This window comes from Janthinobacterium foliorum, from assembly GCF_978021625.1.
The window spans coordinates 793,381-995,471 of record NZ_CDXDQE010000001.1 but is presented as its reverse complement, the minus strand read 5'-3'; the positions used below and the strand labels follow the sequence as shown (position 1 = coordinate 995,471).

The window sequence follows — 202,091 nt, the reverse complement described above, 5'->3', positions numbered from 1 at the left end:
ACGAAGCCATGGCCGTGGAAAACCACGACGTGGTGATGGTGCCGCGCGGCTACCACCCCGTCACCGTGCCGTATGGCTACGACGGCTATTACCTGAACGTGATGGCCGGCCCGCAACGCGCGTGGCACTTTAAAAACGACCCGGCCCACGAGTGGCTGATGAGCAAGTAAAAAGGAAGAACAATGACAACGCAACAGATCGGTCACTTTATTGGTGGCAACCCCATGGCGTCGCGCTCCGAGCGCACCAGCGACGTCTTCAATCCCGCCACGGGCGCCGTCACGGCGCAAGTGGCGCTGGCCACGCCGGGCGAATTGAACGCGGCCGTGGCCGCCGCCCACGCGGCCTTTCCCGCCTGGTCGCAAACGTCCCCGCTGCGCCGCGCCCGCGTCATGTTCAAATTCAAGGAATTATTGGAAGAGCATGCGGACCAGTTGGCGGCCCTGATCACGGCCGAGCACGGCAAGGTGTTTACGGATGCGAAAGGGGAAGTGACGCGCGGCATTGAGGTGGTGGAGTTTGCCTGCGGCATCCCGCAGATGATGAAGGGCGAATATTCGGAACAGGTGGCCGGCGGCATCGACGCCTGGTCCATCCGCCAGGCCCTGGGCGTGTGCGTCGGCATCACGCCCTTCAACTTTCCCGTGATGGTGCCGATGTGGATGTTCCCGATGGCCATTGCCTGCGGCAATACGTTCGTCCTGAAACCGTCCGAGCGCGACCCGTCCGCCAGCCTGCTGCTGGCGCAATTGCTGACGGAGGCGGGCTTGCCGGACGGCGTCTTCAATGTCGTGCAGGGCGATAAAGAGGCCGTGGATGGCTTGCTGCACCACCCGGACGTGCGCGCCGTCAGCTTCGTCGGCTCCACGCCGATCGCCGAATACATCTATGCCACGGGCTGCGCCCAGGGCAAGCGCGTGCAGGCGCTGGGCGGCGCGAAGAACCACATGGTCGTCATGCCGGACGCGGATATTCCCCAGACGGTCGATGCCCTGATGGGCGCCGCCTTCGGCTCGGCGGGCGAGCGCTGCATGGCCATTTCCGTCGTCGTGGCCGTGGGCCAGGTCGGCGACCAGCTGGTGCAAGCGCTGGTGCCGCGCATCGCGGCCCTGAAAATTGCGCAGGGCATGGATTTAAAAGCGGAAATGGGCCCGGTGGTGACGCAGGTGCACAAGGAAAAGATCGCCGGCTACATCGCCACGGGCGTGCAGGAGGGCGCCAGGCTGGTGGCCGACGGGCGCGGTTTCGTCCTGCCCGGCCATGAAAACGGCTTTTTCCTCGGCGGCAGCCTGTTCGACCACGTCACGCCGGAGATGACGATTTACAAAGAGGAGATTTTCGGCCCCGTGCTGTGCATCGTGCGCGTGCCCGATTTTGCCACGGCGCTGGACCTGGTCAATGCGCACGAGTACGGCAACGGCACGGCCATCTACACGCGCGACGGCAACACGGCGCGCGAATACACGCACCGGGTGCAGGTGGGGATGGTGGGGGTGAATGTGCCGATTCCCGTGCCGATGGCCTTCCATAGCTTCGGCGGCTGGAAGCGCAGCCTGTTCGGCGACCACCACGCGCATGGCCCGGAAGCCGTGCGCTTCTATACGAAGCAGAAGGCGGTGACCCAGCGCTGGCCGGCGTCGACGGCGGCCGGCGCCGAGTTTGCCATGCCGACCCTGAAGTAATCCCATCCATGCTGCGCGCGGGGCACGAATACACGCACCGCGTGCAGGTGGGCAGGGATTGAAGAAGCCGGGGGTGAATGTGCCGATTCCCGTACCGATGGCCTTCCACAGCTTCGGCGGCTGGAAGCGCAGCCTGTTCGGCGACCACCACGCGCATGGCCCGGAAGCCGTGCGCTTCTATACGAAGCAGAAGGCGGTGACCCAGCGCTGGCCGGCGTCGACGGCGGCCGGCGCCGAGTTTGCCATGCCGACCCTGAAGTAATCCCATCCATGCTGCGCGCGGGGCACGAATACACGCACCGCGTGCAGGTGGGCAGGGATTGAAGAAGCCGGGGGTGAACGTGCCGATTCCCGTGCCGATGGCCTTCCACAGCTTCGGTGGCTGGAAGCGCAGCCTGTTCGGCGACCACCACGCGCATGGCCCGGAAGCCGTGCGCTTTTATACGAAGCAGAAGGCGGTGACGCAGCGCTGGCCGGCATCGACGGCGGCCGGCGCCGAGTTTGCCATGCCGACCCTCAAGTAAGGCGCGATGGCAGCGCGCGAAATCAGCGCGCCGCCACGTGGCCGTAGCAGGTTTTCAGTTTGGCGTAGTCGTAGAAGACGCTGCCGGGCGCGATGCGGGCGGTGTCGCAACTGGCCTGGAAAGCGGTTTCCTTTTCGTTGTACAGCAGGCGCACGATGAGCTGGCCCTCGCCATTGCGGTACACATCCCATTGCAGGTTGGCCGCCAGCGGCGAGACGTTCTGCCCGCGCCATGGATTGTTGGCATAGCTGTAGGGCGTCGATGCCGGCAGCGGCGCCAGCACCTGCTGCAAGCCCATGGCCGAGGCGAGCGGAATCATCATTTCGGCGTGCGTGAAGCGCAGCTTGGCCGCGTGGCGCAAGTCGCCCCTGGCCAGCGCGTCGACTTCATTGAAAAAGTCGTCGCGCAAGGCCAGCGCGAAGCGCCAGGTCACGCCCTTGCTTTCCTTGGTGGCGGGTCCCTTCTGGTAAAAATCCTCGTGGTCGGCGACAGACGCGTAATAGCGCGCATCCTCCGCAGGCATGTAGCGGCCGAAATCGGCCGGCACTTCATGGCGCATGCCGGCGCTGATCGCATACAGGTCATACAGTTTCGAGGCGGCCGCATTCAGGCTGCGGATGGCAGTCTTGCCGCTGCCCGTCATGGTGCGCGTGAATGTGCCATCGGCGCTGGTGAAGGTGTAGCTGCCCGTGTCCGCATAGCTGCTGGCGCCCCGTTCGAGCTGGTCGAGGAAGGCGGGCGCAAACAGCCGTTCGAGCACGCGGCGCGCATGCGTGGCCGCTGCCGGCAGCCGGGCGGGCGCATCCATCAGCGCGTGCAGCTGCTTGGTCTTTTCATAGCGCTGGTACGCCTGGCTGGCGCCATAGGTGGCGTAATACGGGTTGGCGGGATCGGTCACCAGGTCCGTCTGTGGCGCCAGCTTGTGCGCGTACAGCAGGAAGCGGTTGACGCCATCGGCCTGCAATACGGGAGGACGCCCCTGCGGGTACGGCGCGGGCGCGGGTGGCAAGGTCAGCAGCGGCGCCAGCGCCGGCGCGTGCTCGAGCAGCGATTGCGTGAAGAAGCGCGCACTGTCGCGCGCGCGGTCCACGCCCGAATGGATGGTGACGAGCTGGCGCGGCGCCGTTCCCGCGTCCTGCCCTACCTGCGCGAACAGGGCGGGCAGGCGCGCCAGCATGCGCGCGGCCAGTTGCCGGTGTTCCTCGATGCCCGTCTGCGACAGATTGCCGTAGCCGGGCTTTTCGATGCCCGCCACGCCATAGCCGAGCAGGGCATTTGCCTTCATCAGCGCCAGGATGTCGGCACCGAGCTCGCGCCCCAGCGGCGTGAGCGCATCCTGCGCGGCCGCCTGCTGCCACATCGCATACAGGGCCGCATCGTTTTTCATGCCCGTCAATCCGCGCGAACCATGGCGCGCTGCCAGCTGCGTGTAGATGGGCTGGTAGCCGGCCGGCGGCGCGGCGTACGTAGCCGGGTCCTGCTGCGGGGCGTATGGCGTCTTGGTCTGGTAATAACCTTCAATGGCCAGAGAGGGGCTGGCGCAGGTGGCGAGGGCCAGGGCCAGCAGCATGCTGGACGGGGGAAGCGATGGAGGCATGAGAGTCCGTAGGTGAGGTGATTGATTCCTGCCCGCAAGCCTAGCATCAAACGCCGGATGGGCGGGCACGGCTGTGAGCCGGCCCGCCCCCGCTTCCCGCCCGCCTACTGCGCCACGTGACCGTAGCAGGTTTTCAGCTTCGCATACACATAGAAATGGCTGCCGGCAGCGTAGCGCGCGCCATCGCAGGCGGCCTGGAAGTCCGTTTCCTTTTCGTTGTACAGCAGCTTGACCAGCACATTGCCGCCCGCGTCGCGGTACACATCCCACTGCATGTTGGCTGCCATCGGCGCCACGTACAGGCCACGCCAGCTGCTGTTGTCATAGCTGTAGGTCTGCGCCGCCGGCAGCGCGCCGACGACGGTTTTCAAACCCATGGCGGTGGCCAGCGGGATGATGGCTTCCGCATGCGTGAAGCGCAGCTTGGCGCCGTGCGACAGGTCGCCGCGCGCGATGGCGTCCACTTCCGTGAAGAAGTCGTCGCGCAGCGCGCGCACGTAGTTCGAGGTGACGCCGGCGCTTTCCGTGGTGCCGGGCCCCTTGTTGTAGAAGTCCTGGTAATCCTGCACGAAGGCCTGGTATTTGGCCGCGTCCGACGGCATGTACTGCACGAAATCGGCTTTCACTTCGCTCGCCATGCCTGCCATGATGGCGTACAGGTTGTACAGCACGGAAGCTGCATCGGCCAGGCCCTTGATGGTGGTCTTGCCGTCGCCCGTGACGGTGTTGGTGAACTTGCCGTCGTCGCTGGTGAAGCTGTAGGTCCCCGTATTGGCGAAGCTGTAGGTGCCGTTGTCGATCTTGTCCACAAACGCCCTGGTGAACAGGCGTTCCAGCACGGCGCGGCCCAGGGTGCGCGCCGTGGCATCCGTGTCGATGGCCGTGTACTTGGCGAGGAAGTCCGGGCTTTCCAGGTAGGTCTGGTAGGCCTGGCTGTCCTGGTAGGTCGGGTAGTAGCGGTCGAGGGCATCGGTGACAAGGTCCGTCTTCGGCACCAGCTTGTGCGCATACAGCAGGAAGCGGTTGGTGCCGTCCGGCTGTGCCACGGGCTTGCCGGCCGGGTAGCCGGCGGGTGCGGGCGGCAGGGTGATCAGCGGGGCCAGGGCCGGTGCCGTGGCCGCCAGCGATTGCGCGAAATAGGCGGCGCTGTCCTTGGCGCGGTCCACGCCGGAGCTGACGGTGACGATCTGGCGCGGCGCGCTGGCGGCATTCGCGCCCAGCTGCGTGAACAGGGCGGGCAGGCGCGCCAGCATGCGCACGGCCAGCTGCTTGTGTTCATTGATGCCCGTCTGCGACAGATTGCCGTAGCCGGGGGCGCTGATGCCGTCCACGCCGTAGCCGAGCAGCGCGTTGGCCTTGATCAGTTTCAGGATGTCGGCACCGAGTGTTTGTCCCAGCGGCGTGAGCGCATCGTCGGCCGCCGCCCGTTGCCAGACATTGTAAAAGGCCGCATCGTACTTCATGCTCGACAGTCCGCGGGAACCGTGCCGCGCCACCAGCTCGGTGTACACGGGCGCGTAGCCGGCCGGCGCGGCTTCGTAGGTGGATGCGTCCTGCTGCGGCGCATACGGCGTCTTGGTCTGGTAGTAGGTGGCGGGTGGCGCCGGGGTGACGGGCGGCGTGACCGGCGGCGTGGCCGGGACGGGCGGCGTATCGTCGCCGCCGCCACAGGCGGCCAGGGCGAGCATCAGGAGGGACAGGGGAAGATGGCGTGCGTGCTGCATGGCGTTTCCTTTGGATGTGAGTTGCCCGGGCGCGCCGCGCAGGCGGCGCACCCGGGGTAGACCGGCAGGAGAATGGCTGTTACAGCTTGAGGGCCCTGGCCAGGCTGTTGGCGCGCGCATCGCGTACGCTCAACGGCGCCAGGCCGTGGCGTTCCTCGATGAACTTCAGGATCGACACGGTTTCATATTCTGTATGGTCGATATGCCCGCCTTCGCTGAAGGGCGAGATGACCAGCGCGGGTATGCGCGTGGCCGGGCCGAAACGGTCGCCTTTCGGCGGCGCGACGTGGTCCCAGAAGCCGCCGTTTTCATCGGTGGTGACGATGATGACGGTGTCCTTCCATTGCGGGCCTTCCATGATGGCGCTGATGATGGCCACGCCCTCGTCGTCGCCGGCGGCCACGCTCGACTTGTCCATCCCCGGATGCATGTTCTTCTTGCCCATGGGCTTGTAGAACGAGACGGGCGGCAGCTTGCCCGCCTTGACGTCGGCCAGCATGTCGGAACGGTCCTTCAGGTGCGTGGCGCGCTGCTGCGGGCTGTCGATGAAGCGCTTGAAGTAGGTGAACGGCTGATGGTGGTAGGAGAAATCGTCGGCCTTCTTGCCCGACTTGGTCGAGGCGACGGCGATGTCGTAGCCGTCGGCATAGTAGACCCAGGAAATGCCCTTGTCCGTCAGGCGGTCGCCGATGGTGGGCATGGTTTGCGGCGGCAAAAAGGTCTGCTTCTTGGTCGGATCGAACAGCAGCGGGCCTTGCATGGTGTTGACGGCGTAGCCATCCTGCGTCACTTCCGCTTCTTCGCCCTTCTTGTGCCCCGTGCCGCGGTCATCGCGCGCGACGATATCGGCGGGGGCGTTCGGGAAGACGGGCGTGCAGGCGCAAGTGAGCCACATGTGGTTGAGGAAAGAGCCGCCGTAGGCGGACTGGAAAAAACGGTCGGCCAGGGTATAGCGCTGCGCCAGTGCCCACAGTTTGAGCTTGCTGCCATCGAAATAGCCCATCGGCAGGGCGCCCGTGTTGCCCTCGACGACGAAGCGGTCGTTCTTGCCATCGTTGATCTGGCGCTTGTGCGTCCAGAAGGCATGCACGGGACTGGCCGTCTTGTCGCCCAGCGAGACGCTCGGCTCCATGTGGAAGGGGGCGTTGGCGATGTCGCCCTTGAAGCGCTGATCCAGGCCCCCCTTGTCGAGCGCCACGGCGGGCAGCAGGAGATACGGCTTGCCATCCGGGCCAGTCTGCGTGGTGGTGTCGGGCGCGCGGCCATTGGCGATGCCGTCGGCGCCGGGGAAGGTGCCGAATAAATGGTCGAAGCTGCGGTTTTCCATGTACACGACGACGATCTGGCCGATCTTCGCCAGCTTCGGATCGGCGGCCGGCATGCCCGCTTGCTGCCGGCTGCCGGTGGGGCTGGTGCAGGCGGCCAGGCCGGCCGCGCCTATGCCGAACAAGGCCATTCTTAGAACGTGATTCAACATACCTGTCTCCTTGATGGCGCCTCCGTGGATGGGGCGCTTTTTTTTGTGGTGTGGCCAGAAATGGCCTGCTTGAAGAAATTGCACACGTGTGCAGCACGCGTGTGCAAACAGTAACCCGGATTTTTTTTGATGTCAACAAGTACAGGCGGGGGACGAAAAAGTGTGGAAAACGGGGCACGGCGGACAGGCAAGCGGCGTGGCGCCGCCCGCCGTTGCTGCATGCTTCAGCGCGTCGTGCCGCGCCGCACCAGGGTGACGGGTACTTCCTTCAGGCGGCCCGGCATGGCAAATTTTTCCATGCGTTCGACCAGGCTCTTGACGGCGCGGCGCGCCAGCTCGCCCGCATCCTGGCGGATGGTGGTCAGCCGGTAGGCGTCGAGCGCCGCCATGGGAATATCGTCGAAGCCGATCACCTGCAATTGCGCCGGCACGTCGATGCCATACTTGCTGCGGGCCGCATCGATGAAGCCGCAGGCGATCAGATCGGTGGCGCAAAAGACGCCGTCGGGCAGCTTGCCGCCGGCGAGCAGGGCATCGGCCGCTTCCTGGCCCGCCTGGTAGCCGATGGCGTCGGCCAGGTATTCGCTGGCCGTGCAGCGTTTCTTTGCCACCGCCGGCGCCAGGTGTTCGAGGAAGGCCTTGCCGCGCGCGATGCCGCTGAAACTGCTGGCGCGCGTATTGATGAAGGCCAGGCGCCGGGCACCGCTGTCGAGCAGGGTGCTGGCCGCCAGTTCGCCGCCGTTGCGGTTGTCGCTGTTGACGACGTCCACGCCCTTCAGGTCGCGCGCGCGGTTGATCATCGCCACCGGCACTTGCCGCTGCAGGTATTCCGTCGCCACGGCGGACGGCGGCGAGCCGGAGGTCATGATGACGCCGGAAATTTTATAGCTGAGCAGGATGCGCAGCAGTTCGCTGAGGCGCTCGGGATCTTCCGCATTCATCAGCAGCGGCACCAGCGCGTGTTCGCTCAGGCTGCGCGTGACTTCGCCCAGCAGGGCCACGCGGAACGGGTCCGTGAAGCCCGTGATGACGACGCCCACCAGGTTGCTTTGTCCCTGGTTCATGCTGCGCGCCAGGATGTTGACCTGGTAGCCCAGCGACTGTGCCGCTTCCATCACGCGGGCCCGCGTTTCGGGCGCCACGCTGGCGCCAGGGGTAAACGTGCGCGAGACGGCGGAGCGGGAGACGCCGGCCCGTTTGGCGACGTCGACCGAAGTGACCCAAGACTTGTCTTTTTGTTCCATTGACGGTGTAGATGAATGAGAGGCCGATGCACGATGCGGTGCGGCTGGACGCCGCGCCCTCATCTTAGCCGAAAATCCCGGCCGCGGCGCAAACTGAATGCCTGTCACCATGCCAGTCACGCGGCGCGGCCATCCTGCCGGCGCTCAGCCTCCCGATCGTCTTACCACTTCGGCGTGTACTTCACGGTGAACTGCACGTTGCGTGGGTCGCCATAGTAGTTGTTCGACCCCGTGGTGTTGTAGGACGGGATGATGTAGCGCTTGTCGAACACATTGTTGACGTTAACCGACAGGGCCACTTGCGGCGTCGCTTGCCAGCCCAGGCGCGCATTCCAGATCGAGAAGCCGGCCACCTTGAAGGTGCGCTCCGTATCGACCGTATGGCTTTGCAGGTTGGCGCCGGCGCCCACGCTGACCTTGTCCCACGCGCCGGGCAGGGTATAGCTGGACCAAAGGCGCAGCATGTGCTTCGGCGTCCACGTGGAGAAGACCTGGCCCTTGTTGTCCGGATCGTCGAGGTAGGTCGTCGTCGTGTAGGCATAGCCGGCCGACAGCTGCAGTCCGCGGGCCGCTTCGCCCGACACTTCCGCTTCCAGTCCCTGGCTGCGCACCTTGCCCGAGGCGCGCGAGCAGTACCAGCCGTCGCAGGCGAAACCGGCAGCGTAATCGGTGACGGCGCGATCCTTGTGGTCATAGCGGAACACGGCCAGCGAGGTGTTGAGCTTGCCGTCCAGCAGTTCGCCCTTGACGCCGCCCTCGTAGCTGCTGCCCGTGATCGGCTTGAGGGTCCGGCCGGCCACATCGTGGTTCGTCTGCGGCTGGAACACGTCCGCGTAACTGGCGTAAGCCGACCATTGCGGCGTCAATGCATAGATCAGGCCCACCGATGGCGTGAACTTGGCGGTAGTGCGGGTGGCGTCGCGGTAGCCGTCCGGCGTGGCGTACAGGAAGTCGTACCAGCTGAAGCGCCCGCCCAGCAGGGCTTTCAGATGGTCCGTCAGCTGGCCGTTCCAGGTGCCGTACAGGCCTTTCTGGCGCATGTCGTAGGTGCTGTAGCTGGTCACGCCAGCCGGGCGCGCGGCGATGGTGTCGAAGTCCTGCCACGGACGATCGTGCTTGATATGGAAAATGTCGGCGCCCGTTTCCCACGCACGCGCATAGCGGTCATTGGACGTGAAGCTGACATAGCTGGCGCCGACGACGATTTCCTGGGCGATGCCCAGGCCGTCGAATTTGCCGCGCACGAACGCGTCGATGCCGCGCTTGCGGTTGTCGAAATCGGTGGAGAAGTCGCCATAGCGCGCGCCGCTGCCATCGGGATTGATTTCAAAGGCCGTGCGCTGGTGCGTGGAACTGGTGCTTTCATTCGTCCCCAGCGCCGACGCCTTCAGGCTCCATTGGGTGTTGAAATGGTGTTCCAGGTCCAGGTAGACGGTGCTCTGTTCCACCAGGCTGCGGTTCCAGTCGGCACCCGTGAAGGTGGAGCGTGGCAGTGGCAGTTCGCCGCCGTCCGCGTAGCGGGGCAGGCCGATGAAGGTGGGACGGCCGTAGGCCTTGACATGGCTGGCGGCCAGGCCCACGGTGGTGGCAGGCGCCAGGTCGTAGTCGAGCGCCGCGTACAGGGTGCGGTTCTTGCTCCACACCTGGTCGATGAAGGAATGGCTGTCGTCTTCATCGACGATGGCGCGTCCGCGCAGGGTGCCTTCCGCATTCAGCGGGCTGCTGATGTCGACCTGGGCGCCGTAGTGGTCCCAGGAACCGGCGCGCCCTGTCAGCGTGATGGCGCGCGTGGCCAGCGGGCGCTTGCGCACCAGGTTGACGGAGCCACCGGGGCTGCCCGTGCCGACCAGCATGCCGGAGGCGCCGCGCAGCACTTCCAGGCGGTCGTAGATGACCATGTTTTCCTGGCCCCAGTTACCCAGCGCGTAGGTATTGCGGTCGATCGGCACGCCATCGTACTGCCACTGGTCGATCTGGAAGCCGCGCGCCGTGATGACCACGCCCGGCCCCACGCCATGCACGCCGACCACGCCGGTGACGTTGTTGACGGCTTCGCGCAAGTCCGTGATGCCCTGGTCGTCCAGGCGCTGGCGCGTCAGCACGCTGACCGATTGCGGGATGTCCTTCATCGCCTGCTCGCCCTTGCCGATGGTGAGCTTGCGCGCCGTGTAGGAGCCGCTGCCTTCCGTGGTGGCGCCTTCCTCGGCCTGGCCGACGACGGTAATCGCGGGCATGGTGCGCTCGACCGCCGATGCCGATGTGGCGGCGGCCGTGGGGGCGGCTGCCGGCGCGGCCACCAGCACATAGCCGGTGGGCGTCTTGCCGATGGCGTAGCCGCTGCCGCGCAGCAGCGCGGCGAAGCCGTCGTCGATGGCATAGCTGCCCTGCAGGCCGGCCGTGTGCAAGCCCTGCACCTTGGCGGCGTCAATGACGATGGACACGCCCGCCTGCTGCGCATAGCGGTTCAGGGCGCCGGCCAGCGGGCCGGCCGGAATGCGGTAGCTGGCGGCGGCGGGGACCGTCTGGGCGAACGCCTGGGCGTGCATGCCGGCACTTGCCAGCAGCAGGGCGGCCAGGGCCAGCGGGCGCAAACGCGTGCGCAGGGTGCTCGGGGACGAAGCGGGAACGGCAGGAACGTACATGGTGACAGCCTTTTTTGAATGATCTCAGCTGCCTTGACGCACGAGATGCGCAAAGTGGAACTGCGAATGCCAATTATTTCTATTTATTTTTTTGCGAGGGAGTTGGCGGGCGCGTCGACCATCACCAGGTAGCGCGTCAGCATGCGGATGCGCAGCTGCGGGAAATTGTCGATCAGCAGCTGCAGCGCCTTGTCCGTGTCGTCCAGCGGCAGCACGGCGGCCACGCGGATGCCGGCGATCTGCGCGCGGTCGTAATGCAGCTGGCCGGGACGGTGGCGCGCCAGTTCGTCGAGCACCTCGGCCAGCGGCTGGTCATCGACCACCAACTGGTGCGCGCGCCATGCTTCCTGCACGCTGGCCGCATCGATGGCGGTCAGTGGCCCCACGCCATCGGACGTGATGCGCGCCCGCTGGCCCGCCTGCACGATGCTGGCCGGGTGCCGCGGCACCTGCGCCGACACTTTCGACTCCAGCATGCTCAATATCGTGGCGCCATCATCCCTGCGCACCGTGAAGCGCGTGCCCAGCGCGCGGATCGCGGCCTGGCCGCTGTCGACGATGAAGGGGCGCTGCGCATCCTTGGCCACGTCGACGAGGATGTCGCCACGCACCAGTTCCACATGCCGCTCGCCCGCGCTGAAATGCACGTTGACGGCGCTGTGGCTGCCCAGGGTCAGATGGCTGCCGTCGGCCAGCGTATGCGTGCGCCATTCTCCCGTGGGACTGCGCAGGTCGGCCAGCAGGTAGGCCGGGCGTTCGCTGGCGAGCATGGCGGTCCCCAGCACCAGCACGGCCACGGCGCTGGCAGCGGCCAGCTGGCGCAGGCGCTGGCGCCCGGGAGCGATGGCGGCCAGCGCGGCGCGCGCGGGGCGGTGATCGCCGCCGGCCGGTGCGCGCACGGCGCTCAACCGGTCCAGCAGGCCTTCCATGCCGGCCGCCGTCGTCGCATGCAGCGGGTCGGCCGCCTTCCACGCCGCGTAGCCGGCCCGCGCCCGTTCGCGCTCGGCCGCGTCGTCCGCGCTCAGCTGCACGATCCAGTGCGCGGCCTGTTCGGCGACGCTATCCGCGCGCGCGCCGCTCATGCCGGCATGCCGGGGCAGGCATGGCGGCAGGCCAGCAAGGCTTGCACCAGGTATTTTTGCACCATGCGCGTGGAGACGTTCAGCTGTGCGGCGACGGCGGCCTGCGGCAGCTCTTCCAGGTAATGCAGCAGAAAGGCGTCGCGCGCCTTGGCGGACAGGCCGGCCAGCGCGCCGGCGATCTGCTCGAGCGCCTGCACGGCCATGAGGACTTCATCCGGCGATGGCGCGCCGGGCAGGCTGTCGGCCAGCAGGGCCAGCTCCGCCAGGTAGCTGCGTTCCAGCACTTGCCGGCGCGCGCGGTCGAGCAGCAGGCGCTTGGCCGTCGTCGACAGATAGGCGCGCGGTTCACGCATGCCGAACAGGGCGTCGCGCGAGGCGATGATGCGCACAAACGTGTCTTGCGCCACGTCGGCAGCGCCATGCGGACAGCTGAGTTTTTTGCGCAGCCAGCCCACCAGCCAGCCGTGATGATCGCTGTAGAGCGACTGCACTTGCTGTTGCAGGCTGGGCTGGATGGTGGACATGGGCGCTGAATAATATAAATGAGAATTATTCTCATTGTAAGCGCCAGCCGCCGTTTGCCACAATCCCCGCATGCAGATGCGCGTGCAGGTGTTGCGTGGAGGCCGCAATGCAGGGTGGCAGTGATGGCCAGAAATGAAAAAACCCGCCGCTGCGCAAGGCAGGGGCGGGTTCATCACTACTGCAAATTCTTGGTGGTGATAGGTGGACTTGAACCACCGACCCCAGCATTATGAATGCTGTGCTCTAACCAACTGAGCTATATCACCAGACAGACCGGTCAGACCGGATGCTCGTTTTGACCAGGGAAAAACCTGATCGATGTTCTTTGGTGGTGATAGGTGGACTTGAACCACCGACCCCAGCATTATGAATGCTGTGCTCTAACCAACTGAGCTATATCACCCAACAGCCGAGCATTATCCAGTCTTCCCATTTCCTTGTCAATGCCGGCCATGAAAAATCTGTGGATTTTTTGCGTGCGACGGCGTTCATGATTATTTCAGCAACGGCTGGATTTGCGCCAGCATGGCTGCCGCCGGATCGGGGCCCGGGCAATCGATGGCGATACGCTCCGGCATGGCGCGCAGCCTAAGTTCCGCCTGGCGCCTGGCCGGTTGTCGTGGGGCGCCGCTTACAGTGGGGCGCCGCTTACGTCAGCAAAGGGACGATTTGCGCCAGCATGGCCGCGGCCGGATCGGAGCCCAGGCAATCGATGACGATACGTTCCGGCATGGCGCGCAGCCTAAGTTCCGCCTAGCGCCTGGCAGGTTGTCGTGGGGCGCCGCTTACAGTGGGGCGCCGCTTACGTCAGCAAAGGGACGATTTGCGCCAGCATGGCCGCGGCCGGATCGGGGCCCAGGCAATCGATGACGATACGTTCCGGCATGGCGCGCAGCCAGGTTAGCTGGCGCTTGGCCAGCTGGCGCGTGGCGATGATGCCTGTCTCGCGCAAGGCGGCGCGGTCGATGCGGCCGTCCAGGTAATCCCAGGCCTGGCGGTAGCCCACGCAGCGCATCGAGGGCAAGCCCGGATGCAGGTCGCCGCGGCGGCGCAGCTGCTCCACTTCGTCGAGCAGGGCGTCGTTTTTCAGCATGAGGTCGAAGCGCGTGGCGATGCGCGCGTGCAGCACGGCGCGGTCCGATGGCTCCAGCGCGAACGATTGCAGCTGAAATGGCAGCACGGTCTTTTCGCGGCGGTCCAGCAAGGCCGACATGGGCTGGCCGGACAGGGCGATGATTTCCAGCGCGCGGCCGATGCGCTGCGCATCGGCGGGCGCCAGGCGTGCCGCCGTGACGGGGTCCTGCTGGGCCAGGCGCGCATGCATGGCGGGCCAGCCGATGGCGGCCGCGTCTTCCTCCAGCCGGGCGCGCAGGACGGGATCGGCGCCGGGCAAATCGTCGAGGCCATCGGCCAGGCCCTTGAAGTACAGCATGGTGCCGCCGACCAGCAGCGGCAGCTTGCCGCGCGCCGAGATCTCCGCCACCAGGCGCAGGGTATCGTTGCGGAACTGCGCCACCGAATATGCATCGAGCGGGTCGATGATGTCGATCAGGTGATGCGGCACCTGGGCCAGTTCGTCTTTCGACGGCTTGGCCGTGCCGATATCCATGCCGCGGTAAACGAGGGCGGAATCGACGGAGATGATTTCCGACGGGATGGCTTGCGCGATGGCCAGCGCGCTGGCCGTCTTGCCGCTGGCCGTGGGGCCCATGATGGCGACGGCCAGGGGGAGGTGGGGAGTGTTTTGCATTTTGGTTTGGTATGGTTTGGTGCAAAAGAGACTGGCAAAACGTTCAGGGCAAGGCGCACTGCCGAAGACAGTGCGGCTAGTACGGCGAGGCAGCGCAACGCCGCCATGGACGTTTTTCAGGCTCTTTTATTGGCCGCGCAGGAACAGTTTGTCGAGTGCGTTGATCTCGACCTGCACCCATGTCGGCCTTCCATGGTTGCACTGGTCGGCGCGTTCCGTGCTTTCCATCTGGCGCAGCAGGGCGTTCATTTCCTGCACCGACAGGATGCGGTTGGCGCGCACGGCCGTGTGGCAGGCCAGGGTGCCCAGCAACTCGTTCTGGCGCTCGATCAGCACGCGCGAGCCGCCGTATTCGCGCACGTCGCGCAGCACGTCGCGGGCCAGGGTTTGCGCGTCGGCGTTTTTCAGCAGGGTCGGCACGGAGCGCACGGCCAGGGTGGTGGGCGACAGGGCGGCGATATCGAAGCCCAGCGCCTTTAAGGTCTCCTGGTTTTCATTCGCCGTCGATACTTCGATGGCGTCCGCATAAAAGGTCACGGGAATCAGCAGCGACTGCACCTGCATGTCCTGGCCCGAGACTTGCGCCTGCAACGCGTTCTTCAGCTGTTCGTACAGGATGCGCTCGTGCGCGGCGTGCATGTCGACCAGCACCAGACCCTTGGTGTTTTGCGCCAGGATGTAGATGCCGTGCAGCTGGGCCAGGGCAAAGCCCAGCGGATACTCTTCGCGCGCCATGGCCTCGGGCGAGGCGACGTACGGTTCCACCTGCGTGATCGGCGAAGATGCGCCGCCGTTGCCGCCGAACAGGGCGCCATACGCGGAGGTGTCCTGCGCCACGCCCGGCGCGTCGGCAAAGAACGGACGGTGCGCGCCGGGCGAGGCCGGCGCAAAGGTGTTTGTAAACTGCGCGCCGAACGAGGTCTGCGTCTGTTCGCGGCGCCAGATGCCGGGGCCGCCGGTCGGCGCGCCGGCATCGCCGCCGCCCAGGGTGGAAGCGGCCGGCAAGGGGGCCGGCACGCTGCCGAAGGCCGTGGCCGACGTCTGCGCCAGCGCGCGCTGCACGGCGTGAAAAACGAACTGGTGCACGGAGCGGCTGTCGCGGAAGCGCACTTCGATCTTCGACGGGTGCACGTTGACGTCGACCAGCGCCGGGTCGAGGTCGAGCGCCAGCACGTAGGAGGGAAAACGGTCGCCATGCAGCACGTCCTGGTAGGCCATGCGCACGGCGTGCACCAGCAGCTTGTCGCGCACGAAGCGCCCGTTGACATAAAAGAACTGGCCGTCGGCGCGCGCCTTGGACGCCGTGGGCAGACCGGCAAAGCCGTGCAGGCGCAGGGTGCCGGCCGACTCGTCGAGCGCCAGGCGCGCCTCGGCGAAATCGTTGCCGAGGATGTGGGCGCTGCGCCTGGCCAGCTCGCTGATATTCCACTGGTCGATGGTGCGGCCATTGTGCGACAGCGAGAACGACACGTCCGGCCGCGCCAGCGCGATGCGGCGCACGACTTCGGCGCAGTGGCCATATTCCGTCTGCTCGGATTTCAAAAACTTGCGCCGCGCGGGCGTGTTGAAATACAGGTCCTGCACGTCCACCGTGGTGCCATGCGCGCCGGACGAGGGCGAGACGCTGCCGTTGTGCGAGCCGACGATTTCCCACGCGTGGGCCGCGTCGGCCGTGCGCGAGGTCAGGGTGACGGCGGCGACGGAGGCGATGGACGCCAGCGCCTCGCCACGGAAACCCAGGGTGCCGACGTTTTCCAGGTCGCTCAGGGAAGCGATCTTCGAGGTGGCGTGGCGCGCCAGGGCCAGCGGCAACTGGTCTTTATCGATGCCGCGCCCGTTGTCGGTGATGGCGATGCGCTTCACGCCGCCTTCCTCCAGGCGCACGGTGATCTGCGTGGCGCCCGAGTCGAGCGCGTTTTCCAGCAGTTCCTTGACGACGGCAGATGGCCGCTCGACCACCTCGCCGGCGGCGATTTGCGAAATCAACTGGTCAGGCAGGGCCTGGATCGGGCGGTGGGGCGTGATGGGAGCGTTCATGCCCTGATTATAACGGGTTCGAAAGGGGAGGCGCTGCTGTGCTGATGCCTGTATTTGGCGCCAGACCCTCAACGCCGCTAACGCACAGTTCAGCGCCGGCCTGCCCGGGGGCTGACCTCAGCCTTGGCCTCGGGGCGCGTTATTTTCCCACCTCCCGCACGGGGATCGCCGCGCTGCACACGTCGATGTGCCCGGCGGCGACCTTGCTCCACGGGCCGCCGCGGTTGCGCTGCGCTTCCAGCACGGCCTGGTAAGCGGCGCTGTCGGTGCGCATCACTTCGAGCCTGCTGCGCTGCTCCGGCGGCACGTCGGCGGCCAGGCGGATGGCCTTGATCGGCACGTGCTTTTCCGGGCTGTCATAAAAGCCCATGGGCGCCGTGCCGCGCGGCAGGGTCGACAGCAGCGGCATGCCGGAGACGACACGGCCGACGACGGTGATGTCGCGGTCCAGGTGGCGCGGGGACTGGCCGATGACGGCGTACAGTTCCGTGCCGCCGCCGCTGTCGCTGGCATTGTCGCGCCCCACGCCCACGGTGGCGTAGCAGTGCGTAAGCCAGGCCGTGCCGCTTTTCGGATCGCGCGCGGAAGGAAAGCCGTTCGAGTGGCCCACTTGCGGCGCGTAGCCGTCCACATCCGGCAGGCGCGTGAAGCTGCTGATATTTTTCAGCGGCACCGTGAATTCGCCGGGCAGCGTGCGCCGGGCGTGCAGTATCGGCTTCGGGTTTTTCTCGTCCGGGTCGCCCCACTGCACCACCCAGTTGTCCTGCGCGCGGTTGATGGCCAGGCCGTCGTAATACCGTTCGGCCACCAGGGCCTTGATGTTGGCCACGTGCTGTGGCGCGAATTGCGGCGCCAGCTCCATCACCACGCGGCCGGCGGGCAGTTCCAGGTACAGGGTGTTGTCCGGGTCCAGCGCACGCCAGTCGGACGGCTTCGATGCCTTGACGGCGTCGGCGATGCTGGCCTTGGCGGGCAGTTCGGCGGGCGCCTTGATCTGGACGGGCGCCGCGTGGGCGCTCAGCTGGGCCAGGCCCAATGCGGTGGCCATGGTCAGGCCGCTCAGTGGATGCAAATACATGGTCTCTCCTGGTCGGCACGGGTTGCGCCGGTCAGAAAGTGTATACCGGAATGGCAACATTTCGCTGAAAAATATCGACCATGCCGTGATCGCCTCGGGCGCGCTGAAACGCGCCCTTTCCTTAACCTTTACTTAAAATGCCACGGCGCCAAGGGCGCTGCCGAATTAATCACGAAATATCGCGCGGGGGACTGCCGTGGGGCGGGTCGGGTGGTGTATGATTCCGCCGCTACCTTTAGGGAAAAATATATGGATTTTGTGCAATTCCTCGACATGATCGTGCATGTCGACAAGACACTGGGCATCTTGATTGAACAGTACGGCACCCTCGTGTATGCGGTGCTGTTTGCCATTATTTTTTGCGAAACAGGCCTCGTGGTCCTGTTTTTCTTCCCTGGAGACACCTTGCTCTTTATCGCCGGCGCGTTCTGCGCGACGGGACAGATGCACCTGGGCTTGCTGATCTTCCTGCTCGTCACGGCGGCCATCACGGGCAATACGCTCAATTACTGGATAGGCGAAGCCATCGGGCAGAGGGTGTTTACCCACGATTACCGCTGGATCAACAAGGACGCCATGCGCCGCACGCATGAATTCTTTGAAAAGCACGGCGGCAAGACCATCATCCTGGCCCGTTTCGTGCCGGTGGTGCGCACCTTCGCTCCCTTCGTTGCCGGCATTTCCGACATGACGCACACGCGCTTCCAGATGTACAACATCACGGGCGCCCTGCTGTGGGTGGTGGGTCTGGTGACGGCGGGCTACTTCTTCGGCAACATCCCGTGGATCCGCGACCACCTGACCCTGATCGTGCTGATCGGCGTCGGCGCCGCCGTCGTGCCGGTGGTACTGGGCGGCATCTGGAAGCTCTACAAGCGCATGACGGGCAAGTCGGCGTAAAGCCGATGCCTGATTGATCCAGGGCAAACAGGCTGCGGCACTGCCCGCGGCTGGCCCTGGATCCGTTTTTCTCTTCCGTATTCGCTGTTTTCCTCCTGCTCTGATTCAAGTTTTGTTGCTTTCGAGCCGTAAACCAGAAGGTATTCTTACTTTCTGGATTTCCATGCGACATTTGAGCGCCCTGTTAGCTTGCAGTCTTGCCGCGATGTCGGTCCTGGCCAGCGCCAAAGATGCCCCCGCTTCGGCAGCCGCTGCCGCATCCGCGCCAGCGAGCGCGCCCATGTCGGCGTCGGCGCGCGCGGCCGCCATGAAAACCCTGACCGAGTCCGTCAAGGGGAAAGACGGCAAGGATGGCAAGGCGCCCGTCACGGTGGCGCCCACTTCGCGCGAGAAGGAAGAGGCGGCCGAGGTCGACCTGTCCGAACGCATCGCCGCGCGCCTGGCGGAAATGCGCGCCACCCAGGCGGCCCGCGCCGCCGCCCGCGCCAAGCGCGCCGCCGTGGTGAAGGCGGCGCCACCGCCGCCGCCGCCCGTGCCGCGCGGCACGCACTGGTCGTACGAGGGCGACAGCGGCCCGGCCAACTGGAGCAAGATCAATGTGGACTGGGCCAAGTGCGGCAATGGCACCCGCCAGTCGCCGATCGACATCCGCGACGGCATGAAGGTGGAGCTTGAGCAGATCAGCTTTGACTACCATCCGTCCTCGTTCAATGTGGTCGACAATGGCCATACGGTGCAGGTGGGCGTGAGTGGCGGCAATTACATCACGGTGCAGAACCGCATGTTCGAGCTGCAGCAATTCCACTTCCACCGCCCGTCCGAAGAGCGCATCAATGGCAAGGCGTTCGAAATGGTGGTGCACCTGGTGCACCGCGACGCCGAAGGCCGGCAAGCCGTGCTGGCCCTGCTGCTGGAACGGGGCGCGCCGCAAACGACCATCCAGACCGTGTGGAACAACCTGCCGCTGGAAAAATTCGAGACCATGCAGCCATCGATCCTGCTCGACCCGGCCGAGATGCTGCCGGCGCGGCGCGACTACTACACCTACATGGGATCGATGACGGAGCCGCCTTGCAACGAGGGCGTGCTGTGGATGGTGATGAAGCAGCCGGTGCAGGCATCGGCGGCGCAGATGGCGCTGTTCAGCCGTTTGTATCCCCTGAATGCGCGCCCGGTTCAGCCGGCGAATGGCCGCATCATCAAGGAATCGAATTAACGCCTGAGCAAAGCCCGGGGCGTTGCTGCCCTGCCTCGTCGTGCCTGCGTACTGCCTTCGGCAAGGCGCCTAGCCCTGGACTTTTTCAGTCACTCTTGAATGAACTCAATGTGCTGGCGCCCGTTCCACCCGGCGCCAGCGGCCAGGGTATCGGGCTGGATCAGCGCCGGCTCGATGCAGATGAAGCGGGGCTGTTCGTCATCGGCCAGGTCGGGCAGGGCGGCGGCGTCCTGGGCGCCGGGATTCCATACGACGGCGTCCGTGAAGCCCTGCTGCTCCAGGCGCAGGGCATGCCTGCCGGCCTGCAAGGTCAGGGGACCCGGCAGCTGGTAGTAGATGCGGTCGAGCTTATCGGCAAACTGCAGCATTTCTTCCGCTTGCAGGGCGTCCTGCGGCGTCTCGTCCGAATAGCGCACGCGCTGCAAGCCCCCGATGCGCGCCTGGCCCAGGTCATCAATCACGAAATACGTATGCAGGGCCGCCGAGAACGGGAACGCCTGCTCGCCCGTGTTGTGCACGGACAAGCTCAGGTCCAGCGCGGACTCCTTGACGGCCACGCGCAGGCGCAGGGAAAAGGCGTACGGCCAGGCGGCGGCGATCGCCTCCGGCAAGTCGGTCTGCGTCAGGGTCAATTCCGCATACGCGGCGCCATCGTCATGGCCGCTGGCCGACAGCTGCCAGGTTGCCACGCGCGCAAAGCCGTGGCGCATGCCGGTGCCGCGCGCGCCGAACTGGGGGAAGATCACGGGCACGCCGCCACGGATGGGGCGGCTACCGTCGAGGCTTGACTCGCGGCTGCAGAACAGGCGCTCCTGGCCATCGCTGGTGCGCCACGAGACCAGGTGGCCGCCGTACAGGGTGATGGTCGCCTGCGCGCCATCGTCGGCGCGGATGGTCACGGCCGGCAGCTGGCCAAAGGTACTCTTGCTCATGCGGGTGTCCATGTCAGGTCAAGCGGCTCTTCGCCAGCGGCGGATTCTTCGCGAAATAATTCTTGATTCCCGTGACGATGGCGTCGGCCATCTTGTCCTGGTAGCTGTTGTCGGTCAGCTTGGCTTCTTCCTCCGGATTCGAGATGAAGGCCGTCTCGATCAGGATGGATGGGATGTCGGGCGCTTTCAGCACGGCGAAGCCGGCCTGCTCGACGGAGCCCTTGTGCAGGCGGTTGATGCCGCCGATTTCGCGCAGCACGGCCGTGCCCAGCTTCATGCTGTCATTGATCTGCGCCGTCGTCGACAGGTCCAGCAGCACGCTGGCCAGCTGCTTGTCGTGGTTTTTCACGTTCACGCCGCCGATCAGGTCGGCCTGGTTTTCCTTGTTGGCCAGCCAGCGCGCGGCTGTCGAGGTGGCGCCTTTTTCCGACAGCACGAAGACGGAGGAGCCGCGCGCCGTCGGCTGGATGAACGCGTCGGCGTGGATGGAGACGAACAGGTCGGCCTGCACCTTGCGCGCCTTTTCCACGCGCATGCCCAGCGGGACGAAGAAATCGGCGTCGCGCGTGAGCATGACGCGCATGTTCGGTTGCAGTTCCAGCTTGGTTTTCAGGCGCTTGGCAATGGCCAGCACCACGTCTTTTTCGCGGCTGCCCTTGCTGCCCATGGCGCCCGGATCTTCGCCGCCGTGGCCAGGATCGAGCGCGATGGTAATCATGCGCACCACTTTCTGGCCCGGCAGGGGGCGTGCCTCGGGACGCTGCTCCGGGCGCACGTCGGGCACGGGCGGCACGATGGCCACGACCGGCGGCGCGACGGCAACGGGCGGCTTGCCGCTGTCGGGCAGGGGCAGCGCGGGCGGCGGCGTGTGCGTGCCGGCCATCGGCGGCTTGGCCGGGTCGCTGGACCAGTCGCCTTTCTCGATCATCTGCGCGATCAGGTCCGGCTCGTGCACGGGATACAGGTCGAAGATCAGGCGGTGATTGTAGGAGCCGGCCGGCGGCAGGGTAAACAGCTGCGGCGTGACTTCTTCCTTCAGGTCGAACACCAGGCGCACGACGTTGGGCCGGTTCTGGCCCACGCGCACCTGCTTGATGTACGGATCGTTCGACTGGATCTTCGCCACCAGGCCTTTCAAGGTGGGATTGAGTTCCAGTCCTTCGATGTCGACCACCAGCCGTTCCGGGTCCTTGACGATGAAGTGGGTCGCCTTGAGGATGCTGTCGTTTTCCAGGGTGACGCGGGTGTAGTCCTCGGCCGGCCAGACGCGCACGGCGAGAATTTGCGCCGCCATCGCCGACATGGGCGCAAACACGGACAACAGCAGGGTGCCGCCGGCCTTGAGTACCGTGCGCCGGGTGATGGGCGAGGATATCAAAGGTTCGGGGCGAATTTGAGACGGTGAAGGCATGACAGACCCAATTCGGAAGACGCTTGCAATTCTACATCACGTCCTGTACCCGCAACGTTCAAATAAACATTCAGGTCGGCCGGCGGCAGCACCGGTTCGGCTTTCTCCGGCCATTCGACGATGCAGATGTTGCGGCCATCGAAGTCTTCGCGAAAGCCCGCGTCGAGAAATTCCTCGGCGCTGCCCATGCGGTACAGGTCGAAATGGATGACGTTGACGCTCTGGCCATCGAGCTGCACCGTGTACGGTTCGGACAGGGTATAAGTGGGGCTCTTGACGTGTCCCGCATGGCCGGCCGCATGCAGCAGGGCGCGCGTGAGGGCCGTCTTGCCGGCACCCAGGTCGCCGTGCAGGTAGATCGCCAGGCCGGGTGCCAGCGCGCGCGCCAGTGCGGCGCCCAGCGCGGCCGTGCCGGCTTCGTCATGGAGGTGGGCTTTGAAGTGTTCGGTCATTATCTTCGGTATCGCATAAAATGGAGGCTGCTGCCATTGTAACCGCCCGTGCTCCCGCCGTTCTCCGTAAAGTCCCCTATGTCCGTCACCGCCACCGATCTTGACCTCCTTGCGCGCTCCATCAAGGAGTGGGGGCGCGAGCTGGGCTTTGCCGAGGTGCGCATCGCCGACGTCGACCTGTCGCACATGGAAGCGCCCTTGCAAGCCTGGCTTGATGCAGGGTACCACGGCGAAATGGACTACATGGCCAGCCACGGCATGAAGCGCGCGCGCCCGGCCGAACTGGTGCCTGGCACGGTGCGCGCCATCAGCGCGCGCATGAACTACCTGCCGCCCGCGCTGGGCCCCGACTGGCGCGCGCACGAGGCGGCGCGTGATGCCGATCCGACGGCCGCCGTGATCTCCGTGTATGCGCGGGGCCGCGACTATCACAAGGTGATGCGCTCGCGCCTGCAGCAGCTGGCCGAGCGCATCAAGGGCGAGATCGGCGACTTCGGCTACCGCGTCTTCAGCGATTCGGCGCCCGTGATGGAAGTGGAACTGGCGCAGAAGGGCGGCTTGGGCTGGCGCGGCAAGCACACCTTGCTGATCAACCGCCAGGGAGGCTCCTTCTTTTTCCTTGGCGAGATCCTGGTCGACGTGCCGCTGCCCGTCGATGCGCCCGAGACGCCGCATTGCGGCCAGTGCTCGGCATGCATCACGGTGTGCCCCACGCAGGCCATCCTGGGGCCGCACAAGCTCGATGCGCGCCGCTGCATCTCGTATTTGACCATTGAATTGAAGGGCGCCATACCCGTCGAAATGCGGCCGCTGATCGGCAACAAGGTGTATGGCTGCGACGATTGCCAGACCGTCTGCCCGTGGAACAAGTTCGCCCAGCGCGCCGTGGTGCCCGATTTCGACGAGCGCCACGGCCTGGGCAGCGCCGGCATGGCGGAGCTGTTCGCCTGGACGGAAGAGGAATTCAGCCGCCGCATGGAAGGCAGCGCCATCCGCCGCATCGGCCACGAACGCTGGCTGCGCAACCTGGCCGTCGGCATGGGCAACGCGGCCGCCAAGGCCCGTGGCCAGGCCGACATCGTCGCGGCCCTGCTGTCGCGCCGCGAACACCCGTCCGCCCTCGTGCGCGAACACGTCGAATGGGCGCTGGCGCTGCACGGCGTCGCCTAGAGCGTCGTTACCCCTGTTTCAGGCGCAACGCCGACCAGTCCCCGTCAATGGCGACCATCGCCACGCTGTCGAGTCCCAGCGCCTGCGCGTAGGCGCGGATGTCGTCGCGCCGGATATCGCTGCCTGCCTTGCTCCCGCCCTTGCGGTAGGCCACCCACACGGCGCCGCCGGGCGCCAGGCGCGCCTGCGCCGCCGGCAGGTGCTGCTCCAGTTCCGCGCGGCTGCGCGCAAACACCAGCAGCCAGTCGGCACTGTCGTTTTCACCCACCCGCTTCTCCGCCGGCAGCTGCGCCAGCAATGCTCCATGTTCGCCGCCGTCATTGAGCACGGCGACGGCCCGGGCATTTTTCACATACATCTTTTGCGGCGCGGTCTTGTCGGGCATGGCGGACTTCCAGGGGATGAAAAAGCCAGCATAGCAAATTTCTCCTTGACTTATCGATATATCGTTATAAAATGGCCTCACCTACTAACGATATATCTTTAAAGAGAAAACATGAGAAACTCACACCACGCAGAACACGGCCACGGCGGCCATCGGCATCACCACCATGGTCATTGTGGCCAGCATCACCATCACGGCGAGCATCGCCACGAACACGCCATGCACGGCCGCGGCCCGCGCGGCTTCGACGAGCGCGGCGACGGCATGGGCCACGGCGGCCCGGGTGGCCGGGGCGGGCGCGGCGAACGGGCCGAGCGCGTCTTCGGCCGCGGCGACCTGCCGCTGATCGTGCTGGCGCTGATCGAGATCAGCCCGCGCCACGGCTATGAAATCATCAAGGCCATCGAAGAGCGTTGCGGCGGCGCCTATGCCCCCAGCCCCGGCGCCGTGTACCCGACCCTGACCCTGCTGGAAGAGCAGGATTACGTGACGTCGGGCGAAAGCGCCAGCGGCAAGAAGCTCTACACCATCACGGACCTGGGGCGCGCCTACATCGGGGAAAACCGCGCGCAGGTGGACGGCATCCTGGAGCGTCTCGACATGTTCGCCCGCATGCAGGCGCGGCGCGCCCTGCCCGAGCGCGTGCACCAGGCCATGCATGCGCTGAAACATGCGCTGTTGCAGAACAAGAGCAACTGGAGCGAAGCGGAAGCCGAGCGCGTGGCCGCCGTGCTGGAACAGGCCGCGAACGCCATCGCCGCTGGCCACTGAGCCTACTTTACAAGGATAAGCACATGACTACTGCATCACCATCGGCACCACGTCCGCACGCCATCGAGCGCGTGCGCCATGATCTGAAACTGCGCGTGCTGACCGTCGTGCGCACCGAGCAGCTGACGCCGCACATGCGCCGCATTACCCTGGCGGGCGATGATCTGGAAGGCTTCGTCTCGCCCGCGTCGGATGACCACGTGAAGCTGTTCTTCCCCGCCCCGGGCGAGACAGCGCCCGTGTTCCCCGTGCTGGGCAATGGCGCCAATCCGGTCCGGTACGCGGAAGGGGCGCGTCCCATCGCCCGCAATTACACGCCGCGCCGCTACGACGCCGAGCGGCGCGAGCTGGAAATCGACTTCGTGCTGCATGGCGACGGCCCGGCGGCCAGCTGGGCGGCGCAGGCGCAGCCGGGACAGACACTGGGCGTGGGCGGTCCGCGCGGCTCGATGCTGGTGCCGCTCGACTTCGACTGGTACGTGCTGGTGGGCGACCAGACGGCCTTGCCGGCCATCGCCCGCCGCCTGGAGCAGCTGCCGGCCACGGCGCGCGCGATTGCCGTGATCGAGATCGTCGAGGATGGCGAACAGATCGCGCTCGAATGCGCGGCGCAGCTGGACCTGCACTGGGTGGCGCGCAATGGCCGCAGCGGCGCCCTGTTGCTGGAGGAAGTAGCGAAGGTGGCCTTGCCGCAGGACGGCGACGGCTATGTGTGGGTGGCGTGCGAGCATGCGCAGGTGCAGGGCTTGCGTGCCCACTTCATCGACGCCGGCGTGCCGAAGCAGCATCTGCACGTGGCCAGCTACTGGAAGCATGGGGCGGCGGAGCACCACGAGCGTCACGATGCGTGATGGCGGTGGTGGTGGTGTCGGGTTACGCGCTGCGCGCTAACCCGACCTATCCGACCTACATTGCAATGTAGGTCGGATTAGCGGCGCGCCAGCGCCGCGTAATCCAACATTGCTGCATTACTTCAACAACCCCGCCAGCTCCACCGCCGTCTTGACCTGCATCTTGTCGAAGATATGCGCGCGGTGGACTTCCACAGTGCGCATGCTGATGCCCAGCTTGTCGGCCACCACCTTGTTCATTTTCCCCGCCAGAATCAGGTCCAGCACTTCGCGTTCGCGCGTCGACAGGGTCGCCAGGCGCGCGTGCACGGCGGCCAGTTCGCCCGCCTGGCGCGAGTTGGCCAGGCCCTGCTGCACGCGGTCCATCAGGTCGTTGTCGTTGAACGGCTTTTCAAAGAAATCAAAGGCGCCCCGTTTCAGGCTGTCGACGGCCATCGGCACGTCGCCGTGGCCGGTGAGGAAAATCACGGGCAGGCGGGCCGTCAGGTCGCGCTTGACCAGCTGGTCGAACAGGGCGATGCCGTTCATGTCGGGCATGCGCACGTCGAGCAGCACGCAATCGCCGGCCGCGTCGAAGGTGCCGTCCAGGCTGTCGAGGAATTGCTGGGCGCTGGCATAGTTGCGCGCCTCGATGCTGCGCGAGGCGGCCAGCCAGGACAGGGAGTCGCGCACGACCTCTTCGTCGTCGATGATATGCAGCATGGTGTCTCCGGATTGTCGTTGTTTGTTAGTGCGGTTAGTGCGGCGCGCGCGGCGCGGCCGGCACGCTGAAAGTAAAAATGGTGCCGCCGGCCGGGTTGGCGCTGAAGGTCAGCGCGCCGCCGTGAAATTCGATGGCGGTGCGGCAGATGTTCAGTCCCATGCCCATGCCTTCGGACTTGGTCGAGAAAAACGGCGAAAACAGCCGCTCGGCCACGTCCTGCGGGATGCCGTGGCCATGGTCGATCACGTCCACCGTCACCATCTGCTGCTGCGCGTCGTGGCTGGCCCGCAGGCGCATGATACGCTGTCCCGGCGCCGCATCCTGCATCGCCTCGATGGCGTTGCGCGTCAGGTTCAGCAGCACCTGCTCGATCATCACGGGATCGGCGCGCAGCAGCGGCAGGTCGGCCGGGATCTCTTCCTGGATGGTGACATAGTATTTGCGCGCCTGCAGGTCGATCAGCGCGCGGATGCCGTCGATCAGGGTGCGGATGGCGATATCCTGGCGCTGCGGTTCGCTCTTGCGCACGAAATCGTGCACGCTGCGGATGATCTGGCCGGCCCGCTGCGCCTGCGCGCTGGCCTGTTCCAGCGCCGGTTTCAAGGTGGCCGGTTCGACGGGCGCGCCGCTGTCGATGGCGCGGCGGATCAGGTTCAGCGCCCCCGTCGTGTAGCTGGAAATGGCCGCCAGCGGCTGGTTCAGTTCATGCGCCAGCATCGACGCCAGCTCGCCCATGGTGGCCAGGCGCGAACTGGTCTGCAGCTTTTCCTGCTGCTGGCGATTGAGTTCCTCGACCCGCTTGCGGTCCGAAATATCGAGCACGGAGCCCATCCAGCCCGTCTGCTGGCCGTTCGTGTCCACCAGCGGCGCCTCGAAGATCAGCACGGGCACGCGCGTGCCGTCCGGACGCTGGAAATAGGTTTCGAACTGCGGCGTGGGGTTGCCGGCCAGGGCCTTGACGAAGCGCTGCTGGTATTCCTCCAGCGCCTCGGGCACCCAGTAGGGCATGGGTGGCAAACGCCCCAGGATTTCCTCGGGCGGATAGCCGACGATCTGGCAGAACGCCGGGTTCACATACGTGACGCGGCCTTCCAGGTCGCGCGCGCGCATGCCCGTCACCAGCGAATTTTCCATCGCCGTGCGAAACAGCATCTGCTGGCGCAGCGCGCTTTCGGCCGTCAGGCGGCGCGAGATGTGGCGCCACAGGGCCAGCAGGCTCCATAATAAACCCAGCGACAGGGCGATGACGGAGCCGACCAGCAGGTTGGGCAGCAGCTTGGGCTGGCTTTTCACGCTGTCGGTAAACAGGGTGATGGTGGCGCCCGGCACGTCGAGCGCGCGCTTGTGCGTGTACACGCCGTGGCCAGGACCGGCGGCGGCGCGCCGCGCCAGCACCTTGTCGTCGCGGTCGATCAGCGAGATCTGGTTGTCCTGGGCGAACCACCACGGCACCATTTCATCGAGCAGGCTGCTGATCTGGTAGGTGGCCACCAGGCTGCCCACGTAGCGCTGGCCGTCGAACAGGGGCTGGTGGTAATCCATCAGCATGGCGCCCGGCGGCGCGTCGGGAAAGCCGCTTTGCTGCGACGGCTGGGCGTACTGACCCCGGTGCAGGCGGCGCGCGTTGTCGGCGGCCGTCAGCGAGGCGGGCGAAAACGACAGTTCGTGCGGCAGGCTGTTGTCGCTGGTGGCCTGCACCTTGCCGCCCGTGTCGAGCCACAGCACGCGCTGCAGTTCGCGGCCGTTGCGCAGCATCTGCTGCAGCCGTTCGTGCACCTTTTCCGCGCCCAGCGAACCGCTGGCGATGTCCACGCCCAGGTTGAACAGGCTTTCCTCGTTGCGCGCCAGCTGGAAGCGGATGGTCTGCTCCACCCAGAGGGTGTCGGCGATCAATTGTTCCTGGCGCTCGTTGCTCTCCATCTGGCGCGCCTGCCAGGGCAGCCAGAACAGGATGGAGAGGAACAGCAGCAGCAGGATGACGGGCAGCAGCCAGCGCACCGGGCTGGAGAGCGTGAAGCGGCGCGCAAGGGTGGGGGAAGTCGGCATGGCTGGCAGGGTAGCGGCTTATCGGGATCGGGCTATTGTGGTTAACCACAATAGCCGAGGTAGTTTCTTTGGCACAATATCCAAATAGACAAATAATAAAGTTTTTTTAAAAACCCACTCAGGAGACAAAAATGCAACTGCCGCCAATGAAAACCCTGTTCGTCGCGCTGTGCGCCGCCATCGGCGCCACCGCCGGCGTCCACGCCTACGCGCAAGCGCCCATCGTCATCAAATTCAGCCACGTCGTGGCCACCGACACGCCCAAAGGCCAGGCCGCAGAGCGCTTCAAGCAGCTGGCCGAGAAAGCCACGAATGGCAAGGTCAAGGTCGAACTGTACCCGAACAGCCAGCTGTACAAGGACAAGGAAGAACTCGAAGCCCTGCAGCTGGGCGCCGTGCAGATGCTGGCGCCGTCGCTGGCCAAGTTCGGCCCGCTGGGCGTGAAGGAATTCGAAGCCTTCGACCTGCCCTACATCTTCCCCACCAAGACGGCGCTGTACAACGTCACCGAAGGCGAAATCGGCAAGAGCCTGCTGAAAAAACTGGAACCCAAGGGTATCACGGGCCTGGCTTACTGGGATAACGGCTTCAAGGTGATGTCGGCCAACAAGCCGCTGCACACGCCGGCCGACTTCAAGGGCCTGAAAATGCGCATCCAGTCCTCGAAGGTGCTCGACGCGCAGATGCGCGCGCTGGGCGCCAATCCGCAGGTGCTGGCCTTCTCGGAAGTGTATCAGGCGCTGCAGACGGGCGTGGTCGACGGCACGGAAAATCCGCCATCGAACATGTACACGCAAAAGATGCATGAAGTGCAAAAGCACGTGACCGTGTCCAACCACGGCTACCTGGGCTATGCCGTCATCGTCAACAAGAAGTTCTGGGATGGCTTGCCGCCCGAGATCCGCGCGCAGCTGGAAAAAGCCATGCGCGAAGCGACCACGTTTGAAAAAGCCATCGCCCAGCGCGACAATGACCAGGCCCTCGACGCCATCAAGAAGGCGGGCAAGACGCAGATCTACACGCTGACGGTGCAGGAACAGGCCGAATGGCGCAAGGCGCTGGCGCCCGTGCAGAAAGCCATGGAAGGGCGCATCGGCAAGGAGCTGATCTCGGCCATCAACAAGGAAAGCGCGAAGTAAGCTGCATGCCGTAGCGCGCCGCCTGGCGCGCCAGGCAGGGCCCTCCCTGCCATTCGCTGGAATGACTCCTGCGCGTCCTGCGCGGGCGTCCGTGTACCCGCATTCTTTGAAAGTCCACCATGAAATTTCTGGATCACCTGGAAGAGTGGCTGATCGCGTCCCTGATGGGCGCCGCCACCTTCATTATCTTTGTCGCGGTCGTGCACCGCTACCTGGCCGGCCTGCCGATCCCCGTCGTGCAGGACTTCCTGATTCAAATCAATACCAGCTGGGCCCAGGAACTGTGCATCTACATGTTCGTCTGGATGGCCAAGTTCGGCGCCGCCTACGGCGTGCGCACGGGCATCCACGTGGGCGTCGACGTGCTGATCAACCGCATGAATCCCCGCTGGCGCGACCGTTTCATCGTTTTCGGCCTGGCCGCCGGCGCCCTGTTTACGGGCATCGTGGGCACCCTGGGCGCCAGCTTCGTGTGGTCGATCGGCCACACGGACCAAACCTCGGCCGACATGGAAATCCCCATGTGGCTGGTGTATCTGGCCGTGCCGCTGGGTTCCTACCTGATGTGCTTCCGCTTCCTGCAGGTGATGGTGCATTTCATCAAGACGGGCGCCTTGCCGAAACACGACCACTCGCATGTCGAGGGCCTGGACGATGAATTGACGGCGGAAGAAAAAGGAGCCAAGGCATGAACGCGCTGATTATTTTTGTATTGCTGCTGGCGCTGATGCTGACCGGCATGCCGATTTCCATTTCGCTGGGCCTGACGGTACTGACGTTCCTGTTCACCATGACCAGCGTGCCGATCGAATCGGTGGCCCTGAAGATTTTCACGGGCATTGAAAAATTCGAGATCATGGCCATCCCGTTCTTCATTTTGGCGGGCAACTTCCTCACGCATGGCGGGGTGGCGCGGCGCATGATCAACTTCGCCAGCTCCATGGTGGGCCACTGGCACGGCGGCCTGGCGCTGGCCGGCGTGATGGCGTGCGCGCTGTTTGCCGCCGTGTCCGGCTCCAGCCCCGCCACCGTGGTGGCGATCGGTTCCATCATCCTGCCGGCCATGGTCAAGCAGGGCTATCCGCGCGGCTTCGGCGCCGGCGTCATCACCACCTCGGGCGCGCTGGGCATTTTGATCCCGCCATCGATCGTGATGGTGATGTATTCCGTCAGCACGAATACGTCCGTGGGCAAGCTGTTCATGGCCGGCGTGATTCCCGGCATGATGCTGGCCATGCTGCTGGGCCTGACGACATGGTTTTTGGCGCGCAAGCACAATTATCCGCGCATGCAGAAGGCCAGCTGGGGCGAGCGCTTCGTCACCTTCAAGAAGAGCGCCTGGGGCCTGCTCTTGATCGTCATCGTCATGGGCGGCATTTATTCGGGCGCTTTCACGCCGACGGAAGCGGCCGCCATGGCTGCCGTGTATGCCTTCATCATCGCCGTCTTCGTCTACAAGGACTTGAAGATCAAGCAGGTCGGCAAGGTCTTGCTCGATTCGGCCGCCATGTCGGCGATGCTGCTGTACATCATCACGAATGCCGTGCTGTTCTCGTTCCTGATGACCAGCGAAAACATCCCGCAGGCGATGGCAGAATGGATCACGGGCAAGGGGCTGGGCGTGATCAGTTTCCTGCTGGTGGTCAACGTCCTGCTGCTGCTGGCGGGTAACGTGATGGAGCCGTCGTCGATCGTGCTGATCATGGCGCCGATTTTGTTCCCCGTCGCCATGAAGCTGGGCATCGATCCCGTGCACTTTGGTATCTTGATCGTGGTCAATATGGAGGTCGGCATGTGCCATCCGCCCGTGGGATTGAACCTGTACGTGGCGTCCGGCATCACGAAGATGGGCATTTCCGAACTGACCGTGGCCGTGATGCCGTGGCTGCTGACGATGCTGGGCTTCCTCGCGCTGATCACCTACGTACCACAAATCTCGCTGTGGCTGCCAAATTTAATTTACAACTAAAATAACTGTCCCCGTCATGGTGCAAAAAAAGTCGATCCGGCCGAATAAATGCGCTATGATGGGCGGCCTTACGGGGAAACACGTATAAGCATATGCGCCCTGGTAGCAAGGCCGCAGTACAGAATTGGTTACTAGGTTGGTGGGGGAGTGGTCCATAAAAACGGTATTGATACCGGGGATATATTGAGGAGACACACGTTTCACAGAAGTTGTTGAGTCATAGCTGTCTGCGGCCACAAGCCGGCACCGGCGGACCCAAACGACCGGGAACGTGAAGCAATATTTGAAGCGCACCAGCTGGTGCGCTTTTTTTTCGTCCGGCGCTTCCCTGCGCGGGCCTGCCGGAACGGTGCATAATCGCCTTGCGATGCCTGTTTTGGTGCATCCGGTTGTATATTTGCCACACTTGAATTTTGATTAGCTGATGAAAAAACAACAGGGTAGTGAGCTGTTCAGTGCCATCGTTGCCGCGCCGTTCGGCGCCATGGGCGTGCGCACGGAAAATGGCCTGGTGCGCGAGCTGGTTTACCTGCCGCCGCACTTCCTGGAAATGGAGGCGCAGGATGCCGTCGCGCAGCAGGCTTGCGTGCAGCTGGCGCGCTACTTTGCCGATCCCGACGCGCCGTTCGACCTGCCCCTGGCACCGCTGGGCAGCCCCTTCCAGCAGAAGGTGTGGGCCGCCATCGCGCAGATTCCGCGCGGCCGTGTGCGCACCTATGGCGACGTGGCGCGCTTCATCGGCTCGGCGCCGCGCGCCGTCGGCCAGGCGTGCGGCGCCAACTGGTTTCCGCTGCTGATACCGTGCCACCGCGTGACGGCCGCGGGCGGCCTGGGCGGCTTTTCCCACCACGACGACGCGGCCGGTTTTCACCTGGGCGTGAAGCGCTGGCTGCTGGCGCATGAAGGCGTCGAGGGCATGGGATGGTCGGCACGATGATGAACAGCCTGCTGGCGCCCGACAACGCCACCCTGATCGATGAATTCTGCGACAGTCTGTGGCTGGAAGACGGCCTGTCGAAAAACTCGCTGGACGCCTACCGGCGCGACATGCGCCTGTTCGCGCGCTGGCTGGAAGTGAACCGGCCCGGGCGCGACGGCCTGTACGAGGTGTCCACGGCCGATATCGACGGGTATTTCGCCGCCCGCCACGACGAGAGCAAGGCGACGTCGTCGAACCGGCGCCTGTCCGTGCTCAAGCGCTTTTACCAGCTGGCCTTGCGGCACAAGCATATCGCCGCCGACCCGTGCCTGAAGATGGTCTCGGCCAAGCAGCCGGCGCGCTTCGTGCACACCCTGAGCGAAGCGCAGGTGGAAGCCTTGCTGGCGGCGCCCGACGTCAGCACGCCGCTGGGTCTGCGCGAGCGCACCATGCTCGAACTCATGTATGCGAGCGGCTTGCGCGTGTCGGAACTGGTGGACTTGCAATCGGTGGAGCTGAGCCTGAACGATGGCGTGCTGCGCATCACGGGCAAGGGCAGCAAGACGCGCCTGGTGCCCTTCGGCGAGCAGGCGCGGCTGTGGATCGAGCGCTACCTGAAGGAGGCGCGCGGCATCATCCTCGACGGGCAGATGGACGATGCGCTGTTCGTCACGCGGCGCGGCGGGGCCATGACGCGGCAGATGTTCTGGGTCATCATCAAGAAGCACGCGCAGCAGGCGGGCATCACGGCGCCGCTGTCGCCGCATACCCTGCGCCACGCGTTTGCCACGCACCTGCTGAACCATGGGGCCGACTTGCGCGTCGTGCAATTGTTGCTGGGCCACTCCGATATTTCCACCACGCAGATCTACACGCACGTGGCCCGCGAACGGCTGAAATTGCTGCATGCGCAGCATCATCCCCGCGGCTAAAAACTTTGCGTTTCGCCCAACTGCGTCATAATGTGCCTTATGCGGTTATCTGTAACAATAAAAAACTAAAGAGGTAGTAAATGGCCAAGACAAATTTCCAATACGAAAAACGGCAAAAAGAGCTGGAAAAGAAGAAGAAAGCCGAGGAAAAAGCCAGGCGCAAGCTGGAAGCGAAAAACAATCCGAAGCCGGCCGACGGCGAAGAGGGCGCTGACGGCGACGCGCCGGAAGCGGACGACAGCGAAGCGGATGCGGCCGACGGCACCGGCGCGCCTGCCCAGCCACAGTAATCCCCCGCCCCTGACGACCGGTGCGGCTTCCTCGCCGCGCCGGTATCCTCTCGTTGCAGCCTTCCTTTTTTATCAGCGTTATAAGCGCGGCCGTTGGCCGATGGCCAGTTGCAGCTGCGTGCTGGCGATGGCGGCATCGGCGCGCGCCTGCAGATAGCCTTGCCAGGCCTCGTCGGCCGAGCGCTGCGCCGCCAGCCATTCCAGCAGCGAGGCATTGCCCTTGACGTAGGACAGGCGCATGCCGTCGACGACCTTTTGCGCGTCCTGCAGCACGCCGTCGCGGTAGCGCGCCAGCCGTTCCTGCGCCGAACGCCATTGCCGCTGCGCCGTGCGTACCTGCGTTTCCGCCGTCAGTTCCGCCTGGCGCAAGGCCAGCATCGCCTGCGTCACGCCCGCTTCCGCCTGCACCACGTCGCCGTTGTCGCGCCGCGACAGGGGGATGGGAATGGCCAGCGACACGGACAGCGCGCGCGAGCGGGGCGCGCCATCGACGGCATCGCCATTGCCGTCGATGCCATCGCGGTAGCCGCGCGCGGCGGACAGGCCCACCGTCAGCGTCGGGTCGACGGAGCGGTTGGCGCGCACCAGCGCCGCGCCGTCGCGCAGGTTGTCCAGGGCGGCGCGGGCGATGCGCACGTCGCTGCGGGCCTTGAGCGCCTGCGGCACCAGCACGCTGGCGTCGCCGCCTTCGTAGGCGGCGAGGTCGCACGCCAGCTGCGCCTGCGGGAACAGGCTGTCGAACTGGCGCCCCAGCGGCGGCGACAGGTTCAGCATGGCGCTGTCAGCCTCGCTGCGCGCCTGCGCCAGCTCGGCCTGGAACTGGTCGCGTTCCACGCGCGACTGCAGCAGCTCGATGCCGCCCACGTCGCCCGCCTTCAGGCGCACGCCATTTGCTTCCACCACTTTCGACAGCGCCGCCATGGTCAGCTCCTTGCGCGCCGCGACGTCGCGCGTGCGGCACGCTTCCGTGAAGGCCGCGGCGGCGGCGGCATACAGATCGTTCCTGAAGCCGGCCACCGTTTCTTCGGCCAGCGCGACGTTGCTGTGCGCCGCCTTGATCCGCGCGGCGCGCTTGCCGCCCGTCTCGATGGCCATGCTGAGGGCCGGCGTCCACGTGACGGGACGATGCGGCAGCGCGTGCACCGTCTCGCGCGCGGCGCCCAAGGTGAATTCCGGATCGGGGCGCAGGCCGGCGATGCCGATGCCGGCGCTGGCCGACACGATGCCTTGCTGCTGCGCCTGCAGCTCCAGGCTGTGGCTTTCCACGGCGGACAGGTAGCTGTCAAAGCTCAGGGGCGCGGCGGAGCAGGGCAGGAACAGGCCGGGCGCCAGCAGGCAGGCCGTCAGGAATACATTAAAGCGCGTCATGGGTTTCTCCTCCGGTATGCGCCTGGCGTTTTGCCACATGCGCTTCGATCAGGTAATACAGGGCGGGCAGCAGGAGCAGGGTGAGCGCCGTGGCCGTCACCAGGCCGCCCACCACCACCGTGGCCAGCGGACGCTGCACGTCGCTGCCCAGGCCCGTTGCCAGCATGGCCGGCGTCAGGCCCAGGGCGGCCACGGTGGCCGTCATCAGCACGGGGCGCATGCGGTCGCGCGCGCCTTCCAGCACGGCCTCGCGCAGGCTTTTTCCCTCGTCGCTGCGCAAGCGGTTGATCTGCGCCAGCATCAGCACGGCATTCAGGACGGCCACGCCGAACAGGGCGATGAAGCCGACGGCGCTCGACACGTTCAGGGTCATGCCGCGCAGGTGCAGCGCGGCCAGGCCGCCCAGCATGGCCAGCGGCACGGCCAGCAAGACCAGGGCGGGCTGGCGCAGGTTGCGGAACTGGCCAAACAGCAGCAAAAACATGGCCCCCAGGGTCATCGGCAGGATCAGCGCCAGGCGGCTTTGCGCGCGCTGCAGGTTTTCGAACTGGCCGCCCCACTCGACGCTGATGCGCTGGTGTTCGTCGGCCACGGCCTGCGCCACCAGCGGGCGCGCCTCGGCCAGGAAGCCGGCCAGGTCGCGCCCGCGCGCATTCAGGCGCACGATGATGTGGCGCCGTCCCATCTCGCGCACGATCACGCTTTCGCCCGAGGTGGTGCCGATGCCGGCCACCTGCGCCAGCGGCACCTTGGCGCCATTCGCGGCCGTGAGCTTCAGGCTGGCGATGGCGTCGGGGCTGGCGCGCACGGCAGGCGGGAAGCGCACGGCAATGTCATAGCTTTTCTCGCCCACGTAGACCTGGCCGATGGGCGCGCCGCCGATGCCGGTGGAAATCAGGTCGGCCACGTCGGCCGCGTTGATGCCGTAGCGGGCCGCCTTTGCCCTGTCCAGTTCCACCTTCAGGTTGGGCAGCGGCGGTTCCACGTCCACCGCCACGTCGGAGGCGCCGGGGACGCCTTTCAATACGTTGGCCACCTTGCCGGCGATGCGGCGTACTTCGCCGAGGTCGTTGCCGAAGATTTTCACCGTCAGGTCGCTGTGCGCGCCCGACAATTTGTCCTGCACGCCGTCGATCATCGGCTGCATGAAGGCCACGGTGAAGCCGGGCATGCGGGCGAAGCGTTCGTTCATCCTGGCGATCAGCTGCTGCTTGCTCATGCCCGACTTCCAGCTTTTATAGGGATGCAGGCCCACGCTCGCTTCGATGTGCGACGGCGTCCAGTAATCGGTGCCGTCGTCGTTGCGCCCCGTCTGCGTGACGATGGTCGACACTTCCGGGAATTCCAGCGCGGCGCGGCGCAATTCACCGGCCATCTCGGACGCCTTCTCCAGGGTGATCCCGGGCGGCATCTGCACTTGCAGCCACAGCGATCCTTCGTCGAGGTAGGGCAGGAAATCGCGCCCGATGCCGGCGCCCAGGATGGCCAGGCCCGCCAGCGACGCGGCGCACACCATCGCTACCCAGCGCTTCCTGCCCACCATGCGTTCGAGGAAGCGCCCGTACGCGGCGGCCAGCTTGTCCAGCACGCGGTTGCGGGGCATGCGGCGCGGCTTGCGGAAGGCCAGCCAGGCCAGGCCAGGGATCAGCACCAGCGCCACCACCAGCGCGCCCGCCAGCGCCGCGCCGACGGCATACGCCATGGGCGAGAACAGCTTGTATTCGATGCGCTGGAAGGCGAACAGCGGCAGATACGCGGCGATGATGACGGCCATGCCGAACATGATGGGACGGGCCACTTGCAAGGTGGCGTCGATGGCGTCCTGCAGGGTGAGCGGGCGTTCCTGCTCCCGTTCGCGGCGGCGCAGTATGTTTTCCAGCACCACCACGGAACCGTCGACGAGGATGCCGAAATCGATGGCGCCCAGGGACAGCAGGTTGGCGGGAATCTTAAAATGGTGCATGAAGATGAAGGCGATCAGCAGGGCCAGGGGGATGGTCAGCGCGACGATGGCGGCCGCGCGCGGGCTGCCCAAAAACAGCAGCAGTACCAGGGCGACGAGCAGCATGCCTTCGCCCAGGGTAAATCCCACCGTGTGCAGGGTGGCGTCGATCAGCGAACTGCGGTCCAGGTAGGGCACCACTTTCACATCCTTCGGCAGCAGGTTAGCGTTCAGGTCGTCCACGGCCGCATGGATGCCCGCCAGCGCCTCGGACGGGTTGAAATCCTTCAGCAGCAGGGTGATGCCCTCGATGGTGTCGGGGTTGTTGTCCTTGCCGAGGATGCCGCGCCGCTCCACGTTGCCGTAGGCCAGCCTGCCCAGGTCCTTCACCAGCACGGGCACGCCATCCTTGCTGCTGACGACGACGTTGCCCATGTCGTCGAGCGAGTGCAGCAAGCCCACGCCGCGCACCACGTACGACTGCTGGCCGCGGTCGATCACGCTGCCGCCGCCGCTGATGTTGTTGGCATTGATGGCCTCCTTGACCTGCGCCAGCGAGAAGCCATAGCTGTCGAGTTTTGCGGGATCGAGTTCCAGCATGAACTGCGTCGTCAGTCCGCCGAAATTGCTCACGTCCGCCACGCCGCGCACCTGCTGCAGGCGCGGGATCACGGTCCAGAACTGCAGCTCGGACAGCTCGCGCAGGCTGCGGCTTTTCGATTCCAGGGTGTAGCGGTAGATCTCGCCCGTCGGCGAGGTGTAGGGATCGAGTCCCGGTTTGGCCTCGTACGGCAGGTTGACGCTGGCGAGGCGCTCCTGCAACCGCTCGCGCGTGAAGTAGCCGTCGCTGCCATCCTCGAACACCACCGTGATCAGCGACAGCGCGAACAGGCTGCGCGTGCGCAGCACGTGCATGCCGGGCGTGCCCAGCAGGGCCCGTTCCAGCGGTATCGTGATCTGCTGCTCGATTTCCTCGGCGCCCAGGCCCGGCACCTGCGTGACGATCTGCGAGGTGACGTCGGCGATGTCCGGATAGGCTTCGATGGGCAGCTGCTTCCAGCTGTAGATGCCGTAGGCGGTGACGAACAGCAGGACCAGCCAGACGATGCCGCGCCGCTGGCAGCAGGTGGCGATGAAACGGTCAATCATTGAGCAGCACTCCTTCCTTGACGACGATGCGCTCGCCCGCCTTGAGGCCCGCAACGATTTCCACCTGGTCGCCATGGCTGGCGCCCACTTCCACCGTGCGCGGCGCGAAGACCAGCGGGCTTCTTTCCACCATCACGCGCGTCGACAGTCCGCTTTGCAGCACGGCCGCCGCCGGCACCAGGATGGCGCGGCGCGAAGCGCCGGCAAAACCGGCATGGGCGAACATGCCCGGCTTGAAGGCGCCGGCGCGGTTGTCGATCGCCACGCGCACCTGCACCGTGCGCGTTTCCGCATCGAGCACGGCACCCACGTAGGCGACCTTGCCCTCGAAGTTCTTGCCAGGCCAGGCATCGACGGTAATGCGCGCCGTCTGGCCCACGGCCAGCTGCGCCAGGTCCCGCTCGGCCACGTTGGCCGACAGCCACACGGTGGACAGGTCGGCGACCGTCATGACGGGAGCGTTGATATCGTTCCAGTAGCCGCCCTGTGCGCCATCCATGGCGATCACGGTGCCGGCGATGGGCGAGCGCAGCACGTAGTCGCGGCGCGAACCGCGCGCGCCGGCGCCATACTGCGCCAGCTTGTCGGCGCTGGCCTGGGCATCGCTACTGGCTTGCTCGAAGGCCGTTTGCGCCGCTTCGTATTCCTTGCGCGCGGCGATCTGCGCCTCGAACAGGGTTTTCTGGCGCTCCAGTTCCTGGCGCGCCTGCAGCAGGCTGGATCGCGCCTTGCTGTCGTCCGCGTAGGCGGCGCTCAGTTCCGCCGAATCGAGCGTGAACAGCGGCTCGCCCGCCTTCACGCTGTCGCCCAGCCCTCGCTGCAAGCGCGTGATGCGCCCGGCCAGGGGCGGCGTGATTTTCACGAGTTTTTCCGGCATGGCGACAATGCTGCCCGGCGCATCCGTCTGCGTGGCGATATCCTGTTCCAGCACGGGCGCGATCTGCAGGCGCTGGCGCAGCGGCGACATCCTGTCGACGGCGATGCTGCCGTCGTCCAGGTGGCGCGACTGGGCTGACGGTAAAGGCGTGGCGGCCGCCGTCGGTTTGGCGCAGCCGGCCAGGGTCGCGCAGCCGAGGGCCACGGCGAGCGCGCAGCAGGCGCCCAGGGCGTTGGGGGTGGTCGTGTTCATCCCGTGTTTCCTTGTTGTTGGTGGTGAGGGGGCATGCGTGGATGCCATGCCCAGGCGGGCGGTCAGAGGGGGCGCAGGCGGCGTCATGACTGCAGTGCCACTACAGCGCCGGAAAAGCATAGCAAGGTGGTCCTGAAGAAGCGCCCAAGAACGCCTGAATCATTCTTCAGGTTCGGCGCGCGCGGGGTGGAGCGCGGTAAAATGCCGGCATGGAAAACGCGGCACAATGGGAAAGGCAGGCATGAGAATCCTCCTGGTGGAAGACGACCGCAAGGCGGCGCGCCTGCTGGCCCGCGGCTTGCAGGAAGAAGGCTTCGTCGTTGACGTGGCGCACAGCGCGGAAGAGGGCGAGGACGAAAGCTACGCCGTCGACTACGACGTGATCGTGCTGGACTGGATGTTGCCGGGCAAGCAGGGCATCGACTTTTGCCGCGACTTGCGCGCGCGCGGCATCCAGACGCCCGTGCTGATGCTTACCGCGCGCGACGCCACGGCCGACAGGGTGGCGGGCCTGAACACGGGCGCCGACGACTACCTGACCAAGCCGTTCGAATTCGAGGAACTGCTGGCGCGCATCCGCGCCCTGCTGCGCCGCTCCGACATCAGCCGCCCGCTGGTGCTGGGATTGGCCGACCTGACGCTCGATCCCGTCAGCCACCAGGTGACGCGGGGCGGCGCGCCGCTGGTGCTCACGCCCAAGGAGTACGCGATTTTATTGATCCTGCTGCGCCAGGCGGGCGAAGTGGTGAGCCGCGCGCGCCTGGCCGAGCAGATCTGGCAGGCTGACCTGATCGGCATCGATAACCTGATCGACGTTCACGTGCGCAACCTGCGGGGCAAGGTCGATGCGGCGGGCTTGCCGCAATTGATACACACGGTGCGCGGACGGGGCTTCCGCCTGGCGGAAAACAACGGTGGCTAGCTTTCGCAAGCGCTTGCTGCTGGTGCACCTGGCCGTGATCCTCGCCATCGTCGCCTGCACCGCCCTGGCCGGCTACTGGGGGCTGTCGCGCGCCGTGCACGGCCAGCTCGATGCGGCCCTGCTGGCGCTGGGCGAGACGGAAATGGCCATGCTGCCGGCCGCGCCGCGCCAGCCCGTGCAGGTGCACGAGATGGCATCGGGCCAGGCGCCGCCGTCGCTGATGCGGCTCGACCGCCTGGTGCAGATCATCGATGGCGCAGGCCGCGTGCTGGCGCGCAGCCGCAACCTGGAGGGCGCGCAGCTGCCGGCACCGCCGGCCCTGCTGGCGCGCCTGGCGGCCGGCGAGACGGTCTTTGAAACCCTGCCGAAGTTCGGCGAGGAGCCGCTGCGCATGGTGTCGATTCCCGTGCCGACCTCCGGCGCCGGCCTGGCGGTGCAGGTGGCCGGTTCGCTCGACGACACCAATCACGTGCTGGCCGCCGCCACCGTGCTGTTTGGCGCCATGGCGCTGGCCTTGCTGGCGGCCGTGGGCCTGGCCGGCGAAATGCTCACGCGCCGCGTGCTGGGCGCCATCGACGACGTGGTGCGCCAGGCCCATTCGATCGGCGAGGCCAGCCTGCACCAGCGCCTGCCGCATCCGGGCACGCCTGATGAAATCGGCCGCCTGGTCGATACCCTGAACGCCATGCTGGACCGCCTGGAGCACGGCTACGATGCGCAGCGCCGCTTCACGGCCGACGCCTCGCACGAATTGCGCTCGCCCCTGTCGCGCCTGCGCACGGAAATCGAGATCACGCTGCGCCGACCGCGCGAGGCGCCCGAGTATGTCGACGCGCTGGCATCCTGCCTCGATGAAGTGCAGCGGCTGACGACCCTGGTGGAAGAACTCCTGATGCTCACGCGACTGGACGTGGGCCAGGAGCGCAATGCCGTGGAAACCATCGCGCTCAATCCGCTCGTGCGGGCGGCGGCGCAGCGCCTGGAAAAGGCGGCGGCGCAGCGCGGCATCCGCATCGACCTGGATGCAGGCGCGCTCGTGCAGGCCAGGGTGGCGGCCGGCCCCGTGGACCTGGTGCTGGCCAACCTGCTGGATAACGCGGTGAAGTTTTCGCCGCCGGGCAGCAGCATCACGGTGCACGTGGCGCGCGACGGCGCGCAGGCGATCGTCGGCGTGGCGGATGCGGGGCCGGGTATCGGCGTGGAAGACCTGCCGCACCTGTTCGAGCGCTTTTACCGGGGCGCCCAGGCGCGCGCGGGCGAGGCGCCCGGCTTTGGCCTGGGCCTGGCCCTGTCGCAAGCCATCGTGCACGCGTACGGCGGCAGCATCGCGGCGCAGAACCGCCCCGGTGGCGGCGCGCTGTTCATCATGCGCCTGCCCGCGTCAGATTGAAGGCGAAGGCGCGACGCCCTCCCAGCGCACTTGCCGCACCTGCGGCCAGGCGCCCGCGCGGTTGACGAAGCGCACCAGCACGGCGCGCTGCACCAGCTGGCACAGCACCGTGGCGATCAGGCGCACGCTTTGCCGCCCTTCTTCCCAGCTGCGCACGAGCTGCGACGGCGCCAGTCCCGCTCCCTGCAGCTCGGCCAGCAGCAGGCGCACCACGTGGTCGGCCTGCGCCGCCGGGCAGGTGACGGTCAGGCGGTAGGTGGCGAAGGCGGGCCGGCCGGGGCCGCGTTTGGCGAACCAGTGGAACAGTTTTTTCATCATCACACTCCCCGTTCGGCGACAAATTCCGCGTTATTCACCAGCGCCCAGCGCACGGCCGAGACGCTGCCTTCCAGGCTGACCTGGCTGACGATCTGCTCCAGCAATCCCAGGCTGGACAGGGGCGTGAGCAGGTCGGCCCGCACTTCGATGCGCCCCGCCTGCGCCGCGTCCTCGCTGTGCAGCGATTGCAGCATCAGCGCCGGCATGCCGCTGATCATGCGCAGCATCAGGTTGCGCACCTGGACTTCCTGCTCCGCCTCGCACACGGCCGTGACGCGGTAGATGCTTTCCGTCTCGATGCCCGCTTCGCTGCCGTGCGTGTTGATGCGCTGCGCCAGGTGGCGCAGCACCAGGTTGGCGACCAGCACGAAGGCCGTGCCGATGGCCGCTTCCAGCGCGAAGCCCAGGCCGCACAGCACGCCGATGGCGGCCGAGCACCACAGGGTGGCCGCCGTGTTCAGGCCGCGCACCGTCATGCCTTCGCGCATGATGACGCCGGCACCCAGGAAGCCGATGCCCGACACCACCTGCGCGGCGATGCGCAGGTGGCCATCGGGATCGCCTTCGAGCACGGAAACCATGACGAACAGTGAGGCGCCGACGGAGACCAGCGCGTTCGTGCGCAGGCCCGCCATGCGCTGGCGCAGCTGGCGTTCGGCGCCGATCATGGCGCCCAGGGTCAATGCCGCGGCAACGCGCAGCGCAAAGTCAAATACCACCATCAGTTTCTCCCGGCTGGGGAGGAACAGGCGAGTGCACAGGGCGAAGACAGTCCGCCCGGATTGGGTCAGCAGGCGATAACGGTGGAACGATGAGGAGGGAAGTGGCGGCGAATGGACATCGCCGCCGGTAAAACCACACCTTGCCATGGGCAGGGCGGGCGGAATGCGCGCGTCTTGCCTAAGGCCGATCGCCGATGGTCAATCGACTACTGTCACTGGAACAAGCACCCACGAGTCACTCCATACAATTGATAACGGGAACAGTCTAGCCAGCGCAGCCGCTTTGGTCAACTGAAGCTCTCTTCAGGAAGCCGCCGCGTCGTCCCCGCCAATGCGGGGACGGTGAAGGCGACCGGTGGATCAGTGGGCGGGCGCTTTGCCGGCGTCTTCGCTGACTTCAGCATGCTCGCCGGCGCGGAAGAAGCGCGCGGCGCGCTTGCCCAGGCTGTCGAGGTAGGTGTAGGCGACGGGCACCACCACCAGGGTCAGGATGGTCGAGGTGATGACGCCGCCGATGACGGCGCGGCCCATCGGCGCCTGCGATTCGCCGCCGTCGCCCATGCCGATGGCCATCGGCAGCATGCCGAAGACCATCGCCAGGGTGGTCATCAGGATGGGGCGCAGGCGCACTTGCCCCGCTTCCATCAGCGCCGCGAACTGGCCCAGGCCCTCGCGCTGGCGCTGGTTGGTGAAGTCCACCAGCAAAATCGCGTTCTTCGTGACCAGGCCCATGAGCATGATGAAGCCGATCACGGAGAAGATGTTCAGGGTGCTGCCCGTGATCAGCAATGCCAGCAGCACGCCGATCAGCGACAGCGGCAAGGACACCATGATGGCGACCGGCTGCAGGAAGCTGCCGAACTGCGACGCCAGCACCAGGTAGATGAAGATCACGGCGATCCCCAGCGCCATCATGGCGCCGCCCATGGTTTCGGCCATCTGCTGCGCATTGCCGGCCACGTCGAAGCGCACGCCGGGCGGCAGGTCGATCGATTTCATGGCCTTTTGCACGTCGGCGTCGACGTCGCCGGCAGGGCGGCCCTGCGTGCCCGCATAAATGGCGACCCTGCGCTGCAAGGCCTGGCGTTTCAGCACTTGCGGGCTGGAGGACGGCACGAAGTCCACCACCTGGCGCAGCGGGATCATGATCGGCTTGCCGTTGGCGTCCAGCTTGCTCGACGCCAGCGACAGGTCGGCCAGGTCGGCCACTTTCTGCCGCCCGGATTTTGGCAGCTGCACGTTGACGTCGTAGTTCTGCCCGTCGGAGGCCAGCCAGTGGCTGACCGTGTCGCCCGCCACGAACGGACGCAGCGCATTGCCGATCTGCTGCACCGACAGGCCCAGGTCGCTGGCCAGTTCGTTGTTGATCTTCACCGTGGTCGACGGGTTGGCGCCTTCCTGGCTGTACTCCATGTCGGCCAGGCCCTTGATGGTGCGCATCTTGTCCATCAGGGTATGCGCCACGGCATCGAGCTTGCCTTCATCCGTGCCCAGGATGGCGATGAAAATGGGGCGCTGGCCGACGGACAGGGTGATGCCGGCGATCGGCGCCAGGCGCTCGCGGATCAGTTTTTCCAGTTCCTGCTGCGAGCGGCGCTTGTGCTTCTTGATATCCGTCAGCTTCAGGTTGACCTCGGCCGTGTTGCGGCCATCCTGCGTGCCCACGTTGGCCACCAGGCTGTCGATCTCGGGGAATTCCTTCAGCGCCGTTTCGATCTGGCGCACCTTGCTATCCGTGTATTCGAGGCTGGAGCCGACGGGCGTCTTGAAGCGCAGGTTGACCCAGCCCTGGTCCGTCTCGGGGAACATTTCGCCGCCGATCATGGGCACGAGCATCAGGCTGCCCACGAACAGGGCCACGGCCGTGGCCAGGGTGGTCTTGCGCCAGCGCAGGGCCACGGCCAGCACCTTGCCGTACCAGACGTGCAGGCGGTCGATGCCCGTCTCGATCCAGGCCATGAAGCGGCCCAGCCACGGCGCGTACTTGAAGCGGTCCTTGACGGGGTCGCGCCAGACGGACGACAGCATCGGGTCGAGCGTGAAACTGACGAACAGCGAGACCAGCACGGCCACCGCCACGGTGATGCCGAACTGCAGGAAGAAGCGGCCGATGATGCCATCCATGAAGGCCACCGGGACGAACACGGCGACGATGGCAAACGTGGTGGCCATCACGGCCAGGCCGATTTCATTGGTGCCGTCGTTGGCCGCCCGGTAGTGGTTCTTGCCCATGCCCAGGTGGCGCACGATGTTTTCGCGCACCACGATGGCGTCATCGATCAGCAGGCCGATGCACAGGGACAGGGCCATCAGCGTCAGGAAGTTCAGGGTAAAGCCGAAGGCCTTCATGGCGATGAAGCTGGCCAGCACGGAGATCGGCAGGGTCAATCCCGTGATGATGGTCGAGCGCCACGAGTGCAGGAACAGGAAGACGATGACCATGGTCAGCACGGCGCCTTCGATGATGGTGCGCTTGACGTTATCGAGCTGGCTTTGCACGCGTTCCGATTCGTCGTCGAGCACGCGCAGGGTGATATCGGGCGGCAGGCTCTTTTGCAGGTCGGCCGCCACTTTCAGGATGCCGGTGCCCACTTCGACCACGTTGGCGTCCTGCACCTTGGTGATTTCCATGGTCACGGCCTGCTGGCCGTTCATGCGCGAGATCGACAGTTCTTCCTGCTCGCCATCGACGACGGTGGCCACCTGGTCCAGGTAGACGGGACCGACGGCGCGGCGCGCCACGATGATCTTGCCGAATTCGCGCGCATCCTTGATCTTGCCTTCCACGCGCACCAGCTGCTCGGCCGCGCCGTGGCTGATGGAGCCGGCCGGCAAATTGGTATTCGTGGCCTGGATGGCGCGGATCACTTCATCGACGCCGATGCCCTGGGCATTGAGTTCGATGGGTTTCATGCTGATGAGGATCTGGCGCGCGCGCAGGCCGCGCAGCTTGACTTGCCCCACGCCGGCCACGCCCTGGAAGCGCTTGCTGATGATCTGCTCCGTCATGGTCGACAGTTCGCGCAGGTCATGCCCGGTGGAAGTGAGCACGATGGTGGCGATGGGGCGTTCGTTGTCGCCTTCGGCGCGGGCGATGAACGGGTCCTTGGCTTCCTTCGGGAAGCGCGGGCGCACCAGGGCCACCTTGTCGCGCAAGTCCTGCATGGCCTTGTCCATGTTCGTCGACAGCTCGAATTCCAAATAGACGCCGGCGCGTCCTTCCCACGAGTTGGCGCGGATGGTCTTGATGCCGCTGACGGTGTTGACGGCATCCTCGATGGGACGCGTGATGTCGTTTTCCACCGCTTCGGGCGAGGCGCCCGGGTAGTTCACTTCAATGGCGGCGAACGGGAACTGCACGCTGGGCATGCTTTCCACGCCCAGGCCCCGGTAGGAGAAGATGCCCAGCACCACCAGCGCCACCATGACCATGGTGGCGAAGACGGGGTTCTGAATGCTGACTTTGGTCATCCACATGGCTTAATCCTTCCGTGCCAGCACGGCGGCCGGCGCGGCGGGCGCGGCGGCTGCCCCGGCGAAGGTCACGCCGTGGCCTGGTTTCACGCCATCGAGCCTGGCGACGATGACCTTGGCGCCCGGCACCAGGCCCGACTTGACCTCGGCGTAGCCTTCATCTTCGTTGCGCAAGCCCAAAGTGACGGGCTGTTCCACCACCTTGTTGCCCACCAGCGCATACACGACGGGGCCCTGCTTTTCATTGCGCACGGCCGTGAGGGGCACCAGCGGCGCCACTGGCGAACGCTCGGTGACGATGCTGCCCTTGGCGAACATGCCGCCGCGCAGCGCGCCATCGGCATTGTCGACGGCGATATACACCAGCATGGCGCGCGAGCCGCTCTCCGTGGTGGGGTTGATGCGCGTGACCTTGCCGGCAAAGTCGCGCGCGCCGAAGCCGTCGACCTTGAAATGCACGTCCTGGCCCAGCTTGATGCGGGGGATTTCCGCGCTGGGCACGGGCGCTTCCAGGGTCAGCTGCGCCAGGTTGACGATGGTGTAGACGGGCATGTCGGGCGAGACCTTTTCGCCGGCCTGCAGGTGGCGCTTGCTGACGATGCCGGCCATCGGCGCGCGGATCACCGTGTCGGCCAGCGCGATGCGCGCCAGTTCGAGCATGGCGGCATTGGACTTGACGCCGGCACGGGCCAGGTCGACGGAGTTTTGCGTCGTGTCGTAGGCCGTCTGCGAAATGTACTTCTGCTTGAGCAGGGCCTGGCTGTTGGCCTCGTTCTTGGCCGCCATCGACAATCGCGCCTGCGCTTCGTCGAGCATGGCTTGCTGCTGCGTCAGGCGGGCGCGCTGGTCGGCCGCGTCCAGGCGCACGAGGATTTGCCCGGCGGACACGCTCTGGCCTTCCTGCAAGGTCGTTTCGTGGATGACGCCCGAAACCTTGGCCTTGATGGTGGCTTGCGTCAGGGGCGCCAGGGAACCGGACAGGGGCAGGCTGATGGCCAGCGCGCGCGCATCGATGGCGGCCACGTCGCCTTGCGCCAGTTCATGCACGGGCGTCTTTTCCTTGTCCTTCTTCTTGCTGGCCTGCTGCTCGGCCGCCTTGGCCGCCTGCTGCTTCGACTGCATGACGGTCCAGCCGCCGCCGGCCAGGCCCAGCACGATGAGGATCAGCACGGGGGCGCGCCAGCGCCGGCTGCGCTTGGCTGCAAGGGGGGATGCCGGTGGCAATGTCTCGTTTTTCATAGGACTCTTTGAAGGCGGCGGCGCGAAGGTTCGGCGCCAGGTCTCGGTGCGGCCCGGCCTGTGGCGGGCCGGGGGAATTCGGGTAGCGCACCGTCGTGGCGGGCTGCAGCGGCACGCCTGCCGCTGCGGCCGTTCACGACGATGCGCATGTTGCCACTTTATGAAGATTCAAGCCCGGCTGCCATCGCCGTGCGACAGATTGCACAAAAACGGGGATGAAATGCAAAAAACGGGCGCCAGAGGCATCCGCCGCACAGGCCGCGCCGGCGTGGCCGGGCCACGATGCTTGAGCATCCTCAATAAGCCGATTCGCCGGCGCGCAAGAATGACGGGGATGGTTGCGCCACCGGACAGGCCATGCTCCCGCCGGCTGCGGCGTGGCCGCGCCACGGGGGGTCTGATGTCTGATCGGATTGTCGGAGCCGCCCCGTCGCCGGGCCGCCTGCTGGTTGCTGCCGGGCCTGGAGCGGGGCCGGCCGGCAGGGCGCTCGATTTGCTGTCGATTATCGTTGCCGCCGTCGAACAAGCACCCGGCATGGCCGTGCGCGGCATTGATCACGAAGGCATCGTGCGCTACTGGAGTCCGGGCGCGGCGCGCCTGTACGGCGTGTCGGCCGAGCTGGCGCTGGGCCAGGCATGGGCCAGGGTGGCCGCCGCCTTGCCCGAGGGTGCCACGTTCGCCGAGGATTTTGCCGGCGAACTGGCGGCCGTCTGGCATAGCGGCAAGGCGCGCAGCGCCCGGCTGTGGAAGCTGGGCAGCGATGGCCTCGCGCCCCGCTGCATCTGTTCCACCCTGTTCCCTGTCATCCAGTCGGGGCGCGTGCGGCAAGTGGTATGCCTCGATATCGACATCACGGCCGGTGGCCAGGATGGCGCCGTGCAGGGCGCACTGTTGCTGATGGGCGATAATTTCCGCCAGCTGTATGAAAAATCGGCGGATGCCATCGTGCTGCTGCGCGACGAGCACATCGCCGAAGCCAATCCGGCCGCCATTGCCCTGTTTCAATGTGAAGACCGGCCGCGCCTGCTGGGGCGCCGCCTCAGCGACTTTTCGCCCCTGCGCCAGCCCGATGGCGAATTGTCGGCATTGCGCGGCACGCAACTGGCGGCGCAGGCCCACGCGCACGGCAACTGGCGCTATGACTGGCACTATCAAACCTGCCTGGGGGAACTGTTCTGGGGCGAGGTGCTGCTCACCTCCGTCACGCTTGACCATACGTATCTGTTTTATGCCGTGATCCGCGATATTTCTTCCCGCAAACTGGCCGAGCGGGCGCTGTACCTGTCGGCGCAGGTGGTGGAGCACGCGCGCGAGGCGATCGTGGTGATGGACCCGCAGCAGCGCGTCGTCAGCATGAATCCCGCCTACAGCGAGATCAGCGGCTTCAGCCCCGATGACATGCTGGGCAAGCCCTTTGTCATGCACCGCGCGGAGCCGGACGAGCTGGCCTTCTTCGACCACGTGTGGGAAGAGGTCGATGCGAATGGTTACTGGCAAGGGGACATCGTCGGCCAGCACAAACAGGGCCAGCGCTATCCGGCCTGGCTGTCGCTGACGGCCATTCGTGATTCGCAAGGGCAATTGAGCAATTACATGGCCATCCTTAGCGACATCAGCGAGCGCAAGAAAACGGAAGAACACACGCGCCACCTGGCCGAGCACGATTTCCTCACCGATCTGCCGAACCGGGTGCTGCTGCTGGACCGGCTGTCGCTGGCGCTGGCCGCCGCGCGGCGCAAGCTGAGCATGCTGGCCATCCTGTACCTGGACCTCGATCACTTCAAGCACATCAATGACAGCATGGGCCATCACGTGGGCGATTTGCTGTTGAAGGAAGTGGCGCGGCGCCTGGTGCGCTGTGTGCGCGGCGTCGATACGGTCAGCCGCCACGGCGGCGACGAGTTCGTCATCATCCTGGCCGAGGTGGGCGGCATCGAACAGGCGGCGCACGTGGCGGCCAGCCTGCTGCAAGCCGTCACGCAGGTGTACCAGCTGGGCGACCACGAGCTGCAGGTGGCCGCCTCGATCGGCGTGGCCATCTTTCCCAGCGATGGCGACAGCATCGACAGCCTGATCCACAATGCGGATGTCGCCATGTACCACGCGAAGGAAAGCGGGCGTAACAATTTTCAGTTTTTCAATGCCGAGATGAATGCGCAAATCGTCGAGCGGGCCAGCCTGGAGCAGGGGCTGCGGGCCGCGCTCGGCAACGGGGAATTCGTGCTGGAGTTCCAGCCCGTCCTCGATGTTGCCGCCGGCCGGATCGCCGGCGCCGAAGCGTTGTTGCGCTGGCGCCATCCGCAGCTGGGCTTGCTACCGCCCGAGCGCTTCATCGCCGTGGCCGAGGAATGCGGCTTGATGGTATCGATCGGCAACTGGGTGCTGCAGCAAGCCTGCCGTCGCGCACGGGCCTGGCTGGACGGGGGACAAGACTGGAGCGTGTCCGTGAATCTGTCGGCGGCGCAATGCCTGCACAATAACCTGTTGCACAGCGTGCAGGAAGCATTGCACGCATCGGGCTTGCCGGCAGCCTGTTTGACGCTGGAATTGACGGAAACGCTGCTGATGAAGGGGGGCGCGCGCCTGGCCGGCGTCCTGGCGCAGCTGCGCGGGCTGGGCGTGCAGCTGGCCATCGACGACTTCGGCACCGGTTATTCGCGCCTGGCCAACTTGCGCCACTACCCCGTGGACCAGCTGAAAATCGATCCTTCCTTCCTGTCCGGTGCGGATGGCGATACGGCAGTGGCCGCCACCATCATCGCCATGGCGCGCGAGCTGCAGTTGACGGTCATCGCCGAAGGCGTGGAAACGGCGCAGCAGCTGGCCTACCTGCAGGCGCAGGGTTGCCAGCGATACCAGGGCCGCTATGCCAGCGCGCAAGTCGATGGCAGCGCGCCGGGCAAGCTGTTCGCTAATTGATGTTTCCCAGCAGTTTGATGCGCGCCAGCACCTGGCCATGGTCCGAGGCATGCGGCAGCCCCAGCAGCAGGTGGTCGTTCAGGTAGAGCACGTCCTGCACCACGCCGATGGCGCGCGGCGAGGCGGGGTGGAAATGTTCGGAAACGAGGATGTGGTCGATCGTCATGTAGGCGCTGTCGTGGATATTCGTGTAGCCCGCATGGCGCGCGGCATCCTGGCGCTGCTGGATGGCGTTGGCGTCATACAGGCGCTCGCGCATGTCGGGCGCGTCGCCATGCAGCTCGCACGGCGCGCCGGCGCCCATGACGATGGCCGTGGTGACGGCGTTGGCGATGTCGTTGAAGTCGCCCAGCACGATGCGCGGACGGCCGCTATGGCCCAGTTCGCTCACCAGCACGCGCAGGGCCACGGCTTCCGCGCCGCGCCGCTGCAGCGAGCGCAGGTTGGCCAGCGCATACGCGAGCGCATCGCCGCCGTCGCCATGGCGGTAGTCGGGACGGCGCGATTTCAGGTGCAGCACCACCACGTCCGTCAGTTGTCCGCCGGGCAGCATGACCTGCACATGCAGGGGCGCGCGGGCGAAGCGGCTGGCGTTGTCGTCCGGTGCCTGGCTGTCGGGGGGCAGCAGCACGCCGGCAGGAAAATTCGCAAAGGCAACGCCCGGGCCGGCCAGGGGCAGGCGCGAGACCAGCGCCACCGTCGGCAGCATGCGCCCGGCAGCGTCCATGGCGTCGTAGCCGGCTTGCACGGCCTCGCGGTAGCGGCGCGTGCGCGCCAGCACGTCGCGCAGGGCCGCTTGCGAGAAGATTTCCTGGAAACCGATCACGTCGGCGTCGAGCAGGTCGATCTGCCGCGCTGTCCACTCCGCCTTGGCCTCGTATTGCGCGGGGCTCAACGGTTCCAGGTTGTCATACAGTTTCGCCCCGGCAGGGGCAAGGTTGCAGACATTGAATGTGGCAAAGCGGATTTCTTGCTGCATAATTAGCACTCCTCACTGAACGATCAGCGTATCACGCATGGCTAAAAAAGAGCATATTTCCGAAACGCAGGCGACGCAGTTGCTGCGCAAGCATCAAGTTTCATTCGAAGAACACCCGTATCCCTATGAGGAGCACGGCGGCACCAGCGTCTCGGCGCGCGAACTGGGGGTACCCGAGCATGCCGTCATCAAGACCCTGGTGATGCAGGACGAGGCGGCGCGGCCGCTGATCGTGCTCATGCATGGCGATTGCAAGGTGTCGACCAAGAACCTGGCGCGTTGCATCGGCTGCAAGTCCGTCGAGCCGTGCAAGCCCGAGGTGGCGCAGCGCCATTCCGGCTACATGATCGGCGGCACGTCGCCGTTCGGCACCAAGAAGGCCATGCCCGTGTATGTGGAACAATCCATCCTGGAGTTGCCGCGCATCTATATCAATGGCGGCCGGCGTGGTTTTCTCGTTTCGCTGGCGCCGCAGGTGCTGCTGGATTTACTGAAAGCCAAACCGGTGCAGTGCGCCTTGCACGATTAAGCGGGCAAGAAAGCCGGGGTCTGCCCTGTCCCTGGACGGGGCGCTGGTGTATATTCTGCTGCGCCAGCCTTGATGCTGGTGCAATAAACATAACAAAGGGAAGAAATGAATCCAGTAATCACAACCGTGGCAATGACAGTGGCCGCTTACTTGCTCGGCTCGATTTCGTTCGCCGTGGTGATGAGCAAGGTCTACGGCATAGCCGATCCGCGCACCTATGGCTCGAAAAATCCGGGCGCCACCAACGTGTTGCGCAGCGGTAACAAGGGCGCCGCCATCATGACCCTGCTGGGCGATGGCGCCAAGGGTTGGCTGGCCGTGTTCCTGGCCGACCACTTCGCCAGCGCGCTGGGCGTGGGCGACACGGCCGTGGCCCTGGTCGCCATCGCCGTTTTCCTCGGCCATTTGTGGCCCGTGTTCTTCCGCTTTGTCGGCGGCAAGGGCGTGGCGACGGCGCTGGGCGTGTTGTTGGGCATCAATCCATGGCTGGGCCTGGCAACCCTGGCCACCTGGCTGATCATCGCCTACGCCTTCCGCTATTCCTCGCTGGCGGCCCTGGTGGCGGCCCTGTTCGCGCCGTTCTACTATGGCTTGCTGTTTGGCGTCGATCCCATCTTGCTGGCGGTGATCGTCATGAGCGTGCTGCTGGCCTACCGCCACAGCCAGAATATCGCTAACTTGCTCGCTGGCAAGGAAAGCAAGATCGGCGGCAAGAAGGATGGGGCCAAGGCGCCCGTCAAGAAAAAGTAAGCGCTTGATTTCCGACGGCCCGCACGCATATGCTGTGCTTGCGGCGCCGCGCGGTGCGGCCGCCACCGACTCGCGCAAAGGCTGCCACCATGTCCGTTTCCACCCCCTTCGCCACACCCGTTCCCGTCCGCATCGATTTCGTTTCCGACGTTTCCTGTCCCTGGTGCGTGGTCGGCCTCAAGTCGCTGGAACAGGCGCTGGACAAGCTGCAAGACACCGTCCAGGCCGAGATCCATTTCCAGCCCTTCGAACTGAACGTCAACATGCCGCCCGAGGGCGAGGATATCGGCGAACACATCGCCCGCAAATATGGTTCCACGGAAGAACAGATGGCGCAGTCGCGCGAAGCCATCCGCGCGCGCGGCGATCAGCTGGGCTTTACCTTTGCCATGAACAAGCGCGGCCGCATCTACAACACCTTCGATGCGCACCGGCTGCTGCACTGGGCCGGCCTGGAAGGGCGCCAGAAGGAACTCAAGATGGCGCTGTTCGATGCCTACTTCACGCAGGGACAGGACCCGTCTTCGCACGAGGTCTTGCTGGCCGTGGCCGGCAAGGTGGGCCTGGATACGGCCAGGGCGGCCGAGGTGCTGGCGTCCGGCGCCTACGCGGACGAGGTGCGCGCGCAGGAACGCTTCTATCAGCAAAACGGCATCAATTCCGTGCCGGCCGTCATCATCAACGAGCGCCACCTGATTTCCGGCGGCCAGCCGCCGGAAGTGTTCGAGCAAGCCTTGCGCCAGATCATCAGCGGCGCCTGATCCGGATGCCAATGGCGCGCGCCATGACGGTTAATTTCGGCTACACTCCGCACAGGAGGATAGTCAAATGCCAACAGCCAGCTGGAATGGCGCCGTCATCGCGCAAGCCACCGACGAACAAGTAGAACTCGTCGAAAACAATGTGTATTTCCCCCTGTCTGCCGTGCAGCAGGCATATCTGCGTCCCAGCAGCCACACCACCGTCTGCCCCTGGAAGGGCACGGCCAGCTATTACGACCTCGTCGTCGATGGCCAGGTTAACGCCAACGCGGCCTGGTATTACCCCCAGCCCAAGGATGCCGCCAAGCAAATTGCCGGCCACGTCGCCTTCTGGCGCGGCGTCAGCGTCGAGCGCTGACTTTTTACGCCGCTATCATCGGATCACCACGAAAGCAGACGATGGATTTACGCCTCGCCGTATACCAGCTCGCCTCGGCCCATGCGCTCGATGCCCAACAAACCCGGCAGTTACAGGAAGTGGCCGGCTTCCAGCGCGAACCGGCGCGCCTGGCCTACTGGCTGCCGCGCGGCGTGGCCGTGCTGGGGGCCGCGCTGCTGGGCATGGGGCTGATTTTCTGGGTGGCCGCCAACTGGGAAGACCTGGGCCGCATGGGCCGCTTTGCCGTGCTGCAAGGCGTGCTGGCGGCCGCCTGTCTGGGCGCGTTCGCTGCGCCGAAGGCGAGGGTGCCGTTGCTGCTGCTGGCCTTGCTGGCCATCGGCGGGCTGTTCGCGTATTTCGGCCAGACCTACCAGACGGGCGCCGATCCGTGGCAGCTGTTCGCCCTGTGGGCCGCGCTGGCTCTGCCGCTGTGCCTGGCAGCGCGCAGCGACGTGCTGTGGACGCCGTGGGTGCTGATTTTTTCGACGGGCGCCACCCTGTGGATGCAGGCGCATGCGCGCCACAGCTGGCATGTGGAATCGGACGATTTCCCCGTGTATCTGGCCGGCTGGCTGGCCATGCTGCTGGCCTGCGCCCTGGTCTCGCCCCTGCTGGCGCGCTGGACGGGCGCGGGCAGCTGGGCCTTGCGCCTGGGCCTGGTGTTGCTCACCATCCTCATCACGGGCACGGCCGTGAGCGCCCTGTTCGGCAGCGATATCGCGTCGCCGTACTGGGCGGGGCTGGCCCTGCTGGCCGTCGCCGGCGTATTGTTATCAACCAGGAAATTCTTTGACGTGTTTGGCCTCAGCGCCGTGGCGTTGGGCCTCAATACCCTGTTGGTGGGCGGACTGGCGCACTCGCTGTTTAACAGTGGCGGCGGTGAGATGAGCAAGATGGTTCTCCTGGGCCTGCTCGCCGCCGTGCTGCTGGCGCTGACCGTGCAAGGCATCCTGTGGCGCACGCGCCAGGAGGCGGCATGAGCGGCGTAAATACCCAGCGCAACAATGCGCTCGATACCCTGATCGACGATGCCACGCGGGCCGGTTTATTGCCGCCCGGCGCCGTCCGGCCCGAGCAGGATGTCCGGCCGTGGCCGCTGGTGCTGATGACGGCCTTCGGCGCCTGGCTGGCGGCCTTCCCCCTCTTCGTGGCGCTGGCTATGGGTCTGGAAAGCATCCTGCGCCACGGTGCAACCGCGTATGTCGTGGCCGCCATCGTGCTGGCGGTGGCCGTGCTGCTGATCCGCATGCGCGGCGTGGCGCTGTTTGTCGAGCAGCTGGCCGTGCCCTGCCTGCTGGTGGGCGGCGGCTTGCTCGGCTATGCGCTGTTCCGCGATTGCCCGGCGCAGATGGCGTCCCTGCTGCTATGTGCGGCGTGCCTGGTGGTGGCCGCTGCCTTGCCGCGCGACTGGCTGCGCGTGCTGCTGGGCGTGGTCGCCTGCGGCTTGCTGGCGCTGGGGATCGTGGACAGCGGGCGCGACTGGATTTTCGAGAATGATCCCACGCAGCTGTATCTGGCCTGGATGCTGGCCCTGGCACTGTGGCTGGGCGTGCACTGGCTGCAAAAACAGGCCTTCAATGATGGTCGCGGGGCGCCCATCGCCGCCTTCCTCGAATCGCTGTTGACGGGCTGGGTGCTGGCCGTGCTGCTGGGCCTGGTCTTCTGGTCCGGCATGACCTTCATGCTGGGCGCCAGCGTGGGCGGCGGCTTTGTCGGCGAAGTGACGCGCGAAGTGACCCGGCGCCAGGGGGCCGCCTGGTATGCGCAGGCGTTGAACGGGGTGTCGCTCGTGCTGGCCGTGGCGGCCGCCATCTGGACGGGCTGGCGCTGGCCGGCATTGCGCCAGCTGCCCGCCATCGGCGTGGCGCTGGTGCTGGTCGTGCTGTCCTGGTTCATGCCGGCACTGGGCCCCGTGCTGCTCATCCTCGCGTATTGCCTGACGAGCGGGCGCACGCGCGTGGCCGTGGCGGCCGCGCTGGCGGCGGCGTGGATCATCGGCAGTTTTTATTACCAGCTGGCCTGGCCGCTGGCCAGCAAGGCGGCGCTGCTGGCCGTGGCTGGCGCGATCCTGTGCGCGCTGGCGTGGCTGGCCACGCGCGGCAAGGTGCTGCACCTGGTGGAAAGCAAGCCGGTGGCCGTGGCCGCGCAAAACCGCCAGGTTCGCCTGGGCGTGCTGGCGGGCCTGCTGCTGGTGCTGCTGGTCGCCAACGGCGGCATCTGGCAAAAAGAGCAGCTGATCGCCAAGGGCGAAGCCGTGTTCGTGGCGCTGGAACCCGTCGATCCCCGCTCGCTGATGCAGGGCGATTTCATGCGCCTCAATTTCGTCAATCTCGGCGTCCTGAGCACCCTGGCCAGCGTGGAAAATGCGCCTGGCCGCCCCCTCGTGGTGGCCAGGCGCGATGCGCGCGGCGTGGCGGAGCTGCTGCGCCCGTACACCAAAGAAGCCCTGGCGCCGGGAGAATTCCTGCTCGAGCTGACGCCGAAGAATGGCAGCTGGGTGCTCGTCAGCGATGCCTGGTTCTTCAAGGAAGGCGAGGCGGCGCGCTGGGAAAAGGCCCGCTATGGCGAGTTCCGCGTGCTGCCCGATGGCCGTGCCTTGCTGGTGGGCATGCGCGGCGAGCACCTGGAAGCACTGTAGCGGGGAGACCACGCCGGGCGGCCATCCTGTAAAATTGCCCGATGGATAATATTACGCATTCGGTCATCGGCCTCGGGCTCGGCGAACTGGTACACCGCAGCCTGCCGCCCGAGCCGCAAGCCCCCGCACAGCGCACCCGGCGTGCGCTGTTTTTATTTACGGCATGGTTTGCCAGCAACGCGCCCGACCTGGACCTGGTGCTGACCAGGTTGTTGCCGCGTCCGTTCGGCTACATGCTGCACCACCGGGGCCACACGCACACCTTGCTGCTGGCCTTGCCGCAGGCGCTGCTGTTGCTGGCCATGCTGTGGCTGCTGTGGCCCGGCGCGCGCCGCCTGTTGAAGGAGAGCGTGCCCGCGCGCCTGGGCCTGGCGGCTTGCCTGCTGCTGGGTTTTTGCCTGCACATGGGCATGGATTTTCTCAATTCCTATGGCTTGCACCCGTTCTATCCGTTCAACAGCCGCTGGCTGTATGGCGACATGGTCTTCATTGTCGAGCCCATGTTCTGGGTCTTGCTGGGCGTGCCCGTGCTGATGTCCTTGCGTTCGGGCATCGTCAAAAGCGTGCTGCTGGCGGCCCTGGCGGCGGCCCTGTGTTTCTTTACCTATAAAACCTATCTGGCGCCCGCCTCCCTGGCCGTGCTGCTGGCGCTGGGCGTGTGGCTGGGCGTGCTGCAAGGGCGCGCCGGCGAGCGGGGGCGCGGCCCATTGCTGCTGGCCTTCGCGCTGGCCGCCACCTTCATCGGCACGCAGGGCGTGGCGTCGGCTTTGGGCCGCACGCGCATCGAGGCGGCCGTGCAGCGGCTGGACCCGGGCACGCGCGTGTGGGACGTGGCGATGACGGCGTTTCCCAGCAACCCGCTGTGCTGGATCTATGTCTCGCTCGACAGCAAGACGGACGTGTACACCTTGCGGCGCGGCACCCTGAGCCTGCTGCCCGAGTCGCTGGCGCCCGCCGCCTGCCCGGCCGGCCTGGTGGAAACGGGTAAGCAAGGCCAGCAACTGGCGCCCGGCATCGCCGTGGCAGCGCAGGCGGCGGGCAGCCTGGCCGCCCTGCGTGCCTTGCAAGAGGACAATTGCTATGCCGACGCCTGGTTCCGCTTTGCCCGCATGCCCAGATTGAATGCGGACAAGCTGACGGATGTGCGTTTCAACCCGGACATGCTGCCCAATTTCACGACCGTCGAACTGCAACAGTTCCGCGCGCGGCCGTGTCCCGCCTATGTGCCGGGCTGGGACCGCCCCCGCGCCGACATGCTGGCAGTGCCGAAAGAGGGTGGCAAATAGCGAAAATGTTGCCTTGTGGCAAAAAATATCGCGTGCGCACTTACTTCGCCGCGGCCGCGCATGCGACAATTGCCAATTCGGCATGAGTGTCATTAAGTTAGGATTATTTTGGAAGAGCAGCACGCGCTACCCTATTTGCGAGAAACCCTGCTGTTTCTCGCCCTGGCCGGAATTTTCATTCCGCTATTGCAACGCCTGAGAGTCAACCAGGTGCTGGGCTTTCTCGCCGTCGGCGCCTTGTTCGGCCCGTTTGGCTTCGGCCTGTGGGCCGGCGACTTCACGTGGCTGACGTATTTCTCCTTCGTTCGCGCGGAGCAGGTCAGCGGCCTGGCCGAGCTGGGCGTGATGTTTTTGATGTTCATGATCGGCCTGGAACTGTCGACGGAACGGCTGTGGGCGCTGCGCCGCTGGGTATTTGGCGCGGGCGTGGGGCAGGTGGCCGTCAGCGCCTGCCTGATCGGCGGCGTGGCGTATTACTTCGGCCTGTCGCTGGAAGCGTCCATCGTGCTGGGACTGGTGCTGTCGCTGTCGTCCACGGCCGTCGTGATGCAGTTGCTCACGGACCAGCGTTCCCTGCAGACTCCGGCCGGCCAGGCGGGCTTTTCCATCCTGATGTTCCAGGATCTGATGGTGGTGCCGCTGTTCATCCTGATCGACGTGTTCGCCAGCGGGCGCAGCGACGACCTGGCGTACCTGCTCAGCTTTGCGGCCGTGAAATCGGCCGGCGCCATCCTGCTGATCTATCTGCTGGGGCGCCGCGTCATCCGCCCCCTGTTCCAGTTTTTCGTCAAGAAGCACCAGCCCGACGTCTTCATGGCCCTGACCCTGCTCAGCACCCTGGGCATCGCGGGCCTGACCTATCTGGCGGGCCTGTCGATGGCGCTGGGCGCCTTGCTGGCCGGCCTGCTGCTGGCGGAAACGGAATTCCGCCATGAAGTGGAAGTGACGATCGAGCCGTTCAAGGGCTTGCTGATGGGCTTGTTCTTCATGTCGGTGGGCATGCAGATCGATGTGCGCGAAATCCTCAAGTCGCCGATTTTGATTCCCCTGGCCGTGCTGAGCCTGTTTTTCCTGAAAACCCTGGTCATCAGCGTGATCTTCCGCATCGGCGGCTTCCACTGGGGGCGCGCCGTGGAAACGGGCGTGCTGCTGGGGCAGGGGGGCGAATTCGCCTTCATCGTCGTCGCCTATGCGCTGGGTACCAAACTGATCGGCCCCGACGTGGCGCAGTTCGTCATGCTGGTGGTGGGCCTGAGCCTGTTTGCCACGCCGGCGCTGGCGAAGGCGGCGCGCGCTTTCGGCAACTGGTGGGAAAAGCGCCACCACCACCAGCTGGCCGACCTGGCCGAAGGCGCCCGTCCGCCGCAGGGCAGCACGGTCATCATCGCCGGTTTTGGCCGCGTGGGACAGTTGCTGGCCAAGGTGCTGACGGAACAGGATATCGCGTATGTCGCGATTGAAAATGATGCGCGCCTGGTGACGACCCTGCATCCGCGCGGCTTTCCCGTGTATTTCGGCGATGCGTCGCGCGCGGAACTGTTGCAAAAGGTCAATGCAGACCGGGCCGCCGCCGTGGTGCTGACCATGGACCACGCGGCTTCCGTGCTGCATGCCGTGAAATCGATCCGCCGCGAATATCCGCAGCTGCCCGTGTATGCGCGCGCCCGCGACGAGGCGCATGCGGTGGCCCTGATACAGGCGGGCGCCACCCTCGTCGTGCCCGAGGCGCTGGAAGCGGCGCTGCAGCTGACGGCCACCGTGCTGCAGACGGCGGGCTTGAGCGAGGCGCGCGCGTTCGATGTCGTGCAGGCCGAGCGCGACCGGCGCAATGCCGTGCTGCTGGCGAAGAAGGCGCCTTAGTCCGGCGCGCAGCGTGCCGCCGTGTGCGGCAAATTATCTATACAATAATAAGTGTATGAGCAAACTACCGAACAGACTACCCACATGAAGGCCGCGACAAAGAGCGCTGCGGCACCCTTGACGCCGCAGCAAATTGCCGCGCAAGAAACGCAGCAGAAATATGGCAAGCCCGAGCGGGGCTGGCGCGAGAAAGTCTATACCGTCATTTTCGAGGCGGAAACGCGCACTGGCCGTGCCTTCGACCTGGTATTGATCGGCGCCATCCTGATGAGCGTGACGGTGGTCGTGCTCAGCAGCGTCGCTTCCGTGGCCGCGCGCTACGGCACCTGGCTGACGGCGCTGGAATGGTTTTTCACCATCCTGTTTACCGCCGAGTATTTCGCGCGCCTGTCTTGCCTGCAGCACCCCGTGCGCTACGCCAAGAGTTTCTTCGGCATTATCGACTTGCTGGCCATCGTGCCGACCTATATCGGCTTGCTGCTGCCGGGCGCGCACGTGCTGATCGACGTGCGTATTTTGCGCCTGCTGCGCATGTTCCGTATCCTCAAGCTCACGTCCTACGTGCATGAATACACGGTGCTGGGCCGGGCCTTGCTGGCCAGCCGGCGCAAGATTCTCATCTTTTTGTCGTTCGTCATGATGGTGGTCTTTCTGCTCGGCACTGTGATGTATGTCGTGGAAGGGCCAGATAACGGTTTCAGCAGTATCCCCACCTCGATATACTGGGCCATCAGCACCATGACCACGGTGGGATTCGGCGATATCACGCCGCGCACCGACATCGGGCGCACCATCGCTTCCCTGATGATGCTGCTTGGCTGGGGCATCCTGGCAGTGCCGACCGGCATTATCAGCGCCGAAATGACGGTACAGCGCAGCTCCAAGCTGGTTACGACGCGCACCTGTCCCACGTGCCTGAAGGAAGGCCTCGATGACGATGCCAATTTCTGCAAGAACTGCGGCGTCACCTTGCCGCCCTTGGTACTCGACTGACCACGTTAACCGTTTTTACTTTACTTTTTTAAGGCCGACATGATTCCAGTTCGCCTGATCGCGACGGGCAAAGCCGTGCCCTCGCATAGCGTGACTTCCGCAAGCCTGGACCTGAAACTGGGCCACCCGCCCGGCTATACCTTGCGCAAGAGCGGCGTGCTGTCGCGCTTTGTCGCCGCGCCCGATGAATCGCAAAGCCAGCTGGGCGCCGCCGCCCTGCTGGACGCGCTGAAGAATGCCAGCCTGCGCCCGGCCGACATCGACTTGCTGATCTGCGCCTGCGGCGTGCCCGAGCAGGCCTTGCCGAACACGGCGTGTTTTGTCGCGGAACACGCCGGCTTGCCACCCGGCACGCAAAGCTTCGACGTCAACGCCAGCTGCCTCAGTTTCATGGCCGCCTTCCGCGTGGCCGCCTCGATGCTGGCGGGCGGCGCCTACCGGCGCATCGCCATCGTCTCGGCGGACCTGGCCTCGCGCGGCGTCGACTGGAGCGAGCCGGAAGCGTCGATGATCTTTGGCGACGGCGCCGCCGCCGTCATCGTCGAGCAGGGCGACGGCAGCGCCGGCATCCGCGCCTACAAGATGGGCACGTATCCGGAAGGCCGGCGCTATTGCGAAATCCGCGGCGGCGGCACCGAGCGCAATCCGCGCAATGGCTGCGCGCCGGGCGACTACCTGTTCCGCATGGATGGCAAGGCCGTGTTCCGCCTGGCCGTCAAGGTGATGCCGGATTTCCTCGCGGAATTGATGGCCGAATCGGGCGCCGGCCTGGAGCGGGTCGACGTGGTCGTGCCGCACCAGGCCAGCCCGCTGGGCCTCGCGCATGCGGCGCGCATCCTCGACGTCCCCGATGCTAAAATCATCAAGATCTTTGAAACGCATGGCAACCAGGTGGCCGCATCCTTGCCCACGGCCCTGCACGAGGCGGTGATGACGGGGCGGGCCGTGGCCGGCCAGCGCTTGCTGATGATGGGCACGGCCGCCGGCCTGACCATCGGCGGCATGATTCTTGATCTGTGAAGGTGGGGCGATGAGGCGGATACTGGTCACGGGAGCGACGGGCGGGCTGGGGCGCAATGCCGTGCGCACCCTGCTGGCGCAGGGCGTGGAAGTGCGCGCCACCGGCCGCAACGCCGCCGTGGGCCGCGAACTGGAACGCATGGGCGCGCAGTTCGTGGCGCTCGACCTGGCGCAGGCCACGCCACGCCAGGTCGATGAACTGGTGCGCGGCATGGACACGGTCTGGCACTGCGCCGCGCTGTCGTCGCCATGGGGGGCCGAGCGCGACTTCATCGCCGCCAATGTCACGGCCACGGGCCAGCTGCTGCGCGCGGCGGCCAGCATGCACGTGGCGCGCTTCGTGCACATCTCCACGCCGGCCATCTATTTCGACTACCGCAACCGCTACGAGGTGCCGGAAACCTTCCGCCCGGACGCCTTTGTCAACGCCTATGCGCGTTCCAAAGCCATGGCGGAAAAGCTGGTGCAGGATTGCGCCGACCGCCACCGCGGCATGACGTGCGTGATCCTGCGCCCGCGCGCCATCTTCGGCCCGCACGACCAGGTGCTGATCCCGCGCCTGGCCCGCGTGCTGCAGCAGCGCGGCGGCAAGCTGCCGCTGCCCAATGGCGGCGCGGCCACCATCGACATCACCTACGTGGATAACGTCGTGCATGCGATGTGGCTGGCCACCGTGCACAAGACCATCGCCTCGGGCGCCGCCTTCAACATCACGAATGGCGAACCGGCGCGCCTGTGCGACATCCTGCGCACCCTGTTCTGCGAGCACCTGCAGCAGCCGTTCCAGATCGTCAGCGTGCCGTACCGCGTGCTGGCGCTGGCCGCGCGCCTGATGCAGTTCGCCTCGCGCCTGACGCGCCGCGAACCGGCGCTCACGCCCTACAGCATTGGCGCGCTCAGTTTCGACATGACGCTCGACGGCGCCAAGGCGCGCAAGGTGCTCGGCTATCGTCCCGTCGTCAGCCTGCAGGAGGGCATCGCCCTGACGGCGCAGTGGCTGCGCCAGGAAGCGGCCGCGCACAAGGTAGGCAGGGAGCGCAATGGCTAGCATCACCGCGTTTCGCGTCGGCCACTGTACCCACCCGTCGTGCATGGTCCTGAAAGGCAGCGGGCTGGCCAGCCGCTGCTTCCCCTCGCGCGCCTATCTGATAGCGACGCGAGCGGGCCTGTACCTGTGGGATACCGGTTATGCGGAGCACTTCCGCGCCGCCACTTCGAAAGGCGTGTACCGCCTGTACGCGTGGGTGACGCCGATTGCCTTCGACGACAGCGAATCCCTGCACGGGCAGTTGCGCGCGCATGGCGTGGCGCCGGGCGACATCCACACCCTGCTGCTGTCGCACTTCCATGCCGACCATATCGCCGGCATGCGCGACTTTCCCGGCGCGCGGCTGATGGCCTCCAAGACGGGCTGGGACGCCGTGCGCGGCCTGTCCGGGGTGGCCGCCGTGCGCCAGGCCTTCGTCCCCGAACTGCTGCCTAACGATATTTCGGATCGATTGGGTTTTGTGGAAAGCGTGCCCGAAACGGCCTTGCCGGCCGCCCTGCTGCCATTCACGCACGGGCGCGACGTCAGCGGCACGGGCGAGATCTACATCGTCGACCTGCCCGGCCACGCCATTGGCCATATCGGCGCCTTCGTGCTGCAGGATGGCGGCTGGACCCTGCTGGCGTCCGACGCGGCCTGGGTGCCGGAAAGCTTCCAGCAGCTGCGCGGCCCGTCGGAACTGTCCTTCATCATCCAGCACAAGCGCGCGCCGTACTATGCCACCCTGAAGCGCCTGCACCAGCTGCACCGCTCGGGCAATGCGCAGATCCGCATCACGCATGAAGACAGCGTTGATTACGTCGCCGTGGCGGGCCGCCCGTGAAGCGTATCGTCTGGCTGCTGCTGTCGTACTGGCGCACGCGCCGTTTGCGTTTTACGGAGCGCGCGCGGCTGGAAAGCCATCAGCAGCGGCAGCTGGCGCGCTTCCTCGATGTGCTGTGTGCGCGCAGCCGCTACTTTGCGCCGTACCGCAAGCTGCCTTTGGCGCAGTGGCCGACGATGAACAAGGCGCTGATGCTCGAGCATTTCGACGCCATGAACACCGAGGGGGTGACTTTGGCGCAGGCGATGGAGGCGGCCATGGCGGCCGAACATAGCCGCGACTTCACGCCGGCCGTGGGCGACATCACCGTGGGCCTGTCGTCGGGTACCTCGTCGCGGCGCGCCGTGTTTACCGTCAGCCCCCGCGAAAAGGCGCAATGGGCGGGCGTGATGCTGGCCAAGGCCCTACCCGATGGCCTGTTTTCCGGCGAAAAGGTGGCGCTGTTCCTGCGCGCGAACAGCAATCTGTACACGGCCGTGCGCTCGCCCTGGCTGACCTTTGCGTTTTACGATCTGTTCCAGCCCTTCGACACGCTATGCGCGCAGCTGGCGCAGTATCAGCCTTCCGTGATCGTCGCGCCGGCGCAGGTGCTGCGCCAGCTGGCCCTGCGCGTGATCGATGGCAGCCTGGCGCTGGCGCCGAAAAAGGTCATTTCGGTGGCCGAAGTGCTGGAAGCGCAGGACCGCGCCCTGATCGTGCAGGCGTTTGGCGCGGTGCATGAAATCTACCAGGCCACGGAGGGTTTCCTCGCCAGCAGCTGCGAACACGGCGTGCTGCACTTGAACGAGGAATACGTGCACGTCGAGCCGCAGTGGCTCGATGGGGAGCAGCGTCGCTTCGTGCCCGTGATTACGGACTTCACGCGCATCACGCAGCCCATCGTGCGCTACCGCCTGGACGATATCCTGCTCGCGCGCGCCACGCCATGCCCGTGCGGCCGCGCCACGCGCGCCATCGACGGCATCGAAGGGCGCTGCGACGACATGCTGCTCTTGCCATCCTTGCCGTCGGCGAACGGCGGCGCACCCGTCGCCGTCTTTGCCGACGTGCTGACGCGGGCCTTCGCGCAAGCCTTGCCGCCGGACGCCGATTACCGCCTGCTGCAGTCGGGCGGCAACGCCTTGCAGCTGCACGCGGCCGTGGATGCCGCGGGCCTGGCGGCCCTGCGCGCGCACCTGGCAACCGTGCTGCGCGGCCTGGGCGTGGCCGTCGACAGCCTGGCCTGGACGGTGAGCGGCGACTTGCCTCCTTTTGACCCCACCATGAAACGGCGCCGCATCCGGCGCCTTGCCACCGCATGAATGCTACTTCCATGACTGTACGCTGCCGCCTGCTGCATTTGCTGGCCGGCTGGGGCAGCGTCGGCCTCGTGTACTTTTCCAGCGATCTGCTGCAAGGGCAGGGGGTACTGCTGCCGGAGACGGCCATCGACCGCGCCATTGCCTACAGCGATGGCGCCATCTGGCTGTATCTGTCCTTCTTCATCCTGATTCCCTGCGCCTACCTGGCGGCCGATGCGGCGCGCGTGCGCTGGCTGGCGCGCGCCATGGCCTTGTCCGCCCTCATGTGCGGCGTGGTCTTCCTGCTGTATCCCACGACCCTGGCGTATCCACCCGTGGCCGAGGGCAGCGCCTGGAGCACGCAGGCGCTGCGCATGCTGCAGGCAGCCGATTCCACACAAAACTGTTTGCCGTCGCTGCATGGCGCCCTGACCCTGCTGTGCGTGTGGGCCTTGTGCGACCGGCGCTACCGGGTGCGCTCCGCGCTGGCCGTGCTGCTGGGGATCAGCATCTGCTACGCCATCATCGCCCTGCGCCGGCACGTGAGCATCGACCTGGCGGCCGGCCTGTTTGTTGGCGTTGCGGGCGGCATGCTGGCCAAAATGCGCGTATTCTGGGCATCGCGCCGTGCCATTTCCACTGAAACCGCATCATGATGAATCCTTTTGCCCTGTCTTTCCTGATCATGCTGGCCTTCGTGCTGGCCGAACTGCTGATCCTCAAGTGGGTGCGGCAGACGCCCGTGCCGTGGAAAGACGTCATCTTCAACCTCAATTCCGGACACATTCTGATGTGGGTGTTCCGCGGCGTGGAAGTGGCCGCGTTTGCCCTGCTGCTGCGGCATGTGAACCTGCACATCGTCGACCAGTGGCCCGTGGCCGCGCAATGGGTCTTCGCCTTTTTCGCCTGGGACCTGTGCTTTTACTGGATGCACCGGCTGCACCACAAGATTCCCCTGCTGTGGGCCGTGCACGTGGTGCACCACCAGGGCGAGCATTTCAACCTGTCGCTGGGCGTGCGCAATTCCTGGTATTCATCGCTGACGAATTTCCCCTTCATCGCCATCCTCGCCGTGCTGGGCGTGCCGCTGGAAATCTTCCTCGTTGTCTCGTCGCTGCATTACACGGTGCAGTTCTACAACCACAATGCGCTGGTCAACAAGTCCGGCATCCTCGATCGCTTCATGGTCACGCCGTCGCACCACCGCGTGCACCACGGCACGGACAAGCGTTACATCAACCGCAATTTCGGCGGCACCCTGCTGCTGTGGGACAAGCTGTTCGGCAGCTTCCAGCCGGAACTCGAGGGCGTGGAAATGCGCTACGGCGTGAAGGGCATGACAGCAACGCACAATCCCCTGCTGGCCAGCAACGGCAAACTGTTTTCCTGGCTGCGCGCCCGCTTTCCCCACTGGCAGTCGCGCGGCGCTTTCCACGTGCCCGAGCTGTTCATCGGCATCGGCGGCGTCATCCTGTTTGGCCTGGTGATCTATTACGTCAATCACGAGGCGGCGCTGGCCGGCGCGCAGCAAGCCATCCTGTTCGCGCTGATCTTCGGCGGCACCCTGGCGCTGGGCGGCCTGTCGGATGCGCGCCGCTGGGGCGCCATCGCCTGGGTGGCCATCGCGCTGGCCATGCCGCTGCTCTTCCTGGGCTGGTATGGCGCGCGCGATATCTGGGGCATGGTCTTCCTGGGCGCGCTGCTGGCGCATGGCCTCGATGGTGCGCGCCGCCTGTGGTGGCCCGCCTTGGCGGGAAGGCGCGCGTGACGCAGCCTGTACCTTCGCTGCCGCCGCTGCGTTTCCAGCCTGCCCGCGATTCCGCCTTCCGCCGCGCACTGCGCGAACGGGCCGATGCCTACCTGGCGGGCGAGGGCCGGCACCGCTTTGGCGATGCGCGCATGCATTGCAAGGCCGTGTTCCTCGCCGTGCTGGCGGTGGGACTGTATGTGCTGGCCTTGAATTCCGATGGTACGCCGGGCTTTGTCGCCAGCTATGTGGCCTGCCTGGTCACGGCCATGGCGCTGGCCATGAATACCCTGCACGACGCGGCCCACGGTGCCGTCTTCCGCAACGGCTGGCTGAACCGTGTGCTGATCCGCCTGGTGAGTCTGCCCGTGGGCGTGGACACGGATTTCTGGACCATCCGCCACGTGCACTTTCACCATACCTATGCCAACGTGGAAGGCTATGACTTGGACACGGAGCCGAATCCCTTTTTGCGCCAGACGCCGTACCAGGCCTGGTCGCCCCAGTACCGCTACCAATACCTGTACTGGCCCGTGGTGGCGGCCCTGTCGCTGCCCTACCTGAACTGGTATGGCGACTGGCTGGACCGCTTCGGCAAGACCCCCGTGGCCGCGCACAGCCGCCTGCAGGGCTGGCGCGGCTGGCTCTCGTTCCTGGGCTGGAAGCTGGGTCACGTGGCGCTGGTGCTGGCGCTGCCCATGTGGGTGCTGCAGCAGCACGGCATAGGCTGGGGCGTGGTGCTGGGCGCGTATTTCCTCGGGCAGATGATCGCGTCGTGCGTGCTGGTGGCGCTGATCCTCGGCACGCACTGGGCCGAAGTGGAATTCTTCCAGCCAGGGCCGGACGGCACCCTGCCGCACGACTGGTACCAGCACACGTTTTACACGGCCTGCGACTGGACGCCGCAGCCGCGCGCCCTGCGCTGGCTCGGCTACTGGCTGGGCGGCCTGAACCTGCACCTGACGCACCACCTGTTCCCTACCTGGAACCACCGCCATTATCCGGCGCTGGCGTCCATCATCGCCGAACTGGCGCCGCGCCACGGCCTCGCGTACCGCGAACTGGGCTATGGCCAGCTGCACGCCTCGCAGCAAGCCTTCCTGCGCGCCATGGGCCAGCCGCCGGTACAATCCTGACGAATCGCGCTTGACGCGGATTCTGTTCCGCCTTACATTTCTGTAACGACAGAAATGAGAGAAATTCATGAAATCAAGAACGCCTGACAGAACCGTAGCGAGCGGCAGTGATTTGTGGCCGGGAAGCGCAGCTGTGCTTGAGCACAGTGGGCATCGCAGACCGCAAAGCGCGACGCGGAGTAGATTATGGTAGGCGTTCTGAGTCCAACCACGCAAAAGTATATTCTGCACTGGGGCGAAATGGGTACCCGCTGGGGCGTCAACCGCACGGTGGCGCAGATCCACGCGCTGCTGTTCCTGGCCAACGAACCCTTGACGGCGGAAGATATCGCGGCCAGCCTGAACGTGGCCCGCTCCAACGTCAGCAACAGCCTGAAGGAATTGCAAAGCTGGGGTCTGGCGCGCATCACGCACGTGATGGGAGACCGGCGCGACCATTTCGTGGCCCTGCAGGATGTGTGGGAAATCTTCAGGGTCATCATGGAGGAGCGCAAGCGCCGCGAGATCGATCCCACCCTGACGGTCCTGCGCGAATGCGCCATCGAGGGCGAGCAGGATGCGGCCATTCCACCAGAAACCCTGGAGCGCATGGGCGAAGTGCTGGCCTTCCTGGAAATGCTCAGCAGTACCTACAGCGACTATAAAAACCTGCCGCCGGCGACCCTGCAGCGCATGCTGTCGATGGGCGGCAAGGTGGCCAAGTTCCTCAGCCCGGACGACAAGCCGGCAAAACCGAAAAAGCCGGGCAAATCATGAACGGGCCATCGGAAGGAGAGCTGTTCAAGAAGGTGATGGGCGCGCAGTGGCAGACCCTGCACCCGGACATCCGCCGCCGCTTCGAGAAAAATCCCGCGCCGGGCCGGCCCCTGTACTACCGGGGCGAGCTCACCGAGCTTTCCAGCTCGCGCCTGGGGAAAGTCCTCGGCTGGCTGACGCGCCCCTTCATCGATGGCGCCCTGATCCCGTACGACGACGCGGATTTTCCCGTGGATATCGAAGTCTATTCGCGCCCCGGCTGTCCCTTCATCTTCAAGCAGCGCACCTACCGCCTGCACGGACGCGCCCCGATCCGCTTCACCTCCTACATGGCCGAAAGCCCGCAGGGCGAGGTGCTCGAATACGTGGGCATGGGACTGGGCATGAAGCTGCTGCTGCACGTGGAAGGGGGCAACCTGCACTTCACCAGCGATGGCTATTTTCTCGATATCTTCGGCTGGCGCCTGCCGCTGCCCGGCGTGCTCACGCCCGGCAAGACCTACTTGTGCCACCGCAATGAAACACCACAGCAATTCAACATCCGCATCGAGATCCGCCACGCGCTGTTCGGCACCACGTTTACACAGGCGGGCGTGTTCCGCGAGAGCGCCGCGCCGGAGCATCACAAGGAGACACCATGAATACGCATCTGCTGGCCCTGCAACTGATGGCGGCGCAAGGCTGCCTGGGCGCCTTCGACACCATCTACCACCATGAAATCACCGAGGCGCTGCCGCAAAAGGCCTCGGCAAGGCTGGAACTGACCATCCACGCCACGCGCGCCCTGATCTACAGCCTGCTGTTCGTCGGCCTGGCCGCGTGGGAATGGCATGGCGCCTGGGCCTGGGTACTGGTCATCGTGTTTGGCGTGGAAATCGTGCTGACCCTGTGGGACTTCGTCGTCGAAGACCAGACCCGCCTCCTGCCCGCCACGGAGCGCGTCACGCACACGGTGCTGGCGATTAACGCGGGCGCCTTCATCGCGCTGCTGGCCCTGAACAGCAGCGAGTGGGCCAGCTTGCCCACGGCGCTCGTGTGGCAGCCGTATGGCTGGCTCAGCGTCTTCCTCGCCCTGTGCGGCGCGGGCGTGGGCCTGTCCGGCCTGCGCGACGCGTATGCCGTGTGGCAGTTGGGACGGCGCCAGGAGATGGAGGAAAAGGAGACGGAGGATCTGCAGTTCGCCAGCACGCCGCAGTCCGTGCTGGTGACGGGCGCCACGGGCTTCATCGGCCAGCAGCTGGTGGCCGCCTTGCTGGCCGACGGCCACGCGGTGACGGTGCTGACGCGCCAGGCGAAGCAGGCCGCATGGACGTTTAACGGCCAGGTGCGCTGCATCGCGTCGTTTGGCGACATCGCGGATGCGCAGCGCATCGACATGGTGGTCAACCTGGCCGGCGCGCGCATCGTCGGGCGGCGCTGGACGGCGGCGCGCAAGGCGGCCCTGCGCCGCAGCCGGGTGGCGCTGACGCAGGAGCTGGTGGCGTGGATCGCCCGCGCGCAGCACAAGCCGAGGGTGCTGCTGTCGGCGTCGGCCATCGGCTACTACGGCGTGCAGGCGCAGGGCGATGCGACGGAACTGGATGAAGACAGCGCGCCGCAAGCCATCTTCATGTCGCAGCTGTGCCAGGAATGGGAGGCCGCCGCGCGCCAGGCGGAACGGTACGGCGTGCAGGTGGGCTGCATGCGCTTCGGCCTCGTCTTCGGCCACCAGGGTTCGCTGCCGCAGATGCTGCTGCCGATCCGCTTCGGCGCGGGCGGTCCGCTCGGCAGCGGCAAGCAGTGGCTCACGTGGGTGCATGTGCGCGACGTGATCCGCGGCGTCGCGCACCTGGCGCGCCGCAGCGAAGAGGGCAGCGTCAGCGGCGCCTACAATTTCTGCGCGCCGGAAGCGGTTCAGCAGCGCCGCTTCGCCCAGGTGGCGGGCGCCGTGCTGCAGCGGCCTTGCTTCCTGCCCACGCCGGCGTGGATCATGCGCGCCTTGCTGGGCGAGCAGGCGGAATTGCTGGTGGAAGGCCAGCGCGTGGCGCCGCGCCGCCTGCTGGCCGACGGTTTTGTCTTCCGCTATCCGCAACTGGAAGGGGCGCTGCGCAGCCTGTAGCCTGGCGTAGAATGGGGCATGGGAGGAACCGAACCATGCCCCGCTTCAGCCATACGATCGCCAGCCATACTTATCTCTTCGCCAGCCTGAAGGCGCTGCTGGCGACAGCGTCGCCGCCCCGTTCGGGCGACGTGCTGGCCGGCGTGGCCGCCGCCAGCGCGCAGGAGCGGGTGGCGGCGCAGCTGGCGCTGGCGGACGTGCCCTTATTGACCTTTCTCAATGAGGCGCTGGTGCCGTATGAAGACGATGAAGTCACGCGCCTGATCATGGACAGCCACGAGCGCGCCGCCTTTGCGCCGATTGCTCACCTGTGCGTGGGCGATTTCCGCGACTGGCTGCTGGACGACGCGACGGATGCGGCGATGCTGTCGCAGGTGGCCGCCGGCATCACGCCGGAAATGGCGGCTGCCGTCTCCAAGCTGATGCGCCTGCAGGACCTGGTGCTGGTGGCCCGCAAGTGCAAGGTCGTCACGGCTTTCCGCAATACCCTGGGCCTGGAAAACCGCTTGTCGACGCGGCTGCAGCCGAACCACCCCACGGACGACGCCACCGGCATCGCCGCCTCCATCCTCGATGGCCTGATGCTGGGCAGCGGCGACGCCGTCATCGGCATCAATCCCGCCACCGACAACGTGGCGCAAGTGGTGTCGTTGCTGCACCTGCTCGACGCTGTCATCGAGCAGTACCGGATACCCACGCAGTCGTGCGTGCTCACGCACATCACCAATACCATGGAAGCCATCCGCCGCGGCGCGCCCGTCGACCTGGTGTTCCAGTCGGTGGCGGGCACCGAGGCGGCCAACCGCAGCTTTGGCATCGACTTGTCCCTGCTGGCCGAGGGCCAGGCGGCGGCCCTGTCGCTGGGGCGCGGTACCGTGGGCCGGAACGTCATGTATTTCGAGACGGGGCAGGGCAGCGCGCTGTCGGCCGGCGCCCACCATGGCATGGACCAGCAGACGTGCGAGGCGCGCGCGTACGCGGTGGCGCGCGCCTACCAGCCGCTGCTGGTCAATTCCGTCGTCGGCTTCATCGGTCCCGAATACCTGTACGACGGCAAGCAGATCATGCGCGCCGGGCTGGAAGACCATTTCTGCGCCAAGCTGCTGGGACTGCCCATGGGCTGCGACGTGTGCTACACCAACCACGCGGAAGCGGACCAGGATGACATGGATGCCTTGCTGACCATGCTCGGCGTGGCAGGATGCAATTTCATCATGGGCGTGCCGGGCGCGGACGACATCATGCTGGGCTACCAGAGCACCTCCTTTCACGACGCCCTGTATGCGCGCCGCGTGCTGGGCCTGCGCGCGGCGCCCGAATTCGAGGCGTGGCTGGCGCGCATGCACATCACCGACGCGCAGGGCCGCCTGAATGGCGCGCTGGCGCCCGCCTTCCAGGCGGCGCTTGAACGGCTGCCGCCGTAAAACGGCGCAAATTACGCCCCGTCCGCGCGCGCCGGTGCGATAATCGGCGATCTCCCCATCCGACACGACCATGCTGCCACCCGACCCCGACTCCCTCGATCCGCACGACTGGGACGCGTTCCGCGCGCAAAGCCACCGGATGCTCGACGACATGCTCGACTATGCGCAGCAGATCCGCCAGCGGCCCGTGTGGCAGGCGGCGCCGGACAGCGCCCGCGCGCAATTTGCGCAGCCGCTGCCGCGCGCGCCCGGAGACCTGGGCGAGGCCCACGCCAGTTTCCTGCGCGACGTGCTGCCCTACGCCGTCGGCAATGTGCATCCCGGCTTCATGGGCTGGGTGCATGGCGGCGGCACGCCCGTCGGCATGCTGGCCGAGATGCTGGCGGCGGGACTGAATGCGAACGTGGGCGGGCGCAACCAGATGCCCGTGGAAGTGGAGCGCCAGATCGGGCGCTGGATGGCGGAACTGTTCCGCTTTCCCGACACGGCCAGCGGCGTCTTCGTCACGGGCACCTCGATGGCCAACCTGATGGGCGTGCTGGTGGCGCGCACGCAGGCGCTGGGCGCGGCGGCCCGCCAGGATGGCTTGCAGGGCGCGCCGCTGGTGGCGTACACCTCGGCCGCGGCGCATGGCTGCATCGCGCAGGCCATGGATTTGTCCGGCCTGGGCACGGCCGCCTTGCGCCGCATCGCCGTCAATGAACGGCAGCAGATCGACATCACGGCGCTGGCGCAGGCGGTCGCCGCCGACCGCGCGGCGGGCCTGCGGCCCTTCTTCATCGCCGGCACGGCCGGCACCGTGGACACGGGCGCCATCGACGATTTATCCTCGCTGGCGGCATTGGCCGCGCAGGAGCAGCTGTGGTTCCACGTCGATGGCGCGTATGGCGCGCTGGGCATGCTCTCGCCCCAGGTCGCGCCCCTGCTGGCCGGCATCGAACGGGCCGATTCGCTGGCGTTCGATTTTCACAAATGGGGGCAGGTGCCCTATGACGCGGGCTTCCTGCTGGTGCGCGACGGCGCGCGCCACATGGCGGCGTTTGCCGCGCCGGCCGCGTATCTGCGGCGCGAAGCGCGGGGACTGGCGGGCGGCTCGCCCTGGCCCTGCGATTTCGGCCCGGACCTGTCGCGCGGCTTCCGCGCCCTGAAAACCTGGTTTACCTTCAAGGTGCACGGCGCCGAGCGCATGGGCGCGGCCATCGCCCACACCTGCGCGCTGGCGCGCTACCTGGCCGAACGGATCGCCGCCACGCCGCAGCTGGAACTGCTGGCGCCCGTGACCTTGAACATCGTCTGTTTCCGTCATCTTGGCAAGGCCCGTGGCGACAGCGACGCCTTCAACGGCGAGATCGTCGCCGACCTGCACGAATCGGGCATCGCCGCGCCATCGACCACCACCATCGCCGGGCGGCTGGCCATCCGCGCCGCCATCGTCAATCACCGCACGCGCGCCGAGGATATCGACGCGCTGCTGGCGGGCGTGCTGCGCTTCGGCGCCGCGCGCCTGTCCTGAAAGGGAAGTCACCATGAACGATTTGCTGCACCACGCCGCCACGCCGTATGCGCCGCTGATCGGCCTGGCGCCCCTGATGCGCCGCGCCTTTCAGCAGGAAGACCTGGCGCCGCTGGGCGAAGCGCTGCTGGCGCGCGCGCAGGCGCATCCGGACGACGCGCATGCCTATCTGGATTTTTCCACCGTGCTGCAATTGAAGGGCGAGCGCGACATGGCGCTGGCCGTGCAGGCGCAGGCGATCGAGCTGCAGCAGCTGTATGCGCTGCCGGCGCAGGCGCCGCAGGATGGCCCCGGCATCCGCGTGCTGGTGCTGATGGGGCCGGGCGACCTGATGGCGAACACGCCCATCGAATTTCTCGTCGAGCAATCCGACGTGGCGCTCGACCTGCTGTATGTGACGGCGGACGGCCCCTTGCCGGAAGAGGTGCCCGACCACGACGTGCTGCTGGTGGGCGTGGCCGAATCGGACGCCAACCAGCCCTTGCTGGCGCTGCTGGCGCAATTCGTCGCCGATTGGCCGCGCCCCGTCGTCAACCTGCCGCAGCATATCGCGCATACCTCGCGCGATGGCTTGTGCGAAAAGCTGCGCGACCTGCCTGGCGTGGCCATGCCGCGCACGGCGCGCATCGACCGCGCGCAGCTGGCGGCGCTGGCCTCGGGCGAACTGCCGCTCGACGCCGTGCTGCCCGGCGACGCCTTTCCCCTGATCGTGCGGCCCCTCGGTTCGCATGCGGGCCATGACCTGGAAAAGATGGCGCAAGCGGGCGACCTGCAGGCCTACCTGCAGGCCGTCGACGCGCAGCGCTTTTATATCGCCCGCTTCGTCGACTACCGCGGCGAAGATGGGCAGTTCCGCAAATACCGCATCGTGCTGATCGACGGCGCGCCCTACATCTGCCACTACGCCGTGTCCTCGCACTGGATGATCCATTACCTGAATGCGGGCATGGATGAAAGCGCGGCCAAGCGCGCCGAGGAAGCGCATTGCATGGCGCATTTCGATGCGCAGTTCGCGCAGCGCCATGCGCATGCCTTGCGCGCCATCGACGCGCGCATGGGCATGCCCTACCTGGGCATCGACTGCGCCGAAACGCGCGATGGCGAGCTGCTGGTGTTCGAGGCGGACAACGCCATGATCGTGCATGCCATGGATGCCGAAGAACTGTATCCGTACAAGCGGCCCGCCATGCAGAAGGTGTTCACGGCGTTTCGCGCCATGCTGGCGCGGGCCGCTGGCGGCGGCTGATCACTTGCCCAGCAGCTGCTCCAGCAGCTGGCGCTTGGCCGCGCTGCGCGCTGCGTTCCAGTAGCCGTCGAACTGCAGCAGCAGGGTGCTGTCGTGGAAAATGCGGATGCGCTGGGGTTGTCCCAGCATGACGGCGTGCACATAGCTGGCGAACGATTCGGCAAAGTCTTCATGCATGCTGGTGGCCGCATACAGGGTGGCGAAATTCGCGCCCTGCAGCTGCGCGTAAGCCTCGCGCATCTGGCGGGCGGCCAGGCGCGGCGCCTGGTAATACGCGATCTCCGCGCGCAGGGGGAAGTCGTTGGCCGGCAGTGGCACGACCTGCATCGCGGGGGTGATCTGCCAGGCCAGCGGCAGGTAACGGTAGTCGTCCGCGCCGCGCATGGCCGCCGCGGCATTCCACCACTCGGGCAGCAGTCCCCGGCCGGCCGCCAGCACATGGCCGAATTCATGCAGCAGCAGGTATTGCAGCGCGCGCTGGCGGTTGTCGTCGCCTGGCGCGGCGATATGCGCTTCCAGGCGATAGCCATCCTGCGGCGCGAAGGGCGTGTTTTCCTTCCACGTGGCCCAGGCATTGGCCGTGCGCGCCTCGAACGCGTCCACGTCGAGCGCCACCACCACGCCCAGGATCACGCCTTCGCCGCTGACGACGATGTCGCTGATGGCCGAGGAGCCCAGCCGCCGCGCATAGCGCACGCCCAGCAGCACGCCATCGAGCAGCGCCTGCACGGAGGCGGGCATGGCGGCCATCGCCGCGCGCACGTCGGCATGGAAGCCGGCATCGACCTGCGTGGAAGTGGGCTGCGCGGCCACGCCGGTGGCCGCATTGACCTGTGCCACGTGGGCGATGATTTCATCCTGGGCAGGTCCGAGGCGCTCGAGCAGGGGCGCGTCGTACAGCTGGTCCCACTGCGCGGCATCGGCGGCAACAATCATGGCGTTCCTGGCGTGGTGAGTGACGGTGATAAACTGGAATTGCGGCGCAGTGTAGCAAGGATACGCGCGGACAGGGAGGCGATATGGCGAAAAAGGACATCGATGCGGGCCGTGCCTGGCAAGCCTTGCGACGGCATACGGCCGCGCGCATCGCGCTGGGGCGCAGCGGCGTGAGCCTGCCCACCGGCGCGCACCTGGCGTTCCAGCTGGCCCAAGCGCAGGCGCGCGACGCCGTGCACCTGGCGCTCGATGGCGTGGCGCTGTCCCATGCATTGGCGCAGCAGGGACTGGCCAGCGTGCCGCTGCACAGCGCGGCGGCCACGCGCAGCGACTACCTGCAGCGCCCCGACCTGGGACGCCGGCTCGATGCCGCGTCGCGCGCGCGCCTGCTTGATGGCGGCACGGGGAGCGCCGGCGTCGACCTGGCCCTGGTGGCGGCCGATGGCCTGTCGGCGCTGGCCGTGCAGCGCCACGCGGCGCCGTTCCTGGCCGCCTTGCGCCAACGGCTGGCGCTGGAAGCGTGGACGGTCTCGCCGCTGTACATCGTGGCGCAGGGCAGGGTGGCCATCGGCGATGAAGTGGGAGAGTTACTGCGGGCGCGCGCCGTGCTGGTGCTGATCGGCGAGCGCCCCGGCCTCAGTTCGCCCGACAGCCTGGGCCTGTACCTGACGTGGGCGCCCCAGGTCGGCTTGCTGGACGACCGCCGCAACTGCATTTCGAACGTGCGCCCCGAAGGGCTGGCGTATGCGCCGGCCGCGTACCGGCTGCATTACCTGCTGTCGCAGGCGTTCGCCCGGCAAGTGTCGGGGGTGGGACTGAAGGATGAAACGGTGCAGGAAGGGAGCGCGGCGGTGGGGCGGAATTTTTTGCTGGCGGGGTAGAGCCCGACAGCAACGACCGGGGCCGGAGTCTCAGGGGAACTGTGCCCCGGCGGGTACAGTCCTATCCAGGAAGGACTGGCCCCTGCCCTTCGTTTTAGGGTGTGTAGATTAAATGTCGCGGATCTCGTCCAGCGGCCAGCGCGGGCGCACATTGAACGAGTAATCGTATTTTGCCGCGGCGGGATTGATTTGCAGGCGCATGGCGCCGGCAAAGGCGATCATGGCGCCGTTATCGGTACAGAATTCCAGCTCCGGGTAATACACCTTGAAGCGCTTCTTGGCGGCCGCCGCGTTGAGCGAGGCGCGCAGCTGCGCGTTGGCGCCCACGCCGCCGGCGATCACCAGGCGTTTCAGGCCCGTGTGCTTGAGGGCCGACACGCATTTGGCCGTCAGCACTTCGACGATGGCGTCGACGAAGCCGCGGGCGATGTTCGCCTTGTCCTGTTCGCAGATATTCGCGATGATTTTTTCTTCATGGTTTTTCACCACCGTCAGCACGGCCGTCTTCAGGCCCGAGAAGCTGAAGTTGAAGTCCTTCGAGTGCATCATCGGGCGTGGCAGCTTGTACGCCAGCGGATCGCCGAATTCGGCCAGGCGTGAAATGGCCGGGCCGCCCGGGTAGCCAAGTCCCAGCAGCTTGGCGGACTTGTCGAACGCTTCGCCGGCCGCGTCGTCGAGCGTCTCGCCCAGCATGGTGTACTGGCCCACGCCGTCGACGCGCATCAGCTGCGTGTGGCCGCCCGAGACCAGCAGCGCGATGAAGGGGAATTCCGGCGGTTCGGACGCCAGCAGCGGCGACAGCAGATGGCCTTCCAGGTGGTGGATGCCCAGCACCGGCTTGTTGATGGCCAGGCCCAGGCTGCAGGCGACGGACGACCCGACCAGCAGCGCGCCAGCCAGCCCTGGACCTTGCGTGTAGGCGATGGCGTCGATCTCGGGCAGGGTCACGCTGGATTTCGCCAGCGTTTCTTCCAGCAGCGGAATGGCGCGGCGGATATGGTCGCGCGACGCCAGTTCCGGCACCACGCCGCCATATTGCTCGTGCATGGCTACTTGCGAGTAGAGGGCGTGCGACAGCAGGCCGCGCTGCGTGTCGTACAAGGCCAGGCCGGTTTCGTCACAGGAGGATTCGACGCCAAGAACAATCATGAAGGTGCTAAATAGGGAGGAGTAATCCGCCATTGTAAAGGAAAGCCGGGCAGTCCACCGTGCGGCTGACGCACCATTTCGGCGGCAGTGTGCACTTGCGCAGTGCGCCGCGGCGGCGTTTTGCCTCCTGTTTTGCCCTTTCTTCGCCTGCGCAGGTACTGGCACCGCTCTTGCTTAGGGACGCTTGTACATTTTTCGCGGGAGCCGGTGATGCCAGAACAATGGAAAATGATTTGCCGCCTGAAGGACATGCCGCTGGCGGGCGCGCGCATGGTGCAGCGGGGCCTGGCCTGGCAGGATTTGCCCGGCGTGGCGCTGTTCCGCGCGTGCGATGACACGGTCTACGCCCTGCTCGACACGGTGCCTGGCCTGGGCGGGCCGCTGGCGCATGGCGTGGTGATGGAGAAAAACCTGATGGGACCGAAGAACAGCTGGATCATCGAGCTCGATTCGGGCCGCCTGGTGGCGCCCGTGCAGGGCGTGGCGCGCCTGTACGCCGTGCGCATCCTGGACGGGCGCATTTACCTGGACATGAATGAACTGAATATCCCCGCCAGCAAGGCCGAGCAGGCGCTGGCCGGCTCGTTCGCCGTGCTGCCGCATGTGCTGATGGCGTGATGGGGGCTGGATGTTGGTTATGTCGCGGGTGGTGTCGGGTTACGCGCTGCGCGCTAAGCCGACCTACGCATTGCCGCGCCCGTCGGGTAGGTCGGATTAGGCCCACAGGGCCGTAATCCGACAACATTGTTGGCCGTAATATCTTACGCCGGGCGATTGAGAAGATGCGCATGCGCGTCGCGCAGCATGGTGGCCGTCGTGTCCCAGTCGATGCAGCCGTCGGTGACGGAGCAGCCATAGGTCAGTTGCGACAGGTCTTGCGGGATTTTCTGGTTGCCGCCGACGATGTTCGATTCGATCATCACGCCCACCAGCGAGCGGTTGCCCTGGCGGATCTGGTTGATCACGTCGCCCATCACCAGCGGCTGCAGTTCCGGCTTCTTGTAGCTGTTCGCGTGCGAGCAGTCGACCACCAGGTTGGCGGGCAGCTTGGCCTTGGCCAGCGCCTGTTCGGCGATGGCGATCGAGACGGAATCGTAGTTCGGGCGGCCGTCGCCGCCGCGCAGCACCACGTGGCCATACGCGTTGCCGCGCGTGCGCACGATGGCCACGTTGCCTTCGCCGTTAATGCCCAGGAAGGAGTGCGGGTGCGCCGACGACAGGATGGCGTTGACGGCGATGCTGATGTCGCCATCGGTGCCGTTCTTGAAGCCGACGGGCGTCGACAGGCCGGACGACATTTCGCGGTGCGTCTGCGATTCCGTGGTGCGCGCGCCGATGGCGGTCCAGGCGATCAGGTCGCCCAGGTATTGCGGCGAGATCGGATCCAGCGCTTCGGTGGCGGTGGGCAGGCCCAGTTCGCACACGTCGAGCAGGAACTGGCGCGCCTTTTCCATGCCTTCGTTGACCTTGAACGAATCGTCCATGTACGGGTCGTTGATATAGCCTTTCCAGCCCGTGGTGGTACGCGGTTTTTCGAAATACACGCGCATCACCAGCAGCATCGTGTCCTTGACTTCCTCTTGCAGCGCTTTCAGGCGGCGCGCGTAATCGAGGCCGGCGACGGGGTCGTGGATCGAGCAGGGGCCGACGACGACGAACAGGCGCTGGTCTTTGCGGTCGATGATGTTGCGCAGCGCTTCGCGGCCGCGGCTGACGGTGTCGAAGGCGCTTTCCGACAGGGGCAGCTTGGCGTGCAGTTCGGCCGGCGTGGGCATGGGCGCGAAGGAGGTGACGTTGATATTTTCGATGTCTGGCGTATTCATGATTCTGGCTAGGCTTTCGCTATTGCGTTCTTTAAGAGGCAATAGTGTAGCGGAAATGCGGCCTGGCGGCGGGGGAGGGCATAAAACGGGGAGAAAATGCGTACGGCAGAGTTGCTTTTATGGCAGGGCCGGCATGCGACCGGCCCTGTTTGCGTGGCCGCCGGTTGCCAGCGCGGTGACCGCTCAATGCCCTCCGGCCAGGCTGGCGCCAAAGGCGTAGCGGGCGATGCGCTGATAGTTGCCGGCCAGTTCAGGCGGCCTGGGCAGGCCAGGATGGCGCCGCACGTGCGCGAGAATGGCCGTTTCGTGCTGGCGTATCTGCACGTCGAGGCAGGCGATCTGCTGGCGCAGCAACTGGTGCAGGGCGATCTGGCCCGCGTGGAAATGGCTTTCCAGGCGCGCCATCTCCTGCTGGCGCAGCTGCTTGACGGCGTGCAGCCGGCGCAGCCACAGGCGCAGTTCCACGTAGGCGGGCGACGGCGGCGTCCAGGGCGCGGGGCGGGCCGCAGCGCAATAATGGGCCAGCACCACGGCGCCGCGCACCGCGCCATCGGGCAAGCCGCAGCCGCGCGCAAACGCTTCCAGCGGGCCAGGTTCGGCATCGCACACCAGCATGCCCATTTCGGCCAGCACGCGGGCGGCGACCTCGCTGTTGGGCGCATCGAGGCGCAGGCAGACGCGCAGGCCCATGATGGTCACGTCGTTCTTTTGCAGCCAGCTGCGCAGCCAGCGGTAGCCGGCCAGGTCGTTTTCAACCACTTTGCACAGCACGTCGCCGCCCGAGACCAGCACGGCCTTGAGCAGCAGCTTGCTCGTCTCGATGCCGACGAAGGCGGTTTCCTGTTTGATCGCGTGGTTCATGATGAGTCCTCCTGTGCAGGGATATACGCAGGGGCCATGCCGCTGGATTCAGCGCGCGCGCATTTTTTTGAGGAAATATTTTTCGTGCGGACTGTTGCATAGTCGCCTTTCGCCGCCGCCAGCCTGGCGCTACTGGGAAAAATCCGTGTAAGCTGGCGCCATGACTACTGTTTCCATACCCCATACCGACGTGGCCGGCGAGCCATTTCCCGCCGCACGTTTCATCAAGGAAATAGGACGCGGCAAGAACGGCGCGCGCAGCATGACGCGCACTGATGCCTGCGCCCTGTACCGCGCCATGCTCGAGGGCCGCGTGTCGGACCTGGAGCTGGGCGGGATTTTGTTGTCGATGCGCATCAAAGGCGAATCGGTGGAGGAGATCGCCGGTTTCCTCGACGCGGCAGAGGCGTCGTTTGCGCCGCTGGCCGCGCCTGCTGGCCAGTATGCCCCCATCATCATTCCCAGCTACAACGGCGCGCGCAAGATGGCCAACCTGACGGCCTTGCTGGCGCTGCTGCTGGCGCGCGCGGGCGCACCCGTGCTCGTGCATGGCGTGAGCAGCGACCCGGGCCGCATCACGACGGCCGAGGTGCTGGCCGCGCTGGGCGTGCCCGCCTGCGCTGACCATGCGCAGGCCGAGGCCGCCATGGCGCGCGGCGAAGCGGCCTTCCTGCCCATCGAGGCGCTGGCGCCGCGCCTGGCCTGGATGCTGTCCTTGCGGCGCCTGCTGGGCGTGCGCAATTCCACGCATACGCTGGTGAAAATCATGCAGCCATTCGCCGGGCCGGCCTTGCGCCTGGTGTCGTACACGCATCCGGAATACCTGGAAATGCTCGGTGAATATTTCCTGACGGCGGCATCGCCCGCGCGCGGCGACGCTTTCCTGATGCGCGGCACGGAAGGCGAGACGGTGGCCAACGCCAACAAGGCGCAGCAGATCGACTGGTTTCATGGCGCGCAGCGCACGGTATTGGTGGAAAAACAGTTGCAGGTGGACGATTTGCCACACTTGCCTGCCGAGCGCGATGCGGCCACGACGGCCGAGTGGATCGCCGCCGTGCTGCGCGGCCAGGTGCCCGTGCCGCCGTCGATCGCCGAGCAGGTCGCGCAATGCCTGATGGCGGCGCGGCAGATTGCATCACGGATTGCAACACAGCCCGGCTAGCCAGGTCGCCGCAGTTTACAATGGCGTCTTTGTAATCAGCGGTGACCGGAATTCTTATGGCAAAACAATTTGATGTGGCAGTGATCGGCGCGGGCGCGGCCGGCATGATGTGCGCGGCCGTGGCCGCCCAGCAGGGCAAGCGCGTGGTGCTGATCGATCACGCGGCCAAGCTGGCCGAAAAGATCCGCATCTCGGGTGGCGGGCGGTGCAATTTCACCAATATTAATGCCGGGCCGCTGAATTTCCTCTCCGAAAACCCGCACTTTTGCAAGAGCGCCCTGTCGCGCTACACGCCGCAGGATTTCCTCGCGCTGGTGAAGAAATACCGCATCGGCTACCACGAGAAGCACAAGGGCCAGCTGTTCTGCAATGAATCGGCCGAGCAGATCATCGACATGCTCAAGGATGAGTGTGCCGCAGGCGGCGTGCATTGGCGCATGCCGTGCAAGATTGAAAATGTTGCCCAACAGGCAGACGGCGGCTTCCTGCTGCAGACGGACAGCGGCGACATCGAGACGGCCAGCATCGTCATCGCCACGGGCGGCCTGTCGATCCCGAAGATCGGCGCCACGGATTTCGCCTACCGCATCGCCAAGCAATTCGGACTTGACCTGGTCGAGCCGCGTCCGGCGCTGGTGCCGCTGACGTTCGACCCGGCCAGCTGGGCGCCGTTCGCGGAGCTGTCCGGCATCGCGCTGGAAGTGGACGTGGAAACGGGCAGCCTGAAGGGCCGCAAGGCGACGGGCGTGCGTTTCCGCGAAGACTTGCTGTTTACCCATCGCGGGCTGTCCGGCCCGGCCATTCTGCAAATTTCCAGCTACTGGCTGCCCGGCACGCCCATCGTCATCAATCTGCTGCCGGAAGTGGACGTGGCGCAGACCCTGATCGAAGGCAAGGGCACCCTGAAGAAGCAGCTGGGCAATATCGTTGCCCAATGGCTGCCGCAGCGCCTGGCCGACTGCCTGCTGGCCGTCAACGGCCTGGCGCCGGACGCGCGCATCGCCGACATGCCCGACGCGCAATTGCGCAAGCTGGGCCAGGCCATCAATGCCTGGTCCATCGTGCCCAACGGTTCCGAAGGCTACCGCAAGGCGGAAGTGACGCGCGGCGGCATCGACACGCGCGCATTGTCGCAGCAGACCATGATGGCCAATAAAGTGCCGGGCCTGTATTTCATCGGCGAGTCGGTCGACGTGACGGGCTGGCTGGGCGGCTACAACTTCCAGTGGGCCTGGGCATCCGGCGTGGCGGCGGGGATTGCCCTACAGTAATACTTAGTTGCTGGGTGGCCTCGGCGTGTGATTATTGGTGATAATTTTCTTGACTTCAATGAAACGATATTGAATACTTGGCATGTAAATTGATTTTTAGATATTTTAGATGTCTAATGGCAATTAAATAAACATTACCTTGGAGTCATCATGAAACGCCTGATCGCCGCCGCCGCAGTCGCCTTGCTCAGCACCAGCGCCTTTGCCAGCACGCCCGTGCTGAGCAATGGCGGATTTGAAAACAATACCGTCGGTGGCGGCTACGTCTATGGCAACGTGGCGCCGGGCTGGAGCTTCACGGGCGGCGCCGGCGTGTCGGCCAGCTACACGGCGTGGAATGGCGTGGCGCAAGAGGGCAATGCCTTTGCCTTCCTGCAAAATACGGCCGCGATCTCGCAAAGTTTCATCAGCACGGGCGCCGCCGACTACGCGTTCGCGTTCAACCTGGCGCTACGCCCCGGCTACGACCAGGGCCAGGCCGTGACGGTCAGCCTGGACGGCACGCAGCTGGGGCAATACAATCTGACCAGCACGGGCTGGACCAGCTTCAACGTGAACGCGCTCAACATCGGCGCCGGCAGCCATACCCTGAGCTTTGCCGGCATCAACCCGGGCAACGCGCGCGACACCTCGGCTTTCCTGGACGGCGTCAGCATGAATGTCAGCGCCGTGCCGGAACCGGGCACCTACGCCATGCTGCTGGCGGGCCTGGGCCTGCTGGGCTTCATGGCGCGCCGCCGCAAGCCAGCCGTATAAGCATGTCCGCTTAAGTCATCTTGCCGTCCGGATGCGTGGTTTACGCCACAGCCGGGCGGCAATCGCAGGCTGCATGCCGCGCGCAAGTGGGGAAGGGCTTCCCTTTCCGAATAAAAGCTGCTACTATCTATCTCTTCCTATACACCACCTCAACGGTTTGAATTTTACATGACCACTATTCGCCTTAAAGAAAACGAGCCGTTCGAAGTCGCAATGCGTCGCTTCAAACGCACCATCGAAAAAACTGGTCTGCTGACCGAATTGCGCGCTCGCGAATTCTACGAAAAGCCAACAGCTGAGCGCAAGCGCAAGCTGGCAGCTGCTGTCAAGCGTCATTACAAACGCATCCGCAGCCAACAACTGCCGAAAAAATTATTCTAAGACTGTCCAGTCAGAACCAACCCGGGTAGTACGGCGCATTGTTCGCCACGGGTTTTGTTTTGATTCGCCTGAGGCTCTGCTTCAGATGAGTCGCATACCCGCTCCGGTTCGCCGCAGCGGGTTTTCGCTTTTGTGGCCCGCTGACTGTAGCCGCGCGCACGAGCACCCACCCACTGATCAACGAGGATTGCCATGAGCTTGAAAGAACAAATTACCGAAGACATGAAAAACGCCATGCGCGCCAAGGATGCGGGCAAGCTGGGCACGATTCGCCTGTTGCTGGCGGAAATCAAGCGCAAGGAAGTCGACGAACGCATCGAACTGACGGATGCGCACGTGACGGCCATCGTGGAAAAGATGATCAAGCAGCGCAAGGATTCGATCACCCAGTTCGAAGCGGGTGGCCGCGCCGACCTGGCCGACATCGAAAAAGCCGAACTGGTGCATCTGATCGGCTACATGCCTGCCGGCCTGTCGGAAGAGGAAGTGGCGGCCGAAGTGGCTGCCGCCGTGGCCGCCTCGGGCGCCGCCGGCCCGCAAGACATGGGCAAGGTCATGGCCATCGTCAAGCCGAAGCTGGCTGGCCGCGCCGACATGACGGTCGTCTCGGCGCTGGTCAAGAAGGCATTGACGCCGGCTGCCTAAGCCGCATATAAAGTAACAAGGGCTGCCGGTCATGGCACTGGCAGCCGATCAACAGCCCACACGTTGACCTGGCTCAACATCCGGCCACGTGCGGTAGTATAGTCTGACCTATAACAACACCCGCCCTCGCCAGTGATACCTCAATCCTTCATTTCCGATTTGCTCAACCGCGTCGATATCGTCGACGTCGTGGGGCGCTATGTGCAACTGAAAAAAGGCGGCGCCAATTTCATGGGCTTGTGCCCGTTTCACAGTGAAAAATCGCCCAGCTTTACCGTCAGCCCCACCAAGCAGTTCTATCATTGTTTCGGCTGCGGCGCGCATGGCACCTCGATCGGTTTCCTGATCGAATATTCGGGCATGGGCTTTGTCGACGCCGTCAAGGACCTGGCGCAGAACGTGGGCATGGTGGTGCCGGAGGCGGACGACAAGATCCCGCCGGCCCAGCGCGCGCAGATCCAGGCGCAGAGCCTGGCCCTGTCCGATGCCATGACGCAGGCGTGCGATTATTACCGGGGGCAGCTGCGCCACGCGCCGGAAGCCATCGCCTACCTGAAAAACCGCGGCTTGACGGGCGAAGTGGCGGCCCGCTTCGGCATGGGTTTCGCGCCCGGCGGCTGGGATAATCTGCGTTCCGTCTTCCCCGACTACGACGTGGTCGCGCTGGCCGAGGCTGGCCTCGTGATCGACAAGGTCGATGAAGAGGGCAATAACCGCAAGCGCTATGACCGCTTCCGCGAGCGCATCATGTTCCCGATTCGCAATACCAAGGGACAAGTCATCGCTTTCGGCGGCCGCGTGCTCGACCATGGCGAGCCAAAATACCTGAATTCGCCGGAAACCCCCTTGTTTTCCAAGGGATTCGAACTATATGGCTTGTTCGAGGCCCGCCAGGCCATCCGCGACGCGGGCTATGTGCTGGTGACGGAAGGCTATATGGACGTCGTTGCGCTGGCGCAAATGGGGTTCCCGCAAGCGGTGGCCACCTTGGGCACGGCATGCACGCCGACCCACGTGCAAAAGCTGCTGCGCCAGACGGACAACGTGATTTTCAGCTTCGACGGCGACAAGGCTGGCCGCCGCGCCGCGCGCCGCGCGCTGGAGGCGAGCCTGGCCCACGTGTCGGACAATAAAACCATCAAGTTCCTGTTCTTGCCATCGGAACATGATCCGGACAGTTACATCCGCGCATTCGGCGCCGAGGGGTTCGAGCAGCAAGTGCATGAAGCCATGCCGCTGTCGCAATTCTTGCTGAAAGAAGTGTCGGGCGAGCATGATCTGTCGGAACCGGAAGGGCGTGCCCGCGTGCAGTTCGATGCCAAGCCGCTGCTGCAGCTGATGGCGCCGTCGTCCCTGCGCCTGCAGATCGTGCGCGGCCTGGCGTCCCTGACGCAATCCACGCCGGCCGAGATCGAAGCCTTGTTCGAACTGGCCAAGCCCGTGGCCGTGGCGCACCGGGCGCCGCCGAAATCGGGCCGTCCCGTGCCGGTCGGGCTGGAGTTGAAGATCATGCGCATGCTGGTGGCGCACCCGCCGCTGACCTTGCGCATCGATGAAGCGGCCCTGGCCGCCTTCCAGCACCTGGGGCCGGATGCGGCGCACAGCCTGGGGCAACTGGTGGCCGTGGGCCAGGCGCTGGGCGAGCATGGCAGTTTTGCCGCGCTGGCGCAGCAATTGAAGGAGCTGGGCAGCGAGTACGACGAGATCATCGGCGAGATCGCGGCCGGCACGGAATCCGATTACGACAGCGAATTGTCGTGGCTCGTCAGTACCATCCGCGAGATCAAATTGAATGCCCTGAAGGCGGAATTGCAGCAATTGTTTGCGTCGGGTTTGCCATCCGAGAAAATTGGTGTACGCTACCGCGAAATCATGCAGGAGCAGGGGCAGCTGGAGCGCGAGCGCGATGCGGAATTGGTGAATCGCTAATCTTGCTCTGGGGGTATGGCGCGCACTGGAAAAACATTTTTCGCGTGCTATAATTAAATGCTAAGTATTGTGTGCTTTGGCAAGCTAGTTCTGTTTCGTAAATAGTATTTGTTTTCAGTAAGTTAGGCTCTTGATCGGCGCAAAAATCGTGTCGGCAGCCAGGGCCAAAGGCGTTTGCTGCGTTGCAAGCATGGCTTGCAGACGCTGGCAAGCCGCGCCAGGCTCTCGCTCCCAACACGGTCGGATGCAGAATTTTCTGCCGACCCGGCTGGCGACAGTCGGTGGACAGGAAGTGCTGCGTATCCCGCGGATCGTGGCCGATGAGGTGTAAGTAACGTAACAGTGTCGGACCTGAGTTGTCGGCAGGTTCGAAGATGGTGGTTCCCGCAGGTAGACAGGGAACTGGCAGCAAACTTTATCCTAATCCACCGTAAAGCAAGTCGTTGTGTAATCGAAAGCGCCTGTGCCAATCAAGAAACCCGAATCCAAAGCGGCTGCAAAGCCCACTAAAGTTACCACGAAAGCCGAAAAGGCGCTCGACCGGCCAGAAGCGCGCGTGACCAGCGCGCCGCCCGTGGTCAGCCAGACCACCGACGCCGCCACCCTGGCGGCCATCGATACGTCCGGTTATGTCTTGCCGTCGGTAAAAGTGCCAGGCCGCCGCGGCCGCAAGCCTAAAGAATTCCAGCCAGAAAATGATGAAGTGGCCGCGCTGAACGCCGTCGAGCGGGCCGAGCTGAAGGCTGTCGACAAGGCCAAGGCCAAGGACCGCAAGGCGAAGGAGCGCGCGCTGCTGAAAGACGCGTTTTCGTCCGACACGGAAGCGAGCGAGGAAGAACTCGAGCGCCGGCGCCAGAAGCTCAAGACCCTGATCAAGTTCGGCAAGGAACGCGGTTTCCTCACGTACGCGGAAATCAACGATCACCTGCCCGAAAACATCGTCGATCCGGAAGCCATCGAAGGCATCATCGGTACCTTCAATGACATGGGCATCGCCGTCTACGAGCACGCGCCCGACGCGGAAACCTTGCTGCTGTCCGACAACGTCGCCGTCGTTACCAGCGATGACGAGGCAGAAGCGGCGGCCGAGGCCGCTTTGTCCACCGTCGACTCCGACTTTGGCCGCACCACCGATCCCGTGCGCATGTATATGCGCGAGATGGGCTCGGTAGAGCTGCTGACGCGCGAAGGCGAGATCGAGATTGCCAAGCGCATCGAAGATGGCTTGAAAGACATGATCCAGGCCATTTCCGCCTGTCCCGTGACGATCGCCGAAATCATCGCCGCCGCCGACCGCATCGCCAACGAAGAGATCAAGATCGACGAAATCGTCGATGGCCTCGTCGACGATAACGAACCCGTCGCCGCGCCTGTCGTGGCCGCCCCCGTGGAAGAAGACGAGGAAGAAGGCGAAGCGGAGGAAGAGGAAGAAGAAGAGGAAGAAGAAGCGAGCGCTTCGGGCGCCGCCGGCTTCTCCGCGGAACAGCTGGAAACCCTGAAGCGCACGGCGCTGGAAAAGTTCGCCGTCATTTCCCAGCAGTTCGACAAGATGCGCCGTGCCTTTGAAAAAGAAGGCTACAACTCGAAGCCGTATGCCAAGGCGCAGGAAGCCATTTCGCAAGAGTTGCTGGGCATCCGCTTCACGGCCAAGGTGGTGGAAAAGCTGTGCGACACCCTGCGCGGCCAGGTGGACGAAGTGCGCCATATCGAGAAGCAGATCCTCGACGTGGCCGTGAACCGCTGCGGCATGCCGCGCGCCCACTTCATCAAGGTCTTCCCGGGCAATGAAACCAACCTCGACTGGGTCGATGGCGAAGTCAACGCAGGGCACGCCTACAGCGCCATCCTGGGCCGCAACATTCCGACCGTCAAGGAACTGCAGCAGCGCCTGATCGACCTGCAGGCGAGGGTCGTCTTGCCGCTGCCGGACTTGCGCAACATCAACCGCCAGATGGCGGCCGGTGAAATGAAGGCCCGCAAGGCCAAGCGTGAAATGACGGAGGCCAACTTGCGCCTGGTGATTTCGATCGCCAAGAAATACACGAACCGCGGCCTGCAATTCCTCGACCTGATCCAGGAAGGCAATATCGGCCTGATGAAGGCCGTCGACAAGTTCGAGTACCGCCGCGGCTACAAGTTCTCCACGTATGCGACGTGGTGGATCCGCCAGGCCATCACGCGCTCGATCGCCGACCAGGCGCGCACGATCCGCATTCCCGTGCACATGATCGAGACGATCAACAAGATGAACCGGATTTCCCGCCAGATCCTGCAGGAAACGGGCGCGGAACCCGATCCGGCCACCCTGGCGATCAAGATGGAAATGCCCGAGGACAAGATCCGCAAGATCATGAAAATCGCCAAGGAACCGATCTCGATGGAAACGCCGATCGGCGACGACGACGATTCCCACCTGGGCGACTTCATCGAGGACAACAACACCCTGGCACCGGCCGACGCGGCCCTGCACGCCTCCATGCGCGGCGTAGTGAAAGATGTGCTCGATTCCCTGACGCCACGCGAAGCGAAAGTGCTGCGCATGCGTTTCGGCATCGAGATGTCCACCGATCACACGCTGGAAGAAGTGGGCAAGCAATTTGACGTGACGCGCGAGCGCATCCGCCAGATCGAAGCGAAGGCGTTGCGCAAGCTGCGCCACCCATCGCGCTCCGACAAGCTGAAAAGCTTCCTGGAAGGTAACTAGAAGCCAATAGGGCTTGACGTGCGCCCCTGATACCCCTATCCTCGCGTGTCCGTTTCCAAAACGGCCGCGCGAGGCGGGCATCAACAGCGCCGCCCCGCCACAGTCCCCGGGCCTCTAGCTCATGCTTGGTTAGAGCAGCGGACTCATAATCCGTTGGTGCCGTGTTCGACTCACGGGAGGCCCACCATTTTTACGTAGCTGCTCATGGGCAGCTATGATCCGCACTACCTCGTCTGCAGGGACGCCCGACTCTTCAATGATTTTTATAGTCGTATGGAAGTCGGGCACTCTCTCGCCATTTACATAGCGATCCAGTGTCTTCTGAGGCACTCCCCACGCCTTCGCTACAGGCAGCACTTTCCTACCCTGTAACGCTTTTGCTATCAATTCCTGATATTCCATAGTATTTTCTCATTGGCAATTAGTCCAAATGGACATTAATATCGCACTCAGCTAGTCCAAACGGACATTTTAATTTGTCCGATTGGACGAAGTTAACGATAGCACATTCAGGTTGAATGTAAACCGCTCAGTCTCCGGCCCACGGGCCGCCTGTTTGCCCACTGGTACGCCTTGGGAGGTTTTTTCGGCTGCTGATCCGTGCAAAAACTTAATCGCTCTAGCGGGCGACTTACTTCAAGGAAAAGACCATGAAAAATACCATTCAAATTTTGCACGTCACCCAAGTGGCTGGCCGTTCGAAAAAAACCGGCAATGACTACGATATGCGCATGGCGCAATGCATCGTCCACAAACCGAACCGCGATACCGGCGTCATCGAGCCGTTGATTGGTGAGCTGGTCTTGCCGGAACGCTTCAAAGACACTCAGCCTGGCATGTATGAGGTCGAGTTTGAAGTGTCGATCTCGCAAGACAAGCGTGTCGGTTCGCAGGTCTTCTCCATCACTCCAGTTTCCTCCGCATCGCAAGCAAAACCCGCTGCAGCGGCTCCCGCCGTCAAGGCGAACCCAGGTCAACAAACTGGCTCGTAATTTTCCATGCCTGTCTGCGTTGAAGGAATGTCCCTCACCACGGCGCCTCGTACGCCGGGACTTTCTCCGTATATTCCTGTTCCTTTTCGTAATGATCCCAATGCTTGCACTTGGGTCATGCAAACCGGTCGTGAGTACGCTGAGGCGCAGGCTGCACAACAGGAGTTACAGGATATGTTTTTGCCGGTGATTTTGGTCGTTATTTTTGTCCTCGGCTGGATAGCGGGGGCGCAACGATGATGCTTCTTAAAAATCTCTGGCCCGTTCTGTTTTTGGCTGGCCTGTTTGTCTGCGGCGTGTATCTGGCCAAGTACGTTATTGCCCGTTTTTTGGAGCACAAATAATGACTATCGCTGCTGTCGTTGGCTATGCCTTGGGTGCGTTTGGTATTGGGTATGCCGCTGGCTCGATACAGCGAATTATCCGGCGCTCTATCGAAATTTTGGATTAGCTTTCTTTTGGCGCGTGGCCGTCGTCAATCGTACTCGTAGGCCAAATTTTAAGGATTTGAACATGAACAAAAATATTCTGCGTGGTTTGGCTCTGGTGGGTGCTGTGGCTGCTTCGGCCGGTGCGTCGGCTGCTGACGATCAAGGTGTTGCCGCGATCACTGCATTGTCCGGCACGGCCACTACCTACATCTCGGCAGCGTTCGCGGTTGCCGTTCTGGTCGCCGGTGGCTTCTGGGGTATCAAGATGATGAAAAAGGCATTCTCCAAAGCTGGCTAAGTCTGGCTTTGTTGTGCGGGCGGCTTCGGTCGCCCTTTTTTTTGGGGGAAGCCTAATGCGTTCCGTTTTATGTTTTGTCATGCTCCTGTTCGCTAATGTAGCTCCAGCATTTGCCGGGACAATCGTTTTTACTAACGGGTCATCCAGATACGTTGTTAAGAGTCCAAATTGCGCTGGAATATTACCGGCTGTTCAAGCTACCTATAGTGGGACGATTCCATCTATCTGTGAAGGGCCTGATACAAGTGGCTATTACTACGTAAAGTTCAAGGCTACAGAGATTGCGCAACAGGGCTATTTGAGGGAGGAATGTGACCTCAAGCGCTTCAATACAAATATGAATAAGCCTCTCGGTCAGCGATGTGAGCGGCTCAAATGCAATGACGGTGACTCTGTCGGCACGTATAAAGTGGCTACCGCATATTGGCAAATTCAGCCGCATGCCTTGAAGCAAGCGATCATGCCTGACGGCGATGCCAAAAACTACAAGGTATGTATTGAAGGCTGCGTTGCGCGCACGACCTCCGTAACTGCCTGTAATCAAACGCGGGTAGTGTCCCCAAATTTGGAGCTTGTCAGTTGCAATTTGGCGATGGAAGAAACTGGGCAGAAGTGTTCAATTTGGGGCGATCCTACCGATGTGCCTGCCTTTAACGGGTCAGTTGGCCCGGGTGATGGTACCGGTACGGGAACGGAGACGCCTGACCCAAATAATCCGGGTACCGGTACGGGAACGGAGACGCCTGACCCAAATAATCCGGGTACCGGCACTGGTACGGGAACTGGTACGGGAACTGGCACTGGTACTGGAAATGGTACTGATACAGGCACAGGTACGGGCACAGGAACAGGGACAGGCACAGGGACAGGGACAGGGACAGGGACAGGCACAGGGACAGGCACAGGGACAGGGGCAGGCACAGGGACAGGCACAGGCACAGGCACAGGCACAGGCACAGGCACAGGCACAGGCACAGGCACAGGCACAGGCACGGGCACAGGCACAGGAACGGATGGCCCGTCCGCATCGGAGCGAGGAGCGACACGACTTCAAAGTTTTAGCGGGCAGTCCGCTGCCTTGTTTAGTGCCTTGTCGCTGCACGTTGGCCAGCACTGCCCACTCTGAAAAACCGTTTTGAAAGTTTGCATATGAAGCAGCTTGAGGATGATAAGACGATTGATCTACTCGGCCCGATTAAACGCGGCAGGGGACGTCCGGCGACTGGCGCGGCAAAGTCTAGTGCGCAACGGCAAAAAGATCGTAGGGAGCGTTTGCGTGACGATGGCAAGGCATTTCTGACGGTGCATGTAGATGCGCAGGTGCTGGCCGGATTGAAGGCGTATATCCGCTTCAAGGACATTACGCCGGATCAGGTGATAGAGAAATTATTGCGTCAGCAATTGCTGCGCAAACGGTAGCGGAAAGCTTGGTGCCGCTATCTGCGCGCAGCGCGGGTGGCGGCGCGAAGCGCCGCTAAACTTGTAATAGGAATACTTAACGGAAAGCAGCACGGGAATTGACCGTTTCCCATAGGCTGAAGAAGGAATTTGAAGTTAAAAAAAAGACCCCAAGGAGGTCGAAACTCTTTGAGGTCTTCCACCTAACCAAGTCGTGATTGGATAAGCAGTGAACGAATTAGATTATGAAACTACTCTTGCGTCAATTGATTTTACAAAAGCTGATGAGCGGGAAAGGGGAGGATGGTGGGATGGCTATACGCTCCGTAGGCGTGATTTTGCTGATGGGCAAACTGAGGTGACGGTGTGTCGCGAAAAACACTTCTCAGGGGCTGCTATCAAGAAACAGCGTGCTGTACGTGGTGAGTCTGAGAACCGGGAAGTGAATGATGACATTGCATCGCGCAATGCTAAAAAAAATGTGCGGTTGAAGTGCAAGACGTTGGGGGTTGATCGCATGGTGACGTTGACGTACCGCGAGAATATGGTTGATCGAGCTACGGCTCTTAAGCATTGGGATTTGTTTAGGCGTAGGTTGGGTAAGCATAAGCAGTTTCGATATGTGGCGGTCATTGAGGAACAGGCGCGTGGCGCCTTGCATTTCCATGTGGCGGTCGCTGGTCGCCAGATGTACGCTTTGCTGCGGTCGATTTGGCAAAGCATTTTGGGCCTTGGGCCGGACGGTGAGCAGATGGGCCAGGTCAACGTGCGGGATCCTAACAAATTCGGTTTCAATAATAAAGGGAATCATCGTATTGCCAGTTACATTGCCAAGTATTGCGGCAAGGAAATGCAGTGTCGAAATTTGAACCAAAAACGTTATTTCGCTAGCAAGGGCATTCCGGTCCCGGATGTACAGACGTACTGGATAGCTGCGAAAAATATGCTGGGTGCGGTGCAAGCTGCCTTTTCAGCACTTGCCGGATATGATTTGACCGGTATGCAGACTTGGTGCAATAACGGTCTTCAGGTTTGTTATTTGGCAACTGGGCCGGGTTGTGCTCCAGGGACAGACTGGTGTCCATTCTGATATAGTTGGTTTATGGCAACATTATTATGGGGCGCATAGATGGTAGTTGCTGGCTTAGAACTGGAAACTTTGAGTGGAAAGACCTGGTGCGATGCGGTAGATCGCTGGTTGCTCGAAAAGGCGGATAAGGCGTCCTTGCATTCTGATAAGTGCATTTTTCGATGGCTTGAGCCACTCTTGTCTGGTTATGATATAAACGATATAAATCGTTCTGTTGTAGACGCTATTGCCAAAAAGAAGCGCGCCACCGGCGTCCGAAATGGTACTGTGAATAGGACGTTAGCTTTGCTGCGTTCTGTGCTTATACGTGCTTGTATTGATTGGGAGTGGGTTGATGCGATTCCAAAAGTTCGATTATTAAAGGAGCCGGATCGTAGGGTACGTTATTTGACTCAGGATGAGGCTTCTAACTTGCTAAACGAGCTTCCTGAGCATTTGGCTTACATGGTAGCGTTTAGTCTTGCTACCGGTTTGCGAAAGGGCAATGTAATAGGGTTGTGTTGGTCTCAAATTGATATGTTAAGGCGTGTTGCGTGGATTCATCCTGATCAGAGCAAAACGCGCAAGGCTATCGTTGTGCCGCTTAATGACGATGCTATGCGCGTTCTATCATTGCAGCAGGGACGGCATCGCCAAAGTGTGTTCACGTACAACGGAGAGCCTGTAGTGGTGGCTACGACTGCCGCATGGTATAAAGCACTGAAACGGTGCGAAATTGATGATTTTCGCTGGCATGATTTACGTCATACTTGGGCAAGTTGGCATGTTCAACGCGGAACACCATTGCATGTATTGCAGGAGCTCGGCGGCTGGCAGTCGGCTCAGATGGTAAGGCGCTATGCTCATTTTTCAGCTGGGCACCTCGCAGCGCACGCGGCTAATCTTCCAGTGTTAATGAGACATATTTAGTGCGTATGTAATTTTCCTTTAATTTTTCATCCGTTATATGTGCAACGATGGTGATGTTTAATAATACGTTAAAAAAATGAAAATTATATTGGATACGAATGTTTTGCATCAAGAGGGATTGTTCTCAAAAAATATGCAAATTTTAATGAGAATGGTTGAGAGTAAAGACGTAGAAATAAAAGTGCCAGAATTGGTGCGGCGCGAGTATATTTCGAAGGTTGTTGCGGATTCGCACGCTGGGATGCAAAATGCCAAAAGAGCGATGACAGAGTATAGAAAGAGATTTGAGCGAGAGTCTCCGATTGCTTTAGAGCTTGAGAAAATTGAAAAATTGTTGGCTTCTGCAGAAGAGGGTGTCAAGTCATCGGTGGAGGCGACATTCAAATATTGGTCTGCAAAGAATGAAGTTGAAATTTTAAAATTTGATGATTCAAACATTAATAAAGTTCTTGATGATTATTTCTCTGGGGGCGGCGCATTTCGAACTATTAAGAAGAGAGATGATATCCCTGATTCTATAATTGGTTACTGCATCGTTGAATTCATGAAATCCAATGAAAATGTGATAGTTATTGTTAAGGATGGGGCTTTTAAGAATTATCTGTCTACATTGAAGGATTTGAAGATATACGATTCTGTTGAAGAATTTTTATCTAATCCAGATGTGAAGGTTATTAAGGCGCGTTTAGATGCGACTGATAGAGATATTGAAGACGTAAAAGCGTTTTTAATGGATTTTGATATACGTAAAAGATTTTCTGACTTTATTCTTTCCGATGATGATGTTTTTTCTGAGATTTATGTTGAAGAAGAAACTATGATTGGAATTGAGAAATTAGGTATGCCGGTATTTGGTGCTTCAATAAATGGGGCATATAGGGATGGTTCTGTGGTGGAATTCGGCGATGTCGAGTATATTTCTCCTGGGGGTTTTTCTGTTGCGGTGAAGATTAAGTCTAATGCGTGGATTTGTTATTACACCGATTATTCAACTTATTTGGCTTTGCCAAAAAATAGGTCTGAATTATTAAGTTTCGATGGGATGGATGGGCGCGGCTTGGTTGAAATTAGTGAGCGACGGAACGTTTTGTTAAGTGGAGACATTGAAATACATTTTGATGCCAGTCTTAAACTTGACGAATTGAATAAGTATTTGAGAGATTTTAAAAATGGCAGTTCGGAAATTGAAGTTGCTGTAAATATTGTTGATGCGGAAATTTTCTAAAATATTGTGTTTTTGATGTAAGTTTTTTAATGCCATTTTTGTCTTTTTTAGATAGGAGAGGTGTCTCATAATCCGTTGGTGCCGTGTTCGACTCACGGGAGGCCCACCAATTAAATCAAGGACTTAGGTGAAAACCTAAGTCCTTTTGTATTTCTACTGTCAACAAAGTGTCAACAGGCATTTCTTGTTTGGCGGGGGGCTTGCATATGTCCTCATCATTTTGATGTGCGTTGACGATAGCTCTGATGACGTCTAGTTTGAGACTCAAGCTGCTTTAAGGGCAGCTAATGGGTTGAGCAGTTTTGCTTCTTGTAAATGCTCTGGGGCCAGATGTGCGTAGCGCATTGTCATTGTCAGGCTTGCGTGCCCTAGGATACGTTGCAACACCAATATATTGCCTCCATTCATCATAAAATGACTTGCGAAAGAGTGGCGGAGGGCATGTGTAAGTTGACCATCCGGGAGTTCGATTCCCGCTCGATCAAGGCCGTCTCGAAACGCTGAGTAGGCATAGCCAAATATGCGAGCGCCGGTTCCATGGGATTTGTAATGATCGTTAAGGGTGCTTTGAAGTTCATCTGAGATTGGAACTGAGCGCACCTTGCCAGATTTTGTATTCGCGAATTGAATTTGCCCATCCCGTACTTGAGACGTTCGTAATTCTTCTGCCTCACTCCACCTGGCCCCAGTGCATAGGCAGACTTGTGTTATTAGGTTCACGTGCGGATTTTGTGCAGTTTGAAGTTCCGCAAGAAGCGTAGCTATTTGCTCATGTGTTAAATATGATAGCTCGGTTTGCTGTATTTTGAACTGGCGGAGTTTGGCAAGTGGGTTCTCTGCTTTCCAGTAGCCGAGTCTTTCGAGTTCGTTGAATACAGACCGCAGATATGAGTGTTCGCGGTTCATATTGTTCGCCGAAATTCCCGCTTCGATTCGGCGAGTTCGGTACTCGGCAAACATGCTGGCGGAGAACGAGCTTGCGATAGGATTGCCCATGGCCGCAGCCATTGCAAGTAGCCGTTGGTTGGTGTCTCGTCCAGAACTTAGACCTATACCATGATGCTCATACCATAGATCGATCAATTCTGATAATTTTCGTAAGTCCTTCTTCTTGGGTAACCATTCCGCACTTTGAGTTACTTGGGACTTTAGCCATGCCTCATGTGCCTTGGCCTCCGCTTGTGTTTTAAGCGTTTTTCGAAAGCGCTTCCCGCCCCTTCCAGCTGGTTGAATGTCTACTAACCAGCCACCATTAGCTTTGCTTATTGCCATCGTCTTCAGGTCCGTCCATATTTTCGTTGAATGAAGTATGCCGTAGTAGCCGTGAGTCGAAATAGCCCTTGATGCCACCTTCACTGGTCTGGACACGTCTTGTTAGGTATCCCAGGCGCTCTGTATCACGTGCGCATCGCAACTCATAGATTTCGGAGAGCTCATCTTTAGTGATCGTAGTTCGACTCTCTTCTGTCATCTTTTTGAAAATTTCCGCCTTGCGTTTTATGTACCGCATGCTAGCAATTTGTTCTGGTTTTTCAGCCAGATTAATTTCTGACTGATATGCATCGGCAATGCCAATTTGACCATGCGCGGAGTCTGTAATTCCCGTGGTGAGCCATAAGGCGTGTTCGGGCCACGCCTGGCAAATTGTTTCAATCATGTCGGGGTTCGGACGTTGGCGGTCATAGTAGAAGCTCTTCCAATTCTCCGCAGGAATGCCCGTTAGCTCTTGGAGCTGCGCAAATTTTCCGCGACGATCAGCCCGCGCATCAATCATCAATTTCATCCTACCTGCAAGCGTATCGATCATATGACTCCCCGATTGTTGTGTTTAATGCATCAATAGGAATGCATTGCGTATGTCAATCTTACCTGTTTAGTGTGTAATGCACCAAAAAGAGTTGTAATTAAGCATTATTGGTGATAGCCTTCGTCTATTGAGTGTGTATTGCACTCTATTTGAGGTTTTATGCACATGAATCATCAAAATTCCACATTTCCTCCGGTCCCTTTGATGACCAGAGAGTTATTTTCAGCTGCTATCGGCTTGCCTCTGAGTGTCTTTAAGGCTCAGTGTGAGCGAGGCTATTGGCCTCAAATAACAATCGGTAAGCGTGTCTTTGTGAACGTGGAGGCCGTACGCACCTTGGCTGCGCAACGTGCCCAGGAGTTCTCGCTTTGAGTACCTGCGTTTTGGCGGCGAAGGTATGTTCCGTCTCGTCTAACTTGGGTTCGATCACGCGTGCTCTTGTTCTCGATTTTTTCAATGCACACCAAGAGGCAAAGGCATGAGACCGCCACGTCATTCTCTGATAAAGCGTGCGTCTGATCGCACCTACAACCCTTATGCCGAAGCTTCTGGCTGTTCGACGCGATCCCGTGTCTTTGATTCACAAATGCATGGCGTCGGCGATCCTTCGCCAGGTCGCGCTGACCGTGCCGACAGCGCGCCAGCGCTGCCGGTGCGGAGCAGCGCGATTGCCGGAAACGCCGGGTTAGTGCCGAAAATAGCGCATGTAAGCGCCACCGAATGCTCCCCCATTAATAACATGGGGGAAAACTTAGAAGGCGCCTATTCTGACTCTTGGGAAAGCGTCTGTGATGAAGATTTCGGAGAAGTGAAGCTAGTTTTGGCTGGCAAAGGCGAAACGAAGACTTTGCTGGTTCGTCGTCCATCGTCAGCTCAATGCTGCGTAATCGATTGGATGAATTTCACGTTATCAGAAGATACCTGGTCAAAGACTGCTGGACGAACACTGATTAGTGACGAGGAATACCTAGAAGAGGCCAGTCGTCATTTCGAAAAGATTTTTGGTTTTGGCGTTACAACGCATCGTGGTCAGAGGCTAAATTTCTATACAGATTCGTGGGTACTTGGCGATGGTATGGGGTTTGTCGGCTTCGGAAAGCAAAACAGAACCATGTTGATCATGCTTTCGGGCCAGGGTTGTATGAATGCAATCCCAGGTTGGGAGAAGCGTCTGTATGACTTCCTAACGCAGGTAGCTGTACGTCCGTCGATCTCTCGTATAGACCTCGCACATGATGATTTTGACGGCTCATACCTATCCGTAGATTGGGCTTATCAACAGTGGAAGGATGGCGGTTTTAACTTTAGAAAAGGTGGTCGCCCGCCTGAAATTCAGAAGCTTGGAAATTGGGACCGTCCTAGTGGCAAGGGCCGTACGCTCACAATTGGTCAGCGTACTTCGAGCAAGTATTTCCGTTTTTACGAAAAAGGTAAAAAAGAAGGTGACAAGTCATCTCTGTGGGGGCGTGCTGAAGCTGAGTTGAAAAATAATAACACCATCATAGACATGGCAGTTTTACTGAATCCAAGTAGTGTCTTTGTTGGGCTATATCCATGTTTGGCACAGTTTGACAGCAGGCAGACCCCAGTGCGGTTGGTTGTTAAGGCCCGCGCTCAGAGCATTACGATTGAGGACTCCATTGCGATTACAAAGCGCCAGTTCGGAAAATATATACGTGTTTTTCGGGCGTTGTTCGGAGACAAGGAAACGCTCGATTTTATTACCAATGAGGACGAAAACGCCTTTCCAAAGCGACTTAAACCGTTTCTCAGTTTTGCTGATAGTGGACCGGTTCCAATGCATAAGGAAACACCGGTAAACATCCCCGAATTTATTTTTATTAAATCCGTCCCCGTCTTCCGGCCTAACGGGGCGAACGGTTTTGCATAGGCCAAGAAACTAAGGATATCCAATGAAATTTAGCTCAACACTCAAAGTCACCGGCATGAAGTTCAGCAAAGGAACAATGGAGAACGGCCAGTCTTACGACAGCACCAAAGTGTATGTCGAGACTGCGCTGGACAACAGCAAGGACTCTGCCATGGGAACTGCTTGCGCAGAGTACGGCCTCGGTAAAGCAGACGAGTACCAAAAATACAAGCACCTCGCCGATGCGTTTCCTTTCATGGCGTTGGCCGAAATGGAAATCGTCACGAACGGCAAGCTCCAAAAAACTGTAATTCATTCGCTGCGTCCGGTTGAGGCAGCCAAGGCAGCTACGCCGGGTGCCAAACATGTTGCCGCATGAGGTTGCGGTTAAGTTCGTAGTCCAAGATGAAGAGTCGGGATGTTTTTTGCTTCCTGTCCAGGGCGACGTAGGCTTTACCCGTTGGCTTCATGAAGCCGGACAGTTTGACGGGTATGACGAGGCTTGCGATACCGCCTCTGTGAACTGTCACGAAGGATATTTTGTGTCGCAGGTCTTATGCGCGGAGGTGTGTAAGTGGATGCAGTAACGCCTGAATTTGTCTTGGCTATTGCAGTAGTCGTCATCTTCTCCTTGGGCTGGATTGCCGGGGGGCAACGATGACGATAAGCACCGTTGAACTTGAAGCCTTATATAGCTTAATGGGCATCAATATATTGTGGTCGGGATTTGCTGGATTTTTTGGTGCATTCAATTTTAGTCATTTAAAAATTGTATTTCAACAGGAGCGTATTGATTCTCTTCCAGTACAGGAAAGGAAATTGGCTCAGGAAATACATGACAAGAAGTATTGTGAAATGTATTCGCCGAAATTTATGCCGGTGATTTGTGCAATTTCTCTCCTATTTTTTATTTCGATTGGAGAGTTGATGTTATGACGATGATTACCACTGATGTTGATTGGTTCAACAGCTTTATTGTTGCTCAGATCACATTTTCTTGGATTGCTGGCTTTCTTGGTGTGATTCTTTACAAATTTACATTTTTCATTTTTTGTTATGAGCGCAAGTTGGCGTCTAAAGTGCGGTGCAGAGAGGGGGGCAAGTGAAAATTCTTCTTGAATCTATTTGGCCGGTTCTGCTATTGACCTCACTTTTCGTCGCCTTTGTGTACCTCGCTAAGTACGTTATTCATCGGATCGTTGATCACAAATGACCATTTATCAAGCTGTTGGCTACTGTCTTACCGCATTCGGCTTGGGATACGCGGGTGGCGCGATTAGACGTATTGCACGTCAAGCTATTGAGGCTCTTGATTGAACCCTTGTTTTACTACAGTAAATTTATCGTAGCACTCCCCGGTGTTGCCAAACCGGGGTTTTATTAACGGCATTTTTTTAGAGAGTCACACATGAACGTAATCATCAAACAGGCGATGGTAGCCGCTTCCGCAATGGCCGCTACCGGTGCAGCCTTCGCAGCTGGCGATCCGGGCGTTGAGGCCATTACTGCGCTGTCCGCGCAGGCGCAAACTTATATCACTGCTGCTTTCGCGGTCGCCGTGTTGGTTGCGGGGGGCTTCTGGGGCATCAAGATGATGAAGAAAGCGTTTGGTAAAGCTGGCTAATCTTCTTCCCGATTTACCTTGCGGCCAGCGTTTAATCACCTGGCCGTTTTATATGGCATCCACTCCATGGCATCGTTCAAGAAAACTGTCGTCATCCTATTTGTATCTGCCACGCTTGCGTTCGTGCCAATCCGGTCTCAGGCGATTGTTCCATTGATTGCGGGCTGGCTTTTAGAGATCACGTACGGTTCTATTCTCATCAGCGATATTGTTGCCGGGGTGACTGGCTCGATATCTGCACTTATGTGGTATGAGTGCAATAAGTTTGGAAGTATCAATACGAGTATGTGTAATAACAAGCCTCCATCGATGCCTGCCGCACAGGCTCCCAAGCCAGCTATCACCGTTAGTCTTAAGCCTGATGCAAAACGAGAAAATCCTGATCCAAAGAAGTTCTCCGACCCGGCCCCAGGTAGTGGCAAGCGCGATGTGACGCCGAAGCCCATCATTGCCGCGTCGGGTAAGGGACCGCCGTCCAGCGCGCAGGGTATCCCTGGCGTTCCAGTAGGTCCTGGCGATATCGGCGTACTGACCCAGGCCCCGCGTGAGTCCAACGTTGGAGCCGCTGGCGTTGACCCGGCCATTCAGATTGCGCAATACAATGGTTCCGTGGCCCGTGGCGGTCCTGTGACCGGTATCGAAGTCGTGCCGCAGAAGACACCGGCTCAGCCAAAGGCTATTCCGTTCATCGCCATACACACCACCTGCGCGGCCAAGACAGATTGTCTTGCGCCTCTGCGGGCCACCGAGAACTATCTCGGCCAGTTCAACGGCTATAAGTACATCAATACCGCAGCTATTGAGTGTTGCTCCGGGACGATGCGGTATGTGAGCATCGCCTACCTTTACGATCAGGCCACGAATGTGACGCTGGTCTGCGATCCAGGCTATGTGGATCGAGGCCAGGACATTAGTGGTAACTATCAGTGCGGCCTTACCGACGCCACCAAGGTCAAGAAACCCGCTGACACCACCTGCGAGGTTCTGTTCGATCCGGCGTCTAAGGCATTCATGACGGACAAGGCCAACCCGGCATGTGATGGGTTGACCGACACCACGGATCTGACGCTTACATCCCAAGACGGCTCGCAGTCTATTGAAGTGGGGGCCAATGCTGGAGACGGTTTCGACATTAGCATTACCAAGTCGGATGGCAGCAAGACGGGCCTCGACACCGGAGTGTACGATCCTGGGACCGGGGGCTATGTCATCGTTCACGTCAACATTACGCCTCCCGAGAAACCCGACAACGGCTTGGGTTGTGGTGGCCCCGGTCAAAGCGCGTGCAGCGTTGAGTTTGCACGCGACGATGCCACTAGTGTCAAGTCCAGTGATACCAACGCCGCCAACCGGACTGCCGACACAGGCATGAAAGGTAAGCTTGATGCGATTAGCTCAAGTCAGTTCAACTGGTCTTTCATTCCCTCGATACCCACGGCAGCCTGTAAAAACCCATCGCTCAAAAGTCCGATAGGCAACGTGACCGTGAGCATGGATATTTGCGTCTGGTTCGACCGTCTCTCGTTCTTTATCAACGCGGTGCTTGGTGTGCTGTGTGTTTACGGCTGTGTTAACCAAATTCAATCTGCCATTCGGGATTGATCATGAGACGATTTCCTTTCCTAATGCTGGGTTTGTCTGTCGTAGGCCTTGCAGTGACAGCCTCGGCCAATGCGCAGACCACTAGCACGGCATGTGGTGGCTCTTCGCAGCCTCGCTGTCAAGTCACTGCACCTGCCGATCAAGCCACAACCGATTACACGAAATCGAACACGGACAATATCGGCTCTTGGAATACTTATTCTCAGTCGCAGATAAATGTTGCATCGAACCGTTTCACTTGGTCGTTTGTACCGAGAATTCCAACTGCGGCCTGCGTCAATCCCATGATCGACGGCCCCAATGGTAGTGGTGCTGTGATGATGGACATTTGCTCCCCGCTTGCCACTTTTCAGACGTTCATTAATGGCGTCTTGGCTTTCTTCTGTCTGCTGGGCTGTGTCCAGCAAATTCGGGCCGCACTGGCCGTCAATTAGGAGCATCATCATGTGGGCAACTCTTATTGGTTATCTCGGCTTCGAGAACACCGCCAAAGTTGGGATGCGCGTTTGGGCAGTCACCACGCTAACGGCGATGGTCGCCGCGCTGTGGGCCGCTGGCCAGGTCTGCGCAAACGTTGTTTGCGGTCCCGTCATTCAAGGCATTAGCCAGTCTCACCCTAACTTCGCAGTGGGCTTGTCGCTTGCATTCAACCCGGTCACGTACACGCTCGCCAGCGTTTATTGCAGCGTGTGGGCAGCATGCGCCCTATACACGTACAAGAAAACCATCCTCGACAAGCTGATTTGACATGTTCGTCTCTACGAGCTGGCGCGCCGCTATATGTCCGTCTAAAGGCGTGTCAGCTTTACATCTACAAGAAACTCACTTTGGATAAATGATGATAATTTTAAAATTCTTTCTGGTCTTTTTGTCTGGCTTGATTGTCGGTTTTATTTTCGGCTTGTTCTCGTCTAAGCGCTATTGGAGACCGTGACATGGCCGTCTACGCAATCACCGGAAAGCTCGGAAGCGGCAAGGGCAAGGGCGCAATGAAACTGTTGCGCGATTACCTGCGCGCTGGCAAGCGCGTTGCGACAAACTGTGACGTGTTCATGGAGCATATGATGCCGGGGCAGTCGAAGCAGACCGTTATTCGCGTGCCGGATAAACCCACGTCGGCGGACCTGTACGCCATCGGCTCAGGCAACCGCTTCATCGACTTCGAGCCTGTGCTCAAATACTCCGCCAAGGGGTTCGAGTACACGCCGCCCGCGCCGCAGCTTCTCCCCGGTTTCGATGAGTCGCACAACGGGGCGCTATTCCTCGACGAATGCGCGTCCTGGTTGAATAGCCGGGACTTCCAAGCTGGCGGACGTAAGGAGCTGTTGGAGTGGGCGATCCATGCACGTAAGTACGGATGGGATGTGTACTTCATCTGCCAGAACATCAGCCAGATTGACAAGCAGTTGCGTGACAGCCTGTTCGAGTACGTGGTGCGCATGAGCCGCCTCGACCGGATGAAAGTGCCGTTTGTTTCGGCCGCCTTCAAGCTGATCACGGCAGGCTTCAGCGACGGCTCACTGCCTCGCATGCATATCGGCGTGGTGCGCCTCGGTTGCTCTCCGGATGGCGTCGTAGCCGACCGCTGGCACTTCCGGGGTGATGACCTGAACCGGGCCTATAACACCACACAAGTTTTCTCGGACAGCTACCCGCATGCTATCCATTGCTTGCTGCCTAGCTGGCACTTGCAGTCACGCACCGGCATCCGTCCTGGCTTCGTTGGCCCTGTACGTATTCCCCAGGACTACGAACTTCTCGCAGTCCGCCCGACTCCTCCCAAACCACCGCACAAGCACATGACCAAGTTTCTCGCAATCGCTCTAATATTTGGCCTCGTACTCGGGGGCGTAGGCTCTCATGTACTTGGACCGATGTTTTTCACCCCCTCTGCCGCCGTGGCCGATGCTGCCAAGCCTGCCAAGTTCTCCGAGACCGTTACCGGCAAAGGGTTTCTCACTAATTCCGGTTCGGTGAGCGTGGTTCTTTCCGATGGCCGTGTTGTATCGCCGCTGCACTTCAAGTCTGGTGCCAGCGGCTGGGAGGCTGAAATCGAGACAGGGCTGTGGGTCAGAGGAGGTGCGCAATGAGACGCTTCCTGTCCTCCCTGATCCTTGCCCCGGTCTTGGCGTTCGCCGCACCTGCTCCGGCTCCGGTTTCATTGAGCTTCGATGCCACGCCGCTGATGGCGTTCGGCGAAGCTATGTTTAAGGCGATCATGCATCGGGACTTCGTGGTATCACCCGACGTTATCGGAATCGACAAACGAATTACGATCAAAGTAAAGAACATCGACGTCGCCGAGCTACCACGCTTCGTTGAAGACCTGCTGCTGCGCGAAGGAATTGCGACGACGCTCAAGGGCGGTATCTACTACCTGTCGCTGAACCGTGAGAGCGGCCCACAGGATGTCATTGCGAGCCAGCAGCTACCTGCGCACTCGGCTGGTCAGGCATTGAGCCCCACTAGCCCGCAAATAGCGCCCATTGGCATCGATGGTCGCGTGGTGCAAGATGCCGCAGGTTTTCAAACGCGGAAAGAAGACGAAGAATCGGAACTTTTTGCGCCCATTCACCGGACCAGCGAATTTGTGAGCGCAGTTGTCGCCGCTGGTTTCGGTGCTAAGGCTGCCACCGTCGCTGGCGAATTAGTGGTGCTTACTGGCTCTAAAGCAGCTGTTTCCAAGATGCTTTCGTTGTGCCGCAGTCTCGACACCCACGCCAAGATGGTCGACGTCTCGGCATCGTGGATTGAAGTCACTAACAGCAGCGGCTCTGGCCGTGGCATTTCATTGGCGGCTTCCTTTCTGGGGGCCAAGCTGGGAGCCTCGCTCGGTACAACTAATTCGGGTTCGGTCATCAGTCTGAAGAACACACGCTTTGAGCTGGTCATCAATGCACTGAACAGCGATACCCGTTTCAAACAGGTTACGAACAGCCGTCTTGTTGGCTATGACAGGACCAAGCTTAAATTGACGGTGGGTGACAAGACGGCCACTGTTTCCAGTAGTGGCAACGACAATGCAGGCAATCGGGTTCAAAACATCGTGTATACGCCGTCCGGGGTCATCATTGACGCCTTGCCTCGCGTCTTGGGGAGTGGAGAAATTAGCCTGGACGTGGACGCGCAGATCAGTAGCTTTAAAGAAAATAGTAGCGGGCTTGTCGGGTCTCCGACACTCATCCTGCGCCAGTTGACCACCACCGTAGGTCTTAAAGATGGTGACGTAATGCTGCTGGGAGGATTGCAGGATACCCAGTCGTCGGAATCGAAATCCGGGTTGAGTTTCCTGCCTGCATCCTGGTCCGCTGGGTCGGACAGCAAGACTCAGACCGATCTAGTGCTCGTGGTATCTGCAAAGGTTTTAGAAGACTAGGGTAAATTGTGTTGCGATTTGCAACAGCTGCAACAGGCTGATGAACGAGCGTTTCATCGCCGTATGTTGTTGCGATTCTGGGATTATCATGGATGGTTGAACGGGGTAATGGCTCAACTAAGTGAGGATGGCAACTCGGCTCAATCACGACGCGCACTCGACTTCTGAGTGTTTATGCGTACATATTTTGGGCTTCGTCCGTCAGGAAACTTTGAAGGCATTGACCGGTTTTATCAACGAGAATTTGCCGTGAAAAGTCGCTAATACCTAGCTGTCGGCACTGACACCGAAGCGAGCAAGGCGATGGGGAATCGTTGCCCCGTACCAATGATCAAAGGGAAAATAATGAAAACATATGTTCGCCTGACTGATGCCGGTTTCGCCGCCAAGATGGAAGATGGGCGTTGGATCGAGCGCTCCGATTTGCTTGACCTGGCTCATGAGCTACACGCCGCTGGTGTAAATGCTGACGATGTGTATTGTGGCGATTGGCGCGAAGGAGAGCATGTTTTGATGTCAGGCCAGCAGGTCGCCTTGAAATTTGAGTTGCGCCGACTCGGGTTGCGCGCATGATTATATTCTTGCGCGCATGATTATATTCTTGGCTGTTGGCGCTGAAGTCGAGTTGCCCTTCAGGGGCAAACCCGAGCGGCTCTAGCGATCTGAGTGTTTATGCGTGAAAATTCCTCGGTACATCTGTCGTCGCACTCGAAGACGGATTTGGTGTTAGTCTTGGCGGTTCAGATTCAAGATAGATGCTGGCGGAGGCTTTGGTCACCCCCTGAAGGTTGTCGTAGCTCCGTCTCCTAGCAAAGAGCGTAGAAGGGGTCAAGGGGACGTGGAATACCGCAGCCAGGTTCATCGGCGAGGATATGCCGCGAAAGCCCCTTGACGCCTTCGCAGTGATCCACGCTCTAGGTGGGGCAGGGGGGACTCACCCCTGCCCCCGCCGCCTCGCAAGCGAGAGACCCCCGGTAGGGCCGTCGGAGACGGTTTGGTGCTCGATACTGATCCTACTGCTGGTGTCTTGTTACTTTTTCGCCCGCTGAGCTAGCGTGGAGCCAGCTGCACTTTTTGCCGCTGCGCTTGTGCGGCCATCGCGCAGGACCTGTGAGGCGGCCGTAGCTGCTTTTGCGGATGTCACTTTTGCTGGGGAAACTTGAGCTAGAGCGCTTCCGGCCGCTGCTTTTGTGTTCTTTCCAGTTGATGAACTGTTAAGTAGTCCTGAAGCCTTGGTGGCGATTTTTGGGGCAGTTACCTTATTTACCATGTTCTTACTCCTTCTAATAGATGGATGAATGCAAGAGCTACGGATGTGACTGTTGGATTTTACTGCTTTTGCTGGATGAATATACAGTTATTTTCTGTTGAGGACGGCTGCTTGCCGGAAATAGCCCGAAATGCTCTAGGTTGTGCGTTAGAATTTCCATTCATGTTGATTAATGGCAATGTATGACGCATATGAAGTCTAAGAGTCGAGCCGAATCCGAGGAAAAGTACCGTGAGGCGCGACTGGTCGCGATGGCGACCTTGGAGCCAGAGGTCCGGCATCTAACAGGACTTGAAGTCAGGTTGATGGAAATCGATCACGTTGCGTTGGCTGCGACTGAAGTCTGGCGCGCGGCGTATAGTGATGTTGGGAGGCTGGCTCATGTGCCCGGTTGGGATTGGTACAAAGAAGCGCGGCGATTTGGTCGCCGTTCAAGGAGACTTGAGTTGGCGATTTGGGTGGGTGATACGCTCTGCGGGCTTGCACTGGGGCGCATCAGTGACCGTCGTGTCGTGGCAACCATACATCTATTGGAAGGCAACCCAACAGGGAACCCGCTAGGTGGAAAGGTCATTCTAATCGCGACTCGCTTTTTGGAAGTCCTTGCTCTTACTTTGGGGTGTAGGGAAGCGGCTATAGACTCCCCTGTCTCCGCGCTTGTGGCTCGCTATCAATCTGCTGGCTTCGTCAAGGAAGTGACGAAAGGTAAGAAAATTGTTAGATTGGCAAAATCTGTCGCGCCTTGACGGGTGACGTATTGCCCTTATTTGGTATATTGTGAATTGGAGTGGGAGGTGATCATGAAATCGAAACCGGCATTTAAGGCCAATAGCGTTAAAGGCACTTCTGTTACTTCCAAGCCAGTTGCAGGATCGGCTCTTGCCCACGCCTCCAAGTCACTTGCGGGATCGGTAGTTGCACAGGCATCCAAGTCACATGCAGGATCTGCATTTGCCCAGGCTTCCAAGTCACTTGCGGGAACGGTAGTTGCTCAGGCATCCAAGTCACATGGAGGATCAGCACTTGCCCAAGCTTCCAAGTCACTTGCGGGATCGGTAGTTGCACAGGCATCCAGGTCACACGCAGCATCAGTCCTTTCGCAAGCTTCCAAGTCAGCTTCTGGGTCGTTTCTGTCTCAAAAAAATATGGAAAACGTTAGCAAGTACATGACGCGGACTCATGAGTCTTTTGCGCGTGGTCTTGCTGCGTCGTCCTTGGATTCTGAGCGGGGTGCCTTGGCGGGAAAAACTCATAAGCGATGATTGTTGATCTTTCTTTGTCGGCCATACAGGCTTCCGTAGGGCGTCAACTAACTGTCAACGGCATAGCTGTTCAATGCATAGATAATGCTGGGTTGGTTTGTGTAAGCCATTGATTTTATGGATAAAGCAGGTCTATTGCAGCCTAGTCTTAGGGACTCATAATCCGTTGGTGCCGTGTTCGACTCACGGGAGGCCCACCAGAATTTTGCAGGTATAGAACAAGCCCCGGCGGGCCACTGCCGGGGCTTTTTTCATGCTGTCGTACAATCGCGGCATCGTGATTTGATGGAGGGTAATGCGAGATGACGGCGGAAGTGAAGATTGAAGATAGCGTGGTGGGCGATGGCAAGGCGGCGGCGCGCGGCGCGTTGATCACTGCCCATTACCGGGGCTGGCTGGAGGATGGCACGGAATTCGACTCGTCGCACAAGCGGGGCGAGCCTTTTCGCTGTGTGTTGAGCAATAACAAGGTCATCCAGGGCTGGATTCTGGGCTTGCAAGGCATGCAGGTGGGGGGCACGCGCAAGCTGTGGGTGCCGGCGGCGCTGGCGTATGGCGAGCGGCAGGTGGGTTTGATTCCGCCGCATGCCGACTTGACCTTTGAGATTACATTGCTGGAGGTGCTGACGCGCGATTGAGGTGGTGACGTGCAATCAGCGGGGCAGGGCGCCGGTTTTTTGCGTCAGCAATTGCTCGATATCGCTGCGCAGTGCGAGCCGCGCGGGAAAGGTGGCATAGCGCAAGATCACGTAGCCGCCCAGCTTGAGCATGGCATCGCGCGCCCTGTCCTGGCGTTCGCGGCCGGCGTGGCTAAGGTCGTCGAGTTCGATCACGGCGATGACGCGCAGTTGCTGGCTCTACAGGACAAAATCGGCCACCTTGCGGTCGGAACGATTGCGCGTCGCCCAACCTTTTCCTGTCACCCGGGCGGAAAACGCCACTTGCGCCAGCACCGTGCATTCTGGCAACGCCGCTTGCGGCAGGTGGAACAGCTGCTGTGCGCGCGACGTCATGGCGGGCTTTCTGTGCAGCCGCAGCGATGTGCGGGACTTGGCCGTCCGGCGCGTGGCCAGCATGGCAAATAACAGCAGCAATGGCCCGATCAGTATCAGTAAAGTTCGGCATGGGCTCGCTTCAAGGTGCGCCGTCTTGATGGTACGCGGGAAGCTGGCCGCAGTTGCACGTCTTCCCGCGAGTTTCCATGGCACGCTTGTCGTGGATCAAGCCTGTTTCAGGTTGACTTGCATCGCGCTCAGCGCAGGCACGATATCGTGCAGGCTGGCCACCTCATAAGTGGGAACGGCTGCCGACGTGTTCGCCAAGCGGTCCGGATTGAACCAGCAGCTGTCGATGCCGTAGCGGTTGGCACCGAGGATGTCGGCGTCCAGCCTGTCGCCGACGATGATGGTGCTGTCCTTGCCGCATGCGCGGGCCATGTTGGCGGCGTATTCGAAGAACCGCACGTCCGGCTTGGCGTGGCCGCAGGCTTCCGAGGTGGCGACGAAGGAAATGTAGTCGCTCAGGCCGGATGCGGCGATGCGGCGGTTCTGGATGGCTTCGACGCCGTTGGTGATGATGCCCACTTCGCCGATGGCCGACAGGGCCGCGCACACGTGCTCGGCGCCATCGATGAGCACGACCGTGTCGGGCAGAGATTCCAGATATAAACGGCTGGCCAGTTCCGGGTCCAGGTCGATGGCGTTTTCCTGGAAGGACTTGCGGAAGCGCTCCACCTTGAGGAAGTCCTTGCTCACCGTGCCCAGCTCGAAACGCTTCCACAGGTCGACATTGATTTCCTGGTAGCGCGTGAACAGGGCATCGATGCCGTCGCGCAGGCCCAGGGTGTGCATGGTGTGCAGGAACGAGCGCTTTTCGGATGCTCGGAAATCGAGCAGGGTATCGTCCAGGTCAAACAGAAACAGGTTGTACTTCATGGCGTGTTGTGAAAGCAGTGAATCCATCGTGCATGGTAGCACGTACTGATGAGTTCGATTGGCGTCCCCATGCGATCAGCTACAATCCCTTTCACACTGATCAATGCCTTATTCACTTCACTCATTCATGACCCAACTCTCCGTCAACGTCAATAAAATCGCCCTGCTGCGCAATTCGCGCGGTCGCAACTTTCCCGATCTGCAAGCCTTTTCTGCGCGCTTTCTCGACCTGGGCGCCGCTGGCATTACCTTGCACCCGCGCCCGGACCAGCGTCATGCGCGCTACGACGACGTGGCTGCGTTGCAGCGCCTGTGCGTGGAGCGGGGGCGCGAGCTGAATGTGGAGGGCTATCCGACGGCGGAATTTTTGCAGGTCGTCAAGAGCGCACGACCTGCGCAATGTACCCTGGTGCCTGACTTGCCGGGGCAACTGACGTCCGACCACGGCTGGGACATTGAACGGCATGCAGCACTGCTGCGCCCCGTCATTGCAGAATTGAAAGATCTCGGCATTCGCGCCAGCCTGTTTGTCGATGCCGATTATCCGGCGCTGGAATGGGCCCGCGAAGTGGGAGCGGAGCGGATCGAGCTCTACACGGAGCGGTTTGCCGAAAGCCAGGGCAGTGCACGGGAGGACGCCGTGTTTGCCCTATATGCACAGGCGGCAGGCCGGGCGCAGGCCCTGGGGCTGGGCGTGAATGCGGGGCACGACCTCGATTTGCACAATCTGCCGCGTTTCCTGCAGATCCCCGGCATTCTGGAAGTGTCGATCGGGCATGCGCTGGTGGTCGAATGCCTCGAGCTGGGCATGGAAAAGGTACTGGGTAGTTATCTGGCAATATGCCAGAGCTAAGCTGGCACAGTGATGACGCTTGCCGGCCGCGCCGGACTGGCCGGCGGCGTTCGACGCCATTTGGCTGGCGAAGACGACACGCGGCGTCACCCGGCACTTACATCCCTTCCCACCATTTGAGCAAGGTTTCGTCATCGTCATCGTCGAGGTTGGCGTAGATGTTGGCGAAGTACCATTCCACACCTGTTGCTGCACGGAAGGCGTCGAAGGGGCCGTTGACGTTGTAGAAGCCGTGGTGTGCCGGTACGCTGAAGGCCAGGTTGCCCTTGTACTGGCCGTCGAGCGTGCCGCCCAGCTGTTCCTGCACTTCGCGTTCGAGCTGGTCGATCGCAGATTGTTCCAGTTCATCGGCATAGATCTGGATGCAGAAGTTGCCACCGCGCTTCAAGACTTCGGCGGGGGCCAGTGGATCGGCAATGCTGACGACGTCGCCACGCGCCAGGTTCAGCGTCAGGCCGGGCGAGGCCAGCAGTTCGTAGACGTGCTCGTCGATCTGGCGCGCGGGCAGCGTTTCATACACGGGGCCTGCTTTATTTTCGCCTGCCAGCACGCGGATATGGGGCAGTCCTTCGCAATTGATGTCGTCCATCGAATCTTTCAGTCCAAAATATATTGATGGCAATATTGTACCGGGTCACGGTCGTTGCGCTAATGCAAAAGGAAGCACCGCGGAGAAGGTAGTGCGCGAGGGCGGCGGCTGATGCGGCATCGTGCGCTTCGAGGCGGCAGGCGAGGGTGTCAGTGCGCATGGCTGCGCCGGCCGTTTTTGCCAATGCCCTATGGATGCGCCACTGGCGCTCCGGGTGGGGGGCGCGTCCATCGATGATGCGCCGATGATCTCCTTGCTGGCGGGCGTTTTTGACGCACCGGAACGGACGGCGTTCGCGCCGGCCCATCATGTGTTCGCGGACGGCTTGCCCGGCTGTGCAGGAAAAAACGGCCGGCAGCCGGTTAAAGGAGTGCAAGGAGCGCGGCCGGCGGCGCGGCGCGTTTCCAGCGCAGGTGGGCGATCACTTCGCGCCCGCGTGCCAGCATCGGCTTGTAGGTACTCAAGTGCAAGGTGTCGCCGTCCAGCCTGGCGACCCGCTGCTGTACCTGGCCTATCCAGTTGGGGAAGAGCGACAGTTCCACGGCGTGGCTGAGCAAGCCTTGCTGCTCATCGACGTGATAGGGGCCGGAATAGCTGAGGTAAGCGCTTGCTGCGTCGCGGAATTCGTCCGCGCTGGCCTGGTAGATGTCGCCGCCCGGGAAGGCCTTGCGTCCCTGGCGCATCAGTTGCGCGGCCATGTAGCCGTCGGGTGTATACAGAATGGTGCCTTGGGCATCCTCGCCCAGGGGATAGGAGGCCTGCGATTCGCCGACTGCCGTTTCCGTGTAGGACTGCAAGTGCCAGGTGCCGATCAATTGCTCACGTAATGTGCCGCTCATTGCATACTCCTTGATGTGGGTCAAAGTGGGTATGTTGCGATGCACATTGAAGCATAGCGAATATTTCCGTGACGCACGTTTTGTCCTGCTGACATGCAAAAAGCACGCCGCAGCGTGCTTTTCAGGAATCCTGCAGTGACGGCTTAATTGTGGGCGCTGATGCCGCTGATGCCGCTGCGGAATTGTTCGAAGCCGGCACGCGCGGCCTTGTAGCAATTACCGGCGGCCACTTCCAGGCCTTCACGGTCCAGTACTTCGACGGTGCCGCGGCGATACTGGATCAGGCCTTCGTCCTGCAGCTTGCGCGCCGTGACGGTAACGCTTTCGCGCCGCACGCCCAGCATGTTGGCCATGGTGTCCTGCGTGACTTTCAGTTCGTTCGACAGGGAGCGGTCGAGGCGGTCGAGCAGCCAGCGGCACAGCTTTTGTTCGATGCTGCAATGGCGGCCGCCCACCACATTCTGCGCCATTTGCGCAAACATGGCGCTGGTATAGCGCATCAGCAGTTGCGCCAGCGCGCCCCCTTCCTGGAACACTTCGCGCAGGAAGGCCGTTTTCAGGCGGTAGCCGTAGCCCGCGCTTTGCACGATGGCCGTGCAGGTGGCGCGTTCGGCTTCGTAGAGCACCACGCCGGCCACGCCTTCACGGCCGATGACGGCGATTTCGGTGGTGGCGCCGTCTTCCATGACATACAGCAGCGAAACGATGGCGTTGGTGGGGAAGTAGGTGTATTCAATCTTGCCGCCGCAATCGAACAAGTGTTTTCCGGCGGGCAAGGCAACCAGTTCGAGCTGGCAAAACAGGCGCTCCAGATCGGTGCGCGACAAGGCGCGCAGCAATTCGTTCTGTTGGGCGCCGGTGATGCTGATCATCGGCGAGGCCTTCGCTTTGGCTGGGGCCGCTTGCCAGTCGTGTTGGGCGTTGCTGGTCGTTACGGATGTCAGGTTGCTATAAGCTTTGTACATGATATGGCCTCGTCTTCTGATTTTGTTGGATGGCGCTGCGCTTCTGGCTTGCTAGCGTTGTGCTGATGTATCCACTATAAGACGATGCCGCGCTGCCAGGCATCAGATGAGCCGACGCGCTTATGTAGGCTAGGAACATTGCCTCGTGTCATCCGACTCCTACGCCAGGTTCTTATTTTTTCCATATGGAAATAACAGTGATTTGGCAAAAATGCGACACGTAGCCGGCATAAAGCGAACTTTAGCCGCATGCCTTGATCAAACCATTCTGCGTCCAACAGTCGCAGTGATAAAATGTTGCGTTGCGGAAATTTGACTTGCGTTTCAGTATGCACCGGCGGGGCGGCCCGGCTTGCTGCACGGATTCTTGTCCTGGCTCCGCTGCTCGCCGCAGCTGTCTCTCCTGTCATGCCTGTCGTTCTTCGCTCCTTTGGCCGCACGGGCATTCGCTTGCGTGCGCCCCTGTTTTTGCCCCACTGATTAATGAAGGAAGCAGCGCATGAAATGGTTTTTTGATCTGAAAATTGCCACCAAACTGATTTTGTCGTTTGGCGCCGTGCTGTTGTTGACGGCAGCACTGGGCGTGTCGGCCATCTTTTCCATGGCGCGCATCAACGACGCGTCGACCGACCTGTCCGCCAACTGGATGCCCAGCGTGCTGGCCGCCATGTCCATGCGCAGCGATGTCAGCGATTTCCGCCGCTGGGAATTGGCGCACATGCTGGCGGCGCAGGATGCCGACATGGCGCAGAACGAGACGCGCATGACGGAAACGCAGGCCAAGCTGAAGAAGGATGGCGACAACTACCGCACCCTGATCTCCGAGCCGGGGGAAAAGGAAATCTTCGAGCGTTTCCTGGCCCTCAATGAGGAGTTCATGCGCCTGCACGCGAGCATGCTGAGCCTGTCGCGGGAGATGAAAAAGGAAGAGGCGCGGGCGCTGGCCGTGGGCCAGTCGGCCAAGGTCATGGCCGACATGATGGTGGCCCTGGATAAATTGGTGGCTATTAATACCGATGGCGGCGTGCGCTCGAGCGCCAGCGCGGATGCCACCTACGCCACTTCGCGCGCCAGCCTGATCGGCTTGCTGGTGGGCATCGTTGTCGTCGGCATGCTGCTGGCCCTGTGGGTGGCGCGCAGCGTGGCGCGTCCCCTGGTCGAAGCCGTTGGCGTGGCGCGCCAGGTGGCGGCGGGCGACCTGACGGCGCACATCGTGGTGCAGTCGCAAGATGAGACGGGGCAATTGATGCAGGCCCTCAAAGACATGAATGCCAGCCTGCAAAACCTGGTGGGCCAGGTGCGCAGCGGCACCGATACCATGGCGACGGCGTCGAGCCAGATCGCGGCCGGCAACCAGGACCTGTCCTCGCGCACGGAAGAGCAGGCCAGTTCGCTGGAGGAAACGGCATCGTCGATGGAAGAGCTGACTTCGACCGTGAAGCAGAATGCGGACAATGCGCGCCAGGCCAATACCATGGCGCTGACTTCGTCGAGCATCGCCGTCGAAGGCGGCAAGGTGGTGAGCGAAGTGGTGGGCACGATGGCGTCGATCAATGCCTCGTCGCGCAAGATCGTCGACATCATCGCCGTCATCGATGGCATCGCTTTCCAGACGAATATCCTGGCGCTGAATGCGGCTGTCGAGGCGGCGCGCGCAGGCGAGCAGGGCCGTGGCTTTGCCGTGGTGGCAACCGAGGTGCGCAACCTGGCACAGCGCTCGGCAGCGGCGGCCAAGGATATCAAGGTGCTGATCGGCGATTCCGTAGAGAAAGTCGAGGCGGGCTCGAAACTGGTGGACCAGGCGGGCCGCACGATGGATGACATCGTTGCCAGCATCACGCGCGTGACGGACATCATGAGCGAGATCACGGCCGCCAGCAACGAGCAGAGCGCCGGCATCGAGCAAGTCAACCAGGCAATCGCGCAGATGGACCAGGTCACGCAGCAAAATGCGGCCCTGGTGGAAGAGGCAGCCGCAGCGGCGGAATCGTTGCAGGAGCAGGCGGCCAGCCTGAGCGAGGTGGTGAGCATCTTCAAGCTCGACGTTAACAGCGTGCGTGTGGCCGTGCCCGCATCGCGTCCGGTGCCGACAGGGGCAAGCGTGGCGGCGCCCGTGATGGTGCCGCGTAAGCTGGCCAGTAGCGCGCGCAGCACGGCGCCGGCCGATGAGTGGGAAAGCTTTTAAGGCTTTCTGGGTGTCTTGCGAGGTTTGAGGCGTTCGGCAGCGGCAGGTGTGCGCGCTTCCTCCTGGCGTTGCTGCCAGGCCCGCAAGGCATCCTCATAGGCTGCCAGGTCTTCCTGGTACATTTCCAGCACGCAAAACGTGCAGCCGCTGTGGCAGCATTCGTCATTGCCCGGCCTGACGGGTGGCTGCGGCGGTGGGTCGTGTGGCAGGGCAGAGGTGGACATGGCGGCGGAAGTGGGCGGGAAGAGCGTCGAAGCGGGCATCATACGGCATTCCGGCCGCCCCTTGCTGGAACGCTTTTTGCTCAAAAATCACGGTTTCCGTGTACAGTGGCGGTGAATTAGGGTATCGTTTACAGCACTGATATTGTATCTTCTGCGCGCGATGTTCCGCCGGCGCGATCTCCGCCGCCATCGCAGCACACCTCCCCAACGCTCCCGCACTCGCCGTACAGAATGTCCCGGAGCAGAGAGGTGCGGCAAGAACGATGATCCATGGCTTGCAAAACGGAGCTGCCAGTGCCCCGAAATGTTGTTTATTGAGAAAGCATGGCTTCCGCAGTGCGGAGGCACACCAGAAAATTTATGTCTGAAACTGAATCGACTCCTACGCCTAGCCCGGCGATTTCCCCTGAAGCGGCGCCTGCCGCTCCCCCTGTTGCTCCTGTTGCTCCCGCTGCTGCCAGCGTCAGTTTTGCCGATTTCGGCTTGGCTCCCGAAATTTTGCGTGCCTTGACCGAACAAGGGTACACCCACCCGACGCCGATCCAGGAACAGGCCATTCCCGTGGTGCTGCAAGGCCGCGACGTGATGGGTGCCGCGCAGACGGGTACCGGCAAGACGGCCGGGTTTTCCTTGCCGATCATTCAATTGCTGCTGGCGCATGCCAGCAGCAGCATGTCGCCCGCCCGCCATCCCGTGCGCGCGCTGATCCTCACGCCGACGCGCGAACTGGCGGTGCAGGTGGCCGAGAACGTCAAGGCTTACGCCAAGCACACGCCGCTGCGCTCGACCGTCGTCTTCGGCGGCATGGACATGAAGCCACAAACCGTCATCCTGCGTGGCGGCGTGGAAATCGTCATCGCCACGCCGGGCCGTTTGCTCGACCATATCGAGCAAAAGAACATCAGCCTGGGCCAGGTGCAGATGCTGGTCATGGATGAAGCCGACCGCATGCTGGACATGGGCTTCTTGCCAGACTTGCAGCGCATCATCAATTTGTTGCCGAAACAACGCCAGAACCTGATGTTCTCGGCCACATTCTCGCCGGAAATCAAGAAGCTGGCCGGCACCTTCCTCAACGATCCGCTGACGATCGAAGTGGCACGCAGCAACCAGACGGCCGACAAGGTCACGCAAGTGGTCTACAAGGTGCCGGAAGACCAGAAGCATGCCCTGGTGGCCCATCTGCTGCGCCAGCGCGACCTGAAACAGGTCATCGTATTCTCGAATACCAAGATTGGCGCATCGCGCCTGGCCCGCGTGCTGGAACAGGAAGGCATGAGCGCCACCGCGATCCACGGCGACAAGAGCCAGCAGGAGCGCATGGCGGCGCTGGAAGCATTCAAGAAGGGCGAGATCGACGTGCTGGTTGCCACCGACGTGGCGGCGCGCGGCCTGGATATTTCCGACTTGCCTTGCGTTATCAATTTTGATCTGCCATACAACGCGGAAGACTATGTGCACCGCATCGGCCGCACGGGCCGCGCCGGCGCTTCGGGCGACGCCATCTCGATCTATTCGGACAAGGACGAGCGCCTGCTGGCCGATATCGAAAAACTCATCAAGCAAAGCATCAAGCGCGGCGAACTGACAGGCTTTGCACCCGCCCCTGCGCGCGGCAGCGACAGCGAACGCCGTCCGCCACGCCGTGCGGAAGGTGGCGAGGCGCGTCCGGCGCGTCCGTCCGACAGCCGCTACGCGGGCGATGCCGCGGCGCGTTCCGCCGAGCGCGGTACCCGTCCCGCCTTCGGCCCCGGTGCCCGCCGTGAGAAAACCGATCCCTGGTTCCTCAAGCCGTATGAGCCTGCCAAAGCTGCTCCCGTGGTTGCCGTAAATCCGCCAGCGAGCAAACCCAAGCAGAAGCTGGCGGCGCTGTTGGGCGGCTTGTCGAAGTAGTTTGCCTAAAGCGTTCTGATTTTCCTTGTCATAAGGCATGGGGCAGCCTGTCCCCATGGTGCAGCTGCTTGACAAGGTTGTCGGATCTATGGCTTGTCCGCGTATGGTGGCGGCGCCTGGCCAGCCGTCGTGCTATTTCTTGGTGGTAAATAGTGCTCCGCCAGATTTTTCGAACAGGCTGAGTTTTCTCTTCCCGCAAATATAAGTTGGGCGGCATTTGCCCAATCTTCATGTCAACATTGATAAATAATAAATCCTTGAATTTATTATTTATCAATCATTCTATTTAATTGCTTTTTGTTAATCTCAAGTGGCTTGACTTTCATTTTCTGCATGGTGTGCGACTATGAGTAAAATGCTATTGATGTTAAAATAAAATGAAAATCTTGTTGTTACATAATGTTACCAGCTTATTAAAAAGCGCTGATCTCTGCGATACTTCAGGACTTAAAGTACTCCGCACGTCGAAAATGTCGGGAGTGATCAATGGTGGAGATGAGTACGAGTGAGTCAATTGAATAGAATGATGGCTAACGAGCCAGCAGCTTTTCTCAAGGAGCGGTTGCCCGGCGGTGTGTTGGCCTTGCGGAAGAGCGGCACGACGCAGTCAGCGGATATCGACGATGGCGAGTCGGCGCGCATGCAAAAAATTGCAATTTTGCTATGCACCTATCATGGGCAGCACTTTCTGGCCGATCAGCTTGATTCTTTTTCCGCGCAAACTTATCCCAACTGGGAGGTATGGGCTTCCGATGACGGTTCGCTCGATGATACCCATGCCATTCTCGAAGAATACCAGCAGAAATGGGGCCAGCAGCGCTTGTCGATGCACACGGGGCCGGCGCAGGGTTTCGCTGCGAATTTTCTTTCGCTCAGTTGCGATGCCGATATCGTTGCCGATTATTACGCATACTCTGACCAGGACGATATCTGGGAGTCGGACAAACTGCAGCGCGCCGTGGAATGGTTGCGCACCGTTCCGGCCGATACCCCCGCCTTGTATTGTTCCCGCGCTTTGCTGGTCGATATCGACAATCAGCCGATAGGCTTGTCGCCCTTGTTCACGCGGGCGCCAAATTTTGCCAATTCCCTGATACAAAGCATCGGCGGCGGTAACACCATGGTGTTCAATGATGCCGCCAGGGAGTTGTTGCGCAAGGCCGGCAAGGACGTCAGCATCGTATCGCACGATTGCTGGGCCTATATGGTTGTCAGTGGTTGTGGCGGCAAGGTTTTTTATGATGCGGCGCCTGGCGTCAGGTATCGCCAGCACGAAGGTAATCTGGTCGGCACCAACATCAGCTGGCAGGCGCGCTGGTCGCGCGGCACGCGTCTGTGGAATGGCTGGTTTCGCAGCTGGAATGACCGCAATATCGAGTCTCTTCAGCGCCTGTATGGCAATTTGACGCCGGAAAACAAACGTATCCTGGATGATTTTTCCAGGGCCAGGCAGACATGGTTGGTGCCGCGGCTTTGGCTGCTGGCACGCTGCGGCGTGCGCCGCCAAAGCACGGCAGGTAATCTGGCCCTTTTAGTTGCAGCAATTTTTAATAAAATATAATAAATATGAGTGTGATTGTTACCGGCGGTGCAGGCTTTATCGGCAGTAATTTCGTCCTCGACTGGCTGGCACAGTCAGATGAGTTGTTGATTAACCTGGATAAGCTGACTTATGCCGGAAACCGGGAAAATTTATCTGCTGTGCAGCATAATCCCCACCATCATTTTATTCAGGGGGATATTGGCAATGGCGTGCTGGTCGCGGAATTACTCGCCAAGTATCAGCCGCGGGCGGTAATTAATTTCGCTGCAGAAAGTCACGTGGACCGCTCCATCCATGCTCCCGGGGCGTTTGTCGAGACCAACGTGGTCGGTACTTTTACCTTGCTGGAAAGCGTGCGGGCCTACTGGAGCGGCCTGGATGGGCCGGACAAGGCGGCATTTCGCTTCCTGCACGTGTCGACCGATGAAGTCTATGGTTCGCTCGCAGCTGGGGAACCCGCATTCACGGAGTTGCATCGTTACGAGCCGAACAGTCCGTATTCGGCCAGCAAGGCGGCCAGCGACCATCTGGTGCGTGCCTACCATCACACATATGGCTTGCCCGTCCTGACGACAAACTGTTCGAACAATTACGGGCCCTATCATTTTCCCGAAAAGCTGATCCCGCTGATGATCGTCAACGCCCTGGCGGGCAAGCCCCTGCCCGTGTATGGCGATGGCCAGCAGATCCGCGACTGGCTGTACGTCAAGGATCATTGCAGCGCCATTCGCCGCGTGCTGGAGGCGGGACGGTTGGGCGAGGTCTACAACGTGGGCGGCTGGAATGAAAAGCCGAACCTCGAAATCGTGCGGACGATCTGCGGTCTTCTGGACGAGTTGCGTCCGCGTGCCGATGGTGCCAGCTACGCCGCCCAGATTGCCTACGTGACGGACCGCCCCGGCCATGACCGCCGCTATGCCATCGATGCCAGCAAGATCGCCAATGAACTGGGATGGAAGCCGGCGGAAACCTTTGACAGCGGCATCCGCAAAACCGTGCAATGGTATCTGGAGCATGCGGACTGGGTCGAGCACGTTCAGTCGGGAACATACCGGGACTGGTTAGCAACAAACTATGCAGGGAGAGCCGCATGAAAATTCTGTTACTTGGGAAGAACGGGCAAGTCGGCTGGGAACTGCAGCGCAGCCTGGCGCCATTGGGTGAAGTGGTGGCGCTGGCCAGCAACAGCGTGGATTTCTGCGGCGACTTGCGTGACCTGGACGGCATCGCCGCCACCGTGCGTAGCGTTGCTCCGGACGTTATCGTCAATGCGGCTGCGTATACGGCTGTCGACCGCGCCGAGAGCGAGGAGCCAGTGTGCCGTACCGTCAATGCGCTCGCGCCCGGCGTGCTGGCGCGCGAAGCGGCCCGCAGCGGCGCCCTGCTCGTGCACTATTCGACCGACTACGTGTTTGACGGCAGCGGCGAGCAGCCCTGGAGCGAGAGCGACCCCACCGGGCCGCTGAGCGCCTATGGCCGGACCAAGCTGGAAGGTGAACAGGCCATCGTCGCGGCTGGCTGCCGGCACCTGATCTTCCGCACCAGCTGGGTATATGCGGCACGCGGCAATAATTTTGCCAAAACCATGCTGCGCCTCGCCGCGGAGAGGGAGCGCCTGTCCGTGGTCAGCGACCAAATCGGCGCACCGACCGGTGCCGAGCTGCTGGCCGATGTGACGGCCCATGCCATCCGCGCCACGCGTGCTGCCCCTGAGCTGAGCGGCATCTATCATCTGGCTGCCGCCGGGCAGACGTCGTGGCATGGCTATGCCCGTTTCGTCATCGAGTCTGCCTGTCAGGCCGGGATGAACTTGAAGGTGGCCCCGGAAGCGATCGACGCGGTCGATAGCACGGCTTTTGCCGTGACCGCCCCGCGTCCCAAGAACTCGCGCATGGCCCTGCATAAGTTGCAGCGGGCATTTGGCTTGGAATTGCCAGACTGGCAGGTAGGCGTGGCGCGCATGCTGACCGAAGTTTTGGAAAAGTGATCATGCATAAAAGAAAAGGTATCATTCTCGCGGGCGGTTCCGGTACGCGCCTCTATCCTGTCACGATGGCCGTGTCCAAGCAGTTGCTGCCAGTGTATGACAAGCCGATGATTTACTATCCGCTCAGCACGTTGATGCTGGCGGGCATACGCGACATTCTGATCATTTCAACGCCACAAGATACCCCGCGCTTTGCGCAATTGCTTGGCGATGGCAGCGCCTGGGGCTTGAATTTCACCTATGCGGTGCAGGAAAGCCCTGATGGGCTGGCACAGGCCTTTATTATCGGCAAGGACTTTATCGGCGACGCCTCGTGTGCACTGGTTCTGGGCGATAATATTTTTTACGGACATGACCTGCAAAAGCAGCTGGAGCAAGCTGCCGCCCAGCCGAGCGGCGCGACGGTCTTTGCCTATCACGTGCATGATCCCGAGCGCTATGGTGTCGTTGATTTTGACGCCAGTGGCTGTGCCACGAGCCTGGAAGAAAAACCTCAGGTGCCGAAAAGCAACTATGCAGTGACCGGCCTGTATTTTTATGATAATCAGGTGGTAGACATCGCCGCCAGCCTGACGCCGTCGGCGCGGGGCGAACTGGAAATCACGGACGTGAATCGTATTTATCTGCAGCGCAAGCAACTGAATGTGGAAATGATGGGGCGGGGATATGCCTGGCTCGATACAGGTACGCATGAAAGTTTGATTGAAGCCGGTAATTTTATCGCGACCATCGAAAATCGCCAGGGCTTGAAGGTGGCTTGTCCTGAAGAAATTGCCTATCGCAAAGGTTTTATCAATGCCACGCAGTTGCAGGCGTTGGCGCAGCCATTGAGCAAAAATGGATATGGTCAATATTTGCTGCATCTGTTGAAAGACGGGAGCAAGGCGTGACGCGGTACCGTGCCGGTGTCGCCGGTTGCGCGGGGTCAGTGCGCCAGGCATTCTGGCTGCCAGGGAGTGCCCACTAATGCGGCATTTTTCCACCTCCCCCAAGGAAATGGCTGCCAGCCTGTGGCGTAACCGCAGCCTGATCTTTGTATTGATACAGCGCGAAGTCATCGGCCGCTATCGCGGTTCCGTGCTGGGGATCTTATGGTCGTTTTTTAATCCTGTCTTCATGCTGGTGATCTATACCTTCGTTTTCAGCGTCGTCTTCAAGGCGCGCTGGAATGCGGGCAGCGATTCCAAAACGGAGTTTGCCCTGGTCCTGTTTGCCGGTTTAATCATTTTTAATTTGTTTTCTGAATGCATTAACCGTGCCCCTGGCCTGGTAACGGCGAATGTAAACTATGTCAAGAAAGTCGTATTTCCTTTGGAGATATTGCCTTGGGTTAGCGCAGGCTCCGCCTTGTTTCACTTCATGATCAGCCTGGTCGTGTGGCTGATTGCGTATGCGGTGCTGTTTGGCGTGCCGCACGCTACCGTATTGCTGATGCCATTGATCATCTTGCCCGTGCTTTTGCTCATCATGGGACTGAGCTGGATACTGGCATCGCTGAGCGTATACCTGCGCGACGTGGCCCAGTTTATCGGCATGGTCACCACCGTCCTGATGTTCTTGACGCCTATTTTCTACCCGGTAAGCTCTTTGCCGGAAAGTTATCGCCATCTCCTGCTCTTCAACCCGCTCACGCCGGCGGTGGAAATGACGCGTGACGTCTTATTCTGGGGTAAGTTGCCCGACCTGGGCATGTTGGCGCTGTATGGTGCAGCGACACTGTTGTTGTCGTGGCTGGGATTTGCCTGGTTCCAGAAGACAAGAAAGGGTTTCGCCGATGTCCTCTGATATCTCGATTCAAGTAGAGGGCCTCAGCAAGTGCTACCACATCTATGACCGCCCCCGTGACCGCCTGTTGCAAATGCTGCGGCGCGGGAACAAGCAGTATTTCCGTGAATTCTGGGCATTGCACGACGTCTCGTTCTCCGTCCGTCGTGGCGAGACGGTGGGCATCATCGGCCGGAATGGCAGTGGTAAATCCACCCTGCTGCAAATGATATGCGGCACGGTGGCGCCGAGTACTGGAACGATCAGCACGCAAGGGCGCGTTGCCGCCTTGCTGGAACTGGGCGCAGGCTTTAATGTCGAGTTTACCGGGCGCGAGAACGTCATGCTCAATGCCGCCATCCTGGGCTTTTCCGCGCAGGACATGCAGGCGCGCATGGCGGAAGTGCTGGAGTTTTCGGAGTTGGGCGATTTTCTCGATCAGCCCGTCAAGACGTATTCCAGCGGCATGTATGCGCGCCTGGCCTTTTCGATTGCCATCCACGTCGATCCGGACATCCTGATCGTGGATGAAGCCTTGTCCGTGGGCGACGCCCGCTTTGTCGCGAAATGCATGCGCCGCATCAAGGAAATCAAGGAGCAGGGCACGACGATCCTCTTCGTGAGCCATGATGTCGGATCGATACGCACGCTGTGTGAACGTGTGGTGTGGCTGGACAAGGGACGCCTGGTCGAGCAGGGCGACGTATTCCCGGTCACGGGGCGCTATATGGAATACATGTTCCAGGATGAACAGACGGAAGAGGAACTGCTGCATGCGGAGATAGAGTCAGAGCAATTGTCCAGCCCTGCGACCAATGCGGAACGGCAAGGCGAGCATCCCCTGGCCCTGGCGACTGGCGCCCGCGATACGCCAGAAATCCTGCTCGATTCGCGCCCAGTCACGCATTGGGGATCGCATAAGGGCAGCATCGTTTCGGCAGCAGTGCTCGATTCCGACGGTGTGCGCAAGAACGTGCACTACTGGAATAGTGCCATCGAAGTCCGCATCGAATTGCGCATCCCTGCGGATATTCCACGCGAGCATCTCAGCGTTGCTTTTTCCATCAAGGATTTGCAAGGGAGTGATTTAATTGTGTCTACAACGCATGATTTTGAAGGGAAAGTTCTTCCCGATGCGGAACAATTTAGCGTATCGTTCCAACTTAATAATTACTTGCTGACAGGTAAATATCTCTTGGTGGCAGCGCTGGAAAATCGCCAGCACAGCGATATCCACTATTATGAATATGTGGAAGGCGCCCATTATTTTTCATCCCTGTCCGATGCTCGCCTTTTTGGCCAGTTTCAGCCCCCCATTCAGCACTCTATTTTGCTCAAGTAAATGACCGACGCTACGAAAATTAATACCGATAATTATTGGGACGGTCGTTTTTCGACCGATTGGGAAGCATTCGACGGCCCGCGCCAGTCCCGTTTCTTTGCGCGCCTCGCCATTGAAAACCTGCCGCGCTGGCTGTTTGATCAAATCCGGCAGCAAGGCTTGAGCCTGGTCGATTGGGGCTGCGCGCAGGGCGATGGTACGGACTGCCTGGCCAGCCACATCGATGCACGGCAATTAACGGGAGTTGATTTCTCTGCAGTGGCGATCGAGCAGGCCAGTGTACGTTACCCCAAGCTGCAATTCTTGAACGAAAACTGGCTGGAAGGCGAGCAGGCGTCGCCGCGGCAATTTGACATCGTTTTTTCATCGAATACCCTGGAGCATTTTCACGCGCCGTACGAGATTTTGCAGACCTTGGCGCAACGGGCAGGAAAGGCTGTCGTGCTGGCTCTGCCTTATCGTGAAATGCAACGTATTGACGAGCACTTTTACTCTTTCTTGCCGGAAAACATACCACTGGTACTGCCTAACGGTTTCACTCTGGCCTGGTCACGCGTTGTCGACTGCCGCACGCTTCCTGGCGCGCTATGGGGAGGCGAACAAGTCGTTCTTGTCTATGCGGCACCGGCCTGGCTGAATCAGCTCAAGTTACGGTTGCTGGACTGTCTTGTCGAGCAAGATGATCATCGGGCACAGATGCACCGCTTGGCCGAAGGGAGCGCGGAGCTTGTAAATGTCCGGCAACGGATGGTGGAATCTGCTTTTGAGAATGACATGCTCAAGGAAAGCCTGGCGACAACGCAGGACACAGTGGACAAGCTGCAGCACGACGTTTCGATACTCGAGACAGAGAATATGCAATTGAAGCAAGATGTATCGTTAGCAAATACTGCGCTTGAGACCCTGAGTCAGTCTGCAGTGGTCCAGCAGGCGACCCAACAGGCGGCCCAACAGGCAGCGCAGAAAGTACTCGACAGCATGCGCAGCACGCGCTCGTGGCGCCTGACGGCACCTTTACGCTTCAGTGCGCGCATGTGGCGCTACGGTTTGCTTAGTGAAGACCGTCAAAAATTGCTGCGTGGCTTGCGCAAGGTCTATCACCGTTTGCCGTTGCCGGACGCGGCCAAGCGCAGCATGGTCAGCGCATACCGGAAAACCGTCGGGAAATCGTATGTCGCCGTTCGCAAGCAGGTACTGGCGACGGTACCATTCGAACAACCTGGCGTGCGTCCCGCTGCGCAAGCCGGTGATGCACCCGACTATATCGTCTGGGGTGTCATCGACTGGCACTTCCGCCATCAGCGTCCGCAGCAACTGGCACAGGCCCTGGCCCTTTCCGGACGCCGCGTTTTTTATGTCTCGGTAAATTTGGTTGACGATGCCCGGCCTGGTTTCCAGCAGGAACAGCTCGATAGCGAAGGGCGCCTGTTCCAGATTCGCCTGCATGCCGAAGGCGCGCCGGTGATTTATACCTCGGCGCCTGCACACGATACTGTCTTGCAGTTGCGCAACGGTCTCGGGGCGGTGCTCGAATGGGCCAATTCGCGCAGCATGGTCTCTCTGGTGGAGCACCCGTTCTGGTACGACATCGCCGCCGTATTGCCCAACAGCCGCGTGGTGTATGACTGCATGGATCACCACGAAGGATTTGGCAACACGGCTGATGCCGTGTTGCAGCTGGAGCGGGCCCTGATGCGCAATGCGGACTTGACCATTACCACTTCGGCGTGGCTGGACCAGATCGTCTCCACGCACACCCCGCACCGCGCCCTGGTGCGCAATGCGGGCGAGTTTTCGCACTTTGCGCGCAAGCCGGATACGCTGTACGTGGAGCCGCAGGGCCGGCGCATCATCGGCTATTACGGCGCTATTGCCGAATGGTTCGACCTGGATCTGGTCGAAGCAATTGCCGCGCGCTTTACCGACTGCTGCATCCTGCTGATCGGCGACGATACCGTCCAGGCGAAGGCGCGCTTTGCGCACTTGCCGAACGTGGTCATGACGGGCGAGGTTGCTTATGCCCAGTTGCCGAAGTATTTGCATGCCTTCGATGTCTGCCTGCTGCCGTTCAAGGTGATTCCGCTGACGCTGGCCACCAATCCGGTCAAGGTATATGAATACCTGAGCGCCGGGAAGCCGGTGGTTTCCGTGGACTTGCCGGAAATGCAGCAATTCGATGATCTGGTACGCGTGGCGCAGGATACCGAAGGATTCCTGTCCGCCATCGACGCGGTCCTCCAGGAACGCGACGATGCGCAAGCCATTGCGCAGCGCCAGGATTTTGCGCGGGAACAGACCTGGACGCACCGCGCCCAGGCGCTGATCAGCCATGCGGAATCCGGCATCCGCGATCCTCTCGTCAGCGTGGTGGTGGTTACCTATAACAATATTGCGTTTACACGTGCCTGCCTGGCCAGCCTGGAAGACCATACCCAGTATGCGGCAATAGAAATTATTGTCGTGGACAATGCCTCTTCTGATGGCTCTCCCGACTTCTTGACGGAGTGGGCTGCCGGTGCGGCGAATCGCAAGCTGATCTTGAACAGTGATAATCGTGGCTTTGCTGCGGCCAATAATCAGGGGCTGGCGATTGCCGGTGGCGAGTACCTGGTGTTGTTGAATAATGATACCTACGTCACGCCAGGCTGGGTGCGTACCCTGTTCAAGCACTTGCAGCGCGATCCGTCCATCGGATTGATCGGACCCGTCACGAACAATATTGGCAACCAGGCCAAGATCCACATTGAATATGACGGCATGGAACAGATGCTGGTGGAGGCCGGGCGTTATACCCGTGCGCATATCGGCCAGACCTTCCCTTTGCAGACGGCCGCGTTTTTCTGCGTAATGTTCTCGCGCAGCGTGTATGAACGGGTAGGGGATCTGGACGAAGCGTTTGGCCGCGGTTTCTTCGAGGATGACGATTACTGCCGCCGCGTCGAGCAGCTTGGCTTGCGCGTGGTATGTGCCGAAGATGTCTTTATCCACCATCACTTGTCCGCCTCATTCAACAAGGTGAAAAGCGCCGACCGCCAGAAACTGTTCGAAGACAATAAGGCGACTTATGAAGCCAAGTGGGGACCCTGGGTTCCGCATAAATACGACCGGGATGATCGCGGGTAAGCGTTTGCCACAAGCTAAACAGCAATTCGCACGGCAATGAACGTGCATTAGATAGGAACTATATGTCGAAAATAAAAATTATTTGTGCCGTAGGCACGCGTCCGGAAGCGATCAAGATGGCTCCGGTGATCTTGGCGCTGAAGCAGCAGCCATGGGCGGATGTCCGGGTGCTGGCCACGGCGCAGCACAGGGGGCTGCTTGACCAGGTGCTGGCTTTTTTCGGCATCGAACCCGATATCGATCTCAATATCATGCGCCCCAACCAGGCTTTGACCACGCTGACGGCGAGGTTGTTGCTGGAACTGGACGAAGTGTTGTTGGCGGAGAAGCCAGATGTATTGTTGGCGCAAGGCGATACGACGACGGTCATGACGGCAGCGTTGGCGTGCTTCTACCATCGTATTCCTTTCGGCCATATTGAGGCGGGTTTGCGAACCTGGGACATGCAAAACCCCTTTCCTGAAGAAGCTAACCGCGTCATTGCCGGTCGCCTTGCGCGCTGGCATTTTGCGCCCACGGAAGGTTCGCGACAGAATCTGTTGCGTGAGGGAGCGCCAGAGAGCGATATTATCGTGACTGGCAATACCGTGATCGATGCCTTGCTCATGACGGCAGACAAGGAGCTGGAGCTGGGCATAGATATCGATCCGCTCAAGCGCCTGGTGCTGGTCACTTCGCATCGTCGCGAGAATTTCGGCGCACCGTTCCACAATATTTGCCGGGCGATCCGCACATTGGCTGAGCGTAACCCGGATGTGCAATTCCTTTATCCCGTGCATCCCAACCCGAACGTCAAGGATGTCGCGTACGAGGTGCTTGGCGCCAGCAGCAATATTCACCTGTGCGAGCCACTCGATTACGCTCCTTTTGTCGCCGCCATGAAACGTTCTTACCTGATTATCAGCGACTCTGGCGGAGTGCAGGAGGAAGCCCCTGCGCTTGGTAAGCCAGTATTGGTATTGCGTGATGAGACCGAGCGTCCCGAAGCAGTGGAGCAGGGTGTCGTCAAGCTGGTGGGGCCAAATTACGAACGTATCGTTGAGGAGACACAACGTTTGCTGGACGACGAATCGGCCTACCAGGAGATGGCGCGCGGCATTTCGCCTTACGGCGACGGGCAGAGTGCTGAACGTATTGTCGAGGTGCTCCGCGAGCATTTTGCATGACATGTCTGATTTATGTCTCGCCGTTAGCATGGAATAGCTTTGCTCAGCGTCCGCATAAATTCGTCGAATGGTTTCATGCGAAGCACGGAGGGGCCGTATTGTGGATTGATCCCTATCCAACCCGCCTGCCTGCATTGGAAGACGTGCGGCGACTACGTTCCCGGACGCGGCCGGCGCACGCGCACCCGCGGCCTTTGCCGCCATGGCTGACCGTGCTGCCAGCATCGGCGCTGCCCATCGAACCGCTGCCGGGATCGAGCATCATTAATGGTTTTTTGTGGCGCCGGATTCATCGGGCGGTCGAGCGTTTCAGTGCGGCCGGGCAATGCCTGCTTGCCTTTGGCAAGCCGAGCAAGCTTGCCTTGCAGTTGATGCATCGGCATCCGCAGTTGACGACGCTGTTTGATATCATGGATGACTTCCCCGAGTTTTATCGCGGAATTTCCCGGTTTGCCATGGAGCGCAGTGAGCGTGCCGTGGCAGCTCAGGCAGGGCAGGTATTGGTCTCGTCAACGCTGCTGGCCAAGCGGTTTGCCGCGTGCGGTTCGCGCCTGAGCATGGCATTGAACGCTTGTGCTATCGAAACATTGCCATCAGTAAAGAATTTACCAGTGCGGCCTGCATCGCCGATGCTGGGATATGTTGGCACAATTGCGCAATGGTTTGACTGGGACTTAGTGCTTGCGCTGGCTGCCGCGCATCCTTCCGTTCCTGTGCGCCTGATCGGCCCGGTATTTGGTGCCATTCCGGAGAACCTGCCGAGTAATATTGAATTGTTGCCGGCATGTCAGCACCAGCAAGCCATTAATCACATGCAGGAATTTTCCGTCGGGCTGATTCCCTTCAAGCGCACGGCATTGACAGCATCTGTTGATCCTATCAAGTACTACGAATACCGGGCGCTTGGCTTGCCTGTGTTATCGACACGATTTGGCGAAATGGCAATGCGAGAAGGTCAGCCTGGTGTCTTTTTAGCGCGAGAAGATAGCGATCTGCAACATCTGGTACAGCAGGCACTCGGCTATCGGGACACGCCTGGCGCGGTACAGGATTTCAGGGGCCAGCATTCCTGGGAGGCGCGCTTTGATGCCGCAGGAATCTCCATCTAGATAAGGCGTGCTTTTGTTGTGTTCTTTATAATATTTTGGATGTGAAAAGTGAACGAAAACAAAGCAAAAATTGCTGTAGTAATTCCTAGTTATAAAGTTCGTGAGCATATTCTAGGCGTGATTGCAGGTATTGGCGCGGACGTGACACGCATTTATGTAGTCGATGACTGCTGTCCTGTCCAATCCGGCAAGTTTGTGCAACAGAATTGTCTGGACGCACGCGTTGTTGTGTTGCAAAACCCGGAAAATCAAGGAGTCGGTGGCGCCGTCATGACAGGCTATCAGGCCGCTATCGCCGATGGTATGGATATCATGATTAAGATTGATGGAGACGGCCAGATGGATCCAGCCCTTATCCCTTCCTTTATCGCACCGATCATCAATGGTGAAGCTGACTATACCAAGGGCAACAGATTTTATGATCTGGAAGAAATTCGCGCCATGCCCAAGGTCCGCTTGTTTGGAAATGCCGTGCTTTCCTTCATGACAAAATTATCGTCAGGATATTGGGATTTGTTTGATCCCACGAATGGCTACACCGCGTTACACCGTGATGTCGCACGACGTTTACCATTTCAGAAAATTAGCCGCCGTTATTTTTTTGAAACAGACATGCTGTTCCGTCTTAATACATTGCGTGCCGTTGTCATTGATGTCCCGATGGATGCCAAATATGGTGATGAGGTTAGCGGGCTAAAAATTTCCAGCATCGTTGGCGAATTTCTGCTCAAGCATGCACGTAATTTCTCAAAGAGGATTTTTTATAATTATTATTTGAGAAATATGTCGCTCGGCTCGATTGAGTTGCCACTTGGCATATTTCTGCTGATTTTTGGAGGCGTGTTTGGTGCGGTGCATTGGTTTATTTCATCGCAAACCGGCACATCCACCCCCGCAGGAACGGTGATGTTGTCCGCCATGCCCGTCATTGTCGGCCTACAGTTGGTGTTGGCATTTCTATCCGAGGATATTTCCTCTGTGCCACGCCGTCCCGTCCATCGTTCCGCCAGCGTAGAACGGCATCCAGGATGTTGATACGCAAGCAGTTTCTTTTTTTTGTAGGGGTCGGCTTGCTGTGCGCGATGATCGACATCCTGTTGGCAAAGCTGTTGGTGCATGCCGGTGTTCACTTCGGCGCCGCCGTGTCGATCGGGTTCTTGTCCGGGTTATTGGCCAACTACGTGCTGCATGCCAAAGTGACCTTCCGTGCGGTGAGTTCCAGAGCGACGATATTGAAATTTGCCGTCGTCGTGGCGATTAATTATATTATCACGATGATTTTCTCCTCCTTATCGGTACAATTGGCGGGTGATTTTATGGCAGGCAAGGTGCTTTCCCTGCCTGTAGTCGCAATCAACGGTTTTCTCTTGAGTAGATATTGGGTATTTCGATGATTACTTTTTCGCCCGTGCGGGTAGACGCAGAATCCCTGCTGCGCTATGAAGCGCTATTTACTGCATGCTTTTCCAGGCAGGATAAATTCGCACCGCGTGCTCTGGAGTGGCTGTATGCGCATAATCCCGATGGCCAGGTGGTTGGATTCGATGCATTTGATGGCGACAAGCTTGCCGCGCACTATGTGTGCATACCTGCTTCCTTGAGTGTCAACGGGAGCGTGCAAAAATCCTTGCTGTCGTTGAACACCGCCACGCACCCTCAATATCAGGGAAAAGGACTATTTACCAAATTGGCTGAAATGACTTACCAGGCGGCGGCAGAACAAGGCTACGCCAGCGTATATGGTGTGGCAAATGCGAACAGTACGCCTGGTTTTGTGCGCAAGCTTGGTTTTCAACTGGTTCAGCCACTTGAAGCGAAGGTCGGCGTGGGGGCGCTCGGCCTGGATTGGGACCGTGCCGCAAAAGATGCCCAGTTTAAACGCGTGTGGAGTCAGGAGTCGCTGGATTGGCGCTGTGCCAACCCGGTCAATCGAGTTCGCAGCAGCAACGCACATGCGCATATTGCCATTCATGCCCGGGCCTTCGGCAATGTCCTGCCGGCGTACGCCGAATTGCCCCCTACTCTGGCTTATCGCGCAGTACAACCAGCCAGGCCCTCGCCGCTGCGCTTGTACCTGGGATTGACGCCAAACTCCGCTGGTGGCCTGCGATCATATATGGACATTCCTCAGCGGTTTCGTCCTTCTCCGCTGAATTTGATTTTCCGGCCGCTGTCGGTGCAGGGCAAAGCATTGGATTCTGGAAGCATCTTATTTTCGTTCCTGGATTTCGATGCTTACTAAGAAGAATGCGCCGGAAATGTCTGGCACCGGGCATGCTGAGGCAGCGGTATCACTGTTCCTTTTTGCCCATCAGGATGATGAATTTGCGATTTTTCAGAAAATTGCAGAGGAAAAACAAAAGGGGCGACGCGTCGTATGCATCTATTTCACCAGCGGTGTGCCGGCAGGTGGCGATGCCACCTTGCGCAATGAAGAATCGCGTGGCGTATTGCAGGAATTCGGTATCGCCGCCAGTGATATCTATTTCGCTGGTGAGCAACTTGACATTCCGGATGGCGGCTTGCAGGAGCATATCTTTGTCGCTGCCGATTACCTGGAGACGCAGCTCGACCTGATGGGATCGCTTGCCAGTGTCTATCTCCTGGCATGGGAAGGCGGGCATCCGGACCATGATGTCTTGCATGCCTTTAGCCTGCATGTCTTGCATGACCGGGGGCTGCTGCCGCTGGTGCGCCAGTTTGCGCTTTATAACAATTGGCATTGCCCATGGCTGTTTTTTCGCGTCATGTCGCCGTTACCTGCGAATGGGCCAGTCGACGTGACGTCAATTTCTTGGAGGCAACGCATTCGTTTCCTGTCGTATTGTCTGAGATATCCGACCCAGCGTGTCACTTGGATAGGGTTGTTTCCTTTTGTGCTGTGGCATTTCGTCTTTAATGGGCGGCAACAGGTGCAGATGGCCAGCATCGCCAGAACCGCGCGAGTTCCACATGCTGGCACTTTATATTACGAAAAGCGCCGATTCTCGACCTGGAAAATGGTAGAGGCCAAGCTGACAGAATGGCTTGCCGCGCGTTCCTGATATTCATGACCTGATCGCAGTGCAACTGCGTTAGAAGCGACTGTTCCCATTATTTTATTGCCCATTTTTTCATGTCCATTTTTAGAAATCATCAATCAGCCCAAAGATTCGAATACCTGAAGCTTGCTCTTTTACTGATGGCCTTACTGCTTATTCCTATCGGTATCGCTGCCAAGCCGTCCGCGTTCAAGTTTTGGCATAGCAATATGTTGAATGATCTATGCATTTGGGCTTTCTCTTGCAGTGCTGGCGCGTTTCTGTTGCATATTTTCCGCGTACGCAACAAGGTGGCTATCCTGAGCGGCTTCGTACTGCTGTATCTAACCATTGGTATTGGCTGGGGGCAAAGTCTGGCCGTCGCCTATTTCGTACTTTCTGCTTATTGTGCCGGCCGCGTCATCCTGTATTTGTCCTTCAAGGCGGAACGCGCCGATTTTTTACTGATGGAGTCGCTGATAATCGGACTTGGCTGCCATCTGGCGGCGTTTGGCTTGTTGATACATTTTCCCTACAATAGGCTGAGCGTGTATGCGGCCATACTGAGTTTGCCCATTCTGCTAGCGTGCTTGTTGCAATTTCATGTCATTTATGGAGCGCAAGTGCCGGCCCTGCTGGCGCGGAATAGTCGTATTGCCGCCAGTGCCAGTTATCCACTGATGGCGCTCCTGATCTGCCTGGCAGGCTATATTGCGCGCTTTGCCCTTTTTCCTTCACTCGCCTACGATGACAATGCCACGCATCTGCGCATGTGGACCGTCCTGGCGGATCACCAGATCTACGATTTTGATGTACGTTCGCAAGTCTGGGTGGTGGCGCCATTTGCCGTCGATTTACTGCATGCGGTAGTATCCCTGCTGGCACAAACCGATGCCCGCCCCGCTATGAACCTGGCACTGGCGGGTTTTCTGTTATGGGGCATCTGGCGCTTGACCGCCCTTGTCAATCGTCACGTGAACCAGCGCTTGCTGGTGCTGGCATTGTTTATCACCACGCCAATTCTGACGGTGTTGTTGTCAAGCTTGCAAACGGAGTTGATGCTGGCGCTGCTGGCGGTGGCGGGAACCCTGCTGGCGTTGGAACGGCAAGCAGTTTTTTCGACAGCTCGTCTGGCGGCGGTTCTGATGGTCGCCGCGATGTGCGTTGCCACAAAGCTTCCCGGCGCCGTGCTGGGCCTTGCACTGCTGGCCACTTATGCGGGCGAATTGTATTTGCGCCGGCGACAGCGTATGGCGGTGCCGATCTTGCCGCAAATGCCTGGCCTGCTGCTGATTCTAGCGATTGCCGCTTTTGTTGCATTCCATTCCTATGTCTATGCCTACCACGTGACTGGTAATCCGGTTTTTCCTCTGTATAACGGCTACTTCAAATCGCCACTTTTTGGCGCATACAACTTCCTTGACATGCGCTATGTCAAAGGGGTGTCGTTCCAGAGTTATTGGAATTTATTTTTCGAAACATCCGCGCATTACGAGTCGAAAAATTACGTCGCCGGTTTCCAGTACCTTTTCCTATTGCCACTCGCGCTACTCACGCTGCTGTTGTATGGCCGCAAGCGCTCCGTCTGGCGCATTGCCGTTCCCATGCTGATTTTTGGGATTGTAATGTTCTCTGCGATGCAATATTGGCGTTATCTGTTCCCTGTCTTGCCCTTGGCGTCGGTCTTGCTCGGCGCGTTGTTTTATCGTGGCTATATAGCAAACCGGTCATCCTGGCACCACTATGGCGTGGCTGCGGCCGTGATGATTTTTGGCGCGGTGAATATTTATTTTTTGCCAGGCATCAATTGGTACTTTGATATTCCATTGCAGTCTATGTATAGCCAGGCAGAGCGGAACGCGGTTGTGGAGAAGCACCTGCCAGAACAAATCTTTAATGCGCAACTGAACCGTGATGCGCCGGGCGCGCGTGTGCTGTTTGCCAGTGCGCGTACGGCCGGGGCAACCTTGAGCGCCAGTCCTGCATATATCAATTGGTATGCGCCAGAGATACAGAGCAAGGCAGAAGCGGTTCAATCTCCTGAACAACTGACGGTGTTTCTGAAGCAAGAGAATATTCGTTATGTATATTGGAATCTTGCCGAGCCGTTTGATGTGCAAAATAAATTTGCCCATTTGCTGGGAAATCACCTCAGTCGCTTTGCTGTCCCTCTGCAAGTAAAAGGCCCCATCATCATGTATCGTCTGCAGGAGATGCCGGTCGCATTTACGCCGGTGCTGGATATCTCCGATTTCCGTGCGTACGGCCCGGAGGCTGCAAAGAGGGATTCCAAACTGACATCCGATGGGAAATTGCTGGTCTCTAACCTTTCATTTGCTGTGGAAAATTTTGCAACTGGCTCTGCGCAATCGGCACGGTATGCCGTTCGCCTGGCATGCCCGGCCAAAAAGGGTAGCTTGATCGCGCAAATTAACTGGAGTATCGGTGAGCCTTACTATCGTCTTGTGCAATGTAATGAGGGGGAGATTGACATGGCCGAATCGGTGCCAGTCCCTGCCGGGGCCGAGCGCGGCGTACTATTCCTGACTAGCCGCGATACTGATTACTTATTGGTGAAACAGGTTTCCGTGTCCCTGCGTTAATAGCAGAAAAAAGAATGGGAGCTGCGGCTCCCATTGTTGTCTAACGACTACCGCTTGGACGGCAGCGAGAATTTTACTTTCCGTAGCAATGCGGACAAGACACCTCGTACACGTACTCGGGCGCCAGCTGCTGGCGCGGCGTGACGACGGCGCGGCAGACGAAACATTGCACGGTTTCCGTCGGTTCCAGTTTCGGGTTCAGGGCCGTGCGGTAGTCGAAGACGAAGCAATCGCCCGTGTAGTGCTCGCCGCCCACTTCCTCGAAATACTTCAGGATGCCGCCGTCGAGCTGGTACACGCTGTCGTAGCCGATTTCCTTCATGTGGATGGCCGCCTTTTCGCAGCGGATGCCGCCCGTGCAAAAGGTGACGACGGTCTTGCCCTCCAGCTCGTCCTTGTGGGCGGCGGCCACGGCCGGGAATTCCGTGAACTTGTCGATGCGGTAATCGAGCGTGTTGTTGAACGTGCCCACGTCCACTTCAAATGCGTTGCGCGTTTCCATCATGACCACGGGTTTGCCCGCATCGTCGACGCCGGCGTCGAGCCAGCGCTTGAGCGTGTGCGCGTCGACGGACGGGGCGCGGCCCAGTTCCGGCTTGATCAGCGGCATGCGCATGGTGATGATTTCTTTTTTCAGCTTCACCAGCATGCGCTTGTGCGATTGCTCATTCGACAAGCTTTCCTTCCACTCCAGGTCGGCCAGGCGCGCGTCGCTGCGAACCCAGGCAAGAAACGCGTCGATATGTTCGCGCGTGCCCGACAGAAACATGTTGATGCCTTCCGGCGTCAGCAAAATCGTGCCCTTCAGGCCCAGCGCCAGGCATTGCTCCTGATACAAGGGGCGCATGGCCTCCGTATCGTCCAGCGTAATGAATTTATACGCTGCAATATTGACAAAGGTGGGGGCGGGCGCGGCGGCCAGCGGGCTGGCGGCGGCGGAAACGGCAGGTGTTGCTGGGGTGATGGCTTGCATGATGGCGATCGGCTTAGACTGAACAGCCGATATTATAAGCCCGGCGGGCCGGGCGGGATACCCGGCGGGCCACCTTGCGTCATGCCCGCCTGCCGTGCGCGGCAGGAATTTCTTGCCAGCAGCCTGGGTCCGCATCGCCGGTCCGGGGCCGCGACGCGGTAGAATAGACCCCATTGAATTTTGCAGGAAACGGTACACAGGATGGAAATGGTAATGCAAGAGGCCGGCGCTCCGGCAGGTTCACCGCAAGCGATGCAGCAAGCCCCGCAAGGTCCCGGATTTGTCCACTTGCGCGTGCACTCGGAGTACTCGATCGTCGATGGCCTGGTGCGCATCGACGACGTGGTCAAGGCGGCGGCCAAGGACAAGCAGGTGGCGCTGGCCGTCACCGACCTGTCGAACCTGTTTGGCATGGTCAAGTTCTACAAGGAAGCGCGCGGCAAGGGCATCAAGCCCATCGTCGGCGTCGACGTGTGGATCACGAACGACGACAACCGCGAAAAGCCGTCGCGCCTGCTGTTGCTGGCAAAGAACCGCATGGGCTATCTGCAGCTGTGCGAACTGCTGTCGACGGCCTGGCTGACCAACCAGTACAAGGGGCGCGCCGAGCTGCGCATCGAATGGCTGCAGGCGCTGGCGACGAATACCTATGAGCTGTATCCGGGCGAGAGCGCGGCGAACGGCTTGATCGCCCTGTCGGGCGCGCACTTCGGCGACGTCGGCATCGCCATCGAGAATGGCAACCTGGCGCTGGCCGAACGCAATGCGCAGCGCTGGGCCGAGATTTTCCCTGGCCATTTCTATGTAGAAATCCAGCGCGGCGGCCAGGCCAACCAGGAAGCGCAGGTGCGCCATGCGGTGGCCCTGGCGGCCAAGCTGGGCTTGCCCGTGGTGGCCACGCATCCCGTGCAATTTATTTCGCCAGAAGAGTTCATTGCCCACGAAGCCCGCACCTGTATCGCCGAAGGCGAAATGCTGGCCAACGCCAAGCGCGTCAAACGTTTTAACGACAGCCAGCGCTTCCTGTCGCAGGCCGACATGGCGGAACTGTTCGCCGACCTGCCGGCCGCGCTGGCCAATTCCGTGGAAATCGCCAAGCGCTGCAACCTGACCTTGACCTTGGGCAAACCGCAGCTGCCGAACTTCCCCACGCCCGAAGGCATGACGATCGACCAGTTCCTCGTCGCCGAATCGCAGGCGGGCCTGGAAAAACGCTTAGTACAGCTGTATCCCGATGCCGAGCGCCGCGAAAAGGAGCGTCCGCGCTACGAGTCGCGCCTGAAGTTCGAGACGGATACGATTTGCAACATGAAGTTCCCCGGCTACTTCCTCATCGTGGCCGAGTTTATCCAGTGGGCCAAGGAAAACGGCGTGCCCGTCGGCCCTGGCCGCGGTTCGGGCGCCGGTTCGCTGGTGGCCTATTCGCTGCTCATTACCGACCTCGACCCGTTGCAATACAACCTGCTGTTCGAGCGCTTCCTGAACCCAGAGCGCGTCTCGATGCCCGACTTCGATATTGACTTTTGCCAGGAAGGGCGCGACAGAGTCATTCAGCACGTCAAGGATTTGTATGGCAAGGAGGCCGTCTCGCAGATCGCCACCTTCGGTACCATGGCGGCCAAGGGCGCGATCCGCGACGTGGGCCGCGTGATGGATTTCGGCTACAACTTCTGCGACGGCATCTCCAAGCTGATCCCGTTCAAGCCCGGTAAACCCGTGTCGATCGCCGACGCCATCGAGGAAGAGCCGCTGCTCAAGGAGCGCCTGGAAAACGAGGAAGAGGTCAAGCAGCTGCTGGACCTGGCGCAGCAGGTCGAAGGCATCACGCGCAATATCGGCATGCACGCGGGGGGCGTGCTGATCGCCCCGGGCAAGCTGACGGATTTCTGCCCGCTGTACACGCAGGGCGGCGACTCGGGTGTCGTGTCGCAGTACGACAAGGATGACGTGGAAGCCGTCGGCCTCGTGAAGTTCGACTTTTTGGGTCTGACGACCCTCACCATTCTCGACCGCGCCGTGCGCTACATCAAGCAGCTCGATCCGGCGCAGGCGAACTTCGACCTGGCGACCTTGCCGCTGAACGACAAGCCATCCTACGACCTGCTGACCAAGGCCAAGACCGTGGCCGTGTTCCAGCTGGAGTCGCGTGGCATGCAGGGCATGCTGAAAGACGCCCGTCCCGACCGTTTCGAGGACATTATCGCGCTGGTGGCCCTGTACCGTCCGGGCCCGATGGACCTGATTCCCGACTTCTGCAAGCGCAAGCACGGCGAACGCTTCGACTATCCCGATCCGCGCACGGAATCGATTTTGTCCGAAACCTACGGCATCATGGTGTATCAGGAGCAGGTGATGCAGATGGCGCAGATCGTCGGCGGCTACTCGCTGGGCGGCGCCGACATGCTGCGCCGCGCCATGGGTAAAAAGAAGGCCGAAGAGATGGCCGAGCACCGCGAGATCTTCCGCGCCGGTGCGGCAAAGGATGGCTTGACGGCGGAAAAGGCCGACGAGATCTTCGACTTGATGGAGAAGTTCGCCGGCTACGGTTTTAACAAGTCGCACGCCGCCGCCTACGCCTTGCTGTCCTACCACACGGCATATTTGAAAGCGCACCACACGGCCGCCTTCATGGCCGCCAACTTGTCGCTGGCCATGGACGACACGGACAAGATCAAGATCCTGGTGGAAGACTCGCTGGAAATCTGCAAGCTGACCTTGTTGCCGCCAGACATCAACGAGTCCGATTACCGCTTCACGCCAAGCGGCGCGGCGCCGTCCGTGAGCGGCAAGAAAGTCACGCAGATCCGCTATGGCCTGGGCGCCGTGAAGGGGTCCGGCCAGAACGCCATCGAGGCCATCATCGCCGCGCGCGAGGCGGGCGGGCCATTTACCAGCCTGTTCGATTTCTGCAAGCGCGTGGACAAGAAGCAGATCAACCGCCGCACCATCGAATCGCTGATCCGCAGCGGCGCCTTCGATTGCCTGAAGGTCGATCGCGCCATCCTGCTGGCGTCCGTGGCCTTCGCCATGGAATGCGCCGACCAGGCGGCCAAGGCGGCCAACCAGGTGAGCCTGTTTGGCGGCGACGACAGCGACATGGTGGCGCCGCCCGAGTACGTCAAGGTGCCCGCGTGGACGGATAAACAGCGCCTGACGGAAGAAAAGATCGCGCTGGGCTTCTATCTGTCCGGCCACCTGTTCGATTCGTATGCGCCCGAGGCGCGCCGTTTTGCCCGCACGAAACTATCTGAATTGTCGCCGTCGCGCGAGCCGCGCATGATGGCCGGCGTCATCACGGGCTTGCGCACGCAGATGACGCAGCGGGGCAAGATTCTCATCGTCACGCTGGACGACAAGAGCGGCACGGTGGAAGTGACGGTGTATGGCGAATTGTTTGATGCCAACAAGAAAATCTTCAAGGAAGATGAATTCCTCGCCGTCGTGGGCAAGGTGTCGGAAGACCGTTTTTCGGGCGGCTTGCGCATTACGGCCGAGAGCGCCTTCGACATCATCGCCGCGCGGGTGCAGTATGGCCGCCAGCTGGGCCTGGTGTTGCCGGCCACGCTGGACGCCAAGCGCATCCGCGACGTGATCCTGCCGCACCGCGCCGAGACGGGCCTGCCGATCGCCGCGCGCGTCAGCCCGCAAGGCGTCAGCTGCGTGCTGCAGTTTGGCGAGGAGTGGAAGGTGGCGCCATCGGATGAGTTGCAGACGGCGCTCGAGCAGATGCTGGGCGCACAAGAGGTGGCGGTCGAATACTGATCGGCCAGTCGCCCCGCATGGAACAAAGCCAAACCGGAGACACTCGGGTTTGGCTTTTTTTGTTTACATATCTTTCAGGCCCGTGATCGCGTAGCCCTTGGCGGCGATCTGCTGGTGCGGCTGGTCGATATGGTAGTCAGGCAAGGCCTGGGCATCGTCGGCCACTTCGCTGGCGCGCACTTCCAGCTGCCAGTCGGTATTCGTGACTTCTTCAGGAATGATCTTTCCTTCCGGCACGGCGAGATAGGAAAAAATGCCGTCGTGCTCGGCCCGGCGGTAGATGTCTACGCGCATGAATGCCTCCTAGTAAGCGTTGGGGGAACCGGTGCACTGGACGTGCCTTCCGATAGCGCTAGCGTAACAGGATTGTGGGACGGGTGGGTTTCAGGCGTGTGCCGCAGGGGCGGGGAAGTAGTGCGGATGGGGTGGCTGGCGATGACGCGGGGGCGGGGCGTCGTGTGCTTGCCGGGGGAAGTCAGGCGATGGCGGAAGCGTAGTCGTCGTCGAGATCGGGCGACTGGCGCAGATCGTTGGCGGCTGCCGTGGCGTTGGCCATGGCGACCTGGGCCAGGTTGCGATGGGCGTCGAGGCCGCTACGCAGGCTGCTGATCATCGCCAGCGTCAGTTCATGGCGCTTGCGCACTTCCGAGCGTTTTTTCGAGGGAATGTCTTCCATGGCGGGCAAGCGCAGGTTTTCGCATGGCAAATCAAAATCGCCATCCGGGCGTGCTTGCGCGCCAAGTTCTTGCCACAGGGTATTGTAATCGGCGAACAAACGGCCTTTCTTGGCGGAATGGTGCACGGTACGGTTAGCGTTGCCTACCAGAATCATGTTGCGGCAGCCATGCTCATGTCCCAGCTGGCGCACGAGGCGCACCATCAGGGCCTTGGGACGCATGCCATGCAGGTCGCGCGTGGCGTCGCGCACGCGGCGCAAGCCTTCCGCGCCACGCGGACCCTGCAGGCAGCCGATGCCCACGCCCATGCTGGCGCGCGCGCGGGAACCGAAGAAGGTGAAGGCGACGGAATAGATTACGTCATTGCCGTGCGCCAGTTGCAGGACCATCTCGCCTTCGCGGTCCATCGGTTGCAGCGAGCACAGCTGCAGATGGTAGGGCGCGCCCGATTTTCCCGCTACCGTCCCCAGCCGTACTGGCGCATGGGCCGCCTGGGCCATCAGCCTGCCCCAGCCTTGCTGCAGAATGAAATGATAGTGTTCGACCAACAAGGTGACGCGCTGTTGGCAAGACAGGTTTTTGCTCAGGTAGTGGCGGTAGATCTTGTGCATCAGGCGGGGATACGCTTGCAGCAGATCCGCAAAAACGGGATGGGAGTTGAGCAGTTGCAGCCAGATGCGCGTCTGCCGCTGCTGCAGCCGGGCCCGCAATTGCAGCTTGAGCAGCTCACGCACGCGGGAGAAGCCGGGGGACATGTTGGTGAGACCAGCATGCAGGGTAATTGCTTGTGTCATCAGGCACTTTCCATGGTGAATGAGAAATACGGTAGGGGCTGCCGGCGGCGATGGCTCAGGCTGGAGGCGGTCCGCTCATGCCGTCCGTATCGGCCAGCAGCACGGTGGCGCAGCGCGTGGCGCGCGCCAGCTTGCGCGCCAGGGTGCCGGAAAAGCGGCGCTGCCACGGGCTGTGCTTGAGGGCCGGCAGGACGATTTCATGGCAACCCAGCAATTCAGCCGTGTCGAGTATCGTGAAAAGCAGTTCGCCAGCGAAAATGTGGGTGCTGAAGGCAATATGCGAACGGCTCAGGTACAGACCCGCCTCGTGCATCATCTGCTGCGTTGCCGGGTCCAGCGTGCCGCCGTCACCAGCGCTCTGCTGCGGCACGCCGTCCGCAGGCTGGAGCGGTGCGGGCGTCACGTGCAGCAGGCGAACGCCCACCTTGATGCCCCATTCCAGCAGGCGCTTGGCGTAGCGCGCGCCATATACGATGTCGCTGGCGTGCTTGACTGGCAGCAACAGCAGCAGCGTATCCTGGCTACAGGCGACCGCGGCGCTGTCTGGGGCGCGGTGGCGTTGCGGGGCAGGACGCGATGCATGCATGGAAGAGCTGGTATGGGAGGGAAAACCGTGCCATCTTATCTACGCCGCCTGGCCCTGTAAATTGGCGAAACAGCGTACGGGTTTCCCTTATGCCGCCTGTTTTTCAGTAGCGATAGGTGACGTAGACGGCGGCGATCGGCGCCGTCTTGCGCTGCACGATGGGGCTCTTGGCCGCATCGCCCAGGCGGCGCTCCACGCCGACCAGGGTATTGACGCCCCAGCGCGCATCGATGCGGTGCTCCCAGTTGACGGTGGCCTGTGCTTCATAGAAACCGCCCTTGGGCGTGTATTGCTTGAACGCCGTATTCGCCGCCTGCGTCGCCGTCACGCCATACATCGTCTGCACATACTTGCGCTCGCCCCAGCCCAGCTGTCCGCCGATGGTCACGCTGTCTTGCTGTGCGCCCTTGGCATCGGCCCGGCCGTAGATCTGGCCGCTGGCGCCAAAATGCACGTTCGCGCCGTTTTCCCGGTTGGACAGGGGAATGTCGCTGGAAACGTTCAGCAACAGGCCTGGCAGCGGTGAATAACTCGCGCTCAGCAGGGCGCTGGCATTGCCCTTGACTTCGCCCATGCCCTTCAGGAAGTCGCTGCCGCCCCAGCCGTTGATGCCCTTGCGCTTGTGGTCTTCGCGGTTGCCGCGATAGCCCAGCGCCGCGCTGTAGCTGAAGGGCCCGGCCTGGCCGCCGTAGCCGATGCCGCGCGAGGTGCTGATGAACAGGCCATTGGCCATGGCGTAGTCGAGAATGATCAACGGCGAGGCGGACAGCTTGTCGGAACCGGAATAGCTGGAAATGGCGGCGACACCGCCACCGATGGTGAAGACATTTTCCGGTGCGGGCTCGGCGGCCGCAGCGGCCAGCGGATTGAGGATCAGGCCGCTGGCGAGGGCCAGCGAGGTCAGCAGGGTAGTCGGTGTGTGCATGGCGTTTTCCGTCAGGTGGAGAACCGAGTCCGGAGTGGCTCGATTGACTGCGCACAGTATCGTCCTGTGCCATGAAGGAAAAATGAGCCTTTTATGAAGATTGCATGAAGGCGCCGTCTTTACCTATTCTTCAGCTTGTGATGGTTTAATAGCACGCATGAAAATACTGCTGATAGAAGATGACATGGACCTGGGCAATGGCGTGCGGATCGCCTTGCGCGACCAGGGCATGCAAGTGGTCTGGGTGCGCAGCCTGGAAGATGCGGCGCGCAGTATCGACCACGACAGTTGCGAACTGGTGCTGCTGGACCTGGGCTTGCCCGATGGCGACGGCCTCGACCTGCTGGCCCGCTTGCGCGCGGCGCGCCTGCCCGTATTGATCCTCAGCGCCCGCGATACGCTGGAGCAGCGCCTGCGGGGCCTCGATGGCGGCGCCGACGATTATCTGGTGAAACCGTTCGTCCTCGCCGAATTGCTGTCGCGCGTGCGCGCGCTGGCACGCCGCAGCTATGGCTTCGATGGCGACACCATCGAACTGCGCGGCTTGCTGCTGCAAGTGCCCACGCGCCGGGTCAGCGTGCACGGCCGTCCCGTGGAATTGACGGCCAGTGAATATGCGCTGCTGAAAACCTTGCTGATGCGCGCCAACCGGGTCATCACGCGCCGCGTGCTGGAAGAGCATATCCTGCCTGGCGGCCTGGCCAATGCCAGCAATACCCTGGATGTACATATGGGCAACTTGCGCCGCAAGATAGGCGAAGGCTATATCCGTACCGTGCGCGGCGTCGGCTATGTCATCGACCAGCACGGCGATACGCCCGTCCAGCCGGGACCTGGCGCATGATGGTGCGTTTCTGGGCCATGCTGCGCCGTCCCACGCTGGTCCGCCGCCTGATGATCGCGCAGATGCTGATGCTGAGCGTGCTGTGGAGCCTGGCGGTGGCCTATGTGCTGTTCGAGGGCACGGGGGAAGCGAGCAATGTGACGCGCGGGGTCTTGCACGCCATTATCAGCGTGACGGACAACCTGGCCGACCAGCCCGCGCGCCAGGAGCAAAGCCTGCGCGCCATCGACGAAGCCTTGCGCGAAGAGTTTGAAATGGGACAAGTGCCGGAGCTGGCGCCACGCATCCTCGTCTGGCGCGAGGGCCAGCTGGTGTACAAGTCGCCGAACGCGCCCAGCGGCATCCGCAGCGCCGGTCCGGAGCAGATGGAAGTGGTCTACGTCAAGGGACAGGCCTGGCGCAGCCGCAGCCTGGTCGAGGGCGCCACGCGGGTGACGGTGCTCGAGGTGGGGGGCGCCTGGCAGTTTTTCATCACCATCAATTCTCGGGGTTACTACTTGCTGCCACTGCTGATCAGCCTGCCCTTCCTGTTGTTGCCGGCCTGGCTGTCGATCCGCCTGGCCATGCGGCCATGGCGCAAGGTGGCGCAGGAGGTGGCGTCGCGCGGACCGCAGGATTTGCGCCCGCTGGCGTTCAAGCCGCCACACGGCGAACTGGCGGCGCTGGTCGACAATATCAATGCGCTGCTGCAGCGCGTCGATACGAGCGCGGCGCGTGAACGCAGCTTCATCGCCGATGCCACGCATGAGCTGCGCACGCCGCTGGCGGCCATGCGCGTGAACGTCGAAGCCTTGCAAGGCCAGACGCATGATCCGCGCCAGCAGGAGTTGCTAGACGGAATTTTGAACAGCGGCAATCGCGCCGCGCGTCTGGTGGGGCAGTTGCTGCAACTGACGCGCAACGAGGTGCAGGCCGAAGGCGGCGAGCGCCAGCCACAGGTGCTGGATGTCTTGTTGCAGGACCGGCTGGCCGCCCTGTCCGGGCTGGCGCAGGCGGGCGATATCGAACTGGAGCTCCTGGCCAGCGTGTCGCTGCGCGTGCCGGGTCAGCGCGAGAGCCTGGTGTCGCTGATCGACAACCTGGTGGAGAACGCCATCAAGTACAGTCCGCGCGGCAGCAGCGTGACCGTGTCGCTGCATGCGGAGCGCAGCCAGGCCGTCCTGCACGTGGCGGACCAGGGACCGGGCATCGCGCCTGCCCTGTATGAGCGCGTCTTCGACCGCTTCTTCCGCGCCCCCCAGCAGGGGCAGCCGGGCAGCGGCCTGGGCTTGTCCATCGTTGCCTCGGTGGTGCGTCAGCATGGCGGGTCGATCCAGTTGCATCGGGGCAGTGGCGGCATCGGCTTGCTGGTGGAAGTGCGGCTGCCGCTGGCCGGCGGGGACTAGCAACGGCAGACGCGCGGGAGTGTTGCATGAAAGGTAATAACTATGCCTATAACGCAATGCCCCATGGCGTGGCGCGCGCCTGCGATGCATAATGCGGGACAGTCAGAACACACCATCCATGCGCCCATCCCTGTCCTCCTACCTGCAGTATCCCGCCTTCGTCGGCCTGTATCTCCTGTTCGACTGGGCCACGTATATCGATCCGATGTACGGGCTGAACATCACCCCTTGGAATCCCGATCCGTCGCTGGGCCTGGTATTTTGGCTGATCCATGGGCGCAAGGCCGCCTTGCCCTGGTTTATTGCCCTGCTGGCAGGCGAAGTGCTGGTGCGCGGCATGCCGGCGGGGCTGCCGCTGACCTTGCTGTGCTCGGTCTGGCTGGTGCTCGGTTATGGCGGTATCGGCGAGGCATTGCGCCGCGGTTTCAGCAGCAGCGACATCTTCGACAACCGCCGCCGCCTGAGCAGCTGGGTGGCCATCGTGCTGCTGGGCACGATGTTCAATGCGCTCGGCTACATTTCGCTGCTGTCGCTGACGGGGCGCATCCCCGTCGGCGAATGGGCGACGGCAGTGTTGCGTTTTGGCATAGGCGATACGGTGGGCATCGTCGTGTCGATGCCGCTGATCTGGGTGCTGGTCAGCGAGCGTGGCCGCGAGCGCCTGCGCACGACCGTCTGGCGCTGGGAAACCCTGGCCTACCTGGCATTGGCCAGTTTCGTGCTGTGGAGCGTCTTCGGCTCCATCGTCCGCTCCGAATACAAGCACTTCTATTTCCTGTTTCTGCCCGTGATCTGGGCCGCGTCGCGCCAGGGCCTGCATGGCGCCGTGCTGGCCGTGTTCGTGTTGCAGCTATGTATCATCACCCTGGTGAAATGGTCGCATGCGGTGAATATCCAGTTCTATGAATTGCAGCTGCTCGACGCCGTGCTGGCGCTGGTGGGCTTTTTTATCGGCATCGTCGTCGATGAGATGCGCCAGGTGGCCGATGAGCTCAAGCATACGATGCGCCTGGCGGCGGCCGGCGAGATGGCCGCCGCCCTGGCGCATGAGCTGAACCAGCCGCTGACGGCCCTGTCGACATATGGCAAGGCCTGCGAATACCTGCTGGAGCGGGGCGAGAGCGGGCCCTTGCTGCAAAGCGCCGTCGGCCACATGATCGTCGAGTCGGGGCGGGCGGCCGACGTGGTGCGCCGCTTGCGCGATTTCTTCCGCACGGGCGCGATGCAGCTAGAAGCGGTGGAGGCCAGCACCCTGATCGCGGGCATGGCGCGTCAGTTTACGCCGCAGTTCCATGAGCATGGCATCGAGCTGGTGCTGGCGCCGCCGTCGCCGCTGGCCGTCAACGCCGACCGCCTGCAGATCGAGCTGGTATTGCGTAATTTATTGGCCAATGCCCAGGATGCCGTGCTGGGCCAGCCGCGTGGCCAGCGCCGCGTCACGGTGTCGGCAGAGCAGCTCGAAGGCGGACGGCTGCGCCTGTCCGTGGAAGACAGCGGACCAGGCATTTCCAACAGCCTGGCGGCGCGCCTGTTCGAGCCCTTCGTGTCGTCCAAGGCCAGCGGCCTGGGACTGGGCCTGGTACTCAGCCGCGCCATTGTCGAAGCGCATGGCGGCCAGCTGTGGGCTGAAGTGGGCAAGCATGGCATTTTTCGTTTTGTCCTGCCCCTGGCGCGCGCCAGTGCGGCCGCAACAGGAGAGTAGGGTGACAAGTAACCTGACCGTGTTCATCGTGGATGACGACCCGGCCGTGCGTGATGCGCTGGGTTTGCTGCTGGGCGTGCGTGGCTATCGCACGGCGCTGTTTTCCTGCGGCGAAGATTTCCTGCAAGGCTGGCGCCGCGAATGGGCTGGCTGTTTGCTGATCGATATCCGCATGTCGGGCATGGATGGCTTGAGCCTGCAAGCGCGCCTGCTGGAACTCGGTTGTTTGCTGCCCGTCATCATCATCACGGGGCACGGCGACGTGGCGCTGGCGCGCCAGGCGTTCAAGGCGCAAGCCAGCGACTTCCTGGAAAAACCGTTCGACCATGACAAATTGCTGGCGGCCATCGATGAAGCGTTCTCGCGCGAGGCGCATGCCCGTGGCCAGCTGCTGCGCCAGGTGGAAGGCCAGGCCTTGCTGCGCGCCTTGACGCCGCGCGAGCGGGAAGTGATGCAATTGGTGGTGACGGGCCAGCACAACCGCGACATCGCGCCGGCGCTGGGCATTTCCGTGCGTACGGTGGAAGTGCACAAGGCCCGCCTGATGGACAAGCTGGGCGTCGATAACGTGGCCGACCTGGTGCGCATCAGCATGCTGGGCAGCGACTAGCGCTTGCCGCTGCGTTCAGGCGATCGCCTTCAATACCTGCTCGACTGAAATGGCCTTGACCCAGTCGCTGCGTCGCGCCACCGTGATGACGGTGCTGTTCTCGCTGTCGAATGGCGCCCATTCCGGGCTCTTCTTGCGCATCAGCGCAACCACGGGCACATGCACGGCGTTCGCCAGATGCATGATCGATGTTTCCACCGAAATGATCAGATCGCATTGTGCCAGCATGGCGGGCAGCTGGAAAAAGTTGTCGACGGCACTGAAGGCTTGCGTCCGCGGCAACTTGTGCGCTTGCACGACGGCATCGACCTTGGCCAGTTCCTGCGGCATGGCATTGATGAGGAAACAGGCGTTCGCCCATTTCGGCATTTTCTGCATGCGGGCGATCAGCTCGGCAATGCGTTCCAGCGGCCAGCTGCGCTTGTGCGACTTGGCAAACGGATTGAGCAGGATGAGCGGCCCCTGGCGCGGCGCGAAGCCCCATGCGGCCAGCTGCTCCTGCGCTTGCTGCAATGCCTGTTCGGGGATATGCACGAACGGATAGCGCTCGGCGACGGGAATCTCGAGGCCCGTCAATTGATGGAACCAGTCGGCGTACACGCTGCTGATATGGTGCTCGCCGGCATCCCGGCCCGCATACGAGACCAGCACGGCATCAATCTTGCGATACGCCAGGTAATGCCAGGGGCGCAGGGGACTGAAGGGCTTGCGCGTGCCGATCACCAGGCCGTTCGGACTGATCTCGCGCGCCAGGTCCGCATATTGCTGCGGCCGCACGTGCGCCAGCGACACGACGATAGGGTAACGCTCCGCCTTCGCTTCGCGCAGTGACTCTTCGTAGAGCGCCGGGCTATAGGTCTTGCGGTAAATCTTGGCGAACAGGCCCGACTGCTCGACCCAGTCATACAGCGAATAGGTGCGCAGTCCTTCCCATTGGCTGGCGTCGGAGGTGCGCCGCACCTCATCGACCCACAGGTGGATCTGCACATGCGGATAGGCCGCGGCAAAGGCGCGAAAACCATTTTGCAGATAGGTGAAATCTCCCAGCGCCAGATGGGCGATAAAGAGAATCTTGTCCGACTTTTGCAGCAGTTCGGGAGGAATCAAAGGCGTCATGTATCAGTACGGGTTCAGGTATTCATTCGATGGCGGTGAGCCACTGGGCGGGAAAATGCCAGGCGATACAACCGGCATGCACGCCACGTGCATCGAATAGTTGTCAGTCATTGCCGCTTTTTAGTATTTTCCCGTGTGACAATACCATGATACAGCGTAGCCGCTCAAATGTTGATAAACAATGACAATTGACGACGCGTTGCTTCCTTGCACAGGCGTGTCAGCTGCTGCGTTCTTGCCGGCGCAGCTGCGCCCACAACATGACCATGGGGAACACCAGCATGAAGATACCGATATTCAAGGTCAGGGAACTGGTGGTCAGTCCGAAGATCGGATAACAGATACATAGCACCACGCCGGCGAGGGCAAACGGCCGGCTTGCGGCATTGCCACGGCGCAGGGCCTTCACGAACAGGGTCAGCGGCAGGAAGAACAGCGCCAGCAACGCTGCCAGGCCGATGAGGCCACGCTTGACGAGGGCATCGATGTAATCGTTGTGGGCATTGGTGTGATGAAGGATCATCTTGTCCATCTCGCCTTCGTTCGCCAGCGTTTGCTTGGCCGCCATATAGCCATCGCTGCCCAGGCCGAGCCAGACATGCTCGGTGGACAATTCGAGTGCCGTGCGCCACATTTCAATGCGCTGCCCGATCGAGGTGGTCACGTTGTCGCTCTGCTTGAATTTCTGCAGATCGTCGACAGCAAATGCAACCCGTTCACGCACGGGCGATTCGGGCAAGGCATACGCCAGGACGGACAGCGCCAGAAAGGCCGCCAGCACGATGGCCATATAGTGTTTGCCACGGCCCTGGGTGTAGTGAAAGGCGTAGAGCAACACGCAGACCGGCAGTACCAGCCAGCCGCCGCGGCTGCCGCTGATGATGGAGCCGGCCACGCCGGCCAGGCCGCCGGCGATCAGCAGCAGCGTCCAGGCCGTGCGATGGCGCTGCTGGCGTGCCCAGCCCAGCCCGCACAGGGACAGCATGCCCAGCAGGATGCTGACGTTACCGTAGTGAATGGCATTGCTGGTGGCTGCCTGCGGACGTTCCATGTGCAGCGCGCAGAATTGCCAAACGGCCAGTGCCGTACCGGCGATGGCGCCGATGGGCAGGCCTGCCCACCACGCGGCCGGGCGCGGCGGATAGGCCAGCAGCACCAGCAGCACCGGTATGGCCAGCAGGGTACGCGAAGGCATGTCCAGCTCGCGCGCCTGGTCGCCGTGGTACAGCATGTTGAGCGTATAGATGAGGAAATATCCCAGCAGGGTGGCAATGAGCAGATAGTCGCGGCGCTGCAAATGCAGTTGCGGACGCTTCCAGAGCAGCAGCAAGCTGCTCAGCAGCAGTACCAGGGCACCCAGCGAATAGCCACTGGTGACGGCCAATGCCAGAGCAAAGAAAAGAAAAACGCAAACAGAGGTCAAGCCGAGCATGGGATCCTTGGGTAGTGCGCGCCAGCATCATCGTGGCAACTGTGGCAACAGAAAGCAGGCGCCATTGTAATCGAAGGTCGTTGTGAAATCCGCCGCCAATTAGTTGCTGTTCTCATATAGTTTGACTCTTCCCAAGGGCAAAACGAAAAAAACCATGGTTTTTAGCCATGGTTTTTTTGTAAGCAATGGTAACTATTGCTGTTTTATTGCATGAAAATCAAGCCTGGTAACAGCATCAGGCGCCGGTCGGCACGCGTGTCGCCACGCCCGTGTCGATGGCCGCTTGCGAGACGGCGGGCGCGACCCAGCTGCGCAGGCGCTCGTCGAATGGCGACGGGATCAGCTGCAGCGGCGTCAGGGCGCTGCTCTCGTGGCCCGGCAAGGGTTCCTTGGCCAGCGCGGCGATCGCGCGCACGCAGGCCAGCTTCATTTCCTCGTTGATCGTCGTGGCGCCCACATCCAGTGCGCCGCGGAAAATGTACGGGAAGCACAGCACGTTGTTGATCTGGTTCGGGTAATCCGAGCGGCCCGTGGCAACGATGGCGTCGTCGCGGACGGCGTGCACTTTTTCCGGGGCGATTTCCGGGTGCGGGTTGGCCAGCGCGAAGATCAGCGGCTTGGCGGCCATCGATTCGACCATCTGCGCGCTCACCACGCCGCCCTTCGACACGCCGATGAAGATATCGGCGCCGACCATGGCGTCGGCCAGGTCGCGGTCGCTGGTGTCATTCGCGTAGCGCGCCTTGTTCTCTTCCATGTTGGCATCGCGGCCCGGGTAGATCACGCCCTGGCTGTCGCACACTTTCAGCAGCGACTTGTTCAAGCCCAGCGAGACCAGCAGGTCCAGGCAGGCGATCGAGGCCGCACCGGCGCCCGAGACGGCCACCTTGACGTTGCCGATATCCTTGCCCACCAGTTCCAGGCCGTTCAGGATGCCGGCCGCGACGATGATGGCCGTGCCATGCTGGTCGTCGTGGAACACGGGGATGTTCATGCGCTTGCGCAATTGCTGTTCGATGTAGAAGCAGTCGGGCGCCTTGATGTCTTCCAGGTTGATGCCGCCGAAGGTCGGCTCCATGCGCACCACGGTGTCGATGAACAGGTCGGGATCGTTCTCGGCCAGTTCGATGTCAAAGACGTCGACGTCGGCGAATTGCTTGAACAGGCAAGCCTTGCCTTCCATCACGGGTTTGCTGGCCAGCGGGCCGATATCACCCAGACCCAGCACGGCGGTGCCGTTGGTGATCACGGCCACCAGGTTGCTGCGCGAAGTGTAGGTGCCGGCCGTGCGCGGGTCTTCCACGATGGCTTCGCACGCAAAGGCCACGCCCGGCGAGTACGCCAGGGTCAGGGCGCGGGCGTCGCCCAGCGGTTTTGTGGGGGTGACGGAAATCTTGCCTGCGCGCGGTTGCGCGTGATAGGCGAGGGCGGCTTCCTTCAGGTTGAAGGTTTCGCCGTTCTGTTCGGCGTGCTTGCTGTGGGAGGTAGACATAAGAATTCTGGGAAGGGCAACCAGGCCCGAGTGATCAATCCGAGCCATGGTATGCAAGCGTTTGCACGCTGTCAAGGCTCGATTGCGGCCAAGCCGATCAAAACCGCTTTGAAGAAGGGCGTTATCTCAATGCAAGCGTTTGCTCGGTTTTTGACGATCCCGGGGATTTCTGCGATAAAATCGGGGGATTGCGATCCGGGAAGCCCATGACAAACAAGAACCCCACCTTAAGCGACGTTGCGCGGGCCAGCGGCGTGCATTTTTCCACCGTGTCGCGCGTGATGAACCCGCAAACGCGGCAAATGGTCAGCGCCGAGGTGGCTGCGCGCGTGCTGGTGGAAGCGAACCGTCTCGGCTACCGCCCCAACCGCGCCGCCTCCACCCTGGTCACGCGCAAGTCGCGCATCATCGGCGTGGTCTTGCCCGATATTACCAACGCCGTTTTCCCGCCCATCCTGCTGGGCATCGAGGAAGGCCTGCGCAAGCATGGCTATCTGGCCATCGTCGCCAACGTGGGCGCCGACGAGGAAGAGCAGCTGTTCGTCATCAACCGCCTGCTGGGGCAGCAGGTCGATGGCCTGATCCTGGCCACGGCGCGCCGCCACGATCCCATCATCCAGATGTGCATCGACCAGAACGTGCCGCTGGTCATGGTCAACCGCAGCGACGACACGGGCGGCGCTTCCTGCGTCGTCAGCGACGACCTGGTGGGCATGCGCCTGGCCGTCGAACACTTGCTGGAGCAGGGGCACCGGCATATCGCCCACATCGCCGGCCCGGAAAACCTGTCCACGGGCCACATGCGCCGCATGGGTTTCCTGGCCGCCATCCAGTCCAGCGAGCTGGATCCGTCGCACGCCTTTGTCTTCGAGAGCAGCGGTTATTCGCGCGAGTGCGGCAAGGCGGCCCTGCTGGAACTGCTGCGCCAGTCGCCGCAGACGACGGCCGTGGTGGCCGGCAGCGACCTGATGGCCATCGGCTGCTACGACGCCATCCGCGAACTGGGCTTGAGTTGCCCTGAAGATATTTCTGTCGTGGGGCATAACGACATGCCCTACATGGACATGATGCGCCCGCCCCTGAGCACCATCCGCATCCGCCACCATGGCATCGGCACGGAAGCGGCGCGGCTGATCCTGCAAGCCATCGAATCGCCCGACGCCGCCGTGCTCGACGTGCGCCTGCGCCCGGAACTGGTGGAGCGCGAATCGACGGCGCCGCCGCGCGCCTGACACCTTCTTGCCCTTCTTTCGGCTGAGTATGTTTAAATCTTGATATTGATAATTATCAAGACAACGCCATGCAGACGAGAGCAAAGCAAGCCCGACAGGGAGGCCGCTGATGCCAAAAAACTTCGGCATGCCCGGCAACGCCTGGCGCTATGCGCTGGGCAGCGACTATGGCTATTGTTCGCCCTTGCTCGACGGCATCGAATTCGAGAACGAGTGGGTCACCATCCGCGAGTCGGCGATCCGCATCCGCGCCGGCTATGCCTGGGATGGCTGTTCGCCCTGTGTCAGCGTGCTCGGCCTGTTTTATGTGGGCACGCCCGATGGCGCGCAGCACCTGGGCTTGCCCGCCACCTATCATGCCAGCCTGGTACATGACGTGCTATGCCAGTGGCGCGCCGAGATTCCCGTCACCCGCGCGCGCTCGATCGCCATTTTTCACCAGTTGCTCAAGGAGGTGCGTTTTCCCCTGGCTGGCCTGTATGCGGGCGCCGTCCATCTCTTCGGGCCACGGCGTTTCTTCCGGCCACCTGGCGAAGCGGGTGCCACGGCCGCGCCACCGGCCTCCCGCCAGGCGCAACATTAAAGCGCCCGGCGCGCCGCCGCAGGGGCCGCATGGTGTTAAACTGGCGCCCCTCATCGTTTCTCTTGCCCTCGATCGCCATGACTAAAACCAACACGCCCACACCCAAACGCCGCGAAGAGGGCGTCGCCAAGCTGACCGTCAATCCTTTCCTCGACGCCGAGTTTTATGCGCGCATGCGCGATTACACGGAACGCGACGCTGCCATCATCAAGGAATTGAAGGCGATCGCCGAGATCCGTGCCGGCAACAAGCAGCCCGATCCGCGCATGGCGCCGTCGCTGCAAGCATTGCGCGATACTGTCAAGAAAGGCCTGACGTTTGGCGAGATGCTCGACCGCATCGCCGCCGGCAAGGAAAAAGGCCTGTGGGAGCCATGGATGAGCACCTTCGGCATCGAGATCCGCGCCGTCAACTACGGTGCCGGTCCGCGCAACGCCTGCCTGGTGCTGGACCTGGCCGCCAACGCGCCTGCGCACGCCATGTTCGCCAAGGCCGGCGTGCAGAACTGGCGCAGCCTGGCCGCCGACGACTGCTCCGTCGTGCGCTCGGAAAAAGCCACGGAAACCACGCCCTTGAAAGTGTATGCCGTGTTTTACCTGGACCCATTGCCAGCCTGATCCGTCGTTAATCCGTCGCACATCCGTCGTTAATCAGGCGCTGCTGGCCACCTTCACCAGCAGCAGCGCCGCCAGCAGGATCAGCATGGCGCCGGACAGCCGTTCCAGCGCCGGCAAGGCGCGCGCAAAGCGCTGCCGCAGCGAGGCGTTGCCGATCGCCAGCGCCACCGCCATATCCCACGCCAGCACGGCGCACACCATCCACATGCCGTACAGCACCACCCAGCCGCTGCTGGTGTGCCGGCTGGCGACCACGGACGCCAGGCTCACATAGAACAGCGCATTCTTCGGATTCAATATCGCGGAGAGAAATCCCATGCCCAGCCCCGCGCGCCAGTGCGTGGTGCCCGATCCGGCCGAATCCGCCATTTCCAGGCCACTGCCGCCCGCATGGCGCAAAAACAGCCAGCCCAGGTACAGCAGGTAGGCGCAGCCGGCCAGCTGCACGGCGATGAAGAGCCGGCTGCCCGGATGCAGCACGGCCACGCCGCCAAACGCCGCCACGATGAAGACGCCATTGGCCAGGGTAATGCCGAGGCAGGCGCCCACGGCGCCGCGCCAGCCCTGCGCCAGCGCGCTGCGGGCGACGAGGAAGAAGTCGGGGCCCGGCGACAGCAGGGCGAGAAAATGGGCGGCGGCGATAAGAAGAAAATCCTGCATGAAGCGCGGCTCCGGCAATGGCGATGCGCGAGTATGCGGGCATGGCGGGCCGCGCGTATTGAAGAATATTGCAGGCGGCGGGGGATCAGCTGCGGTAGCGCCCCGGCGTGATGGCCGCATGGGCCTTGAAGACGCGCTGCAAGTGGCTCTGGTCGGCAAAGCCCAGTTCGCAGGCGATATCGGCCAGGGCGCCGCCCGCCTGCAAGCTGTCGCGCGCGCGGTTCACGCCCAGGTTCAGCTGGTAGGCATGCGGCGTCATGCCGGTGGCGGCGCGGAAGGTCCTGATCAATTGAAAACGGCTCATGCCCGCCAGGTGCGCCAGGTGCGCGAGGCTGGCCAGCGGCTGCGCCTGCAGCGCCTGCAGCACGGGGCGCAGTTGCGCGGGGATGACGGCCACTGACGAGGGCAGGCAAGCCGCCCCGCTGGCATCGGCGCAGGCATGCAGCAAGGCCAGCAGCGCGGCCTGCTTGTCCGCCACGCTGGCTGGCGAGAACAGCAGCGCGTTCACGGCGCAAAATTGCGCGTACAGGACAGGATCGCGCAGCACCCTGGCGCTGTCCGTGCACAGCTGCGGCACGTGCGCATGCAGCCATGTCGCATCCAGATGCAGCATCTGGTAGCTCCAGCCGGCATCCGGCAAGGGATTGCAGGCATGCACGCAGCCGGCCGGCACCAGCACCAGGCTGCCGGGGCTGAGCGCGCTCTGGCGCCCATGGCTGCCCGTAAAGGTGCTGCCGCCCGCGTCGACGGCGCCGATGGAAAACGTGGGATGGCTGTGCGGCTTATAGCAAGCGCGGCTGTGACAGGCGCGCCGGCTTTCCACGTGGGGGAGCAAGGGGTCGCGCCAGAAGGCGGTGCTGCCCGGCATGGCTACATCAGGATCACGTCGTATTGCTCCTGGTGGTAGGCATTTTCCACCTGCAGCGAAATCTTCTTGCCGATGAAATCGCCCAGCATGGCCAGGTGCTGCGATTCTTCCTCTAAAAACAGGTCCACCACTTCCTGCGAGGCGAGGATGCGGAATTCGCGCGGGTTGAACTGCTTGGCTTCGCGCAGCAGTTCGCGCAGGATTTCATAGCAGATGGTGCGCGAAGTTTTCACTTGTCCCTTGCCGGCGCAGGCGGGGCACGGTTCGCACAGGATGTGCGCCAGCGATTCGCGCGTGCGCTTGCGCGTCATTTCCACCAGGCCCAGGGGCGAGAAGTTGCTCACCGAGACCTTCGTGCGGTCGCGCGACAGGGTGCGCTTCAGCTCGGCCAGCACGGCGTTGCGGTGCTCCGCGTTGTCCATGTCGATGAAGTCGAGGATGATGATGCCGCCCAGGTTGCGCAGGCGCAGCTGGCGCGCGATGGCGTGTGCCGCTTCCAGGTTGGTCTTGAAGATGGTGTCGGCGAAATTGCGTCCGCCGACAAAGCCGCCCGTGTTGACGTCGATGGTGGTCATCGCTTCCGTCTGGTCGACGATCAGGTAGCCGCCCGATTTCAAGTCGACCCGGCGGCCCAGCGCGCGCAGGATCTCTTCTTCCACGCCATACAGGTCGAACAGGGGGCGCTCGCCCGTATAGTGCTGCAGGCGCGTCAGTTCGCTGGGCGTGTAGATTTCCGCGAATTCGCGCAATTTCACGTAGTTTTCGCGCGAGTCGACCTGGATGGTGGCCGTTTCATCGCCGACGAAGTCGCGCAGCACGCGCTGGGCCAGGCTCAAGTCCTGGTGCAGCAGGCTGGTGGCGGGGCGCGTGCGCGCGCCGTGGGTGATGGTGCTCCAGGTCTTGCGCAGGTAGTCGACGTCCGCCTTCAGGTCCGCGTCGGACGCGTCTTCGGCCATGGTGCGCACGATGTAGCCGCCTTTTTCGTCCGGAGGCAGCAAACTTTGCAGGCGCGTGCGCAGCAGTTCGCGCTCCGCTTCCTTTTCGATTTTTTGCGAGATGCCGATGTGCTTGTCCTGCGGCAGGTACACCAGCATGCGCCCGGCGATGGAAATCTGCGTCGACAGGCGCGCGCCCTTGGTGCCGATCGGGTCCTTGATCACCTGCACCGTCAGCACCTGGCCGTCGAACAGGATTTTTTCGATGGGTGCCGGCGTGGCGTTCTGGCCATCGTGGCCGCGCGCTTCCCAGATGTCGGCCACGTGCAGGAAGGCGGCCCGTTCCAGGCCGATGTCGATGAAGGCCGACTGCATGCCCGGCAATACCCGCACCACTTTGCCGGAATACACATTGCCGGCCAGGCCGCGCGTGAGCGTGCGCTCGATGTGCAATTCCTGCACGGCGCCCTGCAGGATGAGGGCGACGCGGGTTTCTTGCGGCGTGATATTGATCAGGATGTCTTCGTTCATGGAGGCGCGGGAGTGGAGGCAACGAATGACATCATACCCGGGATCAGGGCAGGGGCAAACCTGCGAGTCTCAGCAACTGTGCGGTTTCGTACAGGGGCAGGCCCATGATGCCGGAATGGCTGCCTTCGATGTGCTCGACGAACAGCGCGGCGCTGCCCTGGATGCCGTAGGCGCCGGCCTTGTCGTACGGTTCCGGCGTGGCGCAATACGCGGCGATCGAGGCGGGCGACAGGGCGCCGAAGCGCACTTGCGAAATCTGCGTGCGCTGTTCGGCGAAATCCTTGTAGTGCACGGCGATCGAGGTGAGTACCTGGTGCGTGCGGCCCGACAGCTGCTGCAGCATGGCCACGGCCTCGGCGCGGTCGGCCGGCTTGCCGAGGATGATGCCGTCGATGGTGACGGTGGTGTCGGCCGCCAGCACCGGGCGCGGGGTCAGGTGGCGGCGGCGCACCAGGTCCCAGGCGAAGGCGGCTTTTTCATTCGCCACGCGCGCCACATAGTCGAGCGCCGGCTCGCCGGGGAGGACTTCCTCGGTGACGTCGGCGCCGCGCGGGCCGTCGCTGCGCAGCAGCAGCAATTCGAAATCGATGCCGATCTGGCGCAGCAGTTCGCGCCGGCGCGGGCTCTTGGAGGCGAGATAGATCTTGTTATCGGCCGGTTTCATGGGGAGGTTCAGACGCGGTGGTAGGGATGGTTTTGCGTGATCGACCAGGCGCGGTACAGCTGCTCGGCGAGGATCACGCGCACCACGCCGTGCGGCAGGGTCATGCTGGAGATGCGCAGCATGCCTTCGGCACGTGCCTTGAGTTGCGGATCGAGGCCGTCGGCGCCGCCGATCAGAAAGGCGGTGTCGCGGCCATCCTGCTGCCACGCCATCAACTGCTGCGACAGGCCGACGCTGGTCAGGTCCTTGCCGCGTTCGTCGAGGGCGATGATGCGCACGCCCTTGGGCAGGACGGCTTCGATGCGTTCGCGTTCCAGCGCCATCGCCGTGGCGGCGGTCTTGCTGCCGGAACGCTCCACCGGCTTGATTTCCTTCAGCACGATGCGCAATTCCGGCGGCATGCGCTTCGCGTATTCCGCGAAGCCCGTCTCTATCCAGGCCGGCATTTTATGGCCGACCGCAGCGATGATGAGCTGCATCGAGGCTTACGCTTCGACTTTTTTGATACGCTTGATCACGGTTTTTGCCGGTGCAGCATCGGCTGCCGGCTTGGCCGCGCGTGGGGCGCGCACTTTTTTCTCCGGCAGCGCTTTCAAGGCCTTGACGGCGGCCGTCTCGGTCTTGGTTGGCGCGACTTTCACGGTCTTGCCGACGGCTTTGGAAGCGACGGCTTTTTTCGCCGGGGCTTTCTTGGCGGCGGTGGTGGCCGCAGCTTTCTTGGCCGGCGCCTTTTTCTCGATCACGGGCGCCGCTTCCACGTTGGCCTTGCTTGCCGCCAGATGGCCGCTGACCTTTTTCGGCTCGTCGCCGGCGGCTTTTTTCGGCGCGCGCTTGGCGGCACCCAGCTTGACCGGGGTATCGCCCCAGATTTCTTCCAGGCGGTAGTAGGCGCGGATAGGCGCTTGCATGATGTGGACGATCATGTCGCCCAGATCGACCAGCACCCATTCACCGGTGTCCTCGCCTTCCATGCCGATGATGTCGCCGCCGGCGTCCTTGACCTTGTTGCGCACCGAGGCGGCCAGCGCCTTGGTTTGACGGTTCGAGGTACCGGAGACGATCGCGATGCGGTCGAACAGGCTGGTCAGGTGGCTCGTTTCGAAGACAGCGATGTCTTGGCCTTTGACGTCTTCAAGGGCGTCAACGACGAGGGTTTGCAGTTTTTTGATGTCCATTTAGCTTTTGTATAAATTATGTTGTTCAATATAGTCTAGCACTAGCGGGGAAACAAGCGGGTTTGCCCGATTCCCCCGTTGTAATGCCGCACGTATTTCGGTGGCGGAGATATCCACCGCGAAGTCCTGTGCCAGATAAGTCAGACCGTGCGGCGTGTTGCGGATGCTGTCCAGTGTCCCCAGGCGGCGCGAAAACTCGTCGGCGACCACTTGCGGCACTGCTGTGTCATTCAGCGCGAAGCCGGGGCGGGCCGCGACGCAGATATGCGCGTATTCAAATAATTGCTGCCATTCGCGCCATGTCGCGAGCCGCTGCAGCTGGTCGGCGCCCATCAGAAAAACCAAGGAAGCGCGCGGCCCCAGCTCGGCGCGTACCTGGCGCAAGGTATCGATGGTGTAGCTGGCCTGGCCATGTTCGCTGCGCTCGATTTCCTGGCGGTCGATCACGACGGGCAGGGGCAGGCCGGCAAAGGCCAGGCCGGCCATCTCGGCGCGCTGCGGGCCGCTGGCGCCCAGATTGCCTTTTTGCCAGGGCGCGCCAGCCGGAATCACGCGCAATTCATCGGCGTGCAGCAGGCTGGAAAAATGCGTGCCCAGGGCGACATGGCCCATGTGCACCGGATCGTAGCTGCCGCCCAGCAGCGCCACGCATGCCGTGCCGCCCTGGTTCACGCGTTCAGCCAGTCGCGGTGCACGAGGAAGTCAGTATACAACGCCGCTTCGGGACTGCCTTCTTCCGGGTGCCAGTCGTAGCGCCACTTGACCACGGGCGGCATCGACATCAGGATCGCCTCGGTGCGTCCGCCCGACTGCAGGCCAAACAGCGTGCCGCGGTCGAACACCAGGTTGAATTCCACATAGCGTCCGCGCCGGTAGCACTGGAAATCGCGTTCGCGTTCGCCGTAAGGCGTGTCCTTGCGGCGCGCCAGGATCGGCACATAAGCGTCGATGAAAGCGTCGCCGGCGCTGCGCAGCATGGCGAAACTGTCGTCAAAGCCCAGGGCATTGAAATCGTCGAAGAAGATGCCACCGGCGCCACGCGCTTCGCGCCGGTGCTTCAGGTAGAAATAATCGTCGCACCACTGCTTGAACTTCGGGTGCAGCTCTTCGCCAAACGGCGCCAGCGCATCGTGGCACACCTGGTGAAAGTGCTTCACGTCGCCCGCGTCGGCATAATATGGCGTCAGGTCCATGCCGCCGCCAAACCACCATACGGGTTCGCCGCCGGCATTCACGGTGCTGAAAAAACGCACGTTCATGTGCACCGTGGGCGCATAGGGATTGCGCGGATGCAGCACCAGCGACACGCCCATCGCCTCCCACGCCTTGCCGCCCAGCTCAGGGCGCGCCGCCGCCGCCGATGGCGGCAGCGCCGCGCCGGTGACGTGCGAAAAATTCACGCCGCCCCGCTCGAACACATTGCCTTCCTCGATCAGGCGCGAAATGCCGCCGCCGCCTTCGGGACGCTGCCAGGCATCGGTCAGGAAGGGCTTGCCGTCCTGCGCTTCGAGGGCCTGCACGATACGGCTTTGCAAATCGAGCAAATAGGCCTTGACGGCCGAAGGGGAGGGAGTTGACGACATCGCGTGGGCCGACGAGGCCGAAATAAAAAAGTAAGGACGGATTGTACCCTGTTACGCGTTTTTGTGATAGGGCGGCGCTTGCGCTGTGCACTTGTGCCGTGGTTTAGCGCGCCGGCGGCGTGGCGCCGTCCTGCACCACCGTGATGGACAGCTGCGCTTCCGCGCCGGGCGCGCGCGCACTCTCGACGGCGTGTGCGGCGCGCGGCTGCAGATCGCCGCGTTCGGCGGCGCTGCCAGTGATGCCTGGCGCGCGCGGCGCCGATGCCTGGCCGCCGACGATGGCCCGCCCGGCCAAGGCCAGCGCCAGCGCCAGCAGCAGCGCGGCCAGCAGCCAGGTTGCCGGACGCGCATGGAAGGGGCGCTCCCGCCGGATCTGGCGCGCGGCGCCATCGACGATGATGCGCGCCAGCGCCGAGCCGTGCCGGCGCGCGCGCAGGGCCTCGAATTGCGGCGGCGTCAAGGCGCCCTGCGCGAGCATGTCGCGCAGGGCGGCAATCGGCGAGGCCAGCATGCGGTCTGCGGGCAGGCTGGCGTGGGCGGCGTCGCGCTGCGACTGGTTGATCAGGTCTTCCTCGTAGAGGGTGTCGACGGCCAGGCGGTTGACCAGTTTTAGCGCGGCGGCGGCCAGCTGCTGGCGCTCCTGCAGGGCTGCGCCGCCATGCTGGCGCGCCAGCTCGCGCACCCTAGGCAAAAAGGCGTCCTGCGGCAGCAGGTCCGTGCGCAGCAGCCAGGCCAGGACGGTGGCGGCATCCGCGCCGGCGGCCAGGCGCGGCATGTCGACATCGTCTGCCTCGTCCAGGGCGAGGATCTCCAGTTCATCCATGGCCTCGTCGAGTTCCGTGGCGGTGATCAGGCCAAGCTGGCGCAGTGCGGCAAGGGCGGGGTGGGCGTGGGTCGTCATGGGCGGCAAACTTGTCAGGGAGGCAGCATGGTAGCGCAACGCCCGCATTGCCGACGCACGAAAAAAAACAGGGCCGGGGCGGAGAAGCTCCGCGCCGGCCCTGCCGTGTGCCACCAGGGCGGATCAGTGCTTCAGGCCGCGCCAGCCGATGTCGCGGCGGTATTGCGCGCCGTCGAAATGGATTTTTTCCACGGTTTCATAGGCCTGCTTCTGTGCCATCTTGATGCTGTCGCCCAGGCCCACCACGCACAGCACGCGCCCGCCGTTGGTGACCAGGCGCTCGCCTTCGATGCGGGTGCCCGCATGGAAGGTGACGGAATCAGGCGTTTCAGCGGGGATGTCGCCGATCGGCGTGCCTTTCACGGGATCGTCCGGGTAGCCGGCGGCGGCCATCACCACGCCGACGGCCGTGCGGCGGTCCCATTCCAGTTCCACGGCATCGAGCGTGCCGTTGACGGCGTGTTCCATGACGCTGACCAGGTCGGTTTTCAGGCGCGCCATGATGGGCTGCGTTTCCGGGTCGCCCATGCGGCAGTTGAATTCCAGGGTCTTCGGCGTGCCCTTGTCGTCGATCATCAGGCCCGCGTACAGGAAGCCCGTGAACGTGATGCCATCCTTGGCCATGCCCTGGATGGTCGGCACGATGATTTCGCGCATGACGCGCGCATGCATGGCCGGCGTGACGATGGGCGCGGGCGAATACGCGCCCATGCCGCCCGTGTTCGGGCCCTGGTCGTGGTCCTTCAGGCGCTTGTGGTCCTGGCTGGTGGCCAGCGGCAGGATATTCTTGCCGTCGCACATGACGATGAAGCTGGCTTCTTCGCCGGCGAGGAATTCCTCGATGACGATGCGCGCGCCGGCGTCGCCGAACTGGTTATCGGCCAGCATCATGTCGACCGCCTGGTGCGCTTCTTCCAGGGTCATGGCGACGACCACGCCCTTGCCGGCGGCCAGGCCGTCGGCCTTGATGACGATGGGCGCGCCCATGGCGTCGACGTAGGCGTGCGCCGGGGCGACGTCGGAGAAGGTCTGGTAGGCGGCCGTCGGGATGCCGTGGCGCTGCATGAAGGCCTTGGCGAAGTCCTTCGACGACTCCAGCTGCGCCGCCTCTTTCGTGGGGCCGAAGATTTTCAGGCCGCGCGAGCGGAACAGGTTGACGATGCCGCTTGCTAACGGCACTTCCGGACCGACGACGGTCAGGCCGATGTGTTCCTGCTGAACGAAGTCGGCCAGCAATTGCGGGTCGCTGATGTCGAGATTGACCAGGCGCGCATCGCGCGCGGTGCCGCCATTGCCCGGCGCGACATACACCATCTGTATGCGTTCGGACTGGGCCAGTTTCCAGGCCAGGGCGTGTTCGCGGCCGCCAGAGCCGACTACCAGAATTTTCATAGGGACCGTTCGTTCAGTGTGGGTTGCAGGGCGGCGGTGCCGCCCTTGAGGTGTACTGCTTGGTTGTCGACTTAGTTCTCAATGAGTGCGTTGGTGAAGACTTCCTGCACGTCGTCCAGCAGTTCCAGCGCATCGATCAGCTTTTGCATCTTGATGGCGTCGTCGCCCGTGTACACGGTTTCCGTCGCCGGTTTCATGATGACCTCGGCCACTTCGGCCTTGAAGCCGGCCGCTTCCAGCGCTTCCTTGACGGCGGCGAAATCGTGCACGGGAGTCAGCACTTCGAAGCCGCCTTCCTCGTCGGCGATGACGTCTTCGGCGCCCGCTTCCAGGGCCGCTTCCATCAGCTTGTCTTCATCGGTGCCCGGCGCGAACAGCAGCTGGCCGCAGTGCTGGAACATGAAGGCGACGGAGCCTTCGTTGCCCATGTTGCCGCCATTCTTGTTGAAGGCATTGCGTACCTCGGCCACCGTGCGCACGCGGTTGTCCGTCATGCATTCGACGATGACGGCCGCGCCGCCCACGCCGTAGCCTTCGTAGCGCACTTCCTCGTAGTTGGCGCCATCGACGCCGCCGCTGCCGCGGTTGATCGCGCGCTGGACGTTGTCTTTCGGCATGTTCGCGTCGGCCGCCTTGTCGACTGCCAGGCGCAGGCGCGGATTGGCCGCGATATCGGCGCCGCCCATGCGGGCCGCGACCGTGATTTCCTTGATCAGGCGCGTCCAGATTTTGCCGCGCTTGGCATCGGTGGCAGCCTTTTTATGCTTGATATTGGCCCATTTGCTATGTCCTGCCATGTCGAATCTTCCTTAGACGGGTGTTCAATTGTGGCCGACATTTTAGCATATTGCCCCCCTGCGAAGCGGCATGGCCCCGTCATCAAGCCGACACATTTTGTTGTTAAAGTGACGCGCTTTCATGTTATGCATCATCCCACCACTCCAATAATCAAGATTAAGGGCGCGACATCATGGCAAGTCAAATGGATAGACGGCAGTTTCTGAAACTGGGCGGCTTCATCACGGTTTCCGTGGCCACCGCCGGCCTCGCCGCCTGCGGCAGCACCGATTACAGCGATCCTGGCGTGCCCCTGGCCACCGGCGGCGACTGGAAATTCCCGCAAAGCGTGGCCTCGGGCGACCCGCGCGCCGACAGCGCCATGCTGTGGACGCGCGTCGTGCCCGCCAGTTTCGACGCCGTCGCGCCCGCCGTCGCCGGCAAGGAAGAGGTTGCCGTGCGCCTGATCGTCAGCGCCGCCGACAATACGGCCGCGCTCGGCAGCAATGCCGCCCTGGCCGGCACGCCCATCGTCGACGCCAAGCTGCCGCTGAAGGCCGATTTCGACAATACCCTGCGCCACAAGGTGACGGGCCTGCAGCCGGGCCAGGCGTATTTTTACCAGTTCATCGCCGGCGACGTGCGCTCGAACGTGGGCCGCTTCAAGACGGCGCCCGCCGCCACGGCCGACGTGGCACAGCTGCAGTTCGCCTACCTGACGTGCCAGGACTGGAGCATCAACCACTGGGGCGCGCTGTCGCACATCGCCGCCAATGAGGCGCTGGACTTCATCGTCCACCTGGGCGACTACATCTATGAAACCGTGGGCGAAGCGTTCCAGAGCGGCGCCGTGGAAAGCCGCCACGACCAGCTGAAACTGCCCGACGGCACGTTCAAGAGCGGCACGTCCGGCGTGAAATATGCCACCACGGTGGCCGACTACCGCTACCTGTACAAGAAATACCGCACCGATGCGCGCCTGCAAGCCGTGCACGAGCGCTTTGCCTTCATCGCCATCTGGGACGACCACGAGTTCACGGACGATGCCTGGCAGGACGCCTCCACCTACGAAGGCATCGTGGCGGCCGACGGCAGCGACCTGCACCAGCCGGCCCGCCGCCGCAGCGCCAACCAGGCGTGGTTCGAATACATGCCGGCCGACGTCACGTTCGATGCTGCCGCGACGACGTTCCAGAATATCCAGATCTACCGCGATTTCCAGTTCGGCAAGCTGATGCAGCTGGTGATGACGGACGAGCGCCTGTACCGCGCCGACCATGCGATTCCCGAAGCGTCGATCAACCCTGCCACGGGCAAGCCGCTGGGCAGCATCGGCAGCCGCTACCTGGTGCCGCAGCCGCTGTTCGACAGCGTGGAAGGGCAAAAGATGGCCGCCGCCAGCAAGGCGGGCGCCGACCCGCTGGCGGCTGTCGGCATGCTGGGCACCACCCAGCGCGACTGGTGGAAGGGCAAGATGAAGGCGGCCACGTCGACCTGGAAGCTGTGGGGCAATGAGGTGTCGTTGCTGCGCATGGGCTTGAATGGCACGGATGCGATTGCCACCCTGGTGGCCCTGAGCGCCATGTCGACCGTGGGCCAGGCCATCGCCACGACCTTGCCGCTGGTGGGCGGCAGCGTGCCGCTGGCGTCCGCCATCGTGGCCGCATCGACGGCGGGCACCGCGCAAAACGTGGCGCAGGCGGCGGCCATGGCCATTGCCGGCGCGGCAGCGAACGCCAGTGCGCAGGGCGCGGCCGCCGTGGGCGCGGGGCTCTCCGCCGCGCAGGCAGGCATCACGGTGGCGGCCTACAACAGCGCCTCGCCGGCCGCTGCGGCGCAAGTGATCGCCTTCGGCTGGATCAAGCCCGACGTGCTGGCCAAGCAGGCGGCGTCGAGCTTTGTCGTCGCCTCGGGCCAGCAGGCGGCGCTGGCGCCGTTCTTCACGCGCTTCCTGCTCAATTGCGACCAGTGGGACGGTTACAACAGCGAACGCAAGAACCTGATGGCGCACTTGAAGACCAACGCCATCGGCAACGTGGTGGCCATCACGGGCGATATCCACTCCTTTTTTGCCGGCACGGTGAATGACGATTTCGACGCGGCCGGCGGCGGCACGCCCGTGATGGTGGACCTGGTCTCGGCCGGCGTCAGCTCCGATTCCTTCTTCAGCTACCTGAAGTCGGCGGCCGGCACGATGGGCGACATCGGCACCCTCGTCAGCTATCCGCTGGCCATCCCCGTCACGGGCCTGGGCACGGTCAGCCTCGACGTCAACCTGCTCGACTACACCATGGGCAAGGCGGCGCCGAGCGTCGACAGCCTGCTGGAGCAGTTGCGCGTGCAGCTGCGCGGCGCCTTGGCCGCCAAGGGCGTGCCGGAAGCCCAGCTCGAGGCGACGGTGACGGCCGTGCAGGCCGGCTTGAAAGCGAGCACTGACTTCAGTGTGACCCTGCTGGGGCTGGCGCAGCAATTGTCCGGCCTGGGCAACAACCCGTGGATCAAGCATTTGAACACGGATGCGCAGGGCTACACGGTGGTGACCCTGACGCCGGGCAAGCTGGTGGCGCAGTTCAAGCAGGTGAACAAACTGGTCGGCACGGCGGCGCCGTCGAACGTGATTGCGCGCGTGACGACGGCCACCGTGACGGCGGGCGCGGCGGCGGTGGTGGTGTCTTAAAAGCCAAGCCGAACTGCCGGGGTCAGACCCTCCATACGGCTAGCGCTGAGGCTTGCGCTGCCGCCCGAGGGGATCTGACCCCGGCTTTTGCCTTACAATCTGGAGATGAGCTCCAGTTCCCCGCAAGCAACACCCCCCTCGATTCCCCGTTCCGTCTACCTCGGTGGCCTGGCCATCGCCGTGGGCGGGGCGGTGCTGTTTTCCACCAAGGCCATCGTCGCCAAGCTGCTGTACCGCTACCAGATCGATGCCGTGACCCTGATCGCCTTCCGGATGATCTTTTCGCTGCCCGTGTTCGCCGTCATCGCCTGGTGGCAGATGCGCACGGAGCCGCCGCTGTCGAACCGCGACCGGCTGCGCCTGGTCGGCCTGGGCCTCGTCGGCTACTACCTGTCCAGCTATCTGGACTTTCTTGGCCTGCAATACATTTCCGTGGGCCTCGAACGCCTGATCCTGTTTCTCACGCCCACCTTCGTGCTGCTCATTACCACCGTGTATTTCAAGCAGCGCATCAGCCGCCTGCAGTGGCTGGCCCTGTTCACGTCCTACTGCGGCATCGTGCTGGTGTTCGTGCATGACTTGCAGGGCGGCGCCAGCAACGTGGCGCTCGGCTCGACCCTGGTGCTGGGCTCGGCCTGCGCCTATGCCGTGTACCTGCTCGGTTCGGGTGAACTGGTCAAGCGCATCGGCTCGATGCGGCTTGTTTCCTACGCCATGTGCGTGGCCAGCTTTGCCTGCATCTTTCAATTCTTCATCCTGCGCCCCGTCGAGCTGCTGATCCAGCCCATGCCCGTGTATGGCTTGTCCCTGTTGAACGGCATCTTTTGCACGGTGATGCCCGTCTTCATGACGATGATCGCCGTCGAACGCATCGGCGCCCCCGTCGCCTCGCAGGCGGGCATGATCGGCCCCGTGTCGACCCTGTTCCTGGGCGCCATGATTCTCGATGAACCCATCACCAACTGGCAGCTGGCTGGCACCAGCCTGGTGCTGGCCGGAATTTACTTGCTGTCGAAAAAGAAATAATTCTTTCCACTCACTGAAAAGCTCCCACCATGAAAACACGCATCGCCCTGATTGCCCACGACAAGAAAAAAGATGACATGATTACCCTGGCGGGCGAGTACCTGGATTTTTTGCGCGGCTGTGAACTGTCGGCCACGGGCACCACGGGCGGGCGCCTGATCAATGAGCTGGGCCTGGCGGTCGAGCGCAAGCATTCCGGGCCGTTCGGCGGCGACTTGCAGATCGGTTCGCTGCTGGTGGAAGGCTTGATCGATTGCGTGATCTTCCTGCGCGACCCGATGACGCCGCAGCCGCACGAGCCGGACATCAATGCCCTGGTGCGCGCCTGCGACGTGCACAACGTGGCGTGCGCGACGAATCTGTCCTCGGCGCACCTGGTGCTGTCGCAGCTGCAGGCGCGGGCTGCCTCGGCCGCCTGATATTTTTCCGATTCTTTTCCCAAGGAGCCTAATTGTGAGCGCAACGATTACCACCAAAGCCATCCGCGTACAGCGCGTGGGCGGCCCGGACGTGATGGAATATGTGGATGTGGAACTGCCTCCGCCCGGTCCCGGCGAGGCGCGCGTGAAGCACGAGGCCATCGGCCTCAATTTCATCGACGTGTATTTCCGCACGGGCCTGTATCCGCAGCCGCTGCCAAACGGCCTCGGCGTCGAGGGCGCGGGCATCGTTGAAGCCGTGGGCGAGGGCGTCACCGAAGTGAAGGTGGGCGACCGGGTCGCGTATGCGGCGCGCATCAACGGCGCGTATGCGCAGCAGCGCAACCTGCCGGCGGCCCTGCTGCTGGTGCTGCCCGAACGCATCGGCTTCGACACGGCCGCCGCCATGATGCTGCAAGGCTTGACGGTGCAATACCTGTTCCACCGCACGGTGGCCCTGAAGGCGGGCGACACGGTGCTGTTCCATGCGGCCGCGGGCGGCGTGGGCCTGATCGCCTGCCAGTGGGCGAAAGTGCTGGGCGTGAACCTGATCGGCACGGCCGGCTCCGATGAAAAGGCGGCGCTGGCCAAGGCGCATGGCGCCACCCACGTCATCAACTACAACACGGAAAACTTCGTCGAGCGCGTGCGCGAGATCACGGGCGGCAAGGGCGTCTCCGTGGTCTACGATTCCATCGGCAAGGACACTTTCATCGGCTCGCTCGACTGCCTGGCGCCGCTGGGCATGATGGTCAGCTTCGGCAATGCCTCCGGTCCCGTGCCGGCGTTCACGCTGTCCGAACTGGCGTCGCGCGGCTCGCTGTTCCTCACGCGTCCGGCCCTGTTCAGCTATGCATCGAACCGCGCCAACCTGGAAGAGATGGCCACGTCGCTGTTCGGCGTCGTCAGCAGCGGTGAAGTGCAGATCGAGATCAACCAGCGCTACAGCCTGGCCAATATCGCCCAGGCGCACACGGACCTGGAAGCGCGCAAGACCACCGGTTCGACCATCATCGTGCCATGAGCGGCGAAGGTGGAAGCGACGGCGCGCCGAAGTTCGGCCGCCTGCTGATCGTGCTCTTGCTGGCCGTGGCGCTGATCGGCGTCATTACCCTGTCGGCCGAAGCATATTATTCGCCGGCATAAAGCACGCACATGAAAAAACCCGGCTGGCGCATCGCTGCGCCAGCCGGGTTTTTTTGTGCCACTGCCCGATGGGCCACTGCCCGTTTATTCGACCTTGACTTCCACCTTGCGCGGCACGCCGCTCTGGCCGGGGAAATCGGCAAAAGCGCTGGCTACCATGGCGGGCATCACTTGCGACGTGGCGCGCTTGTTGCTGGTCGATTGCACGGTCACGTCGTACAGTTTCTTGCCGTTGCGGTCATTGATCGTCACGCGCAGTTCGCGCTCGTATTTATGCCGCACGCTTTCTTCCACTTCCATCGGGCCATACCAGTAGGGGTTATAGCCAAAGCGGCCGTAGCCCGGCCATGCGCCATAGCGATAACCGTAGCGGCCCGGCCAGTAGCCGGGGCCATACCAGAATGGGTCGGTGGCCTGGATCACGCGCTCGGGATAGTCGACCGTCGAAAAAGCCATCGACACGCGCAAATTGGCTGCCGCAGGGCCGGATGCTTCGCCGAAGCCATGTTTTTCCAGTTCCGCGCGCACCAGGTTTTGATAGTTGCGGTATTCCAGCGTGTCATATTCCGCTGGCGGCGCTTCAAAGACATACGATTTGTCGTGCAATTGCGCCGGCCATTCATGGAATGCCGTCACTTCGCTGCGGATCGTGGTGGCGCATCCCGTGAGCAACATGGTCAATGCGGCCATCATAATGGTGAGATATCTTTTCATTGCATGATCTCCTTGGATTAGCTGCAATTCATTGTTGGTAGACGCAATTCATCGCTTAGTATTATAAGAATACTTCCATTTGTTTCCATGCATTATTACAGAATGTTACCGAGCATGTCGGCGGGTAAGCGAATCTGACAGACCTGGCGGAAATCGGCGCGATTGACGGCAGATTCAGGCCGGAATCGGTCCTATCGGGGCCGGGTGTTGGTAAAATAGGTTTTTGCCTCCGCTCCCACCCAAATCCCTATGCGCACAGACAGCCCTCAGACGATTTACCGTAAAGATTACACGCCGCCCAGCTTCCTGGTCGACAGCGTCGAACTTGGTTTCGATCTCGATCCCGCCCGCACAGTGGTGGCGAGCCGGATCCGCCTGCGCCACAACCCGGCCAGCACCAGCCGCAGCATCGACTTGCACGGCGAACATATCGAACTGGTGATGGTGCGCCTGAATGGCAAGGTGCTGAAACCGTCGCAATACAAGCTGACGCCCGGCATGCTGACCATTCCCAAGGCGCCGGACGAGGTAACCCTCGATATTGAGACCGTGCTGGCGCCGCAGGAGAATACCTCGCTGTCCGGCCTGTATGTGTCGAACCACAACTTCTTCACGCAGTGCGAGGCGGAGGGCTTCCGCCGCATCACCTTCTTCCCGGACCGCCCGGACGTGATGGCCAAGTACACGGTCATGCTGCGCGCCGACAAGGACAAGTATCCCGTGCTGTTGTCGAACGGCAACCTGATCGAAGAGGGCGACCTCGGCGATGGCCGCCATTACGCCAAGTGGGAAGACCCGTTCAAGAAGCCCTCGTATCTGTTCGCCCTGGTGGCGGCGCGCCTGGTCTGCCAGGAAGAGCGCTACACCCTCAAGTCCGGCCGCGAAGTGCTGCTGCAGGTGTGGGTGGAAGACGGCAACCTCGATAAGACCGACTATGCCATGCAGTCGCTGAAAAACTCGATCCGCTGGGACGAGGAACGCTTCGGCCTGGAACTGGACCTGGACCGCTTCATGATCGTGGCCGTGGGCGACTTCAACATGGGCGCCATGGAAAACAAGGGACTGAACATCTTCAATACCAAATACGTGCTGGCCAATCCGCGCGTGGCGACCGACGTCGATTACGCGGGCATCGAGGCGGTGGTGGGCCACGAGTATTTTCATAACTGGACGGGCAACCGCGTGACGTGCCGCGACTGGTTCCAGCTGTCCCTGAAAGAAGGCCTGACGGTGTTCCGCGACCAGGAATTCTCGGCAGACATGATCGGCACGGACACGGGCCGGGCCGTCACGCGCATCGACCAGGTGCGCACCCTGCGCCAGGCGCAGTTCCCGGAAGACGCGGGACCGATGGCGCATCCGGTGCGTCCCGATTCCTTCGTCGAGATCAACAACTTTTATACGGTCACGATCTACGAAAAGGGCGCCGAAGTGGTGCGCATGTACCAGACCCTGGTGGGCCGCGACGGTTTCCGCAAGGGCATGGACCTGTACTTTGAGCGCCACGATGGCCAGGCGGTGCAGTGCGACGACTTCCGCGCCGCCATGGCCGACGCGAATGGCCGCGACTTCACGCAGTTCGAGCGCTGGTACAGCCAGGCCGGCACGCCCGTCGTCACGGCTGCCACGCGCCATGATGCTGCCAGCCGGACGTTCGAGCTGACCCTGTCGCAAAGCTGCCCCGCCACGCCGGGCCAGCCGGAAAAGCTGCCCTTCCACATTCCCGTCACGGTAGGCTTGCTGGGCGCGGATGGCCGCGATTTGCCGCTGCACGTCGATGGCGTGGAGACGAATGGCGCCACCAGCGTGGTGCTGGAGCTGACCGAGGCGTCGCAGACCTTCCGCTTCAAGAACGTGGAAGAAGCGCCGGTGCCGTCGCTGCTGCGCGATTTCTCCGCTCCCGTGGTGCTGGAATACGAATACACCGACGACCAGTTGCTGCACCTGTTCCGGCATGACAGCGACCCGGTGAACCGCTGGGAAGCGGGCCAGCGCCTGGCCATGGAACGCCTGCTGAAACTGACAAGTGCGGTCGCCGCCGGCGAGACGCTGGCGCTGGACGACACCTTCATCGCCGCGCAGCGCGCCCTGCTGGTGGACGATACGCTGGACGCCGCCTTCCGCGAGCTGGCCCTGATCCTGCCGTCGGAAACCATCATCGCCGAGCGCATGGCGCAAGTCGACCCGCAGGCGATCCACGCGGCGCGCCAGTTCATGCGCCGCACGATTGCGGCGGCCCTGAAGCCGGAATTGCTGGCGCAGTACCATGCCAACCAGACGCCGGGCGAATACAGCCCCGACGCCCTGTCGGCCGGCAAGCGCGCGCTGAAAAACCTGGCCCTGTCCTACCTGCTGATCGCCCCGGGCGCGCAGGAACTGGCGCTGGCGCAGCAGCAGTTCGACAGCGCCGGCAACATGACGGACCGCGCGGCAGCCCTGGGCGCCCTGATCCATTCCGGTTCCACGGCGCACGCGCAGGCGGCCCTGGCCAGCTTCTACAGCGACTTCGAGAACGAGGCGCTGGTGGTCGACAAATGGTTTGCCATGCAGGCCGCGGCGCCATCGACGGACGTGCAAGCCGTGCGCCAGCTGATGACGCATCCGGCGTTCACCCTGAAAAATCCGAACCGCGCGCGCAGCCTGATCTTCAATTTCACGAATGGCAATCCGTCGCAGTTCCATGCGGCGGATGGCAGCGGCTACGCGTTCTGGGCCGAGCAGGTCATCGCCCTCGACGCCCTGAACCCGCAAGTGGCGGCGCGCCTGGCGCGCTCGATGGACCGCTGGCGCCGTTACGTGCCCGCCCTGCAAGGCCACATGCGCACGGCGCTGGAGCAAGTCGCCGGCCAGGCCAGCCTGTCGAATGACGTGATGGAAGTGGTCAGCAAGGCGCTTGCCAACTAATTCCGGGGGCAGCCCCGCCGGGTCTGACCCCAGCTTTTTGCTGTCGGGTTGGGCCAGAAAAAATAAACACCAAAACAAAAGGGAATTCATGAAACGCATCAGTCTTACGCAATACCTGGTTGAAGAACAGCGCTCGAACAACAGCATTCCGGCCGAACTGCGCCTGCTGATCGAAGTGGTGGCGCGCGCCTGCAAGACCATCAGCCACGCCGTCAGCAAGGGTGCGCTGGGCGAGGTGCTGGGCACGGCCGACACGGAAAACGTGCAGGGCGAAGTCCAGAAAAAGCTCGACATCATTTCCAACGAGATCCTGCTCGAAGCGAATGAATGGGGCGGCCACCTGGCGGCCATGGCGTCGGAAGAAATGGAATCGATCCACCCGATCCCGAACCGCTATCCGAAGGGCGAATACATGCTGCTGTTCGACCCGCTCGATGGCTCGTCGAACATCGATGTCAACGTCTCGATCGGCACCATTTTCTCCGTGCTGAAGGCGCCGGAAGGCATGGGCGAGCCGACGGAGCAGGACTTCATGCAGGCCGGCAGCAAGCAAGTGGCGGCCGGCTACGCCGTGTACGGCCCGCAAACCATGCTGGTGCTGACCTTCGGCAATGGCGTGAACTGCTTCACGCTGGACCGCGAGATGGGTTCGTGGGTGCTCACGCAAAGCAATATGCAGATTCCGCCGACCACCAAGGAATTTGCCATCAACATGTCGAACGCGCGCCACTGGCATCCGCCCGTGAAGCGCTATGTCGACGAACTGCTGGCCGGCGACACGGGCCCGCGCGGCACCAATTTCAACATGCGCTGGATTGCCTCGATGGTGGCCGACGTGCACCGCATCCTGAACCGCGGCGGCATCTTCATGTATCCGGCCGACCTGCGCGACACTTCGATGCCGGGCAAGCTGCGCCTGATGTACGAAGCGAACCCGATGGCCTTCATCGTCGAACAGGCTGGCGGCGCCGCCACCGACGGCCAGCAGCGCATCATGGACATCGCCCCGCACAAGCTGCACCAGCGCGTCCCGGTCTTCCTCGGCTCGAAGGACGAAGTGGCCCGCGTGACGGCCTACCACGCGGAGTAAACCCCGCACTTTTGCACGATTTTTAGCGGTCTGCAGCCGGGCCGCTAAAAAAAAATGAAAAAAGATCGCATTGACACTAGCAAATTTTGTGCATTGTTTGTAGAATGTGGGTCTTCGCCGTTGTAGCTCAGTTGGTAGAGCAGCACATTCGTAATGTGAAGGTCGCCAGTTCGATTCCGGCCAACGGCACCAGGTTTCATCAGAAAACCCGCTGACTTGCAAAAGTCAGCGGGTTTTTTGTTGTCTGCTGCCTTGTCTGTCATTTCCGGCGTCAGATCCACTGATCGTTTTCCACCGTGCGCTCGCTTGAGTCGCCGTCACCCGTGTTGATCACGCCGCGCGGCTCGATCAGCAGCAGCCTGGTTTCGGCAAGGGCGCACGGTTTATGTTCGACACCCTCGGGCACCACCGCCATCTGGCCGGCTCGCAGCACGATGGCGTGTCCTTCCGCGTAGCCTGGGCCGCGCAGGGCGATGCGCAATTCGCCTTCCAGCACGATGAAGGTTTCGTCCGTATCGGCGTGCCGGTGCCACTGGAATTCGCCGTGTACCTTGACGACCTTGAATTGGTAGTCATTCATTTCGGCGATGACGCGCGGCTGCCAGTGCCCCTCGATCAGGGCGATCTTGCCTGCCAGGTCGATGGACAGGCCCTGGCCGCGCGCGGTGGTGGTGATAGACATGCTGTGCTCCGTTCAAGTGGCGATGCCGCCAGAATACGCAGGCGCCTGCCGGCCGTATTGAACGATCGTGGGTGTTTTCAGCCCTTGCCGGTGCCGCCGGCGAAGCGCAGCCAGCGGCCAGGCGTCAGTCCATGGGTTTTCAGGAAATGCCGCGTCATGTGGCTCTGGTCGGCGAAGCCCGCGGCCATGGCGGCCGAGGCGAGCGTGGCGCCAGCCAGCAGCAGGCGCCGCACCATCTCCAGGCGCCGCATCGTCAGATAGCGGTACGGGCTGGTGCCATAGAACACGCGAAAGTCGTGCGACAGGCTCCACCGGTCGCGTCCCGTTGCCGCTTCAAGTTCCGCCAGGGTGACGGCCTGCGTGCAGTGCGCCTGCAGGTAGTCGCGCGCGCGTCGCGCCGCCAGGAAGTCACCTCTCAAGCGTTGTGCCGGCGTGCCGGCCGCCGCCGCCAGCGCATGCGCCAGTTCGGCCAGCGCCTCGCTCTGTTCCAGTGCGTCGAGCCGGTGGCCGTCGCGCGGCAGCAAGGCGGAGGTGGCCGCCGCCAGGCGGGGATCGCTCGACACGCCGCCTTCGATGAAGGGCAGCGCGCGTCCGCCCAGCACGTCCTGGAACAGCGCCGGTTCGATATACAGCATGCGGTAACGGAAGCCGGCCTCAGTACCCGCCTGGCCATCGTGCGCCTCGTCGGGATGCAGGACCATGGTATTGCCGGGCAGGCTGTCGCGCTGGCCGCGGCGGTAGCTGAAACGCTGCACGCCCGCCAGCGTGCGGCCGATGGCATAGGTGTCGTGGCGGTGCATGGCATAGGCCTTGCCCTCGAACCACGCCTCGATGCGTTCGATCCCTTGTACCGGCGCGTCGCACTTGACCCAGTCGCTGCGCGGCGGCGCTGATGTTCGCTGCATGGTGCTGGTCACTGGATATCCGCGCTGTTTGTCAAAGATTGACTGTACCCGCCGCGCGCGGGGCTGTCCACGAAAACCGCGAGATCAGAAATTGTGCCGAATTCCCAGCGCCACGCCCGACAAGGTACCGCCCTTGGTTGCCGCGTCGCTTCCCAGGCTGTTGATGGCAAAGCCGGCGATGCCGTGGCGGCCGTTGGCCAGGCGCGTGTAATAGGCATACAGGCTGCTGCGTTTCGACAGCTGGTAGTCGTAGCCGGCGGTAGCGTGGGTGGCACCCGTGCCGGCTCCAGCGCGTACCGTGCCGATGGTTTCCAGCGCGCCGCCTGTGGCGCTTTGCGCGTGGGCCAGGCCGAAACGCAGGCCATGGCGGCCGAACTGGCGCGTGGCGGAGACATACGCCGTGCGCCGGCGCAGTTCGCCCGTGGGCGTCGCATAGCGCAGGCTTTCCAGCGCCAGGGCCAGCTGCGTGGCGCTGTCGATGCGCCAGGCCAGGGCCAGCTTGCTGCCATGGTCGGTCAGCCCCCGTCCCTGGTAGTCGTGGTGGACTTCATGCGCCGCGGTGCCATAGAACGCCGCCCCATCATAGAGCAGCGCGGCCGACGTCAGGGCCGGCCGCGCGCCGCTGGCGGGCCGCTCTTCCCCCATGCCGCGCGCCACGCGCAGCGACCAGCCCTGCCACTGCGGCGTCCAGTAATGCACGCTGTTCTGCTGGCGCCGGTCGAAGGAATACGTGTTGCTGGTGTTGCTGTCGTTCGAGGCCGAGCCATTTCCCATCAGGCTCATGTAGCCGGCCGTGGTGGGGTAGAACGGGTCGAGCGCGGAGGTGGCGCTGTTGTAGGGCAGGGTCCAGTTGCCGGCAAACAGCGTGCCCCATGGCCCGGCAATCCCGACGCGCGTGTCGCGCGCGGCGATGGACCCCGCGCCTGTGTCGGGCGACAAGGTGCCTTCGACCTGGAACAGCGCCTGCCAGCCGCCGCCCAGCGCTTCGCTGCCGCGCAAGCCGAGCACGGAACGGTTGTTGGACAGGCGCTGCACGCTGTCGCCGCTGCCGGACGAGCGCAGCGCTTCGAGCGCCACGTTCAGGCGGCCGTACAGCTGCACGCCTTCTTGCGCCTGCGCGGAGAAGGCGGCCGCCAGCGCGGCGGCGAGCAGGATCGATTTGCTCATCATCGCCTCAGAACGCAAAGCAGCTGCAGCCCAGCGCGCCCCAAAAGCCGGAATGGCTGGAGACGGGCACGGAACTCTTGCGCGCCACGTCGTGGGCGTGGGCGTGCACGCCGCAGGCGCCCTGGCACTGGTGCTGTTGCATGACGCTGGCCGTTTGCGGCGGCGCGGCGCGGTAATGGCCGGCCACGTTGTTCACGGGCGACCAGTCCGGCAACACCGGAATGGGAGGCGGCGCCAGTGGCGTAAATTCCGCCTGGCCGTGGACGATCTTGCCGCCGACGATGGTGAGCACGGATTCGATGGACTTGATCGCCTCTTCATCGACGCTGAAAAAGTCCGCGCTCAGCACGGCCAGGTCGGCCAGCATGCCTTCCTGGATGCGGCCCTTTTTGCCTTGCTCGCTGGAGAACCAGGCGCTGCCCGCCGTCCACAGTTCCAGCGCCGTGTCGCGCGACAAACGGCTGCCGGCGTCGTACAGGCGCAAGCCGCCCACGGTGCGGCCCGATACCAGCCAGTACAGCGCCGTCCACGGGTTGTAGCTGGCCACCCGCGTGGCGTCGGTGCCGGCGCCCACCGGCACGCCCGAGGCAAGCATGCGCGCGATCGGCGGCGTGGCCTTGGCCGCCTCGGCGCCATAGCGGTCGACGAAGTATTCGCCCTGGAAGGCCATGCGGTGCTGGATGGCGATGCCGCCGCCCAGTGCCTTGACCCGGTCGATGTTTTTCGGCGTGATGGTTTCGCAGTGGTCGAACATCCAGGTCAGGCCGTCGAAGGGGATATCGCGGTTGACCTTTTCAAACACCGTCAGCATGCGGTCGATCGATTCGTCATAGGTGGCGTGCAAACGGAAGGGCCAGCGCTTCGACACCAGGTGGCACACGACTTTTTCCAGTTCGTCGTCCATGCCGGGCGCCAGTTCCGGGCGCGGCTCAAGGAAATCCTCGAAGTCGGCGGCGGAAAACACCAGCATTTCGCCGGCGCCGTTGTGGCGGTAGTAATCGTCGCCCTGGCCCGGCGTGACCATCTCCGTCCATTTCTCGAAGTCCTGCAGTTCCGCGCCCTTGTTTTGCGTGAACAGGTTGTAGGCGATGCGGATGGTCAGCTGCTCTTTTTGCGCCAGTTCCTCGACCACCGCGTAGTCTTCCGGATAGTTCTGGAAGCCGCCGCCCGCGTCGATGGCGCTGGTCAGGCCGAGGCGGTTCAATTCGCGCATGAACTGGCGCGTGGAATTGACCTGCAGGTCGCGCGGCAGGGTTGGCCCCTTGGCCAGGGTCGCATATAAAATCATGGCGTTCGGGCGGGCGATCAGCATGCCGGTGGGGTTGCCGGCCCCGTCGCGCACGATTTCGCCGCCGGGCGGGTTCGGCGTGTTCTTGTCGTAGCCGACCACGCGCAGGGCGGCGCGGTTCAGCAGGGCGCGGTCGTACAGGTGCAGGATGAAGACGGGGGTGTCCGGCGCGGCCGCGTTGATCTCGTCGAGGGTCGGCATGCGCTTTTCCGCGAACTGGAATTCGTTCCAGCCGCCCACCACGCGCACCCACTGCGGGTTCGGCGTGCGCAGCGCCTGCTCTTTCAACATGCGCAAGGCGTCGGCCAGCGAAGGCACGCCTTCCCAGCGCAATTCCAGGTTGTAGTTCAAGCCGCCGCGGATCAGGTGCAGGTGCGAGTCGTTCAGGCCGGGGATGACGGTGCGGCCACCGAGGTCGATTACGCGGCTGTCGGGCGCGCTGTGGCGCATGACGTCTTCAAGGTCGCCCACGGCGAGGAATTTGCCGTCGGCGATGGCCACCGCGCTCGCTTGCGGGCAGCTTTTATCGACGGTGTGGAAGCGGCCATTGAGCAGGATCAAGGGCGCGGTGGCGGGGAGGGTTTGTTCTGGCATGGTGCAGCTCCATGGTTGCGGTGCGGGAGGGCCGGCGTGCGCGGCGCGAAAGTCACGTCGGTCAGTGTAGCGGGCGGGCGGCGCCGGGACACGGGCCAAAAGATCAGGTGGCCCGTGGCGCACTGGCCGAATGGCGGGGGCGGCGGCCGGCCGCATGGCTTACCATGCAGGCAGCGGCGCCGGGGCCATGGCCGGGCGCGTTTTACAGTCTTTGCATCGTTTCAGGAGTTTTATAAATGGATCAGCCACCACACAGCCGCCTGTTCGGCACCAGCCTGGGATTTTTGGCAGGCTACGTCGATACCCTGGGTTTTATCGCCCTGTTCGGCCTGTTTACAGCCCATGTCACGGGCAACTTCGTGCTGATCGGCGCCGCACTGGCCGAGCCCACGCGCATCCCCATCCTGCTCAAGATACTCGCTTTTCCCGCCTTTATTGCAGGCATTGTCGCCACGCGCCTGATGGTGCTGGCCATCGAGCGCCGTGGCGGCCCGGCCTTGACCCTGGCGTTCCTGCTGCAGTGGGTACTGCTGGCAGGTTTCATGTTGTTCGGCATGCTGGCTGAACCGGTGGGCAACGATGCCGGTGACCTGGCCATGCTGGCAGGCTTGCTGGGCACGGCCGCCATGGGCGTGCACAGCGCTACCAGCCGTCTGCTGCTGGCGCACCTGGCGCCCACGTCCATGATGACGGGCAATGTGACGCAGATCGTGCTCGATACGGTCGACGTGCTGCGCGGCGCGGCCGATGACGCCACCCATGCGCGCTGCGGCAAGTTCTTCTGGCCGCTGCTGGCCTTCGCCCTGGGCGCCATCGCCGCCGCCTTTGCCTACCTGGCGCTGGGCTTCGTGGCGCTGGCCGTGCCTTTGCTGCTGCTGGGCGTCCTGATCGTCGTGCAACGCCGCAGCGACCGCGTGGCCGTGCCGGCTGCCTGACCGTGCTCGCGCGCGCCTGCCAGCTATGGTTGGCATTGATGCTGGCCAGTCCTTGCGGGATGGCCATCGATGCGGTGCGCGGCATGCATCAGTTGCAGCACACCAGCTGGACGGCCAGGGATGGCGCGCCGGACGATATCAGCTCCATGGCGCAGGGCAACGATGGTTTTTTGTGGCTCGGTACGCATGCGGGCGTCATCCGCTTTGACGGCCTGCGCTTTATGCCCTTGCAGGCGCGCCAGGGCCGTTTTCCCGACACCGTGGCCGTGGCGCTCAGGCGCGCCACGGACGGCGGCATGTGGATAGGCTGGCAGGTGGGCGGTATCAGCCACGTCAAGGATGGCGTGGTGCGCAACTACGGTGAAGAACAGGGCGTGCAGGCCGGTTCCATCTGGGGCTTTGCCAGCGATGGCAGCGGCGCCCTGTGGGCGGCCGGCGTGTCCGGCATCTCGCGTTTTGACGGCCGGCGCTGGCAGGCGATGGGGCCGGCGCAGGGCTATACGGCGCAAAAGGCATCGGCCGTGTTTGCCGACCGCGATGGCAAACTGGGCGTGTTCAGCGAGCAGGGCCTGTTTCTCTGGCAGCCGGGCCAGGCGCGTTTCGCGCCGCCCATCGGCAGCCTGGACTTGCGCGCGCCGCCGCAGCAGGCGCCGGACGGACGCCTGTATTTGCTGGAGCAGCGCGGCATCCGCATCATCGATTCGCTCGAGCGCTACGACCGGCTCGACCACCGCTGGATCTACCGCGACACCAGCGGCACCAGCGGCAGCATGCTGGTCGACCGCCAGGGCACGCTGTGGTTCGACAGCCAGTTTGGCCTGCACCGCACGCGCAGCGCCGGTACGCTGGGGCCGCGCCAGCTGGGCATCGGCAGCGACACCGAATCGTTCCTGCCCGGCGATGGCTTGAGCAATGCCTGGATCAGCGCCATGTGCGAGGACAATGAAGGCAACGTCTGGACCGCCACCTATGCCGGCCTGGACCGCTTTCGCCAGGCCGCGCCCGTGGTCCTGCGCGCGCGCCAGGGGGCGGCGGTGCCCGAGGTCTTTCGCACGCAAGAGATGGTTGCCGGCCCCGCCGGCGCGATGTGGCTCTCGAAGGATGACAGCGTGGCGCCGCTGCTGCTGGCGCGGGCCGACGGCCAGGTCCTGCGCGCGCCGGCGCTCGGTCGCGTCAGCGCCATCATGGACGCGCCGCAGGGCGTGTGGGTGGCGGGCAGCGACGGCATGCGACTGCTCGACAGCGGCGACGGGCGCGTGCTGCGCACGCTGGCCTATCCGCCTGGCGCGGCAGCGGTCAAGCGCATGCGCGCGGGCGTGGTGGCGCCGGATGGCAGCATCTGGGGCGTCTTCAGCGGCGCCGGCGTGTTCCAGTACCGCGACGGGGCGTGGCGGCGCGAACCCTTGCTGCCCGATGGCGGGCGGCGCGTGCCGCTGGCGCTGCTGGCCGACGCGGCCGGGCGCTTGTGGCTGTCTTATCCGGATGGCACGCTGGCCATGCTGGAAGCGGGGCGCTTGCGCCGCTACGGCCCGGAGCAGGGGCTGGACCTGGGCAAGGTACCGATGCTGAGCGAATACCGGGGCCAGGTGTGGGCGGGCGGACAGCGTGGCGTAGCGCTGTGGCGTGGCGGCCATTTTACGGCACTGCGCAGCGTGCCCGCCGCTGCCGTCGAGGGCGTGGTGGGCCTGCTGCGCGCGCGCGACGGCGGCCTGTGGCTCAATAATGGCGTCGGCGCCGCGCACATCGCCGCCAGCGAGGTGGAACGGGCGCTGCGCGACGCCGACCATGCGATGCAGGCCAGCGTGTACGACGCCGCCGACGGGCTCAATGGCAGCATCGGCATGCTGCACGACCGCTCCGTTGCCGAAGCGGGGGACGGCAAGATCTGGTTTTCGCGGCAAAGCGCCACCTTCTGGATCGACCCGCTGCAGCCCGCGGCGCCGCTGCCTGCGCCGCGGGCGGAAATCGCCGCGCTGCTGGCGCATGGCGCAATGGTGGCGGCGGCGGACTACGACCATCTGCCGGCCGGCACGCGCGACGTGCAGTTTACCTACAATGCCAGCAGCCTGGGCACGCCTGCGCGCCTGCGTTTCCGCTATCGGCTGGCAGGGTATGACAAGGACTGGCAGAACGCGGACGAGCGGCGCCAGGCGCAGTACACGGGCCTGGAACCGGGCGCCTACCGCTTCCAGGTGATGGCCTTGAATGGCGATGGCGTGGCCAGCACGCTGGCGCAACTGCCGTTCCGCGTGTTGCCCGCCTTTTACCAGACCTGGTGGTTCCGCAGCCTGTGCGCGGCGGCGCTGCTGGCGGGCGCATACGGCGCCTGCCGCTGGCGGCTGCGCCAGCACGCTGCGCGCCTGCAGGCGCGGATGGAGGCGCAGCAGGCCGAGCGCGAACGCATCGCGCGCGAGCTGCACGATACCCTGCTGCAGGGCACGCAGGCGATGATCCTGCACTTTCACAATGCCAGCATGGCCATCGCCGAGGATGATCCCGCGCGCGCCGCCATGCTGCGCGCGCTCGACGACGCCGACCGCATGCTGGGCGAGGGGCGCGACCACGTGCACGACCTGCGCGCCGGCGACGATGCCGGCGCGCGCTGGAGCGCCATCCTGCGGCGCGAAGGCGAGCGGCTGGCGGCGCAGCACGGCATCGTGTTCCGCTATGCGCAGGAAGGCGAGGCGCGTCAGCTGCACGCGCGCGCCGCGCACGAAATCTACCGCATCGCCAGCGAAGCGCTGCGCAATGCCTTCCAGCATGCGCGCGCGCAGGTGGTCGAAGTGACGGTGCGCTATGCGCGCGGCGGCATCGAACTGCTCGTGCGCGACGATGGACAGGGCTTGCCGCCGGTGGTCGCGGCGCATGGGCAGATTCCCGGACACTGGGGCATGCCCGGCATGCGCGAGCGCGCCGCCAGGCTCGGTGCGCGCCTGTCGGTGGACGGGCGCGACGGGGGCGGCACGCAGTGGCGTCTGCGGGTGCCGGCGCGCCGCGCCTGGTCCACAGGGCACGGCCCGCTGCGCCGCTGGTGGCGGCGCTGGCGCCGTTCAGGCGTCGAGGATGCCGCGCCGTAGCGCGATGGTGACGGCGTGGGTGCGGTCCCTGGCGCCCAGCTTGGCCAGGATGGTGCTCATGTGCGCCTTGACGGTTTCTTCCTTGATCTGCAGCAGGGCGCCCGTTTCGCGGTTGGAATTGCCTTGCGCGACCTGCTTGAGCACGTCCAGTTCGCGGTTCGACAGCACGTCGCTGCAGGCATACAGCGCCAGTTCCGCCTCGATTTCGGGCGTGATGTGGCGCCGCCCCGCGTGCACGTTCTGTATCGCCGCCAGCAATTCGTGGCGCAGCGCGCTTTTCAGCACATAGCCGCACGCGCCCGCGCGGATGGCGCGCAGCACCTGGGTATCGCCCTTGTAGGTCGTCAGCACGATGATGCGCGCCTGCGGATGGCGCGCGCGGATGGCGTCGATGGCGTCCAGGCCGCTCATGCGCGGCATCTGCAAATCCATCAGCGTGACATCGGGTTGCAGCGCGTCGAATTGCTGCACCGCCTGCTGGCCATCGGTGGCCTGGCCCACCAGCGCCACGCCGGGATAGGCGCGCAGCAGGGCGGCGATGCCGTCGAGCAGCAACTGGTGGTCGTCGGCGATGAAGACGCGTATCGCTGCCGTATCGCTGCGCATGACGGTGCCTGGCAAAGAGGAGTGATCGATCAAGAGTCGTCGGAACAGGGTGAGCAAAAGGTATTTTACCGCAGCGCTCGCTACCCTGCAGGGCGGGATGGCCCGGGGGAACCTATATTTAGATAGTGGTGCGGGCGCGACGCCAGGCATACGATGCACGGCAGTACCCACTCAACCCTTTCTTTATGGATGACATCATGACCAATCCGAAACTGGAAGTCCTTACCCCCGACAATTGCCAGATCATCTTCATCGACCAGCAGCCGCAGATGGCGTTTGGCGTGCAATCGATGGACCGGCAAGCGCTGAAGAACAATACCGTGGGCCTGGCCAAGGCCGCCAAGGTGTTCAACATCCCCACCATCATCACCACGGTGGAAACGGAAAGCTTCTCCGGCCATACCTATCCGGAACTGCTGGATGTTTTCCCCGGCAAGGATATCCTCGAGCGCAGCTCGATGAATTCGTGGGATGACCAGAAGGTGCGCGATGCGCTGGCTGCCAACGGCAAGAAAAAGGTCGTCGTTTCGGGCCTGTGGACGGAAGTGTGCAACAACAGCTTCGCCCTGTGCGCGATGCTCGAAGGCGACTACGAAATCTACATGGTGGCCGACGCCTCGGGCGGCACCTCGAAGGAAGCGCACGACTACGCCATGCAGCGCATGATCCAGGCCGGCGTGGTGCCCGTCACATGGCAGCAGGTGCTGCTGGAATGGCAGCGCGACTGGGCGCACAAGGAAACCTATGACGCCGTCATGGCCATCGTGCGCGAACACTCGGGCGCCTATGGCATGGGCGTCGACTACGCCTACACGATGGTGCACAAGGCGCCGCAGCGCATCCACGGCGAGCACGCCACCCTGGCGCCGGTGCCGGCCAAGTAAGCGCCGCGCGGCAGTGCCATGCGCCGCGCGCCTGACCGCGCGCGGCGTTTTTTTCATCGAAAGGAATGTGCCATGAAGTTATATGTGATTTCGCTGGCCGTGGGCCTGCTGGTTGGCATCATCTACGCCGTCTTGCAGGTACGCTCGCCGGCGCCGCCCGCCATTGCCCTGATCGGCCTGCTGGGCATGCTGATCGGCGAACAGATCGTTCCCAGCGTCAAGCGCCTGATGACGGGCGAACCCGTGACAGTGGCGTGGCTGCGCAGCGAATGCGTGCCGAAGATCAGCGGCGTGGAAGCGAAGCCCGCGCTGGCCAGGGCCGAGCCGCAGCAGAAGGATGACGGCGCCGCCTGATTCTTGCCTGCCTAGCAAGATGTACTAAGCAGGACGTAATAAATGACCGTGATTTCTGGCTTCCATACCCGGCGCTCCGCGGTGTTGCCCGTTGCTGGCAGTGCTCGCACTGCGTCGCAGCGGGCGCCTTGCAGAGCATCCGGTGCTGTTCGTCATAACGTCACCATAATTTCCCACGTCCTACTTAGAACGCGCCCAGCAAGCCGCGCCGGGCGGCCACCGTGGCCGCCTCGGTGCGGCTTGAGACGTTGAGCTTGGTCAAAATATTGTTCACGTGAAATTTGACCGTGCCCACCTCGATGCCGGCGCTGCGCGCGATCATCTTGTTGCTCTTGCCCGCCGACAGGTGCTGCAGGATGTCGTGTTCGCGTTTCGACAGGCGGTTCGCCTCGATGCGGCCGGCCTGCTGCGCCGCCAGTTCCGGCGGCAGGTAGTGCCTGCCGGCGGCCACCTGGCTGATGCACTGCGTCAGTTGCAGGAAGCCGGAATCCTTCAGCAGGTAGCCGCGCGCGCCGGCGCGCAGGGCCCGGTGCACGCTGTCCTCGCCCTGGTAGGTGGTGAGGATGACGATCTTCGCTTGCGCATCGTCCGCGCAGATGCGCTCGATTGCTTCGATGCCATGCATTTCCGGCATGTTCAAATCCATCAGCACCACGTCGGGCCGCAATTGCCGGTACAGCTCCACGGCGGCGCGGCCCGTGCCCGCCTGGCCCAGCAGGAGCAAGCCAGGCAGCGAGGCGATCAGCGAGGCCAGGCCGGCCAGGATCAGCGGGTGGTCGTCGGCGATCAGCAGACGGATGGGCAGCGCGGCCGGATCGGCCGGGGGGAAGCTCGTGTGCATGCCTGGTTTCATGGCGCTGGCAGGGTGAAGTAAAAGACGCTGCCATGGGGCGCGCCGGGCGCATGCCACAGGCGGCCGCCATGCGCGTCGAGGATGCGGCGGCAGATGGCCAGGCCCATGCCCATGCCGTCCGGCTTGCTGGAATAGCGGGCCTGATACAGGCGCCCGGCCGCCTGCGGCGCGATGCCGGCGCCATTGTCGGCGACGCTGAACTGCTGCAGGCCGCCCTCCAGGCGCGAGGACAGCAGCACCGTGCGCGGCCGGCCGCTGGTGCCCTGCAGGGCCTCGATGGCATTCATCAGCAGGTTCAGGATGACTTGCCGGAATTGCGCCGGATCGGCGCGCAGCAGCGGGCGGCCCGGCGCCAGCTGCGTTTGCAGGTGGATGGCGTGGTGTTGCAATGGCGCGCGCAGCAGCGGCAGCAGCTCCTGCACGGCGTCGTCGGCCGCGAAATGAGCGTGGCTGCCCGGCGCGTTGCAGGCCAGGCCATGCACGCTGCGCAGCACGGCGCTGGCGTGGCTGCCGGCGCTGGCGACCATGGCCAGCGCCGCGCGCGCCTCGTCGAGGCGGGGCGGATCGTGGTCGAGCCAGCGCAAGGCCGCATCGGCATTGAGCGCGATGGCTGCCAGCGGCTGGCGCACTTCGTGCGCGACCGACGCGGCAAATTCGCCCAAGCCGCCCATGCGCTGCGCCTGCGCCAGGCCGGGGTCTTGCTTCTGAGGGAAATAATGCATGCTGGCCATCGCGGATTCCTGTCGTTCGCTGCGGCTCATGCCGCGTTGCAGCAAGTATGCATGGCCCGGCAGGCAAGGCAGTTATACGAATGGGGGAGGCGGGCGGTTTTTTTGCGCGGCGGCGATGCCGGCGGGGGGAGCGGGACACCGCCGGGCGGGCCGGCGGCGCGGGAAGCGCAGAACGGTCAGGACTTGATAAAGGCCAGCAAGTCTTCGTTCAGGCGGTCCTTGTGGGTGGCCGGCAAGCCGTGCGGCGCGCCTTCATAGATGACAAGCCTGGCGTTCTTGATGAGCTTGGCCGCCGCCTTGCCGGAAGCATCGATGGGCACGATCTGGTCGTCGCCGCCGTGCACCACCAGGGTCGGCACGGAGATTTTCTTCAGGTCGGCCGTGAAGTCCGTCTCGGAAAACTGCTTGATGCAATCATAGGCGTTCTTGATGCCGCACTGCATGCCCTGCAGCCAGAAGGTGTCGCGCATGCCTTGCGATACCTTGTTGCCGGGTCGGTTGGCGCCGAAGAACGGCACGCTCAGGTCCTTGAAGAATTGCGAGCGGTCGGCCAGCACGCCGGCGCGGATGCCGTCGAAGACGGACATCGGCAAGCCGCCCGGATTGCTGTCCGACTTGAGCATCTGCGGCGGCACGGCGCCCACCAGCACGGCCTTGGCCACGCGCTTTTCGCCATGGCGGCCGATGTAGCGCGCCACTTCGCCGCCGCCCGTCGAATGGCCGACCAGGGTCGCGCCCTTGATGTCGAGCGCGTCGAGCAGGGTGGCCAGGTCGTCGGCGTAGGTATCCATGTCATTGCCCTGCCATGGCTGGCTTGACAGGCCGTGGCCGCGGCGGTCGTGCGCGATCACGCGGTAGCCGCGGCTGGCCAGGAACATCATCTGGTCTTCCCAGGCGTCGCCCTGCAAGGGCCAGCCGTGGCTGAAGACGACGGGCGTGCCTGTGCCCCAGTCCTTGAAATGGATGACGGTGCCGTCCTTGACGGTGACGCTATTGACGCTGAGCTTGCCCGGCGCAGCGGCGGCGGCAGCGGCAGGCTTGGCGGCGGCACTGGCGCCGCCGGCGGCCAAGAGACCCGCGCTGGCGGCGACACCGGCGACGCTGACGAGCAGCTTGCGGCGGGAGTTGACTTCTTCGGCTTGGATTTTTTTCGACATGATGCATTTCCTTCGGGGTGGGGGAGGGAGGCCAGGCGCGGCTGGGCATCAGCGAGTCTAGGCCTTCGCGCGCGCCGGCGCCTCTGCCAAAAGACCAGTCGCACCCGGGCGGGAGCTTGCCTATGATGGCTGGCAGCGGCGCGCCGCGCCGCCTGGCTTTTCAATGGAGCGAACATGAAGAAAAACTGGAAGGCGGCGCTGGCCGGCCCCTTTTTACCGGATGCGGGCTTGCTGTTTGCGCGCGTGGCGGGCGCGCTGCTGGTGCTGCACGTGCACGGTTTGCCCAAGCTGCTGCATTTTGCCGACGAACTGGCGCGCATCGACGACCCGCTGCACCTGGGCCGCACCGTCACCCTGTACTGCGCCCTGTTCGCGGAAATGCTCTGCCCGCTCCTGGTTGCCGCCGGTTTGCTGACGCGCCTGGCCTGCCTGCCCCTGCTGTTCCTGCTGGGCGTGTCGATGCTGCTCGTCCACCCTGACTGGAGCATCGCCGACGGCCAGTTCGGCTGGCTGCTGATCATCGTCTTCGGCACCATTGCCATCAGTGGCGCGGGACGCTATTCGCTCGATGCGCGGTTGCGCGCCTAAGAACACCTGCCCAAACCTACAGCGCGTCGGCGGTCGCGGCCTGCGATGCTCACTGACTCGGCGTCCCCGTACCTTCGCACAGTTGCGCATCTCAGCCACAACGCCCTTGCGCTCGCCACGGTGTTGTCAGGCGTTGCAAGTCGCGCAATCCCGCCCGCGCCATCGGGCCGGCGGGATTGTTATTTCCGACAGGCATTTAAGTCTGGCCTTCAAGGTGTGGCAGCGCACGGTGGCGCGCGGCGGGCACGGTTAAGGTAGTGCCAACAGCTTGCTGCTGATCCACTGTTTGATATGGCTCAGCCCGGCAGCGTTTAGCCGCTTCTGCTGTCCCGGAAGCGAGGAGAATCATGATTCGGTCACGGCATCGAGCATGGTTGAGATTATTCACTGTTAAAGGAAACCATCATGAACGCGATTGAAAAAGCCAGCTCTGACCTGAACGGCACCGCCCAGGATACCCGCCAGGATTTGCACCGCACCATCGACAAGGTGGCGAACCAGGCCCAGCCCCTGGCCGACAAGGTGGCCACGCGCGCCCACGACAGCGTGGACCAGGTGGGCGACCGCATCGACCAGGTCAGCGACACCGTCAACAAGGCCTCGGAACGCCTGATGGCGCGCGGCAAACAGCTGGGCGCCGCCTGCCAGCGCGCCGGCGAGACGGGCCGCGACTATGTGCGCGAGCGCCCGGCCGTGTCGCTGCTGATTGCGGCAGCGGCCGGCTATGGCCTGTCGAAATTGCTGGGTTCGCGTAAATAAATTTACGCAGTCCTGCCGAGGTTTTGTCGTGGGCGCTGGCCCGGTTCGCCATGGTGGCGGGCTGGGCCAGCGCCCACGTGCACAAGGTAGTAGCAGGCAGTAAAGGAGGGTGAAGATGCGCTCCCATTTATTGTGCTTGATCGGTGTACCTGTTTTGATCATTCTTCCCATCATTATTTTGCTTGCCCTGTCCGTGCGCTGAATGAGGCCGTTGTAGCGTTACTTTCCGGGCAAGAACTCACAGGAGATGTAATGGCTACCAACAAGAAAACGCCGTCCACGGACGGTGCCGGTTCCGTCTTGAGCAGCATGTCCGGCCCCTCCGAGAGCGGCCCGCCGCAAAGTTTGGGCAGCAACAGCGATGCCGCGCAGGCGCTACTGAAAAAAGCCGCCGCCGGCCAGGCGCTGTCGGCTGCCATGCCCGACAATCCCAAGGAAGCGGGCCAGTATGGCGACGCCGCGCGCGTGCCGCAGGAGGGCGAACACGTGGCCGCCGGCGAGCCGCTGGCCACGGCCAGCACCACGGGAGAGACGACGCCTTCGCCGAAGGTGGGCGAGGGCCAGCCCGCGCTGGGCGAGAACGCGCTCAATGGCTCGCTGGACCATGCCCGCGCCGACGACAGCGGCTGCGTGCTGACGACGAACCAGGGCGTGCCCGTGGGCGACAACCAGAATTCGCTGAAGGCGGGCTTGCGCGGCCCCACGCTGATGGAAGATTTTATTTTGCGCGAAAAACTCACGCATTTCGACCACGAGCGCATCCCCGAGCGCGTCGTGCATGCGCGCGGTTCGGCCGCCCATGGCTATTTCGAATGCTACAAGGAGCAAAGCAAGCACACGCGCGCCACGCTGTTCGCCAAGGCGGGCAAGCGCACGCCCGTCTTCGTGCGCTTTTCCACGGTGGCCGGCGAGCGCGGTTCGACCGACACGGCGCGCGACGTGCGCGGCTTTGCCGTGAAGTTTTATACGGACGAGGGCAACTGGGACCTGGTCGGCAATAACATCCCCGTCTTCTTCATCCAGGACGCGATGAAGTTCCCCGACCTGATCCACGCCGTCAAGCCGGAGCCGAACAATGGCATTCCGCAGGCGGCCAGCGCGCACGACACCTTCTGGGATTTCGCCTCGCTGTCGCCGGAAATCACGCACATGCTGATGTGGGTCATGTCCGACCGCGCCATCCCGCGCAGTTTCCGCATGATGCAGGGCTTCGGCGTGCATACCTTCCGCCTGGTGAATGCCAAGGGCCAGTCCGTCTTCTGCAAATTCCATTGGTCGCCGATGGCCGGCACGCACTCGCTGGTGTGGGACGAAGCCGTCAAGCTCAGCGGCGCCGATTCCGACTTTCACCGGCGCGACTTGTGGGAAGCCATCGAGTGCGGCGAGTTTCCCGAATACGAGCTGGCCTTCCAGATCTTCACGGAAGAACAGGCCGACGCCTTCCCCTTCGACGTGCTCGATCCCACCAAGCTGATTCCCGAGGAGCTGGTGCCCTTGATCCCCGTCGGCAAAATGGTCTTGAACCGCAACCCGGACAATTTCTTCGCCGAGACGGAGCAGGTGGCCTTCTGCACGGCGCACATCGTGCCCGGCATCGATTTCAGCAATGATCCGCTGCTGCAGGGGCGCATCCACTCGTACGTCGATACGCAGATCACGCGCCTGGGCGGGGCCAATTTCCACGAGATTCCCATCAACGCGCCGCTGGCGCCGCTGCACAACAACCAGCGCGACGGCATCCACCGCCAGGCCATCAACCGGGGCCGGGTGGCGTATGAGCCCAATTCGCTGGCGGGCGGTTTTCCGCACCAGGCGGGCGCCAGGGGTTTCAACAGCTTTCCCGCAGCCACCGAAGGCGACAAGGTGCGCGGCAAGCCCGAGAAATTCGCCGAGCATTATGCGCAGGGACGGCTGTTCTGGATCAGCCAGACGCCCGTTGAGCAAGACCATATCGTGCATGCCTTCCGCTTTGAACTGAGCAAGGTGCAGACGGTGGCCATTCGCAAGCGCATCGTGGCCATGCTGCGCAACGTCGATGAAACGCTGGCGCAGCGCCTGGCCGATGGCCTGGGCCTGGCCTTGCCGCCGGCCATGCCGCCCGCGCTGCCATCCGACCCTGCGCTGCCGGTGCCGAGCTATCCGCCGTCGCCGGAACTGTCGCTGTTTTTCCGGCCCGGCAAGACGGGTATCCACACCTTGCGCGTGGCCATCCTCGTGGGGCCGGGCAGCGATGGCGCGCAGGTGCGCAGCATCTACGCCTCGCTGCTGGCGGACGGTGCCGTGCCGCGCCTGGTGGGCAGCCACCTGGGCACGGTCGATACGAGCGGCGGCGCGCCGCTGGCCGTGGAAATTTCGCTGGAAACAGGGCCGTCCGTGCTGTTCGACGCCGTCGTGGTGCCGGATGGACAGGGCGCCGTGCAGCAGCTGGGCAGCGACGCCAACGCCCTCGACTTCCTGCGCCTGCAATACCGGCACTGCAAGCCGATGCTGGCCATCGGCGCGGGCAAGGGCTTGCTGGACAAGGCCGGCATACCGGCGACCTTGCCCGATGGCAAACCCGATCCCGCCATCTTCATCGTGCCGTCCAGCGACGTGGTGAAAGCCGTGGCGGCCTTTAAAAAGGCGCTGGCCGCGCACCGGGCGTTTGCGCGCGAGACGGACCCGCCGCGCGTGTGATGTCCTTCGCGGGCTGGGCACGGCGCGCCAGGCGCCGCCCCAGCCCGTTTCGCGCCGGCCCGGCGTCCGTGCCGGTTCCAACAATGTAAACAATGAAAACGTCCTGCGGTGATATGCTGCGCATGAGAACTGTTCATTTGCAACTGTTTGCTTAATAGCAAAGCAGCAAAGCAGCGGCAAAGAACAGCTTCAGCAAACCTGATCGCGATTGCCGCATGGACAAGTACACACCACGCACCTGGGGGCCGGGCGAACGTCCGACCTTGCCCGGGTCGCCATCGATGCCCGAACACCCGACGCCCAAGCGTGTCGCGTATTTCATCGTCGGCCTGATCGTCGCGCTGACGGGAGGGCTGGGCAACGGCCTGGTGACGGCCAACATCCTGAACCTGCAAGGTGCGCTGGGCGCGTACGCCTACCAGATGCAGTGGCTGCCCGCCGCTTATGTGATGACCATCGTTTCCATGAATCTGCTGCTGGTGAAATTCCGCCAGCAGTTCGGCCTGCGCCTGTTCACGGAGGCGTTTCTGGTGCTGTACGCGCTCGTCACCTTCGCCCACCTGTACGCCAACAGCCTGTCGTCGGCCATCGCCGTGCGCGCCGCGCATGGCATGGTGGGGGGGGCGCTGGGCGTGCTGGGTCTGTACTACACCCTGCAGGCCTTCCCCGCCAGGCACCGCCTGAAGGGCGTGGTGCTGGGCCTGGGCTTTGCCCAGCTGGCCTTGCCGCTGGCGCGCATCTTTACTTCCGAACTGCTGCAGATCGGCGAATGGCACGGCCTGTACCTGTTTGAACTGGGGCTGGCCCTGCTGGCGCTGGGCTGCGTGCTGGCCTTGAAGCTGCCGCCGGGCGACCGCATGCAGACGTTCGAGCCGCTCGATTTCCTCACCTTTATCCTTTTCGCCCCCGGCATGGCCCTGCTGTGCGCCGTGCTGGCGCAGGGCCGCACGGCGTGGTGGATGGAGTCCGAGTGGGTGGGCGTGAGCCTGGCCGCTTCCATAGCCTTGATCACCGCCGCGCTGGCCATCGAACATAACCGCGCGCGGCCCCTGCTCAACACGCGCTGGCTCACCACGGGCAAGATCGCCAAGCTGTTTTTATCCGTGCTGCTGTTTCGCATCGTGCTGTCCGAATCGACGGGTGCCGTGGGCTTTTTGCAGGCGCTGGGCCTGAACACGGACCAGATGCAGAACCTGTTCATCGTGGTGCTGCTGGGCAGCGTGGCGGGCCTGGTGGTCAGCGCGCTGACGATCAACCCGGCGACCCTGAACCGCTCGCTGATGTTCGCGCTGCTGCTGATCGCGGCCGGCGCCCTGATCGACGCGCACGCCACCAGCCAGACGCGCCCCGTCAACATGTACGTCAGCCAGTTCCTGCTGGCCTTTGGCGGCACGTATTTTCTCGGTCCCACCATGGTGGCCGGCATGGGCGCCGTGATCGCCGAACCGCGCAACCTGGTGAGTTTTTCCGTGATGTTTACCATGACGCAGAACCTGGGCGGCCTGCTCGGTTCGGCCATCGTCGGCACCATCCAGACGGCGCGCGAAAAATACCATTCCAGCTACCTGGTCGAGCATCTCACCATGCTCGACCCGCAAGTGGCGGCGCGCGTGCAGTCGGGCGCGGCCGGCTACGGCGGCGTGCTGATGGACCCCGCCTTGCGCAGCGCCGAGGGCGTGGCGCGCCTGGGCGCCATCGCCACGCGCGAAGCCAACGTCCTCGCCTACAACGATGTGTTCTTGATGATCGCCGGCGTCGCCCTCGCCACCTTGCTGTGGATGCTGGTCAGCCAGTTCTGGACCCGCATCACCACCGGTGCGCGGCGCCTGGTCGGCCCCGTGCGCGACGCGCAGACCGCCATGTCCATCGTCCCCATTACCAATTCGGAACCGAGCAATGACAGACAATAACACCACGCCTCCCGCCGCCACGCCAGCCCCCGCAGCACCGTCCGCGCCGGCACCTGCGCCGGCATCCACGCCGCCGCAGCCGGACCGCCGCCACCAGTGGCTGTCCGCGCTGGCCTTTGCCGCCGTGGCTTTGGTCGGGGTGCTGATCGTGCTGTATGCGTGGCGCTTGCCGCCGTTCACCAGCCCCATCGTGACGACGGAAAACGCCACCGTGCGTGGACAGGTGACGATCATCGGCACGCAGCTGTCCGGTTATGTGGTGGAAGTGACGGTGCAGGATTTCATGGACGTCAAGGAAGGGCAGCTGCTGGTGCGCATCGACGACCGCATCTACCAGCAGCGCTATGAACAGGCGCAGGCGCAGTTGGCCGCGCAGCAGGCGGCGCTGTCGAACTGGGCGCAGCAAAAGGCCAGCGCGGAGGCGGGCATCGCCGTCAGCCAGGCGGTGATGGCGAACGCGGAAGCGCAGGCGCGCAAGGCCAGCGCCGACTTGAACCGGGTGGAGCAATTGGTGGCCGACGGTTCGCTGTCGCAGCGCGAACACGACCAGTCGCGCGCCGCGCAGGCGCAGATGGCGGCCGCGCTGGCGCAGGCACGGGCCAACCTCGACATCGCCCAGCAAAGCGCGCATTCCGTGGTGGTCAACAAGCAGGCGCTGGAAGCGGCCGTGGCGAACGCGCAGGCGGCCGTCAAGGCGGCGAAGATCGATCTCGATAACACGCGCATCGTGGCGCCGTCCGATGGCCAGCTGGGCCAGGTGACGGTGCGCCAGGGCGCGTACGTGAATTCGGGCGCGCAGCTGATGGCGCTGGTGCCGCGCCAGATGTGGGTGATCGCCAATTTCAAGGAAACGCAGATGAATGGCGTGCAGGAGGGGCAGAGCGCCACCTTCCACGTCGACGCCCTCGATGGCGCCGTGCTGACGGGCCAGGTCGAGCGCATCTCGCCGGCCACGGGTTCCGAGTTTTCCGTGCTGCCGGCCGATAATGCGACGGGCAATTACCTCAAGATCGCCCAGCGCATTCCCGTGCGCATCCGCATCGATCCGGGCCAGGCGAATGCGCGCCGCCTGGTGCCGGGCATGTCGGTGGTGGTCAGCGTCGACACGTCCGCCGTGTTGAACGACTCGGCGGAAAATCCCGCGCCGCCCCCGCCGCCGCCGAAAAAGGCGCCCGCGAAAGCCAAGCCATGAAACGCCGCCATCTGCTGATGGCCGGCGCGCTGGCGCTGGCAGGCTGCGCCGCCAAGGCCCCGCCGCAGCCTGCCTCGACCCTGCAACTGCCGTCCGGCTGGCGCGCGCAGGCTGCCGGCGCGCCGGCGCTTGATGCCGCTGCCAATGGCGCGCATGTGGAGCAGCTGTGGTGGCAGGCATTCGGCGACCCGGTGCTGAGCGACCTGGTGGGCGAGGCGCTGGCGCGCAACGGCGACTTGCGCGTGGCGCGCGCCCGCGTGCAGGAATACCGCGCGCGCCTGGCGCAGGCCGACGCCAACCGCGCGCCGACCCTGGCCTTTGACGGCTCGCCCACGCGCACGCGCACCCTGGCGTCCAACGGCGTGCCCTACGTGACGAATGTCTTCCAGGCCGAGCTGCAGGCCAGCTATGAAATCGATGTGTGGGGCCGGCTGGCGAAACTCAGCGATGCGGCGGGCGAAAGCTACCGCGCCGAGCAGGCCAGCCTCGATGCGGCGGCCCTGTCGATCGCCGCCAGCGTGGCCACGGCCTACCTGAATCTGCGCGGGCTGGACGCGCAGCTGGCGCTGACGCAATCGACCCTGCAGCTGCGCGAACAGTCGCGCGAGCTGGCCCGCAAGCAGTTCGAGGTGGGCTACAGCTCGCGCCTGGAATGGCTGCAGGCGCAGTCGGAATACCATGCGGCGGCCGAGCAGGTGCCGCAGCTGCAGCGGCAGATCTTCGAGCAGGAAAATGCGCTGGCCGTGCTTGTGGGCGGCAATCCCGGCCCCGTCGCGCGCGGCATGCCGCTGGCGCAACTGAGCGCGCCGACCGTGCCGGCGGGACTGCCGTCGGAACTGCTGCGCCGCCGGCCCGACATCGCGCGCGCGGAGCACAATCTGGCGGCGGCGAACGCCAGCCTGGCCGCCACGCGCGACCAGCTGCTGCCCTCGTTCAAGCTGACGGCGGCGGGCGGCGGCCAGGCCACGACCCTGACCGATTTCCTGCATGCGCCGACGGCCCTGTGGCGGCTGACGGCACTGGCGGCCGGTCCCCTGTTCGACGGGGGCAGAGTGCAGGCGCAGACGGATGCGGCCGGCGCGCAGCGCGACCAGCTCGTGTACGCGTATGAAAACGTGGTGAGGAATGCGTTTGCCGAAACGGAGAACAGCCTGGGCGCCATCTACCGCCTGCAGCAGCAAGCCGTGGAAAACGACGCGCGCCGCGCCACGGCGGCTGAAACGCTGCGCATCGCGCATAACCGCTACCGCAATGGCTATGCCTCCTACCTGGAGGAACTCGACGCCCAGCGCACCCTGTACAGTGCCGACGTGGGCCTGCTGCAGCTGAAGACGCGCATCCTCGTGTCGTCCGTCGATCTGTACCGGGCCATGGGCGGCGGCTGGCAAGCCAGCGCGCCGTAAGCGCCGCGTGCCCGGCGCGACGCCCGGCGGCGGCCAGTGTAATATTCTCCCCAGGGAAAGCGGCGGCATGGTGCCAGCCGCTCCCATCACGAACGAGGTTGCGGCATGACGATTTTTGGCATAGGCATCCACATTCTGATCGCCGTTTTCTTTGCGGTCCATGTGGTGCGCAACGGGCAGCAGCTGTACTGGCTGCTGATTTTATTCATGTTTCCCCTGCTGGGCAGCGTGGTGTATTTCTTCGCCATCTATCTGCCCAATTCGCGCCTGCCGCAAGGCGCGCGCAAGGTGGCGTCCGTAGCGGTCCAGGTGCTCGATCCGAACCGCGAGCTGCGCGAGGCGAAAGCCGCTTTCGAGTACACGCCGACGGCGCAGAACCAGATGCGCCTGGCCAGCGCGCTGCTCGAAGCAGGCAATCCGCAGGAAGCGGCGGCGACGTACGAGGCGTGCCTGCAGGGCGCGTTTTCATCGGACCTGGAAATCCGCCTCGGCGCGGCGCGCGCCTACCTGGAATGCGAACGCGGCGCCGAAGCGCTGACGCACCTGGAATTCATCCGCCGCAGCGATATCCATTTTCGTCCCGAGATGGTGTCCTTGCTGACGGCGCGCGCGCTGGCGCAAAGCGGGCGCCAAGCGGAGGCGAAGGCGGAATTCGACGACGCGCTGACGCGCCATGGCAGTTTCGAGTGCCGCGCCGAATACGCGATCTGGGCGCTGCAGCAGGGCGACACGGTGTTGGCCGAGCGCCTGTGCGCCGATATCGACAGCGCCATGGCCCGCTGGAGCAGCCATACGCGCTCGATGTATGCGCCGCTGCTGGCGCGCCTGGAGGCGGCGCGCCGATAGCTGGAACACCTGCTTAAACCGTAGCGGGCGGACGGGAGTTGCGGTTGAGCCGCAGCTGTGCGGATGCAGGGGGACGCCGAGTCGGTGAGCATCGGAGGCCGCAAATTGCGACGCGCAGCAGGTTTGAGCAGGTGTTCACACGCCAGGCACCGTATTCTTGCCTTCTACCAGCTTGTACCCCTTGCCATCGAAGGCATAGCGCGCATGGCCGTTCAGCGGCGTGGCGATGCGCGGCGGGTCCTGGTCCGGCTTGACGGTGACGCCGGGCTTGATTTTCTCGGAGGCGCCCTTGAAATCGATCAGCAGGTCGTCATAGGCGCCGCCATCGCGCGCCGGGGCGAAGCGCCAGCTGCCGTCGACCATCCAGCATTCATCCATGTCCGGCGTGCAGGCGCCCATGTTGTCCGAGTACAGGTCGATGCCGCCATCGAGCGCCGTGACCTTGCCCTCGCCGATTTCAAACAGCGCCAGTTGCGTGATCGTGTAGCCCTGGCCCGTGTAGCCGTGGCGGATCGCCAGGCCGGGCTTGTTCGCCCCCAGCGTGACCCAGTGGACCTCGCCCAGCTGGCCCGACGAACCGAGGGCGGCGATGTTTTCCAGCCGCTTTACCACTTTCCACTGGCCGTCTCCCGGCTGGCCCTTGGGCGCCAGGAAAAAGACATTCAACAGACCTGACGACGCGTGCGCCGATTCGGCCGTGCCTTCCGTGTTGGCCGTTTCCGCATTCGCCACCAGGATGGCGCGGCCGTCGGGCAGCATCCTGTGGCTGACGGCGCTGACCACGTAACTGAGCTTGTCGATATGCTTGTCCGGATCGGGCAGGTCGGCCAGCGCATCGTCGCTGTCGTCGCGGTAGTCCTTGCCGAAGACGGCGCGCATCATGCCCGCTTCGCGCTCGCGCGCCTCGGGCGTATTCATGTCTTCCGTTTTCGGCGCGGTGGCGGATGGTGGACGGACGGCGTCGGCAGGCGCGCTGTCGTCAGCCGCGGCCGCAGGGGCGCTGGCGGCCACGTCGGCGACCGTGTCGGCCGTGCTGGCGCCGGCGGGAGCGGTTTTGTCCGAACAGGCGCCGAGCAGGGTTGTGGCCAGCAGCAGGGCGAGCGGGGTGCGGTAATTCATAGGCAGGGCAGATTGCGTTCATTGTGAATGGGCGCAGTATGCCAGATAGATGGAAGCGAGGGAGCGCGGCCTGCCGGCCGCTCCTTCGCTTCCTTGCCCGCGGGGGGCGATTGTGCCGTCAGTTGCGGCGCTTATTTTTCCAGCACCACCGCGTCATCGCGCCGTGCCGGCGCCTTGTGGCGGCGCAGTCTTGCCATGCCGCGCTTGAGCAGGTGCTCCAGGTCGTCGATGTAGGTGAAGACGGCCGGCACCACCAGCAGGCTCAGCAAAGTCGAGGTGATCAGGCCGCCGATGACGGTGATGGCCATCGGCGAGCGGAAGCTGGGGTCGGCGCCCCAGCCCAGCGCCAGCGGCATCATGCCGGCGCCCATGGCGATGGTCGTCATGAGGATGGGCCGGCTGCGCTTGTGGCAGGCGTCGACCAGCGCGTCGAAGCGGTTCATGCCCGCCTGGCGCGCCAGGATCGCATAGTCGACCAGCAGGATCGAGTTCTTCGTGACGATCCCCATCAGCATGATCAGGCCGATCATCGACGGCATCGACAGCGCGCTGCCCGTGATCAGGAGCGCCACGAAGGCGCCGCCGATCGATAGCGGCAGCGCCGCCAGGATGGTCATCGGCTGCATGAAGTCCTTGAACAGCAGCACCAGCACGCAGTAGATGCACAATACGCCGATCAGCATGGCCAGGCCGAAGCTGGCGAACAGCGAGGCCATTTCCTGCGCATCGCCCAGTTCGGCGATCTTCACGGAAGTGGGCAGGTTTTTCATCGACGGCAGCGCGCGCGCCTCCTCGTTCAACTCCCCCAGGGTGCGCGAACCGAGTTCCACGTCCAGGGTCACGTTGCGGCTGCGGTTCAGGCGGTCGATCTGCGCCGGGCCGCTTTCCATCGTCACCGTGGCGACATTCGCCAGGCGCACGGGCCCGTTCTTGCCGGGCACGGTCAGGCGCTCGATGGCCGCCAGGTCGGCGCGCACGCTGTCGGGCAGCTTGACGCGGATCGGCACCTGCCGCTCCGGCAGGTTCATCTTCGTCAGGTCCGTATCGTAGTCGCCTGCCGTGGCCACGCGCACCGTCTCGCCGATGGCCGCCGCCGTCACGCCCAGGTCGGCCGCCCTGGCAAAATCGGGCCGCACGATGATTTCCGGGCGCACCAGCGAAGCGCTGGAATTGACGTTGCCGATGCCTTTCAGGCCGCGCAGTTCGCGCTCGACCTTTTGCGCCGCCGCCATCAGCGCCACCGGGTCTTCCGAGCGCAGCACCAGCTGCATCTTGACGCCCGTGTCGGGCGGGCCCACCGTGAAGCGGGCGCCGGGAATCGCGTCGAGCTTGTGGCGCAGCTGCGTTTCCAGGCCGGCCATCGATTCCTTGCGCTCCGTGCGGTGCACGGTGGTCAGGGTCAGCACGGCGCGGCGCGCCTCGGCCGCCGCGCCGGGGGCGAAGGCGTCGCCGCTGGAGCCGCCGCCGACCGAACTGAAGACGCCCTGGATGCCGGGAATCTGCATGGCCGCATTGCGCGCCAGCGCCGCCACCGCCTGCGTTTCGGCCAGGGTGGAACCGGGCGGCAGTTCCAGGTTGATCTGCGTCTGCGCGCGGTCGGCGGCCGGCACGAAGCCCGTCGGCAGTAGCGGCACGAGCAGGATGGAGCCGACAAAGAACAGGGCCGAGGCGATGGCCGTGATGCCGCGGTGCTGCAGGCACCAGCGCATGACGCGCAGGTAGCGCGTCATCAGCCAGCCATCCTTTTCTTCCTTGTGCGGCAGCGGTTTCAGAATGTAGGCCGCCATCATCGGCGTGAGCAGGCGCGCCACCACCAGCGAGGCCAGCACGGCCAGCACGGCAGTCCAGCCGAACTGCTTGAAGAACAGGCCGGGAATGCCGCTCATGAAGGCCGTCGGCAGGAACACGGCCACCAGCGCGAAGGTGGTGGCGATCACCGCCATGCCGATTTCGTCGGCCGCTTCCATGGCCGCTTCCATGGGCGACTTGCCCATGCGCAGATGACGCTCGATGTTTTCGATTTCCACGATGGCGTCGTCGACCAGCACGCCCACCACCAGGGCCAGCGACAGCAGGGTGACGGTGTTGAGCGTGTAGCCGAACCAGTAGATGCCCAGGAAAGCCGGCATCACGGACAGGGGCAGGGCTGCCGCTGCCACCAGGGTGGCGCGCCAGTCGCGCAGGAACCACCACACCACGAGCACGGCCAGCAATGCGCCTTCGTACAGCAGCTCCATCGAGCCGTCGAAGTTTTCCTCGACGGGAAAGGCATTGTCGATCGACTGCTGCAGCACCACGCTGGGGTTTTCCTTCTGCAGGTCGGCGATGGCGGCGCGTGCGCCCCTGGCGACGGCCACTTCGCTGGCGCCCTTGGTGCGGAACACTTCGAAGGCGACGACGGTCTTGCCATCCTGCTCGGCCAGCGCGCGCGGTTCGGCGATGGTGTCGCGCACGGTGGCCACCTGCTCCAGGCGCACGTGGCGGCCGTCCGGCAGGGGAATGTCGACCTTGGCCAATTCATCGGCCGTCTTGACGGTGGCGATGGTGCGCACCGACTGTTCGGCGCCGCTGACGTCGCCCCGGCCGCCGGGCGCCTCGCGCTGCACCAGGCGCAGCTGGCGCGACACGTCGAGCGCCGATACCTTCAGCGCCGCCATGCGGGCCTCGTCGAGCTCTACCTGGATTTCGCGGTAGACGCCGCCCACGCGGGTGACGGCACCCACGCCCGGCACCGTCAGCAGGCGCTTGGCCACCGTGTTGTCGACATACCAGGACAGGTCGGGCGCGTCGAGCGGATTGTCGACGCCCGGTTTCGCCGTAGCGATGAAGGTCAGCACCACGCGGCCGGCCGTGGACGCCTTGGTGACGGTGGGGTCGCGCAGCTCGGCCGGCATGTCGGCCTTGACGCGGGCGACGGCATCGCGCACATCGTTGACGGCTTCGGCGATCTGCTTTTCCAGGATGAATTCGACGGTCACCGTGACCACGCCATCGAGCACCTTGGTATAGATGTTCTTGACGCCTTGCAGGGTGGCGACGGAGTCCTCGATCTTGCGCGCCACTTCCGTTTCCAGCTGGGCCGGCGCGGCACCCGGCAGCACGGCGCTGACGGTGACGATGGGCAGTTCGATGTCGGGGAAATCCTGCACCGGATTGGCCTTGTAGGCCAGCAGGCCGGCCAGGGTCAGCAGGGCGAACAGCATGATGGCCGGGATCGGGTTCTTGATCGAGAGGGAGGAAAAATTCATGGCCTCTCCTTACTTTTTCGCTGCCTGGGCGACGGCAGGCTTGGCCGGTGCCGCCGCTGGCGCGGCGACATTGCGGACCAGGTCGCCGTCATTGAGGAAGCCGGCGCCGCTGACGACGATGGTGGTGTCGGCCGTGATGCCGCCCAGGATCTCGATGCGGTCCGTCAGGCGGCGGCCCGGCTGCACCTTGATCTGGCTGACCCGCTGGTCGGGATTGAGGCGGAAGACATAGCTGAAGCCATCGCGCACGGCGATGGCCTGCTGCGGCACGGTCAGCGCGCCCGAGGTGCCCAGCTCAAACTGGCCGCTGGCGTACATGCCGGCCTTGAACGGGGCGTTCGCGCCCGTGCTGGCCGGCAGGTCCACATAGACGAGGGCCGAGCGGGTCTGCGGATCGACGGTGGGGGCGATCATGCGCACCTTGCCCGTCAGGACGCTGCCATTGGCCGCCTTCACCTGGGCCAGGGTGCCCGGTTTCAAATTCAGCAATTCGGTGGCCGTCACTTCGGCGCGCCATTCCAGGCGTCCCTGGCGGATCATGCGGAACAGTTCCGTGCCGGCGCCGACGACGGAGCCGACGGTGGCCGAGCGCGACGAGATGATGCCGCTGTCGGGCGCCAGCACCTGCGTGTATTTCAGCCGCAGCTGCTGCGACGCCAGCTGCGCCTTGGCCGAGGCGATGCGCGCGTTGGCCGTCTGTTCGGCCGTCAGGTACTGGCTGATCTGCTGCGCGCTGATGGCGCCCGTGCTTTGCAGCGAGCGGGCGCGCTGCGCGTTGGCGGCCGCCTCAAGGGCATTGGCTTCCGCTTCCAGCACGGCCGCTTTCGCCTGCGCCACGTCGGCGTTCACCGTGTCGTTCGAGAACACGGCCAGCACCTGCCCGGCGCGCACGACGTCGCCGACATTCACGCGCACCTCGGTGAGGCGCAGGCCGTTCGATTCGCTGCCGATGACGGCTTCCTGCCAGGCGGCCACGTTGCCGTTGGCGCTCAGCTTGATGGGCAGGCTGGCCGTCTGCGGCTTGGCCGTGGTGACGGTCAGCGCGGGTTTTTGCGCCGCGTTCTTGTCCTTGGCGTCGTTGGCCGCCGTGGACGACGGGGAGTACAGGGCAACGCCGGCGCCCAGGGCCAGGCAGAGGGTGGCCAGTGCGAGCGCCATCGGTTTCAGGGTCAGTCTTTTCATGTTGTCGTATCCGTCAGGGGGCGTTGGTGGCGATGGCGTTGTTGTTGCTGCTGCTGCTGTTCCAGCCGCCGCCGGCGGCGCGGTACAGCGCTACCCAGGCGGCGCTGCGCTCGCGCTCGAGGTTGACCACCGTGTTTTCGGCGGCCAGGCGCGTGCGGCGCGCGTCTTCCAGTTCGATCAGGCTGGCCAGGCCGTTCTTGTAGCGGTCTTCCGTGGCGACGAACGATACGCGGTAGCCTTCCAGTGCCGTCTGTGCATGGCCGCTGCGCGCCTCCGTGCTGGCCAGGTTGACCAGCGCTTCCTCGACTTCGCGCACGGCCTGGCGCACGCCGGCGCGGTACTTCACCACGGCTTCGTCGTAGCGGGCCGTGGCCGCGTCGATCTGCGCGCGGCGCGTGCCGCCGTCGAAGATGGGCAGGCTGACGGCCAGCGGGCCGATGCTCCAGGTGCTGGCCGTGATGCTGGTGCCGCCGGCGCGGATATTGCCCTTGCCGATGGAGCCGGCCAGGCTCAAGCGGGGATAGCGCTGCGCCTGCGCGCCGCGCACTTCAAAGCTGGCGGCCGCCACTTCGCGCTCGGCGCTGTAGATGTCGGGCCGCTGGCCCAGGGTCTGCGCCGGCAAGTCCGCGATCGCCACGGGCGAAGGCGCAACAAACGGGCTG

Annotated in this window: 178 protein-coding genes, 4 tRNA genes and 3 pseudogenes (1 of these 185 running past the window's edge); 113 read left to right on the top strand and 72 right to left on the bottom strand. The window is 62.9% G+C overall.

Annotation, left to right across the window (positions count from 1 at the left end; all coding sequences use genetic code 11):
* The 4 genes and pseudogenes from ACZ92H_RS04485 to ACZ92H_RS04470 form a co-directional block, all read left to right on the top strand.
* Positions 1–170 (top strand): 5-deoxy-glucuronate isomerase (locus ACZ92H_RS04485; RefSeq protein WP_465048438.1); only part of this gene is annotated, 170 nt, incomplete at its 5' end.
* A 12-nt stretch (positions 171–182) separates the two neighbouring features.
* Positions 183–1,682, top strand: coding sequence for a CoA-acylating methylmalonate-semialdehyde dehydrogenase (locus tag ACZ92H_RS04480; RefSeq protein ID WP_465047884.1), 1,500 nt, complete (start codon positions 183–185; stop codon positions 1,680–1,682).
* 70 nt (positions 1,683–1,752) lie between these two features.
* A pseudogene (locus tag ACZ92H_RS04475) lies at positions 1,753–1,944 on the top strand (methylmalonate-semialdehyde dehydrogenase (CoA acylating)); the annotation flags it as partial.
* Positions 1,945–2,014: 70 nt separating this feature from the next.
* Positions 2,015–2,206: pseudogene (locus ACZ92H_RS04470) on the top strand (methylmalonate-semialdehyde dehydrogenase (CoA acylating)); the annotation flags it as partial.
* Positions 2,207–2,228: 22 nt separating this feature from the next.
* Here ACZ92H_RS04470 and ACZ92H_RS04465 read toward each other — a convergent pair.
* The 12 genes from ACZ92H_RS04465 to ACZ92H_RS04410 form a co-directional block, all read right to left on the bottom strand.
* Positions 2,229–3,803, bottom strand: coding sequence for a histidine-type phosphatase (locus ACZ92H_RS04465; RefSeq protein WP_465047885.1), 1,575 nt, complete (start codon positions 3,801–3,803; stop codon positions 2,229–2,231).
* Between the two features lie 104 nt (positions 3,804–3,907).
* The gene (locus ACZ92H_RS04460; RefSeq protein WP_465047886.1) at positions 3,908–5,527 is read right to left on the bottom strand and encodes a histidine-type phosphatase; all 1,620 of its coding nucleotides are present in this window, start codon (positions 5,525–5,527) and stop codon (positions 3,908–3,910) included.
* A 79-nt stretch (positions 5,528–5,606) separates the two neighbouring features.
* Positions 5,607–7,004 (bottom strand): acid phosphatase, encoded by a 1,398-nt coding sequence (gene acpA / locus ACZ92H_RS04455; protein ID WP_131372282.1) that lies wholly within the window; start codon positions 7,002–7,004, stop codon positions 5,607–5,609.
* A gap of 224 nt (positions 7,005–7,228) precedes the next feature.
* The gene (locus ACZ92H_RS04450) at positions 7,229–8,248 is read right to left on the bottom strand and encodes a LacI family DNA-binding transcriptional regulator (protein WP_465047887.1); all 1,020 of its coding nucleotides are present in this window, start codon (positions 8,246–8,248) and stop codon (positions 7,229–7,231) included.
* 161 nt (positions 8,249–8,409) lie between these two features.
* Positions 8,410–10,890 carry a TonB-dependent siderophore receptor gene (locus ACZ92H_RS04445; protein WP_465047888.1) on the bottom strand — a complete coding sequence of 827 codons (2,481 nt, stop codon included), beginning with the start codon at positions 10,888–10,890 and terminating at the stop codon, positions 8,410–8,412.
* A gap of 83 nt (positions 10,891–10,973) precedes the next feature.
* Positions 10,974–11,972, bottom strand: coding sequence for a FecR family protein (locus tag ACZ92H_RS04440; RefSeq protein WP_465047889.1), 999 nt, complete (start codon positions 11,970–11,972; stop codon positions 10,974–10,976).
* Entirely contained in the window at positions 11,969–12,496 is a 528-nt protein-coding gene (locus tag ACZ92H_RS04435) for a sigma-70 family RNA polymerase sigma factor (protein ID WP_465047890.1), read from the bottom strand. The genes ACZ92H_RS04440 and ACZ92H_RS04435 overlap by 4 nt, the downstream gene beginning before the upstream one ends.
* A gap of 190 nt (positions 12,497–12,686) precedes the next feature.
* Positions 12,687–12,763, bottom strand: a tRNA-Met gene (locus ACZ92H_RS04430).
* A gap of 60 nt (positions 12,764–12,823) precedes the next feature.
* A tRNA-Met gene (locus ACZ92H_RS04425) sits at positions 12,824–12,900 on the bottom strand.
* Positions 12,901–13,299: 399 nt separating this feature from the next.
* Positions 13,300–14,247, bottom strand: coding sequence for a tRNA (adenosine(37)-N6)-dimethylallyltransferase MiaA (miaA, locus tag ACZ92H_RS04420; protein WP_465047891.1), 948 nt, complete (start codon positions 14,245–14,247; stop codon positions 13,300–13,302).
* A gap of 126 nt (positions 14,248–14,373) precedes the next feature.
* Complete coding sequence (gene mutL, locus ACZ92H_RS04415) at positions 14,374–16,284, bottom strand: DNA mismatch repair endonuclease MutL (protein ID WP_465047892.1); 1,911 nt, start codon at positions 16,282–16,284, stop codon at positions 14,374–14,376.
* A 139-nt stretch (positions 16,285–16,423) separates the two neighbouring features.
* Entirely contained in the window at positions 16,424–17,362 is a 939-nt protein-coding gene (locus ACZ92H_RS04410; protein ID WP_465047893.1) for a peptidylprolyl isomerase, read from the bottom strand.
* Positions 17,363–17,611: 249 nt separating this feature from the next.
* Between ACZ92H_RS04410 and ACZ92H_RS04405 the strand changes: the two genes are divergently transcribed.
* Positions 17,612–18,262, top strand: coding sequence for a VTT domain-containing protein (locus ACZ92H_RS04405; protein WP_131372266.1), 651 nt, complete (start codon positions 17,612–17,614; stop codon positions 18,260–18,262).
* Between the two features lie 163 nt (positions 18,263–18,425).
* Complete coding sequence (locus ACZ92H_RS04400) at positions 18,426–19,478, top strand: carbonic anhydrase (protein WP_465047894.1); 1,053 nt, start codon at positions 18,426–18,428, stop codon at positions 19,476–19,478.
* Between the two features lie 89 nt (positions 19,479–19,567).
* Here the strand turns inward: ACZ92H_RS04400 and ACZ92H_RS04395 are convergent, their stop codons facing one another.
* From ACZ92H_RS04395 to tsaE, 3 genes are read right to left on the bottom strand one after another with little or no spacing between them, the layout of a single operon-like run.
* Positions 19,568–20,410 (bottom strand): D-hexose-6-phosphate mutarotase, encoded by an 843-nt coding sequence (locus ACZ92H_RS04395; RefSeq protein WP_465047895.1) that lies wholly within the window; start codon positions 20,408–20,410, stop codon positions 19,568–19,570.
* A gap of 13 nt (positions 20,411–20,423) precedes the next feature.
* The gene (locus tag ACZ92H_RS04390; RefSeq protein WP_131372262.1) at positions 20,424–21,821 is read right to left on the bottom strand and encodes an N-acetylmuramoyl-L-alanine amidase; all 1,398 of its coding nucleotides are present in this window, start codon (positions 21,819–21,821) and stop codon (positions 20,424–20,426) included.
* Positions 21,785–22,273 carry a tRNA (adenosine(37)-N6)-threonylcarbamoyltransferase complex ATPase subunit type 1 TsaE gene (gene tsaE / locus ACZ92H_RS04385; RefSeq protein ID WP_077408401.1) on the bottom strand — a complete coding sequence of 163 codons (489 nt, stop codon included), beginning with the start codon at positions 22,271–22,273 and terminating at the stop codon, positions 21,785–21,787. The genes ACZ92H_RS04390 and tsaE overlap by 37 nt, the downstream gene beginning before the upstream one ends.
* 78 nt (positions 22,274–22,351) lie before the next feature.
* On the opposite strand from tsaE, the gene queG reads away from it, so the two are divergent.
* Positions 22,352–23,443, top strand: a complete 1,092-nt coding sequence (gene queG / locus ACZ92H_RS04380) for a tRNA epoxyqueuosine(34) reductase QueG (RefSeq protein WP_131372258.1) — start codon at positions 22,352–22,354, stop codon at positions 23,441–23,443.
* Positions 23,444–23,450: 7 nt separating this feature from the next.
* On the opposite strand, the gene ACZ92H_RS04375 is transcribed toward queG, so the two are convergent.
* Entirely contained in the window at positions 23,451–23,828 is a 378-nt protein-coding gene (locus tag ACZ92H_RS04375) for a DUF3052 family protein (RefSeq protein ID WP_131372256.1), read from the bottom strand.
* A 219-nt stretch (positions 23,829–24,047) separates the two neighbouring features.
* On the opposite strand from ACZ92H_RS04375, the gene ACZ92H_RS04370 reads away from it, so the two are divergent.
* Together ACZ92H_RS04370 and ACZ92H_RS04365 are read left to right on the top strand one after the other, a co-directional pair.
* A complete protein-coding gene (locus ACZ92H_RS04370) occupies positions 24,048–24,599 on the top strand; it encodes a PadR family transcriptional regulator (RefSeq protein WP_465047896.1) in 552 nt (183 codons plus the stop codon).
* A 23-nt stretch (positions 24,600–24,622) separates the two neighbouring features.
* Positions 24,623–25,450 (top strand): siderophore-interacting protein, encoded by an 828-nt coding sequence (locus ACZ92H_RS04365; RefSeq protein WP_465047897.1) that lies wholly within the window; start codon positions 24,623–24,625, stop codon positions 25,448–25,450.
* Between the two features lie 117 nt (positions 25,451–25,567).
* Here the strand turns inward: ACZ92H_RS04365 and ACZ92H_RS04360 are convergent, their stop codons facing one another.
* Both ACZ92H_RS04360 and ACZ92H_RS04355 read right to left on the bottom strand, forming a co-directional pair.
* Positions 25,568–26,152 carry a response regulator transcription factor gene (locus tag ACZ92H_RS04360; RefSeq protein WP_131372250.1) on the bottom strand — a complete coding sequence of 195 codons (585 nt, stop codon included), beginning with the start codon at positions 26,150–26,152 and terminating at the stop codon, positions 25,568–25,570.
* A gap of 34 nt (positions 26,153–26,186) precedes the next feature.
* The gene (locus ACZ92H_RS04355) at positions 26,187–28,199 is read right to left on the bottom strand and encodes a PAS domain S-box protein (protein ID WP_131372248.1); all 2,013 of its coding nucleotides are present in this window, start codon (positions 28,197–28,199) and stop codon (positions 26,187–26,189) included.
* A 146-nt stretch (positions 28,200–28,345) separates the two neighbouring features.
* Between ACZ92H_RS04355 and ACZ92H_RS04350 the strand changes: the two genes are divergently transcribed.
* The 6 genes from ACZ92H_RS04350 (at position 28,346) to ACZ92H_RS04325 (ending at position 33,448) form a co-directional block, all read left to right on the top strand.
* Positions 28,346–29,338, top strand: coding sequence for a TRAP transporter substrate-binding protein (locus tag ACZ92H_RS04350; protein WP_131372411.1), 993 nt, complete (start codon positions 28,346–28,348; stop codon positions 29,336–29,338).
* Between the two features lie 119 nt (positions 29,339–29,457).
* A complete protein-coding gene (locus tag ACZ92H_RS04345; RefSeq protein WP_152256639.1) occupies positions 29,458–30,030 on the top strand; it encodes a TRAP transporter small permease in 573 nt (190 codons plus the stop codon).
* Entirely contained in the window at positions 30,027–31,307 is a 1,281-nt protein-coding gene (locus tag ACZ92H_RS04340; RefSeq protein ID WP_465047899.1) for a TRAP transporter large permease, read from the top strand. The genes ACZ92H_RS04345 and ACZ92H_RS04340 overlap by 4 nt, the downstream gene beginning before the upstream one ends.
* A 424-nt stretch (positions 31,308–31,731) precedes the next feature.
* Positions 31,732–32,244 carry a methylated-DNA--[protein]-cysteine S-methyltransferase gene (locus ACZ92H_RS04335; protein WP_465047900.1) on the top strand — a complete coding sequence of 171 codons (513 nt, stop codon included), beginning with the start codon at positions 31,732–31,734 and terminating at the stop codon, positions 32,242–32,244.
* Positions 32,229–33,158: a site-specific tyrosine recombinase XerD gene (gene xerD, locus ACZ92H_RS04330; protein WP_465047901.1), complete on the top strand. Its 930-nt coding sequence runs from the start codon at positions 32,229–32,231 to the stop codon at positions 33,156–33,158. Before ACZ92H_RS04335 ends, xerD begins: the two co-directional genes overlap by 16 nt.
* 80 nt (positions 33,159–33,238) lie before the next feature.
* Entirely contained in the window at positions 33,239–33,448 is a 210-nt protein-coding gene (locus tag ACZ92H_RS04325) for a hypothetical protein (RefSeq protein WP_465047902.1), read from the top strand.
* 78 nt (positions 33,449–33,526) lie between these two features.
* On the opposite strand, the gene ACZ92H_RS04320 is transcribed toward ACZ92H_RS04325, so the two are convergent.
* From ACZ92H_RS04320 to ACZ92H_RS04310, 3 genes are read right to left on the bottom strand one after another with little or no spacing between them, the layout of a single operon-like run.
* Positions 33,527–34,816 (bottom strand): TolC family protein, encoded by a 1,290-nt coding sequence (locus ACZ92H_RS04320; RefSeq protein WP_465047903.1) that lies wholly within the window; start codon positions 34,814–34,816, stop codon positions 33,527–33,529.
* Complete coding sequence (locus tag ACZ92H_RS04315) at positions 34,803–37,907, bottom strand: efflux RND transporter permease subunit (RefSeq protein WP_465047904.1); 3,105 nt, start codon at positions 37,905–37,907, stop codon at positions 34,803–34,805. Before ACZ92H_RS04315 ends, ACZ92H_RS04320 begins: the two co-directional genes overlap by 14 nt.
* Positions 37,900–39,036 carry an efflux RND transporter periplasmic adaptor subunit gene (locus ACZ92H_RS04310; RefSeq protein WP_465047905.1) on the bottom strand — a complete coding sequence of 379 codons (1,137 nt, stop codon included), beginning with the start codon at positions 39,034–39,036 and terminating at the stop codon, positions 37,900–37,902. The genes ACZ92H_RS04315 and ACZ92H_RS04310 overlap by 8 nt, the downstream gene beginning before the upstream one ends.
* 241 nt (positions 39,037–39,277) lie before the next feature.
* Here ACZ92H_RS04310 and ACZ92H_RS04305 point away from each other — a divergent pair, with 241 nt between their 5' ends.
* Complete coding sequence (locus ACZ92H_RS04305; protein ID WP_131372235.1) at positions 39,278–39,958, top strand: response regulator transcription factor; 681 nt, start codon at positions 39,278–39,280, stop codon at positions 39,956–39,958.
* Entirely contained in the window at positions 39,951–41,348 is a 1,398-nt protein-coding gene (locus ACZ92H_RS04300; RefSeq protein WP_465047906.1) for a sensor histidine kinase, read from the top strand. The genes ACZ92H_RS04305 and ACZ92H_RS04300 overlap by 8 nt, the downstream gene beginning before the upstream one ends.
* On the opposite strand, the gene ACZ92H_RS04295 is transcribed toward ACZ92H_RS04300, so the two are convergent.
* The 4 genes from ACZ92H_RS04295 to ACZ92H_RS04280 form a co-directional block, all read right to left on the bottom strand.
* The gene (locus ACZ92H_RS04295; RefSeq protein ID WP_131372231.1) at positions 41,340–41,666 is read right to left on the bottom strand and encodes a hypothetical protein; all 327 of its coding nucleotides are present in this window, start codon (positions 41,664–41,666) and stop codon (positions 41,340–41,342) included. The genes ACZ92H_RS04300 and ACZ92H_RS04295 overlap by 9 nt on opposite strands.
* The gene (locus tag ACZ92H_RS04290; protein WP_465048440.1) at positions 41,666–42,385 is read right to left on the bottom strand and encodes an MgtC/SapB family protein; all 720 of its coding nucleotides are present in this window, start codon (positions 42,383–42,385) and stop codon (positions 41,666–41,668) included. The genes ACZ92H_RS04295 and ACZ92H_RS04290 overlap by 1 nt, the downstream gene beginning before the upstream one ends.
* A gap of 363 nt (positions 42,386–42,748) precedes the next feature.
* A complete protein-coding gene (locus ACZ92H_RS04285; protein ID WP_465047907.1) occupies positions 42,749–45,865 on the bottom strand; it encodes an efflux RND transporter permease subunit in 3,117 nt (1,038 codons plus the stop codon).
* A 3-nt stretch (positions 45,866–45,868) separates the two neighbouring features.
* Positions 45,869–47,101, bottom strand: coding sequence for an efflux RND transporter periplasmic adaptor subunit (locus tag ACZ92H_RS04280; RefSeq protein WP_465047908.1), 1,233 nt, complete (start codon positions 47,099–47,101; stop codon positions 45,869–45,871).
* Between the two features lie 400 nt (positions 47,102–47,501).
* On the opposite strand from ACZ92H_RS04280, the gene ACZ92H_RS04275 reads away from it, so the two are divergent.
* A complete protein-coding gene (locus ACZ92H_RS04275) occupies positions 47,502–50,021 on the top strand; it encodes a sensor domain-containing protein (RefSeq protein WP_465047910.1) in 2,520 nt (839 codons plus the stop codon).
* Here ACZ92H_RS04275 and ACZ92H_RS04270 read toward each other — a convergent pair.
* Positions 50,014–51,000, bottom strand: a complete 987-nt coding sequence (locus ACZ92H_RS04270) for an endonuclease/exonuclease/phosphatase family protein (protein ID WP_131372221.1) — start codon at positions 50,998–51,000, stop codon at positions 50,014–50,016. The genes ACZ92H_RS04275 and ACZ92H_RS04270 overlap by 8 nt on opposite strands.
* A 37-nt stretch (positions 51,001–51,037) precedes the next feature.
* Between ACZ92H_RS04270 and ybaK the strand changes: the two genes are divergently transcribed.
* The 22 genes from ybaK (at position 51,038) to ACZ92H_RS04160 (ending at position 74,287) form a co-directional block, all read left to right on the top strand.
* Positions 51,038–51,529 carry a Cys-tRNA(Pro) deacylase gene (ybaK, locus tag ACZ92H_RS04265; RefSeq protein WP_131372220.1) on the top strand — a complete coding sequence of 164 codons (492 nt, stop codon included), beginning with the start codon at positions 51,038–51,040 and terminating at the stop codon, positions 51,527–51,529.
* Between the two features lie 105 nt (positions 51,530–51,634).
* Positions 51,635–52,279, top strand: coding sequence for a glycerol-3-phosphate 1-O-acyltransferase PlsY (gene plsY, locus ACZ92H_RS04260; protein WP_465047911.1), 645 nt, complete (start codon positions 51,635–51,637; stop codon positions 52,277–52,279).
* An 89-nt stretch (positions 52,280–52,368) separates the two neighbouring features.
* The gene (locus tag ACZ92H_RS04255; RefSeq protein WP_465047913.1) at positions 52,369–53,040 is read left to right on the top strand and encodes a DsbA family oxidoreductase; all 672 of its coding nucleotides are present in this window, start codon (positions 52,369–52,371) and stop codon (positions 53,038–53,040) included.
* Positions 53,041–53,107: 67 nt separating this feature from the next.
* On the top strand, positions 53,108–53,398 hold the full coding sequence (locus ACZ92H_RS04250; RefSeq protein WP_131372216.1) for a DUF427 domain-containing protein: 291 nt from the start codon (positions 53,108–53,110) through the stop codon (positions 53,396–53,398).
* A gap of 41 nt (positions 53,399–53,439) precedes the next feature.
* Entirely contained in the window at positions 53,440–54,399 is a 960-nt protein-coding gene (locus tag ACZ92H_RS04245) for a DUF2157 domain-containing protein (protein WP_465047914.1), read from the top strand.
* On the top strand, positions 54,396–56,057 hold the full coding sequence (locus ACZ92H_RS04240) for a GDYXXLXY domain-containing protein (RefSeq protein ID WP_465047915.1): 1,662 nt from the start codon (positions 54,396–54,398) through the stop codon (positions 56,055–56,057). The genes ACZ92H_RS04245 and ACZ92H_RS04240 overlap by 4 nt, the downstream gene beginning before the upstream one ends.
* Before the next feature lie 41 nt (positions 56,058–56,098).
* Positions 56,099–57,343, top strand: coding sequence for a metal-dependent hydrolase (locus ACZ92H_RS04235; RefSeq protein WP_465047916.1), 1,245 nt, complete (start codon positions 56,099–56,101; stop codon positions 57,341–57,343).
* Positions 57,344–57,451: 108 nt separating this feature from the next.
* Complete coding sequence (locus ACZ92H_RS04230; protein WP_465047917.1) at positions 57,452–59,203, top strand: cation:proton antiporter domain-containing protein; 1,752 nt, start codon at positions 57,452–57,454, stop codon at positions 59,201–59,203.
* Positions 59,204–59,287: 84 nt separating this feature from the next.
* Positions 59,288–60,196, top strand: a complete 909-nt coding sequence (locus ACZ92H_RS04225; protein ID WP_465047918.1) for an ion transporter — start codon at positions 59,288–59,290, stop codon at positions 60,194–60,196.
* A 39-nt stretch (positions 60,197–60,235) separates the two neighbouring features.
* Positions 60,236–61,216, top strand: coding sequence for a 3-oxoacyl-[acyl-carrier-protein] synthase III C-terminal domain-containing protein (locus tag ACZ92H_RS04220; protein ID WP_465047919.1), 981 nt, complete (start codon positions 60,236–60,238; stop codon positions 61,214–61,216).
* A 10-nt stretch (positions 61,217–61,226) separates the two neighbouring features.
* Positions 61,227–62,264, top strand: a complete 1,038-nt coding sequence (locus tag ACZ92H_RS04215; protein WP_131372203.1) for an NAD-dependent epimerase/dehydratase family protein — start codon at positions 61,227–61,229, stop codon at positions 62,262–62,264.
* Complete coding sequence (locus ACZ92H_RS04210) at positions 62,257–63,087, top strand: MBL fold metallo-hydrolase (RefSeq protein ID WP_465047920.1); 831 nt, start codon at positions 62,257–62,259, stop codon at positions 63,085–63,087. The genes ACZ92H_RS04215 and ACZ92H_RS04210 overlap by 8 nt, the downstream gene beginning before the upstream one ends.
* The gene (locus ACZ92H_RS04205; RefSeq protein ID WP_465047921.1) at positions 63,084–64,388 is read left to right on the top strand and encodes a F390 synthetase-related protein; all 1,305 of its coding nucleotides are present in this window, start codon (positions 63,084–63,086) and stop codon (positions 64,386–64,388) included. The genes ACZ92H_RS04210 and ACZ92H_RS04205 overlap by 4 nt, the downstream gene beginning before the upstream one ends.
* Positions 64,389–64,399: 11 nt before the next feature.
* Positions 64,400–65,023, top strand: coding sequence for a phosphatase PAP2 family protein (locus ACZ92H_RS04200; RefSeq protein ID WP_465047922.1), 624 nt, complete (start codon positions 64,400–64,402; stop codon positions 65,021–65,023).
* On the top strand, positions 65,020–66,135 hold the full coding sequence (locus tag ACZ92H_RS04195; protein ID WP_465047923.1) for a sterol desaturase family protein: 1,116 nt from the start codon (positions 65,020–65,022) through the stop codon (positions 66,133–66,135). The genes ACZ92H_RS04200 and ACZ92H_RS04195 overlap by 4 nt, the downstream gene beginning before the upstream one ends.
* On the top strand, positions 66,132–67,250 hold the full coding sequence (locus tag ACZ92H_RS04190) for a fatty acid desaturase family protein (protein ID WP_465047924.1): 1,119 nt from the start codon (positions 66,132–66,134) through the stop codon (positions 67,248–67,250). Before ACZ92H_RS04195 ends, ACZ92H_RS04190 begins: the two co-directional genes overlap by 4 nt.
* Positions 67,251–67,490: 240 nt before the next feature.
* The gene (locus ACZ92H_RS04185) at positions 67,491–68,006 is read left to right on the top strand and encodes a GbsR/MarR family transcriptional regulator (protein ID WP_131372193.1); all 516 of its coding nucleotides are present in this window, start codon (positions 67,491–67,493) and stop codon (positions 68,004–68,006) included.
* Positions 68,003–68,647: a DUF4166 domain-containing protein gene (locus tag ACZ92H_RS04180; RefSeq protein ID WP_465047925.1), complete on the top strand. Its 645-nt coding sequence runs from the start codon at positions 68,003–68,005 to the stop codon at positions 68,645–68,647. Before ACZ92H_RS04185 ends, ACZ92H_RS04180 begins: the two co-directional genes overlap by 4 nt.
* Positions 68,644–70,104: a TIGR01777 family oxidoreductase gene (locus ACZ92H_RS04175; RefSeq protein ID WP_465047926.1), complete on the top strand. Its 1,461-nt coding sequence runs from the start codon at positions 68,644–68,646 to the stop codon at positions 70,102–70,104. The genes ACZ92H_RS04180 and ACZ92H_RS04175 overlap by 4 nt, the downstream gene beginning before the upstream one ends.
* A 35-nt stretch (positions 70,105–70,139) precedes the next feature.
* Positions 70,140–71,528 carry an ethanolamine ammonia-lyase subunit EutB gene (locus ACZ92H_RS04170; RefSeq protein WP_465047927.1) on the top strand — a complete coding sequence of 463 codons (1,389 nt, stop codon included), beginning with the start codon at positions 70,140–70,142 and terminating at the stop codon, positions 71,526–71,528.
* A 70-nt stretch (positions 71,529–71,598) separates the two neighbouring features.
* Complete coding sequence (locus ACZ92H_RS04165; RefSeq protein ID WP_465047928.1) at positions 71,599–73,041, top strand: pyridoxal phosphate-dependent decarboxylase family protein; 1,443 nt, start codon at positions 71,599–71,601, stop codon at positions 73,039–73,041.
* Positions 73,042–73,054: 13 nt separating this feature from the next.
* Complete coding sequence (locus tag ACZ92H_RS04160; RefSeq protein ID WP_465047929.1) at positions 73,055–74,287, top strand: ATP-grasp domain-containing protein; 1,233 nt, start codon at positions 73,055–73,057, stop codon at positions 74,285–74,287.
* Here ACZ92H_RS04160 and ACZ92H_RS04155 read toward each other — a convergent pair whose 3' ends face one another.
* Positions 74,288–75,223: a hypothetical protein gene (locus tag ACZ92H_RS04155; RefSeq protein WP_465047930.1), complete on the bottom strand. Its 936-nt coding sequence runs from the start codon at positions 75,221–75,223 to the stop codon at positions 74,288–74,290. It abuts the gene before it with no gap.
* Between the two features lie 83 nt (positions 75,224–75,306).
* Here ACZ92H_RS04155 and eutC point away from each other — a divergent pair, with 83 nt between their 5' ends.
* The gene (gene eutC, locus ACZ92H_RS04150) at positions 75,307–76,104 is read left to right on the top strand and encodes an ethanolamine ammonia-lyase subunit EutC (RefSeq protein WP_465047931.1); all 798 of its coding nucleotides are present in this window, start codon (positions 75,307–75,309) and stop codon (positions 76,102–76,104) included.
* 108 nt (positions 76,105–76,212) lie between these two features.
* Here eutC and tsaD read toward each other — a convergent pair whose 3' ends face one another.
* Positions 76,213–77,253 carry a tRNA (adenosine(37)-N6)-threonylcarbamoyltransferase complex transferase subunit TsaD gene (gene tsaD / locus ACZ92H_RS04145; protein ID WP_465047932.1) on the bottom strand — a complete coding sequence of 347 codons (1,041 nt, stop codon included), beginning with the start codon at positions 77,251–77,253 and terminating at the stop codon, positions 76,213–76,215.
* Between the two features lie 210 nt (positions 77,254–77,463).
* On the opposite strand from tsaD, the gene ACZ92H_RS04140 reads away from it, so the two are divergent.
* Complete coding sequence (locus ACZ92H_RS04140) at positions 77,464–77,871, top strand: Rieske (2Fe-2S) protein (RefSeq protein ID WP_465047933.1); 408 nt, start codon at positions 77,464–77,466, stop codon at positions 77,869–77,871.
* Between the two features lie 143 nt (positions 77,872–78,014).
* Here ACZ92H_RS04140 and ACZ92H_RS04135 read toward each other — a convergent pair whose 3' ends face one another.
* The gene (locus tag ACZ92H_RS04135) at positions 78,015–79,076 is read right to left on the bottom strand and encodes a 3-deoxy-7-phosphoheptulonate synthase (RefSeq protein WP_290603517.1); all 1,062 of its coding nucleotides are present in this window, start codon (positions 79,074–79,076) and stop codon (positions 78,015–78,017) included.
* Between the two features lie 183 nt (positions 79,077–79,259).
* Positions 79,260–79,937 carry a hypothetical protein gene (locus ACZ92H_RS04130; protein WP_465047934.1) on the bottom strand — a complete coding sequence of 226 codons (678 nt, stop codon included), beginning with the start codon at positions 79,935–79,937 and terminating at the stop codon, positions 79,260–79,262.
* Between the two features lie 160 nt (positions 79,938–80,097).
* Between ACZ92H_RS04130 and ybiB the strand changes: the two genes are divergently transcribed.
* The 11 genes from ybiB to ACZ92H_RS04075 all read left to right on the top strand — a co-directional run bounded on the left by ybiB (position 80,098) and on the right by ACZ92H_RS04075 (position 90,509).
* Positions 80,098–81,102 (top strand): DNA-binding protein YbiB, encoded by a 1,005-nt coding sequence (gene ybiB, locus ACZ92H_RS04125; protein ID WP_465047935.1) that lies wholly within the window; start codon positions 80,098–80,100, stop codon positions 81,100–81,102.
* A gap of 56 nt (positions 81,103–81,158) precedes the next feature.
* Positions 81,159–82,373, top strand: a complete 1,215-nt coding sequence (locus tag ACZ92H_RS04120; RefSeq protein WP_465047936.1) for a BaiN/RdsA family NAD(P)/FAD-dependent oxidoreductase — start codon at positions 81,159–81,161, stop codon at positions 82,371–82,373.
* A 150-nt stretch (positions 82,374–82,523) separates the two neighbouring features.
* Entirely contained in the window at positions 82,524–83,129 is a 606-nt protein-coding gene (locus ACZ92H_RS04115) for an FxDxF family PEP-CTERM protein (protein ID WP_465047937.1), read from the top strand.
* Between the two features lie 168 nt (positions 83,130–83,297).
* On the top strand, positions 83,298–83,510 hold the full coding sequence (gene rpsU / locus ACZ92H_RS04110; RefSeq protein WP_008451879.1) for a 30S ribosomal protein S21: 213 nt from the start codon (positions 83,298–83,300) through the stop codon (positions 83,508–83,510).
* A gap of 192 nt (positions 83,511–83,702) precedes the next feature.
* Positions 83,703–84,155 (top strand): GatB/YqeY domain-containing protein, encoded by a 453-nt coding sequence (locus tag ACZ92H_RS04105; protein WP_465047938.1) that lies wholly within the window; start codon positions 83,703–83,705, stop codon positions 84,153–84,155.
* 132 nt (positions 84,156–84,287) lie between these two features.
* Entirely contained in the window at positions 84,288–86,084 is a 1,797-nt protein-coding gene (gene dnaG, locus ACZ92H_RS04100) for a DNA primase (protein WP_465047939.1), read from the top strand.
* A 463-nt stretch (positions 86,085–86,547) separates the two neighbouring features.
* Complete coding sequence (rpoD, locus tag ACZ92H_RS04095) at positions 86,548–88,788, top strand: RNA polymerase sigma factor RpoD (RefSeq protein WP_131372163.1); 2,241 nt, start codon at positions 86,548–86,550, stop codon at positions 88,786–88,788.
* A gap of 108 nt (positions 88,789–88,896) precedes the next feature.
* A tRNA-Ile gene (locus ACZ92H_RS04090) sits at positions 88,897–88,975 on the top strand.
* 463 nt (positions 88,976–89,438) lie between these two features.
* Positions 89,439–89,780, top strand: a complete 342-nt coding sequence (locus ACZ92H_RS04085; protein ID WP_465047940.1) for a hypothetical protein — start codon at positions 89,439–89,441, stop codon at positions 89,778–89,780.
* 27 nt (positions 89,781–89,807) lie between these two features.
* Positions 89,808–90,020, top strand: coding sequence for a hypothetical protein (locus ACZ92H_RS04080; RefSeq protein WP_139179234.1), 213 nt, complete (start codon positions 89,808–89,810; stop codon positions 90,018–90,020).
* 273 nt (positions 90,021–90,293) lie between these two features.
* Entirely contained in the window at positions 90,294–90,509 is a 216-nt protein-coding gene (locus ACZ92H_RS04075; RefSeq protein WP_465047941.1) for a major coat protein, read from the top strand.
* 650 nt (positions 90,510–91,159) lie between these two features.
* On the opposite strand, the gene ACZ92H_RS04070 is transcribed toward ACZ92H_RS04075, so the two are convergent.
* Entirely contained in the window at positions 91,160–91,555 is a 396-nt protein-coding gene (locus ACZ92H_RS04070) for a hypothetical protein (RefSeq protein ID WP_465047942.1), read from the bottom strand.
* A 103-nt stretch (positions 91,556–91,658) separates the two neighbouring features.
* Here ACZ92H_RS04070 and ACZ92H_RS04065 point away from each other — a divergent pair, with 103 nt between their 5' ends.
* The 4 genes from ACZ92H_RS04065 (at position 91,659) to ACZ92H_RS04050 (ending at position 95,131) form a co-directional block, all read left to right on the top strand.
* Positions 91,659–91,928: a hypothetical protein gene (locus ACZ92H_RS04065; protein WP_465047943.1), complete on the top strand. Its 270-nt coding sequence runs from the start codon at positions 91,659–91,661 to the stop codon at positions 91,926–91,928.
* 208 nt (positions 91,929–92,136) lie between these two features.
* A complete protein-coding gene (locus tag ACZ92H_RS04060) occupies positions 92,137–92,997 on the top strand; it encodes a rolling circle replication-associated protein (RefSeq protein WP_465047944.1) in 861 nt (286 codons plus the stop codon).
* A gap of 39 nt (positions 92,998–93,036) precedes the next feature.
* On the top strand, positions 93,037–93,906 hold the full coding sequence (locus tag ACZ92H_RS04055) for a tyrosine-type recombinase/integrase (protein ID WP_465047945.1): 870 nt from the start codon (positions 93,037–93,039) through the stop codon (positions 93,904–93,906).
* 88 nt (positions 93,907–93,994) lie between these two features.
* Positions 93,995–95,131 (top strand): PIN domain-containing protein, encoded by a 1,137-nt coding sequence (locus ACZ92H_RS04050; RefSeq protein WP_465047946.1) that lies wholly within the window; start codon positions 93,995–93,997, stop codon positions 95,129–95,131.
* Positions 95,132–95,395: 264 nt separating this feature from the next.
* On the opposite strand, the gene ACZ92H_RS04045 is transcribed toward ACZ92H_RS04050, so the two are convergent.
* Together ACZ92H_RS04045 and ACZ92H_RS04040 are read right to left on the bottom strand one after the other, a co-directional pair.
* Positions 95,396–96,403: a phage integrase gene (locus ACZ92H_RS04045; RefSeq protein ID WP_465047947.1), complete on the bottom strand. Its 1,008-nt coding sequence runs from the start codon at positions 96,401–96,403 to the stop codon at positions 95,396–95,398.
* Entirely contained in the window at positions 96,384–96,938 is a 555-nt protein-coding gene (locus tag ACZ92H_RS04040; RefSeq protein WP_465047948.1) for a hypothetical protein, read from the bottom strand. The genes ACZ92H_RS04045 and ACZ92H_RS04040 overlap by 20 nt, the downstream gene beginning before the upstream one ends.
* Before the next feature lie 478 nt (positions 96,939–97,416).
* On the opposite strand from ACZ92H_RS04040, the gene ACZ92H_RS04035 reads away from it, so the two are divergent.
* The 12 genes from ACZ92H_RS04035 to ACZ92H_RS03980 all read left to right on the top strand — a co-directional run bounded on the left by ACZ92H_RS04035 (position 97,417) and on the right by ACZ92H_RS03980 (position 108,580).
* On the top strand, positions 97,417–98,829 hold the full coding sequence (locus ACZ92H_RS04035) for a replication initiation factor domain-containing protein (RefSeq protein ID WP_465047949.1): 1,413 nt from the start codon (positions 97,417–97,419) through the stop codon (positions 98,827–98,829).
* Between the two features lie 22 nt (positions 98,830–98,851).
* A complete protein-coding gene (locus ACZ92H_RS04030; protein ID WP_102294180.1) occupies positions 98,852–99,187 on the top strand; it encodes a hypothetical protein in 336 nt (111 codons plus the stop codon).
* Positions 99,188–99,465: 278 nt separating this feature from the next.
* Positions 99,466–99,744 (top strand): hypothetical protein, encoded by a 279-nt coding sequence (locus ACZ92H_RS04025; protein WP_465047950.1) that lies wholly within the window; start codon positions 99,466–99,468, stop codon positions 99,742–99,744.
* Between the two features lie 472 nt (positions 99,745–100,216).
* Positions 100,217–100,432 carry a major coat protein gene (locus ACZ92H_RS04020; protein WP_436549844.1) on the top strand — a complete coding sequence of 72 codons (216 nt, stop codon included), beginning with the start codon at positions 100,217–100,219 and terminating at the stop codon, positions 100,430–100,432.
* A 66-nt stretch (positions 100,433–100,498) separates the two neighbouring features.
* A complete protein-coding gene (locus ACZ92H_RS04015; RefSeq protein ID WP_465047951.1) occupies positions 100,499–102,034 on the top strand; it encodes a hypothetical protein in 1,536 nt (511 codons plus the stop codon).
* 2 nt (positions 102,035–102,036) lie between these two features.
* A complete protein-coding gene (locus ACZ92H_RS04010; protein WP_465047952.1) occupies positions 102,037–102,468 on the top strand; it encodes a hypothetical protein in 432 nt (143 codons plus the stop codon).
* Between the two features lie 10 nt (positions 102,469–102,478).
* Complete coding sequence (locus ACZ92H_RS04005; RefSeq protein WP_070345888.1) at positions 102,479–102,781, top strand: hypothetical protein; 303 nt, start codon at positions 102,479–102,481, stop codon at positions 102,779–102,781.
* 188 nt (positions 102,782–102,969) lie between these two features.
* Positions 102,970–104,124 (top strand): zonular occludens toxin domain-containing protein, encoded by a 1,155-nt coding sequence (locus tag ACZ92H_RS04000; protein ID WP_465047953.1) that lies wholly within the window; start codon positions 102,970–102,972, stop codon positions 104,122–104,124.
* Entirely contained in the window at positions 104,121–105,410 is a 1,290-nt protein-coding gene (locus ACZ92H_RS03995; RefSeq protein WP_465047954.1) for a type II secretion system protein GspD, read from the top strand. Before ACZ92H_RS04000 ends, ACZ92H_RS03995 begins: the two co-directional genes overlap by 4 nt.
* A gap of 345 nt (positions 105,411–105,755) precedes the next feature.
* Positions 105,756–105,983: a hypothetical protein gene (locus ACZ92H_RS03990; RefSeq protein ID WP_465047955.1), complete on the top strand. Its 228-nt coding sequence runs from the start codon at positions 105,756–105,758 to the stop codon at positions 105,981–105,983.
* An 879-nt stretch (positions 105,984–106,862) separates the two neighbouring features.
* Complete coding sequence (locus tag ACZ92H_RS03985) at positions 106,863–107,426, top strand: hypothetical protein (protein ID WP_331777013.1); 564 nt, start codon at positions 106,863–106,865, stop codon at positions 107,424–107,426.
* An 818-nt stretch (positions 107,427–108,244) separates the two neighbouring features.
* Positions 108,245–108,580 (top strand): FKBP-type peptidyl-prolyl cis-trans isomerase, encoded by a 336-nt coding sequence (locus ACZ92H_RS03980; protein ID WP_131372072.1) that lies wholly within the window; start codon positions 108,245–108,247, stop codon positions 108,578–108,580.
* A gap of 15 nt (positions 108,581–108,595) precedes the next feature.
* Here the strand turns inward: ACZ92H_RS03980 and ACZ92H_RS03975 are convergent, their stop codons facing one another.
* Genes ACZ92H_RS03975 through ACZ92H_RS03965 form a run of 3 tightly spaced genes read right to left on the bottom strand, consistent with a single transcriptional unit; the run spans position 108,596 to position 109,876 of the window.
* Entirely contained in the window at positions 108,596–108,775 is a 180-nt protein-coding gene (locus tag ACZ92H_RS03975; RefSeq protein ID WP_465047957.1) for a DUF559 domain-containing protein, read from the bottom strand.
* A 24-nt stretch (positions 108,776–108,799) separates the two neighbouring features.
* Positions 108,800–109,150, bottom strand: coding sequence for a hypothetical protein (locus ACZ92H_RS03970; protein ID WP_465047958.1), 351 nt, complete (start codon positions 109,148–109,150; stop codon positions 108,800–108,802).
* A gap of 12 nt (positions 109,151–109,162) precedes the next feature.
* Positions 109,163–109,876: a YjjG family noncanonical pyrimidine nucleotidase gene (locus ACZ92H_RS03965; protein WP_465047959.1), complete on the bottom strand. Its 714-nt coding sequence runs from the start codon at positions 109,874–109,876 to the stop codon at positions 109,163–109,165.
* Between the two features lie 127 nt (positions 109,877–110,003).
* Here ACZ92H_RS03965 and ACZ92H_RS03960 point away from each other — a divergent pair, with 127 nt between their 5' ends.
* On the top strand, positions 110,004–110,729 hold the full coding sequence (locus ACZ92H_RS03960) for a pyridoxine 5'-phosphate synthase (RefSeq protein ID WP_465047960.1): 726 nt from the start codon (positions 110,004–110,006) through the stop codon (positions 110,727–110,729).
* A gap of 97 nt (positions 110,730–110,826) precedes the next feature.
* Here ACZ92H_RS03960 and ACZ92H_RS03955 read toward each other — a convergent pair whose 3' ends face one another.
* The 3 genes from ACZ92H_RS03955 to ACZ92H_RS03945 all read right to left on the bottom strand — a co-directional run bounded on the left by ACZ92H_RS03955 (position 110,827) and on the right by ACZ92H_RS03945 (position 113,029).
* A complete protein-coding gene (locus tag ACZ92H_RS03955; protein WP_465047961.1) occupies positions 110,827–111,318 on the bottom strand; it encodes a DUF4265 domain-containing protein in 492 nt (163 codons plus the stop codon).
* 362 nt (positions 111,319–111,680) lie between these two features.
* The gene (locus ACZ92H_RS03950) at positions 111,681–112,157 is read right to left on the bottom strand and encodes a lipocalin-like domain-containing protein (RefSeq protein ID WP_131372060.1); all 477 of its coding nucleotides are present in this window, start codon (positions 112,155–112,157) and stop codon (positions 111,681–111,683) included.
* Between the two features lie 143 nt (positions 112,158–112,300).
* Positions 112,301–113,029 carry a Crp/Fnr family transcriptional regulator gene (locus ACZ92H_RS03945; protein WP_131372395.1) on the bottom strand — a complete coding sequence of 243 codons (729 nt, stop codon included), beginning with the start codon at positions 113,027–113,029 and terminating at the stop codon, positions 112,301–112,303.
* Between the two features lie 592 nt (positions 113,030–113,621).
* Here ACZ92H_RS03945 and ACZ92H_RS03940 point away from each other — a divergent pair.
* Positions 113,622–115,307, top strand: coding sequence for a methyl-accepting chemotaxis protein (locus ACZ92H_RS03940; protein ID WP_465047962.1), 1,686 nt, complete (start codon positions 113,622–113,624; stop codon positions 115,305–115,307).
* Here the strand turns inward: ACZ92H_RS03940 and ACZ92H_RS03935 are convergent.
* A complete protein-coding gene (locus tag ACZ92H_RS03935; RefSeq protein ID WP_465047963.1) occupies positions 115,304–115,573 on the bottom strand; it encodes an oxidoreductase-like domain-containing protein in 270 nt (89 codons plus the stop codon). The genes ACZ92H_RS03940 and ACZ92H_RS03935 overlap by 4 nt on opposite strands.
* 318 nt (positions 115,574–115,891) lie before the next feature.
* Here ACZ92H_RS03935 and ACZ92H_RS03930 point away from each other — a divergent pair, with 318 nt between their 5' ends.
* The 15 genes from ACZ92H_RS03930 to ACZ92H_RS03860 all read left to right on the top strand — a co-directional run bounded on the left by ACZ92H_RS03930 (position 115,892) and on the right by ACZ92H_RS03860 (position 135,081).
* The gene (locus ACZ92H_RS03930; RefSeq protein ID WP_465047964.1) at positions 115,892–117,424 is read left to right on the top strand and encodes a DEAD/DEAH box helicase; all 1,533 of its coding nucleotides are present in this window, start codon (positions 115,892–115,894) and stop codon (positions 117,422–117,424) included.
* A 523-nt stretch (positions 117,425–117,947) separates the two neighbouring features.
* Complete coding sequence (locus tag ACZ92H_RS03925; RefSeq protein WP_465047966.1) at positions 117,948–118,985, top strand: glycosyltransferase family 2 protein; 1,038 nt, start codon at positions 117,948–117,950, stop codon at positions 118,983–118,985.
* A gap of 5 nt (positions 118,986–118,990) precedes the next feature.
* Positions 118,991–120,061: a dTDP-glucose 4,6-dehydratase gene (rfbB, locus tag ACZ92H_RS03920; protein ID WP_465047967.1), complete on the top strand. Its 1,071-nt coding sequence runs from the start codon at positions 118,991–118,993 to the stop codon at positions 120,059–120,061.
* On the top strand, positions 120,058–120,954 hold the full coding sequence (rfbD, locus tag ACZ92H_RS03915; RefSeq protein ID WP_465047968.1) for a dTDP-4-dehydrorhamnose reductase: 897 nt from the start codon (positions 120,058–120,060) through the stop codon (positions 120,952–120,954). The genes rfbB and rfbD overlap by 4 nt, the downstream gene beginning before the upstream one ends.
* A 2-nt stretch (positions 120,955–120,956) precedes the next feature.
* Entirely contained in the window at positions 120,957–121,844 is an 888-nt protein-coding gene (rfbA, locus tag ACZ92H_RS03910) for a glucose-1-phosphate thymidylyltransferase RfbA (RefSeq protein WP_465047969.1), read from the top strand.
* Positions 121,845–121,920: 76 nt separating this feature from the next.
* A complete protein-coding gene (locus ACZ92H_RS03905) occupies positions 121,921–122,739 on the top strand; it encodes an ABC transporter permease (RefSeq protein ID WP_465047970.1) in 819 nt (272 codons plus the stop codon).
* Positions 122,729–124,060: an ABC transporter ATP-binding protein gene (locus ACZ92H_RS03900; protein ID WP_465047971.1), complete on the top strand. Its 1,332-nt coding sequence runs from the start codon at positions 122,729–122,731 to the stop codon at positions 124,058–124,060. Before ACZ92H_RS03905 ends, ACZ92H_RS03900 begins: the two co-directional genes overlap by 11 nt.
* Positions 124,061–127,183 carry a glycosyltransferase gene (locus tag ACZ92H_RS03895; protein ID WP_465047972.1) on the top strand — a complete coding sequence of 1,041 codons (3,123 nt, stop codon included), beginning with the start codon at positions 124,061–124,063 and terminating at the stop codon, positions 127,181–127,183. It begins immediately after the preceding gene.
* A 62-nt stretch (positions 127,184–127,245) separates the two neighbouring features.
* A complete protein-coding gene (gene wecB, locus ACZ92H_RS03890; protein WP_465047973.1) occupies positions 127,246–128,349 on the top strand; it encodes a non-hydrolyzing UDP-N-acetylglucosamine 2-epimerase in 1,104 nt (367 codons plus the stop codon).
* Positions 128,346–129,458, top strand: coding sequence for a glycosyltransferase family protein (locus ACZ92H_RS03885; protein ID WP_465047974.1), 1,113 nt, complete (start codon positions 128,346–128,348; stop codon positions 129,456–129,458). Before wecB ends, ACZ92H_RS03885 begins: the two co-directional genes overlap by 4 nt.
* A gap of 48 nt (positions 129,459–129,506) precedes the next feature.
* Positions 129,507–130,493: a glycosyltransferase family 2 protein gene (locus tag ACZ92H_RS03880; RefSeq protein WP_465047975.1), complete on the top strand. Its 987-nt coding sequence runs from the start codon at positions 129,507–129,509 to the stop codon at positions 130,491–130,493.
* Entirely contained in the window at positions 130,487–130,852 is a 366-nt protein-coding gene (locus ACZ92H_RS03875; protein ID WP_465047976.1) for a GtrA family protein, read from the top strand. Before ACZ92H_RS03880 ends, ACZ92H_RS03875 begins: the two co-directional genes overlap by 7 nt.
* Positions 130,849–131,700: a GNAT family N-acetyltransferase gene (locus tag ACZ92H_RS03870; protein ID WP_465047977.1), complete on the top strand. Its 852-nt coding sequence runs from the start codon at positions 130,849–130,851 to the stop codon at positions 131,698–131,700. The genes ACZ92H_RS03875 and ACZ92H_RS03870 overlap by 4 nt, the downstream gene beginning before the upstream one ends.
* Positions 131,690–132,502, top strand: coding sequence for a PIG-L deacetylase family protein (locus ACZ92H_RS03865; RefSeq protein WP_465047978.1), 813 nt, complete (start codon positions 131,690–131,692; stop codon positions 132,500–132,502). The genes ACZ92H_RS03870 and ACZ92H_RS03865 overlap by 11 nt, the downstream gene beginning before the upstream one ends.
* A 71-nt stretch (positions 132,503–132,573) precedes the next feature.
* The gene (locus tag ACZ92H_RS03860; protein WP_465047979.1) at positions 132,574–135,081 is read left to right on the top strand and encodes a hypothetical protein; all 2,508 of its coding nucleotides are present in this window, start codon (positions 132,574–132,576) and stop codon (positions 135,079–135,081) included.
* A 73-nt stretch (positions 135,082–135,154) separates the two neighbouring features.
* Here the strand turns inward: ACZ92H_RS03860 and ACZ92H_RS03855 are convergent, their stop codons facing one another.
* A complete protein-coding gene (locus ACZ92H_RS03855; RefSeq protein ID WP_465047980.1) occupies positions 135,155–136,054 on the bottom strand; it encodes a sulfurtransferase in 900 nt (299 codons plus the stop codon).
* Between the two features lie 213 nt (positions 136,055–136,267).
* Between ACZ92H_RS03855 and dnaE the strand changes: the two genes are divergently transcribed.
* Positions 136,268–139,816 carry a DNA polymerase III subunit alpha gene (gene dnaE / locus ACZ92H_RS03850; protein WP_465047981.1) on the top strand — a complete coding sequence of 1,183 codons (3,549 nt, stop codon included), beginning with the start codon at positions 136,268–136,270 and terminating at the stop codon, positions 139,814–139,816.
* A 63-nt stretch (positions 139,817–139,879) separates the two neighbouring features.
* Here dnaE and ACZ92H_RS03845 read toward each other — a convergent pair whose 3' ends face one another.
* The 4 genes from ACZ92H_RS03845 to ACZ92H_RS03830 form a co-directional block, all read right to left on the bottom strand.
* The gene (locus ACZ92H_RS03845; RefSeq protein WP_131372015.1) at positions 139,880–140,110 is read right to left on the bottom strand and encodes a DUF6139 family protein; all 231 of its coding nucleotides are present in this window, start codon (positions 140,108–140,110) and stop codon (positions 139,880–139,882) included.
* 181 nt (positions 140,111–140,291) lie between these two features.
* Entirely contained in the window at positions 140,292–141,287 is a 996-nt protein-coding gene (locus ACZ92H_RS03840; RefSeq protein WP_131372013.1) for a VirK/YbjX family protein, read from the bottom strand.
* 55 nt (positions 141,288–141,342) lie between these two features.
* Positions 141,343–141,789, bottom strand: coding sequence for a universal stress protein (locus ACZ92H_RS03835; RefSeq protein ID WP_465052345.1), 447 nt, complete (start codon positions 141,787–141,789; stop codon positions 141,343–141,345).
* A gap of 187 nt (positions 141,790–141,976) precedes the next feature.
* Positions 141,977–142,798, bottom strand: a complete 822-nt coding sequence (locus tag ACZ92H_RS03830) for a MipA/OmpV family protein (RefSeq protein ID WP_465047982.1) — start codon at positions 142,796–142,798, stop codon at positions 141,977–141,979.
* A 157-nt stretch (positions 142,799–142,955) separates the two neighbouring features.
* On the opposite strand from ACZ92H_RS03830, the gene ACZ92H_RS03825 reads away from it, so the two are divergent.
* From ACZ92H_RS03825 to ACZ92H_RS03810, 4 genes are all read left to right on the top strand, one after another.
* Positions 142,956–143,642: a response regulator gene (locus ACZ92H_RS03825; protein ID WP_465047983.1), complete on the top strand. Its 687-nt coding sequence runs from the start codon at positions 142,956–142,958 to the stop codon at positions 143,640–143,642.
* On the top strand, positions 143,639–145,027 hold the full coding sequence (locus tag ACZ92H_RS03820; protein ID WP_465047984.1) for a sensor histidine kinase: 1,389 nt from the start codon (positions 143,639–143,641) through the stop codon (positions 145,025–145,027). Before ACZ92H_RS03825 ends, ACZ92H_RS03820 begins: the two co-directional genes overlap by 4 nt.
* Positions 145,028–145,145: 118 nt before the next feature.
* Positions 145,146–146,729: an ATP-binding protein gene (locus ACZ92H_RS03815; protein WP_465047985.1), complete on the top strand. Its 1,584-nt coding sequence runs from the start codon at positions 145,146–145,148 to the stop codon at positions 146,727–146,729.
* A gap of 1 nt (position 146,730) precedes the next feature.
* Positions 146,731–147,339 carry a response regulator transcription factor gene (locus ACZ92H_RS03810; RefSeq protein WP_465047986.1) on the top strand — a complete coding sequence of 203 codons (609 nt, stop codon included), beginning with the start codon at positions 146,731–146,733 and terminating at the stop codon, positions 147,337–147,339.
* Between the two features lie 15 nt (positions 147,340–147,354).
* On the opposite strand, the gene ACZ92H_RS03805 is transcribed toward ACZ92H_RS03810, so the two are convergent.
* From ACZ92H_RS03805 to ACZ92H_RS03795, 3 genes and pseudogenes are all read right to left on the bottom strand, one after another.
* Complete coding sequence (locus tag ACZ92H_RS03805; protein ID WP_131371995.1) at positions 147,355–148,455, bottom strand: glycosyltransferase family 9 protein; 1,101 nt, start codon at positions 148,453–148,455, stop codon at positions 147,355–147,357.
* A gap of 220 nt (positions 148,456–148,675) precedes the next feature.
* On the bottom strand, positions 148,676–149,839 hold the full coding sequence (locus ACZ92H_RS03800) for an O-antigen ligase family protein (RefSeq protein WP_465047988.1): 1,164 nt from the start codon (positions 149,837–149,839) through the stop codon (positions 148,676–148,678).
* 301 nt (positions 149,840–150,140) lie between these two features.
* Positions 150,141–151,379, bottom strand: a pseudogene (locus ACZ92H_RS03795) (malic enzyme-like NAD(P)-binding protein); the annotation flags it as partial.
* 206 nt (positions 151,380–151,585) lie between these two features.
* On the opposite strand from ACZ92H_RS03795, the gene ACZ92H_RS03790 reads away from it, so the two are divergent.
* The 3 genes from ACZ92H_RS03790 to ACZ92H_RS03780 all read left to right on the top strand — a co-directional run bounded on the left by ACZ92H_RS03790 (position 151,586) and on the right by ACZ92H_RS03780 (position 153,811).
* A complete protein-coding gene (locus tag ACZ92H_RS03790; protein WP_131371986.1) occupies positions 151,586–152,611 on the top strand; it encodes a LacI family DNA-binding transcriptional regulator in 1,026 nt (341 codons plus the stop codon).
* Between the two features lie 109 nt (positions 152,612–152,720).
* On the top strand, positions 152,721–153,194 hold the full coding sequence (locus tag ACZ92H_RS03785; RefSeq protein ID WP_465047989.1) for a hypothetical protein: 474 nt from the start codon (positions 152,721–152,723) through the stop codon (positions 153,192–153,194).
* Positions 153,195–153,271: 77 nt separating this feature from the next.
* Positions 153,272–153,811, top strand: a complete 540-nt coding sequence (locus ACZ92H_RS03780; RefSeq protein WP_465047990.1) for a hypothetical protein — start codon at positions 153,272–153,274, stop codon at positions 153,809–153,811.
* A gap of 33 nt (positions 153,812–153,844) precedes the next feature.
* Here ACZ92H_RS03780 and ACZ92H_RS03775 read toward each other — a convergent pair whose 3' ends face one another.
* From ACZ92H_RS03775 to ACZ92H_RS03725, 11 genes are all read right to left on the bottom strand, one after another.
* Positions 153,845–154,471, bottom strand: coding sequence for a LysE family translocator (locus tag ACZ92H_RS03775; protein ID WP_465047991.1), 627 nt, complete (start codon positions 154,469–154,471; stop codon positions 153,845–153,847).
* Between the two features lie 85 nt (positions 154,472–154,556).
* A complete protein-coding gene (locus ACZ92H_RS03770) occupies positions 154,557–155,339 on the bottom strand; it encodes an AraC family transcriptional regulator (protein ID WP_465047992.1) in 783 nt (260 codons plus the stop codon).
* A gap of 2 nt (positions 155,340–155,341) precedes the next feature.
* A complete protein-coding gene (gene rng / locus ACZ92H_RS03765) occupies positions 155,342–156,805 on the bottom strand; it encodes a ribonuclease G (protein WP_092796031.1) in 1,464 nt (487 codons plus the stop codon).
* 43 nt (positions 156,806–156,848) lie between these two features.
* A complete protein-coding gene (locus ACZ92H_RS03760) occupies positions 156,849–157,469 on the bottom strand; it encodes a Maf family protein (RefSeq protein ID WP_465047993.1) in 621 nt (206 codons plus the stop codon).
* A gap of 8 nt (positions 157,470–157,477) precedes the next feature.
* Positions 157,478–157,948 (bottom strand): 23S rRNA (pseudouridine(1915)-N(3))-methyltransferase RlmH, encoded by a 471-nt coding sequence (rlmH, locus tag ACZ92H_RS03755; protein WP_034747108.1) that lies wholly within the window; start codon positions 157,946–157,948, stop codon positions 157,478–157,480.
* A 6-nt stretch (positions 157,949–157,954) separates the two neighbouring features.
* Positions 157,955–158,644, bottom strand: a complete 690-nt coding sequence (gene rsfS, locus ACZ92H_RS03750) for a ribosome silencing factor (protein WP_131371976.1) — start codon at positions 158,642–158,644, stop codon at positions 157,955–157,957.
* Entirely contained in the window at positions 158,645–159,316 is a 672-nt protein-coding gene (gene nadD / locus ACZ92H_RS03745) for a nicotinate (nicotinamide) nucleotide adenylyltransferase (protein WP_465047994.1), read from the bottom strand.
* Positions 159,313–160,227 carry an oxygen-dependent coproporphyrinogen oxidase gene (gene hemF, locus ACZ92H_RS03740; RefSeq protein ID WP_465047995.1) on the bottom strand — a complete coding sequence of 305 codons (915 nt, stop codon included), beginning with the start codon at positions 160,225–160,227 and terminating at the stop codon, positions 159,313–159,315. The genes nadD and hemF overlap by 4 nt, the downstream gene beginning before the upstream one ends.
* 103 nt (positions 160,228–160,330) lie before the next feature.
* A complete protein-coding gene (locus ACZ92H_RS03735) occupies positions 160,331–161,128 on the bottom strand; it encodes a hypothetical protein (protein ID WP_465047996.1) in 798 nt (265 codons plus the stop codon).
* Between the two features lie 123 nt (positions 161,129–161,251).
* Positions 161,252–162,520, bottom strand: a complete 1,269-nt coding sequence (purD, locus tag ACZ92H_RS03730; protein ID WP_131371964.1) for a phosphoribosylamine--glycine ligase — start codon at positions 162,518–162,520, stop codon at positions 161,252–161,254.
* Positions 162,521–162,591: 71 nt separating this feature from the next.
* On the bottom strand, positions 162,592–163,317 hold the full coding sequence (locus tag ACZ92H_RS03725) for a YebC/PmpR family DNA-binding transcriptional regulator (RefSeq protein WP_092796020.1): 726 nt from the start codon (positions 163,315–163,317) through the stop codon (positions 162,592–162,594).
* A gap of 185 nt (positions 163,318–163,502) precedes the next feature.
* Here ACZ92H_RS03725 and ACZ92H_RS03720 point away from each other — a divergent pair, with 185 nt between their 5' ends.
* From ACZ92H_RS03720 to ACZ92H_RS03700, 5 genes are all read left to right on the top strand, one after another.
* Complete coding sequence (locus ACZ92H_RS03720) at positions 163,503–165,974, top strand: alkaline phosphatase D family protein (protein WP_465047997.1); 2,472 nt, start codon at positions 163,503–163,505, stop codon at positions 165,972–165,974.
* Between the two features lie 105 nt (positions 165,975–166,079).
* Positions 166,080–167,000: a DMT family transporter gene (locus ACZ92H_RS03715; protein ID WP_131371958.1), complete on the top strand. Its 921-nt coding sequence runs from the start codon at positions 166,080–166,082 to the stop codon at positions 166,998–167,000.
* Between the two features lie 29 nt (positions 167,001–167,029).
* Positions 167,030–167,419 carry a methylglyoxal synthase gene (locus ACZ92H_RS03710; protein WP_131371955.1) on the top strand — a complete coding sequence of 130 codons (390 nt, stop codon included), beginning with the start codon at positions 167,030–167,032 and terminating at the stop codon, positions 167,417–167,419.
* 94 nt (positions 167,420–167,513) lie between these two features.
* Positions 167,514–168,443, top strand: coding sequence for a quinone oxidoreductase family protein (locus ACZ92H_RS03705; RefSeq protein ID WP_465048442.1), 930 nt, complete (start codon positions 167,514–167,516; stop codon positions 168,441–168,443).
* The gene (locus ACZ92H_RS03700) at positions 168,440–168,565 is read left to right on the top strand and encodes a hypothetical protein (RefSeq protein WP_465047998.1); all 126 of its coding nucleotides are present in this window, start codon (positions 168,440–168,442) and stop codon (positions 168,563–168,565) included. Before ACZ92H_RS03705 ends, ACZ92H_RS03700 begins: the two co-directional genes overlap by 4 nt.
* An 84-nt stretch (positions 168,566–168,649) precedes the next feature.
* Here ACZ92H_RS03700 and ACZ92H_RS03695 read toward each other — a convergent pair whose 3' ends face one another.
* Positions 168,650–169,279, bottom strand: a complete 630-nt coding sequence (locus ACZ92H_RS03695) for a DUF4136 domain-containing protein (RefSeq protein WP_131371948.1) — start codon at positions 169,277–169,279, stop codon at positions 168,650–168,652.
* Between the two features lie 249 nt (positions 169,280–169,528).
* Between ACZ92H_RS03695 and pepN the strand changes: the two genes are divergently transcribed.
* From pepN to ACZ92H_RS03680, 3 genes are all read left to right on the top strand, one after another.
* A complete protein-coding gene (gene pepN, locus ACZ92H_RS03690) occupies positions 169,529–172,183 on the top strand; it encodes an aminopeptidase N (protein WP_465047999.1) in 2,655 nt (884 codons plus the stop codon).
* Between the two features lie 88 nt (positions 172,184–172,271).
* Positions 172,272–173,273 carry a class 1 fructose-bisphosphatase gene (locus ACZ92H_RS03685; protein WP_077408194.1) on the top strand — a complete coding sequence of 334 codons (1,002 nt, stop codon included), beginning with the start codon at positions 172,272–172,274 and terminating at the stop codon, positions 173,271–173,273.
* A 116-nt stretch (positions 173,274–173,389) separates the two neighbouring features.
* Positions 173,390–173,465 (top strand) — tRNA-Thr (locus tag ACZ92H_RS03680).
* A gap of 79 nt (positions 173,466–173,544) precedes the next feature.
* On the opposite strand, the gene ACZ92H_RS03675 is transcribed toward ACZ92H_RS03680, so the two are convergent.
* The 4 genes from ACZ92H_RS03675 to ACZ92H_RS03660 form a co-directional block, all read right to left on the bottom strand.
* Positions 173,545–173,955, bottom strand: coding sequence for a cupin domain-containing protein (locus ACZ92H_RS03675; protein WP_465048000.1), 411 nt, complete (start codon positions 173,953–173,955; stop codon positions 173,545–173,547).
* Positions 173,956–174,032: 77 nt separating this feature from the next.
* Positions 174,033–174,860, bottom strand: coding sequence for an AraC family transcriptional regulator (locus ACZ92H_RS03670; protein ID WP_465048001.1), 828 nt, complete (start codon positions 174,858–174,860; stop codon positions 174,033–174,035).
* Positions 174,861–174,944: 84 nt separating this feature from the next.
* Positions 174,945–176,027 carry a porin gene (locus tag ACZ92H_RS03665; RefSeq protein WP_465048002.1) on the bottom strand — a complete coding sequence of 361 codons (1,083 nt, stop codon included), beginning with the start codon at positions 176,025–176,027 and terminating at the stop codon, positions 174,945–174,947.
* Between the two features lie 7 nt (positions 176,028–176,034).
* The gene (locus ACZ92H_RS03660) at positions 176,035–177,909 is read right to left on the bottom strand and encodes an amidohydrolase (RefSeq protein ID WP_465048003.1); all 1,875 of its coding nucleotides are present in this window, start codon (positions 177,907–177,909) and stop codon (positions 176,035–176,037) included.
* 236 nt (positions 177,910–178,145) lie between these two features.
* On the opposite strand from ACZ92H_RS03660, the gene ACZ92H_RS03655 reads away from it, so the two are divergent.
* Both ACZ92H_RS03655 and ACZ92H_RS03650 read left to right on the top strand, forming a co-directional pair.
* Entirely contained in the window at positions 178,146–178,844 is a 699-nt protein-coding gene (locus ACZ92H_RS03655) for a YoaK family protein (RefSeq protein WP_465048004.1), read from the top strand.
* A 38-nt stretch (positions 178,845–178,882) separates the two neighbouring features.
* The gene (locus ACZ92H_RS03650) at positions 178,883–181,921 is read left to right on the top strand and encodes a sensor histidine kinase (protein WP_465048005.1); all 3,039 of its coding nucleotides are present in this window, start codon (positions 178,883–178,885) and stop codon (positions 181,919–181,921) included.
* Here ACZ92H_RS03650 and ACZ92H_RS03645 read toward each other — a convergent pair.
* Positions 181,895–182,527, bottom strand: a complete 633-nt coding sequence (locus ACZ92H_RS03645) for a response regulator (RefSeq protein ID WP_465048006.1) — start codon at positions 182,525–182,527, stop codon at positions 181,895–181,897. The genes ACZ92H_RS03650 and ACZ92H_RS03645 overlap by 27 nt on opposite strands.
* A gap of 197 nt (positions 182,528–182,724) precedes the next feature.
* Between ACZ92H_RS03645 and ACZ92H_RS03640 the strand changes: the two genes are divergently transcribed.
* Together ACZ92H_RS03640 and ACZ92H_RS03635 are read left to right on the top strand one after the other, a co-directional pair.
* Positions 182,725–183,411, top strand: a complete 687-nt coding sequence (locus ACZ92H_RS03640; RefSeq protein WP_070281851.1) for a hydrolase — start codon at positions 182,725–182,727, stop codon at positions 183,409–183,411.
* 72 nt (positions 183,412–183,483) lie between these two features.
* Positions 183,484–183,765: a XapX domain-containing protein gene (locus ACZ92H_RS03635; protein ID WP_465048007.1), complete on the top strand. Its 282-nt coding sequence runs from the start codon at positions 183,484–183,486 to the stop codon at positions 183,763–183,765.
* A 184-nt stretch (positions 183,766–183,949) separates the two neighbouring features.
* Here the strand turns inward: ACZ92H_RS03635 and ACZ92H_RS03630 are convergent, their stop codons facing one another.
* From ACZ92H_RS03630 to ACZ92H_RS03620, 3 genes are all read right to left on the bottom strand, one after another.
* Complete coding sequence (locus ACZ92H_RS03630) at positions 183,950–184,606, bottom strand: response regulator (RefSeq protein ID WP_465048008.1); 657 nt, start codon at positions 184,604–184,606, stop codon at positions 183,950–183,952.
* Between the two features lie 8 nt (positions 184,607–184,614).
* A complete protein-coding gene (locus ACZ92H_RS03625; protein WP_465048009.1) occupies positions 184,615–185,349 on the bottom strand; it encodes a sensor histidine kinase in 735 nt (244 codons plus the stop codon).
* 176 nt (positions 185,350–185,525) lie between these two features.
* Positions 185,526–186,506 carry an alpha/beta fold hydrolase gene (locus tag ACZ92H_RS03620; protein WP_465048010.1) on the bottom strand — a complete coding sequence of 327 codons (981 nt, stop codon included), beginning with the start codon at positions 186,504–186,506 and terminating at the stop codon, positions 185,526–185,528.
* A 174-nt stretch (positions 186,507–186,680) separates the two neighbouring features.
* On the opposite strand from ACZ92H_RS03620, the gene ACZ92H_RS03615 reads away from it, so the two are divergent.
* The 7 genes from ACZ92H_RS03615 (at position 186,681) to ACZ92H_RS03585 (ending at position 195,880) form a co-directional block, all read left to right on the top strand.
* Entirely contained in the window at positions 186,681–187,094 is a 414-nt protein-coding gene (locus ACZ92H_RS03615; protein ID WP_131371904.1) for a DoxX family protein, read from the top strand.
* A 405-nt stretch (positions 187,095–187,499) separates the two neighbouring features.
* Positions 187,500–187,853: an ElaB/YgaM/YqjD family protein gene (locus ACZ92H_RS03610; protein WP_465048011.1), complete on the top strand. Its 354-nt coding sequence runs from the start codon at positions 187,500–187,502 to the stop codon at positions 187,851–187,853.
* Positions 187,854–188,105: 252 nt separating this feature from the next.
* On the top strand, positions 188,106–190,529 hold the full coding sequence (locus tag ACZ92H_RS03605; RefSeq protein WP_465048012.1) for a catalase: 2,424 nt from the start codon (positions 188,106–188,108) through the stop codon (positions 190,527–190,529).
* A 215-nt stretch (positions 190,530–190,744) separates the two neighbouring features.
* The gene (locus ACZ92H_RS03600; RefSeq protein WP_465048013.1) at positions 190,745–192,439 is read left to right on the top strand and encodes an MFS transporter; all 1,695 of its coding nucleotides are present in this window, start codon (positions 190,745–190,747) and stop codon (positions 192,437–192,439) included.
* Entirely contained in the window at positions 192,426–193,631 is a 1,206-nt protein-coding gene (locus ACZ92H_RS03595; RefSeq protein WP_290601591.1) for an HlyD family secretion protein, read from the top strand. The genes ACZ92H_RS03600 and ACZ92H_RS03595 overlap by 14 nt, the downstream gene beginning before the upstream one ends.
* Positions 193,628–195,034 (top strand): efflux transporter outer membrane subunit, encoded by a 1,407-nt coding sequence (locus ACZ92H_RS03590; protein WP_465048014.1) that lies wholly within the window; start codon positions 193,628–193,630, stop codon positions 195,032–195,034. Before ACZ92H_RS03595 ends, ACZ92H_RS03590 begins: the two co-directional genes overlap by 4 nt.
* 105 nt (positions 195,035–195,139) lie before the next feature.
* Positions 195,140–195,880, top strand: a complete 741-nt coding sequence (locus ACZ92H_RS03585) for a tetratricopeptide repeat protein (RefSeq protein ID WP_465048015.1) — start codon at positions 195,140–195,142, stop codon at positions 195,878–195,880.
* A 135-nt stretch (positions 195,881–196,015) separates the two neighbouring features.
* Here the strand turns inward: ACZ92H_RS03585 and ACZ92H_RS03580 are convergent, their stop codons facing one another.
* The 4 genes from ACZ92H_RS03580 to ACZ92H_RS03565 form a co-directional block, all read right to left on the bottom strand.
* Positions 196,016–196,999, bottom strand: coding sequence for a hypothetical protein (locus tag ACZ92H_RS03580; RefSeq protein WP_465048016.1), 984 nt, complete (start codon positions 196,997–196,999; stop codon positions 196,016–196,018).
* A 131-nt stretch (positions 197,000–197,130) separates the two neighbouring features.
* Complete coding sequence (locus ACZ92H_RS03575; protein WP_465048017.1) at positions 197,131–200,247, bottom strand: efflux RND transporter permease subunit; 3,117 nt, start codon at positions 200,245–200,247, stop codon at positions 197,131–197,133.
* Between the two features lie 9 nt (positions 200,248–200,256).
* On the bottom strand, positions 200,257–201,429 hold the full coding sequence (locus ACZ92H_RS03570) for an efflux RND transporter periplasmic adaptor subunit (protein ID WP_131371883.1): 1,173 nt from the start codon (positions 201,427–201,429) through the stop codon (positions 200,257–200,259).
* Between the two features lie 13 nt (positions 201,430–201,442).
* Positions 201,443–202,091, bottom strand: the 3' portion of a protein-coding gene (locus tag ACZ92H_RS03565) for an efflux transporter outer membrane subunit (RefSeq protein ID WP_465048018.1). It continues 791 nt past the right edge of the window; the window shows 649 of its 1,440 coding nt (coding positions 792–1,440); the start codon falls outside the window, past its right edge — the gene reads right to left on this strand; it ends in the stop codon at positions 201,443–201,445.

What these genes read in the sequence shown, in the direction of transcription:
- rng (WP_092796031.1), bottom strand. Translation starts at nt 156,805, where the DNA reads ATGAACGAAGACATCCTGATCAATATCACGCCGCAAGAAACCCGCGTC.
- rfbB (WP_465047967.1), top strand. Translation starts at nt 118,991, where the DNA reads ATGAGTGTGATTGTTACCGGCGGTGCAGGCTTTATCGGCAGTAATTTC.
- ACZ92H_RS04375 (WP_131372256.1), bottom strand. Translation starts at nt 23,828, where the DNA reads ATGCCCGACAAGACCGCGCCGCAAAAGATGTATGTGAAAAATGCCCGG.
- ACZ92H_RS03955 (WP_465047961.1), bottom strand. Translation starts at nt 111,318, where the DNA reads ATGGACGACATCAATTGCGAAGGACTGCCCCATATCCGCGTGCTGGCA.
- ACZ92H_RS03685 (WP_077408194.1), top strand. Translation starts at nt 172,272, where the DNA reads ATGAAACGCATCAGTCTTACGCAATACCTGGTTGAAGAACAGCGCTCG.
- mutL (WP_465047892.1), bottom strand. Translation starts at nt 16,284, where the DNA reads ATGAACGCTCCCATCACGCCCCACCGCCCGATCCAGGCCCTGCCTGAC.
- ACZ92H_RS03790 (WP_131371986.1), top strand. Translation starts at nt 151,586, where the DNA reads ATGACAAACAAGAACCCCACCTTAAGCGACGTTGCGCGGGCCAGCGGC.
- ACZ92H_RS03720 (WP_465047997.1), top strand. Translation starts at nt 163,503, where the DNA reads ATGGATAGACGGCAGTTTCTGAAACTGGGCGGCTTCATCACGGTTTCC.
- ACZ92H_RS03640 (WP_070281851.1), top strand. Translation starts at nt 182,725, where the DNA reads ATGACCAATCCGAAACTGGAAGTCCTTACCCCCGACAATTGCCAGATC.
- hemF (WP_465047995.1), bottom strand. Translation starts at nt 160,227, where the DNA reads ATGTCGTCAACTCCCTCCCCTTCGGCCGTCAAGGCCTATTTGCTCGAT.
- ACZ92H_RS04140 (WP_465047933.1), top strand. Translation starts at nt 77,464, where the DNA reads ATGCCAGAACAATGGAAAATGATTTGCCGCCTGAAGGACATGCCGCTG.
- ACZ92H_RS03660 (WP_465048003.1), bottom strand. Translation starts at nt 177,909, where the DNA reads ATGCCAGAACAAACCCTCCCCGCCACCGCGCCCTTGATCCTGCTCAAT.
- ACZ92H_RS03885 (WP_465047974.1), top strand. Translation starts at nt 128,346, where the DNA reads ATGACATGTCTGATTTATGTCTCGCCGTTAGCATGGAATAGCTTTGCT.
- ACZ92H_RS04240 (WP_465047915.1), top strand. Translation starts at nt 54,396, where the DNA reads ATGAGCGGCGTAAATACCCAGCGCAACAATGCGCTCGATACCCTGATC.
- ACZ92H_RS04360 (WP_131372250.1), bottom strand. Translation starts at nt 26,152, where the DNA reads ATGCTGCATATCATCGACGACGAAGAGGTCGTGCGCGACTCCCTGTCC.
- ACZ92H_RS04215 (WP_131372203.1), top strand. Translation starts at nt 61,227, where the DNA reads ATGAGGCGGATACTGGTCACGGGAGCGACGGGCGGGCTGGGGCGCAAT.
- ACZ92H_RS03930 (WP_465047964.1), top strand. Translation starts at nt 115,892, where the DNA reads ATGTCTGAAACTGAATCGACTCCTACGCCTAGCCCGGCGATTTCCCCT.
- ACZ92H_RS03940 (WP_465047962.1), top strand. Translation starts at nt 113,622, where the DNA reads ATGAAATGGTTTTTTGATCTGAAAATTGCCACCAAACTGATTTTGTCG.
- ACZ92H_RS04000 (WP_465047953.1), top strand. Translation starts at nt 102,970, where the DNA reads ATGGCCGTCTACGCAATCACCGGAAAGCTCGGAAGCGGCAAGGGCAAG.
- ACZ92H_RS04220 (WP_465047919.1), top strand. Translation starts at nt 60,236, where the DNA reads ATGATTCCAGTTCGCCTGATCGCGACGGGCAAAGCCGTGCCCTCGCAT.
- rfbA (WP_465047969.1), top strand. Translation starts at nt 120,957, where the DNA reads ATGCATAAAAGAAAAGGTATCATTCTCGCGGGCGGTTCCGGTACGCGC.
- ACZ92H_RS03605 (WP_465048012.1), top strand. Translation starts at nt 188,106, where the DNA reads ATGGCTACCAACAAGAAAACGCCGTCCACGGACGGTGCCGGTTCCGTC.
- ACZ92H_RS03840 (WP_131372013.1), bottom strand. Translation starts at nt 141,287, where the DNA reads ATGACACAAGCAATTACCCTGCATGCTGGTCTCACCAACATGTCCCCC.
- ACZ92H_RS03845 (WP_131372015.1), bottom strand. Translation starts at nt 140,110, where the DNA reads ATGCGCGTAGACATCTACCGCCGGGCCGAGCACGACGGCATTTTTTCC.
- ybiB (WP_465047935.1), top strand. Translation starts at nt 80,098, where the DNA reads ATGACTACTGTTTCCATACCCCATACCGACGTGGCCGGCGAGCCATTT.
- ACZ92H_RS03610 (WP_465048011.1), top strand. Translation starts at nt 187,500, where the DNA reads ATGAACGCGATTGAAAAAGCCAGCTCTGACCTGAACGGCACCGCCCAG.
- ACZ92H_RS04200 (WP_465047922.1), top strand. Translation starts at nt 64,400, where the DNA reads ATGACTGTACGCTGCCGCCTGCTGCATTTGCTGGCCGGCTGGGGCAGC.
- ACZ92H_RS04480 (WP_465047884.1), top strand. Translation starts at nt 183, where the DNA reads ATGACAACGCAACAGATCGGTCACTTTATTGGTGGCAACCCCATGGCG.
- ACZ92H_RS04085 (WP_465047940.1), top strand. Translation starts at nt 89,439, where the DNA reads ATGAAAAATACCATTCAAATTTTGCACGTCACCCAAGTGGCTGGCCGT.
- ACZ92H_RS03990 (WP_465047955.1), top strand. Translation starts at nt 105,756, where the DNA reads ATGAAAACATATGTTCGCCTGACTGATGCCGGTTTCGCCGCCAAGATG.
- ACZ92H_RS04170 (WP_465047927.1), top strand. Translation starts at nt 70,140, where the DNA reads ATGCCCCGCTTCAGCCATACGATCGCCAGCCATACTTATCTCTTCGCC.
- ACZ92H_RS04175 (WP_465047926.1), top strand. Translation starts at nt 68,644, where the DNA reads ATGAATACGCATCTGCTGGCCCTGCAACTGATGGCGGCGCAAGGCTGC.
- ACZ92H_RS03760 (WP_465047993.1), bottom strand. Translation starts at nt 157,469, where the DNA reads ATGAAACCGGCCGATAACAAGATCTATCTCGCCTCCAAGAGCCCGCGC.
- ACZ92H_RS04305 (WP_131372235.1), top strand. Translation starts at nt 39,278, where the DNA reads ATGAGAATCCTCCTGGTGGAAGACGACCGCAAGGCGGCGCGCCTGCTG.
- ACZ92H_RS04080 (WP_139179234.1), top strand. Translation starts at nt 89,808, where the DNA reads ATGTCCCTCACCACGGCGCCTCGTACGCCGGGACTTTCTCCGTATATT.
- ACZ92H_RS04255 (WP_465047913.1), top strand. Translation starts at nt 52,369, where the DNA reads ATGTCCGTTTCCACCCCCTTCGCCACACCCGTTCCCGTCCGCATCGAT.
- ACZ92H_RS04055 (WP_465047945.1), top strand. Translation starts at nt 93,037, where the DNA reads ATGGTAGTTGCTGGCTTAGAACTGGAAACTTTGAGTGGAAAGACCTGG.
- rfbD (WP_465047968.1), top strand. Translation starts at nt 120,058, where the DNA reads ATGAAAATTCTGTTACTTGGGAAGAACGGGCAAGTCGGCTGGGAACTG.
- ACZ92H_RS04365 (WP_465047897.1), top strand. Translation starts at nt 24,623, where the DNA reads ATGACTACTGCATCACCATCGGCACCACGTCCGCACGCCATCGAGCGC.
- ACZ92H_RS04115 (WP_465047937.1), top strand. Translation starts at nt 82,524, where the DNA reads ATGAAACGCCTGATCGCCGCCGCCGCAGTCGCCTTGCTCAGCACCAGC.
- ACZ92H_RS03700 (WP_465047998.1), top strand. Translation starts at nt 168,440, where the DNA reads ATGAGCGGCGAAGGTGGAAGCGACGGCGCGCCGAAGTTCGGCCGCCTG.
- ACZ92H_RS04395 (WP_465047895.1), bottom strand. Translation starts at nt 20,410, where the DNA reads ATGAGCAAGAGTACCTTTGGCCAGCTGCCGGCCGTGACCATCCGCGCC.
- ACZ92H_RS03865 (WP_465047978.1), top strand. Translation starts at nt 131,690, where the DNA reads ATGCTTACTAAGAAGAATGCGCCGGAAATGTCTGGCACCGGGCATGCT.
- ACZ92H_RS04105 (WP_465047938.1), top strand. Translation starts at nt 83,703, where the DNA reads ATGAGCTTGAAAGAACAAATTACCGAAGACATGAAAAACGCCATGCGC.
- dnaE (WP_465047981.1), top strand. Translation starts at nt 136,268, where the DNA reads ATGCAAGAGGCCGGCGCTCCGGCAGGTTCACCGCAAGCGATGCAGCAA.
- ACZ92H_RS04410 (WP_465047893.1), bottom strand. Translation starts at nt 17,362, where the DNA reads ATGTATTTGCATCCACTGAGCGGCCTGACCATGGCCACCGCATTGGGC.
- xerD (WP_465047901.1), top strand. Translation starts at nt 32,229, where the DNA reads ATGGTCGGCACGATGATGAACAGCCTGCTGGCGCCCGACAACGCCACC.
- rsfS (WP_131371976.1), bottom strand. Translation starts at nt 158,644, where the DNA reads ATGGACATCAAAAAACTGCAAACCCTCGTCGTTGACGCCCTTGAAGAC.
- ACZ92H_RS04120 (WP_465047936.1), top strand. Translation starts at nt 81,159, where the DNA reads ATGGCAAAACAATTTGATGTGGCAGTGATCGGCGCGGGCGCGGCCGGC.
- ACZ92H_RS04325 (WP_465047902.1), top strand. Translation starts at nt 33,239, where the DNA reads ATGGCCAAGACAAATTTCCAATACGAAAAACGGCAAAAAGAGCTGGAA.
- ACZ92H_RS03575 (WP_465048017.1), bottom strand. Translation starts at nt 200,247, where the DNA reads ATGAATTTTTCCTCCCTCTCGATCAAGAACCCGATCCCGGCCATCATG.
- ACZ92H_RS04355 (WP_131372248.1), bottom strand. Translation starts at nt 28,199, where the DNA reads ATGCCGACTTCCCCCACCCTTGCGCGCCGCTTCACGCTCTCCAGCCCG.
- ACZ92H_RS03780 (WP_465047990.1), top strand. Translation starts at nt 153,272, where the DNA reads ATGACTAAAACCAACACGCCCACACCCAAACGCCGCGAAGAGGGCGTC.
- ACZ92H_RS03830 (WP_465047982.1), bottom strand. Translation starts at nt 142,798, where the DNA reads ATGCACACACCGACTACCCTGCTGACCTCGCTGGCCCTCGCCAGCGGC.
- ACZ92H_RS04225 (WP_465047918.1), top strand. Translation starts at nt 59,288, where the DNA reads ATGAAGGCCGCGACAAAGAGCGCTGCGGCACCCTTGACGCCGCAGCAA.
- ACZ92H_RS03775 (WP_465047991.1), bottom strand. Translation starts at nt 154,471, where the DNA reads ATGCAGGATTTTCTTCTTATCGCCGCCGCCCATTTTCTCGCCCTGCTG.
- ACZ92H_RS03595 (WP_290601591.1), top strand. Translation starts at nt 192,426, where the DNA reads ATGACAGACAATAACACCACGCCTCCCGCCGCCACGCCAGCCCCCGCA.
- ACZ92H_RS04440 (WP_465047889.1), bottom strand. Translation starts at nt 11,972, where the DNA reads ATGAGCGGCGCGCGCGCGGATAGCGTCGCCGAACAGGCCGCGCACTGG.
- eutC (WP_465047931.1), top strand. Translation starts at nt 75,307, where the DNA reads ATGGCGAAAAAGGACATCGATGCGGGCCGTGCCTGGCAAGCCTTGCGA.
- miaA (WP_465047891.1), bottom strand. Translation starts at nt 14,247, where the DNA reads ATGCAAAACACTCCCCACCTCCCCCTGGCCGTCGCCATCATGGGCCCC.
- ACZ92H_RS03620 (WP_465048010.1), bottom strand. Translation starts at nt 186,506, where the DNA reads ATGTCGAAAAAAATCCAAGCCGAAGAAGTCAACTCCCGCCGCAAGCTG.
- ACZ92H_RS03585 (WP_465048015.1), top strand. Translation starts at nt 195,140, where the DNA reads ATGACGATTTTTGGCATAGGCATCCACATTCTGATCGCCGTTTTCTTT.
- rlmH (WP_034747108.1), bottom strand. Translation starts at nt 157,948, where the DNA reads ATGCAGCTCATCATCGCTGCGGTCGGCCATAAAATGCCGGCCTGGATA.
- ACZ92H_RS03980 (WP_131372072.1), top strand. Translation starts at nt 108,245, where the DNA reads ATGACGGCGGAAGTGAAGATTGAAGATAGCGTGGTGGGCGATGGCAAG.
- ACZ92H_RS04270 (WP_131372221.1), bottom strand. Translation starts at nt 51,000, where the DNA reads ATGCAGCAAGAAATCCGCTTTGCCACATTCAATGTCTGCAACCTTGCC.
- ACZ92H_RS04165 (WP_465047928.1), top strand. Translation starts at nt 71,599, where the DNA reads ATGCTGCCACCCGACCCCGACTCCCTCGATCCGCACGACTGGGACGCG.
- ACZ92H_RS04045 (WP_465047947.1), bottom strand. Translation starts at nt 96,403, where the DNA reads ATGGCAATAAGCAAAGCTAATGGTGGCTGGTTAGTAGACATTCAACCA.
- ACZ92H_RS03600 (WP_465048013.1), top strand. Translation starts at nt 190,745, where the DNA reads ATGGACAAGTACACACCACGCACCTGGGGGCCGGGCGAACGTCCGACC.
- ACZ92H_RS04180 (WP_465047925.1), top strand. Translation starts at nt 68,003, where the DNA reads ATGAACGGGCCATCGGAAGGAGAGCTGTTCAAGAAGGTGATGGGCGCG.
- ACZ92H_RS03695 (WP_131371948.1), bottom strand. Translation starts at nt 169,279, where the DNA reads ATGAAAAGATATCTCACCATTATGATGGCCGCATTGACCATGTTGCTC.
- wecB (WP_465047973.1), top strand. Translation starts at nt 127,246, where the DNA reads ATGTCGAAAATAAAAATTATTTGTGCCGTAGGCACGCGTCCGGAAGCG.
- ACZ92H_RS03735 (WP_465047996.1), bottom strand. Translation starts at nt 161,128, where the DNA reads ATGACGACCCACGCCCACCCCGCCCTTGCCGCACTGCGCCAGCTTGGC.
- ACZ92H_RS03995 (WP_465047954.1), top strand. Translation starts at nt 104,121, where the DNA reads ATGAGACGCTTCCTGTCCTCCCTGATCCTTGCCCCGGTCTTGGCGTTC.
- ACZ92H_RS03630 (WP_465048008.1), bottom strand. Translation starts at nt 184,606, where the DNA reads ATGCACACGAGCTTCCCCCCGGCCGATCCGGCCGCGCTGCCCATCCGT.
- ACZ92H_RS04460 (WP_465047886.1), bottom strand. Translation starts at nt 5,527, where the DNA reads ATGCAGCACGCACGCCATCTTCCCCTGTCCCTCCTGATGCTCGCCCTG.
- ACZ92H_RS03625 (WP_465048009.1), bottom strand. Translation starts at nt 185,349, where the DNA reads ATGGCCAGCATGCATTATTTCCCTCAGAAGCAAGACCCCGGCCTGGCG.
- ACZ92H_RS04155 (WP_465047930.1), bottom strand. Translation starts at nt 75,223, where the DNA reads ATGATTGTTGCCGCCGATGCCGCGCAGTGGGACCAGCTGTACGACGCG.
- ACZ92H_RS03860 (WP_465047979.1), top strand. Translation starts at nt 132,574, where the DNA reads ATGTCCATTTTTAGAAATCATCAATCAGCCCAAAGATTCGAATACCTG.
- ACZ92H_RS03655 (WP_465048004.1), top strand. Translation starts at nt 178,146, where the DNA reads ATGGATCAGCCACCACACAGCCGCCTGTTCGGCACCAGCCTGGGATTT.
- ACZ92H_RS04030 (WP_102294180.1), top strand. Translation starts at nt 98,852, where the DNA reads ATGAAATTTAGCTCAACACTCAAAGTCACCGGCATGAAGTTCAGCAAA.
- ybaK (WP_131372220.1), top strand. Translation starts at nt 51,038, where the DNA reads ATGGCTAAAAAAGAGCATATTTCCGAAACGCAGGCGACGCAGTTGCTG.
- ACZ92H_RS03590 (WP_465048014.1), top strand. Translation starts at nt 193,628, where the DNA reads ATGAAACGCCGCCATCTGCTGATGGCCGGCGCGCTGGCGCTGGCAGGC.
- ACZ92H_RS03925 (WP_465047966.1), top strand. Translation starts at nt 117,948, where the DNA reads ATGATGGCTAACGAGCCAGCAGCTTTTCTCAAGGAGCGGTTGCCCGGC.
- ACZ92H_RS04195 (WP_465047923.1), top strand. Translation starts at nt 65,020, where the DNA reads ATGATGAATCCTTTTGCCCTGTCTTTCCTGATCATGCTGGCCTTCGTG.
- ACZ92H_RS04005 (WP_070345888.1), top strand. Translation starts at nt 102,479, where the DNA reads ATGTGGGCAACTCTTATTGGTTATCTCGGCTTCGAGAACACCGCCAAA.
- ACZ92H_RS03825 (WP_465047983.1), top strand. Translation starts at nt 142,956, where the DNA reads ATGAAAATACTGCTGATAGAAGATGACATGGACCTGGGCAATGGCGTG.
- ACZ92H_RS04040 (WP_465047948.1), bottom strand. Translation starts at nt 96,938, where the DNA reads ATGATCGATACGCTTGCAGGTAGGATGAAATTGATGATTGATGCGCGG.
- ACZ92H_RS03820 (WP_465047984.1), top strand. Translation starts at nt 143,639, where the DNA reads ATGATGGTGCGTTTCTGGGCCATGCTGCGCCGTCCCACGCTGGTCCGC.
- ACZ92H_RS03960 (WP_465047960.1), top strand. Translation starts at nt 110,004, where the DNA reads ATGACCCAACTCTCCGTCAACGTCAATAAAATCGCCCTGCTGCGCAAT.
- acpA (WP_131372282.1), bottom strand. Translation starts at nt 7,004, where the DNA reads ATGTTGAATCACGTTCTAAGAATGGCCTTGTTCGGCATAGGCGCGGCC.
- ACZ92H_RS04320 (WP_465047903.1), bottom strand. Translation starts at nt 34,816, where the DNA reads ATGACGCGCTTTAATGTATTCCTGACGGCCTGCCTGCTGGCGCCCGGC.
- ACZ92H_RS04275 (WP_465047910.1), top strand. Translation starts at nt 47,502, where the DNA reads ATGTCTGATCGGATTGTCGGAGCCGCCCCGTCGCCGGGCCGCCTGCTG.
- ACZ92H_RS03900 (WP_465047971.1), top strand. Translation starts at nt 122,729, where the DNA reads ATGTCCTCTGATATCTCGATTCAAGTAGAGGGCCTCAGCAAGTGCTAC.
- ACZ92H_RS04450 (WP_465047887.1), bottom strand. Translation starts at nt 8,248, where the DNA reads ATGGAACAAAAAGACAAGTCTTGGGTCACTTCGGTCGACGTCGCCAAA.
- ACZ92H_RS04400 (WP_465047894.1), top strand. Translation starts at nt 18,426, where the DNA reads ATGCGACATTTGAGCGCCCTGTTAGCTTGCAGTCTTGCCGCGATGTCG.
- ACZ92H_RS04245 (WP_465047914.1), top strand. Translation starts at nt 53,440, where the DNA reads ATGGATTTACGCCTCGCCGTATACCAGCTCGCCTCGGCCCATGCGCTC.
- ACZ92H_RS04370 (WP_465047896.1), top strand. Translation starts at nt 24,048, where the DNA reads ATGCACGGCCGCGGCCCGCGCGGCTTCGACGAGCGCGGCGACGGCATG.
- ACZ92H_RS03635 (WP_465048007.1), top strand. Translation starts at nt 183,484, where the DNA reads ATGAAGTTATATGTGATTTCGCTGGCCGTGGGCCTGCTGGTTGGCATC.
- ACZ92H_RS03985 (WP_331777013.1), top strand. Translation starts at nt 106,863, where the DNA reads ATGACGCATATGAAGTCTAAGAGTCGAGCCGAATCCGAGGAAAAGTAC.
- queG (WP_131372258.1), top strand. Translation starts at nt 22,352, where the DNA reads ATGTCCGTCACCGCCACCGATCTTGACCTCCTTGCGCGCTCCATCAAG.
- rpsU (WP_008451879.1), top strand. Translation starts at nt 83,298, where the DNA reads ATGACCACTATTCGCCTTAAAGAAAACGAGCCGTTCGAAGTCGCAATG.
- ACZ92H_RS04210 (WP_465047920.1), top strand. Translation starts at nt 62,257, where the DNA reads ATGGCTAGCATCACCGCGTTTCGCGTCGGCCACTGTACCCACCCGTCG.
- ACZ92H_RS04160 (WP_465047929.1), top strand. Translation starts at nt 73,055, where the DNA reads ATGAACGATTTGCTGCACCACGCCGCCACGCCGTATGCGCCGCTGATC.
- ACZ92H_RS03875 (WP_465047976.1), top strand. Translation starts at nt 130,487, where the DNA reads ATGTTGATACGCAAGCAGTTTCTTTTTTTTGTAGGGGTCGGCTTGCTG.
- ACZ92H_RS04020 (WP_436549844.1), top strand. Translation starts at nt 100,217, where the DNA reads ATGAACGTAATCATCAAACAGGCGATGGTAGCCGCTTCCGCAATGGCC.
- ACZ92H_RS03950 (WP_131372060.1), bottom strand. Translation starts at nt 112,157, where the DNA reads ATGAGCGGCACATTACGTGAGCAATTGATCGGCACCTGGCACTTGCAG.
- ACZ92H_RS03615 (WP_131371904.1), top strand. Translation starts at nt 186,681, where the DNA reads ATGAAGAAAAACTGGAAGGCGGCGCTGGCCGGCCCCTTTTTACCGGAT.
- plsY (WP_465047911.1), top strand. Translation starts at nt 51,635, where the DNA reads ATGAATCCAGTAATCACAACCGTGGCAATGACAGTGGCCGCTTACTTG.
- ACZ92H_RS04235 (WP_465047916.1), top strand. Translation starts at nt 56,099, where the DNA reads ATGGATAATATTACGCATTCGGTCATCGGCCTCGGGCTCGGCGAACTG.
- ACZ92H_RS04310 (WP_465047905.1), bottom strand. Translation starts at nt 39,036, where the DNA reads ATGAACACGACCACCCCCAACGCCCTGGGCGCCTGCTGCGCGCTCGCC.
- ACZ92H_RS03705 (WP_465048442.1), top strand. Translation starts at nt 167,514, where the DNA reads ATGGAATATGTGGATGTGGAACTGCCTCCGCCCGGTCCCGGCGAGGCG.
- ACZ92H_RS04315 (WP_465047904.1), bottom strand. Translation starts at nt 37,907, where the DNA reads ATGATTGACCGTTTCATCGCCACCTGCTGCCAGCGGCGCGGCATCGTC.
- ACZ92H_RS03580 (WP_465048016.1), bottom strand. Translation starts at nt 196,999, where the DNA reads ATGAATTACCGCACCCCGCTCGCCCTGCTGCTGGCCACAACCCTGCTC.
- tsaD (WP_465047932.1), bottom strand. Translation starts at nt 77,253, where the DNA reads ATGATTGTTCTTGGCGTCGAATCCTCCTGTGACGAAACCGGCCTGGCC.
- ACZ92H_RS04345 (WP_152256639.1), top strand. Translation starts at nt 29,458, where the DNA reads ATGAAATTTCTGGATCACCTGGAAGAGTGGCTGATCGCGTCCCTGATG.
- ACZ92H_RS03855 (WP_465047980.1), bottom strand. Translation starts at nt 136,054, where the DNA reads ATGCAAGCCATCACCCCAGCAACACCTGCCGTTTCCGCCGCCGCCAGC.
- ACZ92H_RS03665 (WP_465048002.1), bottom strand. Translation starts at nt 176,027, where the DNA reads ATGAGCAAATCGATCCTGCTCGCCGCCGCGCTGGCGGCCGCCTTCTCC.
- pepN (WP_465047999.1), top strand. Translation starts at nt 169,529, where the DNA reads ATGCGCACAGACAGCCCTCAGACGATTTACCGTAAAGATTACACGCCG.
- ACZ92H_RS04075 (WP_465047941.1), top strand. Translation starts at nt 90,294, where the DNA reads ATGAACAAAAATATTCTGCGTGGTTTGGCTCTGGTGGGTGCTGTGGCT.
- ACZ92H_RS04010 (WP_465047952.1), top strand. Translation starts at nt 102,037, where the DNA reads ATGAGACGATTTCCTTTCCTAATGCTGGGTTTGTCTGTCGTAGGCCTT.
- ACZ92H_RS03895 (WP_465047972.1), top strand. Translation starts at nt 124,061, where the DNA reads ATGACCGACGCTACGAAAATTAATACCGATAATTATTGGGACGGTCGT.
- ACZ92H_RS04280 (WP_465047908.1), bottom strand. Translation starts at nt 47,101, where the DNA reads ATGAAAAACGAGACATTGCCACCGGCATCCCCCCTTGCAGCCAAGCGC.
- ACZ92H_RS03645 (WP_465048006.1), bottom strand. Translation starts at nt 182,527, where the DNA reads ATGCGCAGCGATACGGCAGCGATACGCGTCTTCATCGCCGACGACCAC.
- ACZ92H_RS04285 (WP_465047907.1), bottom strand. Translation starts at nt 45,865, where the DNA reads ATGTGGATGACCAAAGTCAGCATTCAGAACCCCGTCTTCGCCACCATG.
- ACZ92H_RS04025 (WP_465047950.1), top strand. Translation starts at nt 99,466, where the DNA reads ATGACGATAAGCACCGTTGAACTTGAAGCCTTATATAGCTTAATGGGC.
- ACZ92H_RS04015 (WP_465047951.1), top strand. Translation starts at nt 100,499, where the DNA reads ATGGCATCGTTCAAGAAAACTGTCGTCATCCTATTTGTATCTGCCACG.
- ACZ92H_RS03770 (WP_465047992.1), bottom strand. Translation starts at nt 155,339, where the DNA reads ATGCCGGGCAGCACCGCCTTCTGGCGCGACCCCTTGCTCCCCCACGTG.
- ACZ92H_RS03965 (WP_465047959.1), bottom strand. Translation starts at nt 109,876, where the DNA reads ATGAAGTACAACCTGTTTCTGTTTGACCTGGACGATACCCTGCTCGAT.
- ACZ92H_RS03935 (WP_465047963.1), bottom strand. Translation starts at nt 115,573, where the DNA reads ATGATGCCCGCTTCGACGCTCTTCCCGCCCACTTCCGCCGCCATGTCC.
- ACZ92H_RS04405 (WP_131372266.1), top strand. Translation starts at nt 17,612, where the DNA reads ATGGATTTTGTGCAATTCCTCGACATGATCGTGCATGTCGACAAGACA.
- ACZ92H_RS03675 (WP_465048000.1), bottom strand. Translation starts at nt 173,955, where the DNA reads ATGTCTATCACCACCACCGCGCGCGGCCAGGGCCTGTCCATCGACCTG.
- ACZ92H_RS03945 (WP_131372395.1), bottom strand. Translation starts at nt 113,029, where the DNA reads ATGATCAGCATCACCGGCGCCCAACAGAACGAATTGCTGCGCGCCTTG.
- ACZ92H_RS03570 (WP_131371883.1), bottom strand. Translation starts at nt 201,429, where the DNA reads ATGAAAAGACTGACCCTGAAACCGATGGCGCTCGCACTGGCCACCCTC.
- ACZ92H_RS04435 (WP_465047890.1), bottom strand. Translation starts at nt 12,496, where the DNA reads ATGTCCACCATCCAGCCCAGCCTGCAACAGCAAGTGCAGTCGCTCTAC.
- ACZ92H_RS04035 (WP_465047949.1), top strand. Translation starts at nt 97,417, where the DNA reads ATGAGACCGCCACGTCATTCTCTGATAAAGCGTGCGTCTGATCGCACC.
- ACZ92H_RS04390 (WP_131372262.1), bottom strand. Translation starts at nt 21,821, where the DNA reads ATGCCTTCACCGTCTCAAATTCGCCCCGAACCTTTGATATCCTCGCCC.
- ACZ92H_RS03715 (WP_131371958.1), top strand. Translation starts at nt 166,080, where the DNA reads ATGAGCTCCAGTTCCCCGCAAGCAACACCCCCCTCGATTCCCCGTTCC.
- ACZ92H_RS04295 (WP_131372231.1), bottom strand. Translation starts at nt 41,666, where the DNA reads ATGATGAAAAAACTGTTCCACTGGTTCGCCAAACGCGGCCCCGGCCGG.
- ACZ92H_RS03650 (WP_465048005.1), top strand. Translation starts at nt 178,883, where the DNA reads ATGCTGGCCAGTCCTTGCGGGATGGCCATCGATGCGGTGCGCGGCATG.
- ACZ92H_RS03710 (WP_131371955.1), top strand. Translation starts at nt 167,030, where the DNA reads ATGAAAACACGCATCGCCCTGATTGCCCACGACAAGAAAAAAGATGAC.
- ACZ92H_RS04445 (WP_465047888.1), bottom strand. Translation starts at nt 10,890, where the DNA reads ATGTACGTTCCTGCCGTTCCCGCTTCGTCCCCGAGCACCCTGCGCACG.
- ACZ92H_RS04135 (WP_290603517.1), bottom strand. Translation starts at nt 79,076, where the DNA reads ATGAATACGCCAGACATCGAAAATATCAACGTCACCTCCTTCGCGCCC.
- ACZ92H_RS03670 (WP_465048001.1), bottom strand. Translation starts at nt 174,860, where the DNA reads ATGCAGCGAACATCAGCGCCGCCGCGCAGCGACTGGGTCAAGTGCGAC.
- purD (WP_131371964.1), bottom strand. Translation starts at nt 162,520, where the DNA reads ATGAAAATTCTGGTAGTCGGCTCTGGCGGCCGCGAACACGCCCTGGCC.
- ACZ92H_RS03805 (WP_131371995.1), bottom strand. Translation starts at nt 148,455, where the DNA reads ATGACGCCTTTGATTCCTCCCGAACTGCTGCAAAAGTCGGACAAGATT.
- ACZ92H_RS04350 (WP_131372411.1), top strand. Translation starts at nt 28,346, where the DNA reads ATGAAAACCCTGTTCGTCGCGCTGTGCGCCGCCATCGGCGCCACCGCC.
- ACZ92H_RS03725 (WP_092796020.1), bottom strand. Translation starts at nt 163,317, where the DNA reads ATGGCAGGACATAGCAAATGGGCCAATATCAAGCATAAAAAGGCTGCC.
- ACZ92H_RS04465 (WP_465047885.1), bottom strand. Translation starts at nt 3,803, where the DNA reads ATGCCTCCATCGCTTCCCCCGTCCAGCATGCTGCTGGCCCTGGCCCTC.
- ACZ92H_RS04065 (WP_465047943.1), top strand. Translation starts at nt 91,659, where the DNA reads ATGAAGCAGCTTGAGGATGATAAGACGATTGATCTACTCGGCCCGATT.
- ACZ92H_RS04250 (WP_131372216.1), top strand. Translation starts at nt 53,108, where the DNA reads ATGCCAACAGCCAGCTGGAATGGCGCCGTCATCGCGCAAGCCACCGAC.
- ACZ92H_RS04185 (WP_131372193.1), top strand. Translation starts at nt 67,491, where the DNA reads ATGGGTACCCGCTGGGGCGTCAACCGCACGGTGGCGCAGATCCACGCG.
- ACZ92H_RS03870 (WP_465047977.1), top strand. Translation starts at nt 130,849, where the DNA reads ATGATTACTTTTTCGCCCGTGCGGGTAGACGCAGAATCCCTGCTGCGC.
- ACZ92H_RS04340 (WP_465047899.1), top strand. Translation starts at nt 30,027, where the DNA reads ATGAACGCGCTGATTATTTTTGTATTGCTGCTGGCGCTGATGCTGACC.
- ACZ92H_RS03905 (WP_465047970.1), top strand. Translation starts at nt 121,921, where the DNA reads ATGCGGCATTTTTCCACCTCCCCCAAGGAAATGGCTGCCAGCCTGTGG.
- ACZ92H_RS04130 (WP_465047934.1), bottom strand. Translation starts at nt 79,937, where the DNA reads ATGAACCACGCGATCAAACAGGAAACCGCCTTCGTCGGCATCGAGACG.
- ACZ92H_RS03785 (WP_465047989.1), top strand. Translation starts at nt 152,721, where the DNA reads ATGCCAAAAAACTTCGGCATGCCCGGCAACGCCTGGCGCTATGCGCTG.
- ACZ92H_RS04335 (WP_465047900.1), top strand. Translation starts at nt 31,732, where the DNA reads ATGAAAAAACAACAGGGTAGTGAGCTGTTCAGTGCCATCGTTGCCGCG.
- ACZ92H_RS03815 (WP_465047985.1), top strand. Translation starts at nt 145,146, where the DNA reads ATGCGCCCATCCCTGTCCTCCTACCTGCAGTATCCCGCCTTCGTCGGC.
- tsaE (WP_077408401.1), bottom strand. Translation starts at nt 22,273, where the DNA reads ATGACCGAACACTTCAAAGCCCACCTCCATGACGAAGCCGGCACGGCC.